Source organism: Pseudomonas sp. S34 (assembly GCF_009866745.1).
Lineage (GTDB): Bacteria > Pseudomonadota > Gammaproteobacteria > Pseudomonadales > Pseudomonadaceae > Aquipseudomonas > Aquipseudomonas jessenii.
Genome location: NZ_CP019398.1, coordinates 4,220,068 through 4,450,753, shown reverse-complemented (window position 1 = coordinate 4,450,753; position 230,686 = coordinate 4,220,068). Strand labels below are relative to the sequence as shown.

General features: G+C 61.4%; 185 protein-coding genes, 2 tRNA genes, 3 rRNA genes and 2 pseudogenes (1 of these 192 cut by a window edge). 105 read left to right on the top strand and 87 right to left on the bottom strand.

Features of this window, described 5'->3' with window-relative positions:
• The first annotated feature begins 262 nt into the window (after positions 1-262).
• The 6 genes from PspS34_RS19710 (at position 263) to mrdA (ending at position 7,647) form a co-directional block, all read left to right on the top strand.
• Positions 263-1,799: ribosomal RNA gene (locus PspS34_RS19710) — 16S ribosomal RNA — on the top strand.
• An 81-nt stretch (positions 1,800-1,880) separates the two neighbouring features.
• A tRNA-Ile gene (locus PspS34_RS19705) sits at positions 1,881-1,957 on the top strand.
• A 30-nt stretch (positions 1,958-1,987) separates the two neighbouring features.
• Positions 1,988-2,063 (top strand) — tRNA-Ala (locus PspS34_RS19700).
• A gap of 247 nt (positions 2,064-2,310) precedes the next feature.
• Positions 2,311-5,204, top strand: a 23S ribosomal RNA gene (locus PspS34_RS19695).
• A 156-nt stretch (positions 5,205-5,360) separates the two neighbouring features.
• Positions 5,361-5,476 (top strand): 5S ribosomal RNA (rrf, locus tag PspS34_RS19690).
• The 16S, 23S and 5S rRNA genes sit together here with 2 tRNA genes alongside, the layout of an rRNA operon.
• A 278-nt stretch (positions 5,477-5,754) precedes the next feature.
• On the top strand, positions 5,755-7,647 hold the full coding sequence (gene mrdA / locus PspS34_RS19685; protein WP_154947774.1) for a penicillin-binding protein 2: 1,893 nt from the start codon (positions 5,755-5,757) through the stop codon (positions 7,645-7,647).
• A gap of 12 nt (positions 7,648-7,659) precedes the next feature.
• Here the strand turns inward: mrdA and PspS34_RS19680 are convergent, their stop codons facing one another.
• A complete protein-coding gene (locus PspS34_RS19680) occupies positions 7,660-8,619 on the bottom strand; it encodes a LysR family transcriptional regulator (protein ID WP_154861517.1) in 960 nt (319 codons plus the stop codon).
• Between the two features lie 155 nt (positions 8,620-8,774).
• Between PspS34_RS19680 and PspS34_RS19675 the strand changes: the two genes are divergently transcribed.
• The 6 genes from PspS34_RS19675 to PspS34_RS19650 all read left to right on the top strand — a co-directional run bounded on the left by PspS34_RS19675 (position 8,775) and on the right by PspS34_RS19650 (position 14,367).
• Positions 8,775-10,076: an MFS transporter gene (locus PspS34_RS19675; RefSeq protein ID WP_057713891.1), complete on the top strand. Its 1,302-nt coding sequence runs from the start codon at positions 8,775-8,777 to the stop codon at positions 10,074-10,076.
• On the top strand, positions 10,073-10,828 hold the full coding sequence (locus PspS34_RS19670; RefSeq protein ID WP_007988289.1) for a class II aldolase/adducin family protein: 756 nt from the start codon (positions 10,073-10,075) through the stop codon (positions 10,826-10,828). The genes PspS34_RS19675 and PspS34_RS19670 overlap by 4 nt, the downstream gene beginning before the upstream one ends.
• The gene (locus tag PspS34_RS19665) at positions 10,825-11,766 is read left to right on the top strand and encodes a glyoxylate/hydroxypyruvate reductase A (protein ID WP_174245527.1); all 942 of its coding nucleotides are present in this window, start codon (positions 10,825-10,827) and stop codon (positions 11,764-11,766) included. Before PspS34_RS19670 ends, PspS34_RS19665 begins: the two co-directional genes overlap by 4 nt.
• 206 nt (positions 11,767-11,972) lie before the next feature.
• A complete protein-coding gene (locus tag PspS34_RS19660; RefSeq protein ID WP_057713892.1) occupies positions 11,973-13,352 on the top strand; it encodes an MFS transporter in 1,380 nt (459 codons plus the stop codon).
• A gap of 18 nt (positions 13,353-13,370) precedes the next feature.
• On the top strand, positions 13,371-13,763 hold the full coding sequence (locus PspS34_RS19655) for a RidA family protein (RefSeq protein WP_090456976.1): 393 nt from the start codon (positions 13,371-13,373) through the stop codon (positions 13,761-13,763).
• A complete protein-coding gene (locus PspS34_RS19650; RefSeq protein WP_154947772.1) occupies positions 13,756-14,367 on the top strand; it encodes an RraA family protein in 612 nt (203 codons plus the stop codon). The genes PspS34_RS19655 and PspS34_RS19650 overlap by 8 nt, the downstream gene beginning before the upstream one ends.
• Here the strand turns inward: PspS34_RS19650 and PspS34_RS19645 are convergent.
• The 9 genes from PspS34_RS19645 to PspS34_RS19605 all read right to left on the bottom strand — a co-directional run bounded on the left by PspS34_RS19645 (position 14,364) and on the right by PspS34_RS19605 (position 24,428).
• Positions 14,364-15,281 carry a LysR family transcriptional regulator gene (locus PspS34_RS19645; protein WP_154861514.1) on the bottom strand — a complete coding sequence of 306 codons (918 nt, stop codon included), beginning with the start codon at positions 15,279-15,281 and terminating at the stop codon, positions 14,364-14,366. The genes PspS34_RS19650 and PspS34_RS19645 overlap by 4 nt on opposite strands.
• A gap of 143 nt (positions 15,282-15,424) precedes the next feature.
• Positions 15,425-16,555 (bottom strand): glycosyltransferase family 4 protein, encoded by a 1,131-nt coding sequence (locus PspS34_RS19640; RefSeq protein WP_150814922.1) that lies wholly within the window; start codon positions 16,553-16,555, stop codon positions 15,425-15,427.
• Positions 16,556-17,686 (bottom strand): glycosyltransferase family 1 protein, encoded by a 1,131-nt coding sequence (locus tag PspS34_RS19635; protein ID WP_150814923.1) that lies wholly within the window; start codon positions 17,684-17,686, stop codon positions 16,556-16,558.
• Positions 17,670-19,046 carry a glycosyltransferase family 1 protein gene (locus PspS34_RS19630; protein WP_154947771.1) on the bottom strand — a complete coding sequence of 459 codons (1,377 nt, stop codon included), beginning with the start codon at positions 19,044-19,046 and terminating at the stop codon, positions 17,670-17,672. Before PspS34_RS19630 ends, PspS34_RS19635 begins: the two co-directional genes overlap by 17 nt.
• Positions 19,043-20,302, bottom strand: coding sequence for an ABC transporter ATP-binding protein (locus PspS34_RS19625; protein ID WP_154947770.1), 1,260 nt, complete (start codon positions 20,300-20,302; stop codon positions 19,043-19,045). Before PspS34_RS19625 ends, PspS34_RS19630 begins: the two co-directional genes overlap by 4 nt.
• Complete coding sequence (locus PspS34_RS19620) at positions 20,302-21,099, bottom strand: ABC transporter permease (RefSeq protein WP_154947769.1); 798 nt, start codon at positions 21,097-21,099, stop codon at positions 20,302-20,304. The genes PspS34_RS19625 and PspS34_RS19620 overlap by 1 nt, the downstream gene beginning before the upstream one ends.
• Entirely contained in the window at positions 21,100-22,542 is a 1,443-nt protein-coding gene (locus PspS34_RS19615; RefSeq protein ID WP_154947768.1) for a mannose-1-phosphate guanylyltransferase/mannose-6-phosphate isomerase, read from the bottom strand.
• Positions 22,543-22,545: 3 nt separating this feature from the next.
• Positions 22,546-23,517: a GDP-mannose 4,6-dehydratase gene (gene gmd, locus PspS34_RS19610; protein WP_057713902.1), complete on the bottom strand. Its 972-nt coding sequence runs from the start codon at positions 23,515-23,517 to the stop codon at positions 22,546-22,548.
• Positions 23,514-24,428, bottom strand: a complete 915-nt coding sequence (locus tag PspS34_RS19605; RefSeq protein ID WP_150814928.1) for a GDP-mannose 4,6-dehydratase — start codon at positions 24,426-24,428, stop codon at positions 23,514-23,516. The genes gmd and PspS34_RS19605 overlap by 4 nt, the downstream gene beginning before the upstream one ends.
• Before the next feature lie 423 nt (positions 24,429-24,851).
• Here PspS34_RS19605 and PspS34_RS19600 point away from each other — a divergent pair, with 423 nt between their 5' ends.
• From PspS34_RS19600 to PspS34_RS19580, 5 genes are read left to right on the top strand one after another with little or no spacing between them, the layout of a single operon-like run.
• Positions 24,852-26,510 (top strand): glycosyltransferase, encoded by a 1,659-nt coding sequence (locus PspS34_RS19600; RefSeq protein ID WP_154947767.1) that lies wholly within the window; start codon positions 24,852-24,854, stop codon positions 26,508-26,510.
• Positions 26,504-27,808, top strand: a complete 1,305-nt coding sequence (locus PspS34_RS19595; RefSeq protein WP_150814930.1) for a glycosyltransferase — start codon at positions 26,504-26,506, stop codon at positions 27,806-27,808. Before PspS34_RS19600 ends, PspS34_RS19595 begins: the two co-directional genes overlap by 7 nt.
• Positions 27,805-28,671 carry a class I SAM-dependent methyltransferase gene (locus PspS34_RS19590; RefSeq protein WP_150814931.1) on the top strand — a complete coding sequence of 289 codons (867 nt, stop codon included), beginning with the start codon at positions 27,805-27,807 and terminating at the stop codon, positions 28,669-28,671. The genes PspS34_RS19595 and PspS34_RS19590 overlap by 4 nt, the downstream gene beginning before the upstream one ends.
• Positions 28,668-29,825: an acyltransferase gene (locus PspS34_RS19585; RefSeq protein WP_154947766.1), complete on the top strand. Its 1,158-nt coding sequence runs from the start codon at positions 28,668-28,670 to the stop codon at positions 29,823-29,825. Before PspS34_RS19590 ends, PspS34_RS19585 begins: the two co-directional genes overlap by 4 nt.
• Complete coding sequence (locus tag PspS34_RS19580; protein ID WP_057713908.1) at positions 29,819-30,652, top strand: class I SAM-dependent methyltransferase; 834 nt, start codon at positions 29,819-29,821, stop codon at positions 30,650-30,652. Before PspS34_RS19585 ends, PspS34_RS19580 begins: the two co-directional genes overlap by 7 nt.
• Positions 30,653-30,726: 74 nt before the next feature.
• Here the strand turns inward: PspS34_RS19580 and PspS34_RS19575 are convergent, their stop codons facing one another.
• The 5 genes from PspS34_RS19575 to PspS34_RS19555 form a co-directional block, all read right to left on the bottom strand.
• Positions 30,727-31,515, bottom strand: a complete 789-nt coding sequence (locus PspS34_RS19575) for an SDR family oxidoreductase (RefSeq protein ID WP_150814933.1) — start codon at positions 31,513-31,515, stop codon at positions 30,727-30,729.
• 46 nt (positions 31,516-31,561) lie between these two features.
• Entirely contained in the window at positions 31,562-33,109 is a 1,548-nt protein-coding gene (locus PspS34_RS19570; protein WP_150814934.1) for an amino acid ABC transporter permease/ATP-binding protein, read from the bottom strand.
• 64 nt (positions 33,110-33,173) lie between these two features.
• The gene (locus tag PspS34_RS19565) at positions 33,174-33,968 is read right to left on the bottom strand and encodes an ABC transporter substrate-binding protein (protein ID WP_057713911.1); all 795 of its coding nucleotides are present in this window, start codon (positions 33,966-33,968) and stop codon (positions 33,174-33,176) included.
• 46 nt (positions 33,969-34,014) lie between these two features.
• A complete protein-coding gene (locus tag PspS34_RS19560) occupies positions 34,015-35,085 on the bottom strand; it encodes a 2-oxoglutarate and iron-dependent oxygenase domain-containing protein (RefSeq protein WP_154947765.1) in 1,071 nt (356 codons plus the stop codon).
• Between the two features lie 14 nt (positions 35,086-35,099).
• Complete coding sequence (locus PspS34_RS19555) at positions 35,100-35,951, bottom strand: TIM barrel protein (RefSeq protein WP_154908859.1); 852 nt, start codon at positions 35,949-35,951, stop codon at positions 35,100-35,102.
• 561 nt (positions 35,952-36,512) lie between these two features.
• On the opposite strand from PspS34_RS19555, the gene PspS34_RS19550 reads away from it, so the two are divergent.
• From PspS34_RS19550 to PspS34_RS19515, 8 genes are all read left to right on the top strand, one after another.
• Positions 36,513-37,823 (top strand): MFS transporter, encoded by a 1,311-nt coding sequence (locus PspS34_RS19550; protein ID WP_057713914.1) that lies wholly within the window; start codon positions 36,513-36,515, stop codon positions 37,821-37,823.
• 25 nt (positions 37,824-37,848) lie between these two features.
• A complete protein-coding gene (locus PspS34_RS19545) occupies positions 37,849-39,078 on the top strand; it encodes a Zn-dependent hydrolase (RefSeq protein ID WP_154861501.1) in 1,230 nt (409 codons plus the stop codon).
• Between the two features lie 153 nt (positions 39,079-39,231).
• On the top strand, positions 39,232-40,257 hold the full coding sequence (locus tag PspS34_RS19540) for a histone deacetylase family protein (RefSeq protein WP_159390281.1): 1,026 nt from the start codon (positions 39,232-39,234) through the stop codon (positions 40,255-40,257).
• A 119-nt stretch (positions 40,258-40,376) separates the two neighbouring features.
• A complete protein-coding gene (locus PspS34_RS19535) occupies positions 40,377-42,281 on the top strand; it encodes a sigma-54-dependent Fis family transcriptional regulator (RefSeq protein WP_154947841.1) in 1,905 nt (634 codons plus the stop codon).
• Positions 42,281-43,999, top strand: coding sequence for an ABC transporter ATP-binding protein (locus PspS34_RS19530; RefSeq protein ID WP_057713918.1), 1,719 nt, complete (start codon positions 42,281-42,283; stop codon positions 43,997-43,999). The genes PspS34_RS19535 and PspS34_RS19530 overlap by 1 nt, the downstream gene beginning before the upstream one ends.
• Complete coding sequence (locus PspS34_RS19525) at positions 43,989-44,666, top strand: S8 family serine peptidase (RefSeq protein ID WP_154861497.1); 678 nt, start codon at positions 43,989-43,991, stop codon at positions 44,664-44,666. The genes PspS34_RS19530 and PspS34_RS19525 overlap by 11 nt, the downstream gene beginning before the upstream one ends.
• Positions 44,663-45,961, top strand: coding sequence for a lycopene cyclase family protein (locus PspS34_RS19520; RefSeq protein ID WP_154947842.1), 1,299 nt, complete (start codon positions 44,663-44,665; stop codon positions 45,959-45,961). Before PspS34_RS19525 ends, PspS34_RS19520 begins: the two co-directional genes overlap by 4 nt.
• A gap of 94 nt (positions 45,962-46,055) precedes the next feature.
• Complete coding sequence (locus tag PspS34_RS19515; RefSeq protein ID WP_154947843.1) at positions 46,056-47,054, top strand: acyltransferase; 999 nt, start codon at positions 46,056-46,058, stop codon at positions 47,052-47,054.
• 103 nt (positions 47,055-47,157) lie between these two features.
• Here PspS34_RS19515 and PspS34_RS19510 read toward each other — a convergent pair whose 3' ends face one another.
• Positions 47,158-48,648 (bottom strand): aldehyde dehydrogenase family protein, encoded by a 1,491-nt coding sequence (locus tag PspS34_RS19510; RefSeq protein ID WP_154947844.1) that lies wholly within the window; start codon positions 48,646-48,648, stop codon positions 47,158-47,160.
• A gap of 526 nt (positions 48,649-49,174) precedes the next feature.
• Here PspS34_RS19510 and peaA point away from each other — a divergent pair.
• The 4 genes from peaA to peaD all read left to right on the top strand — a co-directional run bounded on the left by peaA (position 49,175) and on the right by peaD (position 53,732).
• Complete coding sequence (gene peaA / locus PspS34_RS19505; protein WP_154861493.1) at positions 49,175-50,755, top strand: quinohemoprotein amine dehydrogenase subunit alpha; 1,581 nt, start codon at positions 49,175-49,177, stop codon at positions 50,753-50,755.
• 81 nt (positions 50,756-50,836) lie between these two features.
• The gene (peaB, locus tag PspS34_RS19500) at positions 50,837-52,267 is read left to right on the top strand and encodes a quinohemoprotein amine dehydrogenase maturation protein (RefSeq protein ID WP_008056152.1); all 1,431 of its coding nucleotides are present in this window, start codon (positions 50,837-50,839) and stop codon (positions 52,265-52,267) included.
• Between the two features lies 1 nt (position 52,268).
• Positions 52,269-52,592: a quinohemoprotein amine dehydrogenase subunit gamma gene (gene qhpC / locus PspS34_RS19495; protein WP_008016081.1), complete on the top strand. Its 324-nt coding sequence runs from the start codon at positions 52,269-52,271 to the stop codon at positions 52,590-52,592.
• Between the two features lie 21 nt (positions 52,593-52,613).
• A complete protein-coding gene (peaD, locus tag PspS34_RS19490; protein ID WP_090456933.1) occupies positions 52,614-53,732 on the top strand; it encodes a quinohemoprotein amine dehydrogenase subunit beta in 1,119 nt (372 codons plus the stop codon).
• A 149-nt stretch (positions 53,733-53,881) separates the two neighbouring features.
• Here peaD and PspS34_RS19485 read toward each other — a convergent pair whose 3' ends face one another.
• The gene (locus PspS34_RS19485; protein ID WP_154861491.1) at positions 53,882-54,283 is read right to left on the bottom strand and encodes a lysozyme inhibitor LprI family protein; all 402 of its coding nucleotides are present in this window, start codon (positions 54,281-54,283) and stop codon (positions 53,882-53,884) included.
• A gap of 277 nt (positions 54,284-54,560) precedes the next feature.
• On the opposite strand from PspS34_RS19485, the gene PspS34_RS19480 reads away from it, so the two are divergent.
• The gene (locus PspS34_RS19480; RefSeq protein WP_150814761.1) at positions 54,561-55,049 is read left to right on the top strand and encodes an SRPBCC family protein; all 489 of its coding nucleotides are present in this window, start codon (positions 54,561-54,563) and stop codon (positions 55,047-55,049) included.
• Positions 55,050-55,333: 284 nt separating this feature from the next.
• On the opposite strand, the gene inhA is transcribed toward PspS34_RS19480, so the two are convergent.
• Entirely contained in the window at positions 55,334-56,020 is a 687-nt protein-coding gene (inhA, locus tag PspS34_RS19475; protein ID WP_102671074.1) for an isonitrile hydratase, read from the bottom strand.
• Between the two features lie 89 nt (positions 56,021-56,109).
• On the opposite strand from inhA, the gene PspS34_RS19470 reads away from it, so the two are divergent.
• Positions 56,110-57,093: a GlxA family transcriptional regulator gene (locus tag PspS34_RS19470; protein ID WP_154947845.1), complete on the top strand. Its 984-nt coding sequence runs from the start codon at positions 56,110-56,112 to the stop codon at positions 57,091-57,093.
• A 40-nt stretch (positions 57,094-57,133) separates the two neighbouring features.
• Here the strand turns inward: PspS34_RS19470 and PspS34_RS19465 are convergent, their stop codons facing one another.
• Positions 57,134-58,957, bottom strand: a complete 1,824-nt coding sequence (locus PspS34_RS19465; protein ID WP_154947846.1) for a glycoside hydrolase family 15 protein — start codon at positions 58,955-58,957, stop codon at positions 57,134-57,136.
• A 255-nt stretch (positions 58,958-59,212) separates the two neighbouring features.
• Here PspS34_RS19465 and PspS34_RS19460 point away from each other — a divergent pair, with 255 nt between their 5' ends.
• The 7 genes from PspS34_RS19460 to PspS34_RS19430 all read left to right on the top strand — a co-directional run bounded on the left by PspS34_RS19460 (position 59,213) and on the right by PspS34_RS19430 (position 88,041).
• Positions 59,213-60,385 carry an MFS transporter gene (locus PspS34_RS19460; RefSeq protein ID WP_154947848.1) on the top strand — a complete coding sequence of 391 codons (1,173 nt, stop codon included), beginning with the start codon at positions 59,213-59,215 and terminating at the stop codon, positions 60,383-60,385.
• 169 nt (positions 60,386-60,554) lie between these two features.
• Positions 60,555-61,289 carry an alpha/beta fold hydrolase gene (locus tag PspS34_RS19455; protein WP_154947849.1) on the top strand — a complete coding sequence of 245 codons (735 nt, stop codon included), beginning with the start codon at positions 60,555-60,557 and terminating at the stop codon, positions 61,287-61,289.
• A gap of 256 nt (positions 61,290-61,545) precedes the next feature.
• A complete protein-coding gene (locus PspS34_RS19450; protein WP_154947181.1) occupies positions 61,546-70,782 on the top strand; it encodes a non-ribosomal peptide synthetase in 9,237 nt (3,078 codons plus the stop codon).
• Between the two features lie 52 nt (positions 70,783-70,834).
• Positions 70,835-71,893: a TauD/TfdA family dioxygenase gene (locus PspS34_RS19445; RefSeq protein WP_154947182.1), complete on the top strand. Its 1,059-nt coding sequence runs from the start codon at positions 70,835-70,837 to the stop codon at positions 71,891-71,893.
• An 11-nt stretch (positions 71,894-71,904) separates the two neighbouring features.
• The gene (locus PspS34_RS19440; protein WP_154947183.1) at positions 71,905-75,003 is read left to right on the top strand and encodes a non-ribosomal peptide synthetase; all 3,099 of its coding nucleotides are present in this window, start codon (positions 71,905-71,907) and stop codon (positions 75,001-75,003) included.
• Positions 75,000-86,804: a non-ribosomal peptide synthetase gene (locus PspS34_RS19435; protein ID WP_159390280.1), complete on the top strand. Its 11,805-nt coding sequence runs from the start codon at positions 75,000-75,002 to the stop codon at positions 86,802-86,804. The genes PspS34_RS19440 and PspS34_RS19435 overlap by 4 nt, the downstream gene beginning before the upstream one ends.
• Before the next feature lie 271 nt (positions 86,805-87,075).
• Positions 87,076-88,041: an alpha/beta hydrolase gene (locus PspS34_RS19430; protein WP_154947185.1), complete on the top strand. Its 966-nt coding sequence runs from the start codon at positions 87,076-87,078 to the stop codon at positions 88,039-88,041.
• 150 nt (positions 88,042-88,191) lie between these two features.
• Here the strand turns inward: PspS34_RS19430 and PspS34_RS19425 are convergent, their stop codons facing one another.
• Positions 88,192-88,551: a DUF6124 family protein gene (locus tag PspS34_RS19425; RefSeq protein ID WP_154947187.1), complete on the bottom strand. Its 360-nt coding sequence runs from the start codon at positions 88,549-88,551 to the stop codon at positions 88,192-88,194.
• Between the two features lie 566 nt (positions 88,552-89,117).
• Between PspS34_RS19425 and PspS34_RS19420 the strand changes: the two genes are divergently transcribed.
• The 7 genes from PspS34_RS19420 (at position 89,118) to PspS34_RS19390 (ending at position 92,390) form a co-directional block, all read left to right on the top strand.
• Positions 89,118-89,309 (top strand): antitoxin, encoded by a 192-nt coding sequence (locus PspS34_RS19420; RefSeq protein ID WP_154861482.1) that lies wholly within the window; start codon positions 89,118-89,120, stop codon positions 89,307-89,309.
• Entirely contained in the window at positions 89,299-89,568 is a 270-nt protein-coding gene (locus PspS34_RS19415; RefSeq protein ID WP_046043167.1) for a type II toxin-antitoxin system RelE/ParE family toxin, read from the top strand. Before PspS34_RS19420 ends, PspS34_RS19415 begins: the two co-directional genes overlap by 11 nt.
• A 111-nt stretch (positions 89,569-89,679) precedes the next feature.
• Positions 89,680-90,087: a VOC family protein gene (locus PspS34_RS19410; protein WP_159390279.1), complete on the top strand. Its 408-nt coding sequence runs from the start codon at positions 89,680-89,682 to the stop codon at positions 90,085-90,087.
• Between the two features lie 50 nt (positions 90,088-90,137).
• Positions 90,138-90,593 carry a GNAT family N-acetyltransferase gene (locus tag PspS34_RS19405; protein ID WP_154947203.1) on the top strand — a complete coding sequence of 152 codons (456 nt, stop codon included), beginning with the start codon at positions 90,138-90,140 and terminating at the stop codon, positions 90,591-90,593.
• A gap of 19 nt (positions 90,594-90,612) precedes the next feature.
• Complete coding sequence (locus PspS34_RS19400) at positions 90,613-91,065, top strand: hypothetical protein (protein ID WP_154947189.1); 453 nt, start codon at positions 90,613-90,615, stop codon at positions 91,063-91,065.
• A 206-nt stretch (positions 91,066-91,271) separates the two neighbouring features.
• Positions 91,272-91,808: a glyoxalase superfamily protein gene (locus PspS34_RS19395; protein WP_154947190.1), complete on the top strand. Its 537-nt coding sequence runs from the start codon at positions 91,272-91,274 to the stop codon at positions 91,806-91,808.
• 66 nt (positions 91,809-91,874) lie between these two features.
• Positions 91,875-92,390, top strand: coding sequence for a PaaI family thioesterase (locus PspS34_RS19390; RefSeq protein WP_154947191.1), 516 nt, complete (start codon positions 91,875-91,877; stop codon positions 92,388-92,390).
• 270 nt (positions 92,391-92,660) lie between these two features.
• On the opposite strand, the gene PspS34_RS19385 is transcribed toward PspS34_RS19390, so the two are convergent.
• The 5 genes from PspS34_RS19385 to pvdM form a co-directional block, all read right to left on the bottom strand.
• Positions 92,661-95,078 (bottom strand): TonB-dependent siderophore receptor, encoded by a 2,418-nt coding sequence (locus tag PspS34_RS19385; RefSeq protein WP_154947192.1) that lies wholly within the window; start codon positions 95,076-95,078, stop codon positions 92,661-92,663.
• A gap of 126 nt (positions 95,079-95,204) precedes the next feature.
• Positions 95,205-96,854 (bottom strand): cyclic peptide export ABC transporter, encoded by a 1,650-nt coding sequence (locus tag PspS34_RS19380; protein ID WP_090456901.1) that lies wholly within the window; start codon positions 96,852-96,854, stop codon positions 95,205-95,207.
• Positions 96,855-97,049: 195 nt separating this feature from the next.
• Positions 97,050-97,937 (bottom strand): formylglycine-generating enzyme family protein, encoded by an 888-nt coding sequence (locus PspS34_RS19375; RefSeq protein WP_154861477.1) that lies wholly within the window; start codon positions 97,935-97,937, stop codon positions 97,050-97,052.
• Between the two features lie 29 nt (positions 97,938-97,966).
• Positions 97,967-99,247, bottom strand: coding sequence for an aminotransferase class V-fold PLP-dependent enzyme (locus tag PspS34_RS19370; protein ID WP_154947193.1), 1,281 nt, complete (start codon positions 99,245-99,247; stop codon positions 97,967-97,969).
• Between the two features lie 31 nt (positions 99,248-99,278).
• The gene (gene pvdM / locus PspS34_RS19365; protein ID WP_150815294.1) at positions 99,279-100,628 is read right to left on the bottom strand and encodes a pyoverdine-tailoring dipeptidase-like protein PvdM; all 1,350 of its coding nucleotides are present in this window, start codon (positions 100,626-100,628) and stop codon (positions 99,279-99,281) included.
• A 242-nt stretch (positions 100,629-100,870) separates the two neighbouring features.
• Here pvdM and PspS34_RS19360 point away from each other — a divergent pair, with 242 nt between their 5' ends.
• Positions 100,871-102,490, top strand: coding sequence for a PvdJ/PvdD/PvdP-like protein (locus PspS34_RS19360; RefSeq protein ID WP_154947194.1), 1,620 nt, complete (start codon positions 100,871-100,873; stop codon positions 102,488-102,490).
• Between the two features lie 396 nt (positions 102,491-102,886).
• Here the strand turns inward: PspS34_RS19360 and PspS34_RS19355 are convergent, their stop codons facing one another.
• Genes PspS34_RS19355 through PspS34_RS19345 form a run of 3 tightly spaced genes read right to left on the bottom strand, consistent with a single transcriptional unit; the run spans position 102,887 to position 107,435 of the window.
• Positions 102,887-104,281, bottom strand: a complete 1,395-nt coding sequence (locus tag PspS34_RS19355; protein ID WP_154947195.1) for an efflux transporter outer membrane subunit — start codon at positions 104,279-104,281, stop codon at positions 102,887-102,889.
• A gap of 7 nt (positions 104,282-104,288) precedes the next feature.
• Positions 104,289-106,262, bottom strand: a complete 1,974-nt coding sequence (locus tag PspS34_RS19350; RefSeq protein ID WP_090456893.1) for a MacB family efflux pump subunit — start codon at positions 106,260-106,262, stop codon at positions 104,289-104,291.
• Complete coding sequence (locus PspS34_RS19345; RefSeq protein WP_154947196.1) at positions 106,263-107,435, bottom strand: efflux RND transporter periplasmic adaptor subunit; 1,173 nt, start codon at positions 107,433-107,435, stop codon at positions 106,263-106,265.
• Between the two features lie 396 nt (positions 107,436-107,831).
• On the opposite strand from PspS34_RS19345, the gene PspS34_RS19340 reads away from it, so the two are divergent.
• The 7 genes from PspS34_RS19340 (at position 107,832) to PspS34_RS19310 (ending at position 118,422) form a co-directional block, all read left to right on the top strand.
• Positions 107,832-108,314 (top strand): sigma-70 family RNA polymerase sigma factor, encoded by a 483-nt coding sequence (locus tag PspS34_RS19340; RefSeq protein ID WP_154861470.1) that lies wholly within the window; start codon positions 107,832-107,834, stop codon positions 108,312-108,314.
• A 134-nt stretch (positions 108,315-108,448) separates the two neighbouring features.
• Positions 108,449-109,786 (top strand): SidA/IucD/PvdA family monooxygenase, encoded by a 1,338-nt coding sequence (locus tag PspS34_RS19335; RefSeq protein ID WP_154947197.1) that lies wholly within the window; start codon positions 108,449-108,451, stop codon positions 109,784-109,786.
• 571 nt (positions 109,787-110,357) lie between these two features.
• On the top strand, positions 110,358-113,072 hold the full coding sequence (gene mgtA, locus PspS34_RS19330; RefSeq protein WP_154947198.1) for a magnesium-translocating P-type ATPase: 2,715 nt from the start codon (positions 110,358-110,360) through the stop codon (positions 113,070-113,072).
• Positions 113,073-113,213: 141 nt separating this feature from the next.
• Entirely contained in the window at positions 113,214-113,930 is a 717-nt protein-coding gene (locus PspS34_RS19325) for an MgtC/SapB family protein (RefSeq protein ID WP_057713955.1), read from the top strand.
• Between the two features lie 127 nt (positions 113,931-114,057).
• Positions 114,058-114,459, top strand: coding sequence for a chemotaxis protein CheY (locus tag PspS34_RS19320; protein ID WP_154947199.1), 402 nt, complete (start codon positions 114,058-114,060; stop codon positions 114,457-114,459).
• Between the two features lie 108 nt (positions 114,460-114,567).
• Positions 114,568-115,194 carry a response regulator transcription factor gene (locus PspS34_RS19315; protein ID WP_154947200.1) on the top strand — a complete coding sequence of 209 codons (627 nt, stop codon included), beginning with the start codon at positions 114,568-114,570 and terminating at the stop codon, positions 115,192-115,194.
• The gene (locus PspS34_RS19310; protein WP_154947201.1) at positions 115,195-118,422 is read left to right on the top strand and encodes a transporter substrate-binding domain-containing protein; all 3,228 of its coding nucleotides are present in this window, start codon (positions 115,195-115,197) and stop codon (positions 118,420-118,422) included.
• Positions 118,423-118,425: 3 nt separating this feature from the next.
• Here the strand turns inward: PspS34_RS19310 and dkgB are convergent, their stop codons facing one another.
• Both dkgB and PspS34_RS19300 read right to left on the bottom strand, forming a co-directional pair.
• Positions 118,426-119,229, bottom strand: a complete 804-nt coding sequence (dkgB, locus tag PspS34_RS19305; protein WP_154861464.1) for a 2,5-didehydrogluconate reductase DkgB — start codon at positions 119,227-119,229, stop codon at positions 118,426-118,428.
• A 269-nt stretch (positions 119,230-119,498) separates the two neighbouring features.
• Positions 119,499-120,407 carry a LysR family transcriptional regulator gene (locus PspS34_RS19300; RefSeq protein ID WP_159390278.1) on the bottom strand — a complete coding sequence of 303 codons (909 nt, stop codon included), beginning with the start codon at positions 120,405-120,407 and terminating at the stop codon, positions 119,499-119,501.
• A 104-nt stretch (positions 120,408-120,511) separates the two neighbouring features.
• Between PspS34_RS19300 and PspS34_RS19295 the strand changes: the two genes are divergently transcribed.
• The 5 genes from PspS34_RS19295 (at position 120,512) to PspS34_RS19275 (ending at position 125,208) form a co-directional block, all read left to right on the top strand.
• Positions 120,512-121,378: a pirin family protein gene (locus PspS34_RS19295; RefSeq protein ID WP_150814189.1), complete on the top strand. Its 867-nt coding sequence runs from the start codon at positions 120,512-120,514 to the stop codon at positions 121,376-121,378.
• Between the two features lie 93 nt (positions 121,379-121,471).
• Positions 121,472-122,155: an isochorismatase family protein gene (locus PspS34_RS19290; protein WP_008049795.1), complete on the top strand. Its 684-nt coding sequence runs from the start codon at positions 121,472-121,474 to the stop codon at positions 122,153-122,155.
• 56 nt (positions 122,156-122,211) lie between these two features.
• Complete coding sequence (gene ycaC, locus PspS34_RS19285) at positions 122,212-122,838, top strand: isochorismate family cysteine hydrolase YcaC (RefSeq protein ID WP_057713962.1); 627 nt, start codon at positions 122,212-122,214, stop codon at positions 122,836-122,838.
• A 222-nt stretch (positions 122,839-123,060) separates the two neighbouring features.
• Positions 123,061-124,503, top strand: a complete 1,443-nt coding sequence (locus PspS34_RS19280) for a mechanosensitive ion channel domain-containing protein (protein WP_154861463.1) — start codon at positions 123,061-123,063, stop codon at positions 124,501-124,503.
• Positions 124,504-124,767: 264 nt separating this feature from the next.
• On the top strand, positions 124,768-125,208 hold the full coding sequence (locus PspS34_RS19275; RefSeq protein ID WP_154861462.1) for a carboxymuconolactone decarboxylase family protein: 441 nt from the start codon (positions 124,768-124,770) through the stop codon (positions 125,206-125,208).
• 12 nt (positions 125,209-125,220) lie between these two features.
• Here the strand turns inward: PspS34_RS19275 and PspS34_RS19270 are convergent, their stop codons facing one another.
• The 4 genes from PspS34_RS19270 to PspS34_RS19255 all read right to left on the bottom strand — a co-directional run bounded on the left by PspS34_RS19270 (position 125,221) and on the right by PspS34_RS19255 (position 130,484).
• Complete coding sequence (locus PspS34_RS19270) at positions 125,221-126,813, bottom strand: DHA2 family efflux MFS transporter permease subunit (RefSeq protein ID WP_057713965.1); 1,593 nt, start codon at positions 126,811-126,813, stop codon at positions 125,221-125,223.
• Positions 126,810-127,931, bottom strand: a complete 1,122-nt coding sequence (locus PspS34_RS19265; RefSeq protein WP_154861461.1) for an HlyD family secretion protein — start codon at positions 127,929-127,931, stop codon at positions 126,810-126,812. The genes PspS34_RS19270 and PspS34_RS19265 overlap by 4 nt, the downstream gene beginning before the upstream one ends.
• Before the next feature lie 592 nt (positions 127,932-128,523).
• Entirely contained in the window at positions 128,524-129,705 is a 1,182-nt protein-coding gene (locus PspS34_RS19260; RefSeq protein ID WP_057713967.1) for an acetyl-CoA C-acyltransferase family protein, read from the bottom strand.
• Entirely contained in the window at positions 129,702-130,484 is a 783-nt protein-coding gene (locus PspS34_RS19255; RefSeq protein WP_150814183.1) for an enoyl-CoA hydratase-related protein, read from the bottom strand. Before PspS34_RS19255 ends, PspS34_RS19260 begins: the two co-directional genes overlap by 4 nt.
• Positions 130,485-130,702: 218 nt before the next feature.
• Between PspS34_RS19255 and PspS34_RS19250 the strand changes: the two genes are divergently transcribed.
• The 3 genes from PspS34_RS19250 to PspS34_RS19240 are packed head-to-tail and all read left to right on the top strand — an operon-like array spanning position 130,703 to position 134,172.
• Positions 130,703-131,809 (top strand): polyamine ABC transporter substrate-binding protein, encoded by a 1,107-nt coding sequence (locus tag PspS34_RS19250; protein ID WP_057713969.1) that lies wholly within the window; start codon positions 130,703-130,705, stop codon positions 131,807-131,809.
• Positions 131,810-131,848: 39 nt separating this feature from the next.
• Positions 131,849-133,267 (top strand): aminotransferase, encoded by a 1,419-nt coding sequence (locus tag PspS34_RS19245; protein WP_154861458.1) that lies wholly within the window; start codon positions 131,849-131,851, stop codon positions 133,265-133,267.
• Entirely contained in the window at positions 133,264-134,172 is a 909-nt protein-coding gene (locus PspS34_RS19240; RefSeq protein WP_154861457.1) for a helix-turn-helix transcriptional regulator, read from the top strand. Before PspS34_RS19245 ends, PspS34_RS19240 begins: the two co-directional genes overlap by 4 nt.
• 134 nt (positions 134,173-134,306) lie before the next feature.
• Here the strand turns inward: PspS34_RS19240 and PspS34_RS19235 are convergent, their stop codons facing one another.
• The 16 genes from PspS34_RS19235 to paaF all read right to left on the bottom strand — a co-directional run bounded on the left by PspS34_RS19235 (position 134,307) and on the right by paaF (position 151,958).
• On the bottom strand, positions 134,307-134,621 hold the full coding sequence (locus PspS34_RS19235; protein WP_154861456.1) for a hypothetical protein: 315 nt from the start codon (positions 134,619-134,621) through the stop codon (positions 134,307-134,309).
• A gap of 650 nt (positions 134,622-135,271) precedes the next feature.
• Positions 135,272-137,341 carry a phenylacetic acid degradation bifunctional protein PaaZ gene (gene paaZ / locus PspS34_RS19230; RefSeq protein ID WP_057713974.1) on the bottom strand — a complete coding sequence of 690 codons (2,070 nt, stop codon included), beginning with the start codon at positions 137,339-137,341 and terminating at the stop codon, positions 135,272-135,274.
• Positions 137,342-137,398: 57 nt separating this feature from the next.
• The gene (locus tag PspS34_RS19225) at positions 137,399-138,652 is read right to left on the bottom strand and encodes an OprD family porin (RefSeq protein WP_154861455.1); all 1,254 of its coding nucleotides are present in this window, start codon (positions 138,650-138,652) and stop codon (positions 137,399-137,401) included.
• Positions 138,653-138,686: 34 nt separating this feature from the next.
• Positions 138,687-140,333: a cation acetate symporter gene (locus PspS34_RS19220; RefSeq protein ID WP_057713976.1), complete on the bottom strand. Its 1,647-nt coding sequence runs from the start codon at positions 140,331-140,333 to the stop codon at positions 138,687-138,689.
• Positions 140,330-140,638, bottom strand: coding sequence for a DUF485 domain-containing protein (locus PspS34_RS19215; protein ID WP_150814175.1), 309 nt, complete (start codon positions 140,636-140,638; stop codon positions 140,330-140,332). The genes PspS34_RS19220 and PspS34_RS19215 overlap by 4 nt, the downstream gene beginning before the upstream one ends.
• A 182-nt stretch (positions 140,639-140,820) precedes the next feature.
• The gene (gene paaE / locus PspS34_RS19210; protein ID WP_154947202.1) at positions 140,821-141,897 is read right to left on the bottom strand and encodes a 1,2-phenylacetyl-CoA epoxidase subunit PaaE; all 1,077 of its coding nucleotides are present in this window, start codon (positions 141,895-141,897) and stop codon (positions 140,821-140,823) included.
• A 34-nt stretch (positions 141,898-141,931) separates the two neighbouring features.
• Positions 141,932-142,465 (bottom strand): 1,2-phenylacetyl-CoA epoxidase subunit PaaD, encoded by a 534-nt coding sequence (gene paaD / locus PspS34_RS19205; protein WP_090456852.1) that lies wholly within the window; start codon positions 142,463-142,465, stop codon positions 141,932-141,934.
• The gene (paaC, locus tag PspS34_RS19200) at positions 142,452-143,213 is read right to left on the bottom strand and encodes a 1,2-phenylacetyl-CoA epoxidase subunit PaaC (RefSeq protein WP_154861453.1); all 762 of its coding nucleotides are present in this window, start codon (positions 143,211-143,213) and stop codon (positions 142,452-142,454) included. Before paaC ends, paaD begins: the two co-directional genes overlap by 14 nt.
• 8 nt (positions 143,214-143,221) lie before the next feature.
• Positions 143,222-143,503 carry a 1,2-phenylacetyl-CoA epoxidase subunit PaaB gene (paaB, locus tag PspS34_RS19195; protein ID WP_007943393.1) on the bottom strand — a complete coding sequence of 94 codons (282 nt, stop codon included), beginning with the start codon at positions 143,501-143,503 and terminating at the stop codon, positions 143,222-143,224.
• Between the two features lie 28 nt (positions 143,504-143,531).
• Complete coding sequence (gene paaA / locus PspS34_RS19190) at positions 143,532-144,521, bottom strand: 1,2-phenylacetyl-CoA epoxidase subunit PaaA (RefSeq protein WP_057713980.1); 990 nt, start codon at positions 144,519-144,521, stop codon at positions 143,532-143,534.
• 1,237 nt (positions 144,522-145,758) lie between these two features.
• Entirely contained in the window at positions 145,759-147,084 is a 1,326-nt protein-coding gene (gene paaK / locus PspS34_RS19185; protein ID WP_154861452.1) for a phenylacetate--CoA ligase PaaK, read from the bottom strand.
• Between the two features lie 99 nt (positions 147,085-147,183).
• Positions 147,184-148,395 (bottom strand): 3-oxoadipyl-CoA thiolase, encoded by a 1,212-nt coding sequence (gene pcaF / locus PspS34_RS19180; RefSeq protein WP_159390277.1) that lies wholly within the window; start codon positions 148,393-148,395, stop codon positions 147,184-147,186.
• Entirely contained in the window at positions 148,388-148,837 is a 450-nt protein-coding gene (gene paaI / locus PspS34_RS19175) for a hydroxyphenylacetyl-CoA thioesterase PaaI (RefSeq protein WP_154861450.1), read from the bottom strand. Before paaI ends, pcaF begins: the two co-directional genes overlap by 8 nt.
• Positions 148,830-150,347 carry a 3-hydroxyacyl-CoA dehydrogenase PaaH gene (paaH, locus tag PspS34_RS19170; RefSeq protein WP_154861449.1) on the bottom strand — a complete coding sequence of 506 codons (1,518 nt, stop codon included), beginning with the start codon at positions 150,345-150,347 and terminating at the stop codon, positions 148,830-148,832. The genes paaI and paaH overlap by 8 nt, the downstream gene beginning before the upstream one ends.
• Positions 150,348-150,350: 3 nt before the next feature.
• Positions 150,351-151,142: a 2-(1,2-epoxy-1,2-dihydrophenyl)acetyl-CoA isomerase PaaG gene (paaG, locus tag PspS34_RS19165; protein WP_154861448.1), complete on the bottom strand. Its 792-nt coding sequence runs from the start codon at positions 151,140-151,142 to the stop codon at positions 150,351-150,353.
• 42 nt (positions 151,143-151,184) lie between these two features.
• Complete coding sequence (paaF, locus tag PspS34_RS19160) at positions 151,185-151,958, bottom strand: 2,3-dehydroadipyl-CoA hydratase PaaF (protein ID WP_150814169.1); 774 nt, start codon at positions 151,956-151,958, stop codon at positions 151,185-151,187.
• Between the two features lie 348 nt (positions 151,959-152,306).
• On the opposite strand from paaF, the gene paaY reads away from it, so the two are divergent.
• The 3 genes from paaY (at position 152,307) to feaR (ending at position 154,913) form a co-directional block, all read left to right on the top strand.
• Entirely contained in the window at positions 152,307-152,903 is a 597-nt protein-coding gene (paaY, locus tag PspS34_RS19155) for a phenylacetic acid degradation protein PaaY (protein ID WP_154861446.1), read from the top strand.
• A 76-nt stretch (positions 152,904-152,979) separates the two neighbouring features.
• A complete protein-coding gene (gene paaX, locus PspS34_RS19150) occupies positions 152,980-153,903 on the top strand; it encodes a phenylacetic acid degradation operon negative regulatory protein PaaX (RefSeq protein ID WP_007972019.1) in 924 nt (307 codons plus the stop codon).
• 95 nt (positions 153,904-153,998) lie between these two features.
• Positions 153,999-154,913, top strand: a complete 915-nt coding sequence (gene feaR, locus PspS34_RS19145; RefSeq protein WP_154861445.1) for a transcriptional regulator FeaR — start codon at positions 153,999-154,001, stop codon at positions 154,911-154,913.
• Between the two features lie 131 nt (positions 154,914-155,044).
• On the opposite strand, the gene tynA is transcribed toward feaR, so the two are convergent.
• Positions 155,045-157,333, bottom strand: coding sequence for a primary-amine oxidase (tynA, locus tag PspS34_RS19140; protein ID WP_154947330.1), 2,289 nt, complete (start codon positions 157,331-157,333; stop codon positions 155,045-155,047).
• A 233-nt stretch (positions 157,334-157,566) separates the two neighbouring features.
• On the opposite strand from tynA, the gene PspS34_RS19135 reads away from it, so the two are divergent.
• From PspS34_RS19135 to PspS34_RS19125, 3 genes are all read left to right on the top strand, one after another.
• Positions 157,567-158,067 carry a sigma-70 family RNA polymerase sigma factor gene (locus tag PspS34_RS19135; protein ID WP_057713991.1) on the top strand — a complete coding sequence of 167 codons (501 nt, stop codon included), beginning with the start codon at positions 157,567-157,569 and terminating at the stop codon, positions 158,065-158,067.
• A 40-nt stretch (positions 158,068-158,107) separates the two neighbouring features.
• Positions 158,108-159,091: a FecR family protein gene (locus PspS34_RS19130; protein ID WP_154861443.1), complete on the top strand. Its 984-nt coding sequence runs from the start codon at positions 158,108-158,110 to the stop codon at positions 159,089-159,091.
• Between the two features lie 98 nt (positions 159,092-159,189).
• Complete coding sequence (locus PspS34_RS19125) at positions 159,190-161,613, top strand: TonB-dependent receptor (RefSeq protein WP_154947331.1); 2,424 nt, start codon at positions 159,190-159,192, stop codon at positions 161,611-161,613.
• 100 nt (positions 161,614-161,713) lie between these two features.
• Here PspS34_RS19125 and PspS34_RS19120 read toward each other — a convergent pair whose 3' ends face one another.
• Positions 161,714-162,865 carry an MFS transporter gene (locus PspS34_RS19120; RefSeq protein WP_154861441.1) on the bottom strand — a complete coding sequence of 384 codons (1,152 nt, stop codon included), beginning with the start codon at positions 162,863-162,865 and terminating at the stop codon, positions 161,714-161,716.
• 165 nt (positions 162,866-163,030) lie between these two features.
• Between PspS34_RS19120 and PspS34_RS19115 the strand changes: the two genes are divergently transcribed.
• A complete protein-coding gene (locus PspS34_RS19115; protein ID WP_154861440.1) occupies positions 163,031-164,023 on the top strand; it encodes a diaminopimelate epimerase in 993 nt (330 codons plus the stop codon).
• A gap of 119 nt (positions 164,024-164,142) precedes the next feature.
• On the opposite strand, the gene codA is transcribed toward PspS34_RS19115, so the two are convergent.
• The 4 genes from codA to PspS34_RS19095 form a co-directional block, all read right to left on the bottom strand.
• Positions 164,143-165,387, bottom strand: coding sequence for a cytosine deaminase (gene codA, locus PspS34_RS19110; RefSeq protein ID WP_057713996.1), 1,245 nt, complete (start codon positions 165,385-165,387; stop codon positions 164,143-164,145).
• Between the two features lie 223 nt (positions 165,388-165,610).
• Positions 165,611-166,432, bottom strand: coding sequence for an alpha/beta hydrolase (locus PspS34_RS19105; RefSeq protein WP_154861438.1), 822 nt, complete (start codon positions 166,430-166,432; stop codon positions 165,611-165,613).
• Positions 166,433-166,642: 210 nt separating this feature from the next.
• Positions 166,643-166,999: a 6-carboxytetrahydropterin synthase QueD gene (gene queD, locus PspS34_RS19100; protein ID WP_008021670.1), complete on the bottom strand. Its 357-nt coding sequence runs from the start codon at positions 166,997-166,999 to the stop codon at positions 166,643-166,645.
• Positions 167,000-167,074: 75 nt separating this feature from the next.
• Entirely contained in the window at positions 167,075-168,154 is a 1,080-nt protein-coding gene (locus PspS34_RS19095) for a patatin-like phospholipase family protein (RefSeq protein WP_150814160.1), read from the bottom strand.
• A 225-nt stretch (positions 168,155-168,379) separates the two neighbouring features.
• On the opposite strand from PspS34_RS19095, the gene PspS34_RS19090 reads away from it, so the two are divergent.
• The 4 genes from PspS34_RS19090 to PspS34_RS19075 are packed head-to-tail and all read left to right on the top strand — an operon-like array spanning position 168,380 to position 170,993.
• The gene (locus PspS34_RS19090; RefSeq protein WP_154861437.1) at positions 168,380-168,688 is read left to right on the top strand and encodes a PepSY domain-containing protein; all 309 of its coding nucleotides are present in this window, start codon (positions 168,380-168,382) and stop codon (positions 168,686-168,688) included.
• Positions 168,688-169,008: a PepSY domain-containing protein gene (locus PspS34_RS19085; RefSeq protein WP_057714000.1), complete on the top strand. Its 321-nt coding sequence runs from the start codon at positions 168,688-168,690 to the stop codon at positions 169,006-169,008. Before PspS34_RS19090 ends, PspS34_RS19085 begins: the two co-directional genes overlap by 1 nt.
• Positions 169,009-169,011: 3 nt before the next feature.
• Positions 169,012-169,680: a response regulator transcription factor gene (locus tag PspS34_RS19080; protein ID WP_057714001.1), complete on the top strand. Its 669-nt coding sequence runs from the start codon at positions 169,012-169,014 to the stop codon at positions 169,678-169,680.
• The gene (locus PspS34_RS19075; protein ID WP_150814159.1) at positions 169,677-170,993 is read left to right on the top strand and encodes a sensor histidine kinase; all 1,317 of its coding nucleotides are present in this window, start codon (positions 169,677-169,679) and stop codon (positions 170,991-170,993) included. Before PspS34_RS19080 ends, PspS34_RS19075 begins: the two co-directional genes overlap by 4 nt.
• Positions 170,994-171,159: 166 nt before the next feature.
• On the opposite strand, the gene PspS34_RS19070 is transcribed toward PspS34_RS19075, so the two are convergent.
• Entirely contained in the window at positions 171,160-172,836 is a 1,677-nt protein-coding gene (locus PspS34_RS19070) for an MFS transporter (protein ID WP_154947332.1), read from the bottom strand.
• Between the two features lie 305 nt (positions 172,837-173,141).
• Entirely contained in the window at positions 173,142-175,289 is a 2,148-nt protein-coding gene (locus PspS34_RS19065) for a methyl-accepting chemotaxis protein (RefSeq protein ID WP_154861436.1), read from the bottom strand.
• 360 nt (positions 175,290-175,649) lie between these two features.
• Between PspS34_RS19065 and PspS34_RS19060 the strand changes: the two genes are divergently transcribed.
• The 3 genes from PspS34_RS19060 to PspS34_RS19050 all read left to right on the top strand — a co-directional run bounded on the left by PspS34_RS19060 (position 175,650) and on the right by PspS34_RS19050 (position 179,227).
• A complete protein-coding gene (locus PspS34_RS19060; RefSeq protein ID WP_056722503.1) occupies positions 175,650-176,966 on the top strand; it encodes a Na+/H+ antiporter NhaC family protein in 1,317 nt (438 codons plus the stop codon).
• Between the two features lie 179 nt (positions 176,967-177,145).
• Complete coding sequence (locus PspS34_RS19055; RefSeq protein ID WP_154947333.1) at positions 177,146-178,828, top strand: methyl-accepting chemotaxis protein; 1,683 nt, start codon at positions 177,146-177,148, stop codon at positions 178,826-178,828.
• A gap of 243 nt (positions 178,829-179,071) precedes the next feature.
• The gene (locus tag PspS34_RS19050) at positions 179,072-179,227 is read left to right on the top strand and encodes a metallothionein (RefSeq protein WP_150814244.1); all 156 of its coding nucleotides are present in this window, start codon (positions 179,072-179,074) and stop codon (positions 179,225-179,227) included.
• Between the two features lie 27 nt (positions 179,228-179,254).
• On the opposite strand, the gene PspS34_RS19045 is transcribed toward PspS34_RS19050, so the two are convergent.
• Both PspS34_RS19045 and PspS34_RS19040 read right to left on the bottom strand, forming a co-directional pair.
• Entirely contained in the window at positions 179,255-179,533 is a 279-nt protein-coding gene (locus tag PspS34_RS19045) for a hypothetical protein (protein WP_154861433.1), read from the bottom strand.
• Between the two features lie 33 nt (positions 179,534-179,566).
• On the bottom strand, positions 179,567-179,794 hold the full coding sequence (locus tag PspS34_RS19040) for a DUF6555 family protein (protein ID WP_057714008.1): 228 nt from the start codon (positions 179,792-179,794) through the stop codon (positions 179,567-179,569).
• Positions 179,795-179,939: 145 nt separating this feature from the next.
• Here PspS34_RS19040 and PspS34_RS19035 point away from each other — a divergent pair, with 145 nt between their 5' ends.
• The 5 genes from PspS34_RS19035 to mnmH all read left to right on the top strand — a co-directional run bounded on the left by PspS34_RS19035 (position 179,940) and on the right by mnmH (position 184,310).
• Entirely contained in the window at positions 179,940-180,719 is a 780-nt protein-coding gene (locus tag PspS34_RS19035; RefSeq protein WP_154861432.1) for a helix-turn-helix transcriptional regulator, read from the top strand.
• Positions 180,720-180,824: 105 nt separating this feature from the next.
• Positions 180,825-180,998 (top strand): DUF1427 family protein, encoded by a 174-nt coding sequence (locus tag PspS34_RS19030; RefSeq protein WP_154861431.1) that lies wholly within the window; start codon positions 180,825-180,827, stop codon positions 180,996-180,998.
• Positions 180,999-181,025: 27 nt separating this feature from the next.
• Positions 181,026-181,982 carry a zinc-binding alcohol dehydrogenase family protein gene (locus PspS34_RS19025; protein WP_154947334.1) on the top strand — a complete coding sequence of 319 codons (957 nt, stop codon included), beginning with the start codon at positions 181,026-181,028 and terminating at the stop codon, positions 181,980-181,982.
• 190 nt (positions 181,983-182,172) lie between these two features.
• Positions 182,173-183,207 (top strand): selenide, water dikinase SelD, encoded by a 1,035-nt coding sequence (gene selD, locus PspS34_RS19020; RefSeq protein ID WP_057714011.1) that lies wholly within the window; start codon positions 182,173-182,175, stop codon positions 183,205-183,207.
• Positions 183,207-184,310 (top strand): tRNA 2-selenouridine(34) synthase MnmH, encoded by a 1,104-nt coding sequence (mnmH, locus tag PspS34_RS19015; RefSeq protein WP_154861429.1) that lies wholly within the window; start codon positions 183,207-183,209, stop codon positions 184,308-184,310. The genes selD and mnmH overlap by 1 nt, the downstream gene beginning before the upstream one ends.
• A gap of 137 nt (positions 184,311-184,447) precedes the next feature.
• Here the strand turns inward: mnmH and PspS34_RS19010 are convergent, their stop codons facing one another.
• Entirely contained in the window at positions 184,448-185,119 is a 672-nt protein-coding gene (locus PspS34_RS19010; protein ID WP_102671833.1) for a histidine phosphatase family protein, read from the bottom strand.
• A gap of 367 nt (positions 185,120-185,486) precedes the next feature.
• On the opposite strand from PspS34_RS19010, the gene PspS34_RS19005 reads away from it, so the two are divergent.
• Together PspS34_RS19005 and hemB are read left to right on the top strand one after the other, a co-directional pair.
• On the top strand, positions 185,487-186,197 hold the full coding sequence (locus PspS34_RS19005) for a glutathione binding-like protein (protein WP_154861428.1): 711 nt from the start codon (positions 185,487-185,489) through the stop codon (positions 186,195-186,197).
• A 156-nt stretch (positions 186,198-186,353) separates the two neighbouring features.
• Positions 186,354-187,328 (top strand): porphobilinogen synthase, encoded by a 975-nt coding sequence (gene hemB / locus PspS34_RS19000; RefSeq protein WP_154861427.1) that lies wholly within the window; start codon positions 186,354-186,356, stop codon positions 187,326-187,328.
• A 124-nt stretch (positions 187,329-187,452) separates the two neighbouring features.
• Here hemB and PspS34_RS18995 read toward each other — a convergent pair whose 3' ends face one another.
• The gene (locus PspS34_RS18995) at positions 187,453-188,988 is read right to left on the bottom strand and encodes an FAD-dependent oxidoreductase (protein WP_154861426.1); all 1,536 of its coding nucleotides are present in this window, start codon (positions 188,986-188,988) and stop codon (positions 187,453-187,455) included.
• A gap of 137 nt (positions 188,989-189,125) precedes the next feature.
• Here PspS34_RS18995 and PspS34_RS18990 point away from each other — a divergent pair, with 137 nt between their 5' ends.
• Positions 189,126-190,217 carry a DUF1615 domain-containing protein gene (locus PspS34_RS18990; protein WP_154861425.1) on the top strand — a complete coding sequence of 364 codons (1,092 nt, stop codon included), beginning with the start codon at positions 189,126-189,128 and terminating at the stop codon, positions 190,215-190,217.
• Positions 190,218-190,294: 77 nt separating this feature from the next.
• Here the strand turns inward: PspS34_RS18990 and PspS34_RS18985 are convergent, their stop codons facing one another.
• On the bottom strand, positions 190,295-190,735 hold the full coding sequence (locus PspS34_RS18985) for a phage infection protein (RefSeq protein WP_154861424.1): 441 nt from the start codon (positions 190,733-190,735) through the stop codon (positions 190,295-190,297).
• 261 nt (positions 190,736-190,996) lie between these two features.
• Between PspS34_RS18985 and PspS34_RS18980 the strand changes: the two genes are divergently transcribed.
• The gene (locus PspS34_RS18980) at positions 190,997-191,620 is read left to right on the top strand and encodes a glutathione S-transferase (protein ID WP_057714019.1); all 624 of its coding nucleotides are present in this window, start codon (positions 190,997-190,999) and stop codon (positions 191,618-191,620) included.
• Positions 191,621-191,746: 126 nt separating this feature from the next.
• Here PspS34_RS18980 and PspS34_RS18975 read toward each other — a convergent pair whose 3' ends face one another.
• A complete protein-coding gene (locus PspS34_RS18975; protein WP_007976812.1) occupies positions 191,747-192,187 on the bottom strand; it encodes a CBS domain-containing protein in 441 nt (146 codons plus the stop codon).
• Between the two features lie 330 nt (positions 192,188-192,517).
• Here PspS34_RS18975 and PspS34_RS18970 point away from each other — a divergent pair, with 330 nt between their 5' ends.
• Complete coding sequence (locus PspS34_RS18970) at positions 192,518-194,878, top strand: DNA polymerase II (RefSeq protein WP_174245526.1); 2,361 nt, start codon at positions 192,518-192,520, stop codon at positions 194,876-194,878.
• On the opposite strand, the gene PspS34_RS18965 is transcribed toward PspS34_RS18970, so the two are convergent.
• Entirely contained in the window at positions 194,843-195,313 is a 471-nt protein-coding gene (locus PspS34_RS18965) for a DUF1810 domain-containing protein (RefSeq protein ID WP_154861422.1), read from the bottom strand. The two genes, PspS34_RS18970 and PspS34_RS18965, sit on opposite strands and share 36 nt — an antisense overlap.
• A 29-nt stretch (positions 195,314-195,342) precedes the next feature.
• Entirely contained in the window at positions 195,343-196,164 is an 822-nt protein-coding gene (locus PspS34_RS18960) for an aldo/keto reductase (protein ID WP_154861421.1), read from the bottom strand.
• Positions 196,165-196,371: 207 nt separating this feature from the next.
• Between PspS34_RS18960 and PspS34_RS18955 the strand changes: the two genes are divergently transcribed.
• Positions 196,372-197,121 (top strand): hypothetical protein, encoded by a 750-nt coding sequence (locus tag PspS34_RS18955; protein ID WP_057716584.1) that lies wholly within the window; start codon positions 196,372-196,374, stop codon positions 197,119-197,121.
• 217 nt (positions 197,122-197,338) lie between these two features.
• Positions 197,339-198,124 carry a sulfite exporter TauE/SafE family protein gene (locus PspS34_RS18950; RefSeq protein WP_057714023.1) on the top strand — a complete coding sequence of 262 codons (786 nt, stop codon included), beginning with the start codon at positions 197,339-197,341 and terminating at the stop codon, positions 198,122-198,124.
• A gap of 20 nt (positions 198,125-198,144) precedes the next feature.
• Here the strand turns inward: PspS34_RS18950 and PspS34_RS18945 are convergent, their stop codons facing one another.
• A complete protein-coding gene (locus PspS34_RS18945) occupies positions 198,145-198,513 on the bottom strand; it encodes a VOC family protein (RefSeq protein ID WP_154861420.1) in 369 nt (122 codons plus the stop codon).
• Positions 198,514-198,693: 180 nt separating this feature from the next.
• On the opposite strand from PspS34_RS18945, the gene PspS34_RS18940 reads away from it, so the two are divergent.
• Positions 198,694-199,245: a DUF4174 domain-containing protein gene (locus tag PspS34_RS18940; RefSeq protein WP_150814230.1), complete on the top strand. Its 552-nt coding sequence runs from the start codon at positions 198,694-198,696 to the stop codon at positions 199,243-199,245.
• Positions 199,246-199,393: 148 nt separating this feature from the next.
• On the opposite strand, the gene ampC is transcribed toward PspS34_RS18940, so the two are convergent.
• The 3 genes from ampC to PspS34_RS18925 all read right to left on the bottom strand — a co-directional run bounded on the left by ampC (position 199,394) and on the right by PspS34_RS18925 (position 203,378).
• The gene (ampC, locus tag PspS34_RS18935) at positions 199,394-200,533 is read right to left on the bottom strand and encodes a class C beta-lactamase (RefSeq protein WP_150814229.1); all 1,140 of its coding nucleotides are present in this window, start codon (positions 200,531-200,533) and stop codon (positions 199,394-199,396) included.
• Between the two features lie 130 nt (positions 200,534-200,663).
• Positions 200,664-202,007, bottom strand: a complete 1,344-nt coding sequence (gudD, locus tag PspS34_RS18930; protein WP_159390276.1) for a glucarate dehydratase — start codon at positions 202,005-202,007, stop codon at positions 200,664-200,666.
• Positions 202,008-202,031: 24 nt separating this feature from the next.
• Positions 202,032-203,378, bottom strand: coding sequence for an MFS transporter (locus tag PspS34_RS18925; RefSeq protein WP_154861418.1), 1,347 nt, complete (start codon positions 203,376-203,378; stop codon positions 202,032-202,034).
• A gap of 278 nt (positions 203,379-203,656) precedes the next feature.
• Here PspS34_RS18925 and PspS34_RS18920 point away from each other — a divergent pair, with 278 nt between their 5' ends.
• Positions 203,657-204,367, top strand: coding sequence for a FadR/GntR family transcriptional regulator (locus tag PspS34_RS18920; RefSeq protein ID WP_090456787.1), 711 nt, complete (start codon positions 203,657-203,659; stop codon positions 204,365-204,367).
• Between the two features lie 162 nt (positions 204,368-204,529).
• Here the strand turns inward: PspS34_RS18920 and PspS34_RS18915 are convergent, their stop codons facing one another.
• The gene (locus PspS34_RS18915; RefSeq protein ID WP_154947336.1) at positions 204,530-205,441 is read right to left on the bottom strand and encodes a DMT family transporter; all 912 of its coding nucleotides are present in this window, start codon (positions 205,439-205,441) and stop codon (positions 204,530-204,532) included.
• A gap of 96 nt (positions 205,442-205,537) precedes the next feature.
• On the opposite strand from PspS34_RS18915, the gene PspS34_RS18910 reads away from it, so the two are divergent.
• Positions 205,538-206,401 (top strand): LysR substrate-binding domain-containing protein, encoded by an 864-nt coding sequence (locus tag PspS34_RS18910; RefSeq protein ID WP_150814226.1) that lies wholly within the window; start codon positions 205,538-205,540, stop codon positions 206,399-206,401.
• A gap of 103 nt (positions 206,402-206,504) precedes the next feature.
• On the opposite strand, the gene yegQ is transcribed toward PspS34_RS18910, so the two are convergent.
• Positions 206,505-207,830 (bottom strand): tRNA 5-hydroxyuridine modification protein YegQ, encoded by a 1,326-nt coding sequence (yegQ, locus tag PspS34_RS18905; protein ID WP_154861416.1) that lies wholly within the window; start codon positions 207,828-207,830, stop codon positions 206,505-206,507.
• 164 nt (positions 207,831-207,994) lie between these two features.
• On the opposite strand from yegQ, the gene PspS34_RS18900 reads away from it, so the two are divergent.
• Entirely contained in the window at positions 207,995-209,056 is a 1,062-nt protein-coding gene (locus PspS34_RS18900; protein WP_150814224.1) for an AI-2E family transporter, read from the top strand.
• On the opposite strand, the pseudogene PspS34_RS28700 reads toward PspS34_RS18900, so the two are convergent.
• The 3 genes and pseudogenes from PspS34_RS28700 to PspS34_RS18885 form a co-directional block, all read right to left on the bottom strand.
• Positions 209,053-209,237, bottom strand: a pseudogene (locus PspS34_RS28700) (hypothetical protein). The gene PspS34_RS18900 and the pseudogene PspS34_RS28700 overlap by 4 nt on opposite strands.
• A gap of 115 nt (positions 209,238-209,352) precedes the next feature.
• Positions 209,353-209,547: a hypothetical protein gene (locus PspS34_RS18890; protein WP_008052996.1), complete on the bottom strand. Its 195-nt coding sequence runs from the start codon at positions 209,545-209,547 to the stop codon at positions 209,353-209,355.
• 235 nt (positions 209,548-209,782) lie between these two features.
• Positions 209,783-210,136 carry a hypothetical protein gene (locus tag PspS34_RS18885; protein WP_150814223.1) on the bottom strand — a complete coding sequence of 118 codons (354 nt, stop codon included), beginning with the start codon at positions 210,134-210,136 and terminating at the stop codon, positions 209,783-209,785.
• A gap of 246 nt (positions 210,137-210,382) precedes the next feature.
• Here PspS34_RS18885 and PspS34_RS18880 point away from each other — a divergent pair, with 246 nt between their 5' ends.
• Positions 210,383-211,201 (top strand): shikimate 5-dehydrogenase, encoded by an 819-nt coding sequence (locus PspS34_RS18880; protein ID WP_154861415.1) that lies wholly within the window; start codon positions 210,383-210,385, stop codon positions 211,199-211,201.
• Between the two features lie 9 nt (positions 211,202-211,210).
• A complete protein-coding gene (locus PspS34_RS18875) occupies positions 211,211-211,729 on the top strand; it encodes a cupin domain-containing protein (RefSeq protein ID WP_154947337.1) in 519 nt (172 codons plus the stop codon).
• Between the two features lie 279 nt (positions 211,730-212,008).
• Here the strand turns inward: PspS34_RS18875 and PspS34_RS18870 are convergent, their stop codons facing one another.
• The 3 genes from PspS34_RS18870 to PspS34_RS18865 form a co-directional block, all read right to left on the bottom strand.
• Entirely contained in the window at positions 212,009-212,845 is an 837-nt protein-coding gene (locus tag PspS34_RS18870) for an IS3 family transposase (RefSeq protein ID WP_223509062.1), read from the bottom strand.
• A complete protein-coding gene (locus tag PspS34_RS28695; protein ID WP_008047186.1) occupies positions 212,842-213,147 on the bottom strand; it encodes an IS3 family transposase in 306 nt (101 codons plus the stop codon). Before PspS34_RS28695 ends, PspS34_RS18870 begins: the two co-directional genes overlap by 4 nt.
• A 236-nt stretch (positions 213,148-213,383) precedes the next feature.
• Positions 213,384-214,028: a DUF480 domain-containing protein gene (locus tag PspS34_RS18865; protein ID WP_057714038.1), complete on the bottom strand. Its 645-nt coding sequence runs from the start codon at positions 214,026-214,028 to the stop codon at positions 213,384-213,386.
• A 172-nt stretch (positions 214,029-214,200) separates the two neighbouring features.
• On the opposite strand from PspS34_RS18865, the gene PspS34_RS18860 reads away from it, so the two are divergent.
• Genes PspS34_RS18860 through PspS34_RS18830 form a run of 7 tightly spaced genes read left to right on the top strand, consistent with a single transcriptional unit; the run spans position 214,201 to position 219,873 of the window.
• Positions 214,201-215,373, top strand: a complete 1,173-nt coding sequence (locus tag PspS34_RS18860) for an acyl-CoA dehydrogenase family protein (protein ID WP_154947338.1) — start codon at positions 214,201-214,203, stop codon at positions 215,371-215,373.
• Entirely contained in the window at positions 215,370-216,563 is a 1,194-nt protein-coding gene (locus tag PspS34_RS18855) for an acyl-CoA dehydrogenase family protein (protein WP_154947339.1), read from the top strand. Before PspS34_RS18860 ends, PspS34_RS18855 begins: the two co-directional genes overlap by 4 nt.
• A gap of 13 nt (positions 216,564-216,576) precedes the next feature.
• Positions 216,577-217,359: an SDR family oxidoreductase gene (locus tag PspS34_RS18850; protein ID WP_154861411.1), complete on the top strand. Its 783-nt coding sequence runs from the start codon at positions 216,577-216,579 to the stop codon at positions 217,357-217,359.
• A 2-nt stretch (positions 217,360-217,361) separates the two neighbouring features.
• Complete coding sequence (locus tag PspS34_RS18845; RefSeq protein ID WP_154947340.1) at positions 217,362-217,820, top strand: MaoC family dehydratase; 459 nt, start codon at positions 217,362-217,364, stop codon at positions 217,818-217,820.
• 29 nt (positions 217,821-217,849) lie between these two features.
• Positions 217,850-219,052 carry an acetyl-CoA C-acyltransferase gene (locus PspS34_RS18840; RefSeq protein ID WP_150814216.1) on the top strand — a complete coding sequence of 401 codons (1,203 nt, stop codon included), beginning with the start codon at positions 217,850-217,852 and terminating at the stop codon, positions 219,050-219,052.
• Positions 219,053-219,442: a steroid Delta-isomerase gene (locus PspS34_RS18835; RefSeq protein WP_154947341.1), complete on the top strand. Its 390-nt coding sequence runs from the start codon at positions 219,053-219,055 to the stop codon at positions 219,440-219,442.
• Entirely contained in the window at positions 219,439-219,873 is a 435-nt protein-coding gene (locus PspS34_RS18830) for a nuclear transport factor 2 family protein (protein WP_154947342.1), read from the top strand. Before PspS34_RS18835 ends, PspS34_RS18830 begins: the two co-directional genes overlap by 4 nt.
• 211 nt (positions 219,874-220,084) lie before the next feature.
• Here PspS34_RS18830 and PspS34_RS18825 read toward each other — a convergent pair whose 3' ends face one another.
• The 5 genes and pseudogenes from PspS34_RS18825 to PspS34_RS28905 all read right to left on the bottom strand — a co-directional run.
• Positions 220,085-220,921: an IS3 family transposase gene (locus tag PspS34_RS18825; RefSeq protein WP_223509062.1), complete on the bottom strand. Its 837-nt coding sequence runs from the start codon at positions 220,919-220,921 to the stop codon at positions 220,085-220,087.
• On the bottom strand, positions 220,918-221,223 hold the full coding sequence (locus PspS34_RS28690; protein ID WP_008047186.1) for an IS3 family transposase: 306 nt from the start codon (positions 221,221-221,223) through the stop codon (positions 220,918-220,920). Before PspS34_RS28690 ends, PspS34_RS18825 begins: the two co-directional genes overlap by 4 nt.
• Positions 221,224-221,707: 484 nt before the next feature.
• Entirely contained in the window at positions 221,708-222,202 is a 495-nt protein-coding gene (locus PspS34_RS18820) for an SRPBCC family protein (RefSeq protein ID WP_150814212.1), read from the bottom strand.
• Between the two features lie 13 nt (positions 222,203-222,215).
• Complete coding sequence (locus PspS34_RS18815) at positions 222,216-222,992, bottom strand: SDR family oxidoreductase (RefSeq protein WP_090456762.1); 777 nt, start codon at positions 222,990-222,992, stop codon at positions 222,216-222,218.
• Between the two features lie 47 nt (positions 222,993-223,039).
• Positions 223,040-223,158, bottom strand: a pseudogene (locus PspS34_RS28905) (outer membrane lipoprotein carrier protein LolA); the annotation flags it as partial.
• 111 nt (positions 223,159-223,269) lie between these two features.
• Between PspS34_RS28905 and PspS34_RS18810 the strand changes: the two are divergent.
• The 4 genes from PspS34_RS18810 to dmpG are packed head-to-tail and all read left to right on the top strand — an operon-like array spanning position 223,270 to position 226,861.
• Entirely contained in the window at positions 223,270-224,097 is an 828-nt protein-coding gene (locus tag PspS34_RS18810) for an alpha/beta fold hydrolase (RefSeq protein WP_150814211.1), read from the top strand.
• Positions 224,094-224,885: a fumarylacetoacetate hydrolase family protein gene (locus PspS34_RS18805; RefSeq protein WP_057714049.1), complete on the top strand. Its 792-nt coding sequence runs from the start codon at positions 224,094-224,096 to the stop codon at positions 224,883-224,885. The genes PspS34_RS18810 and PspS34_RS18805 overlap by 4 nt, the downstream gene beginning before the upstream one ends.
• A 19-nt stretch (positions 224,886-224,904) precedes the next feature.
• Entirely contained in the window at positions 224,905-225,813 is a 909-nt protein-coding gene (locus PspS34_RS18800; protein WP_090456759.1) for an acetaldehyde dehydrogenase (acetylating), read from the top strand.
• Positions 225,814-225,826: 13 nt separating this feature from the next.
• A complete protein-coding gene (gene dmpG / locus PspS34_RS18795; RefSeq protein ID WP_154861407.1) occupies positions 225,827-226,861 on the top strand; it encodes a 4-hydroxy-2-oxovalerate aldolase in 1,035 nt (344 codons plus the stop codon).
• Positions 226,862-226,923: 62 nt separating this feature from the next.
• On the opposite strand, the gene PspS34_RS28330 is transcribed toward dmpG, so the two are convergent.
• The 4 genes from PspS34_RS28330 to PspS34_RS18780 form a co-directional block, all read right to left on the bottom strand.
• On the bottom strand, positions 226,924-227,091 hold the full coding sequence (locus PspS34_RS28330; protein WP_167362873.1) for a hypothetical protein: 168 nt from the start codon (positions 227,089-227,091) through the stop codon (positions 226,924-226,926).
• 213 nt (positions 227,092-227,304) lie between these two features.
• Positions 227,305-227,853 carry an ADP compounds hydrolase NudE gene (gene nudE, locus PspS34_RS18790; RefSeq protein WP_159390275.1) on the bottom strand — a complete coding sequence of 183 codons (549 nt, stop codon included), beginning with the start codon at positions 227,851-227,853 and terminating at the stop codon, positions 227,305-227,307.
• A gap of 87 nt (positions 227,854-227,940) precedes the next feature.
• A complete protein-coding gene (locus PspS34_RS18785; RefSeq protein WP_057714053.1) occupies positions 227,941-229,071 on the bottom strand; it encodes a LuxR C-terminal-related transcriptional regulator in 1,131 nt (376 codons plus the stop codon).
• A gap of 136 nt (positions 229,072-229,207) precedes the next feature.
• Positions 229,208-230,251: a Rieske 2Fe-2S domain-containing protein gene (locus tag PspS34_RS18780; RefSeq protein WP_154947795.1), complete on the bottom strand. Its 1,044-nt coding sequence runs from the start codon at positions 230,249-230,251 to the stop codon at positions 229,208-229,210.
• A 146-nt stretch (positions 230,252-230,397) separates the two neighbouring features.
• On the opposite strand from PspS34_RS18780, the gene PspS34_RS18775 reads away from it, so the two are divergent.
• Positions 230,398-230,686: the 5' end (the start) of an SDR family NAD(P)-dependent oxidoreductase gene (locus PspS34_RS18775; protein WP_154947794.1), read on the top strand. It continues 551 nt past the right edge of the window; only the first 289 of its 840 coding nucleotides appear in the window; its start codon is at positions 230,398-230,400; the stop codon falls past the right edge of the window.

The window sequence follows — 230,686 nt, the reverse complement described above, 5'->3', positions numbered from 1 at the left end:
TTACAAAGGAAACTTTGAAAACTTCTGAAAATAATCACTTGACAGCAAATGAGGCTGCTGTAGAATGCGCGCCTCGGTTGAGATGAAAGATCTTAACCAACCGCTCTTTAACAACTGAATCAAGCAATTCGTGTGGGTGCTTGTGGAGTCAGACTGCTAGTCAACAGATTATCAGCATCACAAGTTACTCCGCGAGAAATCAAAGATGTAACCAACGATTGCTGAGCCAAGTTTAGGGTTTTCTCAAAACCCAAAGATGTTTGAACTGAAGAGTTTGATCATGGCTCAGATTGAACGCTGGCGGCAGGCCTAACACATGCAAGTCGAGCGGATGACAGGAGCTTGCTCCTGAATTCAGCGGCGGACGGGTGAGTAATGCCTAGGAATCTGCCTGGTAGTGGGGGACAACGTTTCGAAAGGAACGCTAATACCGCATACGTCCTACGGGAGAAAGCAGGGGACCTTCGGGCCTTGCGCTATCAGATGAGCCTAGGTCGGATTAGCTAGTTGGTGAGGTAATGGCTCACCAAGGCGACGATCCGTAACTGGTCTGAGAGGATGATCAGTCACACTGGAACTGAGACACGGTCCAGACTCCTACGGGAGGCAGCAGTGGGGAATATTGGACAATGGGCGAAAGCCTGATCCAGCCATGCCGCGTGTGTGAAGAAGGTCTTCGGATTGTAAAGCACTTTAAGTTGGGAGGAAGGGCAGTAACTTAATACGTTGCTGTTTTGACGTTACCGACAGAATAAGCACCGGCTAACTCTGTGCCAGCAGCCGCGGTAATACAGAGGGTGCAAGCGTTAATCGGAATTACTGGGCGTAAAGCGCGCGTAGGTGGTTTGTTAAGTTGGATGTGAAAGCCCCGGGCTCAACCTGGGAACTGCATTCAAAACTGACAAGCTAGAGTATGGTAGAGGGTGGTGGAATTTCCTGTGTAGCGGTGAAATGCGTAGATATAGGAAGGAACACCAGTGGCGAAGGCGACCACCTGGACTGATACTGACACTGAGGTGCGAAAGCGTGGGGAGCAAACAGGATTAGATACCCTGGTAGTCCACGCCGTAAACGATGTCAACTAGCCGTTGGGAGCCTTGAGCTCTTAGTGGCGCAGCTAACGCATTAAGTTGACCGCCTGGGGAGTACGGCCGCAAGGTTAAAACTCAAATGAATTGACGGGGGCCCGCACAAGCGGTGGAGCATGTGGTTTAATTCGAAGCAACGCGAAGAACCTTACCAGGCCTTGACATCCAATGAACTTTCCAGAGATGGATTGGTGCCTTCGGGAACATTGAGACAGGTGCTGCATGGCTGTCGTCAGCTCGTGTCGTGAGATGTTGGGTTAAGTCCCGTAACGAGCGCAACCCTTGTCCTTAGTTACCAGCACGTAATGGTGGGCACTCTAAGGAGACTGCCGGTGACAAACCGGAGGAAGGTGGGGATGACGTCAAGTCATCATGGCCCTTACGGCCTGGGCTACACACGTGCTACAATGGTCGGTACAGAGGGTTGCCAAGCCGCGAGGTGGAGCTAATCCCACAAAACCGATCGTAGTCCGGATCGCAGTCTGCAACTCGACTGCGTGAAGTCGGAATCGCTAGTAATCGCGAATCAGAATGTCGCGGTGAATACGTTCCCGGGCCTTGTACACACCGCCCGTCACACCATGGGAGTGGGTTGCACCAGAAGTAGCTAGTCTAACCTTCGGGAGGACGGTTACCACGGTGTGATTCATGACTGGGGTGAAGTCGTAACAAGGTAGCCGTAGGGGAACCTGCGGCTGGATCACCTCCTTAATCGACGACTCAGCTGCTCCATAAGTTCCCACACGAATTGCTTGATTCATTGAAGAAGACGATAAGAAGCAGCCCGAAATTGGGTCTGTAGCTCAGTTGGTTAGAGCGCACCCCTGATAAGGGTGAGGTCGGCAGTTCGAATCTGCCCAGACCCACCAATTTTGTGTGGGAAACGCCTGTAGAAATACGGGGCCATAGCTCAGCTGGGAGAGCGCCTGCCTTGCACGCAGGAGGTCAACGGTTCGATCCCGTTTGGCTCCACCACTACTGCTTCTGATTGTATAAAGCTTAGAAATGAGCATTCCATCGGTGCGATGGTGAATGTTGATTTCTAGTCTTTGACTAGTTCGTTCTTTAAAAATTTGGGTATGTGATAGAAAGATAGACTGACCGTTACTTTCACTGGTAACGGATCAGGCTAAGGTAAAATTTGTGAGTTCTCTTAGTTGAGAAATTCGAATTTTCGGCGAATGTCGTCTTCATAGTATAACCAGATTGCTTGGGGTTATATGGTCAAGTGAAGAAGCGCATACGGTGGATGCCTTGGCAGTCAGAGGCGATGAAAGACGTGGTAGCCTGCGAAAAGCTTCGGGGAGTCGGCAAACAGACTTTGATCCGGAGATGTCTGAATGGGGGAACCCAGCCATCATAAGATGGTTATCTTGTACTGAATACATAGGTGCAAGAGGCGAACCAGGGGAACTGAAACATCTAAGTACCCTGAGGAAAAGAAATCAACCGAGATTCCCTTAGTAGTGGCGAGCGAACGGGGACTAGCCCTTAAGTGGCTTTGAGATTAGCGGAACGCTCTGGAAAGTGCGGCCATAGTGGGTGATAGCCCTGTACGCGAAAATCTCTTAGTCATGAAATCGAGTAGGACGGAGCACGAGAAACTTTGTCTGAATATGGGGGGACCATCCTCCAAGGCTAAATACTACTGACTGACCGATAGTGAACTAGTACCGTGAGGGAAAGGCGAAAAGAACCCCGGAGAGGGGAGTGAAATAGATCCTGAAACCGTATGCGTACAAGCAGTGGGAGCCTACTTTGTTAGGTGACTGCGTACCTTTTGTATAATGGGTCAGCGACTTATTTTCAGTGGCGAGCTTAACCGAATAGGGGAGGCGTAGCGAAAGCGAGTCTTAATAGGGCGTCTAGTCGCTGGGAATAGACCCGAAACCGGGCGATCTATCCATGGGCAGGTTGAAGGTTAGGTAACACTGACTGGAGGACCGAACCGACTACCGTTGAAAAGTTAGCGGATGACCTGTGGATCGGAGTGAAAGGCTAATCAAGCTCGGAGATAGCTGGTTCTCCTCGAAAGCTATTTAGGTAGCGCCTCATGTATCACTGTAGGGGGTAGAGCACTGTTTCGGCTAGGGGGTCATCCCGACTTACCAAACCGATGCAAACTCCGAATACCTACAAGTGCCGAGCATGGGAGACACACGGCGGGTGCTAACGTCCGTCGTGAAAAGGGAAACAACCCAGACCGTCAGCTAAGGTCCCAAAGTTATGGTTAAGTGGGAAACGATGTGGGAAGGCTTAGACAGCTAGGAGGTTGGCTTAGAAGCAGCCACCCTTTAAAGAAAGCGTAATAGCTCACTAGTCGAGTCGGCCTGCGCGGAAGATGTAACGGGGCTCAAACCATACACCGAAGCTACGGGTATCATCTTCGGGTGATGCGGTAGAGGAGCGTTCTGTAAGCCTGTGAAGGTGAGTTGAGAAGCTTGCTGGAGGTATCAGAAGTGCGAATGCTGACATGAGTAACGACAATGGGTGTGAAAAACACCCACGCCGAAAGACCAAGGTTTCCTGCGCAACGTTAATCGACGCAGGGTTAGTCGGTCCCTAAGGCGAGGCTGAAAAGCGTAGTCGATGGAAAACAGGTTAATATTCCTGTACTTCTGGTTATTGCGATGGAGGGACGGAGAAGGCTAGGCCAGCTTGGCGTTGGTTGTCCAAGTTTAAGGTGGTAGGCTGGAATCTTAGGTAAATCCGGGATTCTAAGGCCGAGAGCTGATGACGAGTGTTCTTTTAGAACACGAAGTGGTTGATGCCATGCTTCCAAGAAAAGCTTCTAAGCTTCAGGTAACCAGGAACCGTACCCCAAACCGACACAGGTGGTTGGGTAGAGAATACCAAGGCGCTTGAGAGAACTCGGGTGAAGGAACTAGGCAAAATGGCACCGTAACTTCGGGAGAAGGTGCGCCGGTGAGGGTGAAGGACTTGCTCCGTAAGCCCACGCCGGTCGAAGATACCAGGCCGCTGCGACTGTTTATTAAAAACACAGCACTCTGCAAACACGAAAGTGGACGTATAGGGTGTGACGCCTGCCCGGTGCCGGAAGGTTAATTGATGGGGTTAGCTAACGCGAAGCTCTTGATCGAAGCCCCGGTAAACGGCGGCCGTAACTATAACGGTCCTAAGGTAGCGAAATTCCTTGTCGGGTAAGTTCCGACCTGCACGAATGGCGTAACGATGGCGGCGCTGTCTCCACCCGAGACTCAGTGAAATTGAAATCGCTGTGAAGATGCAGTGTATCCGCGGCTAGACGGAAAGACCCCGTGAACCTTTACTATAGCTTTGCACTGGACTTTGAATTTGCTTGTGTAGGATAGGTGGGAGGCTTTGAAGCGTGGACGCCAGTTCGCGTGGAGCCATCCTTGAAATACCACCCTGGCAACTTTGAGGTTCTAACTCAGGTCCGTTATCCGGATCGAGGACAGTGTATGGTGGGTAGTTTGACTGGGGCGGTCTCCTCCTAAAGAGTAACGGAGGAGTACGAAGGTGCGCTCAGACCGGTCGGAAATCGGTCGTAGAGTATAAAGGCAAAAGCGCGCTTGACTGCGAGACAGACACGTCGAGCAGGTACGAAAGTAGGTCTTAGTGATCCGGTGGTTCTGTATGGAAGGGCCATCGCTCAACGGATAAAAGGTACTCCGGGGATAACAGGCTGATACCGCCCAAGAGTTCATATCGACGGCGGTGTTTGGCACCTCGATGTCGGCTCATCACATCCTGGGGCTGAAGCCGGTCCCAAGGGTATGGCTGTTCGCCATTTAAAGTGGTACGCGAGCTGGGTTTAGAACGTCGTGAGACAGTTCGGTCCCTATCTGCCGTGGACGTTTGAGATTTGAGAGGGGCTGCTCCTAGTACGAGAGGACCGGAGTGGACGAACCTCTGGTGTTCCGGTTGTCACGCCAGTGGCATTGCCGGGTAGCTATGTTCGGAAAAGATAACCGCTGAAAGCATCTAAGCGGGAAACTTGCCTCAAGATGAGATCTCACTGGGACCTTGAGTCCCCTGAAGGGCCGTCGAAGACTACGACGTTGATAGGTTGGGTGTGTAAGCGCTGTGAGGCGTTGAGCTAACCAATACTAATTGCCCGTGAGGCTTGACCATATAACACCCAAGCAATTTGACTACTCGAAAGAGCATCAGATTGCGGTGTGTGAAGACGAAAGAACCGAAAGTTCGACGCTCACAAAACACCGATTTTTATCACATACCCAATTTGCTGAAGCGAGGCCGACCGGCCACGACTCAGTACCCGAATTTCTTGACGACCATAGAGCGTTGGAACCACCTGATCCCATCCCGAACTCAGCAGTGAAACGATGCATCGCCGATGGTAGTGTGGGGTTTCCCCATGTGAGAGTAGGTCATCGTCAAGATTAAATTCCGAAACCCCTATCTGCGTATGCAGGTAGGGGTTTTGTTTTTGGCGTCCCTGTAGGCGCGAGCCCGCTCGCGAAAAACCCGAGAGCGCTGCGGGGCATCAGGTTTCCCGCGTCATCGTTAACGTCCATCGCGAGCGAGCTCGCTCCTACAAGGTCATTGTAAAAAAAATCACATAAACCTGACTCCGCGCTTTTGCTAAGGTGCAGCTCATTTTTAATGGACTGAGTTTGCGCCCACGGATCGGCATTCTTTTCAAAGAGTTGCTGTAGAAATGCCCGAACCGATACCCATCAAGGACCACGAGAAAGAGACACGCCTGGTCAATAAAAGGCTGATGGCCTGCGGCTTGTTCGTTGCCGCTGTCACCTGTGCGCTGGTAGTGCGCCTGTATGTCCTGCAGGTAGTCGAGTTCGACTATCACTCGACCATCTCCGAAAACAATCGCGTACATGTCCTGCCAATTACACCGACTCGCGGGTTGATCTACGACCGCAACGGCGTACTCCTCGCGGATAACCGTCCCAGCTACAACCTGACCATCACCCGCGAACGTGCTACCGATGTAAACGAAGAGCTGGACGAGGTAGTCAATCTCCTGCATTTGCCCGCTGAAGACCGCTCTCAGTTCGACAAGGCGATGAAGCAGGCACGTCACCCCTTCGTACCTGTGACGTTGTTCTATGAACTGAGCGAAGAGCAAATTGCCGTACTCGCCGTCAACGAGTTCCGCTTGCCGGGCCTCGATGTCGAGCCGCAGTTCGTTCGGCATTATCCATTGGGCGAGCACTTCGCCCATTCGGTCGGCTACGTCGGACGTATCAACGAGAAAGAGTCAAAGGCTCTGGATACCGTGGAGTATCGAGGCACCCAATCCATCGGCAAGACCGGGATTGAAAAATTCTACGAGAAACAACTGCACGGCCATGTCGGTTATGAGGAAGTCGAAACCAATGCCCAGGGCCGCGTCCTGCGAGTGCTCAAGCACACTGACCCGGTGCCAGGCGAAAACATTGTCCTGAGCCTCGACGTCAAGCTTCAGGAAGCCGCCGAGCAAGCCTTGGGCGATCGCCGTGGCTCGGTGGTCGCACTGGATCCCTCGACCGGTGAAGTGTTGGCCATGGTCAGCAACCCGAGTTTCGATCCGAATCTGTTCGTCACCGGTATCAGTTCCAAGGAGTATTCCACGCTACGGGACTCCATCGACCGACCGCTGTTCAACCGTGTGCTGCGCGGTCTCTATGCGCCGGGTTCGACCATCAAGCCGGAAATGGCAATCGCTGGCCTCGATGCCGGTGTCGTCACGCCACAGACCCGTGTGTTCGACCCCGGTTATTACCAGCTGCCGGATTTCGATCACAAATACCGCAACTGGAACCACAGCGGCGACGGCTGGGTGGATATGGATGCGGCGATCATGCGTTCCAACGACACCTACTTCTATGACCTGGCACACAAGCTCGGTATCGATCGTCTGCACGACTACATGGCCATGTTCGGACTGGGTGAGAAAGTCTCCCTGGACATGAATGAAGAGTCCGCCGGCCTGATGCCATCCCAAGCCTGGAAACGCGCCACCCGTCGTCAGGCCTGGTATCCGGGCGAGACGGTGATTCTCGGTATCGGCCAGGGCTACATGCAGGTCACGCCACTGCAGTTGGCCCAGGCGACGGCGCTGATTGCCAACAAAGGCGTGTGGAATCGCCCGCACCTGGCCAAAACCGTGGACGGTGTCGCGCCGGTGGATGAGCATCCGATGCCGAACATTCTGCTCAAGGATCCTCGCGACTGGGAGCAGGTCAACCATGGCATGCAGATGGTGATGCACGATGCCCGCGGGATTGCCCGGGCCGCAGCCGCGGGCGCGCAGTACCGTATCGCCGGCAAGAGTGGTACCGCGCAAGTGGTGGCGATCAAGCAGGGCGAGCGCTACAACCGGGAGAAAACCCGTGAGCGTAACCGCGACAACGCCTTGTTCGTCGGTTTTGCCCCGGCCGAGCACCCGAAAATCGTGATTTCGGTGATGATCGAAAACGGCGAGGCGGGTGGCCGTGTCGCCGGACCGGTCGTGCGGGAGATCATGGACGCCTGGCTACTCGATCAGGACGGGCATCTCAAGCCGCAGTACGCAGCGCCGAGCAAGGCACCGGGCGATCCTCACGTCTGAGCCTTCATGGCTTCACAGCACAGGCTCACGGATGCTGAGCATGTGCTGGAAGCTCTCGAGGAACACCGATTCAGCCTGGCTCATCTTCTGTTCGCGATTCCACAACAGCTGGATATCGAAATCCACCACCCCGTCTTCCGGCGGCAAGCGCCAGAGCAGACCTTGCTCGACATCCCGGCGCACCAGATGGGTGGGCAAGGCGCCGATGCCGTAACCCGCGCAGATCAAGCGGTAAATTTCTTCGAAACTGGTGGAGGAGGCGACGATCTTGCCGGTGAAGCCTTGCTGGTCGCGGAACAGCGTCAGGGGTGAAAGATTGCCGCCGAGTTGATCGCTGGTGAAGCTGACGAAGTTTTCCGCCGCCAGTTGTTCCAGGGTCAGATTCTGTTGCCCGAACAGCCGGTGACGTTGGCCACAAAAGTAAGCATAGGTCTCGCGAAACAGTACCCGTTGTTCCAGTCGTGGCTGTGGCAAGCGGCACAGGCCAACGCCGACTGTCGCAGTTTTTTGCAGCAGCGAACTGATGATGTTCGAACTGCCCATGACCTCGACTTCCAGCTCGATTTTCGGATGGGTTTCATGGAAATCAGCGAGGAAGTCATCGTAATGCCGAGCCTGCACACCGCTGACGGTGAGGATGCGGATCTTGCCCACCACGTCGTCGTGGCGACTCTCCACTACCGTCCCCAGGCGTGAAATATCTCCGTAGATATCCGCCGCTATGCGCAGGACTTCTTCCCCGGTTTCCGTCAGATCAAAGCGTCGTCCGCTGCGGGCAATCAACACGCATTCCAGTTGTTCTTCCAGTCGTTTCAGCGCCTGGCTGACGGCCGACTGGGTGATGTGCAGTCGCGCGGCGGCACGGCTCATGCTGCCTTCCTGGCCGATGACCAGATAGGTGCGCAGCAGGTTCCAGTCGAGGCGGTCATTGAGAAAGCGACGCCCGACCCACGGGTTGGAATTGGAAGGCATAAAACCTCATGCAGTAGCAGTGCTAATAGTAAAGATAAGGAATTGAAAATTGACTAATCCTGGCATGGAAGCGATAAAGCCCACAAGTGCCACAGAGCGCAACCGTCATCAGCCTTAACACCTGCCCAAAAACTATAAGTACACAGGGTCCTTGCATGCACACTACTCCCCAGCCGCGCCGAGCCGCGGCCGCTGCCTTCATTGGCACGACCATCGAGTTCTACGACTTTTACATCTACGCCACCGCGGCGGCGCTGGTCCTTGGGCAAGTGTTCTTCCCCAGCAGCGACCCGGTCATGAGTACCCTGGCGGCGTTCGGTAGTTTCGCTGTCGGCTTCATTGCCCGTCCCATGGCCGGGATGGTGTTCGGTCATCTGGGCGATCGTCTCGGGCGCAAGAAAATGCTGTTGGTGACCATGGCCTTGATGGGCGTCGCCACGGCGGGTATTGGCCTGTTGCCGAGCTACGCCAGTGCCGGCATCTGGGCACCTATTGGTCTGATCGTGCTGCGCGTCATTCAGGGCATTTCGGTCGGTGGTGAGTGGGGTGGGGCGGTGTTGATGGCGAGCGAACACGCGCCGGCCAAGCGCAAGACGTTCTACGCATCGTTCGCCCAGCTCGGCAGTCCCGCCGGTTTGTTGCTGGCACTGATCGCTTTCCGTCTGGTGACGTCCCTTGAGCCAGAGGATTTCCTCGCCTGGGGTTGGCGTTTGCCGTTCCTCGCCAGCGGCGTGTTGATGATGGTCGGGCTGTTGATCCGTTCCGGCGTTCACGAGTCGCCGGAATTCGCCAAGGCCAAGGACAACAACGAGACCGCCAAATACCCGGTGATGGACGTGATCCGTACCTGCTGGCGGCAGATCCTGTTCGCCGCCGCTGCCGTGACCATCGGCTCGGCCGGGTTCTTCTTCACCAACACCTTCATGATCACCTATGTCACCCAATATCAGGGCATTGCCCGATCGACGATTCTCGATTGCCTGTTTCTGGTGACCGTCATCCAGTTGCTCTCACAACCGCTCTCGGCGCTGATCGCCGAACGTATCGGCGAAGGTCGTTTTCTCAAATGGGTCGCGTTGCTTTGCATGGTCACGCCATACCCGATGTTCCTGCTGGTAGGCACGCAGAACATTGTGTTCATGACTGCCGGCATTGCCCTGGCAGTGGTGATTCTCTCGGCGCTTTACGCGGTGATCGCCGGTTACATGACCCAGGCCTTCCCGGTGCACCTGCGCTACTCGGGCATTTCCATCGCGTACCAATTGGCTTGCGCCGTGGCCGGCGGCACCACGCCGCTGATTGGCACCCTGCTGGCCAGCAAGTTCTCCGGACAATGGTTGCCGCTGGCGGTGTTCTTCACCTTGCTCTCGGCCCTGTCCCTGATCGGTGTTTGCGGCCTGGCCCGCCTGCGCGCCAACCCGGTCGTCACCCACGCTGCTAAAGAGGTGTATTCGTGAGTAAACCTGCACACATCGACCCGGTTGAATGGCAAGCCCGTTGCGAACTGGCTGCGCTGTATCGACTGGTCGCGCACTTTCGCATGACCGACCTGATCGACACCCATATCACCCTGCGGATTCCGGGGCCTGAGCATCACTTCCTGATCAACCGCTACGGGGTGATCTTCGACCGCATGCGCGCCTCGGACCTGGTGCGCATCGATCAGGAAGGGCGGGTGGTCGACCCGGAGTACGCGGGCCATCGGGTCAACGCTGCCGGCTTCGTGATTCACTCGGCGATCCACATGGCGCGTCCGGACCTGAACTGTGTGATCCATACCCACACGGCGGCCGGCATGGCGGTCGCGGCGCAGAAGCAGGGCCTACTGCCGATCAGTCAGCATGCGCTGAAGTTCTACGGCAAGCTGGCCTATCACACCTATGAGGGCATCGCGCTGTCGCTGGATGAGCGCGAGCGCTTGATTGCCGACCTCGGTCCGCACCGGGCGATGATCCTGCGCAACCACGGTTTGCTGGTGGGTGGATCGGGCGTGGCCCAGGCGTTCCAGGAAATCCACTTCCTGGAGCGGGCCTGTCAGGCCCAGGTGCAGGCGCTGGCCGGTGGTTCGGCACTGCATTACCCGTCGCCGGAAGTCTGCGCGCACACCGCCGAGCAGTTCGACCGCGATGAGCAGGACAACATCATCGACCTGGCCTGGGAGGCCGCCCTGACGTTGATCGAATCCCAGCGCGAGTCATATTTGTCATGAACGCCGTCATCAACACTGTGGTTCTGCTGTCCCGCGACACCTTGCTGCTCAAGCAATTGCAGGCGGCGTTTGCCCGCAGTGCGCCGCAGCTCACCGCCGTGCTGGCCGACGATTCCCGGGCCGCCAATGCACAGATGGCGGCGTGCTGGTTTCCCTTGCCGGGCAGTCTCGGCGCATTGCCGAACCTGCAGGTGATTCACTCGGTGGCCGCCGGTATCGATCACCTCGATCACGATCCGTCGTGCCCGGACCTACCGGTTTGCCGTGTGGTCGACCCGGGCCATCGCCAGGGGATGACCGAGTACGTGCGCTGGGCGGTGATCCACTATCACCGCGGTTTCGATCAGGTGTTGTCGCACCAGCGGGAGCAACACTGGGAGCGGCCGCTGCAACGGGCGGCGAGGCAGTTCAAGGTCGGTGTGATGGGGCTCGGATCGCTGGGCAGTGCGATTGCTCTGGATCTGGTCGCAGCCGGTTACGACGTGCGAGGCTGGGCGCGGCGCAGCAAGGACTTGCCCGGTGTGCGCACGTTCGCCGGGGGTGATGCGTTGCATCCTTTTCTCGACGGCGTCGAGTTGCTGATCAACCTGTTGCCACTCACCAGCGAAACCCGCGGGATTCTCGGACGAGCCACTTTCGAACAGCTCGCCAGCGGCGCGGCACTGATCAACTGTGGCCGGGGCGGTCATTTGAACATCGACGATCTCGAACAGGCCCTGGCGAGCGGGCATTTGCGCGGCGCCTTGCTGGATGTGTTCGAGCAGGAACCGCTGCCGGTCGATCACCGGCTCTGGACAATGCCCGGTGTCACCATCACCCCGCACATGGCTTCGGCGGCTTCCCATGACTGTATTGCCGAGCAAGTGGCAGAGAACTTTCGTCGCCTGAATGCTGGCGAGCCGTTACTCAACTGTGCCGACCGAGTATTGGGATATTGAACTAACACACCCTCTGTAGGAGCGAGCCCGCTCGCGATGGTCGTTAACGATTTCGCGTGTTTACCGGTTAAACGCGGTGTTCTTGAGTTCATCGCGAGCAGGCTCGCTCCTACAGGACCCCGTTTCCCGTAAGCCATAACAACAACCGTCGCCTCAACCGTTTTACTGCCAGTTCAAAACAATTAAATAAATTCCTGGAGACAGTGATGAGCGATCTATCGTCCGCAGAAAAGTCCGGCGCACCACCGGAAGTTGCAATCAGCATGAAAAAAGTCGCGGTGGCCAGTGTGATTGGCACCACCGTGGAGTGGTACGACTTGTTCGTGTTTGCCACGGCTTCAGCGCTGGTGTTCAACAAAGTGTTCTTCCCGGATTTCGTGCCGCTGATCGGAACGCTGCTGGCGTTCGGCACCTTCGCTTCGGCGTATCTGGCACGGATTGTCGGCGCGGCGTTGTTCGGGCATTTCGGTGATCGCCTGGGGCGCAAGTCGATGCTGTTGATCTCGCTGCTGACCATGGGCGCGGCCACCTTCGCCATCGGCTTGTTGCCTGACTTTGCAACCATCGGTATCTGGGCGCCGATCCTGTTGTTGCTGCTGCGGGTCGTGCAAGGCCTGGCATTGGGGGGCGAATGGGGCGGGGCGGTGCTGATGGCGGTGGAGCATGCGCCGGCCAACAAGCGTGGCTTGTACGGCTCCTGGGTGCAGATCGGCGTGCCGGCCGGGACCATGATTGCCAACCTGGCATTCCTGTTGATCGCGGCGTGGCTGTCCCCGGAGGATCTGTTGGCCTGGGGGTGGCGTATTCCGTTCCTGGCCAGCGTGTTGCTGATCGCCGTCGGTTTGTATATCCGCCTGAACATCTCGGAAACCCCGGCTTTCAACAAGGTCAAGGAAGCCGAAGTGCAAGTGAAAATGCCGTTGGCGGAAGTATTCCGCAAGTACTGGAAGCAAGTGCTGCTGGGGGGTATTGCCACCATGTCCACGGGCGCTTCGTTCAACATTATCGTGGCGTTCGGCTTGACCTATGGCACACAGAACCTCGGCTTCAGCCGCAGCGTGATGCTCGGTGTGGTGCTGCTGTCCTGCGCCTGGTGCATTGTCATGTTGCCGGTGTTCGGTGCGCTCTCGGACCGCTTCGGACGCAAACCGATCATTGTCGGCGGCATCATCGCCGAAGCACTGGTGGCGTTCCCGATGTTCTGGCTGATGGACACCAAGGAGCTGTCGATGGTGGTGTTCGGTTATCTGTTGTTGATGACCGCGTTCGCCGCCAACTACGGGCCGATCGCGACCTTCCTCGCCGAGCTGTTCGGCACCCGGGTGCGTTATTCCGGTTTGTCCATCAGCTACATGTTGTCCGGCCTGCTCGGCAGCGCGGCGACGCCCATCGTCACCACGGCATTGCTGGCCGCGACGGGCAAAGGTTCGTCGGTGGCCTGGTACATGATCGGTGCGGCGTTGATTTCCCTGGTGGCACTGTTGCTGTTGACCGAGACCTTCAAGAAGGACATCAGCGAGATCCCCAGCGTCGTCCCCACAGACGATCCGGCCCCCGGTAAACCCTTCAAATCGGCTACGGCCTGACATCTGGAGTTCTACAACATGCGCAGAATTCAATCGGCCCCGGGCTACATCGGCCCGGTCGGGCCTTACTCCCAGGCGGTGGTCAGCGGCCACCTGGTGTTCACCGCCGGGCAGATTCCGGCCCACGGCAGCCTCGACGAACAGCCTGCTGATTTCCCCGAGCAGGTACGGCAAACCTTGCGCAACCTCGAAGCGATCCTGATCGAGGCGGGCTCCGGTTTCAGCCATGTGATCAAGGTCAATGCCTACCTGACCGACCCTGCGCAACTGGAGCCGTTCAACGCCGTGTACCGCGAGTTCCTCGGCCATGCGCCACCGGCGCGCACCACGGTGTGCGTGGCATTGTGGGGCGTATCGCTGGAGATCGACTGTGTTGCCGAACTGATTGCCGGGGAGCCGCAGCATGGATGAGTCGCAACTGATCGAACAGCTCAAGGCCGTGAGCTTTCCGACCCTCGGGCACTTTCTCGAAGAGGGTTTTGCCGATCCGCAACTGCGGGCCATGGTGCCCAATGTGAAAGTCGTTGGCCGTGCGTTGACCCTGAAACTGGTGGGCGCCGATGCCATTGCCGTCAACCGGGCCCTGGCGCAAATCAGGCCGGGCGACGTGCTGGTGATCGACACCGGTGGCGATCATCGGCATGCGCCGGTCGGTGCGGTGACCAGTTGCGCGGCACGCTTTGCCGGCGCGGTGGGTATTGTGGTGGACGGCGCAGTGACCGATCTGCTGGAGCTGCGTGAAGCCGGGTTGCCGGTGTTCGCCCGAGGCACCAGCCTGTTGACCACCAAGCTGCACGGTCATGGCGACAGCGCCGTCAATCAGCCCATCCACTGCGCCGGCGTGACGGTGCAGCCGGGGGATTGGGTGCTGGCGGACGACAACGGCGTGTTGTTTCTCGACACGGCATCGGCGGCGGTAGTCATCGATCAGGCGCTGGCTTCGGATCGCAGCGAGCCGCGCTTGCTCGAACGCTTGCAGGCCGGTGAACCGGTGACGCAAGTCTTGCGCGTTTAGTCCGTCAGCCGTTGTTGCAGGCTTTCGAGAAAGATCGTCTCGGCACGGCTCATGCGCTGTTCGCGGTTCCACAGCAAATGAATGTCCACATCGGCAATCCCCTCGTGGGGCGGCAGGCGCCAGAGCAATCCGGCGTCGACGTCGGCCGCCACCACGTGTTCGGGCAGACAGCCGATACCGAAGCCGGCGATCACCAGTCGCCGGACTTCTTCCAGGCTCGGTGAGGACGCGACGATGCGACCACTGAAACCCTGCTGATCGCGAAAAATCGTCAGCGGCGAGAGCATGCCGCCGATCTGGTCACTGGTGAAACTGACGAAGTTCTCCCGTTGCAAATCCCCTTCGGCGACGTCCTGCTGGCCGAACAGCCCATGGTGCTTGCCGCAGAAAAAAGCATAGCGCTGACGCAGGAACAAGCGCTGCTCCAGGCGTGGCTGCGGGCGCCGATTGAGGCTCAGGCCGAGGGTCGCGGTTTTTTCCTGGAGGGCGCTGACGATGTCGGAACTGCGCATCACGTCGACTTCCAGATCCACTCGCGGGTATTGGCGGTGGAAGTCGGCGAGAAAGTCATCAAAGCGCTCGGAGAAGATCCGGCTGATGATCAGCAACCGCACTTTGCCGATCACTTCGTCGGCCGGTTGTTCCAGCACGCTACTGACCTGGGACATTTGCCCGTAGATTTCCCCGGCCAGGGCGAAGATCTGCTCGCCGACTTCAGTCAGGGCAAAACGTGGCCCGCGACGGGCAATCAATTGGCGGCCCAGTTGTTCCTCCAGGCGCTTGAGCGCCTGACTCACTGCCGGTTGCGTCAGGTGCAGGCGGGCGGCAGCGCGGCTGATGCTCTGCTCCTGGCCAATCACCCGAAAGGTGCGCAGCAGGTTCCAGTCCAGGCGGTCGTTGAGCAGGCGTTGCATAGGCGGTCAGCAGCAAGTCAGGGGCCAATGGGGAGAGTCGACGGCTTGTACACGCAGTGCGCAAGCCATGGACATCTACAGTCGCGGGATCGTACCACTGTTGGAACGCGGTGGCAGAGGCAAGTCGGTCCTGTAAAAAAGCGTCATGCGTAGGCGAGGGCTTTCTCTTCCAGCAGTTCCTCATACAACACCGACCATTTGCGACCCATTTCGTCTGCCGTGAACAGGTTCTGATAACGGGCCTGCGCTTTCTCGCCCATTTGCGCCGCCAGCACAGGGTTTTCCCAAAGCGTGCGCATCGCCTCGCGAAACGCCGATGGATTGCTCGGCGGCACCACCAGCCCGGTCTCGTCATGGATGTTGATGTAACTGGTGCCCGTGCCGATCTCACTGGAGATCATCGGTTTGCCATACATTGCGCCTTCAAGCAGCGAAATGCCGAAGGCTTCGGAGCGCAGGTGCGATGGGAACACGATGGCGTAGCTCAGTTGCAGCAACGCTACCTTGTCCTCGTCCCCCAGGCGTCCGAGGAAGTGCACATTGCGCAGACCCAAGGCGGCCGCCTGGGCATGCAGCTCTGCTTCCAGTGGGCCGGCACCGACAATCACCGTCGGATAATCCAGATCCTTCAGGGCGTCGAGCAGGATGTGCAAACCTTTGTAGTAGCGCATCACACCCACAAACAGAAAGAACTTGTCGCCAAGTTTTTGCCGCCAGTGAGCCATTCGATCGCTGTCCGGCTGTGGGTAGCCTGCCTTGTTCAATCCATAGGGGATCACTTGGGTCTTGTGCTGAAACTGTTGCAACACATCACTGGTGTGCAGGTAATTGGGCGATGCAGCGACGATCCGGTCGGCGCTGTGCAGAAAGCGGTTCATCAGCGGCCGGTAAAGTCTGAGCAGGTGTTTCTGGCGGATAATGTCCGAGTGGTAGGTCACCACGCTGGGTTTTTTCAAGTCGCTGGCGAAATGCACCAGGTCCATGAACGGCCATGGAAAGTGGTAATTGACCACGTCGGCCTCGGCTGCCAGTTCGCGAAACTGCTTGAAGACGCTCCAGGAAAACCCTGTGGAGGCGAACTGAATGTCGAGCCTGGCTCGATGGACTTCATGTTGAGCGATCTGCATCGCCGCGGGTGTCGGATCGGCACTGAGTGTCAGCACTTTACCTTCAACGCCGTGCAGGGCACCGCTTTCGCACAACTGGAAAATTACCTGCTCGATCCCGCCGACCGAGTCAGGCAGGTACGTCTTGAAAAAATGAAGAACCCGCATTCAACCTCCCATAGCCTGGCGGTAAGCGCTGGCGGTGACTTGCGCGCAGCGTTCCCAGGTAAAAAGCCCTGCCTGTAGCAATCCGGCTTCCCGGCATGCCTGCCAATGCGCTGGATCCTCGATCAGACGGCTCATTGCATTGCGCAAGCCGTCGGGGTCATCAGGTTCGATATAGTTGCCCGCAGAGCCTGCCACTTCGGGCATGGCCGAGCGTCGAGTCAAAATGACCGGCGTGCCGCAGGCCATGGCTTCCAGTACCGGCAGGCCAAATCCTTCGTACAGCGACGGAAAAATCAATGCCCGGGCGCCGGCCAACAACTGCGCAACGTGCTCGTCAGGCAGATAGCCCAGCAAACAGACATGCCCGCTGGCCAGGGCCTGGTGCAATTCTTCGCTGAACTGCTCGCGCTGCCAGCCGGCCATGCCGACGATCAGCAACGGAAAACGCTGGCGCACGGTTTCCGGCAGCCGGGCATGAGCGCGCAGGGCCAGGGTCAGATTCTTGCGTGGCTCCAGGGTACCGACGCAAAGGAAATACTCCCGCGCCTCGACGCCGTGGGCCTTGAGGACCTGATCGATGGCCTCGGGTTCACGGGGGTGGAAGCGCGCGGCCACACCCAGCGGTGCGACAACAAATCGCTGCGCCGGTAGCCTGAAATGTGCCTGGGCTTCGTCGGCAATGTATTGCGAGTCGGTCAGAATCAGGCTGGCCTGTTGCACGCCGTCGGCCACGCGCCGTTCGATTTCACGCAAACGCGCCGGTGGCTGAGTTTGCGGATAGTGCAGGTGAGTCAGGTCATGCAGGGTGATGACTGTCGGGCCATCGAACGACAGCGGCCACAGGCTTGGCTCGTGATACAGATCGATCGCCTGGGCGGGACGCTGGTCGAAACGCTTTTGCTCCAGCCAGCGCCGTGCCTGATAGGCGCCCGGGATCTGTCGCAGCAACGGCGTCAGACGCGAGTAACCGGGCATCGCCGCCTCAGGCAGGGTCGAACTCCAGCCCCAGCCGTGGAACAACGACAACTCGACGTCCGATTCGCGGGCCAGGGCCGTCGCCAGTTCGGCGACGTAGTGGCCGATGCCCGTGCGCGGGGCCTGAAGGATGCGGGCGTTAAGGGCAATTCGCATGTTGACTCTCAGGCACCTTCGCATCGCTGTGCAGATTGCGCTGGATGCGTTCGACCAGTTGCGCACTCGCCTCGCGCCAGCTCAGCCAACGCCAGTTATCCAGGTTGAGGGGCGCGGGAAATGCGCCGCCGCTTTCCATGTCGATGACCAGATCGGCCAGGTTCTGCGGGTTGGAGAGGTCGAAATACGCCATGTACTCGCCACCGATTTCGCGGAACACCGGGATGTCGCTGGCCATGGCCGGCAGGCCTCGCTGCATGGCTTCCACCAGCGGCAAACCGAACCCTTCGACGTAGGACGGGAACACCAGCGATGTCGCGTGGGAATAGGCGTGTTCCAGGCTCTTGTCCGAAAGGTTGTTGAACATGAACAAACGCAGGTTCAATTGCGGATGCTGGCGTATACGCTCGATCAGCGCCTCGCATTTCCAGCCAATCTTGCCGACGATGCATAACCGGGCTTTGGAGCCGGCCGCCCAGGCGCGCTCGAACGCGTCCAGCAGATACGCATGGTTCTTGCGCGGCTCGATGGTGCTGACCATCAGGAACACAGGGTCTGGCGTCTTGAACATCTGCAGCAGCCCCGGGTCGACGGTAGACCGGGCATCGGTCAGGTCGAGTTCGGAGCCGAGGTGGAAATAGTCGAACCAGCGTTGCTGAACCTGCGCGGTACCGATCCTGCGGGTCATCTCCTGGCGGACCTGGTCGCGGATGGTGGTCGAGATCGCCACGTAGCCATCGGCGGTGCGGGCGATCCAGTCGAACCATTCGTTGAAGACCTTCACCAATCCTGCGTCGCAAAACTGCGGGTGGGTCAGGGGAATCAGGTCGTAGATCACCGAAACGATACCGACCCCGTCACGCTTGAGTTGTTCGGCCAGGGGGAAGAAGTTGGCGTGCCAGGACGAGTCCAGCAGCACCAATTGGTCGCCGGCGCGATGCTGCAACGGCACGCAACGCTCGGGAACCTTCTGGCCCTTGAGTGCCCGATCGAGCAGGCGCATCGGCAGGCTCAGGCAGGCGAACGCGGTCAGACGGCAACCGACGTAAAGCACCCGGCGGGCGAACTTCGATTGGCTGAAAGGACGGCGACGTTCCAGCGCGCGGTGGCGCAGCCAGAACTGATTGGCGAACTGTTCGAGCTTCACCCGCAGGCTCACCAGATCCACTTTGACGGTCGGCAAAGGCGCCAGGCTTTTCACCTCGAACAACGCGCCATTGATCATCACCACCGGAACGCATTCGCGCCGGGCGTTCGCAGCCGGCAATTGCTGAATCACATTGCGAACGACCCGCTGGATGCCCGAGTTGGCATCCGGGTGTTCGAAGACGTAGGTACATTCCACCAACAGTCTGGTCATCGCGTCACTCCAACGGATTCCACCCGGTTTTCGCTGGAACGGGTCACGCTGGTCTGCGCTTCGAGCCAGGAGCACCCTACGAAGTCCTCCTGGCGATTGTTGATCACGTGGAAGACCAGCCCGTAGTCACGCCATTCGAAATTGCGATCCAGGTGCGAATCCAGCCGCGACAGGCTCAGGGCCACCGAATAATTGCCTTTGCCCAGGCGCATGTCGAAGGCAAAACGGTAGGTGACGCGTTCGCCGGCACTCAGGTCGGTGAGGGCTTTGTCGACCCGGTGGGTATTGATGCCGTACATGGGCTGGCCAAGGCGATCCTTGATCATGAAGCCGAGAATCAGTCGCTCGATGTCCTGGCGCACCTCGACCTGCACTTCCAGGACCATCGCCTGGCCGACTTCAGCCACCTCCACCGAACGCCCCTTGGGGTCAAGCAGGCGGACGCTGAGAATGCCCGCTTCGCCTGTCCCGGAAATGGTTTGCACCTGCCCGTTGGCGAGCATTTCCTGACGCACCGTCTGGCCCTCGCGCTGGGCGAGCATGGCGTTGTAGTAGTCCATCACTTCTTCAGGCTTGCCGCGCATGGCCATGCGCCCGTTCTCCAGGAGGATGGCGGTGTCGCAGATCGACTGGATCGCCGAACGGTCATGGGACACGATCAGCAACGTGGTACCTGCCTTGCGGAAGTTGCGGATGCGATCGAAGCTTTTGTGCTGAAAGTAGGCGTCACCCACGGACAGCGCTTCATCGACGATCAGGATGTCCGGCCGCCGCGCGGTGGCCACGCTGAACGCCAGGCGCATCTGCATGCCGCTGGAATAGGTTCGCACCGGATGGTCGATGGCCTCGCCGATTTCGGCGAAGCTTTCGATCTCTGGCATCAGCGCTTCGATTTCTTCGACCTGCATGCCGAGCAACTGGCCGGCCATGAAGGTGTTCTGCCGACCGGTGAAGTCCGGGTGGAAGCCCATGCCCAGCTCCAGCAGCGCCGCTACGCGACCTTGCAGCTGGATGTCGCCGCAGGTGGGCTGGGTAGTGCCGGTGATCATCTTCAACAGCGTGCTTTTACCCGCACCGTTGACCCCGACGATGCCCACGGCTTCACCCGGCTGAATCTCGAAATCGACCCCTTGCAGCACCCAGTGCAGGTGATGCCGGGTGCGGGAAAACGGCACCAGCCATTCGAACAGCCGGCTCCAGCGATTCGGGTACTGCTTGTAGGCCTTGCCCAGGCCACTGACACGTATATGTCCCATCAGAGCTCGTCCACCATTTCACCGACACGCTGGCGGAACAGCCGCAGCGCCATCCCACAGAACAACAGGCCGATCACCAGCAACGGGACCAGCGAGCTCCAGTCTGGCCATTGGTTGTAGAGAAACAGGTTCTGGTAGCTGTTCATCAGTGCCGTCATCGGGTTCAGCTCGATAAAGCGCTGGATGCCCGGCGGCAGGATCGACAGCGGATAAACGATGGGCGTCAGCCAGAACCAGAATTGCAGGCAGATGCCGAAAAACTGCCCGACGTCGCGAAAGAACACGTTGAGCACGCCCAGAATCATCCCCAGCCCCGCAGCGAAGATCACTTGCAGGACCAGCAACGGTACCAGCGCCAGCAGCGCCATGCCGGGCAGCCGTCCGCTGATCAGCAGGAAACCGAGGAACAACCCCAGGATGATCGCGAAATTGATCCCGGCATTGAGCAGCACGATGACCGGCAGGCAGATGCGCGGGAAGCTGATTTTCTTCAGCAGGTTGGCGTTTTCCAGGAACATGCTCTGGCTGCGCGTCGTGATCTCGGCGAACAGACCCCAGGTCAGCAGGCCGGCGCACAGGTAGACGCTGTAGGCCAACCCGTCATCCACGCCCGGCAAGCGGGCGCGCATGATGGTGGAGAAGATCACCGTGTAGACCAGGATCATCGACAGCGGATTGAGCACGGTCCACAAGGCACCGAACAGCGAGTTGCGATAACGCGCCTGAAACTCCCGTTTGACGCTGCCGAGGATGAAACCCCGGTAACTCCACAGCGATTGGTAAAGATTACGCAGCATTCAAACCGTCCTGCCGTATTGATCTTCGAAGCGGACGATGTCGTCCTCTCCCAGGTATTCGCCGCTTTGCACTTCGATGATCACAAGGTCGATCACGCCGGGATTCTCCAGGCGATGCTTGTGACCGGCGGCAATGAAGGTCGATTCGTTCTTGGCCACCAGGTGCGTGCCGGTGCCATTGTTGGTGACCTTGGCCATGCCTTCGACCACCACCCAGTGTTCATTGCGATGGTGGTGCATCTGCAACGACAACTTGGCGCCGGGCTTGACCACGATGCGTTTGATCTTGAAGCGCGGACCTTCTTCGAGCACGGTGTAGGTGCCCCATGGCCGGCTGACCGTACGGTGCAGGCGATAGGCTTCGTGCTCTTTATCCTTGAGTTGCCTGGCCACCCGGCGCACATCCTGGGCGCGGTCGGCATGGGCTACCAGCACCGCGTCGGCGGTGTCGACGATGATCAGGTTATCCACACCCACGGTCGCGACCAGGCGGTTATCGCTCTGGACGAAGTTGTTGTGGCTGTCGATGAAAATCGATTCGCCGACGGTGCGGTTGTTCTGTGCATCCGCTGGAACCAGCGCGGCCACCGCCCCCCAGGAGCCGATGTCGCTCCAGTCGAAACGGGCCGGCACCACGACCACTTTGTCGGAGCGTTCCATCAACGCGTAGTCGATGGAAATGTCCATGATTTCGCCAAACAGGACCGGTGACAGTTCCTGTTGCAGACTTCCGGCGTTTTCCACCGCGGCGCTGGCGGCCATGCAGGTTTGCGTCTGCTCCAGCAAGTCGGGAGCATGGGTTTGCAGTTCGGCCAGCAGGCTGGCGACCGAGAAGCAGAACATCCCGGAGTTCCACAGGAAGTTGCCGCTTTCCACGTAATGCGTCGCGGTTTGCAGGTCGGGTTTTTCGACGAAGCGCCGCACGCGGGCAGCGCCTTTATCGTCCAGCGATGTTCCGGCTTCAATGTAGCCGAAGCCGGTTTCCGGAGCGGTCGGCACGACACCGAAGGTCACCAGGTGACCGCGCCTGGCCAATGCCACGGCATGCTCGACCGCGTCCTTCAGTGCGTCGACATTGACGATCAGGTGGTCGGCGGGCATGACCAGCATGATCGCGTCGTCGCCATGCAGGGCCTGGAGGGAGAGGGCGGCGGCGGCAATGGCCGGTGCCGTATTGCGCCCCGTCGGCTCCAGCAGGAAGTGTCCGCGATGGCGACCAAGGTGCGCGTCCCGAAAGTGATCCTTGCTCTGGAAGTAGTACTCGCGGTTGGTCACCGTGACGATATCGCCCCAGCCGTCGAGCAGGTCCGCGGCACGCCGATAGGTCTTGCCCAGCAGCGACTGGCCGTCGGGCAATGCCATGAACGGTTTGGGATGGCCTTCACGCGACACCGGCCACAACCTTGTCCCGGCACCGCCGGAGAGAATCACGGGAATCAGCATGGCCTACTCCTTGGCGACGCGTTTCATGTCCGCATCCATCATCATGCGGATCAAGGTATCCAGGTCGGTTTTTGGTTTCCAGCCCAGCACACGCTGGGCCTTAGCCGGGTTGCCGAGCAGCACTTCGACTTCGGCCGGGCGGAAGAACGCCGGGTCGATCTTCACGAAATCGCGGTAGTTCAGGCCCACGTGATCGAAGGCGATCCGGCACATCTCGCGCACGGTGGTGGTGACGCCGGTGGCTACCACGAAGTCATCGGGCTTGTCCTGTTGCAGCATCAGCCACATGGCTTCGACGTAGTCCCCGGCAAAGCCCCAGTCGCGCTTGGCGTCGATGTTGCCCAGGCACAGTTCCTGCTGCTTGCCCTGCTTGATGCGGGCGGCGGCGTCGGTGACTTTGCGCGTCACGAACTCGATGCCGCGCAGCGGTGATTCATGGTTGAACAGAATGCCGCTGCTGGCGTGCAGGTTGAAACTTTCGCGGTAGTTCACGGTGATCCAGTGGCCGTACAGCTTGGCCACGCCATAAGGGCTGCGCGGATAGAAGGGGGTGTTCTCGTCCTGCTGCTCGGCCTGGATCAGGCCGAACATTTCGCTGGTGGACGCCTGGTAGAAACGCGTGTGCGGGCTGAACTGACGGATCGCCTCGAGCAGGTGGGTAACGCCTAGGCCGTCGACGATGCCGGTGGTCACCGGTTGATCCCAGGAAGCCGCGACAAAGCTTTGTGCAGCAAGGTTGTAGATCTCGTCCGGTGCCGATTTGATCACCGCGCGCTGCACTGAACAGGCATCGGCCATGTCGCCGTCCAGGTAGACGATGTCCGCCTCGACCCCCATCTCGCGCAGGCGCCAGCGCGAGTCGCTGCTGCGACGCGCCACCAGGCCGTGGACTTTGTAGCCCTTGTCGAGCAACAGTTTCGCCAGATAAGCGCCATCCTGGCCGGTGATACCTGTGATCAATGCACTTTTAGTCATTCTTGTCGTACTCGCTTCTCCCAGTCGGACAGGATCGCCCGCAGGGATTGTTGTGTTGTGATTTCAGGCTTCCAATCGGTGGTTTGGGTCAGCCTGGCAGGGCTGCCACTCACACGTCGCTGATCCGCGCGGCGAAGTCGCGCAGGGTCCTGGACCAATTGCAGGTCGACCTGGGCAAGATCTGCCAGCTGTTCGATCAAACTGCGAATGCTCTGCTCGCGCCCCGAGCAAATGTTGTAGACCTGCCCCGGCGTACCTTTTTCCAGCAATGCCAGGTAGGCCGAGACCACGTCCCCGACATCGAGGAAATCGCGCGTGACGTCGATGTCCCCGACTTCCAGTTGTGGCCCTTGCAGGCCTTGCTTGATCCGGCAGATCTGACGTGCGGCGTGGGCGATGACGAAGCTGTCTTTCTGACCGGTGCCGATGTGGTTGAACGGGCGGGCGACCAGTACGGGCCAGCCTTCGCTCACGCCCCATTGCAAGCTCAGGAACTCGGCCGACAGTTTGCTCACGGCGTATGGGTTGCGCGGGCAGGGTGGCTGCAATTCAGTGATGGGCAGATGCTCTTCAGCGACCTGGCCATAGACATCGCCGGAGCTGACGTACAGGAACGTGCCGCTGAAGCCGCGTGCCTTGAGGGCTTGCAGCAGGTTCAGGGTGCCCAGCAGATTGATATTCAGGGTACCGGCCGGATCACGAAAAGCCTCCGGGACGAACGTCTGGCCGGCCAGGTGGATCACCGCATCGGGCATGACCGGCCACAAGCCTTCGAGGCTGTCCGGCGCGGCAAGATCGTAGCGGCCGGGAACAGGCAGCAGCTCCCATTCCGAGGCGTCAGCCTGCAAACGCGATTGGATGTGTTGTCCTACGAATCCAGTCAGACCCGTGACAAACAGACGTTTTTTCAACAGCGACCCCCGGTCATACATTTCATCCATTTCCTACTGGCTTAATGGAAGGGTCTCACGAATCAACAGGATCGCTCGTAAGACAGATGAAATGTTTTGTTGTAGTTGTTTGGTAGCCAATCTGTGCCATTTGCTCGGCAATTTCAACAGGTCCAACCGTGACTGATCAGTTCTCGTCTGCGTAGCCTGATTTATTCTCGTCGGGCGGTTCACGAATCCTCAACGGATGTGGTTAGAATGCCCCTCGTCACGATTACCCGGGGTTCGGCAGCGTCGCTTCGAAACTGCGAGAAACTGACCACTAAAACAAGAACGAAGACGGGCAGGAAGACGATGGACGAGCGCCAGTAAACACGGACTCGAACCGTATCCTCCCCGTCATAGCGTGAGGCTGCCGGGATGGCGGCGTCACCGTGGGATGCCATGAATTTTATTCTTTACTCCGACGTCAACGACAGCTCCATCAGCCGGAGTCTCGGCCGTCCAGAATACAGTTACTACTTCGTGCTCAAGGCGTACCGACCGTTGTTCGAAAGCCTCGGGCCGGTGCATGTGGTGTCATCGGCCGCCGAGGTCGACCCGCTGTATCGGCAGTTGCAGCAGGCCGGTCAGGACTGCCTGTTCATTTCGTTCGCGCCACCGCACAAGACCCCCACCGACTTGCAATGCCCGATGGTGTGCGTGGTGGCCTGGGAGTTCGACAGCATTCCCGCCGAGCACTGGGACAACGATCCGCGTCAGGACTGGAGCCAGACACTGGCGCGCCTGGGGCGAGTGATCACCTTGTCCACCCACACCGCCGAAGCCATCCGCCGGACCCTGGGCGACGACTTCCCGGTGCTGGTGCTGCCGACGCCTTTGTGGGAACGCTTCGCCGGCATCCGCCAGCAATATCCCGGTACGCCGGTGAACGCGGGTGCCACGTTGCAGATCAAGGGTTGCATCCTGGACAGCCGCTCGATGGGGTTGTCCGCCGATGGTTTGATCGCGCCGATCATCGAGCAAGCACCAGAGGAAATCGTCGAGCAGGAACCAGAGCCGGAACCAGAACCTGAATCAGCGCCACCGCCACCGTTGACCCTGCGGCGGCGCCTTTTCATCACCAAACATTACCTGCGCGAAGCCTGTCGAGCCCTGTCGGCAGACAGCGAGCACTCGTCGCTGTTCCTGCTTAAACACTACCTGCTGTTGTGGTATCGCGAAGCTGTTCGCGATCTGGTGCCGGATGCCGTTCGGCCGTGGCTGGCCAGGTTTCGCACGCCTCAACCGTTGCCGATCGAACCTGCGGTCAGCGAAGCTCCCGCGCCGGATGAACCCGTCATCAGCGCGACTTGCGCGCAGGACGAGCATCCACAAGCGGCTTTCCCCGACACCAGTCAAACGGTGGAAATCGAGGTCGATGGCGTTATCTACGTGAGCGTGTTCAATCCCGATGACGGGCGCAAGAACTGGCATCACCTGATCACGGCGTTCTGCTGGGCGCTGCGTGATGTGCAAGACGCCACGCTCGTGTTGAAGATGACCCAGAACGACCTGTCGACCTATTACGTCGAGCTCATGACCTTGCTGTCCCAGCTCTCGCCCTTCGCCTGTCGCGTGGTGGTCATGCACGGTTATCTGCAGGACGAGCAGTTCGCCCGGCTTTATGGTGCGGCGAGTTACTACGTCAACGCTTCACGTTGCGAAGGCTTGTGCCTGCCGCTGATGGAGTTCATGTCCTGCGCCCGGCCTGTCATCGCCCCGAACCACACGGCGATGCGCGACTACATCGACGAGCGTGTGGCTTTCGTCGTCAAGTCCAGCCAGGAGCCGACGATCTGGCCGGAAGATGCGCGCATCCTGTACCGCACATTGCGCCACCGTCCGGACTGGGGCTCGTTGAAAACGGCTTATGAGAACAGCTACGCGATGGCAAAGAATCAGCCGGACGCCTGGCAGGCCATGGCGGACGCGGCCAGCGAACGCATGCGCCAGTACTGCAGCTTCGCGCCGGTGCAGCAACGGCTGGCGCTGTTCTTCAAACAGGAACCTGCCCGTGACGTCGTGCCGGTGGTTGCCGAAACGGGGGCTGCATCGTGCTGATCATCATTCATTCGGAAACCAACAAGAGCAACATCCAGCAGAATCTTGGGCGGCCCGAGTACAGCTATTACTTCGTCCTCAAGGAATTCCGCCCGGTGCTCGAACGGCTGGGGCAGGTGATCGAGGTCAGCAACCCGGACGAGCTGGTCGATCGGCTGTATTTCGATTGCCTGAGCCGGGGCGAAGACTGCGTGTTCCTGTCCTTCTCCCCGCCGCATCGCACGCCGGTCCACTACGCGTGCCCGACGATTCCGGTGTTCGCCTGGGAGTTCAGCACCATTCCCACCGAGAGCTGGCAGGGCGAACCACGGCATGACTGGCGGACGGTGTTGGGCTCCTGCGGGACGGCGATCACCCACTCCAGTTTTACCGTGAATGCCGTACGCGATGTGATGGGCCCCGATTACCCGATCAGTGCTATCGCAGCACCTGTCTGGGACCGTTTTGCCGCCCGTGGCGAGCTTCTGGACAAGCGTCCGGTCGTGGGCCCCACGCGCCTGAACCTGCGCGGGCTATTGATCGACAGTCGCACCACGGACTTGCGTCCCTACGGCCCCGAACGCTTGCGCGAGGGCACGCCGATCGCCTTCGACCAACCGCCGCGTGACTGTGAGCTGCTGCTCGAGGGCGTGGTCTACACCTCGGTGTTCAATCCCTACGACGGACGCAAGAACTGGAAGGACATGATCAGTGCGTTCTGCACTGCCTTTCGCGACACGCCCGACGCGACCCTGGTGCTCAAGCTCACGCACCATGACATCGCCAACGCTTTGAACGACATGCTGCACCACGTCTACAAGAATCAGTCCTACCAGTGCCGCATCGTGCTGGTCCACGGCTTTCTGTCCGACATCGACTACGAGCGCCTGGTCGAGGCCACCAGTTACGTCGTCAACTGCTCCTACGGCGAAGGGCAATGCCTGCCGTTGATGGAGTTCATGTCCTGCGGCAAGCCGGCCATTGCGCCGCTGAACACCGCCATGGCCGACTACATCGACCGTGACAACGCGTTTATCGTCGAAGGCACCGACGAACTGACATCCTGGCCCCACGATCCTCGCGCCGCGTATCGTACCCTGCGTTACGTCACGGATTGGGACTCACTGTGTACGGCATTTTCCGCCAGCCATGACGTCGCCAGGCAGGACGTCGAGCGCTATCAGCGAATGTCGGCCCATGCCGTGCGCAGCCTGCAGGGGTTCTGCAGCCAGGCCGTTGCCGAACAGCGCCTGAAGGCGGTGTTCGAGCAGTTGCTGCAACGGCGTGAAGCAAACTGCGCACAAGCGTCGGGCACATGATTCGGCGCCTGCTTGCGAAGTTGCGACCCGCACCGGTAGCGGTCGCCCCACCAGAAACGCGGGTCTCGCCCAGGGACATCGGTTTGTACGATGCCCTGCTCGACGGCTGGTTTCTCGGCGACAGCGGTGAATTGCTCAAGGGGTTTGCCATCACCGCCGACGACACCTTGCTGGATGTTGGCTGCGGTGAAGGCGTGGCGACTTTGTTCGCGGTCCGCCAGGGTGCTTCGGTGATTTTCACCGACAGTGAACACGACAAGGTCCGCGAGCTTGCCCGACAAGTGGCGGCGCAATCAGACAAGCCGAGCCTGGGGTTGGTCAGCAACAGTTTGCCGCTGCCATTGGCCGAGGGCTGCGCCAGCAAAGTCGTGTGCATGGAAGTACTGGAACACATCGATCAGCCAGAACCCTTCATGGCCGAACTGGTGCGCATGGGGCGCCCCGGCGCGCTGTACCTGCTGAGCGTACCGTCCCCGGTGGGCGAACATTTGCAGAAGGGCATCGCTCCGGCCAGCTATTTCCAATCGCCCAATCACGTACAGATTTTCAGCCCCGAGCGATTCGCCGCGCTGGTGGAAGACGCGGGCCTGGTCATCGAGCATCGCCAGGCGTCCGGTTTTTTCTGGGTCATGGGCATGATTTTTTTCTGGGCCAGCGAGCGGGCTGCCGGGCGTGAATTGGGTGGCGCGGTTCGCGACCGGATTCAGGCGCCGTATCCGCCGCTGATGGAGAGCTGGGCGAAAACCTGGCAGGACTTGCTGGCCCAGCCCGACGGGTTGGCGATCAAGCAGATGCTGGATCAGTTCATGCCCAAGAGCCAGGTGATCATTGCTCGCAAACCTCATGTCCAGGAGGGCGCATGAGCAACGAAAAACGGATCATGGACATCGAGTTGTTGCGCGGCATTGCGGTGCTCGGCGTGCTGTTTCATCACCTGCAGGACAGCCTGTTCGCGGCGGCCGTGCCGTTGTTGCAGGCCATCACGCTGTACGGTCAGCCGTGGTGGGGCGTGGATCTGTTTTTCGCGATCTCGGGCTTCGTCATTGCCCGCAGCCTGATCCCGGCCTTGCGCCATTGCACATCGCGTCAGGAATATTGGCAACAGACGCGTAATTTCTGGTTGAGACGGGCCTTTCGATTGCTCCCTTCAGCCTGGTTATGGCTGGCGCTGATGTTGCTGGCGTGCCTTTTTCTCAACCGCTCCGGCGCGTTCGGCACCCTGCACGCGAACATTCAGGCGACCCTGGCCGGCATCGCCCAATACGCCAATTTCCGCTTTGCCGACAGTTTTTATCACTACGAGTACGGTACCAGTTTCGTGTACTGGAGCCTGTCGCTGGAAGAGCAGTTCTACCTGCTGTTTCCGCTGATGATCGTGCTGTTTCGCAAGCACCTGGTGTGGGCGTTGCTGGCGCTGGTTGCGGTGCAATTGTTCACCTTGCGCACGCCGATCCTGATGGTAGTGCGCACCGATGCGCTGGCCCTTGGCGTGCTGTTGGCGATGTGGAGTACACAACCGTCGTACCTGCGCTGGGAGCCAAAATTCTTGCGTCGTCCATGGGCGGGCGTTGCCGCATTGATCGCGCTGTCGTTGCTGCTCAGCTTCCTGGCAACGGATCGTTTCACCTTCACCTCTTACCGGATCGGCGTGATTGCAGTGCTGTGCGCGCTGCTGGTCTGGATCGCTTCTTACAACCGCGATTACCTGTTGCCGGGCGGCGTGTTCAAAAACCTGATGACGTGGGTCGGCAGCCGTTCCTACGGGATTTACTTGATCCATATCCCGGCCTACTTGCTGGTTCGTGAATTCATTTTCCGTTTGCAGGCTGCCGGGCTGCCCAGTCCGGCTGGCCATCCGATCTTGATGTTGCTGATGGCTGGCGGCCTGATCGTGCTGCTGAGCGAACTCAACTATCGCGTCATCGAAATGCCCATGCGCAACCGCGGCGCCTCGCTGGTCAAGCGCCTGGGCACTTCCCGAACAGCCGTCACATCCTCTGGAGCCACCTCATGCTGAGCCTTTTGAAGAAACTCACGGCGGGCACGCCCGCGCCTGTGCAGCCAGAGACACCGCCCGCGGCGCCAGTGGCGGAGAAAGTCGACCCTTACATGCTCGGCCTGCACGATGCGATGCTCAGCGGCTGGTTCAATCAGCAGACCGGCGAACTGTTCAGCGGATTCCCGGTGACCCCCGAGGACACACTGCTGGATGTTGGCTGCGGCGACGGCGGCAACGTGCATTTCTGCGGGATGCGCGGGGCGAAGATCATCATCGCCGATATCGACGCGGCCAAGGTCGAAGCGACCCGCCTGCGCCTGAGCGATACACCGGCCCGCGACGTCGAATGCCATGTCACCGACTGCAACCCGCTGCCGATTGCCGATGCGACCGCCACGCGGGTGGTGTCGACCGAGGTTATCGAGCACGTGGACGATCCGGCGCAGTTCCTCGCTGAGCTGGTGCGTGTCGGTAAACCGGGCGCCTTGTATCTGCTGAGCGTCCCGCACCCCAGCTCCGAAGACCTGCAGAAAGATATCGCGGCGGCCGAGTATTTCCAGAAGCCCAACCACATCCGCATCATCAGCGAAGAGCAGTTCAAGGCCATGGTCAGCGATGCCGGCCTGGAAGTGATCAGCCACAGCCAGTACGGGTTCTACTGGTCGATGTGGATGCTGTTGTTCTGGGAAGCCAAGGTCGACTTCAGCAACCCGGACCATCCGTTGCTCAACCACTGGGCGGATACCTGGCAGGCGATCCTGGCTTCGCCACGGGGCGCACAGATCAAGCAGGCGCTGGATGCCGTGGTGGCGAAAAGTCAGGTGATCATTGCGCGTAAACCCTGATCAGCAATGCTCACCCGGGCGAGGCCGCGAACTCAAGCCTGATTGCCCGGGTACACCTGCATAGCCCTTGCCCATTATTGGCTGGAGCGAACGGCCCCTCCATCAATCAACAGATTCTGCCCGGTCAGGTAGCCCGCATGGTTGCTGCAAACGAAGGCACACAGCGCACCGAACTCTTCGGGTGAGCCGAAGCGTTTGGCAGGAATTTCGCTACGGCATTGGCCAAGGAATTCCTCGCTGTCCTGCCCCGTCTCCTGGGCAGCAGCGACCAGGTTGTCACGCAGTCGATCGGTGTCGAATGAGCCTGGTTGCAGGTTGTTGATCGTCACATTGCGACTGGCGATGTTTTCTTGCCGGGCAAGCCCTGCGATAAAACCCGTCAGACCACTGCGCGCGCCGTTGGACAGGCCCAGGCTTTCGATAGGGGACTTCACGGCACTCGACGTGATGTTGATGATTCGACCAAATCCACGTGTCGCCATACCGTCTACCGTGGCCTTGATCAACTCGATAGGCGTCAGCATGTTGGCATCCAGCGCCTTGAGCCAGGCGTCGCGATTCCATTCGCGAAAATCCCCGGGGGGAGGGCCTCCAGCGTTGTTGATCAAGATATCGAAATGCTCGTGGGCCATGAGCGCTGCCGCCCGACCCTCGGCCGTCGAAATGTCTCCGGCTACGGCGATGACCGTTACTTCAGGATTTAGCGCTCTGAGCTCACGGGCTGTTTCATTGAGCGTGTGCTCGCCGCGTGCGGTGATCACCACGTTCACGCCTTCATGGACAAGTGCCTGTGCGCAGGCTTTGCCCAGACCTTTGCTGGCGGCGCATACCAGCGCCCAGCGTCCTGCTATTCCCAGATTCATGTGCGTTTTCCTGAAATAAGAATGCTCAAAGAAAGTGGTTGCCTATTCATGCATGATCCACCGTTGCAGACCGGCTTGGCGATCGAGCACTGATGCCCATGAAGCGCCGCACTCGTTCTCCTTCGGCATCGCATCGTATGGTTTCAGGTGCGGCATCCAGTTGGATATTACCGTTCTCCATGAATACGACCCGGTCGGATATCGACATGGCAAAGTCCATTTCGTGGGTCACGATCAGCATGGTCATGCCTTCTTTGGCCAGGTCGCGGATCACGTTCAGCACGTCGTTGACCAGTTCCGGGTCGAGGGCCGAGGTCGGCTCGTCGAATAGCATGATCTGCGGTTCCATCGCCAGGGCTCGAGCGATCGCCACGCGCTGTTGCTGCCCACCGGAGAGCTGGTGCGGGTACTTGTGGGCATGGGCCAGCAGGCCGACCTTGTCCAGTAGCGCATAGGCACGATGTTCACTCAGCTCGCCCGGCTGGCCATGGTAACGGGGCGCCAGGGTGACGTTGTCGAGAATGGTGCGGTGCGGGAACAGGTTGAAGTTCTGGAACACCATGCCGATGTGCCGCACGCCTTTGCGCAGGCGGGTGCTGTTGGGTTTGTCCGACGCTTCGATGAATTTTTCGCCGAACAACAGAATGTCGCCGGTATCGATGGTTTCCAGGCCGTTGACGGTGCGGATCAGCGACGTCTTGCCGGAGCCGGATGGCCCGATGATCGAGACCACCTGGCCGTACTCGACATTCAGGTCGATGCCCATCAGCACCTGGTGGGTGCCATAGCTTTTCTGGATGTTCTTCAGTTGCAGGATGGGCGTCGCATTGTTGCCTGCCGCTTTGCGCGCAGTGTCGGGCAACGCTTCGGCGCTGGCCCTGAAGTTGGCTATGGCGGCCGCGTCGAGTGTGTGAGGCTTGCGGAAGTTCAGGTCCAGGTAGCGCTCCAGGCGCTGCAGGAAAAAACCGAACACGGTGACGATCAACACGTAATAGACGCCTACTGCCGCCAGGGTTTCCATGACCAGAAAGTTGGTGGCATAGAGGCGTTGGCCGACCGTGAGGATTTCGGTCAGGGAGATGACCGAGACCAGTGATGTCAGCTTGACCACCGTGATGTATTCATTGATCAGCGTGGGCAGCGAAATACGGAATGCCTGGGGGATCACGATCAAGCGTTGCATGCCGAACAGGCCGACACCCAGCGCGCGCCCGGCTTCCTTCTGGCCTTTGGCCACGGAGATCAGGCCACCACGATGGATTTCCGCCATGTACGCCGCTTCAGTGACCACCAGGGCCAGCAGGCCCGAGTAGAAGGGGTTGGACAGAATCGGTCCGCTACCGGGAAACAGTTGCGGCAGGTTGTAGACGAAGACCACCAGCACCAGCAACGGAATGCTGCGGAAGAACCAGATGTAGACCGCTGCGGGAATGCGCAGCAAGGGCGTGTGGGACAGCTTGGCCGTGGCCAGGACAAAACCCAGCAGCATGCCGATGAACCAGGCCAGGGCGCTGAGCTGGACCACCGTTACGCAGGCCTTCCAGAAGTCCGGCAGGGAGAACAGGGACAGGAAATATGACCAATCGAATTGCATGGGGCACCTCGATCTGCCGCCCCGGTGCAGGGGAGGCAGATGACCAGACTACAAGGACAGGTTCTTAATTGGCAGTCGGTTCTTCCAAGCCATATTTCTGGAGAATTGCGGCGTATTCACCGCTCTTTTTGCTCTCCTCGAAGGCCTTTTGCACGGCCTGGAAGGTTTCGTCGTTACCTTTTTTGACGAAGATGCCCAGGGTTTGCTGATAAATCGGATGCTCGGTGGTGATCACTACCCGGCCGTTGGTCTTTTCCGCGATCATTTTTGCCGCGCCGGCGATTTCAACCTGGGCCTGAATGTTCCTGGACAACAAGGCCTGGGTCACTTCGGGGGCCGAAGGGTACTCGCTGACGGTGATGGCGCCTTTGTTGTTCGGCACGCAGTAGTCGTCGGAGAGCTTCTTGAATTCCTTGACCCAGGTGGTGCCCTGTTCCAGGCCCAGTTTCAGGCCGCACAGGTCTTCAGGCTTCTTCGCATTGATCTCGCTGCCCTTGGGCACCATGACCGCGGCACCGGTGTTGGCGTAGGCGATGGTCTGGGCCTGAGTCTGGCGCTCTGGCGTGATGTACATGCCGGAAATGACTGCGTCGTACTTGCCGGAGTTCAAGCCCAGGATCAGGCTCGGGAACTTGGTGTCGACGAACTCCACCTTGGCGTTCATGTGCTTGGCCAGTGCCGTTGCCAGTTCGGGGTCCGAACCCACCACGTTTTTGTCCTTGTCATAGGACTCAAAGGGAGGGTAGGTGATCTCCATGCCGACCTTGAACGTGTCTGCCGCGGCCATGCTCACCGAGGCACCGAACATACCGGCTGCCAACACAGCCAGGCTCAAAAGGTTCTTCTTATTGTTTTTCATGATGTACTGACTCCGGCGTAGGTAGGGGGTTAGCTGAAAACTTCAATCAGGACGGTTGAGCCTGATTTTTCAAATGTCCGAAACTGGCGGGCTTGCGTGCCTTGCCTGGCAGTTGAACTTCCCCGTTGGCCACCCTCTGGCGCAGATACTGATAGGTCTGCAGCGCCTGGCCATACATGTGTTCGCCGATGGTGATTTCTTCGTAGTCGTTGCCTGCCTGTGCGAACCCGGGCAGCGGTTTGATCTGGGTGTGATAGTCGCAGGCATAAAACAGCGGAAAGGAATAACGTTCCTCCTTCACGCTGCGCACCCGGTGCGCGGTGGCTACGAATGCGCCTGCGGTCATCACTTCCAGCATGTCGCCGATGTTGACCACAAAGGCATCGGCAATCGGTGGTGCATCGATCCATTGGCCAAGGTTGTTCATCACCTCAAGGCCTGGTTTGTCGGCCAAAAGGATGGTGAAACACTCGTAATCAGTATGGGCTCCAAGACCCGGTGCGTCATGGGCGGCACCGTCGAAGGGGTAGTGGATGAGGCGCAGCTTGGACGGGGGACGGGTGACCAGGCTGTCGAAATAGTTTTCTTCCAGGCCCAGGGTCAGGGCGAAGCCACCGAACAGGCGCCGGCCCAAGGCGAAGATGGCTTCATAGTAGGCCTGCACCGACGCCTTGAAACCTTGCAGCTGCGGCCAGTCATTGGGCCCCAGCAATGGCGTGTTGGTCAGCACCAGCGGGTCATCGGCCGGGACTTCGAAGCCGACGTCAAAGGCTTCCTTGTGGTCCGGCTTGCCCTTGGAATAGACCTCTTCGCCTTCGGGCACAAATCCCTTGTGGGTTTGGGAGGTGCCGATGTAGTGCTGCATCTTGGTGTCGAAGGGCTGGTCGAAAAAGTCCTTGGCCGCCTGGCGCAGGTTGGCGATCAGTTGCGGGTCGATACCGTGATGGGTGATGTAGAGGAACCCGACCTCGCTGGCGGCGCGCCCCAATTGTTCGGCCACGGCCAGGCGGTGTTCCAGTTCAACGCTGAACAGACCGGCGATATTGACCACCGGGATGCTGTTGAAGTTGGCTTTGTGTGTGTCAGTGCTGGCGCTGTTGTTTTTATTGTCAGGCATGACGCATCGGCTCCCTAAGGATGGCTTGAGTGGCTGAAACGGTCGAAGTGTTCGCGCTCGGTCTGGCCCATCCACACGTTCAACGACCAGAGGTCGGCGACCGGGACATTGGTGAAGGGCAAATGATGCAGGTAGCCGTCGGCGCCAAATTCCGGGGTCAGGGTGCTGACCTGGTAACCGCGGGCTTGCTGCGAGCGCCAGATGCTTTCCCAGTGCTGCTGGTGGAAGGCCAGTTCCCTTGCATATTCGGGAGCCGCCGGGTGCGGAACCTGCGGGCCCTGGTCGTAGCCGACCCGGGCCTGGATATGGTGAACCCGCTCGATGAAAGCGCTCAGGTCATCGGCCGGGTCATTCAACAGGCGCTCGCAGGTCACGACCCAGTGGCTGATGTCACTGGTGAACAACAGATCGGGCAATTGCCGGATCAACTCCAGGGTCACCCAGGGGTTGAACAGCGAACGCGAACGGTGGGTTTCGAAACTGCAGACCTGGCCGTGCTTGCGCGCCAGATCCAGCGCCTGGCCGAAAAACTCCACTTGCTGTGGCAAGGACCAGCGGTCATTGCCCGCCAGCACGTTGACGAAGCGTGGGCCGAGTTCAGCGGCCCAGGCGAGTTTCTGGTCGAGGTCATTGAGGTGAATGGCGGGGGACGCCGACTGGTCCGGCAGCACGTCATACGCGGTGAAGACTGTGCTGATATAGCCCAGGCGATTGGCCTGGAGAAAGGCGCCAAATTCGGTCCGTTCACGGGCGTCCAGTGGCAGGCGTGCTTCCATGCCATCAAAGCCCGCTTGCAGCAACTCCTCGAGAGCCTGGGCCTTGCTGGCGGTGTAACCCCACAGCGTGCGAAAAATTTCCAGCTTCATCGGTGATCCTCAAAAATCCCAAGGCCTACTGCAAATGCACTTCGACGGCGACAGGCTGCCAAGAGGCTGGTTCGCTGTGGAGTCGATGTTAGGCACAGGCTGCGTGCTGAAAGAATCTGAAAGTTCAAATGAATACTTCAGACTTTCATTAACAAATAGCTTGCTACTTATAGCGCTGGCCGGAAGGGGTTTTATGGGCGAGAACCTGTCTACGTTAGCTATTAGCGAGAGATGCCATTATTGCGGCATCATTTTGAAGAGTCCCAAGCGACCCCAGGCCGATAAGGGTTCGCTTTTGATCGATTGCTGCCTGTCGAGAAGAGCCGCGACCTGTAACTGACATTGCAGCCCCCCGTTTACATTCTGCTCGACGCCTGTGCGTTGCACATCGCATTCGACTGTCGCCCTCAATTATAAGCTTAAGTAATACTTCGAATAATAAATAGAAAATTGACTAATCATGGCCCGGGAACGAAAAATCATCCCCAGACCGGCGCCGCCAGAGCGCCGCGGATTTGCCGTTTCTCTCCTGCCAGAAAAATAACCAAAGGAGCCCGACCCATGAAGCCTCAAGCTTCGTCCCAGCCGCGCCGTGCGGCCGCCGCTGCCTTCATTGGCACCATGATCGAGTGGTACGACTTTTACATCTACGCCACCGCCGCCGCGCTGGTATTCGGTGCGCTGTTCTTCCCCTCGGACGACAAGCTGTTCAGCACCATGGCCGCTTTCGGCACCTTCGCCGTGGGTTTCTTTGCGCGGCCGTTGGGCGGGATTGTCTTCGGTCATATCGGTGACCGCATCGGCCGCAAGAAGTCGCTGATCATCACCTTGTTGATGATGGGCGTGGTCACGGTGTGCATCGGCTTGCTGCCGACTTACGCGCAAATCGGCGCCGCTGCCCCGGTGCTGCTGATTCTGTTGCGCATCGTCCAGGGCATTGCCGTGGGTGGCGAGTGGGGCGGGGCGGTGCTGATGGCCGGCGAGCATGCGCCGAAAGGCCGGCGCAATTTCTTCGCCTCGTTTGCGCAACTGGGCAGCCCGGCGGGTTTGATCCTGTCGCTGCTGGCCTTCAGCGCCGTCACCCGTCTGCCGGAAGAAGACCTGATGAGCTGGGGCTGGCGCCTGCCGTTCCTCGCCAGTTCGCTGTTGCTGCTGGTGGGCCTGGCGATTCGCCTGGGGGTCAATGAGTCGCCGGAGTTTCTTGCCAGCCGCGAATTGGCGAGCAAAAACAAACGCAAGGAGCAGGCGCCGGTCATGGAAGTGCTGCGCACCGCGTGGCGTCCATTGTTGCTGTGCATCGGCGCCAACACCTTGGGGATCGCCGGGGTGTATTTCACCAACACCTTCATGATCGCCTACACCACTCAGCAACTGGAACTGCCGCGCTCACTGATCCTTGAGTGTCTGTTTGTCGTCGCGATCATCCAGTTTTGCATCCAACCGCTGGCGGCCTGGGTCGCCGAGAAGATTGGCGCCACCCGCTTCCTGTGCCTGGTGTCGCTGCTGGCGATGGCTTCGCCGTACCCGATGTTCGTGCTGGTCAGTTCGGCCCAGGCGCCGCTGATCATCCTCGGCATTGCGTTGGCGGTGGTGTGCATGGCGTCGTTCTACGCGGTGATCGCCGGCTACGTCAGCGGCATGTTCGAGACCCGTGTGCGCTACACCGCGATCTCTCTGGCGTACCAGATTTGCGGCGCTGTGGCCGGTGGCCTGACGCCACTGATCGGCACGCTGCTGGCACACAGGTTCGTCGGCCAGTGGTGGCCGATGGCGGTGTTCTACAGCCTGATCGCCGCGACTTCGCTGCTGTGTGTCCTGTCCCTTGCCCGTCGCCATGCCAGCGCTGAACGCCTGGAACTGGCTAAGGCCTGACCCCCGAATTTTCCTGGAGAAACACATGTTGAAGATCAATGGCGAACGCCTCTGGGCGAGTCTGATGGCGATGGCCGAAATCGGCGCCACCGCCCGTGGCGGCAGCTGCCGCCTGGCCCTGAGCGACGAGGACAAGGCCGGTCGGGAACTCTTTGCCCACTGGTGCCGCGAAGCCGGCATGACCCTGAGCGTGGATGCCATCGGCAACCTGTTTGCCCGCCGCGCCGGCACCGATCCTGATGCCGCGCCGGTGATGATGGGCAGCCACCTCGACACCCAGCCCGAAGGCGGGCGCTTCGACGGCGTGTACGGCGTGCTCGCCGGCCTGGAAGTGGTGCGCTGCCTGAACGATCTGGGCATCCAGACCCGCAAGCCGCTGGAAGTGGCGGTGTGGACCAACGAAGAAGGCGCACGCTTCACCCCGGCCATGTTCGGCTCGGCGGTGTTCACCGGGATCATGGATCTGGACGCTGCGCTGGCGGTGCGCGATATCGATGGGATCAGCGTCGCCGAGGCACTGCAACGTACCGGTTATGCCGGCGAGCGCCCGTTCGGCGGCGCGGTGGATGCGTACTTTGAAGCCCACATCGAGCAAGGGCCAATCCTTGAGGACAACGCCAAGAGCATCGGTGTGGTCAGCGGCGGCCAGGCGATTCGCTGGCTCGACGTACGGGTCGAAGGCATGGCGGCCCACGCCGGCACCACGCCTATGCCGCTGCGCAAGGACGCCTTGTACGGCGTGGCGCAGATGATCCAGGCCATCGAAGGCCTGGCGGCGGACTTCGCCCCCGAAGGCCTGACCACGGTCGGTGAATTGAGCATCAACAAATCGTCGCGCAACACCATTCCGGGGCTGGTGAACTTCACCGTCGACCTGCGTCATCACCGTGATGAAACCATCGAGACCATGGAACAACAGGTCCGTGCGCGGCTTCAGGCGATAGCCGACGCTCGCGGTTTGAAACTGGCGATCACCCCGCACTGGATCAGCCCGGCGACGCCGTTCGACGTGGACTGCGTGGCGGCGGTGCAACAGGCCGTGGACGCCCTGGGCTACGCTCAGCAATCGATTGTCAGCGGCGCCGGACATGATGCGATCCACCTGGCGCGGTACTGCCCGACGGCCATGGTGTTCATCCCGTGCGTGGGCGGCCTGAGCCACAACGAGGCTGAAGATGTGTTGCCCGAGGATGTGCGCCAGGGCACCGATGTGTTGCTCAATGCCGTGTTGGCCCGCGCAGTAATCGTTGAATAAACACAATTCCCATGTGGGAGCGGGCTTGCTCGCGAAGGCGTCGTGTCAAACAACATTGATGTCGACTGACACTCCCTCTTCGCGAGCAAGCCCGCTCCCACATTTGGGCGTGCTCGATTCCAGGATCTACGTTAACTGACAGGTATTCACTCCATGCGCAGTTTTTTCCACCCCGAACAATTGCTTCACCACCCACGCAGCTACTATTCCCGTGGCCAGATGCGCACGCCGCAGGAAGTGCCGGAGCGTGCGCAGCGCCTGGTGCAGGCGTCTCACGCGTTGGGTTTTGCCGTTGAGCAACCGGCCGATGCCGGGCTCGATCCGCTGCTGGCGGTGCACGGCGCACCGTACCTGAGGTTTTTGCAGGAAGCCCATCAGCGCTGGAAAGAGATTCCCGAGGATTGGGGCGACGAGGTGATGTCGAACATCTTTGTCCGCGAACCCAATGCCCTGCGCGGAATTCTCGCGCAAGCGGCGCGCTATCTGGCCGATGGCAGTTGCCCGGTGGGCGAGCAGACCTGGCGTTCGGCCTACTGGTCGGCGCAAAGCGCCATCGCCGGTGCCCGGGCTTTGCTCGATGGCGAGCCGGCAGCCTATGCCCTGTGCCGGCCACCGGGTCACCACGCCCGGGCCGAAGCGGCGGGTGGTTTCTGTTATGTGAACAACGCGGCGGTGGCGGCGCAGGTATTGCGCGCCGGTTTTTCGCGGGTAGCGGTGCTGGATACCGACATGCACCACGGTCAGGGTATTCAGGAGATTTTCTACGACCGCGATGACGTGCTCTACGTGTCGGTGCACGGCGATCCGACCAACTTCTATCCGGGGGTCGCAGGTTTTGCCGAAGAGCGTGGTGTCGGTGCGGGCGAGGGTTTCAACCTCAACCTGCCGATGGCCCATGGCGCCAGCGAGGCGGTTTTTCTCGGGCAATTGGAAGTAGCGCTGAAGGCGGTGAAGGACTTCGGCGCCGAGGTGCTGGTGCTGTCCCTGGGCTTCGATATTTTCGAGCTGGACCCGCAGAGCAAAGTGGCGGTGACTCGCGAAGGGTTTGCCTTGCTCGGTAAGCGCATTCGCAGCCTCGGGTTGCCGTGTCTGATCGTGCAGGAGGGCGGGTATCACCTGGAGAGCCTGGAGGATAATGCCCGGGCGTTTTTTGTGAATGCCGAGGTGTGGCAGCTCTGAGTTGTGGCGAGGGGGCAAGCCCCCTCGCCACAGGACTTGCCATAGCCCTGACGTTAACGTAAAGATTGCTCCAGGGCGCCGACGTATGAAGGCGCAGGGTGGATGACCCGGAGCGCTTGATGACGCCAATAAAAACAAACTCCCCCAAACTGCATCGCGAAGCTCGGCTGGCTCGGGAAAAGTTGCACCTGGAAGGCGAAGTGCCGGATGGCGTCCTGCGTGCGGAAATCGATGCCTCGTGGCGACGCAGCCTCAGCCATGGCGTGCATTTCAATGCCAAGCATGAGCTGGCGCTGGAATCGAGTGCCAGCCTCGACGTGTTGCTGTCCAGCAACCGCTTGTTGATCGACGCCGCGTTGCCGGCCATCGATTACCTGGCCGAGCGTCAGGGCAAGGAAGGGCTGATCATCCTCGCTAACTCCGACGCCACCATCCTCGCCGTCGAAGGCCGCGCCGACCGTCTCAAGGGCAGCGGCCTGCAGGACATCACCCTCGGCACCTGCTGGAGCGAAGCGGTTCGCGGCACCAACGCCCTGGGCACGGCACTGGTGGAAGCCCGGCCGACCCTGATCGATTGCGGCGAACATTACCTGGATCGCCTCAGTGATTTTTCCTGCACTTCGGTGCCGATCCATTGCCCCCAGGGCGACATTCTTGGCGTCCTCGACCTGACCCGCGAAGGCCCGCTCGGCCGCGCCCACGACAGCACTGCGCTGCTGGCCATGGCGGTCAGCCAGATCGAAAGCCGGGTGTTCAACGCCAGTTATCCGGACGAAATCGTCCTGGCCTTCCACAGCCGCCGGCAATATCTGGAATCCCCGTGGCAAGGCCTGCTGGCCGTGAGCCTCGGCGGGCAGATCCTGGCGGTCAGCGCCCAGGCCTGCCAGTTGCTCCACGCCGAGCGCTCGGCCCTGATCGGTCGGCGCTGCGAAGAGTTTCTCGGAGTCGACGGCCTGCAATTGTTGGCGCGTCTGCATCAGGGTGGAGCCGGCAGCCTGCAAACCGCCAAGGGTGAATTCTTCTACAAGACCCTGCGCGCGCCGCAACGCTCGATCAACGTCAGCAGCCCGCCGCGCACAGTCGCGAAACCGCCCAAGGCGCAACCGGACCTGGAAGCGCTCGCCGGCAGCAATACCCGCTACGCCCGTGCCTTGCGCATGGCCCGTCAAGGCCTGGCCAATGAACTGCCGGTCCTGTTACTGGGCGAAACCGGCACCGGTAAAGAGGTGATCGCCCGCGCCCTGCACATGGCCGGAGCGCGCTGCGACAAACCCTTCGTGGCGGTGAACTGCGCGGCCATTCCCGAAGGCCTGATCGAGTCCGAACTGTTCGGCTATCGCGAAGGCGCGTTCACCGGTTCACGCCGGGGCGGCATGGTCGGGCGCTTGCAGCAGGCCCACGGCGGCACCTTGTTCCTCGATGAAATCGGCGACATGCCTTTGGCTTTGCAGGCCCGGTTGTTGCGGGTGCTGCAGGATCGCAAGGTCGCGCCCCTGGGGGCAGGCGAAGAGCAGGACATCGACGTCGCGCTGATCTGCGCCACCCACCGCGACCTCAAGCGTCTGGTGGAAGATAAACACTTTCGCGAGGACCTGTTCTACCGGGTCAATGGCATCAGCGTGATGCTTCCGGCCCTGCGCGAACGCGAGGATTTCGGCGCGCTCGTCACTCGCATGCTGACGACATTGGGCGCACCCGCCGTGGTCCTGCACGATGATCTCGATCGCTTGCTCAACGGCTATCAGTGGCCGGGCAACATCCGCCAATTGGAGATGGTCCTGCGCACCGCGCTGGCCATGCGCGAACCGGGCGAAACCGTGCTGACCCTCGACCACTTGCCCGACAGCATGCTCGACGAGTTGACCACCAGCGAACGGCCCCAGGCCGGCAGCATCCGGGAAAACGAACTGGATCTGATCCGTCAGTCCCTGGACACGCACCAGGGCAATGTCTCGGCCGCCGCCGACGCTCTGGGTATCAGCCGCGCGACGCTTTATCGCAAGCTCAAACAGTTGCGTTCGTGATGCAGCGCTTGATCGTTCGGCTGATCGACAGCCAGAACCCCGAGGCTCTGCAAGCGGCATTGCGTTGGCTGTACAGCTTCGTGCGACCCCATCGCCTGGCGATTGCCGGGCTGCTGGGTTTGTCGGTCTGCGCCTCGGCGCTGGTGCTGGTGCAGCCGTGGCTGACCAAACTGCTGATCGACGATGGCCTGTTGGCGCGCAACTTCCCGATGCTGGTAATGATCGCCGGGCTGATGATCGTTGCCGGGTTGCTGGGCACGGCGCTTTCGGGCATCAACCGCTACCTGCACACGCGACTGTCCGGGCGCATGCTGTTTGCCTTGCGCGATGACCTGTACCGGCATTTGCAAACCCTGTCGCCGAGCTTTTACGGCCAGCGGCGCATCGGCGACCTGATGTCGCGCCTCGATGGTGACGTCGCGGAAATCCAGCGGTTCGCCGTGGACTCGCTGTTCTCGGCCGTGTCCAGCGTGATCGGCCTGGTGGTCGCGGTAGCGATGCTACTGACCTTGTCCTGGAAACTGTCGCTGTTGGCCCTGGTGCTGATTCCCCTCGACGTGCTCTGGCTGCGCTGGATGCGGCGCAAGGTCGAGCGCGATGTGCGGCAGTTGCGCGAGCGTTCGGCGGACATGTCGTCGTTCATGGTCGAGACATTGCCGGTGATGAAGTTCATCCAGTCCGCCGGCCAGCAACAGCGCGAAGCGCGGCGCCTCGAGACGCTGGGGCAGGGCTACATGAGCCAGTTGCTGCGTCTGCAAGTCACCGAATTTTTCACCCAGGCCGTGCCCGGTACCCTGACCTCGCTGTCCCGGGCCTGCGCATTTCTGATTGGCGGTTACTGGGTGGTGCAGGGCACCTGGCAGCTCGGCGCCCTGATTGCGTTTTCCACCTACCTGGGCATGGCCGTGGGGCCGGTGCAAAGCCTGCTCGGGCTCTACGTCGCGATCCAGCGGATGACTGTCAGCCTCGGCCGGGTCATGGAATTGCGCGGCGAACAACCGACGGTGTTGACGCCCGCCACGCCAAGGGCAATGCCCACTGGCGGCGATCTCTGGTTCGACAACGTGCACTTCGCCCATCCCGGCCGCCAATCGACCCTGCGCGGCATCGAGGCGCGGATTCCCTACGGTATGAAAGTGGCCCTCAGCGGCGGCTCGGGCGTGGGCAAGTCCACCCTGATCGACCTGCTGCAACGTCATCACGATCCGCAATCGGGCCGGGTACTGCTGGGCGACGTCGATCTGCGCGAACTGGATCTGTTCCAGTTGCGTCGGCGCATCGCCATCGTCAGCCAGGACATCGTACTGTTTCGCGGCAGCCTCGCCGACAACCTGGCCTACGCGGCACCGGACGCCAGCCGCGAGGCGATTGCCGACGTGGCGCGACTGGCGCAACTCGATAGCCTGATCGAGTCCTTGCCCGAAGGTCTCGACAGTCCCTTGGGCGAGCGGGGCCAGCAGTTGTCCGGCGGGCAGAAACAACGCATCGCGATTGCCCGGGCGCTGTTGCAGGACCCACTGATCCTGGTGCTCGATGAAGCCACTTCCGCGGTGGATGAAGCCACCGAACGCGAGGTCATCGACGCCATCGACCGCCTGTTTGCCGGGCGTACGCGCATCCTGATCAGCCATCGCCCTTCAACCCTGGCCGACGCCGACCTGCGCTTCGAATTGCTCGACGGCGTACTGACCTCGAAAACGGTGCTGCATGAAACCTGAGTTGCGCATTGGTGTGGTGGACAGCGGTCACTCGGCGGCACAACGGGTGCAAGTGATCGCCGGTCGGCGCTTTTCATTGCTCGAAGACGGCTTGGCCGAGGGCGACTTGCGCGAAGACCCGCTGGGGCATGGCAGTGCGGTGATCGAGGCCATCGGCCGGCGTGCACCCTCGGCGCTGTTTTGCGTGGCTCAGGTGTTCGACCAGCGGGGTGTCACCAGCGCCTTGCAGATCGCCACGGCGATTGACTGGCTGCTGACGCAGGACGTTCGATTGATCAATTTGAGCCTTGGCCTGCGCCAGGATCGCAGCCTGCTGCGCGCGGCCTGCGCGGCGGCGGTGGCGCAGGGCGTGCTGCTGTGTGCGTCGAGCCCGGCCCAAGGGGAAGGGGTGTTTCCGGCGAACTATCCGCAGGTGTTGCGGGTGACCGGCGATGCGCGGTGCGCCGAGCAGGAATGGTCGTGGCTCAACAGCGCCCAGGCGGATTTCGCCGCGTGTGTGCATGGCACGTACCCGGGGCAATCCGGGGCGAGCCTCGGTTGTGCCGCCTTGAGCGGACACATCGCCGGGTTCCTCGTCGAACAGCCTGGTGCCAGCAATGAGCAAGTCATCGAGTGGTTGCGCGAGCATGCCCGTTACCGTGGCCCTGAACGGCGCTTCGGGCCATGACCGACATCGTCATTCTGGGCGCCGGCCCGGCGGGGGCCGCGGTCGCGCTGGGTTTGAAGCGGCTGGGCCATGGCGTCACGCTGATCAGCGAATGGCGCCGGTTTGCGGCGCTCGAAGGCGTGTCCGTACGGGTTCTCGAGGCTTTGCGCGGCGCGGGCCTGCACCAGGCGTTGGCGCAAGCAGCGCTGCCTTCTCAACGCCAGGTGAACTGGAATGGCCAGCAGCATGCGCAGAACATCGAATACTTGCTCGACCGTCCGGTGTTTGACCGAGGCCTGCGTGAGGATTTACGCCTGGCGGGGGTCGAGTTGATCGAAGGCCGGGTGCTGACGGTTCAGTCATCGACCAATGGCCACCGAATCGAAATCGACGGCCGCGAACCACTGCTCGCGCCGTTTCTCGTAGAGGCTCGAGGACGACAGGCCCCCGCTATCGGCAAAGGCTTGCGTGGGCCCGAGACCGTCAGCTTGCTCAATCGCTGGCAGGGTTCGCCGGGCAGCACCACCAGCGCAGTGGAAAGCCTTGAGGACGGTTGGGCGTGGATGGCGCGGCGCGCCGACGGCCAGTGTTACTGGCAATGGACGGTGGATGTGGCCAGTGCCGGCTTGCCGGGCAAGGCTATGTTGCTCGATTACTGTCGACAGCGGCGCCAGGGTTCGAAGTTGGCCGCCGCATTTTTTGCGGGCGAAGCGGAATCTGATCTGCAACTGCACGCCCGCAGTAGCACGGCGATTCTGAGCCCGCAGGTGTGTGGCGAAAACTGGATTCGGGTCGGCGATGCGGCAATGGCCGTCGATCCTCTGTCAGGCAATGGCATCTTTCAGTCCTTGTCTTCGGCGTTGCAGGCGCCCGCGGTGATCAACACGCTGCTGTGCAAACCCGAACGAGCGGCTCTGGCCCAGCGTTTCCACCAGCAGCGGGTGGAGCAGTTGTTTTTGCGGTTTGCGCGGATCGGCCGGGATTTTTATGCCGATGAGCAACGCTGGCCGGACCAGCCGTTCTGGCAGGCACGGCGGATCTGGCCGGATGCCGAGGTGGCCCATGCCGAGGCGGATTTCAATGCGCTGAGGATTGAACGGGCGCCGGTGTTGCGTGATGGACTGGTCGATGAAGCCGAGGTGGTGATCACGGTGGATCAACCGCTGGGTATCTGGCATGTGCATGGGGTTGAAGTGGCGGCGTTGGTGCAGAGGTTAAGGCAGGGAGAGCCGGCGGATCAGGTATTGGCCGGGCTGACGGTGGAGCAGGGGCGGATGGTTCGCAGCTGGTTGCTGGGCCAGGGTTTCAAACCCTGAATGAAGAACGTCCGGATACGGCGAATAAGCCTGTTCTCCCAGCGCAAAGCATCGTAATTTACGCGCCATAATGACAAGGAATGTTGGGGTGTAAGTGGGAGCTTATCGTCTGCTATTGGCCGTTCTGGTGGCCGTTTCTCATATGGGCAAGACGTTCATGGGGCTAAACCCCGGCGTGATTGCCGTGATTTCCTTCCTGATCATCAGCGGTTTCGTGATGACCTCGCTGATCGAACGCAATTACAAGGCGCCGGAGAAAGTCGGCCTGTTCTACCTGGACCGCGCCCTGCGGCTCTATCCTCAATTCCTGTTCTACTTCGTGGTTTCCTGTGCGGTGATCTATTTCCTGCTGCCCGGCACGCCTCAAGCCGCGGAGCTGACGCTGCGCAACATCGCCGCAAGCCTGGCTATCGTGCCACTCGGCTTCTACATGTTCGGTGCGGCGGGATCGTGGATCTTGCCTCCGGCCTGGTCTTTGGGGCTTGAGATGTGCTTCTACCTGATGATCCCTTTCCTGATCATCTATAGGGCGCGGGGCGTTGCGTTTGCTCTATCCGTCGTCGTCTTCATGGCCGCGTGCCTGGGTTTCATCAACACCGACCTGTACGGCTACCGTCTATTGCCGGGTGTGCTGTTCATGTTCCTGTGCGGCAGCTACCTGTACAAAGCGCAGTCGAAGGATTTGGCGATCGCTGCCGGCACCGCCGTGGTGGCGGCCCTGATGTTTGCGGCCATCATGGCGGGATGGATAGAGCGCCGACCGTTCAATGCCGAAGTGACCGCCGGCATAGCGCTGGGCGTGCCCGCCGTGTACCTGCTGACAAAGCTCAGGTTTCACCGGATTGACGAGTTCCTCGGCAATATCAGCTACGGCGTGTTCCTGAATCACTATGTGGTGATGTACTTCCTGCACGCTGTCTGGTCGGTTGCCTACGATGGGGCCGTTGTTGCAACAGTGCTGGCCTTGTCGTTGCTGCTCAGCGGCGTTTCGTACTACTGCGTCGAACGGCCGGCCCTGAAGCTTCGTCACGCGCTTCGGGCCGGCGCAAAATATGGGGTGGGTCAACTACAGGGCCGCGAAACAGTGGCGTAGTGGCTGTGGGGGCGCCTTCGCGGGCAAGCCCGCTCCCACAGGGGAACGCATTCCAATGTGGGAGCGGGCTTGCTCGCGAAGGCGGCCTGAAGAACGCTACGAATCACAACTTGATCAGCACCGACTTCAGCTCGGTGTAATGCTCGATCGCCGCATACCCCATCTCACGCCCGACCCCGGACATCTTGTAGCCTCCGAACGGCAGCGCCGGGTCCAGGGCGCTGTGGCAGTTGACCCACACCGATCCTGACTTGATGCGCGGAATCATCCGGTGCACCGCCGCCAGGTCATTGGACCAGATGCTCGCGCCCAATCCATACGGACTGTCATTGGCCATGCGCAGGGCATCGGCTTCGTCATCGAACGGGATGGCCACCAGCACCGGGCCGAAGATTTCTTCCTGCACCAGTGAGTGCTTCTGATCGACGTCGACAATTACCGTTGGCTTGACGAAGAACCCAGGCCCGAACTGCTCGCCACCGCAGGCGATGGTCGCGCCGCTTTCCCGGCCCTTTTCGATGTACCCGTAGACGCGTTCCTGCTGGCGCGCCGAGATCAAGGGCCCCATGTCGACGCTCGGGTCCAGGCCGTTGCCGAGTTTCATGGCGTTGGCAATTTCGCTGATGTCCGCCACCACATTGTCGAAGTGCTTGCGCTGCACATACAGCCGCGAGCCTGCGCAGCAGACCTGGCCCTGGTTGAAGAAAATCGCGCTGGCAGCCCCGGCCGCGGCGGTTTTCAGGTCGGCGTCGGCCATGACGATGGTCGGTGATTTACCGCCTAGCTCCAGGGTGACCCGGGTCATGGAATCCATGGCGATCTTGCCGATCTGCTTGCCGACGGCGGTGGAGCCGGTGAAGGTCAGCTTGTCCACCAGCGGGTTGTGGGTCAAGGCAGAACCTGCGGTGATGCCGGTGCCGGTGACCACGTTGAACACGCCTTCGGGATAACCGGCTTCCAGCACCAGTTCGGCAAGTTTAAGTGCGGTCAGCGGGGTTTCGTCGGCCGGCTTTAGCACCACGGTGCAGCCGGTGGCCAGGGCCGGGCCGAGTTTCCAGCAGGCCAGCAACAGCGGGAAGTTCCAGGCGACGATGGCACCGACCACGCCCACCGCTTCACGGCGGATGAAGCTGTGGAACTGGTCGTTGGGCATCAGCGGTGCCGACACGTCAACCGTAGAACCTTCGATCTTGGTCGCCCAACCGGCCATGTAGCGCAGGAAGTCGATGGCCAGTTGCACGTCCATCACCTGGGCCACCGCTGCGCTTTTACCGTTGTTCAGGCATTCCAGTTGCGCCAGCAGCTCGGCGTCGCGCTGCATCAGGTCGGCGAGTTTCCACAGCAGGTTCTGCCGCTCCCGGGGACGGGTGCGGGTCCAGGCCGAATCGTCGAACGCCTGGCGGGCCGCGAGCACCGCACGGTCGACATCCTCCGGTGTTGCCCGTGGCACCACGCACAGCACCTCACCGGTGGCCGGGTTGTGCAGGGGCATGGTCTGGCCGTCGGCGGCCTCGACCCAGTCACCGCCGATGAGCATGCGCGGGGCGCGCTGGATGAATGCCGAAGTGGCGGGAAGCAGGTTTGGGAGCGACATTGGCGAGGCCTCTTGTTGTTCGTGAGAACCGGGCTTTCGCAATGCCTGTGCCAGTTGTGTTTTTTCGGCCGCAAGGCCCGATCTAGTGGGGTGACAGATATTTTCCGGGTCACCCTGACATCGATAAACGTCGCAAATTGCGACGACGTGAGACGCTCCGAACACAACACCCTGTAGGAGCGAGCCTGCTCGCGATGGACAAAAGAGCACCACGTTTAGCCTGTAAGCACGCGATATCGTTAACGACCATCGCGAGCAGGCTCGCTCCTACAGAAAACTATGCTTGTCTCAGAGTGAAACAGTTGTCGCGAAATTAAACGTGCAACGCCCATGACGTCTCCCGAAAAAAAACCGGTTATTAGTTACAAGTCATTGATTCATCGAAGTATTCATAAGCTGGCACGCTCCGTGTATTGCTCATCCCAGACGTTTCTCTTGCCTCCGTCAGCGGATCAACGCCGGCGGCAGAAACCATAAAAACGATAAGCCACAACAATAAGAACGCACCGTGCGAGGTTCGACGTTGATGAAGAGAAAACTCCGATCAGGCATGAGCGCCAGCCTGCTGGCCGTAGCCGCTTGTGTAGCGCTGCATTCGCCTCATAGCCTGGCAGCCCGCGACGCCCAGACCATCCTCAAGGAAACCTGTCAGGGCTGTCACACCCCCGAAGCCGATAACGCCCTCAGCCGCATCAGCCACCAGCGCAAAACGCCGGAAGGCTGGCTGATGAGCATTGCCCGGATGCAGACCATGCACGGTTTGCAGATCAGCGATGAGGACCGTCGCACGCTGGTCAAATACCTGGCCGACACCCAGGGCCTGGCGCCGAGCGAAACCGACGGCGTGCGCTATGCACTGGAGCGCCGGCTCAATACCGTCGAGCAGTTCGACGACCAGACCAGCCAGATGTGCGGCCGCTGCCACTCCGGTGCGCGGGTTGCCCTGCAACGGCGTCCGGCCCAGGAGTGGGAACGCCTGGTGAATTTCCACCTCGGTCAGTGGCCGTCCCTGGAGTACCAGGCGCTGTCCCGGGACCGCGACTGGTTCGATATGGCCCGCAAAGAAATGGTGCCGCTGCTGGCCAAACGTTATCCGCTGGACAATCCGGCCTGGAAAAAATGGCAGAGCGTCGCGCCGAAAGCCGATGCCCTGGTGGGCGACTGGAGCTTCAGCGGCCACTTGCCGGGCAAGGGTGAGCTGGCGGGTGTAATGACCGTGAGTGCCGATGGCAGCGACACCTTCAAGGTCAGCGTCAAAGGCCAGTACGCGGACGGCACGCCGTTCAACGGCGACGGCAGTGCAATCCTCTACACCGGCTACGAATGGCGCGGCAACGTGACCATCGATGGCGTGACCATGCGCCAGGTGTTCGCCGCCCAGGGCAATGCGATGCAGGGCCGGATGTTCGAGGCCGAGCACGACGAGCGTGGCCTGGACTTCGTCGCCGCCAAGCAAGGCTCCAACCGTTTGCTGGCGGTGCAGCCGGGTTATCTGAAGGCCGGCAGTGAAACCGAAGTTACCCTGATCGGCAGCGGCCTGACCGGCAAGCCGGACTTCGGCAAAGGCGTGGAAGTGCTCGAAGTGGTCGAGCAGAGCCCGGAGCGGATCAAGGTCAAGCTCAAGGCCGCCGCCAATGCCCAACCGGGCGTGCGCGCGGTCAGCGTCGGCACGCTAAAGGGCCCGAGCCTGTCGGTGTACAGCAAGATCGCCTCGGTCAAGGTTGTGCCGGAATTCTCGGTGGCACGGATCGGCGAGGGCGGTGGTTCGACGCCGAAAGTCCAGGGCCGTTTCGACGCGGAAGCCTGGGGCAAGGGCGCTGATGGCAAGCCGTACCGCATCGGTGTGTTCCCGGCGCAGTGGAAAGTCGAGGCCTTCGACGACCGCGCCAGGGAAGACGAAGACGTCAAGTTCGCCGGCACCATGCAGGCCGACACCGGCGTGTTCACTCCGGGCGATGCCGGGCCGAACCCGGCACGCAAGATGTCCACCAACAATGCCGGCAACCTCAAGGTGATCGCCGCCGTCGACGACGCAGGGAAATCCCTGACCGGCGAAGGCCACCTGATCGTGACCGTGCAACGCTGGAACAATCCACCCATTCCGTGAGTTGGCTGACGGCACAGGCTTCAGACACTTTTCGGAATGACCGCAAGCCCCGCCAAGCGGGGCCTGCACAGGAGGTTTGCCATGGGCGCTATCTTGAATCTGGTCGAACGCAACCTGCACGAAGTGCAGGTCGATGCCGACCGCATGCTGTTTCACATCCCCAGCAGTTCGCTGTTCGCCAGCGATGAACTGACGGGCACCATCATCGACACCTTGCGCGGGCCAGGTTGTTCCTCGGACGACCTGATCCAGCGCCTGGCCGCGCGTTTCAACGGCGAGGAAATCACCGAGACCCTGCGCGAGCTGATGGCCCTGGAACTGGTCAGCGACGGCTCGCCGTTGACCCCCGACATCGCGACCAAGCGGGTCGAGCGCACGGCGATCAATACCGTGGTGCTCAACGTCAACACCGGCTGCAACCTGAGCTGCACGTATTGCTACAAGGAAGACCTCGACAAGCCGTCGGCGGGCAAGAAAATGGACGTCGAAACGGCGATCGCCTCGGTGGAAATGCTGCTGCGCGAATCCCCGGACGAAGAGCGTTTCACCGTGGTGTTCTTCGGCGGCGAACCGCTGAGCAACCGCAAGCTGATCGAGTACATGGTCGACTATTGTGAGAAGCGTTTTCGCGAGGCGGGCAAGTTCGTCGAATTCGTCATGACCACCAACGCCACGTTGCTCACCGAAGAAACGGTGGATTACCTCAATGCCCATCGTTTCGGGCTGTCGGTGAGCATCGACGGGCCGAAGACCGTGCACGACCGCAACCGTATCACCGTGGGCGGGCAGGGCACCTATGACGTGGTGCGGCGCAAGGCCGAGATGCTGTTGTCGCGCTACAACAGCCGTCCGGTCGGAGCTCGCGTAACGCTCACCACCGGCGTGACCGACGTCGAAACCATTTGGGATCACCTGTTCAACGAACTGGGTTTTGCCGAAGTCGGCTTTGCCCCGGTGACCTCCGGCGACATCAGCAGCTTCAACCTCACCAGCGATGAACTGGTGCAGGTGTTCGCCAACATGAAGGCGCTGGGTCGTCGTTACCTGGAAGCGGCGCTGGAGCACCGCAACATCGGTTTCTCCAACCTGCACCAGCTCATCACCGACATCCACGAAGGCCACAAGAAAGCCCTGCCATGCGGCGCGGGCCTGAAGATGCTGGCGGTGGATCACAAGGGCGAGCTGAACCTGTGCCACCGTTTTACCGGTTCGAGCCTGCCGACCTTCGGCAACGTCCATAGCGGCGTGAAACAGGTGGAGTTGAACGACTTCCTGTCCCAGCGCCTGGACCGTACCAACACCGGCTGCGAAGACTGTCAGATCCGCAACCTGTGTTCCGGCGGCTGCTACCACGAGAGCTACGCCCGCTATGGCGATCCGACCCACCCGACCTATCACTACTGCGAACTGATGCGTGACTGGGTCGACTTCGGCATCGAGGTCTACACCCGGATCATGGCCAATAACCCTGCGTTCATCAGCAGCTACATCACTCCGCGCAAGGCTCACTGATATGAAACATCTCAAGGCAATCAATAACAAAGCGTTGAAGCTGGATCAGGCCGCGGATGAAAACCGCATAGAAGAAGTGGTGGCCATGAGTTCCGTGGCGGGCTGTGCCTCGACCACCGACCCGGGCTGGGAAATCGATGCGTTTGGCGGTGTGTCGTCGTTGTGCCAGCCGATGGAGGCCGATCTCTACGGGTGCTCCGACCCTTGCTGGTGGCCGGCCCAGGTGCCCGACATGATGAGCACCTACCCGGACTGGAACAAGGATGCCCAGGCGTCCAACGACAACTGGCGCAACCTCGGCACTGTCTTCCCCAAAGACAAGTGATCACAGAAGAAGGATTCCAGCATGCGTAACATCAAAGCCTGCGGCCTGGCCGCGTTCGCCGTCCTGAGCAGCTGTTCTGTCAGTGTTCTGGCCGATGAAAATACCGCGCTGCAAGTCGGTCACGAATACATGGTGACCACCAACTACCCGAACAACCTGCACGTGATCGACCTGGCCACCGACACCCTGTTCAAGACCTGCAAGATGCCCGATGCCTTCGGCCCCGGCTCCGTGCAGTTGTCGCCGGACCGCAAGACCGCCTACGTGCTGAACAATCACTATGCGGATGTCTACGGTGTCGAACTGGACAACTGCAAGCAGGTGTTCCACGCCAGCATCACCCAGAAGCCGGGTGAGAAGGCCAGGTCCATGTTCGCCTTCACGGTCAGCCACGACGGCAAGGAGCTGTACACCGTCGCCAACCCGACACTGATGATGAACGATCGCTACGAAGTGCAGCAGCCACGGCTCGACGTGTATTCGACCGATGCCGGCATGGACGCCAAGCCGCTGCGCAGTTTCCCGGCGCCGCGCCAACTGACCATCATGCAGAGCGGTGACGACGGCACGCTGTACGTGGCCGGGGCGGACGTTTACAAGGTCAATGTGCAAACCGGCAAGTTCGACGTACTGATCCCCAGCCGCCACTGGAAACGCCCGAACTACAGCGCGCCGGACGTGCTCTACGTGTGGAACCAGCAGACGTATCGGCATGACTTCTCGCTGCTCTACACCGCGGCGAAGTTCAAGGACAAGAAACAGGACCCGGCCACCGCCGAATACCTGTACGGCCTGTTCAGCGTCGACCTGAAGACCGGCAAGACCGAAACCACAGATTTCGGCCCTTTGACGGAGATCTACTTCAGCGGCATGCGCTCGCCCAAGGACCCAAACCTGATGTTTGGCGTGCTCAACCGCCTGGCCAAGTACGACATCAAGCAGAAGAAAATGCTCCAGTCCGCAGCGCTCGATCACTCGTACTACTGCATTTCCTTCAACAAGGACGGCAGCAAGATCTACCTGGCGGGGACGTTCAACGACGTGGCGATCTTTGATGCCGACAGCCTGAAACAGACGGGCAGCATCAAGTTGCCGGGCGGAGACATGGCGATTACCACGGCGCAGATTTTTGTCCGGTAATTGCGGCGCCTGAACTGACGCCTTCGCGGGCAAGCCCGCTCCCACAGTGGATTCGCAGTGTGATCACTATCGCGTGAACACCACTGAACCCTGTGGGAGCGGGCTTGCTCGCGAAGAGGCCCTCAAAAACACTGCAAAAACAGCAAAAATCAAACCCCCGGCACCGGGCAACTCATATCCCCCTCCTGGCACTTCAGGTAGTTCTTGAACGTCTGAACCCGTGCCTTGGTCAGTTCCGTGGTGCAGTTGCTGTATATCAGCGGATACACACTCCCGCCTTCCACCCCGGATGCCGAAAATTTGCACTCGGCATCGCGGAACGCAACCCACGCCCGCTGCGCACCCACCAACTGCTTCTTGCTGTCCGGGTTGCTCTTGAGCCGCGAAGTGATCTGCTGGTACAGCGCATTCAATTCCTTGTCGGCGGCCGCGTTCTGCTGCGTCGCGCACTGGTTCATCGTCGCCTGATCGCTGGCGTTGTCGCAGTCCGCGGCGAACACCGTGGAGGTGAACAACAAGGGTGTCAGCGCCAATAAGAAGCGTGGGTTCATGCTGGAGTGCTCGCTGTGACCGAAAGAAAGATGCAGTGTAGCGCCGAGGGGCACAGGCAACTGCCGCGCAGATTTTTCATGTCGCTATCCTTTTCCATGCTGTTTCGAGGGCGAACGTTAGCAGTTTCGACCCGCTGACTTTGCGATTGCCCAGAACTTATCCAAGCAAATGCAACCGAATATCTCAGGTATGGTTGATTGCTTATCCCGATTGGTACAACTTTAGAGTTGGTCTTGTGGTCTTACTGACCTACTGTTCAAGTACAGGAGGTGACTTATGAACCCAGCATCTGATCGCATTGAAAGGAAAGTCCTGCTCAAGGCCAAGCGTTCACAGGTCTGGCGTGTGCTGGCCAATGCCGAAGTGTTCGGACAGTGGTTTGGCGTGGCGCTCGAAGGCAAGCGTTTTGTGGCAGGCGAATGGACCCAGGGGCAGGTTACCTATCCCGGTTATGAACATTTGCGTTGGAATGTACTGGTAGAGCGGGTCGAGCCGGAGCGGCTGCTTTCGTTTCGCTGGCACCCGTATGCCGTGAACCCTGAAGTCGATTACTCCCAGGAACCCACCACCCTGGTGAAATTCGAGCTCGAAGACATGGACAACGGCACGTTGCTCAAGGTCTCCGAGTCCGGTTTCGATCACATTCCCCAGTCCCGTCGCGAAAGGGCTTTCCGCATGGACAGTCGTGGCTGGGAAGAGCAAATGAACAATATCGAGCAGTTTTTGATCGACAATGCCAAAGCCCACGAGCAACAGAGTGGCTGAAGTCGGCTCGAAACCTGAGGCGTCCAAGGGTTTTCGGACGGTGGTTTATAGCGAATGTCTTACACGCGATGGTAGCGATATCGCCTGTTACAAATTGGATCCTAAGCGTAATCTGGCCTCACCCACTGAAGCACAGGATGTGCTCAGGATCATGGATGATCGACCATATGCAAGGAACGCTACGACAAGGAGTCGTCATGGTCTTGGAAAAACCCGCTTCGGCGGGTTTTTTTGCGCGCATGAAAAGTCGTGGCGGCAGGAACCGGGTTCCCGCCGCCATTTTTTCACTGTCGATCGAGTTTCGCCGCCGCGCGTTCGGTGATCTGCGCCCGCAGTTTCAACGAGCCGGCAGCCCGCCGGCGAGCCTCACCCAACACGCTGGCCGGGGCCGTCTCGGGGCTGCCCGCGGTAAACGGCGGGGCCGGGGCGTATTCCAGTTGCAGTTGCACCAACTCGGCGGTGGCCTGGTCGAACAGCTCGGCGGCCAGGGTCAGGGCGAAGTCGATACCGGCGGTGATGCCGCCACCGGTCAACAGATTACCGTCACGAACCACCCGGTCTTGCACCGCGATTGCGCCCAGCGGCTTGAGTAGTTCGTGATATGCCCAGTGAGTGGTGGCGCGTTTGCCCTTGAGCAATCCCGCCGCACCCAGCACCAGCGAGCCGGTGCACACCGACGTGATGTACCGTGCGTTGGCGGCCTGGGCCTTGAGAAAGTCCAGAGTCTGGTCATCTTCCATCAAGGGTCCGACACCACTGCCACCGGGCACGCAGATCACGTCCAGTGCCGGGCAATCATCGAAGGTGGTGGTCGGTTTCAACAGCAGGCCGGTGCTGGCGGTGACCGGCATCAGGTCTTTCCAGATCAGATGCACTTTCACATCCGGCAGCGAGGCCAGTACGTCGTAAGGGCCGGTCAGGTCCAGTTGCTGAACCTGCGGAAACAACAGAAAACCGATCTGCAACGTCATGGTGTTTTTTCTCGTGAAGTGGGTGGACGGTTTGACTCTAGGCTCGTAGGCTTTGGCGCATACGCCAATATCCCCACGAATTACGCCAAATGTCGAAAACCATCCATGTACTCGCTTTCGCCAACGTGCAAATACTCGACGTCACCGGGCCGTTGCAGGTTTTCGCTTCGGCCAACGACATAGCCCGTCAGCAAGGCCTGCCGCCACCCTACGCACCGACCGTGATTGCCAGTGGCGGCGGGGCGGTGATGTCGTCGGCGGGGTTGGCGCTGTTGGCCGAACCGTTGCCGGATGAGGGCACTGATACCCTGATCATCGCCGGTGGCTGGGGTGTTTACGCAGCGGCGCAAGATGCGCCGTTGGTCGCCTGGGTGCGCGAACATGCCCGTGGCTGCCGGCGGGTTTCCTCGGTATGCACCGGTGCGTTCCTGCTGGCGGCCAGCGGCTGGCTCGACGGCCGGCGCGTGGTCACCCACTGGACCCGTTGCGAGCAACTGGCGCAGCAGCATCCGCAACTGCACGTCGAGCCCAACCCGATCTTCATCAACGACGGCCCGGTCTGGACCTCGGCCGGGGTGACCGCCGGCATCGACCTGGCGTTGGCCATGGTCGAAGAAGACCTGGGGCGCACCATGGCCCTCGAAGTCGCGAGGCAACTGGTGGTGTTTCTCAAACGTCCGGGTGGCCAGTCGCAATTCAGCGTGACCCTGTCACTGCAACAGGAAGGCAATCGTTTCGACGAACTTCACGCCTGGATCAGCGAAAATCTGGCCCACGACCTTGGCATCCCGACCCTGGCCTTGCAGGCCGGCATGAGCGAACGCAGCTTCGTGCGCCACTACCGCGCCGACACTGGCCAGACCCCGGCCCGGGCCATCGAACTGATCCGCGTCGAAACCGCGCGGCGTTTGCTCAGCGATACCGGCGTGCCGATCAAACGAGTAGCGGTGCAATGCGGCTTCGGCAGCGAAGAAACCCTGCGCCGCAGTTTCCTGCGGGCCATGGGCGTGACGCCACAGGCTTATCGGGAGCGGTTTTCGGTCAGTGTCAGCGCAGATCCACTGGGGTCTTGAGCCACCTTTTGCCTGAGTTCGAACATTGTTTAACCCGTATTCACGGCTGCCAAAACCTCTTCTCCCCACTCAACCTCCGATCCAGAAAGCAAGCTGCACTGATCAATGCCAGATGCGTCAATGCCTGCGGCGTGTTGCCCATGTGCCGCCCATGGCTGTCGAACTCTTCGGCATACAACCCCAGCGGGTTGGCGTACCTGAGCAACTGTTCGAACTCCAGGTGGGCCTTGTCGAGCTGGCCGGCGCGGGCCAGGCATTCGACGTACCAGAACGAGCACGCGGCAAAGGCGCCTTCGCTGCCGGGCAGGCCGTCGATCTGGCTGTCGTCGTTGCGGTAGCGGTAGATCATGCCGTCGCGTACCAGGCTTCTTTCGATGGCTTGCAGGGTCGCCAGCCAGCGCGGGTCGCGGGCGCTGACGAAACGCACCAGCGGCATCAGCAGCATCGAACCGTCAAGGCCGGTGCCGCCGATGTGCTGGACGAAGTGCCCGCGTTCCTCGCACCAGAAGTTCTCCCAGATGTCGGCGTAGATCGCCTGGCGGGTCTGGTCCCAGCGCGCGAAAGGTGCGGGTAGCGAGCGCTTTGAAGCGAGGCGGATGGCGCGGTCCAGGGCGACCCAGCACATCAGCCGTGAATGCAGGAAATGGTATTGCTCGCCGCGCATTTCCCAGATGCCGACATCTTTCTGCTCCCAGGTTTCACAGACCTGATCGACCACCTCCACCGTGTGTTTCCAGCCTTCATGGGAGATGGCTTCGCCGTATTTGTTGACCAGGTAAATCGCGTCCATCAGCTCGCCGAAGATATCGAGCTGGACCTGTTCATAGGCCTGATTGCCGATGCGCACCGGTTGTGCGCCACCATGGCCGGACAGGTGCGTCAGCTCGATCTCCGGTAATTCCTGGCGACCGTCGATGGCATACAGGATGTTGAGTTTCATCGGCTTGCCCTGACAGTCGCTGACCCGCCCCCGCAACCAGCGCATGTAGGCGTTGGCTTCTTCGACGAAGCCCAGGCGCATGAATGCATAGACGGTGAACGAGGCGTCGCGGATCCAGGTGAAGCGATAGTCCCAGTTGCGCGAGCCACCAGGGCTTTCCGGCAGGCCGAAGGTGGCGGCGGCGAGAATGGCGCCGTGCTTGCGCGAGGTCAGCAGCTTCATCGCCAGGGCCGAGCGGTTGACCATTTCGCGCCAGCGGCCGCGGTAGTTGGACTGGCCGATCCAGTCGCGCCAGAATTTCAGGGTGCGCTCCAGGCACAGTTGCGCAGCGCCTTCCTTTAAGCGCGGATCGTCGAGGGCACCGAGCATGAATTGACTGGTCTGGTCTTGTTCGAGGGTGAATTCGGCCACCGCCGCATTGCCGTCGATATGCAAAACCTGATCCGAAGACAGGCGCAGGGACGGCTGATCGACCGCGTCGAAGGTGACGTCTTTTTCATCCATGCGTGCGCGGGTTTTGGCGCGAGCGTAGTCATGACGCACGGCGCAGCGCATCTGGAAGGTGGCGCGGCCGCTGACCACACGGATCCGCCGCATCAGCAGCGGCAGGTCATCCTCGGTGTCACCGACCGGCAGCAGGTCGGTGACCTCGACCACGGCGCGATCGCTGAGCCAGCGGGTCAGTAGCACATTGGTGTCGGGCAGGTAGATTTGTTCGCGACGGGCGTCGGGCAAATCCGGCGACAACTGGAAAATCCCCGCCTCGGGGGTGTCCAGCAGCGAGCAGAAGATCGACGGACTGTCGAATTCCGGCCAGCAGAAAAAGTCCACGCTGCCCTTGTCATTGACCAGCGCCGCGCTACGCATATCGCCGATGATGCCGTGGGCGTCGATGGAGCTTTGGCGTTCGGGGTGATCAGCCATTGTCGCGAAACTCCGGGAACCTGGGGCCTAATAAGCTGACTGGTTTGGGTGGCCGAGAGTTCATTTGGCGGGAGGGTGGGGTGTCTGTGAGGGCCTCTTCGCGAGCAAGCCCGCTCCCACATTGGACGGTGTACACACATCAACTGTGGGAGCGGGCTTGCTCGCGAAGAGGCCTTCACATTCAACCAACAATTCCACGCTTCCCCCGCAATCAGCCCTTATGGCAACGTGCAGTCCCCTGATGAGACCCGTCCCATGGCAAACCCCTATCGCGAGTTGTTCAAAGCCCCCGGCAGCCGCGCATTCGTGCTGGCCGGAATGATCGCGCGCATGCCGATTTCCATGACCGGCATCGGCGTGATCACCATGCTCTCGCAGTTGCAGGGTGGCTACGCAATGGCCGGCGCGGTGGCGGCGACGTTCGCCCTGGCCACGGCGTTTTGTGCGCCGCAGGTGTCGCGGCTGGTGGATCGATTTGGCCAGGGGCGGATTCTTCCGGTATCGGCGTTGCTGGGCGGTGGGGCACTGTTGCTGTTGTTGCTGTGCACGCGGTTGCAGGCGCCGCACTGGACGCTGTTTTTCTTCGCCGCGCTGGCCGGTTGCATGCCGAGCATGTCGGCGATGGTGCGGGCACGCTGGACTGAGGTGTATCGCGGTCGCCCCGAGTTGCAAACCGCCTACGCCCTGGAGTCGGTGCTGGACGAAGTCTGCTTCATTGTCGGGCCACCACTGTCGGTGGGGTTGTGCGTGGTGGCATTCCCCGAGGCCGGTCCGCTGGCGGCCTTGTTGGCGCTGGCCATCGGCGTCACCGCATTCGTCCTGCAACGCAGCACGGAGCCGCCGGTGCATCCCCATGAGGAGCATCACCAGGGCTCGATCATCCGTTCCCGCGACATTCAGTTGCTGATGCTGTTGATGGTCGCCATGGGCACCATTGTCGGCGTGGTGGACGTGGTCAGCGTCGCCTTCGCCCAGCATCAGGGCCAACCGGCGGCGGCGAGCATCGTGCTGTCGGTGTACGCCATCGGCTCGTGCCTGGCCGGGTTGGCGTTCGGCGCACTGCGCTCGAAAGTGCCGCTGGCGCGCCTGTTCCTGTACGGCGGGGTGGCGACGGCGGTGACCACCTTGCCGTTGCTGCTGGCGACGAACATTTTCGGTTTGTCATTGGCGGTGTTTGTCGCCGGCCTGTTTTTCGCGCCGACGCTGATTGTCGCCATGGCCCTGGTGGAGCAGATCGTACCGCCGGCCAAACTCACCGAAGGCCTGACCTGGCTGGTCACCGGCCTGAGCATCGGCGTGGCGATCGGCGCCGCCGGCTCCGGCTGGCTGGTGGACGCCTTCGGCGCGCGCAGCGGGTTCTGGCTGGCGATTGTGGCGGGGGCAGTGGTGCTCGGTTCGGCAATCCCGAGCTATCGCCATCTGAAATGAAGACTTACCTGTGGGAGCGGGCTTGCTCGCGAAGGCGTCGTGTCAGTCGACATCAATGTTGCATGACACGACGCCTTCGCGAGCAAGCCCGCTCCCACAATTGGGTCTGCGACTAATTCCGGCTACACCTCATCCGTTCTCTTTACAGATAACTTTCGAGGAAAGCCCGGTGACCCCGCTGACATTGCTGTGCCTGCCCTATTCGGGCGCGAGTGCCATGGTCTATAGCCGTTGGCGGCGAAAACTGCCGGAGTGGCTCAAGCTGCAACCTTTGGAACTTCCGGGGCGGGGCGCGCGCTACGGCGAGCCCTTGCACACCGACATGCGCCGTCTGGCGCTGCAACTGGCCCAGGAACAGAAAGCCACGCTCAAGACGCCGTATGCGTTGTTCGGCCACAGCATGGGGGCGCTGCTGGCCTGCGAGATGGCCCATGCGTTTCGCTCGCTGGGTTGCCCGGAACCGGTGGCGCTGTTCGCCTCGGGCACCGCCGCACCGACGCTGCGCGCCGATTACGACCGTCAGTATGCCGAGCCGAAAACCGACGCCGAACTGATCGAGCAATTGCGCACCCTCAACGGCACCAGCGAAGAGATCCTGGCCAATGAAGAGTTGATGAGCCTGACCCTGCCGGTGCTGCGCGCGGACTTCCTGCTGTGCGGGCGTTTCGAGCCGGTGCAGCGCCCGTTGCTCAGGTGCCCGGTGCACGTGCTCGGCGGCAAGGCCGACCGCGCCACCGCCGAACAGTTGATCGGCTGGAGCCAGGAAACCCGTGGCAGTTTTTCGGTGGACATGCTCGCGGGCGGGCACTTCTTCATCCATGAGCAGGAAGCGAAGGTGCTGCGGGTGATCAAGGATCAGCTTGAGGTGCATCATCGGCGGCATTCCATGGCTGCCGTGGGTTAACACCACTCCCAAATTTCACCCGATCCCTTGTGGGAGCGGGCTTGCTCGCGAAAGCGGTGCGTCAGTCAAATACATGGCGCCTGACACACCGCCTTCGCGAGCAAGCCCGCTCCCACAAGGGGGGGTGATGTTCTTGTAACCCGCGCTCTACCGCCCCCTGATACTTGTTCCCATCCGCTAATTTTTCCCGCCTGCATTCGTTTTATAGGGACGACGCGCCCTTGCGCCTGCTGCCTACTGATGCGGATGCCGATAGATGAATGCTGAAGACTCCTTGAAACTCGCTCGCCGGTTTATCGGGTTGCCCCTGGAAAAGCGTCAAATGTTCCTTGCGGCCTTGCACAAGGAGGGCGTGGATTTCGCCCGTTTTCCGATTCCGGCCAGCATCGAGGCTGAGGATCGCCTGGCGCTGTCGTACGCCCAGCAACGCATGTGGTTCCTCTGGCAACTGGATCCCCACAGCGGTGCCTACAACCTGCCGGGCGCGGTGCGGCTGACCGGGTGCCTGAACCTGTCGGCGCTGGAACAGGCGTTCGCCAGCCTGGTGGCGCGGCATGAAACCCTGCGCACGGTGTTCGCCCGTCAGGCCGATGACAGCCTGTTGCAAGTCCCGGCCACCGCGCCGCTGGTCATCGAGCAGGTGGATTTCAGCGCACTGCCCGCCGAGGAGCGCGAACGTGCCGTGGCTGAAACCGCCGAACAGCAATCGGTACTGCCGTTCGATCTGTCGACCGGTCCGCTGCTGCGGGTCACCTTGCTCAAGCTCGCAGGACAAGAGCATGTGCTGTTACTGACCCTGCACCACATCGTCTCCGACGGCTGGTCGATGAACGTGCTGATCGACGAATTCATCCGCTGCTACGACGCCTTCGATGCCGGCACGCAACCGCTGCTGACGCCGCTGCCTATCCAGTACAGCGACTACGCCCTGTGGCAGCGCCGCTGGCTGGAGGCGGGTGAGCAGGCGCGGCAACTGGCGTACTGGCAGGCGCAATTGGGCGATGAACATCCTGTGCTGGAACTGCCGCTGGATCATTCGCGCCCGGCGATGCCGAGCTATCGCGGTACCCGCTACGAATTCGCGGTCCAGGCGCAACTGGCCGAGCAACTGCGCAGCACCGCGCAGAAGCACAACATCACCCTGTTCATGCTGTTGCTCGGCGCTTTCAACACTTTACTGCATCGCTACACCGGGCAAACCGACATCCGCGTCGGTGTGCCCATCGCCAACCGCAACCGCGCGGAAATCGAAGGCCTGATCGGCTTCTTCGTCAACACCCAGGTGCTGCGCACCCAACTGGACGGCCAGACCCGGGTCGACGACCTGCTGCGCGCCATCAAGGAAACCGCCCTTGGCGCCCAGGCCCATCAGGACCTGCCGTTCGAGCGCCTGGTCGAAGCGCTGAAACTGGAGCGCAGCCTCAGCCACACGCCACTGTTCCAGGTGATGTACAACCACCAGCCGCATGTAGCCGACATGGCCTCGGTCAGCACTGCCTCCGGCCTGGAGCTGGGCAGCATCGACTGGCAAAGCCGCACCACCCAGTTCGACCTGACCCTCGACACCTGGGAGAAGGGCGGCAAGCTGCACGCCGCGCTGACCTACGCCAGCGACCTGTTCGAGGCCGATACCATTGCGCGCATGGCCCGGCACTGGACGAGCCTGTTGCAGGCGATAGTCGACGACTCGACGCAAAAAATCGGCGAGTTGCCGATGCTGACGGCGGATGAGCAGCAAGTGTTGGTACGGGACTGGAACCGCACCGTCGAGATCTATCCGGTCGAGCAGTGCATGCATCAGGTGATTCAGGCCCAGGCCCGACGCACCCCCGGCGCGCCGGCACTGGTGTTTGGCGATCGTCAGCTCAGCTACGCGCAACTCGACGCCCGCAGCAATCAACTGGCGCACTGCTTGCGCGAGCAGGGTGTCGGCCCGGATGTGCTGGTGGGGATCTGTGTCGAGCGTTCACTGGAGTTGGTCATCGGCCTGCTGGCGATTCACAAGGCCGGTGGTGCCTACGTACCGCTGGATCCGGAATACCCGGCTGAACGCCTGGCCTACATGATCGAAGACAGTGCGATTGGCTTGCTGCTCACCCAAAGCACTTTACTCGGCGCACTGCCCACCGAGGGCGTCAAGGTCATCGCCCTGGATCAGGAGCAAGACTGGCTCGACGGCTACAGCGAGTCCTGCCCGCCAGTTGAAGTGCATCCACTGAACCTGGCCTATGTGATCTACACCTCCGGTTCCACCGGCAAGCCCAAAGGCGCCGGCAACAGTCACGCGGCGCTGGTCAACCGCTTGTGCTGGATGCAGCAGGCTTACCGGCTGGATGGCAGCGACTCGGTGTTGCAGAAGACCCCGTTCAGTTTCGACGTATCGGTGTGGGAATTCTTCTGGCCGCTGATGACTGGCGCGCGCCTGGTGGTGGCGCCGCCGGGGGCGCATCGTGAACCGGCGCGGTTGATCCGCCTGATCGGTGAGTACGGCATCAGTACGCTGCACTTTGTGCCTTCGATGCTCCAGGCGTTCATCCACGAGCCGGGTGTCGAGGCGTGCACCGGTCTCAAGCGCATCGTCTGCAGCGGTGAAGCCTTGCCGCTGGATGCCCAATTGCAGGTGTTCAAAAAGCTGCCGGGTGCCGGGTTGTACAACCTTTACGGCCCGACCGAGGCGGCCATCGACGTCACCCACTGGACCTGCATCGACGAAGGCGCCGACAGCGTGCCCATCGGCCGGCCCATCGCCAACCTGCGCACCCATGTGCTGGATGCACAATTACTGCCGGTTCCGGCCGGCGTGGCAGGGGAGTTGTACCTCGGTGGCGCCGGGCTGGCGCGCAGTTATCACCGGCGTCCGGCGCTCAGCGCCGAGCGTTTTGTGCCGTGCCCCTTCCATGACGGTGCGCGTTTGTACCGCACCGGCGACCGCGTGCGGCAGCGCGCCGATGGGGTGATCGAATACCTCGGGCGCCTCGACCATCAAGTAAAATTGCGCGGCCTGCGCATCGAACTGGGGGAAATCGAAACCCGGCTGATGCAGCATGCGTTGGTGCGTGAGGCCGTGGTGCTGGTACAGGGCGGCAAGCATCTGGTGGCGTATCTGGTGCTGGAAAACGCCAGTGCCGACCCGCAGTGGCCACAAACCCTCAAGGCCTGGCTGCTCGACAGCCTGCCGGAATACATGGTGCCCACCTACCTGATGCCGCTGGACGCCTTGCCGGTGACCGCCAACGGCAAGCTCGACCGCAAGGCTTTGCCGCCGCCCGACGCCACGCCGCAACAGGCATTCGTTGCGCCACAGGATGCGATGCAGATCGCGCTGGCGCAGATCTGGCAGAACGTATTGGGCGCAGAACGTGTGGGCCTCGAAGACAATTTCTTCGAGCTCGGCGGCGACTCGATCATTTCCATCCAGGTGGTCAGCCGTGCCCGCCAGGCGGGCATTCGCCTCAGCCCGCGGGATCTGTTCCAGTACCAGACCGTGCGTAGCCTGGCGTTGGTCGCGGCGTTCGACAGCCGCAGCACTGTCGATCAAGGCCCGGTCAGTGGCGAGGTGATCCTGACCCCGGCACAGCATTACTTCTTCGAACAGGCCATCGCCCAGCGTCAGCACTGGAATCAGTCGCTGCTGCTGACGCCCCGGGACGCGTTGAATCCTGAGGTGTTGGAGCCGGCCTTGGTTACCGTCATCAACCACCACGACGCCTTGCGCCTGCGCTTCATCGACGGTGCCGAAGGCTGGCAGCAGCGCCACGCAGCGCCAGTCGAATCAGCTGGATTGTGGCAACGTCGGGCGTCTTCGACCGAAGCCTTGACCGCCCTGTGCGATGAAGCGCAACGCAGCCTCGATCTGGCAAGCGGGCCGCTGCTGCGTGCCTTGCTGATCAGCCTCGACGATGGCAGCCAGCGCCTGTTGCTGGTGGTTCATCATTTGGCCGTGGACGGGGTGTCATGGCGGGTGTTGCTCGAAGACTTGCAACAGGCTTACCGGCAAGTGGCGCTGCCCGAGAAAACCAGCGCCTATCAAGCCTGGGCCGCGCATCTGCAACAGCATGCCGGCGCCTTGCCTGGGCAAATGCCGTACTGGCAGGCGCAACTGGCGGACGCCCGGGACCTGCCGTGTGACAACCCCCAGGGCAGTTTGCAGCAGCGCCACGGACACAAGATCGAATCGAAACTGGATGAGGAACTGACCCGTCAGTTGCTGCAACAGGCCCCGGCGGCCTATCGCACCCAAGTCAATGATCTGTTGCTCACGGCGTTGGCGGGGGTCATCTGCCGCTGGAGCGGGCAGGGCTCGACGCTGATCCAGCTGGAAGGCCACGGCCGCGAAGACCTGTCCGACGACCTCGACCTGAGCCGCACCGTTGGCTGGTTCACCAGCCTGTTTCCGGTCCGCCTGCAACCCGAGGCCGGGATGGTAAATTCGATCAAGTCGATCAAGGAGCAACTGCGCGCCATTCCCGGCAAAGGCCTGGGCTATGGACTGCTGCGCTATCTGGGCGAACCGGCGCAGCGCCAGGCCCTGCAAGACTTGCCGGCGCCACGGATCACCTTCAACTACCTGGGGCAGTTCGATCGTCAGTTCGACGACGCCGCGCTGTTCGTCCCGGCCCCGGAAAGCGGCGGCCAGGCCCAGGGCGATGATGCACCGCTGGCCAACTGGCTGACCGTGGAGGGCCAGGTCTATGGCGGGCAGCTCTCGCTGCAATGGGGCTTCAGCCGTGACATGTTTGCCGAGTCCACGGTGCAGCGACTGGCCGATGCCTACACCGAAGAACTCAAGACGCTGATCGAACATTGCTGTGCAACAGCGCCAGGCCAGGTTACGCCGTCGGACTTCCCGCTGGCGCGCATCACCCAGGCACAACTCGATGCCTTGCCTGTTGCGGCGCCGGCCATCGAGGACGTTTACCCGCTGACGCCGATGCAACAGGGCATGCTGTTCCACACCCTGTACGAACCCCAGGCCGAGGCCTACATCAATCAATTGCGCCTGGACATCCAGGGGCTGGAGTTGGCGGCATTCGGCCGGGCCTGGCAGGCGGCGATCAACCGACACGACATCCTGCGCAGCAGCTTTCACTGGCTGGGGCTTGAGTGCGCGCATCAGGTGATTCATCGCCAGATCGACCTGCAACTGCAAGTGATCGAAGCAGCCGACATCGATCTCGATGCACTGGCCGCCGAGGAGCGCAGCCGTGGCTTCGAACTCAGCGCCGCGCCATTGTTCCGCCTGCTGCTGGTGCGTCGGGGCAGTGAAGGCTGGCACCTGATCCATACCAGCCATCACATCCTCATGGACGGCTGGAGTAACGCGCAGTTGCTCGGCGAAGTGATCCAGCACTATGCCGGCCAGACGTTGGCCAGGCCGTTGGGGCAATACCGCGACTACCTCGGCTGGATTCAACAGCAGCCGTTGCTGACCGCCGAACAGTTCTGGAGACAGGCGCTGGCGCCGCTGGAAATGCCGACGCTGCTGGCGCAAGCCTTGCCGACGCCTGCCCATGGGTACGGCATGGGTGAACATCAATTGACCCTTGAAAGCGCCGCGCTACAGCGCCTGAGCGATTTTGCCCGCCAGCAGAAAATCACCCTCAACACCTTGCTGCAAGGCGCTTGGGGCCTGCTGTTGCAACGCTACACGGGCCAGTCCTGTGTGGCGTTTGGCGCAACGATTGCCGGGCGCTCCGCGCCGCTGCCGGGCATAGAGCAGCAGTTGGGGCTGTTCATCAACACCTTGCCGATCATCGCCGCGCCGCAAGCGGGGCAATCGGTGGCCCACTGGCTCAACGACCTGCAAGTTCTGAACCTGAGCCTGCGCGAGTTCGAACACGTGCCGCTGTACGACATTCAGGGCTGGGCCGGGCAACAGGGGGCGCTGTTCGACAGCCTGCTGGTGTTCGAGAACTTCCCGGTGGCCGAAGCCCTCAAGCAAGGGGCGCCGGCGGGCCTGACCTTCGGTGCGCTGCACAATCACGAAATCACCAGTTACCCGCTGACCCTGGGCATCGAAGTCGGCGCCAGCCTGCGCCTGGATTTCAGTTTCGACCGAACCCGGTTCAGTGCCGCGCAGATCAGCCAGTTGGGCGCCAGCCTGTTGCAGGTGCTGGAGCAGTTCGTCGCACAGCCACAACAGGCATTGGGCGCGGTCAGCTTGCTGGATGCACAGGCGCAAGCAATGGTGCTGGCGTATTCCCGTCCGCCGGCGCCGCCAATCGATAGCCCGTTGTTGGCTCATCAGCGGTTTGAGCAACAAGCGGCACGCACCCCCGATGCGCTGGCGGTGATGGTCGGTGACGAGCGCCTGACCTACGCCCAGCTCAATGCGCAAGCCAACCAGCTCGCCCATCGCCTGCGTGCCCAGGGCGTGGCGCCGGGGCAGCGGGTGGGCCTGTCGGTGCGGCGCAATGGGCAGATGATCGTCAGCCTGATGGCGATCCTCAAGTCCGGCGCCGGTTATGTGCCGCTGGACCCGGATTACCCGGCCGAGCGCCTGGCCTACATGATCGAAGACAGCGGCATGGACCTGCTGCTGGCGCAACCGGGCCTGCTGGCCGATGTAGCGCTGCCGCAAGGTTTGCCGCGCCTGGCGCTGGAGCCGGGCGCAGACACCGGGTATTCCACCGACAACCTGATCAACCTCGCCAGCGCCGAAGACCTGGCCTATCTGATCTACACCTCCGGCTCCACCGGACGCCCGAAAGGCGTGTGCCTGGCCCATGCCGCACTGCGCGAGTTTTGCGTGATCGCGGCGCACTATTCACAACTCACCCCGCAAGACCGCGTACTGCAATTCGCAACGTTCAGCTTCGACGGCTTTGTCGAGCAGTGCTACCCGCCATTGTGCGTGGGCGCGGCGCTGGTGATGCGCGGCGATGAACTGTGGGACACCGACACCCTCTATCGCCAGATCATCGAGCATGGCGTGACCCTGGCGGATTTGCCGGCGGCGTACTGGTTCCTGCTGTCTCAGGAGTGGGCCGCGCACCCGCAGCGGGACAAGGGGCGTTTGCGTCAGGTCCACGTCGGCGGCGAAGCCATGTCGCTGGAAGGTTTGAAGCTGTGGCACGCCGCCGGCCTGGGCGATGTGCGCCTGCTCAACACCTACGGGCCAACCGAAGCCACGGTGGTGTCCAGTACCCACGAATGCACACTGGCCGATACCCGCAATCACATTGGCGTGCCCATCGGCAAAGCCCTGCCAGGGCGTGCGCTGTATGTGCTGGACAGCGAAGGCCACCTGCTGCCGACCGGTTGCGTCGGCGAATTGTGCATCGGTGGCGACGTAGGCCTTGCCCAGCGTTATCACCAGCGACCGGGCTTGAGCGCCGAGCGCTTCATCGCCGATCCGTTTTCCAGCACGCAGGGCGCGCGGCTGTACCGCAGCGGCGACCTAGCGCGCTATCGCGAGGACGGTGCGCTGGAGTACCTGGGACGCATCGATCATCAAGTGAAAATCCGTGGTTTCCGGGTTGAGTTGGGTGAGCTGGAAGCGCATCTGCAAGGCTTGCCGATGATCAGCGAAGCCGCAGTGCTGGTGCACGAAGGCGTTGGTGGCAAGCAATTGATCGGCTATGTGGTGCCGGCTTCAGATGAACTGCTGGACGCTGATGCGCGTCAACTCACCGACACCGTACGCCGCGCCCTGGGCGAGCGCCTGCCGGAGTACATGCTGCCGGCGCAACTGGTGTTGTTGGCCGCGTTGCCGCTCAACCGCAACGGCAAACTCGACCGCGCCGCGTTGCCGGCCCCGCAGGTCTGGGAGGCCGACGTCGGCAGCGCCCCGCAAGGCGCACTGGAAATCGAACTGGCGCAGATCTGGCGGCAGGTGTTGCAGGTCAGTCGCGTCGATCGGGAAAACAGCTTCTTCGAATTGGGCGGGCACTCGTTGCTGGCGACGCAAATCGTCTCGCAGATCCGCCAGCGCCTGGGCCTTTCGGTGAGTTTGCGCAGCCTGTTCGAACACCCGCGCCTCGAGGATTTCGCCGCCCGGGTGCAGGCGCTGCAACACAGCTGTGAGCGCCCGGCGCTGGTGGCGGATACCTCCGGCGAACGCCAGCCGTTGTCCTTTGCCCAGCAGCGCTTGTGGTTCCTGTGGAACCTGGAGCCGGACAGTTCGATGTACAACATGCCGGGTGCCTTGCGCCTGCGCGGCGAACTGAACCTCGATGCCCTGCGCCGAACCTTCGAAACCCTGGTGCAGCGTCACGCCGTATTGCGCACCACCTTTTACGAAGAAGACGGCCAGGCCTGGCAGCGGGTGCACGGGCAATTGCCGTTGAGCTTCGAGGCCAGCGACCTGCGGCATCGACCGGCGCCGGATGTCGAAGCGCAGCAACTGGCCCGCGAGGAGATCGCCCGGCCATTCGACCTGCGCCACGGTCCGTTGCTGCGGGTGCGGGTGCTGCGGGTCGCGGATGACGAACATGTGCTGTTGCTGACGGTGCACCACATCGTCGCCGATGACTGGTCGTTCCGCGTCCTGATCAATGAGTTCGTCACGCTCTATCCAACCCTCAACCGTGGCCAGACCCCGCAACTGCCGGCGCACAGTGTGCAGTACGCCGACTTCGCCAAATGGCAGCGCCAGTGGCTGGAGCAGGGCGGCGAGTTGCAGCGCCAACTCGACTACTGGCAGCAGCGCCTTGCCGAGCCACAAGCGGTGCTCGAGTTGCCCGCCGATGGCGACCGGCGCACGGCGCAAGAAGGCGCCAGTGCTCATTTCACCTTCAGCGCCGAACTCAGCCAGCAGGTGCGCGACTTTGCCCAACAGCGCGATCTGTCGCTGTTCATGCTGCTGCTGGCCGGTTTCACCCTCGTCCTGCGCCAGCGTACCGAGGTCAGTCGGGTGCGTATCGGCACCGATATCGCCAACCGAAATCAAGCCGAGCTTGAAGAAATGGTCGGCTTCTTCGTTAACCAATTAGTACTGCAAGTGGAGGTCGATGCCGAGCAGTCGGCGGCGCAGTTGCTGGAGGCCTGTCGCCGGGCGGTGCTGGAGGCTTCGGATCATCAAGACCTGCCGTTCGAGCGTCTGGTGGAAGCCTTGCGCTTGCCGCGCCGGGCCGGCCGTTCGCCGCTGTTCGACATCAAGCTGATCTACCAGGAAGGCGTCGGTCGCTTGTCGTCGATGGAGGGCCTGGAGGTCGAGGACTTCCCGTCCGGGCGTCAGGCCGCCGAGATCGGGATGGTCGCCGCGTTCTACAACGATGCCGAGCACATTCACCTGAGTTTCGAAACGCCGGTGGGCCAGTACCTGCCGAGCACGCTGGAGTGTTTGTTCGAACAGATTCAGGCAGTGCTCGAAGCGCTGATACGGGGTGACGGGTTGCAGGTTGGCGAGTTGCTGAACCTGGCCGGCGATGTCCAGCGCCTTGCCGATGCGCGCTTGAACGAGCAACGCAAGGCGTTGCTCGGCGGCGCCATGGCGATCAAGCGCCGCTCGGCGAACCGTGGCGCACCGGCAACGCAATCCGCGGCGGACTGATTCAGTCGGCGACGCCTTTGAGCGCCGCCGTCAACATTTTCTGGAGGGGTTTATGACCGTTTCAACGACCAAGTCCATTCCCAAGATGGGTCGTGGTGCCCGCAAGAGCCTGTCCACCGATCCGACGCGGCTGGTGAGTTTTGCGCCGATGTTCGAAGGCCTCAGCATGCCGCTGGTGTGCCGTCCGGCCGTGTCCGGCGTGAGCCTGGTGGAATGGGCGACCCAGAATCGCGCGCTGATCGAAAGCAAGCTGCTGGAACACGCGGTGATCCTGTTCCGTGGCTTCCAGGTGGCTGATATCGGCGAGTTCAACCGCTGCGTCGACGGGATTTCCGGCGGTGCCCTGGAGTACCTGTTCCGCGCCTCGCCACGGACCCAGATCAGCGGCCAGTTCAAAATCTACAGCTCCACCGACTACCCGGCACCGGAGAAAATCTTCCCGCACAACGAACACTCGTACTCGCCGGTGTTCCCGCGTCACCTGTACTTCTACTGCGACACGCCGTCGACCACCGGCGGTGAAACGCCCTTCGGCGATACCCGCCGGATCCTCGCGCGGATCGACCCGGCGGTGCGCGAAGAATTTACCCGCAAACGCATCATGTACGTGCGCAACTACGGCGACGGCATGGGCCTGCCATGGCAGACCGTGTTCCAGAGCGAGGATCGCGCCGAGGTTGAAGCCTACTGCGCCAAAATCGGCATCCAGGCCGAATGGAAGCCGGGCAATCGCCTGCGCACCCGGCAGAACGGCCCGGCCATCGTGCGCCATCCACTGACCGGCGAGCGCATCTGGTTCAACCACGGCACCTTCTTCAACGCACTGACCCTGCCGGACAGCATCCGCGACAACCTGCTGCGTGAGTTCGGCCCGCAAGATTTGCCGCAAAACACCTTCTTCGGCGACGGCTCGCCGATTCCCGAGGACGTGATTCGTCACCTGCAAGGCATCTACCGCGAGGTGATGGTCGAGTTCGCCTGGGAGAAGGGCGACGTGGTCCTGCTCGACAACATCCTCAGCGTGCATGCGCGCAACGAATTCACCGGCTACAGAAAAATCCTCACGGCCATGGCCATCGCGCAGAAAAGCGCCGACCTGGAACAGGAATAAGGACACCCGACATGAACACCACCGCCCTCGAACCTTCGGTAGACGTATTCCAGACTTCGGCCCAGCAGGCCTTTTATTTGCGGGCCCAGGAGCTGGGCGCACGACCGCTGTTCGCCGCGCTGACGTTGCCGCTCGCCCGGCCAGTGGACGCCCAGGCATTGCGCAGGGCACTGGAAACACTCAGTCAGCGCCATGAAATCCTGCGCACGCTGTACCGTCGTCTGCCGGGCATGAAGTGGCCGGTGCAGAGCCTGTGCGATGGGTTGCCGCTCACCCTTCCGGGTAACCAGCCTTCAGTGGCCGAGGCCTTGAGCCGCAGCCGTGAAGTCATGGTTGAAGATTCGAATCAGACGCTGGTGGTGGCGCAGGTTGAAGACGAGGCAGGGCAGCCTTTCATCACCCTGCTGGCCCCGGCATGCAGCATCGACGAGGCATCGCTGCGGGTGCTGGCGAGTGAACTTGGCAGCCTGTTGCGTGGTGAAACCCTGGTCGACGACGAGGACGCGCTGCAATACCTGGACTACAGCGCATGGCAGGAAGAACTGCGCGAAGAGGACATCGGCCACCAGGGCGCGGCGTTCTGGCGCAACCTGCAATCGCAGTTCGTCGTGGCTCATCGCGTGCCGTTCGAAAAAGCCGTCGAAGTCACTCTGGTTCGTCGTCAGGCAACATTGATTGACGCCCCATGGCTTGCTGGCGTGCAACGGGTCGCTGCCGAAACGGGCGTTGAGGCAGAGCAATTGGCGCTTTTGCTGTGGACCGCATTCGTTGCACGCATCGGCCACCAGGAAAAGCTGCTGATGGGCTGGCAGGTGGAGGGGCGCAACGAGCAAACCGTCGCCACCCTCGGACACTTCGCCCGGCGTTTGCCGGTGGCCTTCGATCACCGCAGCCAGCAGACACTGGCACAAGCGTTGGTGGCGTTTGCCGCCAGCGTCGAACAGTCGCTGTCGTGGCTCGATTGCCTCAATGAATTCGAACTGAGCGCCGAAGGTACCGCGCCGCTGCGTTACGGCTTCGTCTATCAGGCCGCCCTTGAAAGCGCTATCGAGGTGGACGACGGCAACCCCGAAGTCCTTCGCCTGCGTGTGCAGGGCGATCAGTTGCAGTTGTCGTGTCTTGACGGTGCGCTGCCCGAACCGATGCTGGTTGAATGGCTGGAGCAGTTTGTCGAGTTCAGTCACCAATTGCTGAGTTCGTCCGAAATGACCCTGGCTCAGGCGACTCTGGTCAATGACGCACAACTGACCCGATTGGTCGAAGGCTTCAACCCGAACGCCACCGAGCAGGCATTGCCGTTCCGCTTCCTGCAAGAACTGTTCAGCGAACAGGCGCGCCTGCATCCGCAACGCATCGCCCTGAGCGTCAACGGTCAGCGCCTGAGCTATGCCGAACTGGATGCGCGCTCCAATCAGGTGGCCAATGCCTTGCGCGGCCGAGGCGTGACACCGGATGAAATTGTTGCGGTCTACGGCCGGCGCTCCCTGGAAATGGTCATCGCCCTGTTGGGCACGCTCAAGGCTGGCGCTGCGTACTTGCCGCTGGACCCGAACTACCCGATCGAGCGTCTGGCGTTCATGCTCGCCGATACCGGCGCGCGCCATGTGCTGGCCTGCCAAACGCTGCCGGATGCATTACCTGGTGAGCGGACAATTTCCCTGATGCCGGGGGCCGAAGTCTGGTCCGCCGCGCAAACCCGGCCTGAGCCACAAGGTGACAGCGCCAATCTGGCCTACGTCATCTACACCTCCGGTTCCACCGGAAAACCCAAGGGCGTGATGATCAGCCATGCCAACGCCGTGGCCTCGACCCTGGCGCGCAATGCCTTTTATCGCCAGCCGCTGCGCGGGTTCCTGATGCTCTCGTCGTTCTCCTTCGACAGCTCGGTGGCCGGGGTTTTCTGGGCGTTGGGGCAGGGTGCGACCCTGTGCCTGCCGGACGAAGACAGCTACAAGGATCCGGCGCAACTGGCGGCGCTGATCCAGCGCGAAGAGATTTCCCACTACCTGACCTTGCCGTCGTACCACGCACAGATTCTCGAACACCTCGACCGCCAGGCGCTGGCCTGTGTGATCGTCGCCGGCGAAGCCTGCGGCAACGCACTGGTACAGCGACATCGCGAGGCATTGCCGGGGGTGGCGCTGGTCAACGAATACGGTCCGACCGAGGGTACCGTGTGGTGCTCGGCCTGGGAGTTGCCCCTCAGCGATGATGACGACAGCATTCCCATCGGCCAGCCGATTGCCGGCATGCGCATCCATGTGCTCGGCCCGGACCTGCAACCGGTGGCCGTGGGCGTCGAAGGCGAGTTGTATGTCGGCGGGGCCGGCATTGCCCGAGGCTATCTGCAACGGGCACCGCTGACGGCCGAGCGTTTTGTCCCCGACCTGTTCGCGAAGGCGGCGGGCCAGCGCCTGTACCGCACCGGCGACCTGGCGCGCTATCGCGCCGATGGCGTGCTGGAGTATCTGGGCCGGGTCGATCACCAGGTGAAAATCCGTGGCTTCCGCATTGAGCTGGGCGAAATCGAGTCGGCCATGCGCAACGCGCCGGGCATCGAGGACGCCGCCGTGATTGCCCGGGAAACCCCGACCGGCCCGCAATTGCTTGGCTTCGTGGTGTCCCCGGCCGACACCGCCGACATCCGCCTCAACGAATTGCGCAGCCACTTGGCCGAGGCACTGCCCGAGCACATGCAACCGGCGCGCTTGCAGGTGCTGGAGCGCTTCCCGTTGATGCCCAACGGCAAACTCAATCGCCAGGCCTTGCTCGATCTCGATGTGCGCCGCAGCGTCTTCGTGGCGCCGCGCAACGACCTGGAAAAAAAACTGGCGGCGATCTGGGCCGAAGCGCTGCACGTCGAACGCGTCGGCGTGCACGACAACTTTTTCGAACTCGGCGGGCACTCGCTGCTGGCCACGCGCATTCGTGCGCGGATTCAGGAAGAACTGAACCTGGCGATCCCGCTCAAGCTGTTTTTCGACGGTGACACCCTGGAACGCCTGGCGGCGCAGATCGAGCAGTTCCGTCAGCACAGTGAACATAAAGAAAACGATGTAGACGCCCTTGAAGCGTTGTTCGACGAAGTGGATGAGGAACACGCGCGATGAGTGCTGCACCGGACAGAATGATGACCCTGGCCCAGCGTTTCTGCGGCTTGAGCGCGGACGCCCGGCGCGCGTTGCAACAGAAGATGCATGCCCAGGGGCTGACCCTGGAACTGCTGCCGATCCCGCCACGGGACCGCGCCGTCGACACGCTGCCGGCGTCCTACGCGCAGCAGCGCTTGTGGTTCCTCTGGCAGATGCAGCCCCAGGCCACTGCCTACAACCTGACCGGTGCTTTCCGCCTGAGCGGCGAGCTCAACCCTGAGGCGCTGGCGCAAACCCTGAGCGCGCTGGTGCAGCGTCACGAAGTGCTGCGCACCACCTTCGTTTTTGACGACCGGCAAGTGTTGCAAAAGATTCACCCACAGATGGATGCGCCGCTGCTCGAAGTCAGCGCTGGCGACGAGGCCGAACTGCAACGCCAGATCGCCCTCAACGCCGAGCAGCCGTTCGACCTGCACAGCGGTCCGTTGATGCGCTGCCGCTTGATCCGCCTCAATGCGCAGCAACATGTGCTGGTGCTGACCTTCCACCACATTGTCACCGACGGCGGTTCGCTGCCGATCCTGTTGCAGGAGTTCACCCAACTTTATGCGCAATTGAGCGCCGGGCAGGCCCCGCAGCTACCGGAGCCGGGCATTCAGTACGCCGACTTCGCCCGCTGGCAGCGCTTGTGGCTGGAGGCCGGCGAGGCCGAACGCCAGCTCGATTACTGGCGCGTGCAGTTGGGCCGCGAACACCCGCCACTGAACCTGCCGACCGACCGTCGTCGCCGGGCGATCCCGAGCCAGCAGGGGGCTAGCGTCGAGCTGGAAATCTCCACTGCGTTGACCGCCCAACTGCGTGATCTTGCCCGCCGCGAAGGCTGCACCCTGTTCATGGTGCTGATGGCAGCGTTGCAGACACTGTTGCATCGCTACAGCGGCGAGCAGGACATTCGTGTCGGCGTGCCGATTGCCAACCGCACCCGCCAGGACGTGGAAAACCTGCTGGGCTTTTTCGTCAACACCCAGGTGCTGCGCAACCAGCCCCAGGCCGACCAGCCATTTGTGCAATTGCTGGCCGAGATCAAGGCCGCGGCACTCGGCGCACAAGCCCATCAGGATTTGCCCTTTGAGCAACTGGTCGATGGCCTGGGCGTGGAACGCAGCCTGAGCCGCACGCCGCTGTTCCAGGTGATGTTCAACCACCAGCGCGACAGTGGCGGCCCGCAACGCTGGGACCTGCCGGGGCTGAGCGTCGAACCGCTGATCTGGGATGAGAAAACCACCAAGTTCGACCTGATGCTCGACACGGTCGAGGGCGACGAGGGCATCCACGCGTCGTTCGTCTACGCCACCGAGCTGTTCAACGCCTCGACCATCGAGCGTCTCGGTCGGCACTGGCTGAACCTGTTGCAGGCGATTTGCACTGACAGAACGGCTGCCTTGGCGGACCTGTGCATGCTCGACGCCTCCGAGCAACAGGCCACATTGCTCGACTGGAATCGCAGCGCGGTGTTGAACGGCGATCAGGCGAACCTGCTGTGCGCCCATCAACTGATCGAAGCCCAGGCCGCCGCGCACCCGCACAACATCGCCGTGACCTGCGACGGCGTCACCCTCACTTACGCCGAACTGAACCGACGCGCCAACCGCATCGCCCATCGCCTGCGCGAGCGCGGTGTCGGCCCCGATGTGTTGGTGGGCATCGCCCTGGAGCGTTCGCTGGAGATGATCGTCAGCCTGCTGGCGATCCTCAAGGCCGGTGGCGCCTATGTGCCGCTGGACCCGCAATACCCGCAGGACCGCCTGGCCTACATGCTCGCCGACAGCGGCACGCGCCTGTTGCTGACCGATTCCGCGCTGCTGCCGCAGCTGCCGTTGAACGAAGGCATTGAAGTGATCTGCCTCGATCACGCCAGCGACTGGCTGCTTGAGGCCAGTGCCGACAACCTGCCGAACCTGACCGCTCCAGCGAACCTGGCCTACGTCATCTACACCTCCGGTTCCACCGGAAAACCCAAAGGCACGCTGCTGCCCCACAGCAACCTGACGCGGCTATTCAGCGCCACCGAGCACTGGTTCGGTTTTAATGCGCAGGATGTGTGGAGCCTGTTCCACTCCTATGCCTTCGACTTTTCCGTGTGGGAAATCTTTGGCGCGTTGTTCTACGGCAGCAAGCTGGTGGTGGTGCCCCACGCGGTCAGCCGCTCCCCGGAAGACTTCGCCCGCTTGCTCAGTGATGAGGGAGTCACGGTACTCAACCAGACCCCTTCGGCCTTTCGCCAGTTGATGCCGTTCGCCTGCGCCAACGCGCCAGGCATGGCCCTGCGGTATGTGGTGTTCGGTGGCGAGGCGCTGGACGTGGCCAGCCTGCGTCCGTGGTATGACGCCTTCGACGACCGGCAGCCGTTGCTGATCAATATGTACGGCATCACCGAAACCACCGTGCACGTGACTTACCGCCCGCTGTCCCGCGCCGACCTCGATGGCGCCAACAGCTCGCCGCTGGGGGAACCGATCGGCGACCTGCGCTGGTACGTACTCGACCCGCGCCTGAACCCGGTCGCCAAGGGCTGCGTCGGTGAGCTGTATGTCGGCGGTGCCGGCCTTGCTCGCGGCTATCACCAGCGTGCCGACCTGACCGCCACACGGTTTGTGCCGGACCTGTTCGCCGCCGACTCAGGGGCACGCCTGTATCGCACTGGCGATCTGGCGCGTTATTGCGCCGATGGCAGCATCGAGTACGCCGGGCGTATCGACCATCAGGTGAAGATCCGTGGTTTCCGCATCGAACTGGGGGAAATCCAGGATCGTCTGCAAAGCCATCCGGCCATCGAGCAGGCGCTGGTCCTGGCACCGCAGGTCAATGGCAGCCCGCAATTGGTCGCGTGGTTCACCGCGAGCGGCGACGACAGCGATTTGCGCCACTCCCTGCGTGAACATTTGCAGGCCGGTTTGCCGGACTACATGGTGCCGGCGCATCTGATCAAACTCGACCAATGGCCGCTGACCGGCAACGGCAAACTCGATCGCGCTGCATTGCCCAAGCCCGACGCAACGCTGGCGCAGCAGGCCTACACCGCGCCGATGGATGAGCTGCAAACCGAGTTGGTTGCGATCTGGCAAGACGTGCTCAAGCTTGAGCGCGTGGGCATCGACGACAACTTCTTCGAACTGGGCGGCGACTCGATCATCTCGATCCAGGTGGTCAGCCGCGCGCGTCAGGCCGGGATTCGCATCACCCCGCGGGACCTGTTCCAGCACCAGACCGTGCAGAGCCTGGCGAAGGTCGCGGTACGCAGCGCCGGGTTGGTCATCGACCAGGGGCCGGTGCGTGGCGAGGTGCTGCTGACGCCGATCCAGCACTGGTTCTTCGAGCAAGACATCGAGGCCCGTCACCACTGGAACCAGTCGCTGCTGCTGGAACTGCGCGAGCCGCTGGACAGCGACAGCCTGCAACAGGCCTTGGCCGCGCTGGTAGAACATCACGACGCGTTGCGTCTGCGGTTGCGTAATGTCGACGGCGTCTGGCAACAGGCCCAGGCCGAGCAGTGGAACAGTTCCGAGGTGCTGTGGCAGCGCCAGGCTGCCAATACCGATGAATTGCTTGAACTGTGCAACGCCGCGCAAGCCAGCCTGAATCTGCAGGACGGCCCGCTGTTGCGCGCCTTGCTGGTGGACATGGGCGCGGCGGGCCAGCGCCTGTTGCTGGTGGTGCATCACCTGGCGGTGGACGGCGTGTCCTGGCGATTGCTTTTGGAAGATTTGCAAACCGCGTATCAACAAGCACAGCAAGCTCGACCCCTGCGTCTGCCAGCGAAAACCAGCGCCTATCAGGCCTGGGCCGCTCGCCTGCAAACTCATGCGCGAAGTGCTGCATTGGCCAGCCAAGCCAGTTACTGGCAAGACCAGTACCGCGACGTGCGCGTGCAACTGCCCGCCGACAACCCCCAAGGCAGCCTGGCCAGCCAGCATGCCGTGAGCGTGGAAACGTTGCTCGACAGCACATTGACCCGCCAACTGTTGCAGGACGCCCCGGCGGCTTACCGCACCCAGGTCAACGACCTGTTGCTGACGGCACTGGCGCGGGTGTTGGGCAACTGGACAGGTCAAACTTCGACGCTGGTGAAACTGGAAGGCCATGGCCGCGAAGACCTGTTCGACGACATCGACCTGACCCGCACCCTGGGCTGGTTCACCTCGATCTTCCCGGTGAAACTCACCCCGGCCACTGATCTGGCCGGCAGCATCAAAGCAGTCAAGGAACAGCTGCGCGCCGTGCCCGACAAAGGTATCGGCTTCGGCATCCTGCGCTATCTGGCGGACGCCGGCCTTGAGGATCTGCCGTCACCGCACGTCACCTTCAACTACATGGGCCAGTTCGATGCCAGTTTCGACGAACAGGCACCGTGGCGCCCGGCCCGGGAAAGCGGTGGCGCCGAGCAGGGCGCATCGGCCGAACTGGACCGGGGCCTGAGCATCAACGGTCAGGTGTATGCCGGGCAACTGCGCCTGAGCTGGACCTTCAGCGGTGACGTGTTCAACCCGCAGACCGTGCAGCGTCTGGCCGATGCCTACGCCCTGGAGCTGCAACGGCTGATCGAACATTGCCTGAGCGGTGCCGGCGGGTTGACCCCGAGCGACGTGCCACTGGTGCGCGTCGATCAGGCGCAGCTGGATGCCTTGCCGCTGGCGGCCAGCCAGATCGAAGACATCCTGCCGCTGTCGCCGATGCAGCAAGGCATGTTGTTTCACAGCCTGTTCGCCCCGGATGCCGGGGCCTACGTCCCGCAGATGCGCGTGGATGTGCAGGGGCTCGACGTCGAGGCGTTCCGCGATGCCTGGCAGCAGACGCTGCAGCGCCATGAAGTGCTGCGCGCGGCGTTCTTCAGCGAAAGCAACGGCTCGCGGCCGTTGCAAGTGATCCTGGCCGACGCCACGCTGCCGCTGACCGTGCTCGACTGGCGCGATCAACCCAAGGTTACCGGAGCGCTGGATCGCCTGGCCGAGGACGACCGTCTGCGCGGTTTCGACCTGACACTGGCGCCGTTGCTGCGCCTGACCCTGGTGCAGACCGCCGATGACCGCCATCACCTGATCTTCACCAACCACCACATCCTGCTCGACGGCTGGAGCACTTCGCAGTTGTTCGGCGAAGTGCTGCAGCGGTATAGCGGAATCATGCCGGCGCCGAGTGTTGGCGGTTATCGCGATTACATGACTTGGTTGGGCACCCGCGATCGCGCCGCGTGCGAAGCGTTCTGGCTGGAGCAATTGCAGTCGTTCACCGAACCGACGCGACTGGCCGGCGCCTTGCCGGGGCCGGTTGCAGGGCAGGGCGATGCTCATCGCACCCTGCACCTGAGCCTGGACCGAGCGGCCACCGAGCGCCTGAGCGGCTTTACCCGTCAGGCCCGCGTCACGCCCAACACCCTGTTGCAAGCGGCGTGGCTGTTGCTGTTGCAGCGCTACACCGGGCAGCAAACAGTGGCGTTCGGTGCCACGGTGTCGGGGCGTCCAAGCGAATTGCAAGGCATCGAGCAGCAGATCGGTCTGTTCATCAACACCTTGCCGGTGATCGCCTCACCGCACCCCGAGCGCACGGTCAGCCAATGGATCGATGAGGTCCAGGCGCTCAACCTCAGGTTGCGTGAAGTCGAATACACACCGCTGGCGGATGTGCAGCGTTGGGCCGGTCACTCTGGCGAGGCGCTGTTCGACACGCTGCTGGTGTTCGAAAACTACCCGGTGGCCCAGGCGCTGGAGGAGGGCAATGCCAGCGCGCTGAAGTTCTCCGGCATCAGCAACCACGACCAGACCAGCTTCCCCCTGGCCATCGCCGCCGAGCTGGGTGAATGCCTGGATTTGCGTTTCAACTACGACACGGCGCTGTTCAGCGCAGAAGCCATTGAAGGCTTGAGCACACGTCTGCTGGCATTGCTCGATGCCATGGTCAGTGAGCCGCAGCAGCCAATGGGGCGCTTGAACCTGCTCGATGCCGCGCAAACAGCGCAGCAGATCGAGGGTTTCAACCGCACCGCGCAGGCCTGGCCGGATGTGCGTCCGGTTTACCAGTGCTTCGAAACCCAGGTGCTGCAAACCCCGGAGGCCCCGGCCCTGGTGTTTGCCGGCCAGACCCTCAGCTATCGCGAACTCAATCAACAGGCCAACCGGCTGGCGCACTACCTGCGCAGCCAGGGCGTCGGCGCCGAAGTGCTGGTGGGCATTGCCGCCGAGCGTTCGCTGGAACTGGTGATCGGCCTGCTGGCGATCATGAAGGCCGGTGGCGCCTACGTGCCGCTGGACCCGGACTACCCGCGCGAACGCCTGGAGCACATGTTCGACGACAGCGGCGTACACCTGCTGCTGACCCAGCGTCATTTGCTTGAGCAGTTGCCGATTCCGCCCGCCACCACGGCGATTTGTCTCGATGACATGGCCGGTTTGCTGGACGACCTGAGCAACGAAAACCTGCCCTGTGTGGTCGAGCTGCAATCGCTGGCCTACATGATCTACACCTCCGGCTCCACCGGCAAACCCAAGGGCGCGGCCAACCACCATGAGGCCTTGTACAACCGCTTGGCGTGGATGCAGGGCGCGTATCCACTGGACGGGCGCGACACCGTATTGCAGAAAACCCCGTTCAGTTTCGACGTGTCGGTCTGGGAGTTTTTCTGGCCATTGATGACCGGTGCACGCCTGGCCGTGGCCGAGCCGGGTGCCCATCGCGATCCGGCGCAACTGGTCAGCCTGATCGAGCAGTACCAGGTCAGCACCCTGCATTTCGTGCCGTCGATGCTGCAGGCGTTCGTTCAGGGCGAAGGCTTCGAGCGTTGCGCCAGCCTGCGGCAGGTCATGTGCAGCGGCGAAGCCCTGTCGGCGGACTTGCAGCACAGCCTGTTCCGCGTGCTGCCCAACGTTGGCCTGTACAACCTGTACGGCCCGACCGAAGCGGCCATCGACGTGACCCACTGGACTTGTGTCGACGACGGCGGCTTCAGCGTGCCGATCGGTCAGCCGATTGCCAACCTGGTGACCTACATCCTCGACGACAGCCTGCAACCGCAAGTGCAAGGTTGTGTGGGTGAGCTGTATCTGGGTGGCATTGGCCTGGCTCGTGGTTATCACAACCGTCCGGAGCTGACCGCCGAGCGCTTCGTCGCCAGCCCGTTCGGTGAGCAGGGCGAGCGCCTGTACCGCACCGGCGACCTGGCGCGTTACCGCGCGGACGGCGTGATCGAATACGTCGGGCGTATCGACCATCAAGTGAAGATCCGCGGCTTGCGCATCGAGCTGGGGGAAATCGAAGCCTGCCTGCTGGAGCATCCATCGGTGCGCGAGGCGGTGGTGATCGCCCTCGACGTTGGTAAGTCCAAGCAACTGGTGGCTTACGTCACAGGTGATGCTGCCCTTGATCCACTCAAGCAACACCTGCGCAACGCGCTGCCCGAGCACATGCAGCCGAGCCACGTGCTGTTGCTCGATCAGTTGCCGGTGACGCCCAACGGCAAGCTCGACCGCCGGGCATTGCCGCAACCGGACCTGCAAGTGCGCGAATACGTTGCGCCGCGCAGTGCCGTGGAAGCGACGCTGCAAGCCGTGTGGCAGGCGTTGTTCGAAGTGCCGCAGATTGGCATGCACGACAACTTCTTCGAACTGGGCGGCGATTCAATCGTCTCGATCCAGGCTGTCAGTCGCGCACGCAAGGCCGGGTTGAGCATTTCGCCCAAAGATGTGTTCAGCCATCCGACCATCGCCGAACTGGCCGCGGTCGCTCAACCGCTCACGGCAGATCAAGCCGTACAGACGGTGTTAGCACCGGCCGCGAACGTCGAACTGAGTGACGCGCAGTATCAGGCGCTGGAACTGACAGCGGACGAAATCGAGGATGTTTATCCGCTGTCGCCGATGCAGCAGGGCATGCTGTTCCACTCGGTGCAGGACGGCGACTCGGGGCTGTACGTCAATCAGATCGAAGTGGGTGTGCGTGGCGTCGACGGTGCGCGCTTCCGTGCAGCCTGGGCGGATGCTGCCAAACGTCACGGGATTCTGCGCACCGCATTCCTCTGGGAAGGCGACAAGGAACCGCTGCAAGTGGTGCTGCGTGACGCGCCGTCACTGCTCACTGAATTGGACTGGCGCGGGCTCGATGATCAGCCTGGGCGCGTCCGCCAACTGGCCCTCGAGGAGCGCGAACGCGGCTTCTCGTTGAACCGTGCGCCGCTGTTGCGCCTGTTGCTGGTGCGCCTGGAGGACGACCGCTATCGCCTGATCTGGACCTACCACCACATCCTCATGGATGGCTGGAGCGTGTCGCGCCTGATCGGTGAAGTACTGCGCCATTACAGCGGCGAGGAGCACGAGCCGGTGGCCGCCTATCGCGACTACATCGACTGGCTCGGTCAGCAAGTCGCCGAGGCCAGCGAGGTGTTCTGGAAAGACAAACTCAGTAACCTCGAAGGCGCCACGCACCTGGCCCGCGCACTGCCGGTCAAGGCGCCGCAAACCGGTTATCACGCGATCCATACGCACCTGAGCGCCGGGCAGACCGCGGGTTTGCAGGCCTTTGCCCAGCAACAGCAAGTGACCCTCAACACCCTGGTGCAAGCCGCGTGGCTGTTGCTGTTGCAGCGCTACACCGGCCAGCGCACGGTGACGTTCGGCGCCACGGTGTCCGGGCGCCCGGAAACACTCAACGGCTCGGAGAACATGCTCGGGTTGTTCATCAACACCTTGCCGGTGGTCAACACGGTGCCGACCGAAGCCAGCGTCGGCGACTGGCTGCGGGAGATCCAGGCCTGCAACCTCGACATCCGCGACTTCCAGCAAACTCCGCTCAGCGATATCCAGCGCTGGGCCGGGCAGGGCGGGCAGTCGTTGTTCGACAGCATCATCGTGTTCGAAAACCAGCCGGTGGACCGTACCCTTCGCGAGTGGAACGGCGATTCCCTGCGCTTCGAGGACGTTTCCGATTTCGGCCTGACCAGCTTCGCCATGGACCTGATGGTCAGCCTCGACGAGGGGCTGCGCATCGAGTACATGCACCAGCGCGATCAGTTCGATCTGGCCACCGTGGAGATCCTGCGCAGCCACATGGAAAGCCTGATGCAGCGCTTGTGCGACGACGCCGGGCGCGCCGTCGGTGAGCTGGGCCTGCTGACCCAGGACGAAGGCCGGGCGCTGGACGGCGAACTGCCGGTGGTGGCCGAGGGGGACGAGACGCCAGTGCACGAACTGATCCGTCAGCGTGCGCGACTACAACCGGATCACACGGCGCTGGTGCTCAGTTATGCCGATCGCGACGTCGAGCAGTTGAGTTATGCCGAGCTGGACCGTCGCTCCGATGCCCTGGCAGTGCATCTGCTGGAGCAAGGCGTGCAGGCCGAAGACGTGATCGGTGTGTTCATGGAGCGCTCGCTGGAGCTGGTGGTGTCGCTGCTGGCGGTGATGAAGTGCGGTGCGGCCTACGTGCCGCTGGACCCGCAATACCCGCAGGAACGCCTGAGCTACATGATGGCCGACAGCGATATGCGCTTGTTGCTGACCCAGGAGCGTCTGTGCGATAGCGCGCAACTCAATTCGGGCACGGCGATGGTCGCAGTGGATCGCTTGAACCTCGACGTCGATGTGGCGGTGCCATCGAGTTCCGTGCACGCCGAGCAACTGGCCTACCTGATCTACACCTCGGGCTCCACCGGCAAGCCGAAAAGCGTCGCCGTGGCCCACGGGCCTTTGAGCATGCACGTGCAAGCCATCGCCGAGCTATACGAGATGGACCCGGACAATCGCGAGCTGCATTTCATGTCGTTCGCCTTCGACGGCGCCCATGAACGCTGGATCACTGCGCTGACCAGCGGCTCGACCCTGGTGATCCGCGACAACAATCTGTGGACCGCCGAGCAGACCCTGGCGGTGCTGCACCGCCAGCGCATCAGCGTCGCCTGCTTCCCGCCGGCGTACCTGCTGCAACTGGCCGAGCACGCCGAATTGCAGGGCGGCGATCCACCGCCGGTGCGCATCTATTGCTTCGGTGGCGATGCGGTGCCGGACGCCACGTTCGAGCGGGTCAAGCACACACTCAAGCCGCAATTCCTGGTCAACGGCTACGGGCCGACGGAAACCGTGGTCACGCCGCTGCTGTGGAAAATCGCCGCCGACGGCCACTGCCAGGCGATGTATGCGCCGATTGGCCAACGCGTCGGCAGTCGCAGCCTGCACGTGCTGGACATGGACCTCAACCCGCTGCCGGTGGGCATGGTCGGTGAGCTGTACATTGGCGGACGGGGTGTCGCGCGCGGCTACCATCGCCACCCGTGGCAGAGCGCCGAGCGTTTCGTCGCCGATCCTTTCAGCACTGAAGGCGGGCGCCTGTACCGCACCGGCGACCTGGTGCGCCGTCGCGAGGATGGCGTGTTCGATTACGTCGGGCGTATCGACCACCAGGTCAAGGTGCGCGGCTTCCGCATCGAACTGGGTGAAATCGAAGCCCGCCTGCGCGAGCAGGCCGGGGTCAATGATGCGCTGGTGGTGGTGCGTGACAACGGTCAGGGGCCGCAATTGGTGGGCTATGTGGTAGCGGCGCAAGACGATGGCCTCGGCCCGCGTTGCCAGGCTGCATTGCGCGAGAGCCTGCCCGACTACATGGTGCCGACCCAGGTCGTGGTGCTGCCGCGCTTCCCGTTGACCCCCAACGGCAAACTCGATCGCAAGGCATTGCCGGATCCGGCCTTCACCGGCCGCGACTACGTGGCGCCGCGCACGCCGCTGGAATGGGCGCTGGCGGATATCTGGCAACAGGTGCTGGGCATCGAGAAGGTTGGCATTACCGACAACTTCTTCGAGTTGGGCGGCGATTCGCTGCGCACCCTCAAGGTGATCTCGAAAGTCCGTGCCCTGAATGAGCCTGACTTCCAGCTCAAACTGCGGGACATGATGGCCAAGCCGACGATTGCCGGGTTGTCCGGTGTCGATGAACAGCCGCTACGACACAGTCCGCAACCGCTGTTGCTGCTAAACCAGGTGGTGAATGATCAGCCACCGCTGTTCTGCCTGCACGCCGGTTTCGGCACGGTGTTCGACTACGAGCCATTGGCCCGACGCCTCGATGGCGAGCGCACGGTGTACGGCGTGCAATGCCGGATGCTGCTCGACCGGCAGTGGCACGACACTTCGCTTGCGCAGATGGCCGCCGACTACGTCGAGGCGATTCGCGCCAGACAACCTCAGGGCCCGTACCACGTGCTGGGCTGGTCGCTGGGCGGGGGTTTGGCGTTGATGGTGAGTGACTTGTTCGAACAGCAGGGCCAGCGAGTGGCGTTTGTCGGCCTGGTGGACAGCTTTGTGCCGACCCAGGTCAATGCCGTCGCCAGCCCGGATGAGTGGCGCACGGATCTGGCCGAGTTCCTCGGTGCAACCTTGGGCATGGATGGCGAGGTGATTGCCCGGGTGTTGAGTACCGAGTCGACGGGGGACCACGAGGCAGTGGCGCGGATCATTCGTGCGGTGATCGACAGCGAAAGCGATCAGGCCAGCGGCTACGCGCTGCTCGGTGCCGATGAGCTGGCCCAGACGTTCATGGTCAGCACGCGGTTGAAGGCGCTGTCGCGGCAGGTCGAGACCTTGCCGATTCCGCAGGTCGAGCTGCATTGCTGGTGGGCCGATGGCAACCCGACGACCGAACGCGCGACCCTGGAGCGTCAGCGACCACGGCTGCGCAAGGTGCAAACGGTAACGGCCGGCCACTTCGATATCCTGCAGCAGGAGGAGTGCCTGGACGCCGTGGTGGCGGCGCTTGGCCGGGAGGTGGTGCCGCAGTCTTAAGCCGTTTACTTGTGATGAGGGGAAAACCTGTGGCGAGGGGGCTTGCCCCCGTTCGGCTGCGAAGCAGTCGCAAACCCGAACAACGCGGTATGTCTGACTGATCTCAAACGCTGGTTCTGGGGCCGCTTCGCGACCCAACGGGGGCAAGCCCCCTCGCCACAGGTTTCTTGTTCAGCCTGGGAGATTCTTCATTGAACAGGATGACGCCCTAATGAACGGTCCTCACGGTTCGTTTATTGGGCGAGCTTTTTATTTTTGGAGACTACCGCCCATGGCACTGCACCCGGACATCGAAGGGTTTCTAGAGCTGGCCGAGTTCGGCCGCCTCAGCGGCAAAAGCCAACCCATGCATGAGCTGAACCCGAGCGAAGCGCGGCAGCAGTTCGAACAGACTTCGCAGTTGCTCGATGCGGCGCCAACGGGCGCGTTGACGGTATCTGCGCTCAGCATTACGGCGCGGGACGGGCATGTGCTCAATGCGCGGCTGTACGCCAAACCGCAACCGGACAACGAGCCGCGCCCGGTGTTGCTGTACTTCCATGGCGGCGGGTACGTGGTGGGCAGCCTCGATTCCCACGACACCTTGTGCCGGCGCCTGGCGCTGGCGGGGGAGTTTGCCGTGTTGTCGGCGGACTATCGCCTGGCGCCTGAGCACCGTTTTCCCACTGCATACAACGATGCCGAAGACATCACCCGTTGGCTGGCCATTACCGGTGCCAAAGCATTGGGTCTGGACGCGAGACGGATCGCACTGGCCGGGGACAGCGTCGGCGGCAGCCTGGTGGCATCGCTGTGCATCGCCATCGCCCAGGACCCGTTGGGATGGCCGCTTGTGCCGCGCCTGCAAGTGTTGCTGTACCCGGTGATCGACGCGGTAAAAAAACGCCCGTCCCTCGAGCGATTCGCCGAAGGCTATCTGCTGGAAGCCACCACGCTGGAATGGTTCTATCAACAATATCAACGCGGCGAAGCCGACCGCAGCGACTGGCGTTTTTCACCGTTGTACGCCGAGCGTTTGCACAGTCTGACACCCACCGTCCTGTGGCTGGCCGAGTACGACCCGTTACTCGATGAAGGCCTGGCCTGGGCCGAGAAACTGCGTACTGCGGGGCAACCCCTGGTGCTGGAGGTAAAGGCCGGCATGACCCACGACTTTGCGCGCATGGGCGAGATGGTCCAGGAAGTGCCGGGGATGCTGGGACAACTGGCGGCGCAGATCAGCGAGAGTTTGGCCTGACGCATGGCGTAGTGATCAGCGACGCCGTCCCCCTGCGGGAGCGGGCTTGCTCGCGAAAGCGATATTTCAGCCGACACATAAGTTGCCTGACACACCGCCTTCGCGAGCAAGCCCGCTCCCACAGGTCTATCGGTGATCCGGAGATAGTGGTCAGGGCGGATCAAGCCGATCCAACGCCCGATTCACCGCCAGTTCCCCCAACATGATCACCTGCGCAACCCCCAACAGCGCATTGCGGCTTGTCCCTTCCAGATGATCCACCAGATCGTTGGCCATGACATTGGCCGACGCCAGCGACTCACAGGCGTGCACCAGCAGGGTTTCGGTACTGAGTTCGGGATTGACGATGAACATCGTGCTGGGTGTGCGCGGAGTGACCATGATGTAGGGGCCGGGGTTGAGGTGGTGATTGAGCGCGCGCTCGGCGGCTTCGTGGAATTGTTTTGAGTCGGGGCTTTCGTACGGGGAGGCCGGATCGGATTCCGGCGGGTTTGGAGTTACCTTGAATATAGATACTTACCTTTAAGTAGGGCAGCACCAGTTCGCTACTAAACGAAAGGGTGGCAGCTGTGCGCAAGTTAGTAGACCGGCAAGGTGAGGAACCGGCGCGCCCGGGGGCGCCATGCGCACAGCCACCATCAAACACAGGCAGATGCCTGACTGATGATACTCATGCGACCGTTCTAACCTTGGCCGGGCTACTAAACCCGATCACCGACAATCAGTGACCCGAATCAAGTTACCGACGCCCCCCAAGGCGCACAAGCCGGCGGATTCTGGCGTACCTGTAGGCAACGACGCAAGGCGTTGTGGCTTTCACGAAGTAACCTGTAGGGCGATTAAACAAACACTGTCGAGTGGCTTTTAGCCGGCTGTTATGCCTTGTCAGAGAGCGTTGAAAACCTCGGAATCGGCAGGAAGAATCCTACGAAAGTTTGCGGTTGGCCGTCGGAAGTAAAGCCCTTACGATCTGACGTTATGCATTGGTCGGTTTGGCAAATGACACTTCATCTTGCGATCGACGACAGCACCCCCAATACCGATTAGACTGCTACCCATTGACCCCGGAGGCCATAATGAGCGCCGAACTTTCCCCTATCGTTTCAGAGTTTGAGACCAAAGAGCAGGCCGCCAGCTATGACCGTTGGTTCCGCGCCAAGGTCCAAGCTTCGCTTGACGACCCACGCCCGAATGTCCCGCACGATCAGGTGATGGCCGATATGCGAGCCCTCATCGAATCAAAGCGCAACAAACACGATGCTGGTTGAGTGGCGGCCCGAAGCACGGGCCGAACTCTGGCAAATCCTGAATTACATTGGCGACCGAAACTTCGTAGCGGCCAGCGAGCTATTTCAAGCCATTGAAGCTGCTACATCGGCCCTTCCCGAACATCCCTACCTTTATCGATTCGGTCGAGTGCCCGGCACTCGGGAGATTGTCGTGCATCCCAACTACCTGGTGGTTTACCGAGTGACGGATCGAATCGAGATATTGAGCGTGTTGCATGCTCGGCAGGAATATCCCTGATTACCAGGGTATTTCATCGCCGGTTGAAACCACCCCCAAAGCAGTCACTCGACACTTAACTAAAAACTGCTAGATTCACCGCTCGATTGGCACGACAAGGAATGTTCGTTCATGAAGTTTGGCTACCTGATCATCTACGTCAAGGATGTAGACGCCTCTCTCAAGTTCTTCTCATCGGCCTTCGGGCTCGGCGTTCGGTTCATCCATGAGTCCGGCACCTATGGCGAACTGGAAACCGGCGAAACCGCGCTGGCATTCGCCGCCGATGAACTGGCCGCATCGAACTTCAGCACCGGTCATGTCCCGGCGCACTCATCCCTCAAACCGCTAGGCATCGAAGTCGGGCTGGTGACCGGGGATGTTCCCGCGGCCCATGCCAAAGCGATTCAAGCAGGCGCCAGCGAAATTGCTGCCCCGACTACCAAGCCCTTGGGGCAAACCGTGTCTTACGTTCGATGCCCTGACGGAACGCTGGTTGAGCTGTGCACACCCGTAAACGCTACCGAGAGTGGGTCTTGAAAGCCGGGCGCGAAGCGAACCACGCAGACAAGTCTGGCAGTAACCTGCAAGTGGTCACGTCAACGGGCCCTTTGGCGATACTTGAAATCTCAGGGATTACGCCGCAACTCCGGGAGCTGGAAACGCAGGCCGTTGCCGAAGGCTTCAGGTTCCTCTCCCGGTTGATCGAGGAATGGGAAAGCGGTGCCAATCGATTCGATCAGCAGGGTGAGGGTCTTTTCGGGGCGTTCCGGAACGGGCGGCTGATTGCCATAGGAGGTCTTTCATCAGACCCATTTGCCGAACCGGATGTAGGGCGATTACGGCGGGTCTACGTCGCACGTGCATCAAGGGGCCAGAACGTGGGCAAAGCGTTGGTGCAGCACCTGCTGGAATTGGCGAGTGAGCATTTTCGCGTTGTGCGACTGTCCACGGACACACCCGAGGGCGCCGCCTTTTACCTGCGCTGCGGGTTCCAGCCGATCCAGGATGATTTTGCGACGCATATGAAGTCATTGGCGTTCTGAAAAAACCAAGGATGATTCAATGATGAATCATAAAAAAAACCTCATCAGTTGCCTGATATTTCCCATCGCCCCGGTCGGCGTCATTTTTCTGACCTGCGCCCTGTGCGGGGAAATCTGGGCAGAAAACTTCTACACACCCGGCGAGGACGGCGGAGAAGTCGAGCCCGCGCTGGCTCTCTTTATCATTCCGCTCCTGCTGGTCATTGCCGCATTTTTGTTTGCGGGCCTGACAGCGTTGACTCGATGGGTGGCGCGGCGTTTTGAACCCGGGGCCTGGTGGCGGTGGTTGATGGCGATTCCGCGCGTCGTCCTGGCAGCCATTGCGTTGTTTCTGTTTCTGCTTTCGACCGGTTTCCTGATGGGAGATGTGCTCGGTCCCTTCAGGTATTGGCAGGTGGCTTGCGCATGGGCAGCCAGCGCGGTGACCGCCGGGGCATTTGTGGTTCAGCAACTTTCACGTCTAAAGGAGTAGTCCTCAGGCCTCGGACAGGGTTCTGCCGAGCCATCTTCCGCATTCCGTATCGGCTATGTATTATCGACCTCGGCCCGATGCTGCCCGCCGCTCGCTCCCGTTGGGAAAGGTGAAAGCGTCTCCTCCTTCTACAAACCCTGTCGCCTCTCTTGACGGTCGAGGTTTGGCAACGCGAGCACCAAAGCATCTCGGCTACAGGAGCAGTCATGTTTTCAATCGAGCAAGCCAAGCAAATGGCCAGACAGTTGCGCGCCTCGCTGGAGGAACGCAATCAAGTGGTGACCCATTCCACTGCGCTGGAACTGGTCGCCCAGCAACTGGGCTACAAGGACTGGAACACCGCGTCAGCGATGCTTGCGCAGGCAAACACCCCGTCCACGCCTGCTGCAACGTTCGACAAACCCATTCCAATCTTGCGGATGTTCGACGAAGCCAAGGCGCGTGAGTTCTATCTGGATTTCCTGGGCTTTAGCGTCGAGTTCGAGCATCGTTTCGAGGCGGATTTGCCGCTGTACCTGGGCATCAGTCGCGACGGGCTGCAACTGCACCTTTCCGAGCACCACGGCGATGCCAGCCCGGGCTCGACGGTGTTCGTGCCCATGCACAACATCGAACTGCTCAGGGACGAATTGCAGGGCAAGCGCTACGGATACGGACGTCCGGATATTGTTCAGCAGGGCTGGGGCATGGAGCTGCAAGTCTACGACCCGTTCGGCAACCGGATTCGCTTCTGCCAGTATTGATCAGACGGTGCGGACCAGGGCGACCCGGTCCGTTTTGAACCACCCGGTATTAAGGATGGACACGGTATGACCACGCAGGACATTTCGCTTCAAGACATCGCCGCGCCTGAAGGCGTTTGTTATGGCTGCGGCAGCCAAAACCCGCACGGGCTGCACATCAAGAGCTTCTGGCATGAAGACGGGGTGCATGTCATGGCGCAGCACATGCCGGATGACAAGTACTGCGGCTGGCCGGGTCTGGTTTACGGCGGTTTGATCGCGATGCTGGTCGATTGCCACTCCAACTGGGCAGCGATGGCTTATCACTACCGGGCAGAACAGCGCGAGGTGGGCAGCTTGCCCCACATCACCTGCGTCACCGGTAACCTGGGCATCAAGTACATCAAGCCCACCCCGATGGGTGTCCCCCTGACACTGCGTGCAAAAGTCGAAGGCGAGGTCGGGCGTAAAAGTCGGGTTATTTGCGAGGTCTTCGCCGGGGATGTCCTGACCGCTGTCGGGGACTCCACGTTTGTCCGCGTCGATACCGAGCAACTCAGGGCCACTGCGCAAGCAGAAAACGGCACCGGGCCACTAATGTAGGAGCGAGCTCGCTCGCGATGGACTCATAGGCGCAGCGTTCAACCAGTAAACACGCGTTATCGTTAACGACCATCGCGAGCAGGCTCGCTCCTACAGGTGGAAGCAGGCAGCCATCAGGGGCGCCGCGCAAGCAGAAAACGGAACCGGGCCACTGTAGGAGCGAGCTTGCTCGCGATGGACTCACAGGCGCAGCGTTCAACCAGTGAACACGCGTTATCGTTAACGACCATCGCGAGCGAGCTCGCTCCTACAGGTGGAGGCAGTCGGCCATCAGTACTGCGCACGCAGGCTCAGGGTCAGGGTGCGCGGGTCGCCGTAGAAGTTGGTGCCCCAGGAGGCATCGACGCGGTCGTAGTACTTGCGGTCGAACAGGTTGTTGGCGGTCAGTGTCGACGACAGGTGTTCGTTGAACTTGTAGCCGACTTGCGCCGAGGTAACAGCATAGCCGCCTTGATGGAACTTCACGTCACGCTGGTAGTAGGTGTCGCTGACCACACGCACGCCACCGCCGACGCTGAAGTCCTTGAGCGGGCCGTCGGTGAACTCGTACTTGGTCCACAGGTTGAAGTTGTGCTTGGGCGTGATGGTGCTGAAGGTCTTGCCTTTGTTGGCCTGGTCGCCGTCCAGGAACTTGGTGGAGGTGTAGGCGTAACCGGTGACGATGCTCCAGTTGTCGGTCAGGTTGCCGCTCAGCTCGGTTTCCCAACCCTCGCTGCGTGCCTTGCCTTCGGTCATGTAGGCACCGGAGGTGTTGTCGTATTCGGCGCGGTTTTCATCGTAGATGCGAAAGGCGGCGATGCTGGCGTTCAGGCGACCGTCGTAGAATTCGCGCTTGAGGCCGATTTCGTATTGCTTGCCTTCGCGCGGGCCGACCGGCTCGCCGTTTGTGCCGATTTCGCTCTGCGGTTTGAACACGCCGGTGTAGCTGAAGTAGGTCGACAGTTCAGGGGTGATCTTGCCGATGATGGCGCCGTACGGCACGACCTTGCGGTTGATGCTGGTGTGGGCTTCGCCGAAGTTGTTGAAGAAGGCGTTGGCGTTCTTCGCATCGCTTTCGTACCAGGTGACGCGGCTGCCGCCGATGACATCGAGCCAGTCGGTGACGTTGAATTTGGCGCGGGTGTAGACGCCGTACTGATCGGACTTGGACCAGTTGCCGTTGACGTGCGCATAGTCATTGCGGGGAATGTCGATGCTGCCCGGATTCCACACGTTGATCGGGAAGTACTCGCCGCCGCCGTAGGTGAAATCCTTGTCCAGGTGCTGGTACTCGGCACCCACGGTGAACTCGTGTCGGCGATCGGCGAACTCGAACGGCGTGGTGACAAAGCTGTCGACGCCGACGGTCTTGATGTGGGTGTAGTAGTCGTAGGCCACGGCCCAGCTGTCACCGGTGGCCGGGTCGACCGCGCCGTCGGCCCAGGTGAAGTTACGCTCCGGGGTTTCGGCATCGCGGTAGGTCAGGGTGGTCTTGAACTGACCGCCGTTGTCCAGTTCGTGGTCGAGTTCGGCGAAGGATTCCCAGACTTTTTCGTTGAGGGTGTTCCACTTGGCATCGACGAAGGTCGAGCGCGGCACGTCGAGCAATGAGCCGTCGGCGTAGGCCGGCAGGCCGAAGGCCGGGGTGGAGTTGTTCTTCTGGTAAGCGCCGCCGACCGACAGGGTGGTGGCCGGGTCGAGGTCGAATTCCAGGCGACCGTAGACCATCGGGCGTTCGTTCTGCGCGTAGTCGACGAAAGACTGGTTGTTCTCGTAGGCGGTGATGAAACGACCGCGCACGGTGCCCTGTTCGTTCAACGGGCCGGTGACATCCACCGAAGAACGGTAGCGATCGTAAGAGCCGGCAGCCAGCTCGCCACCGAGGGCGAATTTGCTCAGGGCGCGCTTGCGCACCACGTTGATCGTACCGCCGGGTTCGCCCGCGCCCTGGTACAGGCCCGACGGGCCGCGCAGCACTTCGATGCGGTCGTACATCGCCAGGTCGAAACTGGTGGCCATGTCGCCCTGGCCGGTGGGCTGCGAGACGCCGTCGACCTGCACCTGGTCGACGAGGAAGCCACGCATGTAGACGTCATTGAGGCTGGAGCCGGAGTTGTAGGTCTTGATGGTCACGCCGGTGACCTGACGCATGGCGTCCTGCAGGCTGTTCAGGTTCTGGTCGTCCATGCGCTGGCGCGTGACGACGGACACCGACTGCGGGATGTCCTTGAGCTTGATGTTGCCTTTGCCGATGGTGACTTCATTGGTGGTGTAGGAGTGCGAACCTTCGGTGGTTGGCCCCAGCGCCACGCCGGTGATGGACGTCGCACCCAGTTGCAATGCACTGGAGTCACCGGCCGATGGCACCAGCGACACGGTGTTGCCATTCAACTGAAAATTGATGCCGCTCCCCAGCAGCAAGGTTTTCAGTGCCTGTTCCGGTTCCATGTTGCCGGACACCGCCGTGGACTTGATGCCGTTGACCATGTCCTGGCTGTAGAGAATCTGCAGGTTGGTCTGCTGGCCCAGTTGGCGCAATGCACTGGCCAGTGACTGAGCCGGTACATTGACGTTCACCGGGGCTGCCTCGACCTGGGACGTACCCAGCAGCAACAGGGTCAGCAGCGCGCCCGGCACGACCGTTCGGAATTTCTTTTGCCGTTCGATGGCTAACGCCAAGGGTGCGCGGGACAGAGTAAGGCTTTGCATTGCTCGAATCGCTCCAGAATGGTGTGTGCAGTTTTTTAGTTAATGATAATTATTATTAGACGGACCACTTTGGCTAAACCGGAAAACAAACTTCAAAAAACAATGATTTGCGTGCGGCCACGGCGCTCAGGCGGTTGCGCGCTCGGTGACGACACGGCCCGATTCCATGCGCACCAGTTGATCGGCCATATCGAAATAACGGTCGTCGTGGGAGATGACGATGATGGTTTTGCCCAGGCGTTTGAGGTCCGGCAGCAGCTCGGTGTAGAAGATGCGGCGGAAGGTCGGGTCCTGGTCGGCGGCCCATTCGTCGAACACCAGCACCGGGCGTTCTTCCAGCCAGGCATTGACCAGCGCCAGGCGCTTGCGCTGGCCGGTGGACAGGTCGGTGGTGGTGAAGCTGCCGTCCCTGACGCTGACCTTGTGCGCGATCTCCAGCCGTTGCAGGTAGGCGTTGGCATCTTCGGGGATGTGCTGGTCGCCCTGGACCACGTCATCGAACAGGTAGTAATCGGCAAAAATCGTAGTGAACAATTGGCGATAGTCGTCGCGATTGTGCGCATCGATGCCTTGGCCGTTGAGCAGGATCGAACCCTGTTGCGGCGCGTAGAGGCCCAGCAGCAACTTGATCAGGGTGGTCTTGCCGCAGCCGTTTTCGCCGACGATGAAAATGATGTCGCCTTGCTCGATGGTCAGGTTCACCGGGCCCAGGCGAAACGCGTCACTGCCCGGTGCGGCGGGGAAGGCGTAGCTGACGTTGTTCAGTTGCAGGCGGTCGACCACGGTTGGCCGGATGCCGTTGTCGTTGAGCAGCAGGTGCGGCTCGGGCGAGGAAAACTGGCTGGACAGTTCGGCAATGCGGCGGAAGGCAATCCGCGCCCGGCTCACGATCGGCAAGGTGCTGACCAGATGCTCGATCGGGCCTTTCATGTACAGCAACACCAGCACGAAACCGCTCATCACCGCTTGGTCGGCGCTCGGCCAGAACGATTGCAGCGCCAGCGCCAGGCCGATGACCACGAAGAACAACATCGAGCCCAGCGTCTTGGCGATCACGAAGGTGTTGATCGAACGCACCTGGGTGTTACAGATGAAATCGGCGGTGCCCTGGATGCCCTTGACGAACATGCGCTGGCGGCGCGGGCGGTGGATGCGCAACTCCTTGGCTCCGCCGGCAATGGCGTTGTAGTGCTTTTGCAAATCGTCTTCGGCATCGCGGGCGGCCATGAAACCCTGGATGCCCTTGCCCTGCGCATAGAACTGGATGCCGGTGCCGATGGCAATTGCCAGCACCATCATCAGGAACATCGGCCACGACAACATCGCCAGGTAACCCATGCAGCCAAGGGTCACGGTCAGGGAAATCGCCAGCGGCGCGAAGGCGAAGGCGAAGTCGCTGATGGTGTCGACGTCGTGGGTCAGCACTGGGATCAGCCGATGGCTGCGGTAGCGCTCGATCTGCTCGATGGGCGCCGAAAGGACTTTCTCCCCCAGCGTTTTGCGCAGCCTGGCAATGATGTGCTGGCCAACATAGTTGGTGCCGATGTCGGAGCAGATCGAACTGCCCAGGGCCAGCAGGCACAGGCCGCCGAACAGCGCGACCACGCCTTGGGTCAGGCCGTGCGGCGAATGCAGCGCGTTGTTGATGGTGGCCAGCAACACCGTCACGCTCAGGCCACCCACCATGCCCAGGAAAATGGACGCGGCGACGATCAGTCGAAACGGTTTCAGCAGGGCCAGTAATTCGCCGATGGCGCCTCGGGTAGGCTGGGTCATGGCAGACAGTTCCTTGGGTCGTAAGGCAGATACCCAGTAGAACGTCTGGTGAAGGGCTTAATTTAAACGGTGGGAGACAGGTGGTGCCAAACCTGTGGGAGCGGGCTTGCTCGCGAAAGCGGTGGATCAGAAAAGTTGATGTTGGCTGACACGACGCCTTCGCGAGCAAGCCCGCTCCCACAAGGGCAAGGGGGGTCAGAGAGTGCGTACGACGCGAAAACCGATCCAGTCGCCACGGGTTTGCGGGTCGATGTCATTGCGGTTACCCGAGCGGGAAAACACCGGTGCTTCGCCCCAGTCGTTGCCACGGATGCGCAGGGTGTCGCAGTTCGGTTCGGTCCAGGCGCTGCCATCGGTGGGAGCGCCGACGTAGTCCGGGTGGTAGCAGTCGGCGATCCACTCGTAGACGTTACCGTGCATGTCGTACATGCCGAAGGCGTTGGGCGGGTAGCTGCCGACCGGTGAACTGTAGCTGTAGCCATCGGTGGGGCCGTAGGTGTTGGCGTGGGTGGCGATGCTGTACTCGGTACCGGGGTCGAACGGGAAGGGGAAGGGCCCCGTTGACCCTGCGCGGGCGGCGTATTCGCGCTGGGCCTCGCTGACGATGTGGTAGTGCTGGCCGGTCTTCATCGACAGCCAGGCGACGTAGGCACTGACCTCGGCGAAGTTCATGCACACTGCCGGCTGGCGCGGGCTCTGTGGATAACGCGGCTTGCTGTTGATGCACTCGCGGCCGGGGCGGGTGTCGCCATCGGGCAGGGTGATTCCGGTTTCCTTGAGGTACTGGTCCCATTCGCCAGCGGTGATCTGGTAGCGGCTCATGGCGAACGGCTTGTCGAACGTCACCTCATGCATCGGGCCTTCATCAGGCTCACGGCCGACTTCGTCTTCCGGGGTGCCCATGGTGAATGTGCCGGCGGGCAGCACGACCATTTCCGGGCAGTTACGGCAATCCTTGAAGACCTTGCCCGGCAGCGGCGCCGTATACGCCTGGGCGAGGCCGGGCATGGCACTGCCGAGCAATGCCAGCAGCATCAGGGCGCCCAGGCCTTTGGAACGCCCCCTGTTCAGGATGTTTTTCATAAGGGTTCTCGCTAAAGGGAATCGGCGGTTCAGAGCTTGCTGGCCATCAGTTCCATCAACTTGTCGACGTGTGCTTGGGTATTGAGCAGCCCCGGCGACACACGAATGATCGGCCCGACATCACGGTCCACGGCGTCACACACCACGCGCTGATCCATCAGGAAGTTGGCGACTTCGTCGCAGTCCTGGTTCTTGATGCGGAAGAAGGTGAAACCGGCGGAATACTCCGGCGACAGCGGCGTGACCAGCTCCACCGACGGGTGTGCCTGCAAGCGTTTTTTCAGGTAGCTGTTGATGTCGTGAATGCGCGTCGCGACCTCGGCCTTGCCCAGCTCCAGGTGCAATTTGAAAGCTTCGGTCAGTGCCCAGCGGTGTTCGAACGAGTGGTAGCCGCCGTAGGTCATCACGGTGGAAAACTGGGTGGCTTCAGAAAAGGTCGGGATGGTCGGGGTCACGTCCTTGAGCTCGTCGGAGCGGGCGCAGATGATCCCCGTGCCCCGTGGGCCGAACATCCATTTGTGGGTGCCGGCAATGAAGAAATCGCAGTGCATGTCCGGGAAGTCGACGTTCTCCACGCCGAAGCCGTGTACGCCATCGATCACGTAGAGGATGCGGTCCTTGTCGGCGCGGCCACGGTTTTTCTCCTCCACCAGTTTGCCGATCTCGCCGATGGGCAGCTTCACGCCGCTGCCGGAATGCACCCAGGTCATGCCCAGTACACGGGTTTCGGGGCGAATGTTGCGTTCAATCGCGGCCAGCACTTCGGCGGTCGAGACCTTGTACGGGTCTTCGAACAATTTGATCTTGCGAACCTGGGTGCCGTCCTTTTGGGTGCGGTATTCGAACACGCTGTTGGCGGCGTAGTGTTCGTGTTCGCTGGTGAGGATCTCCTGGTCCGGGCGCACGTGGATACCGGCGTAGATCATCGCCAGGCCTTCGGTGGTGCTGCCGGTCAGGGCGATCTGCGACGGCTTGGCCTTCAAGTAGCGACCGGCCCACACGCGCACCTCTTCTTCGCGGCGTTCGGTTTCGCCGCGATGCCAGTCCATGGCCAGGCCCGGGTTGCGATCGAGATTGGCGCGATGCATCTCGATGGCTTCACGCACGGGAAGCGGGTGCGAGGTCACCAGGAAGTTGGCGAAGTGCAGGTAGTTCGGGTCCTGCGTGAACAGTTGGCGCAACTGGTCCCATTTGTCCTTGGGCAACGGCGCGGGGCTGGCGGCGTGTGCGGGCAGGCTCACGGCGGAGGCCAGGGGAATGCCGGCCGCCAGAATGCCGGCCTGCTTGAGGAATGAACGACGGTTGGTCATGGATTCGGTTCGCTTTGGCAATAGATAAGAATCAGTGCTGGACCACAGGCCGGGAGGACTTCTGCACCTGGTCCCAGACCCGCAGGAAGTTGCCGCCCCAGAGTTTGGCGATGTCGGCGTCGCTGTAGCCGCGGCTGATCAGTTCGGCGGTCACGTTGCGGGCCTCGCTGACGTCTTTCCAACCGTCCAGGCCGCCGCCGTCGTTGAAGTCGGAACTGATGCCGACGTGGTCGATGCCGATTTTTTTCACTGTGTAGTCGATTGCATCGCCGTAATCCTTGAGGGTGGCCTTGGGTTCTTCGTCGAGGATCGAATAGAGCTGGCTGGCGTATTCGCCGAAACGCTGCTCGGGCCAGACGGTGATGACCGGGTCGCCGGGCATCAATGCCATCTCCAGACCTTGCAGCGGTTGCAGGTCGAAACGGGCGCGCAGGGCGTTGAGTTTGTCCTGGGTGGCCTGGCTCAGCGGGCGGATATAGGTGGGGAAGCCGACGATCTGCACCACGCCGCCGCTGTGCTTGATCAATTGCATTTCCGTGTCGCTGAGGTTGCGCGGGATGTCCACCAGGGCGCGCGGTGCCGAGTGGGAGGCGACCATCGGCGTGCGGCTCAATTGCGCCACTTGCTCCAGGGCCTTGGTCGACATCTGCGACACATCGATGATCACGCCCAGGTCATTGAGGCGATGCACCGCTTGCTTGCCGATGTCCGACAGCCCGCCCAAGGCATCCCGGGAATCGTTGAAGAACGGCAGCGGCCGCGACGAATCGGCCCAGGCGTTGTTGCCCACGTAGCTGAAGCCGAACATGCGCATGCCGCGCGCAGCCCACTTGTCCAGGGCATTGAGGTCATTGCCCAGCGGATAGGCGTTGAGCATGCTGATGAACACCGCGAACTTGCCTTCGCCGTGCAGGCGGCGCAAGTCGTCGGGGGTGTAGGCGATGGCCACTTGATTGGGGAAGTCACGCACCATCGCGCTGATGATCTTGTAGCGGGTTTCCTGCTCAAAGCGGGCTTCGTCGACGAAGCCGGCGGTAGGGCGATGGGGCGCGTTGGGACCGTTCCAGATTTCCGGCCAGCCGAAAATCGTCAGGGCTGCACCGGACAAGCGCCCGCGCCCGGTCTTGACCAGGTCGAACTGGCCTTCACCATCCTTGTCGACTTCGTTGCCGGCGGTGCCGAAGTCCATGGGCACGGTGATGTGGCTGTCGAACGAGAGAATGCGTTCCTGCAGTTGCTCGGCCTGTTTCATCACCTTGACCGGGTAGCCGGGGTTGTCCCTGAACCAGTGATCCCAGACCGCGAAGCCTGCACCCGCGCTGATCGCCAGGGCCAGCGGTAGGCCGATGAAAAGAGCCTTTTTCGAACGTGGTTTTGTCATTGCCGTCTCAGTCAGGTTCGCCGCCCCGGATCAGGCGCAGGGGCCTTTGCTATCTGGGGGGAACGAGTGGCTGATCCAATAATTTAGGTGTTTGTGCCGGCCTCTTCGCGAGCAAGCCCGCTCCCACAGGTGACCGCATTCCAATGTGGGAGCGAGCTTGCTCGCGATGCTCTTAAATTCTGCGGGGCAACAAACGTTCTAGCTTGGATAAAGCCTGCTCCATGGCTGACACAGGTAGGGCAATGACGATTTCTCGACGATGGTTCCTCGCGGGTCTGGCGCTGACCGGTGCCGCCGTGCCGGCGGTGTATTACGGGCATCGCGAACTGACCAGGCCGGACCCGACGATCACCCCAGGCGAAGCTTCGTTCGAGGTGGCGGATGTTGCCGGCCAACGCTTGGCGGATACCTTGCGCGGGGTCTGGCAGATTCGTTTCGAAGGTCGTGACGCCGGCATCGAAGGTTTGCCCCTCGAAGGCCTGGAAGTGTTCCTCGACATCGGCCACAAGGGGCGCGGTGTCAGTGGTTATCTCGACACCGCCGAGCGTTTGCGCTCCACCGAAACGCCCCGTTACCGGGTGCTCGGCGATCTGTCCGGGACCAACCCGAAGCAGCTGGGTTGGCGTCTGCTGGGCGCCAGCGGCTGTTGCGATTACGAGTTCGACATGACCCTGGACGAGGTCTGGGCCGGTTTCGGTAATGCTGGCAGCGGCAGTCTCAGTGGACGTGTGCTGGACCTGAATCGGCCACTGATGCTGACCGCCCAGGACAATCGCTTCATCGCCGTCAAACGGGTATTCCCTGAAGCTCGCGAGCGCGCCGGCCTCAATCCGACCCTGCTCGCCTGGCTGGTATCGCCGGAGCACAGGTTGTTCCACCAGCTCTGGCATGCCTCCCGGGACAAGTGGCACAAGCTGTCCGAAGACCAGCGCGGCGCCTTGCGCGGGCTCGGCTGGCAACCCGGACCGCGGGACCAGGAGCGCGATGCCCGAGGTGTGCGCAAGGATCGCAACGGTTCTGGCGTGGACTTTTTCTTCATGCACCGGCACATGCTCGGCACCGCGCGTTCGATGCAGGACCTGCCGTCCTGGACGCACTTCCCGTTGCCGCAACCGGAGCTGGCGCGGGACCGGCTCGGCTTTGCGCGTTACTTCGACAATCACGACGGCACCGCGCTGCCGCCGACCTGGCTGGCCGAGGACGATGACGAGTACACGCAATGGGTCAGCGACATCAAGACCGGCGAGACGTATCACAGCAATTTTCAGGTCTGGGAATCCCGCTACCGCGATCCGCGTTACCTGTCGACGCTGACCCTCGGCCAGTTCGGCTCGGAGGTCGAACTGGGCCTGCACGACTGGCTGCACATGCGCTGGGCTTCGGTGCCGCGTGATCCGTCCAACGGTCAGCCGGTGCCGTTCGCCCGGGATCCGGCGGACTTTTCCGCGCGCTGGTTTGCACCGGAAAACGATTTTCTCGGCGACCCGTTTTCCTCCCATGTCAGCCCGGTGTTCTGGCATTTCCATGGCTGGATCGACGATCGCCTGGAAGACTGGTTCCGCGCCCACGAGCGGTTTCATCCGGGGCAGGTCAGTCGGCTGCAGGTCAACGGCGTGCAATGGTTCGCGCCGGGACGCTGGGTCGAGATCGACGACCCGTGGCTCGGCCCGAGCACCCACGGTTGCAGCACCACACCGGGGTTGCAGGCTGGCAAGTCAGTGGAAATGGACCCGGAAACCATGAAGCTGGCGTTGCGCATTACCTTTGGCGAGGACGAGACGAAACTGAAGGATTTGTTCCGCAAAGTGCCGCAGCGGCCGTGGTATGCGCGCAATCTGAAGGCTAAGCAAAGCCAGGCTTGATACCGCGTTATCGTTCAATCGCGAGCAAGCTCGCTCCCACATTTGAACCTGGTCGTACACAGACTTTGTGTTCACTGACGATCCACTGTGGGAGCGAGCTTGCTCGCGAAGGCGTCCTGTCAGGCAATGTTGATGTTGGATGTGCCGGCGCCTTCGCGAGCAAGCCCGCTCCCACAGGGTTTTGTGTTTGCCGCATGATCCGGGCACGACGCATGACCTGTGGGAGCGAGCTTGCTCGCGATGGCGTCCTGACAGGCAATGTTGATGTTGGATGTGCCGGCCCCTTCGCGAGCAAGCCCGCTCCCACAGGGTTTTGTGTTTGCCGCATGATCCGGGCACGACGCATAACCTGTGGGAGCGAGCTTGCTCGCGATGGCGTCCTGACAGGCGCCACGACTAAAGAACCTGCCACCCCCCACCCAAAGCCTTGTACAGGGCAATACTCGCCTGCATCCGCGACAACCGCAGCTGCACGTTCAAATCCTGCGCCGCGTACAAGGTGCGCTGGGTCTCCAGCACCGTCAGCAAATCCTCGGCCCCGGCCTGATAACGGCTTTGCGCGATATTGAAGGCGGTCTGCGCCTGGCTCAGTTCTTCACTCTGCCACCCGCGCTGCTCATCCAGTCCGTGAATGCTGTTGAGGGCTTTTTCGACGTCGGCGAAGCCGTTGATGATCGCGCCGCGATAGGTTTCCAGCAGTTCTTGCTGACGCGCCGTGGCCTTGTCGCGCTGGGCGCCGAGGCGGCCATTGTTGAACACCGGCGCAAGCAGCCCGGCGGTGAGGTTGTAGAAGGGGCTGCGCAGGATGTCGTCGGCCCGGTCGGCACCGGAGCCGATTTCGGCGGTGAGGGTTACGGTCGGCAGCATCGCGGCCCGGGCGACGGTGACGTCGGCCTGGGCCGCGGCCAGTTGCGCCTCGGCCCGGGCAATGTCCGGACGGCGGCTGAGCAACTGGCTGGGTACCCCGGCGTCAATCGCAGGCCAGGTCAGTTGATCGAAGCGTTCCTGACCCAGCGACAGCGCCTGAACCGGGCGGCCGAGCAGGGCGGCGAGGCTGATCCGTGCATCCTCGGCCTGTTGCTGCACCAGCGGCAGCTGGCGTTGCTGCGCCGCCACCAGGCTTTTTTGCTGTGCCAGTTCCAGGGCTGTGGCCGAACCCGAATCGAAACGGGTCTGCACCAGTTTCAACACGTTCTGGGCATTGGCCAGATTCAACTCGGCGATGCGGCTCTGCTCCTGCAACGACAAGGCTTGCGCGTAACCGTTGGCCACACCGCTGAGCAACGTCAGTTCCACGGTGGCCTGATCGAACTCGCTGGCTTTGAGACTGAATTGCGCGCTGTCGCGGCTGGCCCGCTGGCCACCCCAGAAATCTATTTCGTAGCTGGCAACCAGGTTCGCCGTGAAGTAGTCGACGGCGTCGTTATCGCTGTCGGCATCGAGCTGGCTGTAGCCGCTGCCGCGCAGCAATTTCTGGCGGTTGGCGTTGACCCCTGCCTTGACTTCGGGCAGTTGCGAGCCGCCGGCAATCACCGTGTCGGCCTGGGCCTGGCGCACTCTGGCGATGGCCGCGGCCAGGTCGTAACTGCCGAGCCGCGCCTGTTCGATCAGGCGACCCAGTTGCGGGCTGCCGAAGCGGTTCCACCATTGCTGGTTGTCATGGACAGCGCCTGCGGTGTGCCGGGATTGCCAGGCAGCCGGCGGCTGGACGCCGCTGTCGGGGCGCTGTGGCGGGGTGCCGCAGGCGCCGAGCAACAGGCACAGGGTTAACACACTGAGTGGCGGCTTCATCAATCGATCATTCACTGGTAAGGGCCGTGACCGGGTCGAGTCGGGCAGCCTTGCGGGCCGGCATGTAGCCGAAAACGACACCGGTGACCAGGGCGCAGCCGAAGGCACCCAGCACCGCTATCAGGGAGAACGCGACAGCGACTTCGCTGAAAATCAGCACGCCACCGACGATCAGCGCCAGGGCTATCCCGGTGAGGCCGCCCACCACCGAGAGCATCACCGCTTCGGTGAGGAACTGGCGCAGGATGTCGCGCTGGCGGGCACCGGTGGCCATGCGGATACCGATCTCTCGAGTCCGCTCGCGCACCGTCATGAGCATGATGTTCATCACGCCGATCCCGCCCACCAGCAGCGAAATGGCCGCGATCGAGCCGAGCATCAGCGACAGGGTGTTTTGCGTGCGCGCCTCGGCCTGGATCATCGCCGCGTTGTTGGTCAGTTCGAAGTCGCGCTTGCCGTCGTGCAGGCGCAGCATCAGTTGCTCGATGGCTTTTTCGGTTTCCTTGACCTTGCGCGCGTCGGCGGCGGCGATGGCGATGTACTCGGGATTGTGGGTGCCGAACAGGCGCACGCTCGCGGCGGAGTAGGGGATGGCGATACGGTCGTCGCTGTCGGAGTCGCCGGAGCTGGCGCCTTTTTCCGCGAGCACGCCGACCACCTGGAAGGGTACGTTTTCGATCAGGATGTACTGGCCGATCGGGTTGGCCACGTCCTTGAGCAATTTGGTCCGCACCTTGTGCCCGATCACCGCGACCGCCGCGGCGTTCTGTTCATCGGCGTGGGTGAAGTAACTGCCTTCGACCACCGGCCAGTTGAAAATCGCCGGGAAGTTGGTGTCGTTGCCGCCGACGTAGCTCATGTGATCAAGGTTGCCAAAGCGCACCCCGGCCTCCTGGCCGTTGACCGGCATGATCCGCATCACCTGGGGCAAGCTGGCAATCGCGGCGACCTCATCGAGGGTGACGATGCCCATGGGCGTGCGCGGGTTGGGCGCCGAGCCGCTGAGGTAAATGATGTTGGAGCCGAACGCGCCCATCTGCGCCATGACCTGGCGCTTGCTGCCTTCGCCCACGGCCAGCATCACCACCACCGAGGCGACGCCTATGATGATGCCGAGCAAGGTCAGCGCGGTGCGGAACTTGTTGATCCACATCACTCGCCACGCCGCATGCACGGCATCGACCAATTCGCCTTTCCAGGCGCCGGTGGCTTCGGCGCCTTCGCTCAGGCGCTTGCGCAAATCGACGGCTTGCAGGGCGCCGGGGTTGGCAGAGTTTTGCGCGGTGGGATTGTCCCGGGCGCTGTCGCTGATGATCTCGCCGTCGCGAATTTCAATGATGCGTTTGGCCCGGGCCGCCACTTCGCGGTCGTGGGTGATGAGGATCACCACGTGGCCCTGGCTGGCCAGTTCGTCGAGCAGGGCCATGACCTCGGCGCCGCTGTGGCTGTCGAGGGCACCGGTGGGTTCGTCAGCCAGGATGATGTGGCCGCCATTCATCAATGCGCGGGCAATCGACACCCGTTGCTGCTGCCCGCCGGAGAGTTGATGGGGGCGGTTGCCGGTGCGCGAAGCCAGGCCGAGACGGTCGAGCAGGGCGGCGGCGCGGGCGTGGCGTTCAGCGGCTGGGGTGCCTGCGTAGATGGCCGGCATCTCGACGTTTTCCTGGGCCGAACCGGAGGGAATCAGGTGGTAGCCCTGGAACACAAAACCGAAGGCTTCACGACGCAGCCAGGCCAGTTCGTCACTGTCCAGCGCCGCGACGTTTTCCCCGGCGAAGCGGTATTCGCCCGAGGTCGGGCGGTCGAGGCAGCCGAGGATGTTCATCAGCGTCGACTTGCCGGAGCCGGAAGCGCCGACGATTGCCACGAACTCCCCGGCATGGATCGACAGGTCGATGCCGCGCAGCACATGGACTTCAGGCGCGTCGCCACCGCCGTAGGCTTTGCGGATGTCCGAAAGGTCGATCAGGGGCGTGTGCATTCAGCCGCCGCTCCCGTCGATCGGGCCGATCAACAGGTGATCGCCCTCCTGCAGGCCATCGAGGATCTGCACCCGCAGGCGGTCGCTGATGCCGGTGCGCACGTTGCGCTGCTCGATGCTGCCGTTGCTGGCGACCACTTGCGCGGTCTGCCGGTCTGTCTGCGGGCCTGCCTGCAGGGCGGCGATGGGCGCGGTGAGAACGTTCTGCGCCTGATTGGCGACGAAAAATACCTGGGTGGTCATTTCCGCCATCAAGGCGTTGTCGGCGTTGTCGACGTCCAGCAACACGGTGTACAGCACCACGCGGGCACTCCCGCTTTTGCTGGTGCTGGCGGGGCTGCCACCACCCTGGCTGGTCTGGTCCAGTGGCTTGGGCGGAACGGGGAGGATTTGCCGCACGGTGCTGGTCCAGCGCCGGGTGCCGCCGCTCAGGGTGGTGAACCAGGCGTGCATGCCGGGTTTGACGTGGCCGATGTCGGCCTCCGAGACCTCGGCCCACACGGTCATCGGCGACAGCTTGGCGATGCGCAGGATCAGCGGCGTTTGCTGCTGGGCGTTGAGGGTCTGGCCGACCCGGGCATCCAGCGCCACCACGGTGCCGGCCATCGGCGCATAAATCCGCGTGTAGCCGAGCTCCGCCTGATCGCTGCGCAGGCTGGCTTCGGCCTGGCGGATCTGCGCCTGGAACATGTCGACCCGTGCCTGGGTGGCGCGCAGTTCGGCCTGGGCGGTCTGCACGTCTTCTTCACGGGTGGCGCCGCCGGCGGCCAGGTTCTGTTGACGCTGGTGTTTCTGCCGGGCCAGGTCGTGCTGCGCTCGCTGCTCCTGCAGCTGCGCCTTGAGGTTTTCGATGGAGAAGCGCCCGGCATCGAGTTTGGCCTGTTGCGTGGACGGATCGATTTCCACCAGCAACTGGCCTTCCTTGACCACGTCGCCGACTTCCACGTGAATCTTGTGGATCTGCCCGGAGGCCTGGGCGCCGACGTCGACATAGCGCCGCGGTTGCAGGGTGCCCAATGCCGTGACGCTGCTTTCAATGTCGGTGCGGCTGACCTGAACGGTGACGAGCCCGTCGCGGCCCGGCGGGATGAACTGCCAGGCGGCGACGGCAACCACGGGGATCAGACAAAGTGCTGCAAGCAGGGCGCGTCGGGTCTGTCGGGGACGTTTCATGCAGGGTTCCGGCCTAGGGAAATCGGCCCGTCGTTCAGCAGCGGGTCGATGGCTGAACGCTGCCGGCAGGGCCGGACAGGGACGGGGAGCTGTCCTGTAAACGTAGAAAGCGCCGGGGAATTTAGGTGCTGACACAAACTAATGTGGGAGCGGGCTTGCTCGCGAAGAGGCCGGCACATTCACCATTTATGTTGCCTGATGCACCGCTTTCGCGAGCAAGCCCGCTCCCACATAGATTAGAGCTATTTATCAGGCAAGTTGAAGCAGTACTTTAAATCTATATGAGAATTACTATAAATTACGCGACTCGAACTGCCATTATCGTGCCACTGCTTATTTCAACGGTCACGCAAAGGGCTCAAGGACAGAAACCGCACCCCCGTGCGGACGGGAGTCATGTTGGAAAACTACTATCGCGAACTGGTGTGTTTCCTGAACGCCAGGCTGGGCAACCGTCAGGTGGCCGAAGATGTGGTGCATGACGCTTATCTGCGGGTCCTGGAGCGTTCCAGTGAAACGCCGATCGAGCAACCCCGGGCGTTCCTTTATCGCACCGCCCTCAACCTGGTTATCGACGACCATCGGCGCAACACCCTGCGTCAGGCCGAACCTCTTGAGGTGCTCGACAATGAAGAGCGCTATTTCACCCCTTCGCCGCATAACGTGCTCGATCATGGCCAGCGTCTGGAAATGCTCCAGTGTGCCCTGGCGGAGTTGCCGAGGTTGTGCCGCGAGAGTTTCCTGCTGCGCAAGATCGAAGGCCTGTCCCATCCGCAAATTGCCGAGCAACTGGGCATTTCCCGGGCAATGGTCGAGAAGCACATTGTCAATGCCATGAAGCATTGCCGTATACGGATGCGACAGTGGGACACCCAGTGAGCCTGCGCGGTTAAATTTTTTTTCACGGTCCTCGTTCCTACTCAACAGACGACCTGTTGTGCGGCCCTTGGTGGGTCAGGTCACTTAGGTTCAATGCCCCCGCCTTTGAGGGGAACATCCAGAGGACACTGGAAATGACACAGGCAATTGCATCGCCCCACGTTCACGACCTGATCGGCGTCGGTTTCGGCCCGTCGAACCTGGCACTGGCCATCGCGCTGCAGGAACGCGGGGCGAGCCAGGGCGAACTGGATGTACTGTTCCTCGACAAACAGGCCGACTACCGCTGGCACGGCAACACCCTGGTGACCCAGAGCGAGTTGCAGATTTCCTTCCTCAAGGACCTGGTGACCCTGCGCAATCCGACCAGCCCTTACTCGTTCGTCAATTACCTCAAGGCCCACGGGCGCCTGGTGGACTTCATCAACCTGGGCACCTTCTATCCGTGCCGCATGGAGTACAACGACTATCTGCGGTGGGTCGCCGGGCAGTTCACCGCGCAAAGCCGCTACGGCGAAGAAGTGCTGACCATCGAGCCGGTGCTGCACAACCATCAGGTCGAGGCGTTGCGGGTGATTTCCCGCGATGCGACCGGGCATCAGCAGGTGCGCACCACCCGGTCGGTGGTGGTCAGCGCCGGTGGCACGCCACGTATTCCCGAGGTATTCAAGGCACTCAGGGATGACGGCCGGGTGTTCCATCACTCCCAGTACCTGGCGCAGATGGCCAAGCAGCCGTGCGTGGACAACCGGCCGATGAGCATCGCGATCATCGGAGGCGGGCAGAGTGCGGCAGAGGCCTTCATCGATTTGAACGACAGCTTCCCGTCGGTGCAGGTGGACATGATCCTGCGCGGCTCGGCACTCAAGCCGGCCGACGACAGCCCCTTCGTCAACGAAGTGTTTTCCCCTGAGTTCACCGACCTGGTGTTCCAGCAGCCAAGCAGCGAGCGCGAGCGCCTGGTGAACGAGTACCACAACACCAACTACTCGGTGGTGGACATTGATCTGATCGAGCGAATCTACGGCATCTTCTATCGGCAGAAGGTCTCGGGTATCGCCCGTCATGCGTTCCGCACCCTGACCACCATCGAAAAGGCCATCGCCAACGAACGGGGCATCGAACTGGTGTTGCGCAACAACGCCACCGGCGAAGTCTCGATGCGTCACTACGACGCTGTGGTGCTGGCCACCGGTTACGAGCGGCAGATGCACCGCAAGCTGCTGGCACCGCTCGAAGAGTACCTGGGTGATTTCGAGGTCAACCGCAACTACAAACTGATCACCGATGAACGCTGCAAGGCCGGCCTCTACATGCAGGGCTTTTGCCAGGCCAGCCATGGGCTGAGCGACACTTTGCTGTCGATCCTGCCGATTCGTGCCGATGAAATCGCCGGCTCGCTGTATGAACACGGCAAGCATCGCGGGCATGGCCGGTCGGTGGTGGATTTGTTGTTGGCGACGGCGAGCTGAGATTTTCGGTGGCTGTAAGGCCCTCTTCGCGAGCAAGCCCGCTCCCACATTTTGACCTGTGTTCACAGATCAATTGTGGGAGCGGGCTTGCTCGCGAAGAGGCCAGAAAGAACACCGCAAATGTTGAATCCTGAACCCTTCCTGAAGAACCCCGCGATTCCCCCCGGCAAGCTTTTATAGCGGGTTTACTCTCCAAACTTCGGGGCGTAAGCTTCGCGCGTTTTCATCCATTACGGAGACCCACAGTGGGTACTTGTTCGAGTGACAGTTGTCGGCCGGTCTCGGTAACCGGCATTTTCTCGGCAAGATAACGCGCAGTCTCCTGTGCCGTTGTCTCGCCGACAAGCGAGCAGCGGCATCCCGATCATGGCCCGTCCTGGCCGTGTCCCGACGCCCCTCTCATCGACGCTGAACAGTGCGTGGTTTCGACTTGTTGTCGTGGCCGCCGCTCTATCGACACGCCTGTCATTCGTGACCGGCGTGCCAGGCCTTGCTTTGCCGGTTGTTCCGGCGCAAGAGGCGTGGACCCGCCTGCTCGACGGTTTCCCGGCTGACCAAAGGGGCACCAGCCATGAAACTTAACCTCAAGGAATTCTTCGCAGGCTTCCTGCGTAACCGCCACATCGCCCGGCACTTCCGTAGCCTGGCGTTGCTGGAAACCTTCACCGACACCACGGTCAGCCGTGAAGTCCCGCCCAGCCTGGCGCAAACCCTGGTGGCCGCTGCCGGCAGCGACACGGGTCAATTGCTCAACACCCTGGGCAGTCACACCGACGGCTTGAGCGAGCTTGAAGCCGATGCCTTGCGCGAGCAGTTCGGCCTCAATGAAGTCGAGCACGAACAACCACTGCCTTGGTGGACGCACCTGTGGCACTGCTACAAGAATCCGTTCAACCTGCTGCTGACGTTGCTGGCGGTCATCTCCTGGCTGACCGAAGACATGAAAGCCGCCATCGTGATTTTCTCCATGGTGGTGCTCTCGACCTTCCTGCGTTTCTGGCAGGAAACCAAATCCAACCAGGCCGCCGATGCCCTCAAGGCGATGGTCAGCAACACCGCCACGGTGATGCGCCGGGACCTTGAGGACCGCGGCGCGCAGCGTATCGAATTGCCGATCAGGCACCTGGTGCCGGGCGATCTGATCGTGTTGTCTGCCGGCGACATGATTCCCGCCGATTGCCGGGTGCTCAGCGCCAAGGACCTGTTCGTCAGCCAGGCTGCCATGACCGGCGAATCGATGCCGGTGGAAAAGTTTCCCCGCCAGCAGGACCGTGACACGCTCAATCCCCTGGACCTGGACAACATCCTGTTCATGGGCACCAACGTGGTGTCCGGCACGGCCATGGCGGTGATTCTCACCACCGGCAACAGCACCTATTTCGGTGCCCTGGCCCAGCGGGTCGGCGCCACCGACCGGGCGCCGACTTCGTTCCAGACCGGGGTCAACAAAGTCAGCTGGCTGTTGATCCGCTTCATGTTCGTGATGGCGCCGCTGGTGTTGTTCATCAACGGTTTCACCAAGGGCGACTGGACCGAAGCGCTGCTGTTCGCGCTGTCGATCGCCGTGGGCCTGACCCCGGAAATGCTGCCGATGATCGTCACCTCGACCCTGGCCAAGGGCGCGGTGTTCCTGTCGCGCAAGAAAGTCATCGTCAAACGCCTCGACGCTATCCAGAACTTCGGCGCCATGGACGTGCTGTGCACCGACAAGACCGGTACCCTGACCCAGGACAAGATCTTCCTGGCGCGCAACGTCGATGTCTGGGGTCATGACTCCGATGACGTGCTGGAAATGGCCTACCTCAACAGCTACTACCAGACCGGCCTGAAAAACCTGCTGGATGTGGCGGTGCTCGAACACGTCGAGATCCACCGTGAACTGAAGGTCGGCACGGCGTTTCGCAAGGTCGACGAGATTCCGTTCGACTTCACCCGCCGGCGCATGTCGGTGGTGGTCGCCGAGCGCGATCAACCGCACTTGCTGATCTGCAAGGGCGCAGTGGAAGAGGTGCTGGCGGTGTGCTCGCGGGTGCGTCATGGCGAAGTCGATGAAGCCTTGACCGAAGAACTGCTGGCGCGCATCCGTCAGGTCACGGCCACGTTCAACGCCGAGGGCCTGCGGGTGGTTGCGGTAGCGGCACGGCCAATGGTCGAAGGCCGCGATACCTACAGCCTGGCCGACGAACAGGCACTGACGCTGATCGGTTACGTGGCATTTCTCGATCCGCCGAAAGAAAGCACCGCACCGGCCATCAAGGCCCTGGCCGCCCATGGCGTGGCGGTGAAAGTGCTGACCGGCGACAACGAACTGGTGACGGCGAAAATCTGCCGCGAAGTCGGCCTGGAGCAGCAGGGCCTGCTGATGGGCAATGACATCGAACGCATGAGCGACGCCGAACTGGCGAAATCCGTGGAGACCACCAACGTCTTCGCCAAACTGACGCCCTCGCACAAGGAGCGCATTGTCCGTCTGCTCAAGGGCAACGGCCATGTGGTCGGTTTCATGGGCGACGGCATCAATGACGCCCCGGCCCTGCGTACCGCCGACATCGGTATTTCGGTGGACAGCGCCGTGGACATCGCCAAGGAAGCGGCCGATATCATCCTGCTGGAAAAGAGCCTGATGGTGCTGGAGGAGGGTGTGCTGGAAGGGCGCCGGACCTTCGCCAACATGCTCAAGTACATCAAGATGACCGCCAGTTCGAACTTCGGCAACGTGTTCTCGGTGCTGGTGGCCAGTGCGTTCATCCCGTTCCTGCCGATGCTGCCGATGCACCTGCTGGTGCAGAACCTGCTCTATGACATTTCGCAGATCGCCATTCCGTTCGATAACGTCGATGACGAAATGCTCAAGCAACCGCAGCGCTGGCAGCCGGCGGATGTCGGGCGCTTCATGCTGTTTTTCGGGCCGATCAGTTCGATCTTCGACATCACCACGTTCGCCTTGATGTGGTACGTGTTCGATGCCAATACACCGGATCACCAGACCCTGTTCCAGTCCGGCTGGTTCGTGGTCGGGCTGCTGACCCAGACGCTGATCGTGCACATGATCCGCACGCCGAAGATCCCGTTCCTGCAAAGCCGCGCGGCCATGCCCTTGCTGGTGATGACCGGGCTGATCATGGCCGTGGGGATTTTCCTGCCGATGGGACCGTTGGCCCATTACTTCAAATTGCAGGCGTTGCCTTCGCTGTATTTCGTGTTCCTGCCGGTGATCCTGCTGGCGTACATGGCGCTGACCCAGGCGGTGAAGGGGTTCTACATTCGCCGGTTTGGCTGGCAATAAAGCCGCAGAACAACAATGTCCTTGTGGGAGCGGGCTTGCTCGCGAAAGCGGTGGGTCAGTCAATGATGATGGTGACTGATACATCGCTTTCGCGAGCAAGCCCGCTCCCACAGGGGCCGTGTGTTTTTCAAAGGATTCATCATGCAAGCACTGAACAACCTCAACCTGACCTCCCTGCTCGACACCCTGGTCAGCCTCAGCGCAGCCTTCATCCTCGGTGGCCTGATCGGTTTCGAGCGCCAGTACCGGCAGCGCACCGCCGGCCTGCGCACCAACGTGCTGGTGGCGGTGGGCGCGGCGATTTTCGTCGACATGGCCAACCGTCTCGCTGGTGCCGAAGGTGCCGTGCGGGTCGTAGCTTATGTAGTTTCCGGCATCGGCTTCCTCGGTGCCGGGGTGATCATGCGCGAAGAGGGCAACGTGCGCGGTCTCAACACGGCCGCCACGCTCTGGACCTCGGCGGCAGTCGGTGCCTGCGCCGGTGCCGACCTGCTGGCCGAGGCGCTGCTTGGCACCTTGTTTGTGCTCGCGGCCAACACCTTGCTGCGGCCGATCGTCAACAACATCAACCGTCAGCCGCTGGATGTGATTTCGGCGGAGGTCACCAACATCGTCTATGTCATTGCCCGACGCACGCAGCAGAAAGCCGTGCTGGCCTTGCTCGAAGCCGAGCTGGAACGCAGCAACTACCCGGCCAGCGATGTCGATGTGCACGCCTTCGGCACGGATGAAATTGAAATCGAAGCCACCCTGGCCACCACTTCGGTCGATGGTGATGAGCTGGATGCGCTGGTGGCACGGATTTCGACCTCGACCCTGGTGGTGCAGGCGTTCTGGAGTCCGAGTACCACGGAGTAAAGGCCAAGGTTTCCCTGGCAAGCGTCAGACTAGCCGGCATTTATTTAGGAAAATTCCTACATAAACTCAAGAAGGTCTTCCGTAGGCTTTGCGACCTCTTGAAATCGACATCCTTTTGGAGGTCACCATGCCGAACAAATCCTTGCGCATCCTGATCGCCGATGCGCAGCACTTCAACCGCCTGCGGATCGAGCGGCTGTTCAATCAGCTCGGCTACTTTCGCGTAGCACCGGTGCAGAGCCTCGACGAGCTCCTGCCACTGGTGGAGTACGGTTGCGAGCCTTTGGACCTGGTGCTTATCAACGGTGCGATGGCCAGCGAAGGGCTGGACCTGTTGAGTTTCTTTGCCGACAACCCGCAGGTTCATCACGCGTTTATCTTCAATGAACAGCAGACGCCGTTGCCGCCAGTCGCGGGCAACGTCCAGGTCAGCCGGACTGCCCTGCCTGACCTGGCGCGCATTACGCAGCTGATGAGCGCTGTCGATCGTCGGCTACCGTTCGTCGGAACTGTCATTTCTGTCAGGTAGTTCTTTGCAGCCTTCCATGCAAAAGTCTATGCGCAGCGTTGTGTCCAACCGCTGCGGTGCCTGGAGGGCATTTTTTGCCCGATCGTGTTGGTTTGCACGGGAGATGTCATGAAGTCAGCACTGATTGTGGAAGATCATCCGGTGGTTCGCTCCATGATCAAACTTGTACTCAATGGCGAAGGGTTCAAGCGGATTTACGAGGCCTGCCGTGGCGATGAGGTCTTGTCGTTGATCCGGGGGCATAAACCTGATGTCGTGCTGCTTGATCTGGGCCTTCCCGGTGTGGCGGGGCTTGAGGTGATGGACCGTATCAAGACCGAAAAGATGCGATGTCGCGTGGTGGTGTTCACCTCGCTGGAGGCCCAGTTCTATCAGGACCGCTGCATGCGTGCCGGGGCTGTTGCCTATGTTTGCAAGAGCAAGGACCTGGATGACCTGAAGGCGGCGGTGAATTGCGTGATGGCCGGCTACACCTATTTCGCTCAGATTCCCTCCAGTTCCGTGTCGATGGGGGAGTTGCAACGCAGCGAAAAGCAGTTGATCGACAGGCTGTCCAATCGTGAGTTGACCATTCTGCAGTACCTGGCCCGGGGGTCGAAAAACCTGGAAATCGCCGAGATCATGCACCTGAGCTACAAGACCGTCAGTACCTACAAGACCCGACTCACCCTCAAGCTCAACGTGAGCTCGTCGGTGCACTTGAGGGATTTCGCCCTGCGCAATCATCTGATCTGAATGAACGCACTCCGACGACTGGCAGGTGGGGTGCTGATCGGCCTTCTTCTCTGGGCATCGACGGTCTGTGCGCAACAGTCGTTGACCCTGTTGGGACGCTCGAGTGTCGAAGGCCTGAGCGTCAGGTTGTCGGAAACCGAGTCGCGCTGGCTACAGCAAAAGGGCCGATTGGTGCTGGCTGTCTCGGCGCCGGACTATCCGCCCTTCGAGTTCAACACGGCGGGCAAGGTGTTCGAAGGCCTGACAGCCGATTACGCCGGGTTGCTCGAACAATTGTTGAGCGTTGTCATCGAGGTTGAATGTTATCCGTCGCGGGCCGATGCAGTGCAGGCCATCAAGGAGGGGCGGGCAGACCTGCTGGGAACGGCCAATCGATTTGAAGCCGAAGATCCACAGTTACAGATGTCCAGCGCGTACGCGGTAGATCAACCGGTGCTGGTCACGCGCACCGATTTCCCTCCGGTGCTCGACCCGACACTGGCTGGCAAGCGGCTGGTGATGCTGTATCACTACCTGCCCGAATACAGCGTGCAACAGTTCTATTCCAGGGCGCAGGTCCAGCTGTTTCCTTCGACATTGGCGGCGATGGGCGCCGTGGCTTTCGGCCAGGCCGATGTCTACCTGGGCGATGCGATCAATGCCCATTACCTGATCAGCAGAAATTACCTGAACAACGTACACCTGACGGACTTCTCGCCCATGGAGTCCGGGCGTTTTGCCTTTGCGATGGCCCGCGACAACGATTCGCTGTTGCGCATCGTCAACAAGGCGCTGGCGGCCATCACCACCAATGAACAAATGAACATCCTGCGTCGTTGGGGGGCAAACGGGGTGTCTATCCCCGGCACCCAGTCATTGCAATTGAGCGTGGCCGAACAACGCTGGCTCGATCGCCACCCACGGGTGAGGGTCGCGATCAACGAAAACATTCCGCCGATTTCATTTATCGACAGCGAAGGCAAGTTCCGCGGTATTGGCGTCGATGTGCTGACGAAAATCAGTTTGCGCACCGGCTTGCAATTCGACATCCGGGGCATGAAATCGGTAGCCGAGATGATGACCGGCATCAGGAGCGGGCAGATCGATGTGCTGGCCGGTATCGGCCTCAGTTCCCAGCGTGAAGATCAATTGCTGTTCACCCGGGCGTTCCTGAGCAGCCCTTCGGTGCTGGTGACCCGCGTGGCCGCGGACAGCCCCAGGACGCTGGATGACATGGCAGGGCGAACCCTGGCACTGACCCAGGGCAACATTGTCGGCGAGTACCTTCGCCAGCATTACCCGCTGATCCAGCTGGTGGATGCACCATTGTCGACGGACGCCATGGAAATGGTCGCCCAAGGCAAGACCCACGGCGGCATCAACTCCTTGATCAGCGCCCGTTACCTGATTTCCCGGCAGTATCGCGATCGCCTGCAAGTGACCAGCACCGTGGGCACCGACCCTGCACGAAGCACGCTGGCGACCAGTCGCGAGGCCACCGAGCTGCATTCGATCCTGGACAAGGCGCTGTTGAGCATCCCTCCCGAAGAAATTGACGAGCTGACCCAGCCCTGGCGCTATGACTCGATGGTCGAGCAGAGTTACTGGTTGCGACACCGGCAGGCGATCGTGAAGGCGTTTGCAGTGGCGGGTGTCTTGCTGTTGCTCGCGTTGGCCGGGATCGTCTGGCAGCGGCGCCAGATTCGCCAGCGTCAGCAATTGCTCGGACAACTGCAGGAAGCCAAGGACACGGCGGACGACGCCAACCGGGCCAAGACCACGTTCCTGGCCACCATGAGCCATGAAATCCGCACGCCGATGAACGCCTTGATCGGCATGCTCGAACTGGCGCTGAAACGGGCCGATGAAGGGGAGACCGACCGCGCCGCCATCGAGGTGGCGTCCAACGCCGGGCAACAATTGCTGGATTTGATCGGCGACATTCTGGACGTCGCGCGGATCGAATCCGGGCATTTGTCGCTGGCGCCGGAGCGGGTCAATCTGCAGGCGCTGGTGACGTCGGTCTGCCGGGTTTTCGAAGGGCTGGCGGTGCAGAAGAATCTGCAGTGGCGGGTCGAACTCGACGAACACAGTGACTGTGACGTGATGCTCGACCCCACGCGCTTCAAACAGGTGCTGTCCAATCTGCTGAGCAATGCGATCAAGTTCACCCGGGAAGGCCAGGTGAAGCTGACGCTGGGAGTGCGACCTCAAGCCCCGGCGCACCTCGCCGTCAGCGTACAGATCGAGGACAGCGGCATCGGCATCAGTGCTTTCGACCAGCAACGCCTGTTCAGCCCGTTCGTGCAGGCGGGCAACAACCAGCAGAGCGCCCGGCAAGGATCCGGCCTGGGTCTGGTGATCAGTCGTACCCTGTGCGAAATGATGGGCGGCCGGTTGCAACTCGACAGTCAGCCTGGGCATGGGACGCGGGTGGACATCAGCCTGGTGCTGCCCGCCCTGCAAGCGTTACCCGCGGGGGGCAAGCCCCTGGATCCGGCGCAGCTCACGACCCGGGCGTTGTCGATTCTGGTGGTCGACGATTATCCGGCCAATCGCCTGTTGCTCTCGCGGCAGCTGAGCTATCTGGGCCATCGCGTGGTGCTGGCTGAAGACGGGGCGCAGGGGCTTGAACAGTGGCGCGGGCAAGGGTTCGACCTGGTCATCACCGACTGCAACATGCCGGTGCTCAGTGGTTACGAATTGGCGGGTGCAATACGTGAACAAGAGCGGGTGCAGGGGCTGTCGGCGACGCTGATTCTGGGCTTTACCGCCAATGCGCAGGCCGAGGAGAAGGTCCGATGCCAGGCCGCGGGTATGGACGATTGCCTGTTCAAACCCATTCGCCTGGTGGATTTGCAGGCGTGGCTCGCCCAGCGGTTTTCCAGCGCACCCTCAACGGCAATCGACGATCCAGGCGTCGCCGAATTCGATTTGAGCGGGCTGGAGCGCTTTGCGGATGTGGACCGTGAGCTGATCGATCAACTGTTGCGCGATCTGGCGCTGAGCAACCGCGAGGATCGCGTGCATTTACTGGCCTTGCATGCCGGCGGCAATCGCCCGGGCTTGCAGGAACTGGCACACCGGATCAAGGGCGGGGCGCTGATGGTGCGAGCGCTTGCCCTGGTCGAGTGTTGCGAACAACTGGAGCAGGCGTGCAATGACGGCCGCGGGGCACTGATCGACGACGCCGTCGACCAGCTACAGCAAGCCATGGCCCGCCTGGACCGGCATCTGGAGCAGGATTGAGGCTCAATCCCAGTTCGGTGCGATGCCTTTCGGGCTGGTCAAGCGATGGCCGCGATCCAGCGTTGCGATCAACGCCATGTCGGCTTCGCTCAAGGTCAGTTCGCGAGCCTTCAAGTTGCTTTCAAGGTTGGCCCGGCGAGTGGACGACGGGATCACGGCGTAACCCGATTGCATGGCCCAGGCCAGGGTGACCTGCGCCGGTGTCGCGTGCAGACGATCGGCGATCTGCTGGATGAGCGGATCCTTGAGGACTTCACCGTAAGCCAGGGTCATGTACGAGGTGATGCCGATGCCCTGGCTGCGTGCGAACTCGACGACCTCGCGGTTTTGCAGGTAAGGGTGCAGTTCGATCTGGTGGGTGGCGATGTGCTCGGCACCCGTGGCGGCGATCGCCTGTTTCATCAGGTCGATGGTGAAGTTGGACACGCCGATCTGCCGGGTCAGGCCCATGTGTTTGGCTTCGAGCAGGGCGCCCATGAATTCTTCGACCGGCACCTGATCGTCCGGCGACGGCCAGTGGATCAGGGTCAGGTCCAGGTAGTCGGTCTGCAGTTTGCGCAGGCTTTCCTTCAAGCTGTCGATCAGACGATCACCGGCCAGGTTGGCGACCCAGATCTTGCTGGTGATGAACAACTCTTCCCGGGCGATGCCGCTGGCGGCGATAGCCTCGCCGACGTCGGCTTCGTTCTCGTAGATTTGTGCGGTATCGATCACTCGGTAGCCGAGCGCCAGGGCGGTGCTCACCGAATCGATAACCACCTGGCCTTGCAGGCGAAACGTACCCAGGCCGAAAGCGGGAATAGACATTGAAGACTCCAGAGGTTGCAGTGGGAATGGGCGGCAGTATCGGCGCCTGTATCCGTGAGAAAAACCGCTGGATTGGCAAAGCAATGTTTACCGGAAATCAAGAATCGGGTCAGACCGATGTATTGAAGGTGTCTGGTCTGGCGCCATCGCGAGCAAGCTCGCTCCCACAATGATCCGGGTCGTACACAAATGCTGTGGACGCAGTGAATCCCTGTGGGAGCGGGCTTGCTCGCGAAGGCGGCGACTCGGTCCAAAGCCTTGCCCCGCCCTTAAGCAATATCACTGCGGCTGAACTCCTCCCCAAGAAAATCGATCAACGTGCGCACCGAAGGCAGCAGGCCTCGACGCGAGGGGAAGATCGCATGGATGACACCGCTTTTCGGTGCCCAGCCCGGCACCAGTTCCACCAGTTGCCCGGCAGCGATTTCATCGCGCACCACCACACTGGGCAGGTGCACGATGCCGATCCCGGCGACCGCCGCATGGCGCAAGGCCAACAGGTCATCGGTGACCATGCGCGGTGCATGCCGGATCATCGCGGTGCTGCCATCGGCCCCGAACAGTTCCCACTGATATTCGCGCTGCGCCGCGCCCCAGTGCAGGCTCGGCAAACCGCTGAGGTCGGCCGGGGAGGCCGGTGTCGACAGGCGCGATAAAAAGGCCGGGCTGCCGACCACGCTCTGGGTGCTGTTGCCCAGCACCTTCATCACCATGTCGGTGTTTTCCAGTGGGGGGAAACGTACCCGCAGGGCAATGTCGAAGCCTTCATGGATCAAGTCGACCCGGCGGTTGGTGCTCTCGATGAACAACTCCACCAGCGGATACTTGAGCATGTAGCGGGTCAGCATCGGCCCGACCCAGGAATTGAGCAGCGCCGTCGGGCAACTGACACGCACCAGGCCCTGAGGCTCGGAGCGATTGCGTTCGATCAGTTCGGCGGCGCTTTCCGCCTCCACCCGCATGGCCAGGCAGCGCTGGTAATAGGCCTGGCCGATTTCCGTCAATGAGCAATGCCGGCTGGTGCGGTGCAGCAGGCGCACGCCGAGGCGTTCTTCAAGCTCGGCAATGCGTCGGCTGAGCTTGGACTTGGGCATGTCCAATGCCCGGCCGGACGCGGCGAAACCGTGATGCTCCACCACTTGGGTGAAGTAGTAGAGGGTGTTGAGGTCTTCCACCATCGTTCTCCAGATAGAACGCTAAAGCTGATTTTTGCAGTCTAGCGCAGCAAAGGTCACGGTTTTAAGCTTTGTCCATGGCTTCACTCACCTCATCAGGAGACACCATGAAAAACATCATCGGTATCTACACCAGTCCACGAACCCATTGGGTTGGCGACGGTTTTCCGGTTCGCACGCTGTTTTCCTACGACAACCTGGGCAAGCACATCAGCCCGTTCCTGTTGCTGGATCACGCCGGCCCCGCTGAATTCACCCCGACCACCGAACGGCGTGGCGTTGGTCAGCATCCTCATCGTGGCTTCGAAACCGTGACTATCGTTTACAAGGGCGAACTGGAGCACCGGGACTCCACCGGCAGTGGCGGCAAGATCGGCCCTGGCGATGTGCAATGGATGACCGCTGCCTCGGGGATCCTGCATGAAGAGTTTCACTCCGAAGGTTTCGCCAAGAGCGGCGGCACCCTGGAGATGGTGCAACTGTGGGTCAACCTGCCGGCCAGGGACAAAATGGCCGACCCCGGCTACCAGACGATTCTCGACCGTGACATCCCGGCCATTCCCTTGAAGGACAACGCCGGCAGCCTGCGCCTGATCGCCGGAGAGTTCGATGGCCACAAGGGCCCGGCGCGCACCTTCACCCCAGTCGACGTGTGGGACATTCGTTTGAATGCTGGCAAGTTGCTCACCCTTGACCTGCATGAAGGGCGCAATACCGCGCTGGTGGTTCTGCGTGGCACGGTTCAGGTCAACGGCCTGGAATCGGTGCGCCAGGGGCAACTGGCCCTGTTCGACCGCAAGGGCGATCAGGTGAGCCTCGAAGCCAGCGAAGACGCGGTGGTGTTGTTGCTCAGCGGTGAGCCGATTGACGAGCCGATCGTCGGTCACGGGCCGTTCGTGATGAACACCGAGCAAGAAATCCACCAGGCCTTCGCCGACTTCCAGTCCGGTCGCTTCGGCCGGATGCACGCTTAGTTCGCAACGCTTTTACACCCGACTCTACACAGGATGAGTAGGCCGGTTTTCAGGCCAGGGATGGCTGTTGCCCAAAAGAAAGAGGAAACGCACATGAACACTGTCTACGCGGCCAACTTCAACGGCCAGAAACCGACCATCGACCCCAATGACAGCGCAATGCTGTTGATCGATCACCAGAGCGGACTGTTCCAGATCGTCAAGGACATGGACGTGCCCCAATTGCGCGCCAACGCCATTGCCCTGGCCAAGGCCGCGACCCTGCTCAAGATGCCGGTGATCACCACCGCTTCCGTTCCCCAGGGGCCGAACGGGCCGTTGATCCCGGAAATCCACGAGGCCGCGCCCCATGCGCAGTACGTGGCGCGCAAAGGTGAAATCAACGCCTGGGACAACCCGGAGTTTCACGCGGCGGTCAAAGCCACCGGCAAGAAAACCCTGGTGATCGCCGGCACCTTGACCAGCGTGTGCCTGGCGTTCCCGTCCATCGCCGCCGTGCATGAGGGCTACAAGGTGTTTGCCGTGGTCGACGCCTCCGGCAACCACTCGAAACTGGCCACTGATCTGACCGTTGCCCGTCTGGCCCAGGCCGGGGTGGTGCCGATCGACATCATGGCTACGCTCTCTGAGCTGCAAGGCTCGTGGAACCGCCCGGACGCCGAGCAGTGGGCCGCTGTCTACGCCCAGGCCATGCCGCATTATCAGTTGCTGATCGAGAGCTACCTCAAGGCCCAGCAAGTGGCGAACGAACACGAAGCGCTGGACTCCCAGCGCTAACCGGTTACCCCACGCCGATTTCCAATCGGCATCGATAACATGCGAGGACTACTGCAATGACTTCTTCCTACAAGCGTCTGGACAAGGACAACGCCGCGGTTTTGATGGTTGATCATCAGGCGGGCCTGCTGTCTCTGGTGCGCGACATCGATCCGGATCGATTCAAGAACAACGTGCTGGCGCTGGCTGACCTGGCCAAGTACTTCAAGCTGCCGACCATCCTCACCACCAGTTTCGAAACCGGTCCCAACGGACCGCTGGTGCCCGAACTCAAGGCACTCTTTCCGGATGCGCCGTACATCGCTCGCCCGGGCCAGATCAACGCCTGGGACAACGAAGATTTCGTCAAGGCGATCAAGGCCACGGGCAAGAAACAACTGATCATCGCCGGTGTGGTGACGGAGGTGTGCGTGGCGTTCCCGGCGCTTTCGGCGCTGGCCGAAGGTTTTGACGTGTTCGTGGTCACCGACGCGTCCGGCACCTTCAACGAACTGACCCGCGAATCGGCGTGGCACCGTATGACCGCTCAGGGCGCGCAACTGATGACCTGGTTCGGCCTGGCCTGTGAACTGCACCGCGACTGGCGCAACGACATCGAAGGGTTGGGCACCCTGTTCTCCAACCATATTCCGGATTACCGCAACCTGATGACCAGCTACAGCACACTGGCCAATAGCAAGTAACTTCGGCATCACTCATCCCCCCTGTGGGAGCGGGCTTGCTCGCGAAGGCTGCTTAACTTTCAACCTATGTGTTGACTGTTATACCGCTTTCGCGAGCAAGCCCGCTCCCACATTGGTTTTGTGGTGTTTTTGGGAGGGTGTTCATCCCGCCAAATCAAATGCTCCTACACTGAGGCCAATCCATGCGATCTTCGCGTTATTGGCCCTGGCTGGAGTTGCTTGATGCTGTCATTGCTCACCGAACACCCGCTGATTTGCGCGATGGCGCTGATCCTGATCGATCTTGGGTTGTGGTACTTGCTCAGTGCACTTGGCAGCGCCTGGCGGCTATTGGTACGGGTGGTGATTTTTTCGTTGTTCAGCCTGCTGTTGTTCAACGAAGGCCTGAACCCGATGGAGCCGCCGCCCTGGGCTGACAACGTACCCTTGCATCTGGCGGCCACTGGCTTGCAGATCGGCTGGTGGTTGTTCGGCGCGCGGACCCTGACCGTGCTGATCGGCGCGGTGATGATGCAACGGGTCGGGCACACCGGGCGATTGCTTCAGGATCTGCTCGGTGCGGTGATTTTCCTGATCGCGGTCATTGCCGCCCTGGCCTATGTGCTCGATCTGCCGGTCAAGGGCGTGCTGGCGACGTCCGGTGCGTTGGCGATCATCGTCGGGCTGGCCTTGCAAAGTACCCTCAGTGACGTGTTTTCCGGGATCGTCCTGAACACCACCAAGCCCTATCAACTCGATGACTACATCTCCATCGATGGCATGGAGGGCCGGGTCACCGACATCGACTGGCGTGCCACGCGCCTGCAGACCTCCCAGGGTTGCATGGCAGTGATTCCCAACTCCCTGGCAGCCAAGGCCAAGATCATCAATTTCAGTCGGCCGAGCGATATGTTCGGCATCTCCGTTTCGTTGGAAGTGAGCCCCCACGCGCGGCCGAACACGGTGATCGAAGCCCTGGAGCGGGCCATTCAAGGTTGTCGTGCGTTGCTCGATACACCGTCGCCAAGCGTCGGCCTGAAAACCGCCAGCAACACCGGAGTGGTCTACGAAATCAGCGGCTTTGTCGCGTCGATGGACGAGAAACGTTCAGTGCGCAACCAGCTGTACGATCTGGCCTATCGGCACTTGCAGGCATCCGGGGTCAGTTTGTTGTCGAGCGTGGAGCCCAGTCCGCCGGTCAACTCGACTCGCAAACGCGCGTTGCTCGACAGCTCGCCGATTTTCTCCACCTTGCGCCAGGAAGAGAAAGACACCTTCAGCCAGAACATGACCCTGCAAACCTTTCGCGCCGGGGAGGTGATCCTGGAAGCGGGGCAGGTCAGCGATCACTTGTTCATTATCGAATCCGGCGTGATCTCGGTGACCTTGATGCGTCACGGAGCGCCATACGAATCCGGACGCATGGGGCCGGGGGAGGTGTTCGGCGAAGCAGGTATTCTCACCGACAGTGCGCTGCCTGCGCAGTTTACCGCCAAGACATTCAGTGGCCTGTACCGCATCGAAAAGTCATACCTCAAGCCGTGCCTGGATGCCCGTCACGATATCAACGATGCAATGCAGGCCTTGCTCGATTATCGACTGCAAAAAGCGAAAACCCTGACTCAGGACCTACCGGTGGCGGTGGAGAAAAAGGGCTTCCTGCGATGGTTACGCAATCGGGTGTGAATGGCCGCTGCGCGGATCGTCGGATCGCCGCCCGGAGCAAGCTCGCTCCCACAGGGGAATGCGATCAAATGTGGGAGCGAGCTTGCTCGCGATGACGGCAGCGAACTCACCAAAAGTGAAGAGTGAAACCCATCACCCCCGCGTTTCCACCAACAACCAGGAAGGTACCGCCAATGGCCTCCTCGACTTCTGAAAGATTGGCTATTTGTGTAGAACGATCGGGGGACTAACGTAGTCACACCCCCACCTGTCCTGGAGCACCCCATGCAACCTCGTATCGATTTCTACACCGCATCCCCTGACGCCCTCAAAGCGATGATCGCTTTGGAAACAGCGGTTTCAAAATTGCCGCTGGAAAAGAACCTGATCGAACTGGTCAAACTGCGTGCCTCGCAAATCAACGGCTGCGCCTTCTGCATCGATATGCACACTGCTGATGCGATCAAGGGCGGTGAAACCCCGCGCCGCCTGTTCGCCGTGACAGCCTGGCGCGAAGCACCGTTCTTTACCGAGCGCGAACGCGCTGCGCTGCTCTGGACTGAATCCCTGACCCAGCTCAGCCTGACCCACGCTCCGGATGAAGACTACGAAATGGTCAGCGCCCAGTTCTCGCCCAAGGAAATGGTCGACCTGACCGTGGCCATCAGCACCATCAACAGCTGGAACCGTCTGGCCGTAGGTTTTCGCAAAATGCCTCAGGCCTGACCCGAACAAGCATCAATGAGCGTCGGCACTCGGCGCGGCCGGTGGTTGTACCTTGCGCATCAAAGGCACCATCGCCGTGGCGATAATGAAGCAGACCATGATCATCAAGAACGCGTCGCCATAGGTTTGCGTCTGGGCTTCGCGGTAGGTCAGCAACCATAGTTGATGCAGGCTGGCGGTGACCCCGGCGTCACCGCTCTGGCCGAGGGCGGCGAAGTTGTTGCCGACCTGGGACAGCCATTGGTTGAGCGCCTCGTTGGTGCTGTTGAGGTTCTCCGCCAACCGGGTGAAATGCAGGTTGGTGCGGTCGTTGAGGATGGTCGCGCACGCGGCGATGCCGATGGCCCCGCCCAGGTTGCGCATCAGGTTGAACAACCCCGACGCATGCTTGAGCCGTGCCGGCGCCAGGCCGCCGAGGGTCAAGGTCACCGCCGGCGGCACCGCCAATTGCTGGGCAATCCCGCGCAAGGCTTGCGGCAGCATCAACTCCTTGGCACCCCAGTCATGGGTGATCGGGCTGAAATCCCACATCGACAAGGCGAACAGCCCAAGCCCGAACATCATGATCCAGCGCAGGTCGACGCGATTGGCCAGAAAGGCATACAGCGGAATCGCCATGATCTGGAACACTCCGGTGGAGAAAACCGCCAGACCAATGTCCAGCGCTCCGTAGCCACGCACCCGACCAAGGAACAGCGGCGTCAGGTAAATGGTGGCGAACAGGCCGATGCCGGTGACGAACGAGAAGAAACAACCGAGGGCGAAATTGCGGTCCTTCAAGGCGCGCAGATCGACAATCGGGTTGGCTACATGCAAGGTCCGGCCGATGAACGCCAGCCCGGCCAGGCCACTGATCCACGCGGTGGTCAGGATCGTGCGGTCGCTGAACCAGTTCCAGCGCGGGCCTTCTTCGAGGGTGTATTCCAGGCAGCCAAGGAACAGCGCCAGAAACACCATGCTCAAGTAATCCGCGCCTTTGAGCAGCGACAGTTCCGGCTGGTCGATTTTTACCAGCATCGGCACGGCCACGGCGACGAAGATGCCGGGGACCAGGTTGATGTAGAACAGCCAGTGCCAGGACGATATGTCGGTGATCCAGCCACCGATCACCGGCCCCAGGGTCGGTGCCAGGGACGCCACTGCGCCGATGGTCGCGGCGGCGATCACCCGTTGTTTGCCGGTGAAGAACACGAAGGCCGTGGTGAACACCAGCGGGATCATCGAACCGCCCAGAAACCCTTGCAGGGCGCGGAAGGCGATCATGCTCTGGATGTTCCAGGCTATGCCGCACAGCAGGCTGGCCAGGGTGAAACCCACCGCCGATGCGCAAAACAGCCAGCGCGTCGAGAACACCCGGGACAGCCAACCGGACAGCGGGATCACGATGATTTCGGCGATCAGGTAGCTGGTTTGTACCCACGCGGTTTCGTCGGTGCCGGCGGAAAGCCCGCCGCCGATGTCACGCAACGAAGCCGAGACAATCTGGATGTCCAGCAGGGCAATGAACATGCCGATGCACATGCTGGCGAAGGCGAAAACCTTGGTCGCCGTCGCCATGTTCGCGGCATTGAACGGTTGCGCCGGGGCGGCGAGGGCACGGCTCATGGCGCGCTGGCCACGGCTGGCGCTTGAGGCGCCTTGCGCGTGTCCACTTCAGCGGTGACCGACAACCCCGGACGCAAGTGGCCGAGCACACTGTCGGCCGGGTCGAGGTGAATCCGCACCGGCACCCGCTGCACGATCTTGGTGAAGTTGCCGGTGGCGTTTTCCGGTGGCAACACACTGAATTGCGAACCGCTGGCGGGGGCGAGGCTGTCCAGGTGACCGTGGAATTCCTGCCCCGACAGCACGTCGGCACGGATCACCACCCGTTGCCCCGGCACCATGTGCGCCAGTTGGTCTTCCTTGAAGTTGGCATCGACCCACAGACCGCTGGTCGGCACCACCGAGAGCAATTGCGAGCCGGCCTGGGCATAGGCGCCGACCCGTGCCCGGCGATTGCCGATCACACCGTCAACCGGTGCCTTCAGTTCGGTGTAGCCGACATTCAATTGCGCCAGGTCGCGCTCAGCCTTGGCCTGGATCAAGGCGGCCCGGGCTTGTTGTTTCTGGGTGTCGATCACATTCAACTGGCGTTGCGCGGCCAGCAATTCAGCCTGGGCGCGGTTGCTTTGGGCCTGGGCCGTCTTGAACGTGGTATTGGCCCGCTGGGCACTTTCAACCGAGACGGCGTTGGTGATCACCAGTTTTTTGTAGCGGGCATCGTCATCCCGCGAACGGACGGCTTCGGCACCGGCGGCGTCGATGCCGGCACGGGCCTGGCCGATGACGGCCTGTTGCAGTTGCTCGGTGGCGTCGAGGTTGGCAAGCAGGGCCTGCTGGGCGGCCACTGCGCCTTCGGCCTTGGCCAGGTGGGCGCGGTAGTCGCGGGAATCGAGACGGATCAGCACGTCGCCGGCCTTGACCTTCTGGTTGTCGGTCACCAGCACTTCATCGATGTAGCCCGCCACTTTCGGCCCGATCACCGTTACATCGCCGCCGATGTAGGCGTCGTCGGTTTCCTCGATGAAACGTCCGGCAGTCCACCAATGCGTGCCATACACACCGGCCAGCACCAGTGCCGCGATGCCCAGTGTTGGCAACAGCAGGCGTTTGAGCAGGGGAGGTTTGGCGACAGTCACCGGGGCAGCCAGGTCGGGTTCAACGGTGGGCATGCTGGTCATGGAGGATTACCTGTGGGGGCGGCGGTTAATTATGATGATCATAATATGACGAATGTAATATTTTGTGACAAATGGTTTTTGCTGCCGGTCGTCAGGTGGTTTGTTCAAAGAGGAAGAGATTTTGTGAGCGCTGGAGAAACATTGTAGGAGCGAGCCTGCTCGCGAAAAATGCCCAGACAACGCGCTCATCCAGACACCCCGCGTCATCGTTGACGTCCATCGCGAGCAGGCTCGCTCCTACAGGGAATCGGGGTACCAGCAAAAGCCAGGTCGGCCCGAAGGCCGCCTGGCTTTTGCTTTTGCTTTGGCTTTTGATCTTCTTGCCCCCTCGAGAGGCCGAGTGGAGGTTCTGCGCAGTGGGCAACCCGGCATGGATGCCGGGTTAGCCGCGTACGGCCATGGATGGCCGATCGCGGCGGGCCCACGGAGCAGGACCGGAGCGAGGGAATGCCGAGCCTGGGCGAGGCACCGAACGTCAGGGGCAAGAGCCCTTGGTTACTTGGGGCTCTTCCAAGTAACCCGCTGTAAAAGCGGAACCGTCAGCCGCCGTTACAGCAGAAATGGATATGCACCCACTCCAAATGTGCAGCTATCAAACCCGCTCAAAAATCGCCGCAATCCCCTGACCACCACCGATGCACATGGTCACCAGCGCGTAACGGCCGCCGGTGCGGTGCAGTTCGTGGATGGCCTTGGTGGCGATGATTGCGCCGGTCGCGCCCACCGGGTGGCCCAGCGCGATACCCGAACCGTTCGGGTTGACCTTGGCCGGGTCGAGGTCCAGTTCCTGGCTGACGGCGCAGGCCTGGGCCGCGAAGGCGATGTTGGCTTCGATCACGTCCAGGTCGGCGACGGTCAGGCCGGCGCGCTTGAGCGCCAGGCGGGTGGCCGGGATCGGGCCCAGGCCCATGAATTCTGGTTCAACGCCGGCGTGGGCGTAGCTGACCAGGCGGGCGAGGGGTTTCAGGTTATTGGCCTGGACCGCGTTGCCGCTGGCCATGACCAGTGCGGCGGCGCCGTCGTTCAGGCCCGAGGCGTTGCCGGCGGTGACCGAACCGTCCTTCTTGAACGCCGGCTTCATTGCTGCCAGCTGTTCCAGGGACGTGGCGCGCGGATGTTCGTCGACGCTGAACAGTTTGACGCCTTTGCGATCCTGGATCTCCACGGTCGCGATCTGCTCGCTGAAGTAGCCGTTGGCAATCGCGTGGGCCGCGCGTTGCTGGTCTTCGAAAGCCAGGGCGTCCTGCATTTCGCGGGTGATGCCGTTGCGCGCGGCGACGTTCTCGGCGGTGATGCCCATGTGGATGCCATGGAAGGGGTCATGCAGGATGCCGAGCATGTAGTCGATGACCTGGGCGTTGCCCATGCGCGAACCCCAACGGGCGGCCGGCATCAGGTACGGGCCACGGCTCATGGACTCGGCACCGGCGCCGACGACGATGTCGGCATCGCCGAGCATCAGGGTCTGGGCGGCGTTGATGATCGCTTGCAGGCCCGAACCGCAGAGGCGGTTGACGTTGTAGGCCGGGGTTTCCTTCGGAATGCCGGCGTTCATCGCCGCGACGCGGGAGATGTAGGCATCGCGGGTTTCGGTCGGGATCACGTTGCCCATCACCAGATGGCCAACGAGCGCCGGGTCCACGGCGGCTCGCTCCAGGGCGGCTTTCACGGCCGTGGTCGCGAGGTCGGCCAACGGCACGTCCTTGAGCGAGCCACCGAACGTACCGATGGCGGTACGGGCGGCGCTGACGACGTAGATTTCTGGAGTGTTCATGGCTGGTTTCCTTTCGGTGGATTCTTATCTGTACTGCGATTGAGCAGGGCGTTCAAGGCGGTTTTCGCCTCGTCGGTATTCAGGCGCTGAATGAACAGCGTGTTTTCTTCGCGCAGGGTGGCTTCCAGTTCGGCCAGGCAAGCTTGTTTCATCAGCAGCCGGGACTGGCGCAAGGCTTGCTGGGGCATGGCCAGAAAGCGCTGGGCGATTTTTTTCGCCGCCGCCAGGCATTGTTCGCCGTCATCGAAGGCTTCGTTGGCCAGGCCCCAGGCCACCGCTTCGTTGCCGTCCAGGCCATTGCCCAACAGGAGCAGGCTCGCGGCACGGGCATGGCCGAGCCGGCGTGGCAGCAACAGGCTGGCGCCAAATTCGGGGCACAGGCCGATGTTGACGAACGGCATGCGCAGCTTGGCGTTGCGGGTGACCAGTACTTGATCGCAATGCAGCAGCAATGTGGTGCCAATACCGATGGCCGCACCGCAGACTGCCGCGATCAGCGGTTTTTGCAGGCGCGTGACGACCTTCATCAGGTGGAACGCCGGGGCGTCCAGATGAGTCGGCGGGTGCTGGAGGAAATCCACCAGGTCATTGCCGCTGGTAAAGCACGCCGGGCCACCGGTGATGATGATCACGCCGGTCTGCGGGTCTTCGTCGGCGGCCAGCAACAGCTCGGCCAGTTGCGTGTACATGGCGTTGTTCAGCGCATTGAGCTTGTCCGGGCGGTCGATGGTCAGCGTCAACACGCCGTCGCGTTGCTCGTGTTTGATCAGGTCGGTCATCGCAGGCTCTGCAGGGTCGGTTCAGGGCTGCCACTTTAAGCGCCGGACAAACCCCGGATCTATGGCAAAACGGGTCAACTGCACTGCCGCTTTTTGCCATGCCGGTGTGCCCAAAAAGCGACACACACCCATTCGGGGTATGGCCGCGCCCGGCGAATCCACCAATAGTGGGGGCATCCGCTCATCCAGAGCCGAACTCGCTATAAGGTGCATTTGCTATGGGCAAGACGCTGCTTAAGGTGATTTCCAGTCTGTTTGTTGTACCGCTGACATTGAATGCCTACGCCGCTCAAGTGGACGACAGCCATACGCTGCGGTTGTACAACTGGGCGGATTACATCGGTGAAAAAACCGTGGCCGACTTCGAAAAGGCCACCGGCATCAAGGTCATCTACGACACCTTCGATGCCTACGAAACGGTGCAGGCCAAATTGCTCACCGGCCACTCCGGTTATGACCTGATCGTGTTGAACGCGTCCCTGGCGCCACCGCTGATCAAGGCCAAGGTGTTCCAGCCGCTGGACAAGAAACTGCTGCCGGGCTGGACCAACCTGGACCCGAAAGTCCTGGAGGATCTGCAAGGGTACGATCCGGGCACCACGTACTCGGCGCCTTATACCTGGGGTAGCAACGGCGTCACCTACAACGTCGACAAGATCAAGGAACGCATGCCGGACGCACCGATCGGTTCGCTGGCGATGATCTTCGATCCGAAGATCGTCTCGCGCTTCGCCGACTGCGGCGTGACCCTGCTCGATGCCCCGACCGAAGTCATTCCCATGGCCCTGAAGTACCTGGGTCGTGATCCGAGAAGCGCCGCACCGGAAGATCTGAAAGCCGCCCAGGACTTGCTGTTGTCCGTGCGGCCGTACATCCGCAAGTTCGACTCGGTCAATTACCTGACCAGCCTGCCCAATGGCGATGTGTGCATGGCCATGACCTGGTCCGGCGACTACGCCACCGCCATGGCCCGCGCCGCAGAAGCCAAGAAGAAGATCGACCTGGCGTACTTCATCCCCAAGGAAGGATCGCTGATCTGGTTCGACAACCTGTACATCCCGGCCGACGCCCCCCACGTCGCCAATGCCCACAAGTTTCTCGAGTACCTGATGCAGCCGCAGGTGATGGCGGACGTGAGCGACTTCATCAATTACGCCAACAGCAACGCCGCGGCCACGCCGTTGTTGAGCGCCGATGTGCGCAACAACCCGGCGATTTACCCCGACGCGCAAACTCGCGAGCGGCTGTTTCCGCAGAAGACCCAGAACGCCAAGGACATGCGGGCGATTACCCGGGTCTGGAGCACCGTAAAAAGCGGCATTTGATTTGTTCGAACGTTAGTCAATTCGGTTAGAGGTTTATTTATGGCGACGCCAACACGCACCGTTTTTTCCCCAGCGGACGAGTCCCGGCTGGTCAAGGCCGACAAGGCTCACCATATGCACGGCTATCACGTGTTCGACGAACACGCCGAACAGGGTTCGCTGAACATCGTCGCAGGCAACGGCGCCTACATCTACGACACCCAGGGCAACCGCTTTCTCGATGCGGTGGGCGGCATGTGGTGCACCAACATTGGCCTGGGTCGCGAGGAAATGGCCGAGGCCATCGCCGACCAGGTGCGTCAGCTGGCCTATTCGAACCCGTTTTCCGACATGTCGAACAACGTCGCCATCGATCTGTGCGAAAAACTCGCCAGCCTGGCCCCCGGCGACCTCGACCATGTGTTCCTGACCACCGGTGGCTCCACCGCCGTGGACACTGCGTACCGGCTGATCCAGTACTACCAGAACTGCCGAGGAAAACCCGAGAAGAAGCACATCATCGCGCGGTTCAACGCCTATCACGGCTCCACCACCCTGACCATGTCGATCGGCAACAAGGCCGCCGACCGGGTGCCGGAGTTCGACTACGCCAACCCGCTGATCCACCACGTCTCCAACCCGAATCCGTACCGCGCGCCCGATGGCATGGACGAGGCGCAGTTCCTCGAGTTCCTGGTCAAGGAATTCGAAGACAAGATCCTCTCGATTGGCGCGGACAAGGTTGCCGGTTTTTTCGCCGAGCCGATCATGGGCTCCGGCGGGGTGATCATTCCGCCCCGGGGCTATCTCAAACGCATGTGGGACGTCTGCCAGCGCTACGACATCCTGTTCGTCGCCGACGAGGTGGTCACTTCGTTCGGTCGCCTGGGCAAGTTCTTTGCCTCTTATGAGGTGTTCGACGTGCAGCCCGACATCATCACCACCGCCAAGGGCCTGACCTCGGCCTACCTGCCCCTGGGGGCGTGCATCTTTTCCGAGCGTATCTGGAAAGTCATCGCCGAGCCGGGCAAGGGCCGCTGCTTCACCCACGGCTTCACCTACAGCGGGCATCCGGTGTGCTGCACGGCGGCGCTGAAGAACATCGAAATCATCGAGCGGGAAAACCTGCTGGCCCATGTCGACACGGTGGGGGCTTATCTGGAGGAGCGCCTGGCCACCTTGCGGGACTTGCCGCTGGTGGGGGATGTGCGCTGCCAGAAACTCATGGCCTGCGTGGAGTTCGTCGCCGACAAACGTACCAAGGCGCTGTTCCCCGACGAGATCAACATCGGCGAAAAAATCCACGTGCGGGCCCAGGCCCGGGGCTTGCTGGTGCGGCCGATCATGCACCTCAATGTCATGTCGCCACCGTTGATCCTGACGTCTGCCCAGGTCGATGAAATCGTCGAGACCTTGCGCACATGCATTCTGGAAGTGGCCGCCGAGCTCGAAGCGAGCGGACAGTACGCGGGCCAATGATTTCGTCAGTCAGGCTGTTACCAAGGGCGTGTCCAGCCGCTAGACTGCGGGGCATGAGCAAACCAGACGACGATACGCTGATCGCGGTGCCCTTCGGGGCATTGCACAAATGGCATGGGGGAATGCGCGAGGCATTCGCCCATATCGATGAGCCTGACGCCTTGCAACACCTGGCGTCGGCGTTGGCGCAACTGGTGTCCGTCGAGTCGATGATGATCAGCCTGGAGCGTAAGGACCGCGCGCCCCAGTTGCTGCATCAGCGCGGGATTGCGCAGGAGTATCAGGTCTCGATTCTGGAGCGCTATTTTACCGGGGGCTATTTGCTCGACCCGTTCTGCCTGGCGGTGGAGCAGGGGTTGGCGCAAGGGTTCTATCACCTGGAGGAAATTGCCCCGGACAACTTCTTCGACAGTGACTACTACAAATCCTATTACCTGAAGGCGGGCTGCTCGGAAGACAGCTACTACATTGTCGATATCGGCAATGACACGAAGATTTCCGTCAGCCTCTATCAGGGTTTCGGCGGTGAATGCCTGAGCGCCGAACAGCTGAATCTGCTGCGCGCCGTGGAACCGCTGGTGCGTGAATTCATCAGCGAATTCAGTCAACGGGGCATGCTGCGCAGTCGCGAGATCCAGTGCGATAAAGACCAGGGCATGCGCGATGATCTCAAGCACCGGGTGCAGTCGGCGTTCGAGCATTTCGGCAGCGACTTGCTCACTGAACGAGAGCGGCAAGTGGCGCATATGGTGTTGCGCGGGCATTCGGTGAAATCCACGGCCAGCCAGATGAACATCTCACCGGAAACCGTGCGCATGCACCGCAAGAACCTGTACCTGAAACTGGAGGTGGGTTCGCAGTCGGAGTTGTTTGCGCTGTTTATCGAGTGGTTGCGCAGGCACTAACCAGAATTTTTGGCCTACCGATACCCCTGTAGGAGCGAGCCTGCTCGCGAAGAACGTCCAGACGACGCGTTCTGTCAGACCGCCCGCGTTATCGTTGACCTCCATCGCGAGCAGGCTCGCTCCTACAGGGTTGGTCAGCGTGCCCGCAACCGTCGCCCGACCACATCCAGCACATCACAGCCATCGCGTAACGGGATGGCGCAGAGCAATGAAAAGTCGCTGAGGATGAAGGATTCGCACTCGATCGAGCCGCGCATGGACAGGTTTTCCAGCACTTGGGTGACGGCGCGGATTCGGTAGTTGGCGGCGTCCATCAGGGCGTCGAGCGGTGCGTGGGTGTCGACGAAGAGGGTGGGCATTTCACTGCAATTGCTGGTGAGTGCCATGAAGCGGTTGTCGGGGTGAGGGGTTGGTTTTTCGTAGGGTGGATCAGGATGAATGGTTTTCATGGTTTCTAACTCTAGGAAAGGAAAATCGAAGCTACCGAAAGCCTTCCTACGGGCTAGGGTGGCAGCCATGTACGGGGTAGGAATATCGAGTCCCTAGCACCTCGACCACGCCGAAGCGTGCCCGTACATAGCCGCCGCAGCTGATCTTACGGACGCATTTCAACGGCCGCAAACCAGGTAACTGGCGCCAACGTGGTACTAGGGAAACTGGAGGTTCCTACACCCCGCCACTGAAATTCAGTGACCACCAAAGACTATCGATTGAGCACCTTTCAAACCAGTTCATGCGGATCGCCGCAATTCGAAGGAAATCTCCGAAGACCTTGCCCGGAAATGTCCTAGGACCTGCGCAATGAATATCTGCAAAACGGGGACGGTGGATTGTGGATGAGGGACAACGGGCATGTCCGAAGTCTAGGAAAAACAGAAATGTCCTACGCCAATTGACGCCTGGATCACCTCAACCCTGAGGGAGCCTGTGAGCACAAAATTGAAGTTCGACAGAGAACGAACTGTGGGAGCGGGCTTGCTCGCGAAAGCGGTGTGTCAGTCGACATCATTATTGACTGACACACCGCTTTCGCGAGCAAGCCCGCTCCCACAGTAGATTGAGGTTGACCACGAGATTAGTGGTCAACCAGGAACCCAGATCAATCTTCGCGTTTGACCACCAGGGTCAGAATGTCATAACTGGCCACCAGTTCACCCAACTGGTTGGTCACTTCCACATCCCACGCCACCACCCCTTGCGGGATGCCCTGCGGGCTCTTCTTGCCCTGGTCGATCTTGCGTTTGCAGGTCAGGCGCGCCTGGATGGTGTCGCCGATGCCTACCGGGTTGATGAAGCGCAAGGTGTCCAGGCCATAGTTGGCCAGTACCGGACCCGGAGCGGGGGACACGAAAAGCCCGGCCGCCGCCGACAGCACGAAGTAACCGTGGGCGATGCGCTTGCCGAATTGCGATTCCTTGGCCGCGATCTCGTCGAAGTGCATGTAGAAGTGGTCGCCCGACAGGCAGCCGAAGTTCACCAGATCTGCTTCGGTGACGGTGCGGCGGTGGGTCAGCAGCGACTCGCCGATCTGCAGGTCCTGGAAATGGCGACGGAACGGATGCACGTCGGTTTCGATGACCTTGGCCCCGCGCACGTACTCGCCGGTGACCGCCGCCAGCATGGTCGGCGAACCTTGTACCGCTGCGCGTTGCAGGTAGTGTTTCACCGCGCGCAGGCCGCCGAGTTCTTCACCGCCACCGGCACGCCCCGGGCCGCCGTGCTTGAGTTGTGGCAGCGGCGAGCCGTGACCGGTGGATTCGCCGGCAGAGTGGCGATCCAGTACCAGCAAGCGGCCGTGCCAGGCAGCCGCGACCGGGATGGCCTTGGCGGCGATTTGCGGATCCTTGGTCACCAGGCTGGCGACAAGACTGCCTTTGCCGCGCGCGGCCAGGGCCAATGCTTCGTCGAGATCGTCGTAGGCCATCAGCGTGCTGACCGGACCGAACGCTTCGATATCGTGGGCGCCGCCCTCGGCATGGGGGTCACGGGCCTGCAACAGGGTCGGGGCAAAGAACGCGCCTTTGTCGACGTTTTCACCACGGGGTTCGAAACCGTCGCGGGCACCAAACAGCATATCGCTGCTCTGCAACAGGCTTTCCAGACGCTCAGCCACGTCTTTCTGCTGATCGTGAGACGCCAGTGCGCCCATGCGTACGCCTTCCACCGACGGGTCGCCGACCACCACTTTGGCCAGGCGATCACGCAGGCGGGTAGCCACGGCATCAATGTGCTTGGCCGGGACGATGGCGCGGCGGATGGCGGTGCATTTCTGTCCGGCCTTGGTGGTCATTTCCCGGGCGACTTCCTTGATGAACAGCTCGAACTCTTCGTCGTCCGGGGTTACGTCCGGGGCGAGGATCGCGCAGTTCAGGGAGTCGGCTTCGGCATTGAACGGCACCGAATTGCGGATCAGGTTCGGGTTGACCCGCAGCTTGGCCGCAGTGTCGGCGGAACCGGTGAAGGTCACCACGTCCTGGCCTTGCAGGCGGTCGAGCAGGTCGCCGGTGCTGCCGATGATCAGTTGCAGGCTGCCCGCCGGCAGCAGGCCGGACTCGTCCATCAGGCGCACCACGGCTTCGGTCAGGTAGCTGGTGGCGCTGGCCGGCTTGACGATGCACGGCATGCCGGCGAGGAAGCTCGGGGCGAATTTTTCCAGCATGCCCCAGATCGGAAAGTTGAAGGCGTTGATGTGCACCGCCAGGCCGCCGCGAGGCACCAGAATGTGCGTACCGGCGAAGGTGCCCATTTTGCTCAGCTGCATGGCCGGGCCTTCGTGGACGATGTTGCCCGACGGCAGCTCGCGGGAGCCGAGGCTGGCGTAGGTGAACAGTGTGCTGTTGCCGCCTTCGATGTCGATCCAGCTGTCGGCGCGGGTCGCGCCGCTGTGGTGGGAAATCGCGTAGAGCTGTTCCTTGCGCTCGCTCAGGTACAGGGCCAGGGCCTTGAGACGCTGGGCGCGCTGCTGGAAGTCCAGCGCCATCAAGCCGCTGATGCCCTGGCGACGGCCGTGCTCGATGGCTTCGGCGAAGTCCGGACGCTCTTCGTGGGTGCGGGCGATTTCATGGCCGTCGATGGCGCTGCGCAGGACCTGCGCGCCGTGTTGGCCGATCCAGCGACCGGCGATGAAGCTTTGCAGGGTGGGGGCATGCAGTGCAGGTGAAGAGGACATCACGATTGCTCCTGGTTATGAAGGGTTGTGGCGCGGTGGCGGCCGCGCCTTTCGGAATTACCAAAGCGCCAGGGTGTAACCGACGATCAGCCGGTTCTCATCGAGGGCGGTAGTCAAGCCATTACCGGAACGGAAGGTCACGTTGCGCCAGCGCAGGCTGACGTTCTTGAACACACCGCTCTGGACGACGTAGCTGATATCGGTGTCGCGCTCCCATTCGCGACCGTTGTCGACGGTGCCTGCCTTGACGTGGCGACCGTCGGTGTAGCGGGTCATGAAGGTCAGGCCGGGAATACCTTGGGCCGCGAAGTCATAGTCGTAACGCAGTTGCCAGGAATCCTCGTCGGCGCGGGTGAAGGTGTTGAACGTCACCAGGTTGACCACGTACGGATCGCCGCCGTTGAGGAACGGAAAGGCGCTGTCGCCAGACAATTGCTGGTAGGCGGCACTGACCTTGTGGGCGCCGTGGGACACCGTGAACATGCCGTTGAAGTTACGGTTGTCGATGCGCCCGGCCTGCTCGGCGCCGTCGCCCCGGCTGTCGAAATAACGCAGGTCGCTGCGCAGGTTGAAGCCGTTGCCCAACGGTTGCGTATGCACCAGCCCGGCGAATTGCTGGCGATAGATCTGTTCGAGCTTGCCGTAGTAGTAGCTCACATTCAGTTGCGGGCTGAACGCGTAGGTGCCGCCGCCGAAGTCGAAGTGATCGCTGGTGGCGGCGCCGAAGCCGATGTCATCGTTGCTGGAGGAGTCCCGCAGGTTGGCCTTGGTCAGGCGTCCGGCATTCACCGTCAGGCCGTCGATTTCCTGGCTGGTCAGCAAGCCACCTTCAAATGTCGAACCCAACAGGCGTGTGTCGTTGTAAGTCGCTACTGGCAACAAGGGTTGCAGGGTGCCGAGTTTCAACACGCTTTTGGATACTTTCAATTTACCGGTCAGGCCCAGTTCGCTGTACTCGTCGTCGGGCTCATGGCTCTGTGGGCCAAACGGCAGCAGCCCGGTGCCACGGCGGTCGGGACTGGAGTCGAGCTTGATCCCCAGTTCGCCCAGCGCGTCGAGACCGAAACCGAAGGTGCCGTCGGTGAATCCGGACTCGATGCGCGCAGTGAATCCCTGGGCCCATTCTTCGGCTTTGGATTGCTGCGCGTTGTCCTGACGGAAGTCGCGGTTGATGTAGTGGTTGCGCATATCAATGCGGGCCTTGCTGTCGCCGATGAAGTCGGCCATGGCGCTGGGGGCGATCATGGGCAGACTCAATGCGGCGGCCAGTGAAAACAGTGATTCACAAGACGTGGTACGTGCGGGTTTCATTATTTTTATTCCCTGCCAACTGATCGGTCGTCGTTTAGTGTTTGCTGGCGCCGGTGGCACCGATGCCGGTCATCGAGCGGATGAACTGCGCCAGATAACGGCCACGCTCAAGGGCTGCACGGGGCGAGGTGTCGGTGACGGAAAACAGCCATGCACTAAAGAACGCCAGGCTCATGGAAAACAGGGCCGGGTTGGAGTACGGGAACAGCGCCTTGTCGTGATGCATCACGTTGACCCACACCGCCGGGCTCAGCACCAGCAACACAATCGCCGAGACCAGTCCGGACAGACTGCCGAGGACGGCGCCGCGGGTGGTCAGGCCTTTCCAGTACATCGAGAGGAACAGCACCGGGAAATTCACCGACGCGGCGATGGCCAGCACCAGACCCGAAAGGAAGGCAATGTTCTGCGACTCGAACAGCAGGCCGAGGACGATCGCCAGTACACCGATGCACAGGGTGGCGATTCGCGACACGCGCATTTCCTGTTGCTCGCTGGCCTGGCCCTTGCGCATCACGCAGGCATACAGGTCATGGGACACCGCCGAGGCGCCGGACAGCGCCAGCCCGGCAACCACCGCCAGGATGGTGGCGAAGGCGACCGCCGAGATGAAGCCGAGGAACAGGTTGCCGCCTACCGCGTGGGCCAGGTGCACCGCGACCATGTTGCCGCCGCCGATGATCGCGCCGCTGGCGTCACGGAACGCTGGATCGGTGCCGACCATGACGATGGCGCCGAAGCCGACGATGATCAGCAGCAAGTAGAAGTAGCCGATGAAACCGGTGGCGTAGAACACGCTTTTACGCGCTTCCTTGGCATCGCTGACGGTGAAGAAACGCATCAGGATGTGCGGCAGGCCGGCGGTGCCGAACATCATGCCCAGCCCCAGGGAAATCGCATCGATCGGGTTGGATAGCAAGCCGCCGGGGGCCATGATTGCGTTGCCCTTGGCATGCACGGCGGTGGCACCGGCAAACATCGCCTCAGTACTGAAACCGAAGTGCTTGAGCACCATGAACGCCATGAAGCTGGTGCCGAACAGCAGCATCACCGCCTTGATGATCTGCACCCAGGTGGTGGCGAGCATGCCGCCGAAGGTCACGTAGAACACCATCAACACGCCGACCAGCATCACTGCATAGAGGTAGTCGATGCCGAACAACAGCTCGATCAGCTTGCCGGCGCCGACCATCTGCGCAACGAGGTACATCAGGGCCACGGTCAGGGTGCCGAAGGCCGAGGTCAGGCGCACCGGGGTCTGTTCCAGGCGATAGGACACCACGTCGGCAAAGGTGTATTTGCCCAGGTTGCGCAGGCGCTCGGCAATCAGGAACAGGATGATCGGCCAGCCGGCCAGCACGCCCAGGGCGTAGAGCAAACCGTCGTAGCCATTGAGGAACATCATCGCGGAGATGCCGAGGAACGAGGCTGCCGAGATCATGTCGCCGGCAATCGCCAGACCGTTCTGGAAGCCGGTCATGCCGCCGCCAGCAGTGTAAAAATCGCTGGTGGAGCGGGTACGCAGTGCCGCCCAGCGTGTCACGCCAAGGGTGAACAACACGAACACCAGGAACATGCCGATGGCGTTCCAGTTCAACGGTCGGGATGCGCCGTCGGCGGCCATCGCAACATCAGTGACAGCCGCCAGCGGCAGCAGGAACAGTGCAAGAAGGCGGTTCATCGGGCGCACTCCTGCTTGAGTTTTTCATTCAGCGGATCGATCACGTTGTTGGCGCGATAGACATAGAAACCGGTCAGCGCAAAGGCCAGCCCGACGATGACGACACCCACCAGCATGCCCACGGTGGTCACGCCGCCGCTCAGGGATTGGCCGAGGGTAGAAGGGGAGAAAGCCACCAGCAGCACGAAGCCGTAATAGATCACCAGCATGGCCAGGCTCAGCGACCAATACAGCTTCTGTTTGCGACGAACCAGCTGGATGAAGTCCGGGTGCTGGCCGATGAGTTCTATTTCCTGGGGTGTCATGACGCGCGCTCCTTTGTTGTTTTTGTTGTGGGTGAAACAGTTTCGGGTTGGAACCGGATCAATGTGGGAGCGGGCTTGCTCGCGAAGGGGTCATCACATTCAACATGGATGGCGCCTGATACTCCGTCTTCGCGAGCAAGCCCGCTCCCACAGGTTTTGTGGTTGTTCCTGTAAACGGGGTTTCAGAGCTGATCGAAATCCAGCACCACCTTGTCGCTGATCGGGAAGGCCTGGCACGACAGCACGTAGCCGGCGGCCACTTCGTAGTCTTCCAGGGCGTGGTTGCTGTCCATTTCCACTTCGCCCTCGATGACCTTGCACTTGCAGGTCGAGCACACGCCGGCCTTGCACGAGTAGGGCAGTTCGGCCCCTTGGGCGTTGCCCGCATCGAGAATGCTCTGGCTGTTGCGTTGCAGGTCGAACGCCAGGGCGCGGCCGTCGCTGATGACGGTGATCTGGCTGACCGCTGAATCCACCTGGCGCGCCGCCTCACGGGCTTCGCGTTTTTGCTGGCTGCCGGCGGCGGCGAACAGTTCGAAGTGAATGCGCTCGGGCGCCATGCCCTTGGCCTTGAGGCTGTCGCGCACGGTCTCGGTCATTTCCTGCGGGCCGCAGATGAAGGCGGCGTCGAGGGCCTTGACGTCGAGCCAGCGGCTGAACAGTTGCTCGCATTTCTCGGCGTTGATCCGGCCGTTGTACAGGTCGACATCCTGCTGCTCGCGGCTGAACACGAAGATCAGGTTCAGGCGTTGCAGGTAGCGGTTTTTCAGGTCTTCGAGCTGTTCGCGGAACAGCGCGCCGGAGCTGGAGCGGTTGCCGTACAGCAGGGTGACGCGGCTGTGGGGCTCGGTTTCCAGGGTGGTCTTGATGATCGACAGGATCGGCGTGATGCCGCTGCCTGCCGCCACGGCCAGGTAGTTGCCATGGCGCGCCGGGTCGAGTTCGACGCAGAAATGCCCGGCGGGCGGCATCACTTCCAGGGTGTGCCCGGCTTTCAGCTGTTCGTTGGCAAATGCTGAGAAGCGTCCGCCGGTAACACGCTTGACGGCGATGCGCAGCTCTCCGTCGTTGACCCCGGTGCAGATCGAGTACGAACGGCGTACTTCTTCGCCGTCCAGTTGGGTGCGCATCACCAGGTGCTGGCCCTGGGTGAAGTGGAAGCTGTCCTGCAAGTGCTGCGGAATCTCGAAGGCGATGGACACCGCGTCACGGGTCTCGGCGCGCACGTCCTTGATGGTCAGGCTGTGAAATTTGCTCATTGTTGTTCTCCAGCTGGGACGGCCGATTCGCCGCTCAGATGCACTTGAAATAGTCGAACGGTTCCCGGCAATCGACGCAGCGGTACAGGGCCTTGCAGGCGGTGGAGCCGAACTCGCTGAGGACCTCGGTGTGGGCGCTGCCGCATTGCGGGCACACAACCTGCGGGTTCTCGCCGAGCAGGCTGCGCTTGCTGGTGCTGCCCTCGGGCGGCGCGATGCCGTAAGCGCGCAGGCGTTCGCGGCCGCTGTCGCTGATCCAGTCGGTGGTCCAGGCCGGGGTCAACTTGCGCTCCAATTGCGGCGCCTTGAATCCGGCGAGTTCCAGGGCTTCGCGGATGTCGCTTTCGATCACTTCGGTGGCCGGGCAACCGGAGTAGGTCGGCGTGACCACCACGTGAAGGTGACCGGCCTGCCAGTCGAGATCGCGGACGATGCCCAGGTCGACCACGCTGACCACTGGCACTTCCGGGTCCATGACCTCGCACAGGATCGCCCACGCGGCAGCCAGGTCGGTCGGTTGAGCCGGCCGGGCGCCGAGGTCGCTGGCGATCAGCTCACCAGGTTGCATCGGGGTACGCTCGTGGCAGGCACTGCATTTCGGCCAGCAGAATCCCTAAGTGTTCGGTGTGCAGGCCCTTGCGTGCATTCAGGTAGAAATAGCTCGGCGCCGCTGGAACGGGCAGGGTGGCGCTGCTGAAGATCTGCTCGACTTTGGCTTGCCACTGGGTGGCGACGCTGGCGATGTCCGGGGTGATGCCGGCGGCGCACAGTCGCTGTTCGCTGTCATCGGCGGCGATCAGTTCAACGGTGAAGCGCCAGACCTCTGGAATCGCGGCGAGCATGCGCCGATTGCTTTCCTCGGTGCCGTCGCCCATACGCTCGATCCATTCGCCGGAGCGGCGCAGGTGATAAGTCACTTCCTTTACCGCTTTGGCGGCGATCCCGGCGATGCGTTCATCGCTGGACTGGCTCAGGCCCTGCAGCACCGGCAAATGCCAGGCGTCATAGAGGAACTGCTTGAGCATGGTCACCGCGAAGTCGCCGTTGGGTTGTTCCACCAGCAGCAGGTTGCGATAGGCGCGCTCGTCACGACGAAACGCCAGGTGATCGGCATCACGGCCGTCGTCCAGCAGTTCGGCGGCGTACTCCAACCAGTTGCGCGCCTGGCCCACCAGGTCGAGGCCGACGTTCATCAGCGCCAGTTCTTCCTCCAGCGCCGGGGCCTTGCCGCACCATTGGCACAGGCGCTGGCCCTGGATCAGGGCGCTGTCGCCGAGGCGCAGCAGGTATTCGATCAGATCGGTCTTGTTATCCATGGTCGACCTCACATGTGCCCGACTTCGGCCGGCAGCTCGTAGAAGCTGGCGTGGCGGTAGACCTTGTCGTCCGACGGATCGAACAGCGGGTCTTTTTCATCCGGCGACGAGGCGGTGATCAACGCCGAAGGCACGACCCACAGGCTCACGCCTTCGCTGCGACGGGTGTAGAGCTCGCGCGCGTTTTCGATGGCCATGGTGGTGTCGGCGGCGTGCACGCTGCCGACATGCTTGTGGTTCAGACCGTGCTTGCTGCGCACGAAGACTTCGAAGAGGGTCCACTCGGACATTTCAGTTACTCCACATCAGGTGGCCGGATCAGGCGGCGTTCTTGTTTTGTTTTTTGCGGGCGTGGGCGACGGCGGCTTCACGAACCCAGGCGCCGTCTTCAATCGCCTTGCGGCGGGTGGCGACGCGCTCCTGGTTGCACGGGCCGTTGCCCTTGAGCACTTCGTAGAATTCGTTCCACTGGATTTCGCCGAAGTCGTAGTGGCCGCGTTCGGCGTTCCACTTCAGGTCCGGGTCGGGGCAGGTGCAGCCCAATAGCTCAAGCTGCGGGATGGTCTGGTCGATGAAGCGCTGGCGCAGTTCGTCGTTGCTCTGGCGCTTGATTTTCCAGGCCATGGACTGGGCGCTGTTCGGCGAATGTTCGTCGCTTGGGCCAAACATCATCAGCGACGGCCACCACAGGCGGTTGATCGCGTCCTGGACCATGTCTTTTTGCGCCTGGTTACCGTGGCGCATCATGGTCAGGAGGATTTCGTAGCCCTGGCGCTGGTGGAAACTCTCTTCCTTGCAGATGCGGATCATCGCCCGGGAATACGGGCCGTAGGAGGTGCGCTGCAGCACCACCTGGTTGACGATCGCCGCGCCATCCACCAGCCAGCCCACCGCGCCCATGTCGGCCCAGTTCAGCGTCGGGTAATTGAAGATGCTCGAGTACTTGGCCTTGCCGCTGTGCAGCTTGGCGATTTCTTCATCGCGGTCGGCGCCCAGGGTTTCCATCGCGCTGTACAGGTAGAGGCCGTGGCCGGCTTCGTCCTGGATCTTGGCCATCAGTTGCAGTTTGCGTTTGAGGCTTGGCGCGCGGGTGACCCAGTTGCCTTCGGGCAGCATGCCGACGATTTCGGAGTGGGCGTGCTGGGAAATTTGCCGGATCAGGGTCTGGCGGTAGGCATCTGGCATCCAGTTCTTGGCTTCGATCTTGATTTCTGAATCGATTTTTTCCTGGAAGGCGCGTTCCTGTTCGGACATTTCCGAGAGGTCCTTGATGCGCTTTACGCCGGTTTCTACGAGCTGTGCGTACATTTTTGAGTTCCCGCCTTGAATCTGTTCTGGGGCATGGAGAACTTTATAAGCGATACAGAATTTAATATCAAACACAAAATGACGTGTCGTAATTGTTTTTTGTATCGCTTTGGGATGAATGGGGGGGAGGTCGGTGTACATATCCATTTCTTTGGTAACGGCCACTGGCGGTTTCGCCCTTACGGCGACTCACTTTTTTTCAAACGCCAAAAAAAAGTAAGCAAAAAAAGGCTCGCCCCGAGCGTCCGGCCCCTCGCTAAGGCTCGGCGTTCCTTCGCTCCGGCATTCATCCGGGGGCATTGCCCTCCGGTTTGCTTCGCTGCACCTACATGCAATGTGTTCGACTGCGTCGAACGGCGCGGCGCGCCAATCCCCGGATGAATACCTCCACTCAGCCTCCCGAAGGGGCGGGTGGATCAAGATCAAGAGCTGCAGGCGAGCTAACGCTCGGCCTGATGAGTGGTGAAGAGCGTCGGTGTACGTCGATCTGCTTTTGCTCTGCTCTTCTGTGGGAGCGAGCTTGCTCGCGATGGCGGCCTGACAGCCGACTTGGTTTTTGCAGATGTCCCCAACCCCTGTGGGAGCGGGCTTGCCCGCGAAGGCGGCCTGCCAGCCGACCAATCCCTTGCAGACCTACCCGGATCAACTGTAGGAGCGAGCCTGCTCGCGAAGACGGCCTGCCAGCCGACCGAAATCTTGCAGATGTACTCGATACCTGTGGGAGCGAGCTTGCTCGCGATAGCGACCTGCCAGTCGACCAGGTACATCACAGCCGAACGAACCCAGCAAACAGGCCGGCCGGTAGGCCGCCTCGGGCGCTGTTGCGGTGTACGCCCCCTCGTGAGGCCGAGTGGAGGTTCTGCGCAGTGGGCAACCCGGCAGGGATGCCGGGTTAGCCGCCCCCGGCCATGGATGGCCGATGGCGGCGGGCCCACGGAGCAGGACCGGAGCGAGGGCATGCCGAGCCTAAGCGAGGCACCGAACGAAAGGGGCAAGAGCCCTTGGTTACTTGGGGCCGGGCGGCGCTCTGCTTTTCCAAGTGACCCGCCGTAAGGGCGGAACCCTAAGTGGCCGTTACCGCAGCAATGGATATGTACACCCGTAAAAAACACGTCGCCTGACACAAAGCCATCGCGAGCAAGCTCGCTCCCACAGGAATAGTGATCGGCGCCAGAGTCGGTAAAGCCCTGGCAAAAAAAAAGCCCCGCAAAAAGCGGGGCCATAAAGGGTGCAGCAGTCATGCTTTAGGACGTTTATCCACCACGTGGCAAGCCTTGCCCTCGGATCGCTTGATCGAATGGAACGGCTGCAAAACGATCCGTGAACTGATCCCGATGTACGTCTTGATATGCCGGCTCAATTCCCCGCAAACAGCCTTCTGCTGTTCATCGCCCAGGTGCTGGTGCTCAGCCTTGAGCTCGACATGCACATCAACGCTGTCCAGGTTGCCATTGCGATACAGATGAATCTCATAACACTCGGCAAGTTGTTTGACTTTCAGAACCTGCTCCTCGATCTGCGTCGGAAACACGTTAACGCCGCGGATGATCAGCATGTCATCGCTGCGTCCGGTGATCTTGTCGATGCGCCGCATGGGACGCGCGGTGCCCGGCAGCAGGCGCGTCAGGTCGCGGGTGCGGTAGCGGATCATAGGCAGGGCTTCTTTGCTGAGCGAGGTGAACACCAGTTCGCCCATCTGCCCGTCCGGCAGTACTTCACCGGTGACCGGGTCGATGATTTCCGGGTAGAAGTGGTCTTCCCAGATGGTCGGGCCGTCCTTGGTTTCGGCGCATTCCATGGCCACGCCCGGGCCCATGATTTCCGAGAGGCCGTAGATGTCCAGGGCGGTGATGCCCATGCGTGCTTCGATGGCGCTGCGCAGTTCGGCGGTCCACGGCTCGGCGCCGAAGATGCCCAGGCGCAGGGCCAGTTTGTGCGGGTCGATGCCCTGGCGCTCGATTTCATCGGCGATGTTGAGCATGTAGGACGGCGTGACCATGATGATGTCCGGCTGGAAATCCTTGATCAGCTGCACCTGTTTTTCGGTCTGGCCACCGGACATCGGGATCACCGTACAGCCCAGGCGTTCGGCGCCGTAGTGCGCGCCGAGGCCGCCGGTGAACAGGCCGTAGCCATAGGAAATGTGCACCTTGTCGCCACGATGGCCACCGGCGGCGCGGATCGAGCGCGCAACCACGTTGGCCCAGGTGTCGATGTCGTTCTGGGTGTAGCCGACCACGGTCGGTTTGCCGGTGGTGCCGCTGGACGCGTGCAAACGCACGATGTCGTGCATCGGTACGGCAAACATGCCATAGGGGTAGTTGTCCCGCAGGTCGGACTTGGTGGTGAAAGGGAATTTCGCCAGGTCGTCCAGGGACTTGATGTCGTCGGGGTGCACGCCCAGCGCATCGAAGCGCTGACGGTACAGCTGCACGTTGTTGTAGGCGTGGTTCAGGCTCCAGCGCAGGCGCTCCAGCTGATGCTGGCGCAGCTCGTCGATGCTGGCGGTTTCCAGCGGGTCCAGCACAGGGTTCAGCACGGCTTGGGCAATTGGCATGTTCATGTGTTCACTCGAATTGTTTTTGTGTTCCAGCCCTTTTGCACAAGGGCTTTGAGTGCATGCCCCAAGGATACCTCTCGGCTCCTTGGGAATCGCGATTCTTTAGTGGGGTAGACGCTCGATGATCAGCGCGATCCCCTGGCCGACACCGATGCACATGGTGCACAGGGCGTAGCGGCCATTGCGTTCCTCAAGCTCATGCAGGGCGGTGGTGACCAGGCGTGCGCCGCTCATGCCCAGCGGGTGGCCCAGGGCGATGGCGCCGCCGTTGGGGTTGACCCGCGGATCGGTGTCGCTCAGGCCCAGTTCGCGCAGCACCGCCAGACCCTGTGCGGCGAAGGCTTCGTTGAGCTCGATCACGTCCATGTCGGCCAGGCTCAGGTTGGCCACCTCCAGCACCTTGCGGGTGGCTGGCACCGGGCCGATGCCCATGATCCGTGGTTCAACGCCAGCCGTGGCCATGGCCACGACCCGGCCACGGGCGGTCAGGTCGTGGCGTTTGGCGACTTCCGGGCTGGCCAGCAACAGCGCGCAGGCCCCGTCGTTGACCCCGGAGGCGTTGCCGGCGGTGATGCTGCCGCCTTCGCGGAACGGCGTACCCAGTTTGGCGAGCTGCTCAAGGGTAGTGTCGCCGCGTGGGTGCTCGTCGTGCTCGACCACCTTGGCCGGACCTTTGCGCTGGGGGATTTCCACCGCGACGATCTCTTTGGCCAGACGCCCGCTGGCCTGGGCAGCGGCAGCGCGTTGCTGGCTGCGCAAGGCGAAGGCGTCCTGGTCGGCGCGGGAGATGTTGAACTGTTCGGCGACATTCTCTGCCGTTTCCGGCATGGAATCGATGCCGTAGGTCTTTTTCATCAGCGGATTGACGAAGCGCCAGCCGATGGTGGTGTCGAAGATTTCGGCCGCACGGGAAAACGCCTGCTCGGCCTTGCCCATTACCAGTGGCGCGCGGGACATGGATTCAACGCCACCGACCAGCATCAGCCCGGTTTCGCCACTGCGAATGGCGCGGGCGGCGGTACCGATGGCATCGAGCCCGGAACCGCACAGGCGATTGAGGGTGGTGCCCGGCACGCTGACCGGCAACCCGGCCAGCAGTGCCGACATGCGCGCGACGTTGCGGTTGTCTTCGCCGGCCTGGTTGGCGCAGCCGTAGATCACGTCGTCAACCGTGTTCCAGTCCACTTGCGGGTGGCGGCGCAGCAGCTCGCGCAGCGGCACCGCGCCGAGGTCGTCGGCGCGCACGCTGCTCAGGACACCGGCGTAACGGCCAATCGGGGTCCGGACTGCGTCGATGATCAGGGCGTCATTCATTCGGGTTCTCCTGCGTCAGCACCGGGCCGCGCACTTTGTAGGATTTGCCATGGAACAGGGCGATCAACTGGCCCTGCTGGTTTTCGATGCGCACGTCGTAGTTGCCGGTGCGACCCGAACGGCTCTGCTCGATGCAGTCGGCGTTCAGCGTGTCACCCAGGCGCGCCGGGGCGATGTAGTCGATGCTGCAACCGATGGCCACGGTGGCTTCGTTGTAGCTGTTGCAGGCAAAGGCGAATGCCGAATCGGCGAGGGCGAACAGGTAGCCGCCGTGGCAGGTGCCGTGACCCTGGATCATGTCGGCCCGCACCGTCATGCCCACTCGCGCGCAACCGGGGCCGGCCGAAAGCAGGCGCATGCCCATGGCCTGGCTGGCGGTGTCGCGCTGGAACAGCGATTGCGCGCATTCACTGGCCAGGGTCATGGCTTCATGGTTAGTCATGGAATGTTCTCCCTTCGGTGGCGCGACGGCGCAGCAGCAGCGACGGCCGGTAGCGTTCTTCGCCATAACTGGCTTGCAGGTTTTCCAGCGTTTCAAGAATGTGCGAAAGGCCAATGGCATCGGCCCAGGCCAGCGGCCCCTGTGGATAATTGACCCCGGCGCGCATGGCCAGATCGATGTCGGCGGCCGAGGCCACGCCTTGCAGCAGGGCGTCGGCGGCTTCGTTGGCGAGCATGGCCACGGTGCGCAGGACGGCAAGGGCCGGGCTGTCGCTGAGCAGGCTGACCATGAGGCCGGCCCGTTGCAGCAGGGCAACGCCTTGTTCGAGGGCCAGCGGATCAATGCCTGCCGCATGGCTGATAGCGATGCGTTTGGCGTTGCCGTAATCGAACGCCAGATCCAGCAGGATCAGGTTGCGCAGCCCGTCTTCGCGAGCCCGCTGGCAGGCCATGCGTCCGTCGCTCAGGGCCAGCACCGCGTCACCCACTCGCAGCAATCCGCGGCCGTCGCGCCGGATGACTTCGACACCTTGCTCGCTCAAGCGCGCCAGCAAACCCTGGGCGATGCCAAGGTCACCTTCGGCGATACAAGTCTCGACGATCGCGCTGCTGCTGATTTCAGCTGCTTGCGGACGTTCGGCGCCTTGGGCGTAGCTGTAGAAACCCTGTCCGCTTTTACGTCCCAGACGCCCGCCATCCACCAATTCTTTCTGGATCAGCGACGGCAGGAAGCGTGTGTCCTGGTAATAAGCGTCGAACACCGAGCAGGTCACGGCGTAGTTGACGTCATGGCCGATCAAGTCGGTCAGTTCGAACGCGCCCATGGCAAAACCACCGGCCTCGCGCATCAGCGCATCCAGGGTTGGGCAGTCGGCCGCGCCTTCCTGCAGCATCCGCAGGCTTTCTGCATAGAACGGCCGGGCCACGCGGTTGACGATGAAGCCCGGTGTGGAGCGGGTGTGCACCGGTTTTTTGCCCCAGGCCCTGGCCGTGTCGTACAGGCACTCGGCGAGTGCCGGATCGCTGGCCAGGCCGCAGACGACTTCCGCCAGCGCCATCACCGGTGCCGGGTTGAAGAAGTGCAGGCCGAGCAGGCGCTGTGGATGATCAAGCTGCGCGGCGATGCTGGTGATCGACAGCGACGAGGTGTTGCTGGCGAGGATGCAATGCTCGCCGCAGATGCCTTCCAGCTGACGGAACAGCGCGCGTTTGACCTCAAGGTTCTCGACGATGGCTTCGATGATCAGATCGCAGGCGGCCAGGGTTTCGATGGCTTCCACCGCTTGCAGGCGTGCAATCGTCGCGCTGCGCGACTCGGCCGACAGCTTGCCGTTCTCGACTCGCTTGCCCAGTTGTCGGTCGATGCCTTCAATCGCTTGGGCGGCTGCGCCGGGACGATTGTCCAGCAGCAAGACCGGATGGCCGGCCTGGGCCGCCACCTGGGCGATACCGGCACCCATGGCCCCGGCGCCGATCACGGCGATGCGTGCAGATGTGTTCAATGCGGTCATGGCTCAGCGTCCCTTGAAACTTGGGGTGCGTTTTTCCATGAAGGCGCCGACGCCTTCGCGGTAGTCCTCGCTGCGCCCGGCCAGACGTTGCAGGTCTTTTTCCAGTTCAAGCTGTTCGTCGAAGCTGTTGCTCAGGCTGGCGTTGAGGCTGCGCTTGATCAGTGCCAGACCGTAGGTCGGCTGGGTTGCGAGGTGGCGGGCCAGTTTCAGCGCTTCGTCGCGCAAATCGGCGTCGTCCACACACTGGTAAATCAAGCCCCATTGCTCGGCTTGTTCGGCGGTTAGACGGTTGCCCAGTAGTGCCAAAGCCTTGGCCCGAGCCATACCCACAAGACGCGGCAGGGTCCAGGTGCCGCCTGAATCAGGGATCAGGCCAATCTTGCAGAACGCCTGGATGAAACTGGCCGAACGCGCCGCCAGTACCAGGTCGCAGGCCAGCGGAATGTTGGCGCCAGCCCCGGCGGCCACGCCGTTGACCGCGCAGATCACCGGCAGCGGCAGGTCGCGCAACTGGCGGATCAGCGGGTTGTAGAACTTCTCGATGGACTCGCCCAGATCCGGCACGGCGCTGCCTGGCGCGACATTGCGGTCGCTCAGGTCCTGCCCGGCGCAGAAGCCGCGACCTTCACCGGTCAGCAGCAATACGCGCACGTCAGGGTTCTGCCGTACTTGCTTGAGTGCTTCTTTCACTTCGCCATGCATCTGGGTGTTGAAGCTGTTGAGCTGGTCCGGCCGATTGAGGCTGAGCAGGGCGACGCCGGCGTCGATGGAAAACAGGATGTGTTCGAAGTTCATGGTCTTGGCGCTCTCTCGGAGGTCATTCGAATTCGTTGCGGATTACTGGCCGGTGAAGGTCGGCGAGCGCTTTTCCTGGAAGGCCGCAATGCCCTCGTCGCGGTCGCGGGTGCCGGCCAGCACGGTGAAGGCGTGACGCTCGAAACGCAGGCCGCTGGCCAGGTCGGTGTCCATGGCCTTGAGCAGCGCTTCCTTGGCCAGGCGCACCGCCAGTGGCGCCTTGGCCGCAATGCTGCGAGCGATGTGCAGGGCGCGCTCGACGGTAAATTCCGGCTGTGTCACTTCGCTGACCAGACCGACGCGCTGGGCCTGACGGGCGTCGATCGACTCGCCCGTCAGCACCATTTGCATGGCCATGGATTTGCCGACGGCGCGCAGCAGACGTTGGGTACCACCGGCGCCGGGCATGATCCCGAGGTTGATTTCCGGCTGGCCGAAGCGGGCGTCTTCGCCGGCAATAATGATGTCGGCGTGCATCGCCAGTTCGCAGCCGCCGCCGAGGGCAAAGCCGTTGACCGCGGCGATCAGCGGTTTGCTGAAGCGAGTAATGGCTTGCCACGAGGCCTGGCGCGGGTCGTCGAGGATGCCGACCAGATTGCGCTCGGCCATTTCCTTGATGTCGGCACCGGCGGCGAAGGCTTTGCGGCTGCCGGTGAGCACCACGGCGCGGGTGTCGGGGTCGGCTTGCGCGATGTTCAGTTCGGCGGCCAGTTCGCCCAGCAACTCGGTGGTCAGGGCGTTCAGGGCTTGCGGGCGCTGCAGGGTAATCAGGCGGACGCCAGGCTCGATCAATTCGACGGCAAGGGTCAGAGGCATGGCGGATGCTCTCACGGTGCACGCTCGGCGGGGTGCCGGCTCGTTATTGGATCGGCCGCAGGGGCCGGTTTTGCCCAAGTATAGCTATAACGTGATACGTAAATGCAATACGAAAATTGATTTAATGTGTCTTATTGGTGTGCGTTTGGATTTATAATCTTCCCGCTGAAGGGGTGCTGATGGCGGGTTTTGCATAGAAAACATTGGGTTTCATGGTGATTTTTGAGGCGTGCGGGCATTCGTCGGAAAGGTGTATTTCAAGTGATACGGTTTTTAGTCTTTGTGCTGTTAAAAGTGATGTGATACAAAATGAGTCACTATTTGCATCGCTTTGTGAAGGAAGCTTCCATGACCTGCTACAGCCTTGATGGCCTGACTCCGGTGGTTGATCCGAGCGCTTATGTGCATCCGTCCGCCGTATTGATCGGTGACGTGATCATCGGCCCCCATTGCTATGTCGGCCCGCTGGCCAGCCTGCGCGGGGATTTCGGGCGGATCGTGCTGGAAGAGGGCGCCAACCTGCAGGACACCTGCGTGATGCACGGTTTCCCCGACAGCGACACCGTGGTCGAGCGCAATGGCCACATCGGCCACGGTGCGGTGCTGCACGGTTGCCGGATTGGCGCCGATGCGCTGGTGGGCATGAATGCGGTGGTGATGGACAACGCCCGGATCGGCCCGCGTTCATTCGTTTCGGCGGCGGCGTTCGTCAAGGCCGGTTTCGAGTGCCCGGAGCAGTCGCTGGTCATGGGCGCCCCGGCCAGCATCAAGCGCAGCCTCAGCGATCAGGAAGTGGCGTGGAAGCAGGCGGGCACACGTGAGTATCAGGAACTGGCCAAGCGTTGCCTCACGCAGATGCAGGTCTGCGAACCGCTGAGCGAACCGGAAGCCGATCGCCCACGCATCAGCGACAGGGGGTTGCGGCCCAAGGGCGCCAGCCTGTGAACACGCTCCCACAAGGGATTGGGATTAACCCCATAGCATTCGGTATATTCCTTTTCTTTTTTTACACGGAACGCCCATGTCGTCCCTGACTCCCTTGAACCATCTGATTACCCGCTTCCAGGAGCAGACGCCGATCCGCGCCAGTTCCTTGATCATCACGTTGTACGGGGATGCCATCGAACCCCATGGCGGCACCGTCTGGCTGGGCAGCCTGATTCAGTTGCTCGAGCCCATCGGCATCAACGAGCGGCTGATTCGCACCTCGATTTTTCGCCTGACCAAAGAAGGCTGGCTGACCGCCGAGAAGGTCGGTCGCCGCAGTTACTACAGCCTGACCGGCACCGGTCGCCGGCGTTTCGACAAGGCCTTCAAGCGGGTCTACAGCACCACGATGCCGGCCTGGGATGGCTCCTGGTGCCTGGTGATGCTCTCGCAGCTGACCCAGGACAAACGCAAACAGGTGCGTGAAGAACTGGAGTGGCAGGGTTTCGGCGCGATTTCGCCGGTGGTGCTGGCCTGTCCGCGCAGCGACCGTTCCGACGTCAACGCGACCCTGCTCGACCTCGGCGCGCAGGAAGATACCATTGTCTTCGAAACCACCGCCCAGGATGTACTGGCCTCCAAGGCCCTGCGCCTGCAGGTGCGCGAGAGCTGGAACATCGAGGAGCTGGCCGCGCACTACAGCGAGTTCATCCAGCTGTTCCGGCCGCTGTGGCAAGCCCTGCGCGAGCAGGAAAACCTGCAACCGGCCGACTGCTTCCTGGCGCGGGTGCTGCTGATTCACGAGTACCGCAAGCTGCTGCTGCGCGACCCGCAACTGCCGGACGAGTTGCTGCCCGGCGATTGGGAAGGTCGCGCCGCCCGCCAGTTGTGCCGCAACATTTACCGTTTGATTTACGCCAAGGCCGAAGAATGGCTGAACGCCGCACTGGAAACGGCCGACGGCCCGTTGCCGGATGTGGGTGAAAGCTTCTATCGGCGTTTTGGCGGACTGAAATAGCACGTCATTGTTCAGGGAGTGGTGCGGTTCAGGAGAGCATCCGATGTCGTGTGGATTGACGTAGACAATAAAAATAAGCCTGCGTGAGGCCTGACATGATTTCTACAACAGCACAGCGCCATGATGGGTTCGACCAGTGGATCCATCAGATCAACCAGATCTGTGGCGCCTTCAACGCACAACCCCTGGGCAGCGAATTTTCCGGACGTATCCGCGAATACCAGAGCGATGCGCTCAAACTCAGTTTCGTCGACGTGTGCCAGGCGCGTTTGTACCGTACGCCCCAGGAGGTCGCGGCGGGCGAAGGCGGCAAGTATTTTGCGGTGTTCCAACTCGACGGCACGGCGGGCATGGCCCAAGGCGACGACAAGGTCTTGCTGTCCCCTGGCGACATCACGCTGATCGATGCTTCGCGGCCCAGCGACTTCACCTACGGCGAAAACTCTCGGCAGTTGTCGCTGATCCTGCCGTATCAACTGGTCGAGCAAACCCTGCGCTTCAATCAGGTCAGGTGCGGCCACCGGATTGCCGCAACCTCGCCCATCGCGATGCTGTCGCACCGACTGATCCTTGATGCCACCCGCCAGCAGCACCTGACCCGGCAGGAAAGCGAAGCGACCCTGGAGGCGATTGTCAGTCTGCTGCGCCCGGCGATCAGCCAGGCCGACGATTGCACCGATGCCCATGAGCGGATCTTTCGCAAGACGCTCACCTGCATCGACGAAAACATTCGCTCCGAAGACCTGTGCCCGGAATGGCTGGCGCGGGAAGTCGGCATGTCCACCCGTGGCCTGTACCGGATGTTTGCCAAGAAAGGGCTGGTGGTCGCGCGCTACATCAAGAACCGCCGCCTGGACCTGTGCGCCGAATCCCTGCGCCAATCGGGCAAGGAGGAGAAGTTGTCGGTGCTGGGGTATTCGTGGGGGTTTTCCGATTCAAGCTACTTCTCGACAGCGTTCAAGTCGCGCTTCGGCATTGCGCCGGGGGAGTATCGCAAGCGGCATGCGTGAGATTTTGCCTGTACCTGTAGGAGCGAGCTTGCTCGCGAAAAACGTCAGGACAACGCGGGTATTCAGACAGCCCGCGTCATCGTTGACGTCCATCGCGAGCGGGCTCGCTCCTACAGGTTTTTGCGTGTGCTTTATTTCGGTGAGCTGAGGTTCAACGTCGGCGTTTCATCGAAGAAATTCCACGGCTTCAACAGCACATGCACCCATTCGGTCGGCATGATCGGCCACTCTTCGGCGCGGGCGATGTGGGTGGTGCCGGTGGTCAGCCAGACCACGTCGTCGGTGTTCTCGATGGAGTGATTGTCCTGGGTGAACTGCCCCAGGCCCGAGTCCTTGTCCGAGCGGTTCGGGTATTTGCCTTCCGGGTACTTTTCCTCCGGGTTGTATTGCGTCACCCACAGCTGCTTGTCCATGAAGCTCAGGCGGTGGTAGAGCCATTCGTCCTTGCCGAAATTGGCACCCTTGGCCACCGGGTGCGTGCCGCCGGCATAAGGGATCAGCTGATAGGAAACCGGGTTGCCGACCTTGTTTTCCTTGCTGAAGTTGGTCAGCAGGCGCACGGTCGACGGGTCGAACTTCTGCGCCGCCTGCTGCTCGTTGCCGACCACTTTGGTTTCAGTCTGCATGGTGCTGGTGCGTGGCCCGCCACGGTCGTTGGGCAGCACCACAGGGTTCACTTCCACCAGCGAATTTTGCTCGCCGTCCACATCCATATCGAGGCGGAAGTTGTAGATGTGCTGGTGCGTGGTGCCGACGATGTTGTGGTCCAGCAGGGTACCGTAGCGCGTGTCTTCCCTGGCGGTGTCTTCGTGCATGGTTTTCGATTTCACGCCCTTGACCGCTTCGATACCGGTGGCGCCGGCGTCGATGCCGATGGTGCCGTTCTGCTGGAAGACCCAGTCGAAGATGTAGTCGTAGTTGCCCACGGTGCTGATCCAGCGCACCACCAGTTCACGGCGCTCGGTGCTGAGGTTGGGCTGGCCCATTTCCTGGTGTTTGTATTCGGGGCCGGCGTAGCGTTCGAACACCGCCATGGCGCGCGGGATTGCGGTCGGTGCGCCGGTGTAGTCGGCGATGGTGGCGTCCAGCAGCACGGCGTTTTGCGGGGCGTCTTTGCCACGGGCAATCGGCGAGGTCAGGGTGCCCATGCCGTAGTCGCCGGAGTCGAGGTAGGCCTTGAAGTACCAGCCGACGTCCGGGTCGCCGTAAGGCACGATCATGCCGCCCAGCGAGCCTTCGTACATGATCTTGCGTTTCTTGCCCTTGTCGTCGTAGGTGACGGTGGACAGGATCGGCCCGACCCGCGAATCGAGGCGAACATGGAAGTCCCAGTTCTGCCAGTGAATGCTGTTGCCGCTGATGGTGTAGTTCTTGCCCTCGGGCTCGATGATTTCCAGCGGTTTGACTGCGACGCCCTGGCGTCCGCGACCGTCATACGGCGTCGGATTCATCGGCACCGGAATGAGCGCGTCGTCTTCGATCTTGATCAGCTTCTTCTGTTCCAGGTCGACAATCGCCACCAGGCCTTCAATCGGGTGCGCCCAGTAGTTGCCGTCACCGGTGTTGAGGTAGCTGACGATTTTCAGCAGGCGCTTGTCCTGCGCCAGGCCGTCCTTTCCGTCGAAGAAACCGACAGTCAGCGGCGTGGCCACAACCTTTTTCACATCGTTGATGCCGCGCTTGGCCAGGGCCTGGGCGTATTCCGGGCTGGTTTCCACAGCCGTCTGCACCGTTGCGAAGTCGTCCAGCAACACCATGCCGTGGGCGCCTTCGATCGGCTTCCAGGACTTGAGTTCTTTCGTGTCGAGGTCGACCAGGGCTTCGATCACGTGCTTGCCGTCGAGCACCACGATACTCGCCTGGCGCGGCTGGGCGACGTTCTGCCCGGTCAGAGCGAAGTTCCACACCTGATCCTTCGGCGGCTCCTTGACCGAGACTTCGGTGAAGCGGAAGCCAGGCTTGTAGTTTTCCGATTTCTTGACGATGTCCACGGCCGTGGTGATTTCGGCTGCGCTCAGGGGGTTGAGCGGGTTGGGGCGGGTCTCGACGACGAAGGTCTTGTCCAGCCCGGACTGGAACACCTGGTTGATAAAGTCCTTGGACATGAACGCCGTATGGTCCTTGAACACTACCGGCACCGTCAGCTCGATACGCTTGCCGTTGAGCATCGCCACTTTGCTGTCGGGCTTGACCTTGAGGTAGACCCCGTCCTTGGCAATGGTGAACAGGTTGGCGTAATCGTCCCATTTCACCGTGGCGCCAAATTCCTCAAGACCCGCTTGCAGCGGCACCATTTCGGCGTGACCGCCGTGGGCCTGGGCATTACCCGCCCAGAACGGCAGGCCGAGGGTGCTCAGGGTGATGGCCAGGGCGAGGCGGGCCAGCGGTGTTCTCTTGGGCGATGCTTTGGGGCTGAACATGTGTGAATTCCTGGGTGAAAGCCGGGTACGGGCATTTCTGCACTTTGTTACAACCAGTCAATGGCTGCATTTGAATGCCTGCCAGATTTCTTTGGTTCCGTGCCGCCATTGAGCTTTCCTGACGAAATGCACTATGGCAAGGGGATAAAGTGCCCTGTGTGGCGGACGCAAACCATTGCTTCAAGTTAATAGGAAGCATTACTATTCACGCCCCGTCTCCACAGCACACCGCAATGACCCTCAAGCTGCCCCGCAGACACGGCTTTTTCGAGCATTACGAAGAGTTGGTTGGCACCTGGACCCGTCGCCTGAGGAATCGTCAGCAGGCCGAGGACCTGGCCCACGATACCTTCGTGCGGGTGCTTGAGTCCGATTCGGCGGTGGTGCAGCAGCCCCGGGCGTATTTGCACCAGACCGCGCGCAACATTGCCGTGGATGGTTATCGGCGTGAGGACCGGCGGGGCGCCATGGAGTCAGAGGCGATCGATCTCAGTGAGTCGCCGACCGGCGACCCGGAGCATTTCATGCACGCGATCCAGCTGGCTGATTCCATCGAACGGGCGCTCACCGAGCTGCCGGTCAACTGCCGCAAGGTGTTTGTCTGGCAGAAAATCGAGGGCCTGACCCAGGCCGAAATCGCCGAACGCCTGGGGCTGTCCAAGAACATGGTGGAAAAGTATATGATCCGCACGCTTCGGCATCTGCGCGATCGCCTGGACGGGTTGCAGTCATGACCGGCCGCGCCTTCTCCTCCCCAGCCAAACAGGAACTTCCATGATGGATACTCGTGATTGTGCGTGCGGGCAAACAGCGGTTCGCGATGACGCGGCGCAGTGGTTTGTGCGTTTGCAGGAGCCTGTTGCCGATGTCGAAATGCGGCGTCAGTTTCAACTCTGGCTGGAGCAGCACCCCCAGCACCGAAGCGAATTCGAAGTGCTCCAGGGCTTGTGGAGCGCCGCCGACCTGGTGCCGACGGCGCGCTTGCGGGCCCTGTGTGAAACCCCGCCAGCCCTGAAAAAACGTCGTCCCGTGCTGCGTTACGCGGTGGCTGCCAGCGTGTTGGCGGTAGCGCTCGGCCTGGGTTTGTTCAGCGGCCTGAATCATCCGGCGCCTTATATCGCCGAGTTTTCAACGGCCCTGAATGAGCGACGCCAAGTGGCGTTACCCGATGGCTCGGTGGTCGATCTGGACAGCCGCAGCCGGATTCAGGTGCGCTTTGAAAAGGATCGCCGCAACGTCGAGCTGACCGAAGGCGAAGCGATGTTCAGCGTCGAGCATGACACCACCCGGCCTTTCGTGGTCGCGGCGGGCAGCGGCAAGGTCACGGTTACCGGCACCCGATTCGACGTACGACATGGCGCCAGCGAAACCCGGGTGGTGGTGGAGCGGGGCAGCGTCAAGGTTCAAGGTCGCGACGCCGCCGATAACGATTTCATCAATCTGACGGCAGGCCTTGGCACCCACGTCGATGCCCAGGGCAAAGTTGTCGCCGCCTATGCCGTCAACCCGGCGGAAATGACCGCCTGGCGCAACGGCAAACTGGTGTTCAACAATGCCAGCCTGGCCGATGTCGCCGAGCAGGTCTCGCGCTATCGCGAGAAGCCACTCAAGGTCGCCAGTGCCGCGGTGGGCGATCTGCGCCTGACCAGCGTGTTCAAATCCGACAACACCGACGCGCTGCTCAAGGCCTTGCCGAGCATCCTCCCCGTGGCCGTGCGCACCCTTGGCGATGGCAGCCAGGAAATAATTTCAAAATAAAATTCAGGTTTTTTTCGAGTTCATCGTCTTCCTGTTCAACTGCAACTGGTTTGCATTAACAAACGCACACTCTTGCGATCCACAGGATTACGTTCGACGTGAAAAACTCCACCGCTAAAAACAACAAACTCCCCTGGTTACCGCTGGCCCTCGCGCTGGCGGTCAACGTTGCGCTGCCCCAGGCCTTTGCCGCCGATGCCATCCGCATCCCGGCGCAACCCTTGGGACAGGCCCTGAGTCAGTTGGGCCAGCAAACCTCGCTTCAGGTGTTCTTCAGCCCTGAACTGGTCGCCGGCAAGCAGGCTCCGGCGGTGGATGGCAACCTTTCCCCGGAAGACGCGCTGCGCCAGTTGCTGCAAGGCAGCGGCCTGCAATACCAGATCGATGAAGGTTCGGTGACGCTGATGCCGGCACCTGCATCGGCGGCCAGCGGTCCACTGGAACTGGGCGTGACTGACATCAAGGTCGTCGGTAACTGGCTCGGCGACGCCGATGCCGCCGTGGTGCAGAACCACCCCGGGGCACGAACCGTGATCCGCCGCGAAGCCATGGTCGAGCAGGGCGCGATGAACGTCGGTGACGTGTTGAAGCGCGTTCCTGGTGTGCAGGTGCAGGACGCCAACGGTACCGGTGGCAGCGACATTTCCCTCAACGTCGGCGTGCGCGGCCTGACTTCGCGCCTGTCGCCTCGCTCCACCGTGCTGATCGATGGCATCCCGGCGGCGTTCGCGCCTTACGGTCAGCCGCAACTGTCCATGGCGCCGATTTCCTCGGGCAACCTCGACAGCATCGACGTGGTGCGCGGTGCCGGTTCCGTACGCTACGGACCACAGAACGTGGGCGGCGTGATCAACTTCGTGACCCGCGCGATCCCGGAACAGGCCTCCGCGGAAATCGGCACCACCCTGGAAACCTCACAGCACGGTGGCTGGAAGCACATCGACACGGCATTCATGGGCGGCACCGCCGACAACGGCATGGGCGTGGCGCTGTTGTATTCCGGCGTGAACGGCAACGGTTACCGTGAAAGCAACAACGGCAACGACATCGACGACGTGATCCTCAAGACCCATTGGGCGCCGACTGATGTCGACGATTTCAGCCTCAACTTTCACTACTACGATGCCAAGGCCGACATGCCCGGCGGCCTGACCCAGGCGCAGTACGACGCCGACCCGTTCCAGTCGGTGCGCGACTACGACAGCTTCAGCGGCCGCCGCAAGGATGTGTCATTCAAGTGGGTGCGGCAGATCGACGATCGCACCCAGGCCGAAGTGCTGACCTACTACACCGACAGCTTTCGTGGCAGCACCATTGCCTCGCGGGACCTGAGCACACTCAATTCCTATCCGCGCAGCTACTACACCTACGGTATCGAACCACGGGTGTCTCACGTCTTCGATGTGGGCCCGACCACCCAGGAAGTCAGCGTCGGTTATCGCTACCTGAAAGAGGCCATGCACGAAGAGGCCAGCCGTGTGGCACTGGTCAACAATGAGCCGGTCGTGCGTCCGGGGGCGGACGGCCATGTCTATCAGGACCGTACCGGTGGAACCGAGGCCAATTCGGTCTACGTCGACAACAAGATTGACGTTGGCAACTGGACTGTCACGCCAGGCATTCGCTTCGAGCACATCAGCACCGATTGGCACGACCGCCCGGTGCTTGATAATGCCGGTAAACGGGTGCCGGAGAAAAAACGCAGCATCGAGAGCAATGAGCCGCTGCCGGCCCTGAGCGTGATGTATCACATGTCCGATGCCTGGAAGTTGTTCGCCAACTACGAAACCTCGTTCGGCGCGCTGCAGTATTTCCAGCTGGGGCAGGGCGGTATCGGTAATGAGCCCGCCAACGGCCTGGAGCCGGAAAAGGCCAAGACCTACGAAATCGGTACGCGCTACAACGATGACGTGTGGGGCGGTGAAGTGACGCTGTTCTACATCGACTTCGACGACGAACTGCAATACATCAGCAATGACGTGGGCTGGACCAACCTCGGCGCGACCAAGCACCAGGGTATCGAAGCCTCGGTGCACTACGACATGGCTGCGCTGAACCCGATGCTGGACGGCCTGACCGCCAACGCCGGTTTCACCTACACCCGCGCCACCTACGAAGGTGAGATCCCGGGCTTCAAGGGCCGTGACCTACCGTTCTACTCCCGCCAGGTGGCCACCGCCGGCCTGCGTTACGACGTCAACCGCTGGACTTACAACCTCGATGCGTTCGCCCAGTCCAAGCAGCGTTCGCCGGGCACCGGCGTGAACGCCGATGGCAGCTTCAACGGCGACTACATCACTGAAGGCACCGCTGATGGCCAGTTCGGTGATATCCCGGGTTACGTGCTCTGGAACGCACGTGCCGGCTATGACTTCGGTCCGCAGGTGTCGAACCTGAAACTGGGGGCGGGGGTGAAGAACATCTTCGACAAGCAGTATTTCACCCGTTCCAGCGACAACAACTCGGGCATGTACGTCGGTGCGCCGCGCACGTTCTTTGTGCAGGCCAGTGTCGGGTTCTGATAGACCTGTGGCGAGGGGGCTTGCCCCCGTTGGACTGCGTAGCAGGCCTTCTTTTAGGGCTGCTGCGCAACCCAACGGGGGCAAGCCCCCTCGCCACAATTCAGACCTTCAACACTCTCCCACCAACGGCCACCGCCACCAGCAACACCGCCATCAGGGCAAAGGCGAAACTCAAGCTGCTGCCATGGGCGACGAAGCCGATGACGGCGGGGCCTGCCAGGATGCCCGCATAACCCAGGGTGGTAATGGCCGGCACGGCGATGCTTTCGGGCATGACCGTCTGCTTGCCGACTGCGGTGTACAGTATCGGCACAATGTTCGAGCAACCGGCACCCAGCAACGCATAACCCACCAGCGCCGCTTCCCAGCTCGGTGCGAACGTCGCCAGAAACAAACCTGCGGCGGCGGTCAGCCCGCCGGACACAATCACCCGCGTCGCGCCCAACCGTCGTACGATTTTGTCACCGGTCAAACGCCCGGCCGTCATGGTCAAGGCAAACGCCGCATAACCGAGCCCCGCATACGCTGTGTCGATGCCACGTTCCTGTGTCAGGAACACCGCGCTCCAGTCCAGCGCAGCGCCTTCGGCGAGGAACACGATGAAGCACATGCCGCCAATGAACAGGACGATGCCATGGGGCACGGCAAACGCCGGCCCCGAACTCTCGCTGCCGTAGGGCAACAGATGCGGCACGGCCTTGGCCAGCGCGATCAGCAGCAACACGATCACCACCAGCGTGGCCCCCAGAGGTGAGATCCCCAGGCCAAGCAATCCGCTGACGCCTGCCGCGCCGACAATCCCGCCCAGGCTGAACAGGCCATGGAACCCCGACATCATGTTTTTGCCGCTGGCGCGCTCGACGATCACCGCTTGCAGGTTGACCGTCGAATCCACGGTGCCCAGCCCCGCGCCGAACATGAACAATGCGGCGATCAGCGCCGGAATCGACGACACCGTCGCCAGCAGCGGCAGGGCGGCACAGATCAGCAGGGTCCCGCCGGCCGTCACCCGCCGGCAGCCGAAACGTGTGGACAGGATCCCGGCCAGCGGCATCGCCAGGATCGAACCTACCCCCAGGCACAGCAGCAACAATCCCAGGGTGCCTTCATCCAGTCCGGCCCGGGCCTTGGCATAGGGCACCAGCGGTGCCCACGCGGCGATGCCGACCCCGGCGATGAAAAAGGCGATGCGCGTGGACATCTGTTCCAGGCGCCCGGGAACGAAGGTGGTTTGGCTGTTGAGGCTGGTCATGACAATCCTTGGCAAAAAGTGTCGCGTCCTCAACGGACAGTGATCGGCCTGTGAGGGTTCGATCAGTGCCCGGAAAGTTTTACGGTCAAACAGGGCGATATGGTTGCACAGCGCCAGTGTTTTTCGCGATATGTTGAGCCATTCCAATGACACACGGAGGGCGCCATGGCGCAGAGGTACGATGCACGGGGCAACATTTACATCGTGGTAGCGCCCGAAGAACTGCGCCGTCAGGGCATCGACCTGCCCGACCAGGCCAGCCAGGCAGCGCAAACCCTTGAAGCCTGGGCGCCAGCCGCGATCGAGGCTTGCTGCAGCTGGGCTCCAGGCACTCAACCGTCCGGCAGCAAGGATCATCGCAGCGACGGTTTGCTGGTCGGACCGTTTCAGTCGTCGCCTCCCTTTGATCTGTTGATCGTCAACACCGACGGTACCCTGGCCGAGCGCAGTGGCAACGGGCTGACGATTTTTTCCCAGGCCCTCAGTGATCAAGGGCTGTTGCCGCAGAACGAAGCCTGTCTGCTCAGGGTTCACCACGACAAGGCTGATTCGCCTTCGCCGGGGCAGACTTCAGTGAAAGCCGCAGAGGTCGAGGGCGTGAAGGGTTTTTGGCTCGATCTGGGCCAGCCGGGATTCGGGCCGTCGGCGGTCAGTGCTCACGGGGTTGAAGCGGCGATGTTCAATGGTCGCGAACTCAGCCACGTTGAACAATTGTCGGCACTCAATAGTGCATGGTCGCACAGCCAGTTCGCGCGGGTCGGCAATCCCCATTGCGTGACGCTGGTGGAAAGTGCCGAGGACCTGCCGAGCAACGAGCAGATGCGCGAGCCGGCACTGGGTGAAGGGCTGACGCGAATCGCCTACGCCATGCCGGTCGGCGCAGGCAAGCCTTGTCCGGCGGGAGTCAACCTGCAATGGGCAATGCGGGTGTCCGAAGGACACATCGCCGCGCGGGTATTCGAGCGGGGCGAGGGGCCGACGGCGTCGTCGGGGACCAGCGCCAGCGCGGTGGCCTGTGCGGCCTGGCGGGCAGGTTGGGTCTGCGCCGGGGAGGTGAAGGTGACGATGCCGGGTGGCACGGCGCCGATCTTGCTGGAAGAGGAACGGGGAGAGTTGAGTCGGGTCAGTCTGTTTGGTACGGCTCGGTTAATTGATTGACTTCAAAATAGCTTTCGCGAGCAAGCCCGCTCCCACAGTTGACCGAGTTGTCCAGACAAACGCGATTAAATGTGGGAGCGGGCTTGCTCGCGAAGAGGCCAGGCCAGACAACACCAAACTCAGTCCAGCCCACTGAACTCCACCACCGGCATCGTCCGCTTCATCAAGACCTTGCCATCGCGCACCGAGTACAGCGGCAACCCCTGGCTGCGGATCATTTCGTAATCACTCTCCGCCGACAGAATCAGCAGGTTCGCCGGCCGCCCGCGCTCCAGGCCATAGCGATCGCCGAGGTTCATGGCTCGGGCGCTATTGTCCGTCACCAGGTCCAGCGCACTTTGCAGGTTGCGATAACCGAGCATGTGGCAGATGTGCAGGCCGGCTTCAAGAACCCGCAGAATGTTGCCGTTGCCCAGCGGGTACCACGGATCGACGATGGAGTCCTGGCCGAAGCACACGTTCATGCCTGCTTCCAGCAACTCGTTGACCCGGGTCACGCCCCGGCGTTTCGGGAAACTGTCGAAGCGACCTTGCAGGTGGATGCTTTCGGTGGGGCAGGAGACAAAGCTGATCCCCGAATGCCCGAGCAAGCGAAACAGTTTGGCGCAGTAGGCGTTGTCGTAGGAGCCCATGGCCGTGGTGTGGCTGGCCGTGACCCGCGAACCCATGTCGCGGCTGCGGGCCTCTTCGGCAAGCACTTCGAGAAAGCGTGAATGCGGGTCGTCGGTTTCGTCGCAATGCACATCCACCAGGCAACCGCTGCGTTCGGCCAGGTCCATGAGAAACTTCACCGAGCTGACGCCCTGATCGCGGGTGTACTCGAAATGCGGAATGCCACCTACCACGTCGGCGCCCATGCGGATCGCTTCTTCCATCAATTCGCGACCATTGCGGTAGGACTCGATGCCTTCCTGAGGGAATGCGACGATTTGCAGGTCGACCAGGTGCCGGCTTTCCTCGCGTACTTCGAGCATCGCCTTGAGCGCGGTCAGTTGCGGGTCGGTGACGTCGACGTGGGTGCGCACATGCTGGATGCCGTGGGCGGCGAGGGTCTGGATGGTTTTCTTTGCCCGGGCCTTGGTGTCTTCCTGGGTGATGGTCGCCTTGCGTTCGCCCCAGCACTCGATGCCTTCGAACAGCGTGCCGCTCATGTTCCAGCGCGGCTCGCCGGCGGTCAGGGTTGCGTCGAGGTGGATGTGCGGCTCGACAAAAGGCGGCACCACCAGGTTGCCGCCGGCATCCAGATCGTCAGGACCCAGGGTCGGGGCTTCGATCTGGCGGCCGATGCTGCTGATCAGGCCGTTTTCCAGGTTCAACTCATGCAGGCCTTCCTGGTTGCGCAGACGGGCATTGATGATGTGCATCGGGCAGATCCTTTTGGCGAATCGTTTAGGCAATACTCTTACGTTAGCTCGCCAGCGGCGATTCCCGCCAGTGACATTGATCACCACCGTTCAAATGTGGGAGCGGCGGTGCGGCGATCCGACTTGCTCGCGAAGACGGTGTGTCAGCTACATAGATGCTGGATGTACTGCCGCTTTCGCGAGCAAGCCCGCTCCCACAGGGGATTGGGTTTGTTCTGGAGGATTACTGCAGGGGCAAAAACCGCAGCAGCGCCGCGACTACCGATTCGGGCGCGTCTTCCTGAACCAGATGACCGGCGTTGGGAATCGGATAAAACCGCGATCCGGGAATCATCTGCTGCAAGGCCCGACCGCGTTCGATGGGAATCCACTGGTCATCTTCACCCCAGAGAATCTGCACCGGGCAGCGAATCGTCGAGTACAGGCCCTCGGCCTCGCAGGTATAACGCTCGTTCATCTGCGCGATCTGCCGGTAGAACGCCGCTTGCCCCGGCTCTCCCAGCCACGGCTGAACATAGGGGGCGAGTTCGTGGTCCGGGATTTTCCGCTTGATCGCCCCGCGGATGTAAGCCGGCACGATCGCTTGCTGGATGTAATCGGGCAGTCCGCTGAAGGCGGCTTCATGCTGGCGCACATGCTGCACGAACGGCGAACCCCAGGGCGTGAGCGCCACCGGGTCGATCAGTGTCAGGCTGCGGTAATCCTTGCCGTTTAGCAGGTGCGTTCGCAGGGCTGTGGCACCGCCAAAGTCATGGGCCACCACGTCGGGGCGATCCAGGCCCCAATGATCCAGCAACTGCGTCAGCAATTCGTTCTGCACACCCAGGGACACGTCACCATCAACTTTCTCGGATTGCCCGTAGCCCAGCAAATCGAAATAGTGCACCCGGTGCGTGGTGATGAAGTGCGGGGCAATCCGGTGCCAGACATAAGAGGAGAAGGGCGTGCCATGCACGAACACCAGCGGCGGGCCGTCGCCGCGCACGGCGTAGCGCACGGAGTGCCCTTTGAAGCGGTAGGTCTGGGGCAGTGGCCAGTCAGTCATAGGTGTGTCCTCTTGGCGGGTGCGAGGCAAAAAGCATAGGCATAAAAAAACAGCCGATGAAGGCTGTTTTCTTTTTCTCTGACAAAACGCTGTTCCATTGTGGGAGCGAGCTTGCTCGCGATGGCGTTGTGTCAGTCACATCGATGTTGAATGTGGCGCCGTCATCGCGAGCAAGCTCGCTCCCACAGGGTTCTGCAATTGTCTGCCGGCTTATTCGCCGCGATAGATGCACCCGCTGGTGCAGGTCTCGTGGATACGGATCGCGCTGAGTTCCGGCAGCAGAGGCTTCAATTCCTGCCAGATAAACTTGGCCAGCACTTCGCTGGTCGGGTTTTCCAGGCCAGGAATGTCGTTCAGGTAGTTGTGGTCCAGACGCTCGTACAACGGCTTGAAGATCTCTTTGATTTCCGAGAAGTCGCGGATCCAGCCGGTGTGCGGGTCGAGGTCGCCGCTCAGGTGGATTGCCACTTTGAACGAGTGACCGTGCAGGCGCCCGCACTTGTGGCCGTCCGGTACGTGGGGCAGGCGGTGGGCGGATTCGAAGGTAAACTCTTTGAAAATTTCCACAGTATCTTCAGCTCTGTTCAGGTGGCGTTCGCCGCAGCGATTCGGGCAGGTGGCGAGTTTACCAGTTTGTCCTGACTAAAGGGTCAGCAAGCGCTCGCCCAGGCGACCGTTGGCGGCCAGTTCGAGGAATTCGTCGCCCAGGCGGCGGCTTTCGTCCATGGTCGTGCGCCAGTATTTCTGCCGGCTCGGGGCATCGCCCATGAAGCGCTTGAAGTCGTTACGGTCCGGCAGTTTGCCGTAGGGCAGGCGCGCCAGGTACTCCTTCGACGGCGCCAGCAACAGCACGTTCTGCAAGCGAGCCGGGCAGGCGCGGCGCCATGGCAGGGTCTTGTCGAACCAGCCGGGAATCACCCGGTCGGTGAAATGCGGGTAAAGCACGATGTCGTTGCCGCTGTATGGCAGGTCCAGGTGGTAATCCAGCAGACCGCCGTCGCGGAAGGTCCCGGCGCCGGCGCCCGGCAGGTCGCGCACGCCTTGCATCACCATCGGGATCGAGCCCGAGGCCAGCAGGGCCTGGCGCAAGTTGCCGGCATTGAGGGCGACGAAGCGCGACGGGAAGTCATTCAAGGCATTGACTGGCGGCGCCAGGCGCGGGTCGTGGATGATCAGGCGTTCGAAGTGTCGTGCCAGCCGCGCCCGGCCGCGCAGGTTGTCGGCGATGACCGACGACAGGCCCAGCCCGAGGCGGCCGCGATGATCGTCGGCCAGCAGGCCGTGGCTTTTGACCACCATGATGTTCAGGCGGTAATGGTTGTTGTCGAGGATCGAGGCATCGCGACCGTCGAGCAGGTCATTGAGCATGCGCTGTGAGCTCTGGCTGATCTGCGCCATGGTCACGCCCTTGGCAAAGTGTTGCTCGGTATACAACTGCCCGAGACGCCGGATGCCTTCGGCGGCGTCCGGCAGGCAGGCGCTGGCGAAGCGCCAGGAACCCACCGATGCGCCAATCAGCGAGCGTTCCCGCGGTGCCGCCGGCAGCCACTCGCCGAACAGCGCCAGGTCCAGACCCTGAATCCCCAGCGCCTTCGGACCGCCAGCGGCGCCAGGCAAGGTGCCGACGTCGGCGGCGTTCAAGCCGCTGTCACGAATGCGCGCAAAGGCACCTGGACCGGCCTTGAGGGTCAGGGAGGGGAACTTGATGTGGATGGCGGTCATTAAAGTCTCGAAGTCTGTTCAGCGGGCAGATTATGTGGGAGCGGGCTTGCTCGCGAAAGCGGTGTGACCGTCAACATGGATGGCGACTGACACGGCCTCTTCGCGAGCAAGCCCGCTCCCACAGGGCATTTGCGGTGTTGCCGATGATGGCAATTCAGTTTCAATTAAGTTCATCCGGTTAAGGTGGCGCCCACAGGCAGCACCTGAAGAAATACGGAGACACCCATGAAAATCCTGACCGCCCTGTTCACCGCGTCGATCCTCGGCATGACCGCAAGCCTCGCCTACGCCCGGGAACTTGGCCCGGATGAAGCGCTGAGATTGCGCGACGCTGGTACCATTGTGTCGTTCGAGATACTCAATGCCAACGCGGTGGCCAGGCATCCGGGTTCCACCGTCAGTGAAACCGAGCTGGAACAGCGTTATGGCAAATACCTGTACAAGGTCGAGCTGCGCGATCCTCAGGGCATCGACTGGGATGTGGAATTAGACGCTGTCAGCGGGCAGGTTCTCAAGGATCATCAGGATTCGTAATGAAGGTGTTTTTATTCAAGCGATGCACCGGTAGCCGGATGGCGCTGTTGCTTCTGGCGTTTTGCTCGGCAGTGTTGGCCCGCGACCTGGATCAGGATGAGGCCCTGAGCCTGCGTCAACAGGGCGTGATCCTGCCGCTGGAGCAACTGCTGCAGCAGGCGATGGGTCACTACCCCGGTGCGAAGCTGCTGGAAGCCGAGCTTGAAGAAAAACACGACGTCTACATTTATGAAGTCGAGCTGCTGACCCCTGAGGGCGTGGTCCGCGAACTGGGCATCGATGCTACCACCGGCCGTTTACTCAAAGACAAGGAAGACTGATCCATGCGTTTGCTCCTGGTGGAAGACCATGTGCCCCTGGCCGACGAACTGCTGGCCGGCCTCAATCGCCAGGGGTATGCGGTGGACTGGCTGGCCGATGGTCGCGATGCGGTACATCAGGGCAGCACCGAGCCTTACGACCTGATCATCCTCGACCTCGGTTTGCCCGGCGTGCCGGGGCTTGAGGTGCTGGCGCAATGGCGCGCGGCGGGGCTGGCCACGCCGGTGCTGATCCTGACGGCCCGAGACTCCTGGGCCGAACGCATCGAAGGCCTCAAGGCCGGCGCCGACGACTACCTGACCAAGCCATTCCATCCCGAAGAGTTGTTTTTGCGCATCCAGGCGTTGTTGCGCCGCTCCCATGGCCAGGTCAACCAGCCAACGCTCAAGGCTGCCGGGTTGCATCTGGACGAAGGTCGCCAGTGCGTTGTGCGCGACGGTGCGGACATTCAACTGACCGCCGCGGAGTTTCGCCTGTTGCGTTATTTCATGCTGCACCCCGAGCAGATCCTCTCCAAAAGCCACCTCGCCGAACACCTCTACGACGGTGAAACCGAGCGCGATTCCAATGTGCTGGAAGTCCACGTCAACCACTTGCGCCGCAAGCTCGGCAAAAGTGTGATTGAAACCCGTCGCGGCCAGGGTTATCTGTTCGGCGGGCAAGCCCGGTGAGATCGATCCAGCGCCGCTTGAGCCTGGGCCTGATCAGCGTGATGGTGGTCGTTGGCCTGGTGCTGGCGCAAACCAGCCTGTGGCTGTTCGAATTGGGGTTGCAGCGCTACCTCGAAGCCGGGTTGCGCAATGACAGCGAGAACCTGCTGGCGGCACTGGTGCGCGGGCCGCAAGGCTTGCAACTGGATGAGCGACGCCTGTCACCCGCTTATCAACGGCCGTTCTCCGGGCATTATTTCCGCATCGATTTCGCCGACGGCCATTGGCGTTCCCGTTCTTTATGGGATCAGGAACTGCCGGTGCTCGATCACCCCGGCCTGCATGGCAACTTGCAACTGGGTCCGGAAGGGCAACAGTTACTGGTGCTGCGTACGGACTATCGACGTTCGGGGTTGCCGATCTCCATCAGCGTCGCCGAGGACTACACGCCAATTCGCGAAAGCTTCCGGCGCATGCAACAGCTCGGGTTTGGCCTCGGTTTGACGGCGCTGCTGCTGATTCTGCTGCTGCAACGGATTACCGTGCGCCGGGCCTTGCGTCCGCTGGAGCAGGCCCGCGAGCAGATTGCGCAACTTCAACAGGGCCAGCGTTCGCAACTCGATGATCAGGTGCCGGTGGAACTGGAACCACTGGTGGCGCAGATCAACCATTTGCTGGCCCACACCGAGGACAGCCTCAAGCGCTCACGCAATGCCCTGGGCAACCTTGGCCACGCCTTGAAAACTCCGCTGGCGGTGCTGTTGAGCCTGGCTTCAAGCGAGCAACTCGACGCGCACCCGCAATTGCGCAAGGTCCTCAAGGAGCAACTGGAGCAAGTCCAGCAACGGCTCAATCGGGAACTCAATCGTGCGCGGTTGTCCGGCGATGCGTTGCCGGGCGCACTGTTTGATTGCGATGCAGAACTCCCCGGGTTGCTGGCCACCCTGAACATGATCCATGGCGAACACCTGGCGCTGAGCTACCGCGCACCCACCGGCCTGCAATTGCCCTGGGATCGCGAAGACCTGCTGGAACTGTTGGGCAATCTGCTGGATAACGCCTGCAAGTGGGCGGATGCCGAGGTTCGCCTGAGTGTGGCCGAGACTGCAGAGGGCTTTGAACTCAACGTGGAAGATGACGGCCCGGGCATTCCCGAAGAGCGTCGCGATCAGGTGTTCGGCCGAGGTACGCGACTGGATGAGCAAACCCATGGGCATGGTTTGGGGCTGGGCATCGTGCGCGACATCGTCGATAGCTGGGGCGGCAAACTGTCGTTGCTGGAAAGCGAATGGGGCGGGTTGAAGGTCGTCATCGAGTTGCCTAAACATACTTGAAGTCACACCAGGAACCCTGTGGGAGCGAGCTTGCTCGCGATGGCAATCTGTCTGACACATTGATGTTGAATGTGCTGACGCTATCGCGAGCAAGCTCGCTCCCACAGTGGTTTTTCATGGCCGCCGATTATGAGTACACCCGGTTCCACAGGGTGAGGTGTCAGGTTTATGTGTGATGAATCTCCCGATCCTTGGTTTCCGGCATGAAGAAAATACCCAGCACCGCCGTCATCACTGCGATGACAATCGGATACCACAGCCCGTAGTAGATATCCCCCGTGGCCGCCACCATGGCGAACGCCACCGTCGGCAGGAAGCCACCAAACCAGCCATTGCCGATGTGGTAGGGAAGCGACATCGAGGTGTAGCGGATGCGTGCCGGGAACAGTTCCACCAGCCAGGCGGCAATCGGCCCGTAGACCATGGTCACGTAGATCACCAGGATCGTCAGCAGTAGCAACACCATCGGGTAGTTGGTCTTGGCCGGGTCGGCCTTTTCGGGGTAGCCGGCGTCCTTGAGGGCGGTGGCGAGGGTGGTGGCAAAGGCGTCGTTCCTGGCCTTGAAGTCGGCGGCCGGCATGCCGGTGCCCTCGAAGCTCTCGATCACTTTATCGCCAATGCGCACCTGCGCAACGGCGCCCGGCTCGGCATCCACGTTCTTGTAGGGTATTGCCCTTTTGGCCAGCACGGTCTTGGCCAAGTCACAGGAACTGGTGAATTTGGCCTTGCCCACCGGGTCGAACTGGAACGAACACTGGGCGGGATTGGCGACGACCGTGACCGGATTCTTCTCCTGCGCGATGAACACGTCGGGGTTACCGTACTGGGTCAGCGCATGGAAGATCGGGAAGTAAGTCAGGGCCGCGAGGATGCAGCCGGCCATGATGATGCCCTTGCGCCCGATACGGTCGGACAGGCTGCCGAAAATGACGAAGAACGGCGTGCCGATCAACAGGGAGCCGGCAATCAGCAGGTTCGCGGTTTGCGGTTCGATCTTCAGCGTCTGCAACAGGAAGAACAGCGCATAGAATTGCCCGGTGTACCAGACCACCGCCTGGCCGGCGGTGCCGCCGAGCAGGGCCATGATCACGATCTTCAGGTTCTCCCAGCGTGCGAAAGATTCAGTCAGCGGAGCCTTGGAAGACTTGCCTTCGGCCTTCATTTTCACAAACACCGGCGACTCGTTGAGCTGCAAGCGGATGTACACCGAGATAATCAGCAGCAGGATCGACAGCAGGAACGGAATCCGCCAGCCCCAGGCTTCGAAGGCTTCGGTGCCCAGAGTGGTACGGCAGGCGAGGATCACCAACAGTGAAAGAAACAGGCCGAGGGTTGCTGTGGTCTGGATCCACGAGGTGAAGAAGCCGCGTTTGCCCTTGGGCGCATGTTCAGCCACGTAGGTCGCTGCGCCGCCGTACTCACCGCCCAGCGCCAGGCCTTGCAACAGGCGCAGGCTGATCAGGATGATCGGCGCGGCGACGCCGATGGTCGCATAGCCGGGCAGCAAACCCACCACGGCCGTGGAGATACCCATGATCACGATGGTGATGAGAAACGTATGCTTGCGCCCGATCATGTCGCCCAACCGGCCGAACACGATGGCGCCGAAGGGCCGCACGGCAAAGCCTGCGGCGAAGGCGAGCAGGGCGAAGATGAAGGAGGTTGTTTCGTTGACACCGGCGAAGAAGTGCTTGGCGATGATCGCCGCGAGGGAGCCGTACAGGTAGAAGTCGTACCATTCGAACACGGTGCCCAGGGACGAGGCGAAGATGACCTTGCGCTCCTCCCGGGTGAGCCCGCGGTTGGGCGTGCTGCCCGTGGTTGCATTGTCGATTGCTGCCATGAGTATTCTCCGTCTTGCTCTTGTTGTAGGCCGGAGTTCCCACCAACACTTACCGTACCCAGGCCCTGGGGCTGAAGTCTTCGGATTACGTGGCTTGCATTCAGATTGACGCCAGAAGGCGCTGCAAGGTTCCATGAAGCATAATCGGCTTGCGGCAGATATCCACTTGCCATCATTTGATGAGTGGGTGCAGAAACAAATGTGGGAGCGGGCTTGCTCGCGAAGGCGGCGGCACATTCAACATCTATGTGTCTGATACACCGCTTTCGCGAGCAAGCCCGCTCCCACAGGGGATGTTGCCGGGTTTAAACGCGGAACTGATCCATCAGGTTCTGCTGCTGGTTCGCCAGGCTATTGAGCGACTGGCTGACCCGCGCCGATTCATTGGCCTGGCCCGACAGCGACTCGGTCACGTCGCGGATGGTCGCCACGTTGTTGTTGATCTCCTCGGCCACCGCGCTTTGCTCTTCGGCGGCACTGGCGATCTGCATATTCATGTCGTTGATCACGGTCACCGCATCACCGATCTGGCGCAGCGCCGTCACGGCCTGGCCAACCTGCTCGACACTGCCCTGGGCCTGACGATGGCTGTTGTTCATCGAACCCACCACCTCCTGGGTGCCGTTTTGCAGTTGTTCGATCACCAGACGGGTTTCTTCCACGGATTCCTGGGTACGCCGGGCCAGGTTGCGCACTTCATCGGCCACCACGGCAAACCCGCGCCCGGCCTCACCGGCGCGGGCCGCTTCGATCGCAGCGTTGAGGGCCAGCAGGTTGGTCTGCTCGGCAATCGCACGGATTACTTCCAGCACCGTGCCGATCTTCTCGCTGTTGGCCGCCAGGCCTTCGACCTGAACCATGGCCGCGCTCATGTCGGCGGCGAGGTTGTCGATGCTGGTGGTGGTGCGGTCGATCACGGTCAGGCCCTGACGGGTCGCCTGATCGGCATCGCGGGCGGCGTGGGCCGCCTGCGCGGCGCTGCGGGCGACGTCCTGGGCGGTGGCGCTCATTTCGTGGGAGGCGGTCGCCACCTGGTCCACCTGACGGTACTGCTGCTCCATGCCGGCGCTGGTCTGTGTGGCGATGGCGGACGACTGATCCGCTGTGCTGCGGGCGTCCTGCACCGAGCGCTTCACTTCGGCAATGATCGGTTGCAGCTTGTCGAGGAAACGGTTGAACCAGCCGGCCAACTGGCCCAGTTCATCCTGCTTGTCGTAGGCCAGGCGGCGGGTCAGGTCACCTTCGCCGCTGGCGATGTCTTCGAGCATGTGCGCCACGCCGAGGATCGGTCGGGTGACGCTGCGGGCCATCAGCCACACCAGCAGCAGACCGAGCAGCGCGGCGAGCACCCCCAGGCCGAGCTCGACCAGGGTACCGGCGGTGTTGCTGTCATCGAGTTGCTTTTTCAGGGCTTCGGCGGGGCCGACCAGGACTTTCTCCGGCACGTCGAGCAGCACGCCCCAGGATTTACCGTCGGGAATCGGCTGGAAGGGTGCCAGCACTTTCAGTTGCTGATGGCTGTGCAGGCTGGCGGTTTTGCTGCTGGCGGCGAGCATGCGCAGCAGTTCGGCGCCATTGGCCTTATCCACGGCGTCCAGGCGCTGGCTGAGTTTGCCGGCGTCCGGGCTGTAGCCGGCGAGCAGGCCGGCCGGGCTGATGATGCTGACGCTGGTCTGGCCGTCATAGAGCTTCTTGCTCGCGCCCAGGCTGACCGCTTGCAGGCTGTTGAGGTTGATGTCCACGGATAGCGAGGCGATCACCTTGCCGTTGATCATCAGCGGGAAAACGATGCTGGTCATCAGCACGTTCTGACCGTCGATCTCATAGAAGTAAGGTTCGATCACGCACGGCTTGAGCGTGGTGCGCGGACAGGTGAACCAGGCGTTGGCCGCTTCGCCGCTGGGGCCGGTGCTGGTGTCGGCCATGTCCTTTTCCGGCAACGCCATGGACGTTACCTTGCCCGGCGTCGGCTGCGACCAGTAGAGGGCGAAACGACCCTTGTCGTTGCTGCCAAGCTCGGCCTGGCCGGCGAACAGTTCGTCCTTGCCGTCCAGCCCATTGGGTTCGAACACCAGGGACAGGCCGAGCAGGTCCGGGTTGGCTTGCAGGGCTGACTTGACCTGGCGGGTCAGGTCTTCGCGCAGGTCGAAGGCATCGAGAAAGCGCTTCTCGGCCTGGTCACGCAGGAACAGCACCTGCCGGGAGAAACCGTGGCCGTACTGATAGGCGTCCATGAACTGCTGGCGTATCCCCAGCGCCTGGTTTTCGCCCTGGGACTCGATCCGGGCCTGGGCCGCCTCTGTCAGCATCTCCATGCTCGAGGCTTTCACCAGCTCGGAGCTGTGCTCCATGCGGTACAGCGAAAGACCCACCAGCAGGGTCACGATGCCCGCCAGGCACAGCCCGGCCAGCAGGGTGATTTTCCATTGAATGGAAAGTTGTCTGAGCGACATGGAGACGTCCTTATTCGATAAATATCTGAGACTTTGCACTGTAACGGCCGGGATTTTGGTTTCTTTATCCCGTCTATCGGCTATCAAACACTTCCCCCTGTAGGAGCGAGCATGCTCGCGATGGTCGTCAACGATGATGATGGAAACCTGATCCCCCCCGGTGCTCTCAGGTGCATCGCGAGCTCGCTCGCTCCTACAGGTCTTCACATGTCGTTACATCTCGACAGCGCCGAGGTGCTTTGACAAGGAGGTGACGCTGCGGCACAGTGCGCGCCCTCTAATAAAACCCATTCCTTAATCCGCTGGTGGCTCTTCGCAGACTGCCGGACGGAGTCTTTTCGTTTGTATCGAGGTAATGAAATGAATGCAGTAATTGCCGCGGTCGGCATCATGCTGATCCTCAGCCTGTCCCGCGTGCATGTGGTGATCGCCCTGATCGTCGGTGCGCTGGTCGGTGGCTTGACCGGTGGCCTGGGAATCGAGGCGACGCTCAAGGCTTTCAACAGCGGCCTCGGTGGCGGGGCGACGGTGGCGTTGTCCTACGCCTTGCTCGGCGCTTTCGCCGTGGCCATTGCCAAGTCCGGCATGGCCCATGCGCTGGCCGACAAGGCCCTGGCCATGGTCGATCGCCAGCACGCCAGCGGCGGTGGCCAGGTCAAGTGGCTGCTGATTGGCCTGCTCTGGGTCGTGGCCATCGCCTCGCAGAACATCTTGCCGATACATATCGCGTTTATTCCGTTGCTGGTGCCGCCGCTTCTTTATGTGCTGACCAAGCTGCAACTGGACCGTCGACTGATCGCCTGCGTCATGACCTTCGGCCTGATCACGCCCTACATGTTCCTGCCGGTGGGCTTCGGCAACATCTTCCTCAATGAGATCCTGCTGGCCAACGTCGCCCGCAGCGGCGTGGACATCAGCGGCATCAACGTGACCCACGCCATGGGCATTCCGGCCCTGGGCATGGTGGCGGGCCTGCTGATCGCGTTTGTCAGCTACCGCAAGAAGCGTGTCTACGACCTGGCGAAGATCGAACAGGTCGAGCAAGTGGCGGTGCAATACAACCCGCTGAGCCTGATGGTGGCCGGCGTGGCCATCGCGGCGGCGTTCATCATTCAGTTGTTGCTCGATTCGATGATCATCGGTGCGCTGGTCGGATTCCTGATCTTCTCGGTGTCGGGCATTGTCAAATGGCGTGACACCGACGACCTGTTCACCGAAGGCATGAAAATGATGGCGATGATCGGCTTCATCATGATCGCCGCCTCGGGGTTTGCCGAAGTGATGAAGGCCACCGGTGAGGTGCAGACGCTGGTCGAGTCGTCGGCGTCGTACATCGATCACAGCAAAGGCATTGGCGCCTTGCTGATGTTGCTGGTGGGGTTGCTGGTGACCATGGGCATCGGCTCGTCGTTCTCCACCGTGCCGATCCTGGCGGCGATCTTCGTGCCGCTGTGCGTGCAACTGGGCTTCAGTCCGTTGGCGATCGTGTGCATCGTCGGCACGGCCGGTGCCCTGGGCGACGCCGGTTCACCGGCTTCCGACTCGACCCTAGGCCCGACTTCCGGCCTGAACATCGACGGCCAGCACCATCACATCTGGGACACCGTGGTCCCGACCTTCCTGCACTACAACCTGCCGCTGCTGGCGTTTGGCTGGGTGGCGGCGATGGTCCTCTAACCCTGATACCCCTGTGGGAGCGGGCTTGCTCGCGAAGACGGCGGCACATCCAGCATCGATGTGTCTGGCACACCGCCTTCGCGAGCAAGCCCGCTCCCACATTGATCGCGTTCAACTTTTGACCCGGCGTGCCGTTAAAGCTTTTAACCACGCCAACAAAAATCAAAAGAGTGAACGTCATGCGCATGAGCCTCAAGGCAAAAGTCCTGTCCCTTGCCGTCCTCCCGGTGTTGCTGTTTGCGCTGGTCATCAGCCTGACCACGCTGTTCATTCTTCAGGATCAGGCGCGCAAGGAAGTCGAGCAGACCCGCGAGCGCCTGCTCAGCGATGCCAAGGCAACCTTGCAAAGCTACGTGGCCGTGGCCATGACCACGATCAAACCGCTCTACGACGCCGCCGCCCCCGGCGATGAGGCGGCGCGGGCCCAAGTGATCAAGCTGCTGTCGAGCATCACCTACGGCAAGGACGGTTACTTCTTCGGCTACGACTCCAACACCGTGCGCCTGTTCAAGGCCAATAGCCCCGAGGGCGTGGGCCAGAGCTTCAAGGACAACCGCGACCCGAACGGTGTCTACGTCAACCGCGACCTGGTGAAGGTCGCCAAGGACGGTACGCACTACCTGCAATACAGCTCGCCATTGCCTGGCAACACCCAGGTGCTGGTGCCCAAGCTCGGCTACACCGAATACCTGCCGAAGTGGGACATGGCGGTCGGCACCGCGGTCAACCTCGACGGCATCGAAGCACAAGTGGCCGTGGTCGAAGCCAAGGTCCAGGAGCGCATGCAAGGCATGGTGCTGAGTATCGTTGGCGTAGCAGTCGTGGTGCTGTTGGTGATCGCTGCTGCCGGGATGCTGCTGGCCAACACCATTGTGCGTCCGCTGCATCTGATGAAAGCCAACCTCGACGACATCGCGGCGGGCGAGGGCGATCTGACCCGCCGCCTGACCATCACCAGTCAGGACGAACTCGGTGAACTGGCCGGCTCGTTCAACCGTTTCGTCGACAAGATCCACGGCCTGGTACGGCAGATCACCGAAATGACCTCGCAACTGACCGGGCTGGTGAACCAGGTGTCCGACCAGGCCAACCGTTCGGACCAGGCCATGGAACGCCAGCGTCACGAAACCGATCAGGTGGCCACAGCGATCAACGAAATGTCGGCGGCGGCCCAGGAAGTGGCCAAGAGCGCGCAGAACGCCGCGGTAGCAGCCCAGCAGACCGACGAAGAAGGGCAGGCGGCCAAGCGTGTTGTGGCCGGCAGCATCGAGAAGATCCATGCCCTGGTGGACGACATCCGCAGCAGCGGCGTGTCCCTGGACAGCCTGCAAAAAGACGTGTCGTCGATTGTCAGCGTGCTCGGGGTGATCCGCTCGATTGCCGAGCAGACCAACCTGTTGGCGCTCAACGCGGCCATCGAAGCCGCCCGCGCCGGCGAGGCCGGGCGCGGCTTTGCGGTGGTGGCCGATGAAGTGCGGGCGCTGGCCAGCCGTACACAAATCAGCACCCAGGAAATCCAGGGCATGATCGACCGTTTGCAGGCCGGCACCCAGTCGGCGGTGGAGGCGATGCGTCGCTCCAGCGAGGCCGGCGACGGCACCTCGGCCCAGGCCAACGAGGCGGGGGCTTCGCTGGACACCATGGCTCAGCTGATCTCGACCATCAACTCGATGAACGCACAGATCGCCAGTGCCGCCGAAGAACAGACCGCCGTGGCCGAAGAGATCAATCGCAGCGTGCACCAGATTGCCGTGGCGGTGGACAGCGTCGCCGACGAAACCCAACTCGGCGCGCAAACCTCTCGCAGCCTGGCCGACCTCGGTCAGCGCCTGGGCAGCCTGGTCGGGCAGTTCCGTATCTGACGGAGCAGAGACAAAGCCTGTGGGAGCGAGCTTGCTCGCGATGGCGGCAGCACATTCAGCATTGATGTTGACTGAGCCACCGCTATCGCGAGCAAGCTCGCTCCCACAGGAACTGTGGGGTTCGGAACCTGCCGGGTAATCAGCCTGGACGGAGTTCCACGCACCTTTCGGCTCAACTCCTACACTTGGTAAGACGGGTTACATCGCAAGCCCCCGACGACCACTACCCAAGGAGTCAACCCCATGACCGACCGTAAATGCGATTGTCCGAAGTGTTCCTGCAAGCTCGGCGAGCACCCGATCGTGCGTCACGGCAAGCACTATTGCTGTGAAGCCTGTGCCAAGCATCACGAGCACGGCGAGGAGTGCGCTTCCCAAGGCTGCAAGTGTGCCCACTGAAAACCACGGCATACGCAAAAGTGGAGCCTAGTCCGGCTCCACTTCCAGCCTGAGGCTGTCATCTTCCAGGCGTTCGCTGTGGCGGACGGTGCCTTGCAAGCGCCGCCCTTCGACCCGCAGCACCAGGGTCTTGGCTTGCTCCAGATCTTCCGGCAGTGGCGCCGGGACGCGTATGGCGAAGCAGAATGGGTCATTTTCGACCTGTTCCAGTCCGACCCGGCACTCGGCGCTCCTGGTGATGCGGCCGCTCGGCGTGTCCAGATCGTAGTCCAGTTGCACAGGGCTGTTGACGGGTGTTGCGCTCATATCCCTTCCCCCGAACCTGATGGTTACCGGATATTAGTTCGCCGGCCGCCACTTGACGTTTTCCACGCCGAATTTTTCAGCCATCGGCTTGCTGGTCTTTTGCACCTTCTCGCGTCCGAATCGGGGGATTCGCCCCACCCCCGCGTCACAACTCGCCCAATGCCAGGCTTCTGCGTTATCCATTTTTTCCAGTCGGATGATGAATGATTTCGGAGCACCATGGAGGGTGTACTCGATGACGAATAATTTTGCACTGTTCATAAAGCCCCGGTTCCTCCCTGTTGTACATAAAAGGATCGCGCGCCATCAGAAAAATTCACTCGGATTGTCGGATACCGGCGGTTGCTGGCGACACGTTCGGCGCCTCGTTACCATGGAGCCTTCCCGTACCCAATGAACATAGACCATGGCCCTCGCCGCACCGCCTGACCTGAGTGACACCGATGTGCCTGTGCAACCGCTGGCCCGCACCTATCCGCGCGGGTTGTACATCGAGCCCCATGAGCACGTCTGGGGCCAGTTGCTGTATGCGATGAGCGGGGTGATGTGGGTCGAGACGCCGCATGAGGCGCTGGTGGTGCCTCCGCAACGGGCGGTGTGGTTGCCGCCCGGCGTGCCGCATGGCATTCGTGTGGTATCGGACCTGCAAATGCGCAATATCTACCTGCGACCGTCCCTGGCGGCGACCCTGGATGACAGCGTTCAGGTGATCGAGGTCGGGGGTTTGTTGCGCGAACTGATCGTCGGGCTGGTGGAGCAGGGTAACGACGGGGCGCCCGAGTATTACGACGCGCTGGTGGGCCTGGCGCTGCTGGAACTCAAGCGGGCCAGGCGTTCGCTGCTGAAAATTCCGCTGCCGGACGATTCCGACCGACGGCTGATGAACCTGTGTCAGGCGGTCATGGCCGCGCCTTCACTGGACATTTCTTTCGAACAACATGCGGATAACGCTGGAGCCAGCGTGCGCACCCTGGCGCGGTTGTTCAAGGATGGTTTGGGCATGGGCTTCGCCGAGTGGCGGCGTCAGGTGCAATTGGCGACGGCGGTGGCCGAGCTGATCCAGGGCGTACCGGTCAGCGCGATTGCCCGGGAGCTGGGATATTCTCCGAGCAGCTTCAGCGACATGTTTCGTCGTGAGCTGGGCGTTGCCCCTTCGCAGTTTCCTGCGGCGCAACGCCAGGACTGATTTCGTCGAAGCCAGGCTTTGGCCGAAATTCAGAAGCACTTGACCGATGATCAAAGGCGTCGCCCCCTAGACTTGGCGCATACCTCAATTGCCCCGGAGTCTGCCATGAACTACCTCGTGTCATTGGCCATCGGTCTGGGCGTCGGTCTGCTCTACGGCGCCCTGAATTTTCGTTCTCCCGCACCCCCGGCCATCGCCCTGGTGGGCCTGCTCGGCATGCTCGCCGGCGAAAAACTCTGGCCGATGGGGCGGGGGCTGGTGGCTGGCTGGATCTCCTGAACCCTTTTCGACTCGATGGATACGCCCATGAAAGCTCTGCAATTCGATAAAACCGGTGATCTCTCGGCCCTGCGCTACGTTGAGGTGCCTACCCCCGTTCCCGGCGCCGATGAAGTGCTGGTCGAGATCAAGGCCGCGGGTCTCAACCCCAGTGATGTGAAGAACGTGCTGGGGCGTTTTCCCTACACCACCCTGCCGCGGATTCCCGGTCGTGACTTTGCCGGTGTTGTCGTGGCCGGCCCGCAGTCGATGATCGGTCGGGAAGTCTGGGGCACGGGCAAGGAACTGGGCTTTTTCGCCGACGGTTCCCACGCGCAGTTCGTCAAGCTGCCGGCCAACGGCGTGGCGCTCAAACCTACGCATCTGAGCTTTGCCCAGGCCGCCAGCCTCGGCGTGCCGTACACCACGGCGTGGGATGCGCTGGAGCGCAGCCTGGTGACGGCCGAAACCCGATTGCTGGTCATCGGTGGCGGGGCAGTCGGCAGTGCCGCGCTGGCCTTGGCCAAGGTGCGCGGTGCCCGGGTGTTGGCGGCCGCGCGGCGTCCGGAGCAGGTCAAGGATTTGCAGGACCAGGGCTACCAGACCCTGCAACTGGATAAACCCGAAGACCTGGGCGCACAGGTCAACGCGGTGTATGCCGGCGGCGCCGACGTGATTTTCGACACCACCGGTTTCTGGCTGCCGGCCTCGGTAACGGCCCTGGCCGCGTTCGGCCGCATCGCGATCATCGCGGCACCCGTGGACGGTCACGTGCAGTTGCCGGCCCTGGCGTTGTATCGCAAGGGGGGCTCGGTTGTGGGGATCAACTCGTTGCTGTACGGGGTGCAGGCGTGTGCGGCGATGCTCGAACAGTTCGGCCGGTTCTTCGATCAAGACCTGTTGCCGTTGCCCCAGGGCTTGTTCGAGTCGCCATTGGCCGAAGGCCTGGAGCGTTATGCCGAGGTGAATCAGGGCAGTGGTGACAAAGTGATTCTATTGCCATAACCGCGATCAATGTGGGAGCGAACTTGCTCCGGGCGGCGTTCCGACGATGGCGGAGTATCAGCCGGCATGGATGTCGGCTGTGAAGGCCTCTTCGCGAGCAAGCCCGCTCCCACAAGGTCCATGGCCGCGCAACGCCTTGCGCATGCCTCGCTCTGCTAGAATCGGCCCATTGACCCAATGAGGTACCCCTATGAGCGAGCCGATTCGCCTGACTCAATACAGCCACGGCGCTGGATGCGGTTGCAAGATTTCTCCCCAGGTGCTGGAAGTGATCCTGGCCGGCAGTGGGGCGCAGAACCTCGACCCGAAACTTTGGGTCGGCAATGCCTCGCGCGATGATGCGGCGGTGTATGCAATCGATGATGAACGCGGCGTGGTCTCGACCACCGACTTTTTCATGCCGATCGTCGACGATCCCTTCGATTTCGGTCGAATTGCCGCCACCAATGCCATCAGCGACATCTATGCGATGGGCGGCGATCCGTTGATGGCGATTGCGATTCTGGGCTGGCCGGTGAACGTGCTGGCTCCGGAAGTTGCCCGGGAAGTGATACGCGGCGGTCGTTCGGTGTGTGACGCGGCGGGCATCCCGTTGGCAGGTGGGCACTCCATCGACGCGCCAGAACCGATCTTTGGCCTGGCCGTCACCGGTCTGGTGGAAAAGCGCCACATGAAGCGCAACGACACCGCCACGGCCGGTTGCCTGCTCTACCTCACCAAGCCCCTGGGGATCGGCATCCTTACCACGGCCGAGAAAAAGGGCAAATTGCGCAACGCCGACATCGGCCTGGCCCGGGACTGGATGTGCACCCTGAACAAGCCCGGCAGCCGTTTCGGCAAGCTCGACGGTGTGACCGCGATGACTGACGTCACCGGTTTCGGCCTGCTCGGGCACCTGGTGGAAATGGCCGACGGCAGCCAGCTCACGGCGCGCATTGAATATGACCGCGTACCGCGCCTGCCGGGGGTGGAGTATTACCTGGAACAAGGCTGCGTACCGGGCGGGACTCTGCGCAATTTCGACAGCTACGCCAGCAAGCTCGGACGCCTTCAGGAGCTGCACAAACGTGTGCTTTGCGACCCACAGACCAGCGGTGGCCTGCTGATTGCCGTGACGCCTCAAGGCAACGAGCAATTCCTCTCGGTGGCCGCCGAACTGGGCCTGAGCCTGGAACCGATCGGTGAACTGGTCGAGCGACAGAGCAACGCAGTCGAGGTGTTTTGATGTTCGTCGACTGCACTGATTACCGCGACATCTTCCTCAACGACCGTCCCATGATGGACGCCCGCGCGCCGGTCGAATTCAACAAGGGCGCGTTTCCCGGCGTGATCAACCTGCCGTTGATGAATGACCATGAACGCCAGCGGGTCGGCACCTGCTACAAGCAGCACGGCCAGCAAGCGGCTATCGTGCTGGGGCATCAACTGGTGTCGGGCGCGGTCAAGGCCGAACGCATCCAGGCTTGGGCCGATTTTGCCCGGGCGCATCCGGATGGCCTGCTGTATTGCTTTCGCGGCGGCCTGCGCTCGCAGATTGTCCAGCAATGGCTCAAGGACGTGGCCGGCATCGACTATCCACGGGTGGGCGGTGGCTACAAGGCCATGCGCACCTTCCTGCTGGACACCCTCGATCAAGCCGTGACCCAGTGCAATTTCGTCTTGCTGGGCGGGATGACCGGCACCGGCAAAACCGAGGTGCTCACGCAACTCGACAATGCCGTGGACCTTGAAGGTCATGCCAACCATCGCGGCTCCAGTTTCGGCAAGCGCGCCACGGGCCAACCCTCGAATATCGACTTCGAAAACCGCTTGGCCGTAGACGTACTGAAAAAACGCGCCCGGGGCATCGAGCAGTTCGTACTGGAAGACGAAAGCCGTGCGGTGGGCAGTTGTGCCTTGCCGTTGCCGCTTTACCAGGGCATGCAGCAGTTTCCGATGGTGTGGCTTGAAGACAGCCTGGAAGGGCGGGTCGAGCGGATCCTGCGCGATTACGTGGTGGATCTGTGTGCCGAATTCATCGACGTGCATGGCGAGGAAGGCTTTGCGCTGTTTTCCGAACGCTTGCTGGCAAGCCTGAACAATGTGCAGAAGCGCCTGGGTGGCGAACGTCATCGGCGCATGCTGGTTCTGATGGAGGATGCGTTGGCCGAGCAGGCCCGCAGTGGCGCGGTGGATCTGCACCGGGGCTGGATCGAAGGCCTGCTGTGCGAGTATTACGATCCGATGTATGCGTTTCAGCGGGAGAAGAAAGACGCGCGGATCGAGTTTTCCGGGGAGCGGGGGGCGGTTCTCGAGTATCTGCGTGAGCGAGTGAAGCAGAAGGCTTGAGGGTGCTTTTGCCGGCCCTTTCGCGAGCAAGCCCGCTCCCACATTGGATCTGCGTCGTACACAAAATCTGTGTTCACTGAAGATCTGCTGTGGGAGCGGGCTTGCTCGCGAAGGCGCCGGCTCAGACAACGCATGCCTCAGGTCGGGCAGGTTTCGGCACCATTATCCAGGCCTTGCTTGTACACATGGCTCTGCAAGCTGGCCTTGCCGTTGTGCCAGGTCAGGGTGAGTACATACAGCGAGTCGTAGTCGCTGGACTCCCAGTCATCCGTGATGGTCATTTTCTTGCCGGTGGCGTCGCCGGCAACCTTGTTGATCAGCTCCGGCAGATAGCCGTGGGACCAGGCCGTGTAGATGACCGCATTGTGGTACTTGTCGTGAAGCAGTTCATCGGCCAGGTCACTGGTGTCATTGGCGGAAAAGTTGATGTTCACCGGCAGGCCAAGCTTGATGGCGCTTGGGCTGATGGTCATCAGTGGGCGGATGTAGCTGTAGGAATTGTCGAACTCGCCTTCCTCGACGTTCCGCGTCGGGTTCGCCGCAAACACATAGTTGGCCTTGCCGAACTTGTCCGGCAGCAGCGTGGCCAGGTCGATGGCGCGGTTCAGTCCCTGGCAATTGAGCTGGCCCAGGCCTCCGGCGGGTTTTTCCCCGTGACGCAGGAAGACCAGCGTCTGGGTGCCATCCATCGGTTGGGCGCGACTCAGGCCGGACTCCAGCGTCAGGCACACCGCGCTAACCACCAATAAGGCGGGCAACAAAAGGTAAGCGCGATGTTTGAAGCGTTTGGCAAAATTAAACAGATTCATGTGTAAAGGGTCTTCAGCGCAATTCGGTTAAGGCTGACAAACCTCTACACCACGATTGTCCTGCGTCGGGTGTTTTCCATGTCATTGAAGCCGGTCCGTCATCAAAGGGGTGGTTCTCAGAGTCCCCTGAGCCCGTTTGGTTCGATTCCGGCCGAGTGGGCGGCAATGTACCGGTAACCTTCACGGGTTTGCAGCGAAGGTTATCGACAGGATGTTGCACAATTGTGGACACGCTACACCGGAGGGCGTTGAAACAGTCGTGATTTCTTTTGATCTCGCCTATCAGCGAGATCGATGGCTTCAAGGGATCGCTGAGCCGATATCTACATTATGATCGTCACTCTCAATCTCTTCGTGGATCGTGCCCATGACCGATTTGTCCGCATTCCCCATCACCCGCAAATGGCCTGCCCAGTATCCGGAGTGGATTCAGCTGTACTCCTTGCCGACCCCCAACGGCGTCAAGGTCTCGATCATGCTCGAAGAGATCGGCCTGCCGTATGAACCTCACCGGGTAGGCTTCGACACCAACGACCAGATGTCCCCGGAATTTCTTTCCCTGAATCCCAACAACAAGATTCCGGCGATCCTCGACCCCCACGGACCGGACGACCGGCCGCTGGCGCTGTTTGAGTCGGGCGCGATTCTGATCTACCTGGCCGACAAGAGCGGGCAACTGCTGGCCCAGGAGTCGGCACCGCGCTACGAAACGATTCAGTGGCTGATGTTCCAGATGGGCGGTATTGGTCCGATGTTCGGCCAGCTCGGGTTTTTCAACAAATTCGCCGGCAAGGACTACGAAGACAAGCGTCCCCGTGACCGCTACGTCGAGGAAAGCAGGCGCCTGCTCAAGGTGCTGGACGATCGTCTGCAGGGGCGCGACTGGATCATGGGCGAGCGCTACACCATCGCTGACATCGCCATTTTCCCGTGGGTGCGCAACCTGATCGGCTTCTATGAAGCCGGCGATCTGGTGGGTATCCAGAACTTCCCTAACGTCACGCGGGTGCTGGAACGCTTCCTGGCGCGACCGGCGGTGGTGCGCGGGTTGCAGATTCCAGGCCCCGTCTCCAGCTGATCCACCGCATTACCTGTGGGAGCGAGCTTGCTCGCGAAAAACGTAAGGGCAACGCGAACATTCAGACAATGCGCGTTATCGTTTACGACCATCGTCGGAGCGCCGCCCGGAGCAAGCTCGCTCCTACATTTCGTCCTCTGAAATTCAGGAATACCCATGTCCAGTCAGTTCCCCGAAGCACGCCCACGCCGTCTGCGCCGCAATGCGAGCCTGCGCAGCCTGTTCCAGGAGACCGAGTTCAGCCTGAACGACCTGGTACTACCGATTTTCGTCGAAGAAGAAATTGACGACTTCGTGCCGATCAACAGCATGCCCGGCGTGATGCGCATTCCCGAGTCGAAGCTGGCCGGCGAGATCGAGCGCTACGCCCGTGCCGGGATCAAGTCAGTGATGACCTTCGGCGTCTCCCACCACCTGGACAGCAGCGGCAGCGACACCTGGCGCGAGGACGGCCTGGTTTCGCGCATGTCGCGCATCGCCAAGGACGCGGTGCCGGAAATGATCGTAATGTCCGACACCTGCTTTTGCGAGTACACCGACCATGGCCATTGCGGCGTACTGCACAACCATGAAGTCGACAACGACCAGACCCTGATCAACCTCGGCAGGCAGGCCGTCGCGGCGGCCCGGGCCGGTGCCGACGTGATCGCACCCTCGGCGGCCATGGACGGGCAAGTCCAGGCGATTCGCCGGGCGCTCGATGACGCCGGGTTTACCCAGACGGCGATCATGGCCTATTCGACCAAATTCGCTTCGGCGCTCTATGGCCCGTTCCGCGAGGCCGGCGGCAGTGCGCTCAAGGGCGACCGTAAAAGCTATCAGATGAACCCGATGAACCGCCGCGAAGCGATACGCGAATCGTTGCTCGACGAACAGGAAGGCGCCGATGCGCTGATGGTCAAACCGGCCGGTGCATACCTGGACATCATCCGCGACATCCGTGAAGCCTCACGCCTGCCGATGTCGGCCTATCAGGTGAGCGGTGAGTACGCGATGATCAAGTTTGCCGCCCAGGCCGGGGCCATCGATGAAGACCGTGTGGTGCGCGAGAGCCTGGGGGCGATCAAACGCGCCGGGGCAGACCTGATCTTTACGTACTTTGCGATGGACCTGGCGCTGGCGGGGATCTAAGGACCACCGCATACCCCCTGTGGGAGCGGGCTTGCTCGCGAATGCGGAGTGTCAGTGACAGATGTATTGACTGACACACTGCATTCGCGAGCAAGCCCGCTCCCACATTTTGATCGGTGTTGCATCAGGGCGCGCCGAAAAACGGCCGGATCCCGTGATCACGGAAATACCGTTCGATCACTTTCGGGTCCGCACAAGTTTCGGCAATCGCCACATAGGTATCGGGCCGCAACAGATAAAAGCCGTTGCGCCCCAGGCCCGCGGTTTCGAACGCCGGTCGCCAGTCGAACACATGCAGTGGCAAATGGTGCTCGTGGCACCAGGCGATCATCTCGTCGCTGGTGTCGCCATAGACATGTACCTGCCAGGTCAGGCACTTGAGCGACTCAAAATTATCCCCCTCACCGTCATGGGCCCAGGGCAGGCGATCGCCACCATGCACGTGCCCGGCAACGCCCGTGCTCAGCGGCATTCCACGATAATTCAGAGTGATCTGCGACACCGTGCGAAACATGAATTCGCGAGAGGTTTCGAACGAGGTTATTTTCGGTATCAAGAACGGGGCCAGGCGTGTACGCAGCAAGTCGGCAATTCGCCCATCGGCGGTGACGAAGTTAAATACCCGGTCGGTGGTGGCCACCAGTTTGCGTGCAAACGCGATGCGCTCGGTTTCATAGGTGTCGAGCAGTCTGGCCTCTGCGCCGCCGCTCAACACGGCCGCCAGTTTCCAGGCCAGGTTGATGGCATCGCCAATCCCGGTGTTCATGCCCTGGCCGCCCGCCGGGCTGTGCACGTGGGCGGCATCCCCCAGTAAAAACGCCCGGTCATTGCGGAAGTGATCCGCCACCCGATGATGTACGCGATAGGTCGAAAACCAGTTCAGTTGCTCGATCTTCACCTTCATGTGCTCGATGGCCCTGCTGCTGACGTCCTCGAAGCGCAGGGTCTCGGCGTGTTCGGCGCGTTCGTCGCGTACCGTGCCGATCAAGCGCGCGCGACCACTGCCGGCCAGCGGGAACACGGCGAGGAAGTCTGCCTCGTCGAGGTCCACATGCAGTTCGCCGTTGAATGTCGGGCCGCTGCCCTGTACGTCGGCGACGTAGAAAATCTGCTGGTAAGTCCCGCCGGGAAACCCGGTATCCAGGGTTTTGCGCACAATCGACCGGGCACCATCGCATCCAGCCAGGTAACAGGCCTGGCAGATTTCCTGCTGACCGTCGGGCAGGTGCAGCGTGGCTGTTATGCCGTCTGCGGTTTGCTCGAAGCCCGCCAGTTCGGTGTTACGTTCCACTGTGATACCGAAAGCGTTCAGGCGCTCGATCAGCAGCCGTTCGTGTTCGTCCTGGGGGAAAATCTCGAGAAACGAGTAGGGCGTCAGGCCTTCACCGATCTGAGACAGGGGCAGGCGCGCCACGGGCTCACCCTTTACCCAGAAGTTGCCGGCCGTTACTTGATGTCCGTTTTGCACCACGGCGTCGTCCAGTCCGAGCTGGCGATACAACTCCAGCGTCCGTGCCTGGACGGCCAGCGCCCGGGACGTGGTGCCGGGGGCGGAGGATTTGTCGACGATCCGCACGCGCACGCCGAGTTTGCTCAGCCACAACGCCAGGACCAGCCCGGTGGGGCCGGCGCCGATGATCAACACGTCGCTGCGGTGCATGAACCTGTCCTCCTCGCGGTGTGAATCAAGTATGGTCCAGTCGGGGAGGGCGGCAACCGTCGGACTGTCACGGACGTAGCCGCTGACCTGCCATTGGTCGTATGGTTGGCCCGGACCAACGGATTAGATGGAACGACATGCAAATCAGATTGATCACAAGCGTCGCAGCGTTGCTGGTATTGGCCGGTTGCGGCAGCCAACGGACCCAGGAACCGGTGGCGCGCAGCCCGGCCGAAGTGAAGGCCGAGATTGTGCGTTTGCTACCGGCCAAGGCTGCCGATCGCCAGGGTTGGGCCACGGATATCCAGGTGGCGTTTACCGCGCAAGACATCTCGCCGACTACGCAAAACCTGTGCTCGGTGCTGGCGGTGACTGAACAGGAGTCGACCTTTCAGGTCGATCCGAGCGTACCGGGCCTGGGCAAGATCGCCCGCGACGAGATCGACCGCCGTGCCGCCAAGGCACATATTCCCGGCCTGTTGGTGAGTGGTGCGTTAATGCTCGACTCGCCCAACGGCAAAAGCTACAGCACCCGCCTGAATGCCGCGCGCAGTGAAAAGGAACTGAGCGCTGTTTTCGATGACTTCATCGGCATGGTGCCGATGGGCAAGACCCTGTTCGGCGGCTTCAACCCGGTGCATACCGGCGGGCCGATGCAGGTCAGCATTGATTTTGCCGAGCAGCAGGCCAAGGGTTATCCGTACCCGGTGAAGGGCTCGATTCGTCATGAAGTGTTCACCCGGCGCGGCGGCATGTATTTCGGCATTGCGCATCTGCTCGGCTATCCGGTGAGCTACCCACAGCCGTTGTACCGCTTTGCGGACTTCAACGCGGGTTGGTACGCCAGCCGTAACGCCGCGTTCCAGAACGCGGTGAGTCGGGCTTCCGGTATCCCGTTGGCGCTGGATGGCGACCTGGTGCGCTACGGTTCGATCATGCCCGGCACCACGGAACTGGCCGTGCGTACCCTCGGCAAGCAACTGGACATGCGCAATCCGACGATCCGGGCACAACTGGAAGAGGGGAACACCCTGGCGTTCGAAGACAGCAAACTCTATCGGCGGGTTTTCGAACTGGCCGAACGGGCCGAGGGCCGGCCGTTACCCCGTCAAGTGTTGCCCGGGATCGTGCTGCAAAGCCCGAAAATCACCCGCAAACTCACCACCGCGTGGTTCGCCAAGCGAGTCGATGAACGCTACCAGCGCTGCATGGCGCGGGCAGGGCAGTAATCGCGGCGCAAAAAAAGCATAAAAAACCCGGCGGGTGAGGCCGGGTTTTCATTGAGTCCTGCGGTCAGGCACTGCATTCAGACAGCGCGGCTTTCGATCAAACGATCCGAACCACCTTCGGCGACGCGGTTTTGCAGGAGCTTGTCGGAACCGCCTTCAGCGACGCGGTTTTGCAGCAGTTTGTCGGAACCGCCTTCGGCGACGCGGTTTTGCAGGAGCTTGTCGGAACCACCTTCAGCGACGCGGTTTTGCAGCAGTTTGTCGGAACCACCTTCAGCGACGCGGTTTTGCAGCAGTTTGTCGGAACCGCCTTCAGCGACGCGGTTTTGCATCAACTTGTCGGAGCCACCTTCAGCGACGCGGTTTTCGATCAGGCGATCCGAACCACCCTCGGCCACACGGCTTTCAATCAGACGATCCGAGCCGCCTTCAGCGACTACAGGTTGAGCAGAGTTTGCGGCGAAAGCGTTAACTGCGAAAACCGAGAAAGCGATGCTGAGGAGGGTTTGGCGTTTCATGATGGTGTGCTCCGGGGTGCTTATGGGTTGGTATGGAGCAGATGTTACGCCGGGGATTTTTTAAGAGAACTTCATTGAGATGATGGTGAACATCGACGGCAATGATAGGACCGACGCCAAACCCCAAGTGAGCGTGATGGTGCGATCGTCGGATGGTCGTGGTGTGGCGGGTGGTGGCTTCTACACTGGTTAGCTGGCGCGATCCTCAGCCGCGACGCTTGATGCGGCACTGCAGAGGTTACGGTATGCAAGGAGACGTTTATGTACCAGCTCTACGGCCATCAGAACTCCGGGGCGGCGGCCATCGAAGCTGCCCTTGAACTCTGTGATGTTCCTTATCGCTTCATCGATGTCGAGACGTCCGCGGAGGCGGCCCAGGCGCTGGAGAAGCTCAACCCGCTCAAACAGATTCCGACCTTGCAGCTACCCGATGGCGCTGTCCTGACCGAGAGCGCGGCGATCCTGATCCACCTCGGGCTCACCTTTCCCGCATCGGGATTGTTGCCGCAGGATCCGGCCGAGCGGGACCAGGCCATTCGCGGCATGGCGTACATCGTCAGCAATTGCTATGCGGCCATCGGCATCATCGATTACCCCGAACGCTGGCTGGCCGAGGCGGATGAGTTGTCCAGGCAGAACCTCATGGAGGGCGCCCGCCGACGCCTGCACTGGAGCTGGGAGGTGTTTGCCGATCAGTTTTCGGGTGAGTTGTACCTGGGCAGCGAAAAACCAGGGGGCCTGGATGTGCTGGCGGCGGTGATCTCGCGATGGGCGGGCAGCCGGGAACATTTGCGCAACGCCCGGCCGGGGTTTTTCGCCTGGCTGGAACGCATCGACCGCCACCCGGCACTGGCACCGGTGTTCGCCCGGCATTGGCCGGCCTGAACACTGAAAAACCAATGTGGGAGCGGGCTTGCTCGCGAAGGCGGTGGGTCAGTCAACATTAATGCTGCCTGACACTACGCCTTCGCGAGCAAGCCCGCTCCCACAGGGGATCTTCGGTGTGTCGAATTATTCCCCGCGAATGTACTGTTCCAACTGGCGAATCAGTTCAGCCTGTTCGGCAATGGCTTCCTTGACCAGGTCACCAATCGACAGCAGGCCGATCAATTTGCCGCCTTCGACCACCGGCAAGTGACGCAGGCGTCTATCGGACATGATGCCCAGGCAGGTATCCACGGTTTGATGGGTGTCGACGGTAATCACCGGTGACACCATGATGTCGCGCACCGGCGTGCCCACCGAAGAGCGGCCGTGCAACACCAGTTTGCGCGCGTAATCCCGTTCGCTGATGATGCCCAGCACTTCATCATTTTCCACCACGAGCAAGGCGCCGACGTTTTTCTCGGCCATCTTCATCAGCGCTTCGAGCACCATGTGGTCGGGTTTGATCTGGTGCACTTCCTGATTCTTCTGATCTTTGAGCTTGAGCAGTTGGGCGACGGTTTTCATGGTGGTTACTCGGGTGTTGTCGTTGTTCTTGAAGAATCGTAGACGCAAGCGTTCAGGGCAAGGGCGAAAGCGGCAGATAACACGCAAAAAACGTCATTTGGCGGTTTTTCTTTGGTAAGTCTCCTTTTCAGGCCAGAAATCACCTTGTGGGAGCGGGCTTGCTCGCGAAAGCGTAGTGTCAGGCAGCATTCATGTTGACTGACCCACCGCCTTCGCGAGCAAGCCCGCTCCCACAAGGGCGGTGTCTGCCTGACAGGTCTGCGGCAAACGCGCTATCGCAACTGATGACGGGTAGAATCCCCCTCTGAATCAGTTTCGAGGTTTGCAGTGGTGGATCTACAGCAGGGCTTCGTCCTGACCCGGCATTGGCGCGACACCCCGGCCGGTACGGAAGTCGAATTCTGGCTGGCGACCGACAGCGGTCCCCGGCGTATCCGCCTGCCTCATCAACCGTCGGTGGCGTTCATCCCGGCTGCGCAGCGTCAGCCCGCCGAAGGTGTTTTGCATGACGAGAAAAACGTCGAGCTCAAGCCCCTGGCCCTGCAGGATTTCGAACATCGCCCGGTCCTCGGTCTCTATTGCCAGCAACATGGCCAGTTGATGCGCCTGGAAACCGCGTTGCGCCGGGCCGGTGTCGAGGTGTTCGAAGCCGACGTGCGCCCACCGGAACGCTACATGATGGAGCGCTTCATCACCGCGCCGGTGCGCTTCAGTGGCACACCGGATGCCGAGGGCCTGCTGCTCGACGCGCAGATGAAACCCGACCCCGATTACCGGCCGAGCCTGAAGCTGGTGTCCCTGGACATCGAGACCACGGCCCAGGGCGAGTTGTACTCCATCGCCCTGGAAGGCTGCGGCGAGCGCCAGGTGTACATGCTCGGTCCGCCTAATGGCGATGCCAGCCAGGTGGATTTCCAGCTCGAATACTGCGATTCGCGCACCCTGTTGCTGAAAAAGCTCAACGACTGGTTTGCCCGGTTCGACCCCGACGCGATCATCGGCTGGAACGTCGTGCAGTTCGACTTGCGGGTGCTCCACGAACACGCCCGGCGCCTGGCGGTGCCGTTGAAACTGGGGCGTGGCGGCGAGGAAATGCAGTGGCGCGAACACGGCAGCGGCAACCATTACTTCGCTTCAGCCGCTGGCCGCTTGATCATCGACGGTATCGAGGCACTGCGTTCGGCGACCTGGAGTTTCCCCTCGTTCAGCCTGGAAAACGTCGCGCAAACCTTGCTCGGCGAGGGCAAGTCCATCGACAACCCGTACCAGCGCATGGACGAAATCAATCGCATGTTCGCCGAGGACAAACCGGCGCTGGCCAAATACAACCTGAAGGACTGCGAACTGGTCACGCGGATTTTTGCCAGGACCGAGTTGCTCACCTTCCTGCTGGAGCGAGCCAGCGTCACCGGTTTGCCGGCCGATCGCATGGGCGGTTCGGTGGCGGCGTTCACGCACCTGTACATGCCGCTGATGCACCGTCAGGGTTTCGTGGCGCCGAACCTCGGTGGCAAGCCACCCGAAGCCAGCCCCGGCGGTTTTGTCATGGATTCGCAGCCGGGACTGTACGAGTCGGTGCTGGTGCTCGACTACAAAAGCCTCTACCCGTCGATCATCCGTACCTTCCTGATTGACCCCGTGGGACTGATCGAGGGGCTCAAGCACCCGGACGACAGCGAGTCGGTGCCGGGATTTCGTGGCGCGCGCTTTTCCCGCACCCGGCATTGCCTGCCGTCCATCGTCGCCCGGGTGGCCGAAGGCCGGGAAACCGCCAAGCGCGAACACAACGCGCCGCTGTCCCAGGCGCTGAAAATCATCATGAACGCGTTCTACGGAGTGCTCGGCTCCAGCGGTTGTCGTTTCTTCGACACGCGCCTGGCGTCGTCCATCACCTTGCGTGGGCACGAAATCATGCTGCGCACCCGCCAGTTGATCGAAGCCCAGGGGCATGCGGTGATTTACGGCGACACCGACTCGACGTTCGTCTGGCTGCGTCGCGCCCATGGCCAGCAGGAGGCGGCGCAGATCGGCCAGGCGCTGGTGGCGCACGTCAATCAGTGGTGGCGCGAGCACGTGCAGCAGGAATACGGCTTGCAGAGCGTTCTCGAATTGCAGTTCGAAACCCATTACAAGCGCTTTTTGATGCCGACCATTCGCGGCGCCGAAGAAGGCAGTAAAAAGCGCTATGCCGGGCTGGTCACCCGGGACGACGGCAGCGACGAAATGGTCTACAAAGGCCTGGAAACCGTGCGCACCGACTGGTCGCTGCTGGCCCGGCAGTTCCAGCAGGAGCTGTATTCGCGGATCTTCCTGCGCAAGCCCTATCAGGATTATGTGCGTGACTACGTGCGCAAGACCCTGGCCGGTGAATTCGATGACCGGCTGATCTACCGCAAACGCCTGCGCCGCACCCTCGATGACTATCAGCGCAATGTACCGCCCCATGTGCGCGCGGCGCGCCTGGCCGACGAGTACAACGACCGGCAGGGGCGCCCGCGGCAGTATCAGAACGGCGGCTGGATCAGCTACGTGATCACCGTCGCTGGCCCCGAACCGCTGGAAGTGCGCAGCGCGCCCATCGATTACGACCACTACATCACCCGGCAGCTGCAACCGGTGGCGGACGCGATACTGCCGTTTGTCGACGACGACTTCTCAACTCTGATTGGGGGGCAACTGGGCCTGTTTTGAGTCCATCAGCGACAGGGTCCAGTCATCCAGGATGCCGTGGAAGTACTGGTTCAAGGCTTGCTGGAAAAGGTTGTCGGCATCGGCGACCTGGGCAAACAGGGTCATCGAGGAATGAAACTTCAGGTCATCGGGATGACCGAAAATCCCCGCTACCGAGCGCTCCCGGATGTTCAGCACTTCCTGGGTGCAGGTACGCAGCCGGGCGCCCAGTAACGGATGCTCAAGGTAGGCCAGGGCTTCCTCCCGCGAGCGGATGGCAAAGCGGCGCGACATCTCGCTGTCGCCGAGCCCGGCAAACTGCGGAAAAATGAACCACATCCAGTGACTGCGCTTGTGTCCGTTGTTCAGCTCGTTTTGAACCCGGTCGAATACCGGGTCCTGAGCCTGGAGAAAACGTTGCAGATTGAACGGGTCCAGGTGGTCGGTGCTTCTCATGGCGAAGCTCTCTGACAGGCTGCGGTGGTTCAGACCATGGCCAGCCGCTGTTTGCGTTGTGGCGCGTGAAACGCTTGGTCCAGCGCCTCCAGATCCCCGGGCTCAAGCTGCAACGTGGCGGCCTGGGCGTTGAGGCGTACATGTTCGAGTCGGACCGCCTTGGGGATGGCGATCACTCCTTCCTGACGCAGTATCCAGGCCAGTGCCACCTGAGCCGGTGCGACGCCGTGACGGGCAGCTACCTGCTTGAGCGCGACGTCCAAGAGCATTTTACCGCCTTGGCCAATCGGGCAGTAAGCCATGACCGGCAACCGCCGTTGTAGGCTCCAGGGCAGCAAATCAAATTCTATGCCCCGTTGCTCCAGGTTGTAGAGCACCTGATTGGTGGCACAGGTCGGGGCGTCCAGTTCCAGCAGGTCGTCGAGGTCGAAGTTGGACACGCCCCAACGGCCAATCTTGCCGGCTTCGCGCAAGCGCTCGAAGGCGTCGACGGTTTCTTCCAGAGGATACTGACCCCGCCAATGCAGCAGATACAGGTCGATGTAATCGGTGCCAAGCCTGCGCAGGCTTCGCTCGCAAGCCTGGGGAATGCCCAGGCGACTGGCGTTGTGCGGGTACACCTTGCTGACCAGAAAGACGTTGTCGCGCTGGCCGGCAATGGCATCGCGCACCACTTCCTCGGCACCGCCTTCGGCGTACATTTCCGCGGTGTCGATCAGGGTCATGCCCAGCTCGATACCCAGGCGCAGTGCCGCGACTTCTTCCGTGTGCCGTGAACGGTCTTCGCCCATCTGCCAAGTCCCCTGGCCGATGACCGGGACCCTGTTGCCAGCCAGTTCAAGCGTGCGCATGCAAACCTCCTTTATGAATGCCGATGGTTATTTCAGTGGGCACCAGAATAGTCCATCGGTTCCGCCGCAGGCTGCGAACTCTTGAGCTGCACCTTGCCGGTGATCGATTGCTCTGTGCCGATACTGCACTTTTTCGAAATGTCCGGCTCTATCCATGGCAGCCTGCGGCGATCCCCACCGCCGGCCCATGCCCAAGTCCAAGAACCCATGGCTCGAGTGTCACCCACGATCACCACTAAAATCCGCCGTCATTGCCTGCTGCTTGCAGGTTTGTCGATGCTCTACGTCACCGGTTGCAGTCAGCAGCAGGGCGGCGACATCATCAACCAGATGCGCGAAGGCAAACCCCAGGAGTTCCTGCAGACCAGCGTCGACCGCATGGCCACCCTGACCATGCGCGACAACCTCAACAGCCTTTACCTGCTGATGAGCAAGCTCTATCTGCGTAACCCCGACGAGCTGAAAAAATCCGGTTTCCTCGATGCCCGCACCGCTGGCAAGCAAGTGCGCATGGCCATTGAGCTGCAGCAACCATTGCCGACCCTGGGCGGCAAAAAGGACCTCGCGGCCCTGCGTTTTGCCATGAGTCCGGAGTTTCTGGGCGACCGGGTCGGGGCGTTCATCTATGCCATCGGCAGCATGCTGGTGACCGCCCACGGCAATCGCCTCGAGTTCTACATGACCGACACGATTAACCCGGTATTTGTCAGCAATGCCGCGCGCAATATCGAAATCGCCACCTGGATCCTCAGCCAGCGACAGAACAAAGAGGGCCAGCCCTTGCTGTTCTCCAACGAAATCTCGGAGGAGGGCAGCAACCTGAGCTTTGCCGTCGAGTTCGGCAAGATCGTCGCCCGGCTGGACCTGCTGACCCGGATGCTCGACGAACGCTACCGGCGCATCGGCGTGAACTATGCCCAGAGCCTGCTGTTCCTGAATTTCCTGCCGGTGCAGTGAGCACGACACATATTCCTTGTGGGAGCGGGCTTGCTCGCGAAGGCGTAGTGTCAGGCAGCATTAATATCGACTGACCCACCGCTTTCGCGAGCAAGCCCGCTCCCACAGGGGGAATTGAGTTCAGGGTATAAAGATAGATCGCATCGATATAACTGGTTATAAGAAATATCGCTATGCTGCGGGCCAGATTTCCCCTGCGATCTTTGTGGAAGTATTCATGGATTTAGTGAACATCGGGTTGGTCGTTGCCGGGCTGGTTGTCGGCTTCATCGTCGGCATGACGGGCGTAGGTGGCGGGTCGCTCATGACCCCGATTCTGCTTGGATTCGGCATCAACCCGGCGACGGCGGTCGGTACCGACCTGCTGTACGCCGCCATCACCAAGTCCAGCGGCGTACTGGTTCACCGCAAGAACAACAACATCGACTGGGCGATCACCGGCTGGCTGACCTTGGGCAGCGTGCCCGCGGTGGCGTTGACGCTGTGGTTCCTCAGTACCCTGCACAGCGCCCCCGAGTCGATGAACGCGATCATCAAGCAAGCCCTCGGGTTCGTGTTGTTCGCCACGGCTCTGGCGATCCTGTTCAAGAAGCGCCTGCTCGACTTCGCCCACAAACGTGCGGGTGGCAACTACAACCCCAGCGGATTGCGCTTGAACGTGATGACGGTCATCACCGGGCTGGTCCTTGGCGCCATGGTCGCGCTGACGTCCATCGGTGCCGGTGCACTGGGCACCGTGGCACTGTTCATTCTCTATCCGATGCTGCCGACCCGCCGCCTGGTGGGGACTGAAATCGCCCACGCCGTGCCGCTGACCCTGGTCGCGGGCCTTGGCCACGCCAGCATGGGCAACATGGATTGGCACGTCTTGGGTTACTTGCTGGTGGGCTCGTTGCCGGGGATTTACCTGGGCAGCCACCTGACCGGGCGCATCTCCGATGAATTGCTGCGCCCTTGCCTGGCGACCATGCTGTTGCTGATCGGCTACAAACTGGCGTTCTGAATCAAGCCGCCGCGCCAGCTTCATTCGCGGGTGAATATTTCCAGCAGATGCCCGTCCGGGTCATCGAAATACACCCGCCGTCCTCCCGCGTAATCATTGATCTCCCTCAGTCGCTGCTTGCCCGGGTCGGCCCACCATGGCTGACCGTTGGCTTGCAGGCGTGCGAAGGCCGCATCGAACTCCTCATCGCCAATCAGGAATGCGTAGTGCTGAGACGCAATCGGCGGCTCGTTGTCGTAGAAATCCAGTGATACGCCGTTATCCAGTTTGACGATCAGCATGGGGCCGAAGGGCTCGGGGGCAGGCAGGCCAAGGAGGCCCGTCAGGAAATTCGCCGAAACCTGCTTGTCCCGGCACCAGACGATGGTGTGATTCAACTGAGTACTCATGGGCAAGTCCTCACAAGGGATCAGGCTGGTTGCCATGAGTCTTCAGATTAGCCCAGCCTGTTGCGCAATGACCGCCCTGACCTAAGCTTGGGGCAAGGCGAACAATATTTGCGGTATGTCACCCGGAACGATCGCCGCGATGCGCAATCATTAGAGCGTGAATATCAAAAGGAGATGCGCATGCTCATCAGGTCACTGACACTGGCTACTTTGCTGGCGATTGCCGGCACCTCATTCGCCGCCGATGGCGACTCACCGCTGGACATGGACAAGGGCAGGGCCCGGCCACTGATCGTCATCGCTCCGAGCACGGTTGATCCGACCTGGGTGAGCCTGAAAAAGTCCCTGGATGAGCCGGCCAACCGCAAGGGCTTCACCGACCGCAACATGGTGCTCTACACCGTACTCAACCTGATGGGCCAGCGCGACGGCAAGGACCTCGGGCCACAGGACACGGCGGCGCTGATCCGCTCGCTCAAGCTGGGGGCCGGCGCCAAGACCAAGGTGATTCTGGTCGGCAAGGACGGCGAAAAGAAACTTGACCAATCGGACGCCATCAAGCTGGAAGATGTTTTCAGCGTTGTCGATCAGCTGCCGGCGGCCGAGAAAGAATTTACCGCGACCGTGGCCGCTCCCGTCACTGAAGCCGAGCCGGCGGCAAAAGGCGCCAAAGGTACAAAACCTGGCAAACCGGCCAAGCCCGCCAAGCCGCCTGAAATGCCGGATGATTGATCCTCTATCTGGCGACAATGGCAGGCTTTTCTGTGGGAGCGAGCTTGCTCGCGATAGCGTCGTAACAGTCGATACAAATGTTGAATGTCAGACCTCCATCCTCGGAGCGCCGCCCGGAGCAAGCTCGCTCCCACAGATGGATCAGCAACTATCGGGCAAGGGCACTCAGTATCTGATGAGCGATCCTGACCCGTTGCGCATTGGGATAATTCTTGTTGGCCAGCATCACGATACCGATGTCCTTCGAAGGCACGTACGCCACATAAGCCCCGAAGCCACCGGTTGAACCTGTCTTGTTGATCAGCACGTTCTGCGGCTGCGCCTGCGGCGGGTTCAGCCACTGGACTTCATGGGCCTGCATGGCCATTGGCGTGGAGTTGCCGTCCAGCAAGCGATCCAGTGTGATCGGGTATCGATACATCTCCCAGCCCAAGCCCTGGGTCATATCGCCTACGGTGTAGTAACCGCTGTGAGTCAAGGCGATGGCTTGCTGCAACGGCTTTTCCAGGGACGCCGGCTTCATGTTCGCGCCGACATAGCTGAGCAAGTCTGCGGCGCTGGTCTTCACCCCATACGCCTCGGAATCCAGCGCGCCCGGCCCCACCCGTACCGGTTTGCCGTCCTTGTTGTAGCCCTGGGCGTAGAGCGCCATCTGATCCTGCGGCACATGCACATAGGTGTGCCGCAAGCCGAGTTTTGGCAGCAGGGTCTTCTCCATCAGGTCATCAAACGGCTGGCCCATGCTGTGGGCGGCGAGGTAGCCGAACAGGCCCAGACTGGGGTTCGAATACAGTCGGTGGCTGCCGGGGGCGTAGAGCGGTTTCCATTGTTTGTAGTAGCCGAGCATTTTGTCGGCCGAATCAGATTCAGCAGGAAATTGCAGGGGTAAACCGCCAGCGCTGTAGGTGCCCAGTTGCAGCACACTGATGTTGTCGAAAGCACTGCCACGCAAGGCCGGCAGGACCTGGCTGGCCTTGTCGGTCAGGGACATCTTGCCGGTGGCCTGGGCGTAGGCGGCGAGGGTGGCGGTGAAGGTTTTGCTGACGGAGCCGATTTCGAACAGGGTGTCTTGTGTGACGGGGTTGCCGGTTTCTATCGAGGCGACGCCATAGTTGAAGTAATGCGCCTGGCCGTTGACGGTGACCGCCACGGCCATGCCATGGATACCCTCGGCCTGCATTACCGGTTGTACAGCGGCGTTCACCACTGTCTCGACTTGATCCTGTGCGGCGCACTGGCCCGCGGCGAATATCGCCATGCCAGCGGCGATGGTTTTCAGCCTGTCCATATTGGTTTCATCCGTCGTTGATTCAGTTGCGCGTCATTTTAGGGGCTCAAGCGCCATGCTCCGAGCGCTTTTTAAAATTGGCCGCCATCAGGCGGCCACGCGCAACCCTTGATTCAACGCGCTTGGCGCTTCAACGCACCAGGCAAGGCCGCTTGTTGTCGAACTTCCAGCCGGGCATCAGGAACTGCATCGCCACGCTGTCATCCCGCGCCCCCAGGCCCATGCCTTTGTACAGCTCGTGAGCCTTGGCGACCTGATCCATATCCAGCTCGACCCCCAGCCCCGGTTTCTGCGGCACCTGCACGCAGCCGTCGACGATTTGCAGCGGGGCCTTGGTCAGGCGCTGGCCATCCTGCCAGATCCAGTGGGTGTCGATGGCGGTGATCTCGCCCGGCGCCGCTGCCGCGACATGGGTGAACATCGCCAGGGAAATGTCGAAGTGGTTGTTAGAGTGCGAACCCCAGGTCAGGCCCCATTCGTGGCACATCTGCGCCACGCGCACCGAACCCTGCATCGTCCAGAAGTGCGGGTCGGCCAGGGGGATATCGACCGACTGCAACTGGATCGCATGGCCCATCTCCCGCCAGTCGGTGGCGATCATGTTGGTCGCGGTTTTCAAACCCGTGGCGCGACGGAATTCGGCCATGACTTCTCGACCCGAGTAACCGTTTTCTGCCCCACACGGGTCTTCGGCGTAGGCCAGCACGTGGTGCTGATCGCGGCACAGGCGGATGGCTTCTTTCAGTGACCAGGCGCCATTCGGGTCGAGGGTGATGCGCGCATCGGGGAAGCATTCGGCAAGGGCTGTGACCGCTTCGATTTCGGCGTTGCCGCTGAGCACGCCGCCCTTGAGCTTGAAGTCCTTGAAGCCATAACGCGCGTGAGCCGCCTCGGCCAGGCGGACTACCGCATCGGCGGTCATGGCTTTCTCGTGCCGCACGCGGAACCAGTCGTTGTCGGCGTCCGGTTCGCAGCGGTAGGCGAGGTCGGTTTCGTTGCGATCACCGACGTAAAACAGATAGCCGAGCATCTTCACTTCATCGCGCTGCTGGCCTTCGCCGAGCAGGGCGGCCACCGGTACGTCCAGGTGCTGACCGAGCAAATCGAGCAATGCGGCTTCCAGGCCGGTGACGGCGTGAATGGTGATGCGCAGATCGAAGGTCTGCAAACCGCGGCCACCGGTATCGCGGTCGGCGAAGGTCTGGCGTACCTGATTAAGGATTTTCTGATAAGTGCCAATCGGGCTGCCGACCACCAGGCTGCGCGCGTCTTCGAGGGTCTGGCGAATGCGCTCGCCCCCCGGCACTTCGCCAACGCCGGTGTGGCCGGCGTTGTCCTTGAGGATCACGATGTTACGGGTGAAAAACGGGCCGTGGGCGCCGCTCAGGTTGAGCAGCATGCCATCGTGGCCGGCGACCGGAACCACTTGCATGCTGGTGATGACCGGGGCTTTTGCGGTGTCTTGTGGGTTCATTTTCCAATCCTTAAAAAGCAGAATTCAGGCGTGGTCGGGAGCGGGTTTGCCCAGCGCCACGGCAGGTGCGGGTTTCGGTGTGTTGCGGGCAGCAAACACGATGATGGCGGCGATGATCGAAGTCGCGGCCAGGCCGTACAGCCCGCCCTGAATGGAACCGGTGCGCTCTTCCAGCAGGCCGAAAGTGGTCGGCGCAACGAAGCCGCCGAGGTTGCCCACCGAGTTGATCAACGCGATGACGCCAGCGGCAATGCGCGCATCCAGATAGGCCTGGGGAATCGGCCAGAACAGCGACGAGGCCGATTTGAAGCCCAGTGCTGCAAAGCAGATGGCGACAAAGGCGTAGACCGGCCCGCCGGTGGTGGACATGAACATCCCGGCAGCAGCGATCAGCAGGGCAGTGGCGACCCAGGCTTGCTGGTGTTTCCATTTGGCCGACAAGGAAGCGAAGGCGTACATGCCGACAATCGACAGCAACCACGGAATCGAGTTGAACAGCCCGACCTGGACATCGCTCAGATCGCCCATCTTCTTGATGATGCTCGGCAGCCAGAAGGTCGCGGCGTAGATGGTTAGCTGGATAAAGAAGTAGATCAGGCAGAACAGGATGATCTGGCGATCCTTGAGCAGTTTGCCCAGCGACGGCTTGATGGGCGTGGCGGCTTCCCGGGCCAGTTGTTCGTCGTCGATGGCCTTGACCAGTGCGTCCTGCTCTTCGCGGCTCAGCCATTTGGCGTCGTGGGGCCTGGAGTCCAGCCAGAACCAGACGAACACGCACAATCCCACCGAAAACATGCCCTCGATGAAGTACATCCACTGCCAGCCGTGCAGGCCCAGCCCTTCGATTTGCAGGAGCAAACCGGACAGGGGGCCTGAGATCAGCGACGCGAGCGCCGAGCCACTGAGGAAGATGGCAATCGCCTTGCCTCGCTCCACGCCAGGCAACCAACGGGTGAAGTAGTAGATCACCCCGGGAAAGAACCCGGCTTCGGCCACGCCCAGCAGAAAACGCAGGATGTAGAAGTGGGTTTCGTTCTGGATGAACGCCATGCCTGCGGCGACCAGGCCCCAGGTCAGCATGATCCGGGTCAGCCAGATGCGTGCGCCGACTTTCTGCAGAAGGATGTTGGAGGGCACCTCGAACAGTGCATAACCGATGAAGAACAGACCGGCACCCAGGCCGTAGGCGGCCGCGCCAATGCCCAGGTCGTGCTCCATGTGGGAGCGGACGAAACCGATGTTCACGCGATCAATGTAATTGACGATGAACATGATGACGAACAGCGGCAAGACGTGTCTTTTGACTTTGGCGATGGCCGACTTCAGCGCTGAATTGGCGTCGTCGTGCATCCCGGAGATGGATGTATTCACTGCATTTTCTCCCACTCGTTATTTTTATGCGGGGTGAAGCTGGGTGTTGCGTTGTTGATAGACATCATACAACTAGGTTTTTTGAACTTGCAACCATGTTTGTCCAATGAAATGGCGGTAATTCAGAGGTTTTTAATTCCATTGGTGGTGCTGAGTGGCCTTTTAAGCGACTCAATATGGGCTTTTGTTGAGTGTTGTCATACAAGCTGAACGAGATTTTTCGGAATTCCCGCCCGGCGCGGTGCTACGATTCGATAGCCCTGATTTCGGACACGCCCATGCAAGAAGACCTCGAAGCACCTGCCCGTAAGCGCAGCCACAACCTGGCCCATGATCTGGTGGAGAAACTGACCCAGCGCATCCTGCTCGGCCAGATGTTGCCCGGCGACAAGCTGCCGTCGGAAAACACCATCGTTCAGGAGCACGGGGTCAGTCGCACGGTGGTGCGCGAGGCGATCTCGAAGTTACAGGCCTCGGGGCTGGTGGAAACCCGGCATGGGATTGGCACGTTTGTGATCGAGCGCGCTCCGGAGCAGGGGCTGCGGCTGAATGTCGATACGGCGTTGGGGGTGCGCAGTATTCTGGAGTTGCGCATGGGTCTGGAAACCCAGGCGGCGGCGCTGGCGGCAACTCGCCGCACCGATCTGCAACTGGCGCAGATGCGTGAAGCGCTGGACGACTATCAAAACCTGCTGGCCAACAACGACAGCTGTGTCGAAGCGGACCGGCGTTTTCATCTGCTGATCGCCGAAGCCACCGGCAACGTCTGCTTCACCGAAATCATGCAGCACCTGGGCAGTGCGATGATCCCGCGCACCCGGGTCAATGCCGCCGAGCGTGGTGCGGTGGACTTGAGCAAGCTCGGTCAGTTGGCCAACCTGGAGCACGAGGCGATTCTCAACGCCATCAAACGCCAGGACCCGGACGCGGCGCGGGCGGCGATGTGGCTGCACCTGACCAACAGTCGCGACCGGTTTTCGCCCAGCTGACTGCGATTTGGGTGTTTTGTCAGTGACACCCAGTCATCGTTCTTCGCGAGCAAGCCCGCTCCCACAGGGTTTTATGTTTGCCGCAGCTCTTGAGCACACCTCAGAACCTGTGGGAGCGGGCTTGCTCGCGAAGGCGCCAGCCCAGACAGCAAAAAGCATGGATCAGACCCGAACAACCTGAGCAATGACCACCCGCCGCTCCAGATTCAACGCCAGCACACTCGCCAACACCACCAACCCGCCGACCACGATCATCAGCGTCGGCCGTTCGCCGAGCGCATAAGACGCAATCACCATCGCCGTCGGCGGCGTCAAATACAGCGTCATCGTCGCCCGACTCAAATCGACATGCGCCAGCACATAAGCCCAGGCCAGGTACGCCAGGGCACTGGGGAATATCCCCAGGGCAATCACCGCAAACTGCACGCGCAGCGGCGCCTGGGCGACTTGATCCACCAGACCGGGCAAGTAGACCAGCAACAGCACCGTCCCGGACCACACCGTGTAACACACCAGCGTCAGCCCGTCGTATCGCCCGGTGTGATGCTTTTGCAGGGCAAAGTAGAGACTCCAGGACACCGCCGCCAGCAGGATCAGCAAGCCATGGGCATCAATGCTGCCCAAGCCATGATCGCCCGCCACCACAATCATCACGCCAAACAACCCGAGCAGCACACAACCCCAGCGCCACAGGCTCACCTGATCCTTGAACACGAAGCGCGCGATCAACGTACTGAACAGCGGCGTGGTCTGGGCCAGGACGCTCGAAGCGCCAGCGCTCACACCCTGTTGCCCGAAGTTGATCGCCACGTGGTGCAGGCTCACAGCAAAGAAGCCCAGGCCGAACATCAGGGGCAGATCTCGCAGGCTCGGCAGGCGAATGCCCTTGAACATCGCGACCACGGCCATGAACACAGAGGCGAGCAGGAAGCGCAGGAGCGCCAGGTGCACCGGGTCATAGGCCTGCAAGCCGATATGGATGCCGGTCGGGGAGTAGCCCCAGCACGCCACGACAAACGCCATGGCCAGAATGATTTTCCAGGGTGAAACGGGGGAGGGTGTGAGCGGCGTCATGGTCGTGCACCTGTGGGTGGATGCACTGAGTATCAGAAAGCGGATCGTTCGCCACAACTGACTTATACTGCGCTAACCGTTCACTATAGGTGATGTATGGAGCTGGCTCAGATTCGCATGTTCAAGACCGTGGCCGATGTCGGCAGCATCGCCCGCGCGGCCGAGCTGTTGCATTGCGTGCCGTCGAACATCACGGCACGGATCAAGGCCCTGGAGGCCGAACTGGGTGTCGCGCTGTTTTTGCGTGAGGGTCGAGGGCTGCGCATCAGCCCGTCGGGGCAAACCTTCCTGGCCTACGCCTCGAAAATTCTTGCCCTCACCGCCGAGGCCAAGCGCGCGGTCGATCCTTCGGCCGAACCCTCGGGGCCGTTGCGCATCGGAGCCATCGAGTCGTCGGCCACCGGGCGATTGCCGCGCCTGCTGGCGAAATTCCACAAGCGTTTCCCGCAGGTGGCGCTGGAGCTGACCACCGGCTCCTGGGGGCAGTTGCTCGACGACACACTCAACCACAAGCTCGACGGCGCCATCGTGGCGGTGGATGTCGAGCGTTCGCACCTCAAGCGCACGCCGATGTACCGCGAAGAGCTGCTGCTGATCGCCTCGACCTCCCTGGGGCCGCTGCGGGATATCAGTGATTTGCAGGACCAGACCGTGTTCATGTGGCCCCAGGGCTGTCCGTACCGGGCGGCGCTGGAGCATTGGTTGTTGCGCAAGGGGCAGGCGCTGCCGATTGTCAGCCTGGCCAGTTATGGCGCGATTGTCGGTTGCGTCAGCGCCGGGGCCGGCGTGGCGCTGGTGCCTAAGGGGATCTTTGACCAATACGCCAAAGGTGCAGGGTGCGCAGGGTTTGAGTTCCCCGAGCTGACCGCCGTCGACAACCTGTTTTACTGGCACGAAAACGCCGGGGTGCACCCGGCGCGTGAGGCGTTTGTGGCGATGCTCCGCGAGGAATTTGCCTGACGCAGTACCTGTGGGAGCGGGCTTGCTCGCGAAGGCGGTGTGTCAGGCAACATTGACTTTGAATGTGCCGCCCCCTTCGCGAGCAAGCCCGCTCCCACAGGGGTTACGGCATGTTGATGTCCCGCATAAGCAGGCCAAAACCCAGCTCCACCGCATCCGGTATCGGCAAATACACCGTATGCCCATCCCCCGGCGCAACGTCGATCGCTTCACCCTTGGCGTTCTGCAACTGATGCAGATCGAAGTGGAAGTTGCCCTTGGGCGTCATCAGCTCCATGTGATCGCCCAGGCCGAAGCGGTTTTTCACCTTGACTTCGGCCAGGCGATCCCGCCGCTGTCCGGTCAGTTCACCGACAAACTGTTGGCGCTCCGACACCGAGCTGCCGTTCTGGTAGTTCTGGTATTCGTCATGTACATGCCGGCGCAGAAAACCTTCGGTGTAGCCGCGCTGGGCGAGGGACTCCAGGTCGGTCATCAGGCCGCGGTCGAAGGCCCGGCCCGCCACCGCATCGTCGATGGCCCGGCGATAAACCTGGGTAGTGCGCGCGCAATAAAAATGGGATTTTGTCCGGCCTTCGATTTTCAGGGAGTGCACGCCCATGTGGGTCAGGCGTTCGACATGCTGCACGGCGCGCAGGTCCTTGGCGTTCATGATGTAAGTGCCGTGTTCGTCTTCGAAGGCGGGCATCTGTTCGCCGGGACGATTGGCTTCCTGCAACAGGAACACCTGATCGGTGGGCGCGCCGATGCCCAAGGTCGGTTCGGGTTCGAATGTCCGGACGATCTCGCCGAGCTGGTTTTCCGTGGCCGGCTGCGCCGAGTATTTCCAGCGACAGGCGTTGGTGCAGCTGCCCTGATTGGCATCGCGCCGGTTCATGTAGCCCGACAGCAGGCAACGCCCGGAGTAGGCCATGCACAATGCGCCGTGCACGAACACCTCCAGTTCCATGGCTGGCACTTGCTCGCGGATCTCGGCGATTTCTTCCAGGGACAGCTCTCGGGACAGGATGATCCGGCTCAAGCCTTGCTGCTGCCAGAACTCGACACTGGCCCAGTTCACCGTATTGGCCTGCACCGAAAGGTGGATCGGCATCTGCGGATAGTATCTGCGCACCAGCATGATCAGGCCGGGGTCGGACATGATCAGCGCATCCGGGGCCATGGCGATCACCGGTTCAAGGTCCTTGAGGAAAGTCTTGAGCTTGGCGTTGTGCGGCGCGATGTTCACCACCACGTAGAAGCGCTTGCCCTGGGCCTGGGCCTCGCGAATGCCGAGGGCCAGGTTGGCGTGGTCGAATTCGTTATTGCGCACCCGCAGGCTGTAGCGCGGCTGGCCGGCATACACGGCATCGGCGCCGTAGGCGAAGGCGTAACGCATGTTTTTCAAGGTGCCGGCGGGGGCGAGCAGTTCTGGCGCAGTGAGGTTCATGGCAGTGTCGGTCGCAAAAGCCGCACAGGGTAAATGCCCTGTGCCAAGGGTTTATTGACCTGGATCTATGCCTGATCAACAAACCGATGGCACTCGCGCGAGCCGTGGCGGACTAAACATCAAGGCGAAAGTTTTTCGTCCTGACTGGCTGGCACGGATCGGACATGAACGAAACTACCCCACAAGACAAATCGCTGATGGTTTTGCTGGTGCTGGTGAGCGCTGCCTTCATCTGGATCCTGCTGCCGTTTTACGGCGCGGCGTTCTGGGCGGTGATCCTGGGCATCCTCTTTGCGCCACTGCAGGGCCGGCTGCAAGTGAAGTTCGGCTGGCAACGCAACCTCACGTCGCTGTGCACATTGAGCATTTGCCTGGTGATTGCGATTCTGCCGGTGATCGTCATCAGTGCCTTGCTGGTTCAGGAAGGCGCGTCACTCTACAAAAGCGTCGAGAGCGGCGAACTCGACATTGCCGGGTATGTGTCGCAGTTCAAGCACAGCCTGCCGCCGTATTTCCAGCATCTGCTGGATCGCTTCGGCATGGGCGAGTTGAACGGGCTGCACGAGAAAATCGTCAAGAGCACGATGGCCGGCGGGCAGGTGCTGGCCTCTAAGGCGTTCAGTTTCGGCCAGGGCACGTTCGAGTTCATCGTCAGCTTTTTCATCATGCTGTACCTGCTGTTTTTCTTCCTGCGTGACGGTGCGGAACTGGCGCGCAAGGTGCGTGCGGCGGTGCCGTTGCAGGAACAGCAGAAACGCCGTTTGCAGCTCAAGTTCAATCGTGTGGTACGGGCGACGGTGAAAGGCAACCTGTTGGTGGCCGTCACCCAAGGCGCGCTGGGCGGTCTGATTTTCTGGTTTCTGGACGTTCCCAGCGTGTTGCTCTGGGCGGTGTTGATGGCGTTTCTGTCGTTGCTGCCGGCGGTGGGGGCGGGAATAGTCTGGGTGCCGGTGGCGGCGTTTTTCCTGCTCACCGGGGCGATCTGGCAGGGCGTGGTGCTGGTATTGTTCGGGGTCTTGGTGATCGGTCTGGTGGACAACCTGCTCCGGCCATTGCTGGTGGGCAAGGACACCAGGATGCCGGACTACATGATCCTGATCTCGACCCTCGGCGGCCTGGCGATTTTCGGGCTGAACGGTTTTGTCATCGGCCCGTTGATCGCGGCCCTGTTCATGTCGAGCTGGGACATTTTCATCGAAACCAAACCGCGGGTGCAGCTGCCTTAGGCGCTGAACCTGCCGGACTGGCCGCTGCCGATGCGTTGCGACAGCTCACGGGCAGCGAAGTGAGCGGGCCGCTGATCTGTACGCCGTCCTGCACCAGGTACCAGCAGGCAAGCATGCCCAGCTCTCTGAGCTGTGCGGGGACGGCGCTGCCGATAACGGACATGATCTGAACCTTGGACATGAAAAGTACCTCCATCAATCTGTGGAGTTACTTTAAGGTCCGGGTACCTTGAGGGGTAATCAACGTTTTCGATAGTGGTCATTGATGCCAGAGGGGGTAAACGACCGTTGGTCGGTCAGCTGACCACCTGATCGAGCATATGAACCACTTCCTGCTCGTTGAGCAGGCCCTTGCGCACCAGGCTTTGCGTCAGCAGCGAGAGAAACTTGGCGCTGCGATGACCTTCCAGGTGCTTGAGTTCGGTCAGTGCGTTGTAGACCTTGCTGGAGGTGCACAGACCGACGATGCGGTGCGGGTTTTGCGTTGGCATGTGGTCGTCCTTGTTGTTATGAACCTGTTTTCGACGGACAGCACCGAGCTTGCGGAACTGACATGACAAAAATATGACCGTTTTGTGCCGCGGGGCAGAAATCGGGTCAAGTCCATCTTGCCTGTTTCTGCCACGGACACTGTCCCGATAGCGACCTTGGCGAGATTTATCCAGACCTTGACCGACAATTGGATATAAAAAAGCCCCACTGTTTCAGCGGGGCCGGTTGAGTCTGTTACCAGCGACCGTAATGTCGGCCGTAGTAGCCGCGTGGCGGGCCGTAGTAACCACGGGGTGGTCCGTAGTAAACCGGGGCCGGACGGTAGTAGATCGGTTGTTGCACGTAGACCGGGGCCGGTTGGTAGTAAACCGGAGGCGGTGGTGCGTAATAAACCGGCGCGGGCTGGTAGTAGACCGGTTGCGGCGCGACATAGACCGGGCGGTTGGCGTTGATCAGAGCCGAGCCGACGATGGCAGTACCGACGATCGCTCCAAATACCGCCGCGTCATTACCATGCCCGGCTTGCGCCTGACCTGCGATAGCGAGGGCGCCGATCAGCAAGGCTACTGTGGGGACTTTACGGATCATGATAGTACCTCGGTTCTTCAACCCGGCGCTTGTGTCTGCAATAGACCCAAGGATTGTCGCGGGGATACTTCTAAGACAGCGTTTTTCTGAAAAACAGCACGGCCGCGAGGTAAATTTTGTGTAAGGTCTGTACCGACTTTCTTACCGACCCGTGTAGGCCCGTGCGAACACGCTTACATGATCGATCAGAACCCGATGGAGGGCTAATCCCGTCCATCCGAAAAGTGCATTTGAAGGAGCTTGCCCATGCAGATGAACCCCAACAAAGACACCCAGTTGTGCATGTCCCTTTCAGGGCGCCCGGGGAACTTTGGCCTGCGTTTTCACAATCATCTGTATGAACAACTGGACTTGAATTTTTACTACAAGGCCTTTGCCAGCCAGGACCTGACGGGTGCTGTTGCCGGCATTCGCGCCCTGCGGATTCGTGGTTGTGGCGTGTCGATGCCGTTCAAGGAAGCCTGCATTGCCCTGGTGGATGAACTCGACGCATCTGCCGCCGCCATTCAATCGATCAACACCATCGTCAACACCGACGGGCATCTCAAGGCCTACAACACCGACTACATCGCCGTTGCCCAGTTGCTGGAAAAACACCAGGTGCCCAAGGACTCGACCTTTGCCTTGCGCGGCAGCGGCGGCATGGCCAAGGCCGTGGCGAGTGCCTTGCGCGATGGCGGCTATGAAAACGGCCTGATCGTGGCCCGCAACGAGCGCGCCGGGCAGGCGCTGGCGCAGTCTTTGGGGTATGAGTGGCAGGCCGAACTGGGGAGTCGTCGCCCGCAGATGCTGGTCAACGTCACCCCGATCGGCATGACGGGAGGACCGGAGGCCGATCAACTGGCCTTTGAGCCTGATGTGATCGAAAAAGCGGAAACTGTCTTCGATGTGGTGGCGATACCCTCGGAAACACCGCTGATCGTGCGTGCCCGTGCCGAAGGCAAACGGGTCATCACCGGGCTGGAAGTGATCGCGATCCAGGCACTGGAGCAATTTGTGCTCTATACCGGTGTACGGCCGACGGACGAGCAATTCCAGAAGGCCGTGGCGTTTGCCCGCAGCTAGGAGGTGTCCATGCATCCCCCCATTCTCAATCTGGATTCGGTCGAACTTGAGCCGCTACCCGAAGCGTTTGCGCCGACCGGTGAAACCGCCGGTCGCTATCAACAGCGCCTGGCCCTTGTCGGTCAGCAACTGGGGGCGCAAAAACTGGGTTATCGCCTGTATGTGCTGGAGCCAGGCATGCGCGGCAGTCCGTTTCACAGTCATCGGGTCAATGAGGAAATGTTCTACGTCGTGGCCGGGGAAGGGCAGGTTCGCCTGGGATCCGAACGGTTTTCAATCCGTGCCGGTGATGTGATCGCCTGTCCACCGGGTGGGCCTGAAAAGGCGCACCAGATCATCAATACCAGTAACGGCGAGTTGCGGTACCTGGCCGTCAGCACCCAGCAATCACCGGAAATCTGTGAATACCCGGATTCCGGTAAATACGCCGTGATGGATGACTTCAGGGTGGATGCCGAGGGTAATGCGTCAGGCTTTGTTGCGGTGGCCCGGCAGGCGGACGGGGTGGATTACTGGGACGGCGAGTAACCACGGGCACCGTCAAACCACTGTAGGAGCGAGCCTGCTCGCGATGGACGTCAACGATAACGCGTGCTGTCTGAATGAGCGCGTCGTCTGGACGTTTTTCGCGAGCAGGCTCGCTCCTACAGGTGTTGTGTCAATCACACATGCCCGTCGGTCCACGATCCATTGTGGGAGCGAGCTTGCTCGCGATAGCGTCGGCCCATTCGGCATTGATGCACCTGACAGTCCACCATCGCGAGCAGGCTGAACCGGTCAAGTAATCCCGGACACCGGTTACGGTGCTTATGCCGCCTTTTGCTCCATGGCTATTGGCGACAGATAGTTGTTGTAGCTGTGGAGCCTCGTGCGGTTGTAGTACATGAAGAAGCGCACCATATCGGTTTTTGCTTCCTCGATCTTGCTGTAGCCACTACGAGGCACCCATTCTGATTTCAGCGTGCCAAAAAATCGCTCTGTTGGAGCGTTGTCCCAACACTGCCCGCGATGACTCATGCTTTGCAATATGTCTCGACGCTTCAGTTCTTCCTGAAACTTGCGGCTGGTGTACTGACAGCCCTGATCCGAATGGAACATCAGTCCCGGAGGACACATTCGAACCTCTATTGCCATGCGTAGCGCCTTGCTGACCAAGTTGGCGTCATTGACCAGCGAAAACGCCCAGCCAATGACGCGGCGAGCAAACAAATCGATCACGATGGCCAGATGAACCCAGCGCTCACCCACCATCAAGCTGGTCACGTCGCCACACCAGACCTGATCGACTGCAGCCGGCTTAAAATTGCGTTTGAGCCGATTGGGCACGACAAATGCTTCAACACCTTTGGATCTGAATGGGTGAGGCTGGCGTTGTTTACTGACAATGTTGGCCTCCCTCATTAGCGTTCTGACAAGGCCTCTTCCGATCGCGATGTTTTGGGACTTCAGGTTCTTGCTGATCATTCTGGAACCCATGGCTTCCCGGCTTTCGCTGTGCAGTTCAACCACTTTCAGCTTGAGTTCTTCGCGTCTGATCCGCGGTTTGGCTCGCCGCTGAAGCCACTCATAAAAGCTGCTGCGCTTCACATCGAAAACACGACACACAATGGCAGTCGGGAACGACTCTCTTAGTTCCGCAATCATCGAAAACGATCGGGATCCGACATCAAGAGAGCGGTAGCCTTTTTTAAGATCTCGGCTTCCATTTCCATGCGCTTGATCTTGGCCTTCAGTTCCTGGATCTGGCGTTGATCTTCGGTAATCGCCTTAGTGCCTTTAACTGGCTGCCCCTCGCGCTCCTTGCGAACCTGATCGACCCAGCGCCGTAAAGCGGTGGGCCCGATATCCAGCGATGCACAAACGTCTGGAACCGGGCAGTTATCATCAAGCACCATGCTGGCAGCATGCAGCTTGAACTCGCGGGTATAGACCTTTCTTTCGTTCATGGAACCTCCAAGTTGGCGAAATCATATCGCCCTTAAGAGGTGTCCGGAATTATTAGGCCAGTTCAGGCTCGCTCCTACAGGTGTTGTGTCAATCACACATGCCCGTCGGTCCACGATCCATTGTGGGAGCGAGCTTGCTCGCGATAGCGTCGGCCCATTCGGCATTGATGCGCCTGACAGTCCGCCATCGCGAGCAGGCTCGCTCCTACAGGTTTTGTGTCAGGCAAACATCCAGGTTATTCGAGCCGGGCCAGTCTTTCTTCCAGCGCCGCAATTCGCGCTTCCAGTTCTTCGATCCGTTCAACCGAAACCCCGCTGCCGCCACGCTCGGCCGGGTTTTGCCGTGCCGCCATGATCGCTTCGATATCCGCCGGGTCGCCCAGGGCGTGGGTGTAACGGTCTTCGCGCTGGCCGGCCTGACGCGGAATCAGCACGGCCAGACCCCGGGCAATCAGGCGTTCGAGTTGATGCACCACCTGTTCGGTGTCTTCGAATTCATGCATGCGGCCGCTGCGGGTTAGCAGTTCATTGACGGTCTGCGGGCCGCGCAGAAACATCAGCCCGGTCAGGATGACCTGCGCCGGTACCAGTTCCAGGGCCTTGTCGACCTTGTGTTCCCAGCGGTCGGCGCGGCTGCCCATCACCAGTCTGGCGAAGCCGCGTCCTTCGAGGGCGCGCAGGCTCTGACCGACCTGGCCCGGCGTCAGGTTCATCACTGGCTCGCGGCTGGTTTTCTGGTTGCAGGCAATCACCAGGGCATTGAGGGTCAGGGGATAGGTTTCCGGGCTGGTGGCCTGTTTCTCGATCAACGAACCCAGAATGCGGATTTCCGTGCTGCTGAGCCGTGGCTCGTCGAAAGTCGTCTCTTGCTCAGTGCTCATGGTTCTGCATCCTTAGCCGATTCATGTTTTTCACTTGCGTAGGTGCACTTTGACATCGCCCGTTCGGACTAGGCAAGGCTAACGATTCTGTCGCGTCCGGGCGGCGCCAAACTTCATGCTCAAAGGGGTGTTGCGCCACGCGCGCCCCGCCAAACGAGCAGAAGGCGCCGCGATGGAGTTTGCATTCAGCGACGAACAGGAAATGATCCGCGCATCGGCCGAGGGTTTCCTCACCGATGTCTCGGATTCTGCCGCGGTGCGCGCGGCAATGGTCAGCGAACGGGGTTTCGACGAAGCCCTCTGGCAGCGTCTGTGCCAGGAAATGTACTGGCCGGCCATTCATATCCCCGAAACCTATGGGGGCCTGGGCCTCGGCTTTGTCGAGCTGACGATCCTGCTGGAACAGATGGGCCGGCGTTTGCTGTGCTCGCCATTTTTCGCCACCGCCTGCATGGCCACCCCTGCGCTGTTGCTGGCGGCCAATGATCAACAGAAGCAGCGCTGGTTGCCGTCGATTGCCGATGGCAGCGTGACCGCGACCCTGGCGTTCAGCAGTGCCAACGGCTGGTCCGCCGACGATGTCCAGGCAACGGTGGTGGCTGAGGGCGAGGGGTTCGTCCTAGAGGGCACCCTCAAGCATGTGCTCGATGGTCATGGCGCTGACCTGTTGATCATTGCCGCACGGCAACCCGGAACCACTGGCGAAAAGGGCATCAGCCTGTTTGCCGTGAACGCCGTATGCGCAGGTATCGAACGGCAAATGCTGCCGACCATGGACCAGACCCGGCGCCAGGCGCGGATCCAGCTCAAGGGCCTGTACCTTGAAGCCGACTGCCTGCTGGGCGAGTTCGGGAACGGCTGGTCGCACCTTGAGCGAGTCCTGCAACTGGCCTGCATCGGCCTGGCTGCCGAGCAGACCGGCGGCGCGCAGCAGGTGCTCGACCTCAGCGTGGCCTACATGCAGGAGCGCCAGCAGTTCGGTCGCCCGATTGCCAGTTTCCAGGCCCTCAAACACCGCGCCGCCGACATGATGCTGCAAGTCGAATGCGCCCGTTCGGCCAGTTATTACGCCGCGTGCGTGGCCCAGGAAGTCCTCGATCCCCAGGGTGATCCGCAGGTCGCGGCCGAACTGCCGCTGGCGGCGGCGCTGGCCAAGGCGCAGTGCTCCGAGACCTACTTCTCCTGCGCGTCCGAATCGATCCAGCTACACGGCGGCGTCGGTTTCACCTGGGAATACGACCCGCACCTCTACTTCAAGCGCGCCCGCGCCAGCGAGAGTTTCCTCGGGCTACCGGCCTGGCATCGCGAGCGCATTGCTTCGGTGATTCTGGGAGAGCAGCCATGAAAATCAGTTTCAGCGAGCAGGACGAACGCTTCCGTCGGGAAGTCGCCGACTGGATGAGCGCCAACCTCTGCGGCGAATTCGAAGCCCTGCGTTTTCGCGGTGGTCCGGGCGATGAGCATATGTTTCCCGAAGAGCGCAAAGCCTGGGAGCGCAAGCTTGCCGAAGGCGGCTGGACCTGCGTCGGCTGGGCGCCGGAGCATGGCGGGCGCGGCCTGTCGATCACCCAGCAGGTGATCTTCAACGAAGAGTACGCCCGCGCCGGCGGCCCCGGCCGCATGGGGCATATCGGCGAAGGCCTGGCCGGGCCGACCATCGCCGCATTCGGCACGGTCGAACAGCAACAGCGTTTTTTGCCGGGGATCGTCAGCGGTACGTCGTTCTGGTGCCAGGGCTATTCAGAGCCGGGCGCCGGTTCCGACCTGGCCAACGTCAAGACCCGCGCAACGCTGGATGAAGCCAGCGGCAGTTGGATCATCAATGGCCAGAAAGTCTGGACCTCCCTGGCCCACGAATCGGACTGGTGCTTTGTCATCGCCCGCACCGAGCCGGGTAGCGTCGGCCATCGTGGTCTGTCGTTCCTGCTGGTGCCCATGGCCCAGACAGAAATAACCGTACGACCCATCGAGCAACTCACCGGCACCTCGGAATTCAACGAAGTGTTCTTCGACGATGCCCGCACCGACGCCACCAATATCATTGGCGCACCGGGCGAAGGCTGGAAGATCGCCATGGCGCTGCTGGGCTTCGAGCGGGGTGTGTCGACCCTCGGCCAGCAGATGCAGTTCCAGAACGAACTCAACGAAATCATCGCCATCGCCAAGTCCAATGGCGCCGACCGCGATCCGATCCTGCGTCAGCGCCTGGCCGAAGCCTGGAGCGGGTTGCGGATCATGCGTTACAACTCGCTGCGCATGCTCTCGGGTAGCCAGGACGGTTCGCTGCGCAAAGAGGCGACCATCTACAAGCTGTTCTGGTCGACGTGGCACGCCAGCCTCGGCAAGTTGGCGATGGACGTCCTCGGCGCCGAGGCGGAATTGCTCGAAGCCGCGCCTTACCGGTTGACCCGTTTGCAGTCGCTGTACCTGTTCAGCCGCGCCGACACCCTGTACGGCGGCAGCAACGAAATCCAGCGCAACATCATCGCCGAGCGTGCCTTGGGCATGCCCAAAGAGCCGCGTCCGCGCGCCTGAAAGGAGAGAGTTCATGTCTGTACCTCAATATGTTGAAGGTCGCGGCCTGCTGCGCGGCAAGTCGGTGCTGATCACCGCCGCCGCAGGCGCCGGGATCGGTTTTTCCGCCGCCGTGCGTGCCGCCGAAGAAGGCTGTCGTGCGCTGATGATCAGCGATATCCATGAAGGCCGGTTGGCCGAAGCGGTGCTGAAAATCCGCGAAACCACCGGGCTGCAACACGTGTTCGGCCAGGTCTGCAACGTTGCCGACGAAGCCCAGGTACAGCAGCTGATCGTCTGCGCCGAGCGTGACCTGCAAGGCGTCGATGTGTTGATCAACAATGCCGGGCTTGGCGGCTCGCGGTTGCTGGTGGACATGGCCGATGAAGAGTGGCATCGGGTCATCGACGTGACGCTCACCGGCACCATGCGCATGACCCGCGCCATGCTGCCGAAAATGATGGAGCGCCGTGCCGGAGTGATCGTCAACAACGCCTCGGTGCTGGGCTGGCGCGCGCAGAAAGAACAGGCGCACTACGCCGCCGCCAAGGCTGGCGTGATGGCGCTGACCCGCTGCGCAGCGGTCGAGGCGGCTGACTACGGCATCCGTATCAACGCGGTCAGCCCGAGCATTGCCCTGCACGATTTCCTGCGCAAATCCGCGCCCCAGGCAGTGCTAGATCAACTGGCCGCCAACGAAGCGTTCGGCCGCGCCGCCGAAGTCTGGGAGGTGGCCAACGTGATGATGTTCCTGGCCAGCGACTACAGCTCCTACATGACCGGCGAAGTGTTGTCGGTGTCCAGCCAGAGGGCGTGACCATGCCACGTATTTTCGACACGCCGATGGCCTTGTTCGACGCCGTGGGCGAATCACTCGGCGCCAGCGACTGGCTGTTGCTGGAACAGGATCGCATCGACCGCTTCGCCGACGCCACCGGCGATCACCAGTGGATTCACGTCGATCCGCGCAAGGCTGCCAGCGGCCCTTTTGGCGCCTGCATTGCCCATGGCTACCTGAGCCTGTCGCTGGTCAATCTGTTCTTGCCGCAGATCGTCGAGGTCCGTGGCCTGGCCATGGGCGTCAATTACGGCTGTGAGCGGGTGCGCTTCCCCTCGGTGGTGCGCGTCGGCTCGCGGGTGCGCGGCAGTGCGCAACTGATCGCGGTCGAGGAAGTGAAGGGCGGCGTACAGGCGACCATCCGCGTCAGCGTCGAAATCGACGGCGAGGAACGCCCTGGCTGCGTGGTCGACACCATCAGTCGTTATTACCCGGCCTGACCTTCAACAGCATTTTCGAGGAATCCAGCATGAAAGAAGCCGTCATCGTTTCCACCGCCCGCACCCCGATCGGTAAAGCCTTTCGCGGGGCGTTCAATGACACCGAAGCGCCGCAACTGGGCGGACATGTGGTGCGCGAAGCCGTGCGCCGTGCCGGTATCGAACCGGGTGAAGTGGACGACGTGATCATCGGCGCCGCCGCGCAGCAGGGTACGCAGTCCTATAACCTGGGGCGCCTGTGTGCGATTGCCGGTGGCTTGCCGGCATCGGTTGCCGGGATGGCCGTCGAGCGCCAGTGCTCGTCGGGCCTGATGAGTATCGCCATGGCCGCCAAGGGCATCATGTGCGACGAAATCGACATCGCCGTGGCCGGTGGCCTGGAGTCGATTTCCCTGGTGCAGAACAAGCACAAGAACCTGTATCGCAATCAGTCGGGTTCGGTGATCGAGCTGGACCCGCACGCCTACATCCCGATGATCGAAACCGCCGAGATCGTCTCCGCGCGCTACGGCATCTCCCGCGACGAGCAGGACGAATACAGCTACCAGAGCCAGTTGCGTACCGCACAGGCTCAGAGCGCCGGACGCTTCGACCGGGAGCTCGCACCGCTGACCAGCCGCAAGGCACTGTTCGACAAGGCCACCGGCGAAACCAGTTATGAAACCGTCACCTTGCTGCGCGATGAGTGCAACCGCATCGACACCACTCTCCAGAGCCTGAAGGCGCTGGAGCCAGTGTGGCCGGGCGGTCAGTGGAGCGACAAGGGTCGTTTCATCACCGCCGGCAACGCCTCCCAGCTCTCCGACGGCGCATCGGCTTCGGTACTGATGAGCGCAAAAATGGCCGAGAAACGTGGCCTGGAACCGCTGGGGATCTATCGCGGCATGGCCGTCGCCGGCTGCAATTCCGACGAGATGGGCATCGGCCCGATCTACGCGATTCCGAAATTGCTCAAGCGTCATGGCCTGACCATGGACCACATCGGCCTGTGGGAGTTGAACGAAGCGTTCGCCTGCCAGGTGCTGTATTGCCGTGACACCCTGGGCATTCCGGCCGAGCGCCTGAACGTCAATGGCGGGGCGATCTCCATCGGCCATCCGTTCGGCATGTCCGGGGCGCGGATGGTTGGCCACGCGTTGGTCGAAGGCCAGCGTCGCGGCTTGCGTTACGTGGTGGTGAGTATGTGCATCGGTGGCGGCATGGGCGCTGCTGCTCTATTCGAGGTGGTCTGAATGATCAGCGCACAACATATCCAGACGACAATGGCGCGTTACGTGGAATTGGTGGATGCCGGCGACATCGACGGCATCCTCGCGCTCTATGCCAAAGACGCCACCGTTGAAGACCCGGTCGGCCAGGCGCCGTTGCAGGGCATCGACGCCATCGCGCGTTTTTACCGTGAAGGACTGGGGGCGATGAAAGTCTCCGCAACCCGGACCGGCCCGGTTCGCGCGACCCTCAACGGTTGCGGCGCGATGCCGTTCCGGGTCGACATGGACTGGGGCGGGCAACCGTGCTCGCTGCATGTGATCGACGTGATGGAATTCGATACCGACGGCAAGGTCCGCTCGATGAAAGCCTACTGGAGTGAAGTTAACGTAATCGCGCGAGGTGCCGCATGAACCTGGAGCAGCGGATCGCCCGCCTGGAAGCGCTGGAGGATATTCGCCAGCTCAAGCATCGCTACCTCAACGCCTGCGATCTCAAGCAAGTCGAGGTGATTGCCGACTGCTTCGCCGAAGGTGAAGTGCTGATCGATTACGGCCCGCTGGGGATCTTTCGTGAGCGCAACAGTTTTGTCGCGCTGTACCGCGAACTGGCCTGCCATGAGCGGGTGATCGACCTGCATCACGGCGCCAACCCGGAAATCGAGGTGCTAAGCGAAGATGAAGCCCAGGGCCGTTGGGCCCTGTGGTATTTCAACCTGGATGGTGAGAGCGGGGCGACGCGGCAGTTGGGTGGGTTCTATCAGGACCGTTATCAGCGTATCGCCGGCCAATGGAAGATCGTCGCCACCCGCTTTACCGCTCACTCGGAAGTGGCGCGTTCCTGAAAGTTGCTCACTCCAGAGGTGGCTCCTGTAGGAGCGAGCTTGCTTGCGATGACGGCATGTCAGGCAACATCAATGTTGAATGTGCCGACCTCATCGCGAGCAAGCTCGCTCCCACAGTTTTTGTGGTGACGCCGGCATTGCGAGTACACCCCAATCCCCTGTGGGAGCGAGCTTGAACCGGTCAAGTAATCCCGGACACCGGTTACGGTGCTTATGCCGCCTTTTGCTCCATGGCTATTGGCGACAGATAGTTGTTGTAGCTGTGGAGCCTCGTGCGGTTGTAGTACATGAAGAAGCGCACCATATCGGTTTTTGCTTCCTCGATCTTGCTGTAGCCACTACGAGGCACCCATTCTGATTTCAGCGTGCCAAAAAATCGCTCTGTTGGAGCGTTGTCCCAACACTGCCCGCGATGACTCATGCTTTGCAATATGTCTCGACGCTTCAGTTCTTCCTGAAACTTGCGGCTGGTGTACTGACAGCCCTGATCCGAATGGAACATCAGTCCCGGAGGACACATTCGAACCTCTATTGCCATGCGTAGCGCCTTGCTGACCAAGTTGGCGTCATTGACCAGCGAAAACGCCCAGCCAATGACGCGGCGAGCAAACAAATCGATCACGATGGCCAGATGAACCCAGCGCTCACCCACCATCAAGCTGGTCACGTCGCCACACCAGACCTGATCGACTGCAGCCGGCTTAAAATTGCGTTTGAGCCGATTGGGCACGACAAATGCTTCAACACCTTTGGATCTGAATGGGTGAGGCTGGCGTTGTTTACTGACAATGTTGGCCTCCCTCATTAGCGTTCTGACAAGGCCTCTTCCGATCGCGATGTTTTGGGACTTCAGGTTCTTGCTGATCATTCTGGAACCCATGGCTTCCCGGCTTTCGCTGTGCAGTTCAACCACTTTCAGCTTGAGTTCTTCGCGTCTGATCCGCGGTTTGGCTCGCCGCTGAAGCCACTCATAAAAGCTGCTGCGCTTCACATCGAAAACACGACACACAATGGCAGTCGGGAACGACTCTCTTAGTTCCGCAATCATCGAAAACGATCGGGATCCGACATCAAGAGAGCGGTAGCCTTTTTTAAGATCTCGGCTTCCATTTCCATGCGCTTGATCTTGGCCTTCAGTTCCTGGATCTGGCGTTGATCTTCGGTAATCGCCTTAGTGCCTTTAACTGGCTGCCCCTCGCGCTCCTTGCGAACCTGATCGACCCAGCGCCGTAAAGCGGTGGGCCCGATATCCAGCGATGCACAAACGTCTGGAACCGGGCAGTTATCATCAAGCACCATGCTGGCAGCATGCAGCTTGAACTCGCGGGTATAGACCTTTCTTTCGTTCATGGAACCTCCAAGTTGGCGAAATCATATCGCCCTTAAGAGGTGTCCGGAATTATTAGGCCAGTTCAGCTTGCTCGCGATGGCGGCATGTCAGGCAACATTAATGTTGGATGTGCCGACCTCATCGCGAGCAAGCTCGCTCCCACAGTGTTTGTGGTGACGCCGGCATTGCGAGTTCACCTCAATCCCCTGTGGGAGCGAGCTTGAACGCGATGGCGGCATGTCAGGCAACATCAATGTTGAATGTGCCGACCTCATCGCGAGCAAGCTCGCTCCCACAATTTTTGTGGTGACACCGGCATTGCGAGCCCCCCAATCCCCTGTGGGAGCGGGCTTGCTCGCGATGGCGGCATGTCAGGCAACATTAATGTTGGATGTGCCGACCTCATCGCGAGCAAGCTCGCTCCCACAGTTTTTGTGGTGACGCCGGCATTGCGAGTACACCCCAATCCCCTGTGGGAGCGAGCTTGCTCGCGATGGCGGTGTATCAGGCAGCATTGATATTGGATGTGCTGACAGCCATATCCGGATTCTGCGTTCGGCCGGTTTCGTAGTAGGCCTTGAGGTTCTCGGCAATCTGCCGAACGACCTTGTTGAAGGCCTTGGCCAGCAACCCTTCAATCAGCTTGCCACCGCGCAGGCTGTAACTCATTTGCAGAGTGATGCGGGTCGCGTTGCCTTCGGCTTGCAAGGCATAACTGAAACTCGCCTGGCGAAACGGAAAGGGCGAGTCATTGCCGCCCTTGTGCAACCGCAGCACGAACCCCGTGCCTTCCTGCCACTGCACCACGCTTTCATCCAGATACTGACCGCCCTTGCGCAACACCCGGCGACTGGCGCCGATACCTTCCGTTGCGCCTGGATGAAACTGGCAACCGGTCAGGCCTGGTACATAGTGCGGGGCAAGGCTCAGGTCGCGCAGTTTGGTCCAGGCGGCTTGTCGCGTGAGGTTCAGCACAACGCTGTGGCTGGCTACGGGCATGTCGAAAGTCCTCTTATGGATGGGATTGAGCCGCATCGAGAAATGCCGGGCGTTCTCCCGCGCCATGCACCGCGATGTCCGCGCCGCTGACGTAACGGGCCAATGTCGATGCCAAGTACAGGCAGGTATCGCCAATATCCTCCGGGGTCGCCAGGCGTTGCAACGGAATGGTCGCGGCCACCCTGGCAATGCCCGCGTCGTCACCATAATGCATGGCCGCCTGCTCGGTGAGAATCAGCCCGGCGGTCACGGCGTTGACCCGCACCTTGGGCGCCCATTCCACCGCCAGCGAGGTCGTCAGGTTGAGCAAGCCGGCCTTGGCCGCGCCATAAGCGGCGGTGCCGGGGGAGGGGCGGGTGGCGCTGACGCTGCAGATGTTGATGATCGCGCCACCGTCGGCCTGGGCCTGCATCACCTGGTTGGCCTGCTGGCACAGGTTCAGTGGCGCAATCAGGTTCAGGCGGATGATTGCCTCGCTGAAGCGCGGCGAAGCCGTGGCGGCGTCGGCATTCGGCGAACCGCCGGCGTTGTTGACCAGCACATCGAGGCGGCCGAAGCGCTCGACGATCTGCGTAATCAAGCGCCCGGACTGCTCGACATCCCGCAGGTCGCAGGCCACGAACACCGCCTCGCGCCCGGCGCTGGCCGGCAAGGTTTGTGGTGCTTCGCGACCGCAAATCACCACCTCGGCGCCACAGTCCAGAAAGCGCTGGCTGATGCCGCGACCCACACCTTTGCCACCTCCGGTGACCAGTACCACTTTGCCGCGAAAGTCCATTGGATCAAGCATGGGGTGTCTCGTTCTGTCGCTCGGGAATGTAACCGATGCTAGGTCTGCAACCCCGGCAGGCCAACGTCCAAAGGGACTAGAGATTGTCTGTAGGAGCGAGCCTGCTCGCGATGGACCTGAGAGCACCGCGGGGTGTCAGGTATCCAGCGTCATCGTTGACGACCATCGCGAGCGAGCTCGCTCCTACACAGTGCAGGTGCGTAGTCCTGTCGGACGATGTTGATTGTCCGGGCCCTCGGAATAATCCGGCTACAACAACAGGCCGGGAGGACACCTTATGGGCGCTTCAGCGCAAGGGCACTTCGTTACGCTGCCGGATGGTTTGCAGCTGCACTACAAAGACACCGGTAACGGCGAGCCGGTGATTTTCATCCATGGCAGCGGACCGGGTGCCAGCGGTCACAGCAACTTCAAGCAGAACTACCCGGTGTTCGCCGAAGCCGGTTACCGGGTGATCGTCCCGGATTTGCCCGGCTACGGCGCTTCAGACAAGCCGGACACCCTCTACACCCTGGACTTTTTTGTCGCCGCCCTCAGCGGTTTGCTCGATGCCCTCGACATCCAGCGTTGCGTGCTGGTCGGCAACTCCCTGGGCGGCGCGATCGCGATCAAACTGGCCCTCGACCAACCGCAACGTATCGGTCGTCTGGTGCTGATGGCGCCCGGTGGCCTGATGGAAAAAGAACAGTATTACCTGCAGATGGAAGGCATCCAGAAAATGGGCGCGGCTTTCGCCAAGGGTGAGCTGAACGATGCGGCGGGCATGCGTCGCCTGCTGGCCTTGCAACTGTTCGACGAAACCCTGATCAGCGACGAAACGGTGAACGAGCGCGTCGCCGTGGTTCAGCAGCAACCGGTGTGCGTGCTGTCGACCATGCAGGTGCCGAACATGACGTCGCGCCTGGCTGAATTGCAGTGCCCGATCCTCGGTTTCTGGGGCATGAACGACAAGTTCTGCCCGTCCTCCGGTGCCCAGACCATGCTTGAACACTGCACCCAAATACGTTTCGTGATGCTCAGCGAGTGCGGGCATTGGGTCCAGGTCGAGCACCGTGACTTTTTCAACCGCCAGTGCCTGGCGTTTTTTCAGGAGGCCCGTGGATGAGCGTGCAATTGCGCCGTGAGTTCGGCGAAGAGCTTTATCAGGCGCTGCTCAGCGGCTCCACCCTGGCGCCGCTGACAGAGCGCTGGCCGTCGATCAGCATCGAAGACGCCTATCACATTTCCCTGTACGCCATTGAGCGTCGGGTGGCTGCCGGTGACCAGATCGTCGGCAAGAAAATCGGCGTGACCTCGGCGGCGGTGCAGCAAATGCTTAACGTGCATCAGCCGGATTTCGGCTTCATCACGCGGCAGATGTCGTTCGATGACGATGCGCAAATTTCCCTGTCCGCCAACAAACTGATACAGCCCCGTGCCGAGGGCGAGATCGCCTTCAAGCTCAAGCATGACCTGGTCGGCCCCGGCATCACCGAAGCCGACGTGCTGGCCGCCACCGAATACGTGATGCCGTGTTTCGAGATCGTCGACTCACGGATTCACGACTGGCGCATCCGCATCCAGGACACGGTCGCTGACAACGCTTCTTGCGGAGTGTTTGTGTTGGGCGACAGCAAGGTGGATCCGCGCGAACTGGACCTGCCGAACTTGCGCATGCGCGTGTTCAAAAACGCAGAGCCCCTGAGTGAAGGCCTGGGTTCGGCGGTGCAGGGCAACCCGTTGACGGCGGTGGCCTGGCTGGCCAATACCCTGGGCGCCTTCGGCATTCCGTTCAAGGCCGGGGAAATCATCCTGTCCGGCTCGCTGGTACCGCTGGAACCGGCCCGTGCCGGCGACCGTTTTGAACTGACCATTGATGGCCTGGGCAGTGCCCGGGTGTCTTTCTGCGCCTGACTTTTGGAGTTTGACCCCCATGAGCAAAAAACTCAGAGCGGCCATTATCGGCCCGGGCAACATCGGCACCGATCTGCTGATGAAAATGTGCCGATCGCAATGGATCGAGCCGGTGTGGATGGTTGGTGTCGACCCTGAATCCGAAGGCCTGAAACGTGCTCGGGAAATGGGCATCAAAACCACCGCCGGCGGTGTCGATGGCTTGCTGCCTCACGTCCTCGACGATGACATTCGCATTGCCTTCGATGCCACCTCGGCCTACGTGCATGCGGAAAACAGCCGCAAGCTCAACGAACTCGGGGTGATCATGATCGACCTCACGCCGGCGGCCATCGGTCCGTACTGCGTGCCGCCGGTCAACCTCAAGGAGCACGCGTCGAGCCTGGCGATGAACGTCAACATGGTCACCTGCGGTGGCCAGGCGACCATCCCGATGGTGGCGGCGGTGTCGCGGGTGCAGCCGGTGAGCTACGGCGAAATCGTCGCCACGGTCTCTTCCGGTTCGGTGGGCCCGGGCACGCGGCAGAACATCGACGAGTTCACCCGCACCACCGCTGGTGCGGTGGAGAAGATCGGCGGCGCCCGACGCGGCAAGGCGATCATCGTGATCAACCCGGCCGAGCCGCCGCTGATGATGCGCGACACCATCCATTGCCTGACCGATGACGAGCCGAACCAGGATGCAATCCGCACCTCGGTGCTGGAGATGGTCCGTGAAGTGCAGCGCTATGTGCCCGGCTACAAGCTGATCAACGGGCCGGTGTTCGACGGGCGCAAGGTGTCGATTTTCATCGAGGTCGAAGGCCTCGGCGATTTCCTGCCCAAGTCCGCCGGCAACCTCGACATCATGACCGCCGCCGGTTTGCGCACGGCCGAGATGTTCGCCGAAGAAGCCCACAAGGGCACCCTGCAATTGCCTGCCCGTTGAGTGGAGAATCGCTATGAATTTGCAAGATAAGAGCGTCCGTCTGCATGACATGAGTCTGCGCGACGGCATGCACGCCAAACAGCACCAGATCAGTATCGAACAAATGGTCTCGGTGGCCACCGGTCTCGATGCGGCCGGTGTGCCGCTGATCGAAATCACCCACGGCGATGGCCTGGGCGGTGCTTCGCTGAACTACGGTTTCCCGGCCCACAGCGACGAGGAATACTTCTCTGCGGTGATTCCGAAGATGAAACAGGCCAAGGTTTCGGCCCTGTTGTTGCCGGGGATCGGTACCCTCGACCACCTGAAAATGGCCCACGAACACGGCGTGTCGACCATTCGCGTCGCCACCCACTGCACCGAGGCGGACGTGTCCGGCCAGCACATCGGCATGTCGGCGAAGATGGGCCTGGACACCGTTGGCTTCCTGATGATGGCGCACATGGTCAGCCCGGAAAAACTGCTGGAGCAGGCGCGGTTGATGGAAAGCTACGGCGCCAATTGCATCTATTGCACTGACTCGGCCGGCTACATGCTGCCCGATGAAGTGACGCAAAAGATCGGGGCCCTGCGTGCGGGACTGAACGCCGGGACCGAAGTCGGTTTCCACGGCCACCACAACATGGGCATGGCCATCGCCAACTCCCTGGCTGCCATCGAGGCCGGTGCTGCACGGATCGACGGCTCGGTCGCGGGTCTTGGCGCGGGGGCGGGCAATACGCCGCTGGAAGTGTTCGTCGCGGTGCTGGAGCGCATGGGCGTCAACAGTGGCGTCGACCTGTACAAGATCATGGACGTGGCCGAAGACCTGGTGGTGCCGATGATGGACCAGCCGATCCGCCTCGACCGGGACGCACTGACACTCGGTTACGCCGGGGTCTACAGCTCGTTCCTGTTGTTCGCCAAGCGTGCCGAGCAGAAGTACGGCATCGCTGCTCGCGAACTGCTGGTGGAGCTGGGCCGACGCGGAACCGTGGGTGGCCAGGAAGACATGATCGAAGACCTGGCGCTGACCCTGTCGCGGGCCAGGGGTGTACTGCCGACCTGATTAATGCGGCAACGAAAAAACCACCGATCCGGTGGTTTTTTTATGGCCGGTGGAAACCGTGCTCAAGGCAGCAGATTGCGCACCACGGGCGGGTAGCAGTTGATGGCCGAGCTCGAACAGCTGAAGTAAGCCGTGGTCGGTCGGTAGGCTTCGTTCTTGAACAGCTGGCACAGACTGGTGGAAGCACCCGCACAGAGGATGATGAACAGAGCACAAGTCGTTTTGCGCATGATGAGTCTCGACACGGTTTTATTGTTGTAGAGACAGGTTATGGCGGTGGCGCGGGAGTCGCCTCGTCCGAATGGACTAGTTGATGACTTGAGAGCTGCGCAACCCCCCTGTGGGAGCGGGCTTGCTCGCGAAAGCGGAGTGTCAGGCGATGGAGATGTCGGCTGTGCCGGCCTCTTCGCGAGCAAGCCCGCTCCCACAGGTATTGTATGGTGTCAGACCCGTCGGGCGAGGGCGCCTATTGCCATGAACAGCGCCGCAATCGCCCTGGCCTCGTGGAGTTCACCGCGGGCCACCAGTTCGGGGATTTGCGCCAGCGGTACCCGCAGGCATTCCAGGGGTTCGGGTTCGTCGCCTTCGAGTTGGCAGGTGCTCAGTTGTTCGGCCAGTACGACTCGGTAGCGGTGGCACAAGTGCCCCGGTGCCAGGGTCAGCTCGCCCAGTTCAGTGAGGCGTTCGGCGCGCATTCCGACTTCTTCGCTCAGCTCGCGCTGCGCCGCCTGCAAGTAGTCTTCATTGGGCTCGGCGCCGCCCTTGGGCAGGCCGAGAATGGTTTTTTCCACACCGACCGCGTATTCGCGCACCAGCAGCACATGCTCTGGATCGGGCATCGCCACCAGCATCACCGAGCGATAACCGGTGCCGCGCAGGCGTTCGTAGACCCGCTGCTGGCCGTTGCTGAATTGCAGGTGCAGGGCTTCGATCTGAAAGTGGCCGCTTTGCGCCAGCAGTTCAGTCTTGAGGATGGTTGGGCAGTTGCGCATGGGGCAGTCCCCTGTTTGGGATAAAGACACTGTGCGCTGTGCAACGGGTGCCGCCATCGTCCAAGCGGACGAGGGCGGCAATGAGGGCTAGCCGAGGGTCGCCACGCTGCGCAGGATCAGGCGCACTAGCATGGTCTGGCGGGTCACGCCGGTCTTGGAGAAGGTCGAGCGCAGGTGTGCCCGCGAGGTGTTGCGGCTGATGCCCAGCTCCTCCGAGGCTTCGTCGAGGGTCAAGCCGTTGGCCAGCAACATCGCCAGCTGGGTTTCCGCCGGGGTGAAGTCGAACAGCGCGCGAACGATTTCCTGCGGTGCGGTGGATTGTTGTTCCGGGTCGCTGATGAAAATCACCACGGTCGGGCACTGCTTGCCTTCGCTCCAGTCGGTCAATGGCACCGAGCGCACGATGATCCCCAGGTCCGCTTTGCCGGACGGCCGTTGCACGCGCAGGGCTTCGACCACCGAGGGGTTGCTGCTTTTTTGCGACAGCAGCGACTGCTTGACCAGGCGACGGAACTCCTGGGTGTCCCGGGCCGTACCGACCTGCAGGCCATCGTTGACCAGTTTGATGCCGTCCTTTTCCTGGATCAGCCGGTCGGCGACCTGGTTGGTCTGCAGTACCTTGCCGGCCTCATCGAGGATGATCGTGCCGACCGCCATCTGGTTCACCGCGCCGGCGTACAGATTGCGTTCGGCTTCGATGCGGTTGAGCTGCATGTGGATCTTGATCGAACGTTCCAGGTGCGCAATGAAATGCGTGAGCATGGCCTTTTCTTCATTGCCGAACGGCTTGTCGTCACGCCCGCGACTGATGCGAATGCGGCACTGGGCGCCGTCGACGGTGTTGATGTCGGCACCGAGGATGTGGAACACGTCCACCGGTTCAAGGAAGTTCTTGTAGAACTCGGAATTCTGCCAGTCGTCGTTGGAGACGAACTCGGCGAGGGTCACCACCTGGCGGTTGGGCAGGTCGACAAACGGATCGAGGCTGAAAAAGTGTTTGTTGTACGACGCGGTCGCCTCGGTCGAGGTGCCGGTGGTGTTGACCATCAAGCCGTCCACGTGGGCGCTGGGCGGACGCAGGATGAAGGTCACGTACTTGCTGTTCAGATGCACATTGAGCTGATTGAGAAAAGTAGCCCAGGGAATGGTTTCCAGCGGACCCTGATAGAGGTTGCCGATCAAATCACTGAACGTATCGAGGCTGAGGCTCTGCTGCATAGGGAAAAACCGTTTTTATTATTAGCGTTGGCGGTGGCCGAGAATAAGCGCCGGTATCGACTCCTTGCAACGCTCGGGCTCAGGGCCTGACCGGCGGCTGCCGAACAGGCCCATGGCGGGCGAAAAGCCGCTGGCGTCAGACCCGTTCGCTGGCGCGCACGACAAACTTCTTGTGTTCGGCAACGTCCGCCGACAGCGCCTCGACGTCGGTGTAGAACTGCTCGTACCAACGGCGCAGCTGATAGACCGGACCGTCGCCGTCACACAACAGCGGGTTATCGACGCGGGTCTTGCTGTGCCAGATGGCCACGTCTTCGTAGAAGGCTGCCTGCGCCTGCGCCACGTAGGCCTTGGCCATCGCCTGGTTCTGCTCTTCGCTCAAGCCCGGGATCTTCTTCACCAGCACGCCGTAGCGCAGGGTGAAACTGTCGAGGTCGACCGGCACATGGCAGTTGAGCAGGATCGAGTGGATCGACTGGCCGTTCATGGCACCGTTCATCTCGGTGATCTGATAGGCCGGGCCGAAATAGGTGGCTTCGGTGGTCAGCACGCTGTCACCGGACAGGCGCTCACTGCGGGCGCGCATGATCTGGGTGGCCAGGTGGCCCTGGAAAATGTTGATGAACTCGTCGACCGGTGCGCCATGGACGGTGCCGAAGTGCGCCATATCGGCGATGTTGTCGATCAGTTCGCGGCAGTTGGTGTCAATCTGCAGCTCAGCGACTTCCCACGCCGCCCATTCGTCGCTGTAGCAGGCGTCGATGCGCGGAATGCGTTGTTCCGGCAGCGGGGGGTTGCCTTCGGGGTCATTCCAGACGAACAGCAACTGGTTCTCTTCCATGATCGGCCAGCTTTTGATCTTGGCCCGTGGCGGGATGCGCTTGGCGTAGGGGATGTCATCGCACACGCCATCGGCGCCCCAACGCCAGGCGTGGAACGGGCAGCGGATCGAGTTGCCTTCAACGCAACCGGTGCTCAGGTCGGCGCCCATGTGCGGGCAGTAGCCATCAAGAATATGCAGCTCGCCGTCTTCACCCTGGAACGCCACCAGACGGGTGCCGAACACCTCCAGGCGATGGGCCTTGCCGTCGCGGTATTGCGCGGCCAGGCCCAGGCAATGCCAGCCGCGGGCGTAGCGGTCTTCCAGCAGTTTGGCTTCGATGCGGTGCAGGGTACTCATCTTATTATTCTCCCAAGGGATCACGGGGTTGGCGCATGTAACGGATTCTGCCGCCCCTGTAAAAGCGGGCATCGTCTGAATGGACGATGGCTGCTTTAAGTAGGCCCGCTCTACTGGCGCCATTGGACCCATGGCAGGAGTTGGCGATGAGTAATGAACAAGGGCCGGTAGCGGTGATTACCGGGGCCGCCAGTGGTATTGGCCGTGGCCTGGCCGAACACGCGGCGACACTGGGCATGCGTCTGGTGCTGGCGGATCGGGATGCAGCGGGCCTGCAAGCCCTGTGCGACGAATTGAAGGCCGGCGGTGTGCAAGCGATTGCCTGCGTCACCGATGTCGGGGATGTGAAACAGGTCGAGCGCTTGCGTGACCGGGCTGTCGAGCACTTTGGCGGGGTCGACCTGCTGTTCAATAACGCCGGGGTGATGCAAACCG

Bases quoted from the DNA above. Each gene is read 5' to 3' on its own strand.
- PspS34_RS18940 (WP_150814230.1), top strand. From the start codon at position 198,694: ATGCTCATCAGGTCACTGACACTGGCTACTTTGCTGGCGATTGCCGGC.
- PspS34_RS28690 (WP_008047186.1), bottom strand. From the start codon at position 221,223: ATGAACGAAAGAAAGGTCTATACCCGCGAGTTCAAGCTGCATGCTGCC.
- PspS34_RS19130 (WP_154861443.1), top strand. From the start codon at position 158,108: ATGATGGATACTCGTGATTGTGCGTGCGGGCAAACAGCGGTTCGCGAT.
- PspS34_RS19600 (WP_154947767.1), top strand. From the start codon at position 24,852: ATGAATTTTATTCTTTACTCCGACGTCAACGACAGCTCCATCAGCCGG.
- PspS34_RS19520 (WP_154947842.1), top strand. From the start codon at position 44,663: ATGACCGACATCGTCATTCTGGGCGCCGGCCCGGCGGGGGCCGCGGTC.
- PspS34_RS19510 (WP_154947844.1), bottom strand. From the start codon at position 48,648: ATGTCGCTCCCAAACCTGCTTCCCGCCACTTCGGCATTCATCCAGCGC.
- paaX (WP_007972019.1), top strand. From the start codon at position 152,980: ATGTCGTCCCTGACTCCCTTGAACCATCTGATTACCCGCTTCCAGGAG.
- paaK (WP_154861452.1), bottom strand. From the start codon at position 147,084: ATGAACATGCCAATTGCCCAAGCCGTGCTGAACCCTGTGCTGGACCCG.
- paaZ (WP_057713974.1), bottom strand. From the start codon at position 137,341: ATGTCCTCTTCACCTGCACTGCATGCCCCCACCCTGCAAAGCTTCATC.
- PspS34_RS18965 (WP_154861422.1), bottom strand. From the start codon at position 195,313: ATGAGAAGCACCGACCACCTGGACCCGTTCAATCTGCAACGTTTTCTC.
- PspS34_RS19585 (WP_154947766.1), top strand. From the start codon at position 28,668: ATGAGCAACGAAAAACGGATCATGGACATCGAGTTGTTGCGCGGCATT.
- PspS34_RS19275 (WP_154861462.1), top strand. From the start codon at position 124,768: ATGCAACCTCGTATCGATTTCTACACCGCATCCCCTGACGCCCTCAAA.
- PspS34_RS19265 (WP_154861461.1), bottom strand. From the start codon at position 127,931: ATGACCAGCATGCCCACCGTTGAACCCGACCTGGCTGCCCCGGTGACT.
- nudE (WP_159390275.1), bottom strand. From the start codon at position 227,853: ATGCGCAACTGCCCAACCATCCTCAAGACTGAACTGCTGGCGCAAAGC.
- PspS34_RS19065 (WP_154861436.1), bottom strand. From the start codon at position 175,289: ATGTCGCTCAGACAACTTTCCATTCAATGGAAAATCACCCTGCTGGCC.
- PspS34_RS18995 (WP_154861426.1), bottom strand. From the start codon at position 188,988: ATGCACCGCAGCGACGTGTTGATCATCGGCGCCGGCCCCACCGGGCTG.
- mrdA (WP_154947774.1), top strand. From the start codon at position 5,755: ATGCCCGAACCGATACCCATCAAGGACCACGAGAAAGAGACACGCCTG.
- PspS34_RS19250 (WP_057713969.1), top strand. From the start codon at position 130,703: ATGGGCAAGACGCTGCTTAAGGTGATTTCCAGTCTGTTTGTTGTACCG.
- PspS34_RS18955 (WP_057716584.1), top strand. From the start codon at position 196,372: ATGGCTCGAGTGTCACCCACGATCACCACTAAAATCCGCCGTCATTGC.
- PspS34_RS19290 (WP_008049795.1), top strand. From the start codon at position 121,472: ATGAACACTGTCTACGCGGCCAACTTCAACGGCCAGAAACCGACCATC.
- mnmH (WP_154861429.1), top strand. From the start codon at position 183,207: ATGTTCGTCGACTGCACTGATTACCGCGACATCTTCCTCAACGACCGT.
- feaR (WP_154861445.1), top strand. From the start codon at position 153,999: ATGATTTCTACAACAGCACAGCGCCATGATGGGTTCGACCAGTGGATC.
- PspS34_RS19040 (WP_057714008.1), bottom strand. From the start codon at position 179,794: ATGAACAGTGCAAAATTATTCGTCATCGAGTACACCCTCCATGGTGCT.
- PspS34_RS18850 (WP_154861411.1), top strand. From the start codon at position 216,577: ATGTCTGTACCTCAATATGTTGAAGGTCGCGGCCTGCTGCGCGGCAAG.
- paaA (WP_057713980.1), bottom strand. From the start codon at position 144,521: ATGTACGCACAGCTCGTAGAAACCGGCGTAAAGCGCATCAAGGACCTC.
- PspS34_RS19465 (WP_154947846.1), bottom strand. From the start codon at position 58,957: ATGGCTGATCACCCCGAACGCCAAAGCTCCATCGACGCCCACGGCATC.
- PspS34_RS19570 (WP_150814934.1), bottom strand. From the start codon at position 33,109: ATGCAATTCGATTGGTCATATTTCCTGTCCCTGTTCTCCCTGCCGGAC.
- PspS34_RS18865 (WP_057714038.1), bottom strand. From the start codon at position 214,028: ATGAGCACTGAGCAAGAGACGACTTTCGACGAGCCACGGCTCAGCAGC.
- ycaC (WP_057713962.1), top strand. From the start codon at position 122,212: ATGACTTCTTCCTACAAGCGTCTGGACAAGGACAACGCCGCGGTTTTG.
- PspS34_RS18860 (WP_154947338.1), top strand. From the start codon at position 214,201: ATGGAGTTTGCATTCAGCGACGAACAGGAAATGATCCGCGCATCGGCC.
- PspS34_RS18815 (WP_090456762.1), bottom strand. From the start codon at position 222,992: ATGCTTGATCCAATGGACTTTCGCGGCAAAGTGGTACTGGTCACCGGA.
- PspS34_RS19235 (WP_154861456.1), bottom strand. From the start codon at position 134,621: ATGAAAACCATTCATCCTGATCCACCCTACGAAAAACCAACCCCTCAC.
- inhA (WP_102671074.1), bottom strand. From the start codon at position 56,020: ATGACGTTGCAGATCGGTTTTCTGTTGTTTCCGCAGGTTCAGCAACTG.
- PspS34_RS18950 (WP_057714023.1), top strand. From the start codon at position 197,339: ATGGATTTAGTGAACATCGGGTTGGTCGTTGCCGGGCTGGTTGTCGGC.
- PspS34_RS19120 (WP_154861441.1), bottom strand. From the start codon at position 162,865: ATGACCAGCCTCAACAGCCAAACCACCTTCGTTCCCGGGCGCCTGGAA.
- PspS34_RS19225 (WP_154861455.1), bottom strand. From the start codon at position 138,652: ATGAAACCCGCACGTACCACGTCTTGTGAATCACTGTTTTCACTGGCC.
- PspS34_RS18875 (WP_154947337.1), top strand. From the start codon at position 211,211: ATGCATCCCCCCATTCTCAATCTGGATTCGGTCGAACTTGAGCCGCTA.
- PspS34_RS18900 (WP_150814224.1), top strand. From the start codon at position 207,995: ATGAACGAAACTACCCCACAAGACAAATCGCTGATGGTTTTGCTGGTG.
- PspS34_RS19300 (WP_159390278.1), bottom strand. From the start codon at position 120,407: ATGGTGGAAGACCTCAACACCCTCTACTACTTCACCCAAGTGGTGGAG.
- PspS34_RS19530 (WP_057713918.1), top strand. From the start codon at position 42,281: ATGCAGCGCTTGATCGTTCGGCTGATCGACAGCCAGAACCCCGAGGCT.
- PspS34_RS19260 (WP_057713967.1), bottom strand. From the start codon at position 129,705: ATGAACACTCCAGAAATCTACGTCGTCAGCGCCGCCCGTACCGCCATC.
- PspS34_RS19480 (WP_150814761.1), top strand. From the start codon at position 54,561: ATGAACCCAGCATCTGATCGCATTGAAAGGAAAGTCCTGCTCAAGGCC.
- PspS34_RS18975 (WP_007976812.1), bottom strand. From the start codon at position 192,187: ATGAAAACCGTCGCCCAACTGCTCAAGCTCAAAGATCAGAAGAATCAG.
- PspS34_RS19135 (WP_057713991.1), top strand. From the start codon at position 157,567: ATGACCCTCAAGCTGCCCCGCAGACACGGCTTTTTCGAGCATTACGAA.
- PspS34_RS19090 (WP_154861437.1), top strand. From the start codon at position 168,380: ATGAAAATCCTGACCGCCCTGTTCACCGCGTCGATCCTCGGCATGACC.
- PspS34_RS19650 (WP_154947772.1), top strand. From the start codon at position 13,756: ATGGATGAGTCGCAACTGATCGAACAGCTCAAGGCCGTGAGCTTTCCG.
- PspS34_RS19375 (WP_154861477.1), bottom strand. From the start codon at position 97,937: ATGAAAAACATCCTGAACAGGGGGCGTTCCAAAGGCCTGGGCGCCCTG.
- peaA (WP_154861493.1), top strand. From the start codon at position 49,175: ATGAAGAGAAAACTCCGATCAGGCATGAGCGCCAGCCTGCTGGCCGTA.
- PspS34_RS19060 (WP_056722503.1), top strand. From the start codon at position 175,650: ATGAATGCAGTAATTGCCGCGGTCGGCATCATGCTGATCCTCAGCCTG.
- peaD (WP_090456933.1), top strand. From the start codon at position 52,614: ATGCGTAACATCAAAGCCTGCGGCCTGGCCGCGTTCGCCGTCCTGAGC.
- PspS34_RS19545 (WP_154861501.1), top strand. From the start codon at position 37,849: ATGTTGAAGATCAATGGCGAACGCCTCTGGGCGAGTCTGATGGCGATG.
- PspS34_RS19525 (WP_154861497.1), top strand. From the start codon at position 43,989: ATGAAACCTGAGTTGCGCATTGGTGTGGTGGACAGCGGTCACTCGGCG.
- PspS34_RS19630 (WP_154947771.1), bottom strand. From the start codon at position 19,046: ATGACCAGACTGTTGGTGGAATGTACCTACGTCTTCGAACACCCGGAT.
- PspS34_RS18825 (WP_223509062.1), bottom strand. From the start codon at position 220,921: ATGATTGCGGAACTAAGAGAGTCGTTCCCGACTGCCATTGTGTGTCGT.
- selD (WP_057714011.1), top strand. From the start codon at position 182,173: ATGAGCGAGCCGATTCGCCTGACTCAATACAGCCACGGCGCTGGATGC.
- tynA (WP_154947330.1), bottom strand. From the start codon at position 157,333: ATGTTCAGCCCCAAAGCATCGCCCAAGAGAACACCGCTGGCCCGCCTC.
- PspS34_RS18780 (WP_154947795.1), bottom strand. From the start codon at position 230,251: ATGAGTACCCTGCACCGCATCGAAGCCAAACTGCTGGAAGACCGCTAC.
- PspS34_RS19550 (WP_057713914.1), top strand. From the start codon at position 36,513: ATGAAGCCTCAAGCTTCGTCCCAGCCGCGCCGTGCGGCCGCCGCTGCC.
- PspS34_RS19435 (WP_159390280.1), top strand. From the start codon at position 75,000: ATGAGTGCTGCACCGGACAGAATGATGACCCTGGCCCAGCGTTTCTGC.
- PspS34_RS19320 (WP_154947199.1), top strand. From the start codon at position 114,058: ATGCCGAACAAATCCTTGCGCATCCTGATCGCCGATGCGCAGCACTTC.
- PspS34_RS19430 (WP_154947185.1), top strand. From the start codon at position 87,076: ATGGCACTGCACCCGGACATCGAAGGGTTTCTAGAGCTGGCCGAGTTC.
- PspS34_RS19340 (WP_154861470.1), top strand. From the start codon at position 107,832: ATGTTGGAAAACTACTATCGCGAACTGGTGTGTTTCCTGAACGCCAGG.
- PspS34_RS19035 (WP_154861432.1), top strand. From the start codon at position 179,940: ATGGCCCTCGCCGCACCGCCTGACCTGAGTGACACCGATGTGCCTGTG.
- paaC (WP_154861453.1), bottom strand. From the start codon at position 143,213: ATGGATAACAAGACCGATCTGATCGAATACCTGCTGCGCCTCGGCGAC.
- gudD (WP_159390276.1), bottom strand. From the start codon at position 202,007: ATGAACCCACAAGACACCGCAAAAGCCCCGGTCATCACCAGCATGCAA.
- PspS34_RS18885 (WP_150814223.1), bottom strand. From the start codon at position 210,136: ATGATCCGTAAAGTCCCCACAGTAGCCTTGCTGATCGGCGCCCTCGCT.
- PspS34_RS19450 (WP_154947181.1), top strand. From the start codon at position 61,546: ATGAATGCTGAAGACTCCTTGAAACTCGCTCGCCGGTTTATCGGGTTG.
- PspS34_RS19345 (WP_154947196.1), bottom strand. From the start codon at position 107,435: ATGAAACGTCCCCGACAGACCCGACGCGCCCTGCTTGCAGCACTTTGT.
- PspS34_RS19470 (WP_154947845.1), top strand. From the start codon at position 56,110: ATGTCGAAAACCATCCATGTACTCGCTTTCGCCAACGTGCAAATACTC.
- PspS34_RS19665 (WP_174245527.1), top strand. From the start codon at position 10,825: ATGAACGCCGTCATCAACACTGTGGTTCTGCTGTCCCGCGACACCTTG.
- PspS34_RS19095 (WP_150814160.1), bottom strand. From the start codon at position 168,154: ATGACCGCCATCCACATCAAGTTCCCCTCCCTGACCCTCAAGGCCGGT.
- PspS34_RS19645 (WP_154861514.1), bottom strand. From the start codon at position 15,281: ATGCAACGCCTGCTCAACGACCGCCTGGACTGGAACCTGCTGCGCACC.
- PspS34_RS19575 (WP_150814933.1), bottom strand. From the start codon at position 31,515: ATGAATCTGGGAATAGCAGGACGCTGGGCGCTGGTATGCGCCGCCAGC.
- PspS34_RS19255 (WP_150814183.1), bottom strand. From the start codon at position 130,484: ATGACCGACCTGATCAAACACGAGCAACGCGACGGCGTGTTGACGCTG.
- dkgB (WP_154861464.1), bottom strand. From the start codon at position 119,229: ATGTCTATTCCCGCTTTCGGCCTGGGTACGTTTCGCCTGCAAGGCCAG.
- PspS34_RS19310 (WP_154947201.1), top strand. From the start codon at position 115,195: ATGAACGCACTCCGACGACTGGCAGGTGGGGTGCTGATCGGCCTTCTT.
- PspS34_RS19395 (WP_154947190.1), top strand. From the start codon at position 91,272: ATGTTTTCAATCGAGCAAGCCAAGCAAATGGCCAGACAGTTGCGCGCC.
- qhpC (WP_008016081.1), top strand. From the start codon at position 52,269: ATGAAACATCTCAAGGCAATCAATAACAAAGCGTTGAAGCTGGATCAG.
- paaG (WP_154861448.1), bottom strand. From the start codon at position 151,142: ATGAACTTCGAACACATCCTGTTTTCCATCGACGCCGGCGTCGCCCTG.
- PspS34_RS19445 (WP_154947182.1), top strand. From the start codon at position 70,835: ATGACCGTTTCAACGACCAAGTCCATTCCCAAGATGGGTCGTGGTGCC.
- PspS34_RS18810 (WP_150814211.1), top strand. From the start codon at position 223,270: ATGGGCGCTTCAGCGCAAGGGCACTTCGTTACGCTGCCGGATGGTTTG.
- PspS34_RS19270 (WP_057713965.1), bottom strand. From the start codon at position 126,813: ATGAGCCGTGCCCTCGCCGCCCCGGCGCAACCGTTCAATGCCGCGAAC.
- dmpG (WP_154861407.1), top strand. From the start codon at position 225,827: ATGAATTTGCAAGATAAGAGCGTCCGTCTGCATGACATGAGTCTGCGC.
- PspS34_RS18920 (WP_090456787.1), top strand. From the start codon at position 203,657: ATGCAAGAAGACCTCGAAGCACCTGCCCGTAAGCGCAGCCACAACCTG.
- PspS34_RS19400 (WP_154947189.1), top strand. From the start codon at position 90,613: ATGATGAATCATAAAAAAAACCTCATCAGTTGCCTGATATTTCCCATC.
- paaB (WP_007943393.1), bottom strand. From the start codon at position 143,503: ATGTCCGAGTGGACCCTCTTCGAAGTCTTCGTGCGCAGCAAGCACGGT.
- PspS34_RS19055 (WP_154947333.1), top strand. From the start codon at position 177,146: ATGCGCATGAGCCTCAAGGCAAAAGTCCTGTCCCTTGCCGTCCTCCCG.
- PspS34_RS19555 (WP_154908859.1), bottom strand. From the start codon at position 35,951: ATGAAGCTGGAAATTTTTCGCACGCTGTGGGGTTACACCGCCAGCAAG.
- PspS34_RS19080 (WP_057714001.1), top strand. From the start codon at position 169,012: ATGCGTTTGCTCCTGGTGGAAGACCATGTGCCCCTGGCCGACGAACTG.
- PspS34_RS19535 (WP_154947841.1), top strand. From the start codon at position 40,377: ATGACGCCAATAAAAACAAACTCCCCCAAACTGCATCGCGAAGCTCGG.
- PspS34_RS19240 (WP_154861457.1), top strand. From the start codon at position 133,264: ATGATTTCGTCAGTCAGGCTGTTACCAAGGGCGTGTCCAGCCGCTAGA.
- PspS34_RS19355 (WP_154947195.1), bottom strand. From the start codon at position 104,281: ATGAAGCCGCCACTCAGTGTGTTAACCCTGTGCCTGTTGCTCGGCGCC.
- PspS34_RS19655 (WP_090456976.1), top strand. From the start codon at position 13,371: ATGCGCAGAATTCAATCGGCCCCGGGCTACATCGGCCCGGTCGGGCCT.
- PspS34_RS19590 (WP_150814931.1), top strand. From the start codon at position 27,805: ATGATTCGGCGCCTGCTTGCGAAGTTGCGACCCGCACCGGTAGCGGTC.
- paaY (WP_154861446.1), top strand. From the start codon at position 152,307: ATGACCTGCTACAGCCTTGATGGCCTGACTCCGGTGGTTGATCCGAGC.
- PspS34_RS19615 (WP_154947768.1), bottom strand. From the start codon at position 22,542: ATGCTGATTCCCGTGATTCTCTCCGGCGGTGCCGGGACAAGGTTGTGG.
- gmd (WP_057713902.1), bottom strand. From the start codon at position 23,517: ATGACTAAAAGTGCATTGATCACAGGTATCACCGGCCAGGATGGCGCT.
- PspS34_RS18845 (WP_154947340.1), top strand. From the start codon at position 217,362: ATGCCACGTATTTTCGACACGCCGATGGCCTTGTTCGACGCCGTGGGC.
- PspS34_RS18800 (WP_090456759.1), top strand. From the start codon at position 224,905: ATGAGCAAAAAACTCAGAGCGGCCATTATCGGCCCGGGCAACATCGGC.
- PspS34_RS19580 (WP_057713908.1), top strand. From the start codon at position 29,819: ATGCTGAGCCTTTTGAAGAAACTCACGGCGGGCACGCCCGCGCCTGTG.
- PspS34_RS19370 (WP_154947193.1), bottom strand. From the start codon at position 99,247: ATGACCAACCGTCGTTCATTCCTCAAGCAGGCCGGCATTCTGGCGGCC.
- PspS34_RS19460 (WP_154947848.1), top strand. From the start codon at position 59,213: ATGGCAAACCCCTATCGCGAGTTGTTCAAAGCCCCCGGCAGCCGCGCA.
- pvdM (WP_150815294.1), bottom strand. From the start codon at position 100,628: ATGACAAAACCACGTTCGAAAAAGGCTCTTTTCATCGGCCTACCGCTG.
- PspS34_RS19625 (WP_154947770.1), bottom strand. From the start codon at position 20,302: ATGGGACATATACGTGTCAGTGGCCTGGGCAAGGCCTACAAGCAGTAC.
- PspS34_RS19245 (WP_154861458.1), top strand. From the start codon at position 131,849: ATGGCGACGCCAACACGCACCGTTTTTTCCCCAGCGGACGAGTCCCGG.
- PspS34_RS18855 (WP_154947339.1), top strand. From the start codon at position 215,370: ATGAAAATCAGTTTCAGCGAGCAGGACGAACGCTTCCGTCGGGAAGTC.
- PspS34_RS18785 (WP_057714053.1), bottom strand. From the start codon at position 229,071: ATGCAGCAGAGCCTCAGCCTCGATACGTTCAGTGATTTGATCGGCAAC.
- PspS34_RS19440 (WP_154947183.1), top strand. From the start codon at position 71,905: ATGAACACCACCGCCCTCGAACCTTCGGTAGACGTATTCCAGACTTCG.
- PspS34_RS18820 (WP_150814212.1), bottom strand. From the start codon at position 222,202: ATGCCCGTAGCCAGCCACAGCGTTGTGCTGAACCTCACGCGACAAGCC.
- ampC (WP_150814229.1), bottom strand. From the start codon at position 200,533: ATGGACAGGCTGAAAACCATCGCCGCTGGCATGGCGATATTCGCCGCG.
- PspS34_RS19635 (WP_150814923.1), bottom strand. From the start codon at position 17,686: ATGCGAATTGCCCTTAACGCCCGCATCCTTCAGGCCCCGCGCACGGGC.
- PspS34_RS18840 (WP_150814216.1), top strand. From the start codon at position 217,850: ATGAAAGAAGCCGTCATCGTTTCCACCGCCCGCACCCCGATCGGTAAA.
- PspS34_RS18915 (WP_154947336.1), bottom strand. From the start codon at position 205,441: ATGACGCCGCTCACACCCTCCCCCGTTTCACCCTGGAAAATCATTCTG.
- PspS34_RS19660 (WP_057713892.1), top strand. From the start codon at position 11,973: ATGAGCGATCTATCGTCCGCAGAAAAGTCCGGCGCACCACCGGAAGTT.
- PspS34_RS19315 (WP_154947200.1), top strand. From the start codon at position 114,568: ATGAAGTCAGCACTGATTGTGGAAGATCATCCGGTGGTTCGCTCCATG.
- PspS34_RS19030 (WP_154861431.1), top strand. From the start codon at position 180,825: ATGAACTACCTCGTGTCATTGGCCATCGGTCTGGGCGTCGGTCTGCTC.
- PspS34_RS19025 (WP_154947334.1), top strand. From the start codon at position 181,026: ATGAAAGCTCTGCAATTCGATAAAACCGGTGATCTCTCGGCCCTGCGC.
- paaE (WP_154947202.1), bottom strand. From the start codon at position 141,897: ATGAGCAAATTTCACAGCCTGACCATCAAGGACGTGCGCGCCGAGACC.
- PspS34_RS18805 (WP_057714049.1), top strand. From the start codon at position 224,094: ATGAGCGTGCAATTGCGCCGTGAGTTCGGCGAAGAGCTTTATCAGGCG.
- paaI (WP_154861450.1), bottom strand. From the start codon at position 148,837: ATGACTAACCATGAAGCCATGACCCTGGCCAGTGAATGCGCGCAATCG.
- PspS34_RS19220 (WP_057713976.1), bottom strand. From the start codon at position 140,333: ATGAACCGCCTTCTTGCACTGTTCCTGCTGCCGCTGGCGGCTGTCACT.
- mgtA (WP_154947198.1), top strand. From the start codon at position 110,358: ATGAAACTTAACCTCAAGGAATTCTTCGCAGGCTTCCTGCGTAACCGC.
- PspS34_RS18890 (WP_008052996.1), bottom strand. From the start codon at position 209,547: ATGCCAACGCAAAACCCGCACCGCATCGTCGGTCTGTGCACCTCCAGC.
- PspS34_RS19010 (WP_102671833.1), bottom strand. From the start codon at position 185,119: ATGAATCTGTTTAATTTTGCCAAACGCTTCAAACATCGCGCTTACCTT.
- PspS34_RS18960 (WP_154861421.1), bottom strand. From the start codon at position 196,164: ATGCGCACGCTTGAACTGGCTGGCAACAGGGTCCCGGTCATCGGCCAG.
- PspS34_RS19680 (WP_154861517.1), bottom strand. From the start codon at position 8,619: ATGCCTTCCAATTCCAACCCGTGGGTCGGGCGTCGCTTTCTCAATGAC.
- PspS34_RS18870 (WP_223509062.1), bottom strand. From the start codon at position 212,845: ATGATTGCGGAACTAAGAGAGTCGTTCCCGACTGCCATTGTGTGTCGT.
- paaF (WP_150814169.1), bottom strand. From the start codon at position 151,958: ATGCCTCTGACCCTTGCCGTCGAATTGATCGAGCCTGGCGTCCGCCTG.
- PspS34_RS19380 (WP_090456901.1), bottom strand. From the start codon at position 96,854: ATGACCCAGCCTACCCGAGGCGCCATCGGCGAATTACTGGCCCTGCTG.
- hemB (WP_154861427.1), top strand. From the start codon at position 186,354: ATGTCCAGTCAGTTCCCCGAAGCACGCCCACGCCGTCTGCGCCGCAAT.
- PspS34_RS19045 (WP_154861433.1), bottom strand. From the start codon at position 179,533: ATGAGCGCAACACCCGTCAACAGCCCTGTGCAACTGGACTACGATCTG.
- yegQ (WP_154861416.1), bottom strand. From the start codon at position 207,830: ATGAACCTCACTGCGCCAGAACTGCTCGCCCCCGCCGGCACCTTGAAA.
- pcaF (WP_159390277.1), bottom strand. From the start codon at position 148,395: ATGAATGACGCCCTGATCATCGACGCAGTCCGGACCCCGATTGGCCGT.
- PspS34_RS19560 (WP_154947765.1), bottom strand. From the start codon at position 35,085: ATGCCTGACAATAAAAACAACAGCGCCAGCACTGACACACACAAAGCC.
- PspS34_RS18830 (WP_154947342.1), top strand. From the start codon at position 219,439: ATGAACCTGGAGCAGCGGATCGCCCGCCTGGAAGCGCTGGAGGATATT.
- PspS34_RS18910 (WP_150814226.1), top strand. From the start codon at position 205,538: ATGGAGCTGGCTCAGATTCGCATGTTCAAGACCGTGGCCGATGTCGGC.
- PspS34_RS19390 (WP_154947191.1), top strand. From the start codon at position 91,875: ATGACCACGCAGGACATTTCGCTTCAAGACATCGCCGCGCCTGAAGGC.
- PspS34_RS19675 (WP_057713891.1), top strand. From the start codon at position 8,775: ATGCACACTACTCCCCAGCCGCGCCGAGCCGCGGCCGCTGCCTTCATT.
- PspS34_RS19085 (WP_057714000.1), top strand. From the start codon at position 168,688: ATGAAGGTGTTTTTATTCAAGCGATGCACCGGTAGCCGGATGGCGCTG.
- PspS34_RS19335 (WP_154947197.1), top strand. From the start codon at position 108,449: ATGACACAGGCAATTGCATCGCCCCACGTTCACGACCTGATCGGCGTC.
- PspS34_RS19050 (WP_150814244.1), top strand. From the start codon at position 179,072: ATGACCGACCGTAAATGCGATTGTCCGAAGTGTTCCTGCAAGCTCGGC.
- PspS34_RS19410 (WP_159390279.1), top strand. From the start codon at position 89,680: ATGAAGTTTGGCTACCTGATCATCTACGTCAAGGATGTAGACGCCTCT.
- PspS34_RS19280 (WP_154861463.1), top strand. From the start codon at position 123,061: ATGCTGTCATTGCTCACCGAACACCCGCTGATTTGCGCGATGGCGCTG.
- PspS34_RS19415 (WP_046043167.1), top strand. From the start codon at position 89,299: ATGCTGGTTGAGTGGCGGCCCGAAGCACGGGCCGAACTCTGGCAAATC.
- PspS34_RS19295 (WP_150814189.1), top strand. From the start codon at position 120,512: ATGAAAAACATCATCGGTATCTACACCAGTCCACGAACCCATTGGGTT.
- PspS34_RS18985 (WP_154861424.1), bottom strand. From the start codon at position 190,735: ATGAAACGCCAAACCCTCCTCAGCATCGCTTTCTCGGTTTTCGCAGTT.
- PspS34_RS19620 (WP_154947769.1), bottom strand. From the start codon at position 21,099: ATGCTGCGTAATCTTTACCAATCGCTGTGGAGTTACCGGGGTTTCATC.
- paaH (WP_154861449.1), bottom strand. From the start codon at position 150,347: ATGACCGCATTGAACACATCTGCACGCATCGCCGTGATCGGCGCCGGG.
- PspS34_RS19350 (WP_090456893.1), bottom strand. From the start codon at position 106,262: ATGCACACGCCCCTGATCGACCTTTCGGACATCCGCAAAGCCTACGGC.
- codA (WP_057713996.1), bottom strand. From the start codon at position 165,387: ATGCACATCATCAATGCCCGTCTGCGCAACCAGGAAGGCCTGCATGAG.
- PspS34_RS28330 (WP_167362873.1), bottom strand. From the start codon at position 227,091: ATGCGCAAAACGACTTGTGCTCTGTTCATCATCCTCTGTGCGGGTGCT.
- paaD (WP_090456852.1), bottom strand. From the start codon at position 142,465: ATGCAACCTGGTGAGCTGATCGCCAGCGACCTCGGCGCCCGGCCGGCT.
- PspS34_RS18980 (WP_057714019.1), top strand. From the start codon at position 190,997: ATGTACCAGCTCTACGGCCATCAGAACTCCGGGGCGGCGGCCATCGAA.
- PspS34_RS19005 (WP_154861428.1), top strand. From the start codon at position 185,487: ATGACCGATTTGTCCGCATTCCCCATCACCCGCAAATGGCCTGCCCAG.
- PspS34_RS19485 (WP_154861491.1), bottom strand. From the start codon at position 54,283: ATGAACCCACGCTTCTTATTGGCGCTGACACCCTTGTTGTTCACCTCC.
- PspS34_RS18945 (WP_154861420.1), bottom strand. From the start codon at position 198,513: ATGAGTACTCAGTTGAATCACACCATCGTCTGGTGCCGGGACAAGCAG.
- PspS34_RS18835 (WP_154947341.1), top strand. From the start codon at position 219,053: ATGATCAGCGCACAACATATCCAGACGACAATGGCGCGTTACGTGGAA.
- PspS34_RS19640 (WP_150814922.1), bottom strand. From the start codon at position 16,555: ATGCGGGTTCTTCATTTTTTCAAGACGTACCTGCCTGACTCGGTCGGC.
- PspS34_RS19540 (WP_159390281.1), top strand. From the start codon at position 39,232: ATGCGCAGTTTTTTCCACCCCGAACAATTGCTTCACCACCCACGCAGC.
- PspS34_RS18990 (WP_154861425.1), top strand. From the start codon at position 189,126: ATGCAAATCAGATTGATCACAAGCGTCGCAGCGTTGCTGGTATTGGCC.
- PspS34_RS19215 (WP_150814175.1), bottom strand. From the start codon at position 140,638: ATGACACCCCAGGAAATAGAACTCATCGGCCAGCACCCGGACTTCATC.
- PspS34_RS19385 (WP_154947192.1), bottom strand. From the start codon at position 95,078: ATGCAAAGCCTTACTCTGTCCCGCGCACCCTTGGCGTTAGCCATCGAA.
- PspS34_RS19325 (WP_057713955.1), top strand. From the start codon at position 113,214: ATGCAAGCACTGAACAACCTCAACCTGACCTCCCTGCTCGACACCCTG.
- PspS34_RS19420 (WP_154861482.1), top strand. From the start codon at position 89,118: ATGAGCGCCGAACTTTCCCCTATCGTTTCAGAGTTTGAGACCAAAGAG.
- PspS34_RS28695 (WP_008047186.1), bottom strand. From the start codon at position 213,147: ATGAACGAAAGAAAGGTCTATACCCGCGAGTTCAAGCTGCATGCTGCC.
- PspS34_RS19105 (WP_154861438.1), bottom strand. From the start codon at position 166,432: ATGACTGACTGGCCACTGCCCCAGACCTACCGCTTCAAAGGGCACTCC.
- PspS34_RS19070 (WP_154947332.1), bottom strand. From the start codon at position 172,836: ATGGCAGCAATCGACAATGCAACCACGGGCAGCACGCCCAACCGCGGG.
- peaB (WP_008056152.1), top strand. From the start codon at position 50,837: ATGGGCGCTATCTTGAATCTGGTCGAACGCAACCTGCACGAAGTGCAG.
- PspS34_RS19565 (WP_057713911.1), bottom strand. From the start codon at position 33,968: ATGAAAAACAATAAGAAGAACCTTTTGAGCCTGGCTGTGTTGGCAGCC.
- PspS34_RS19115 (WP_154861440.1), top strand. From the start codon at position 163,031: ATGGCGCAGAGGTACGATGCACGGGGCAACATTTACATCGTGGTAGCG.
- PspS34_RS18880 (WP_154861415.1), top strand. From the start codon at position 210,383: ATGCAGATGAACCCCAACAAAGACACCCAGTTGTGCATGTCCCTTTCA.
- PspS34_RS19360 (WP_154947194.1), top strand. From the start codon at position 100,871: ATGACGATTTCTCGACGATGGTTCCTCGCGGGTCTGGCGCTGACCGGT.